At 65.4% G+C, this 222,174-nt stretch carries 224 protein-coding genes and 2 tRNA genes (2 of these 226 only partly in view); 94 read left to right on the top strand and 132 right to left on the bottom strand.

Annotation, left to right across the window (positions count from 1 at the left end):
* The 3 genes from ACLBKT_RS05155 to ACLBKT_RS05145 form a co-directional block, all read left to right on the top strand.
* On the top strand, positions 1–573 hold the end of the coding sequence (locus tag ACLBKT_RS05155; RefSeq protein WP_410181884.1) for a lytic transglycosylase domain-containing protein. Its footprint begins 1,185 nt before the window's first position; 573 of the gene's 1,758 nt are visible here — the last part of the coding sequence; its start codon lies off the left edge, out of view; its stop codon occupies positions 571–573.
* Between the two features lie 12 nt (positions 574–585).
* Positions 586–1,116, top strand: a complete 531-nt coding sequence (gene moaB, locus ACLBKT_RS05150) for a molybdenum cofactor biosynthesis protein B (RefSeq protein WP_410181883.1) — start codon at positions 586–588, stop codon at positions 1,114–1,116.
* A 108-nt stretch (positions 1,117–1,224) separates the two neighbouring features.
* Complete coding sequence (locus tag ACLBKT_RS05145) at positions 1,225–2,310, top strand: PA0069 family radical SAM protein (RefSeq protein ID WP_410181882.1); 1,086 nt, start codon at positions 1,225–1,227, stop codon at positions 2,308–2,310.
* 1 nt (position 2,311) lies between these two features.
* On the opposite strand, the gene ACLBKT_RS05140 is transcribed toward ACLBKT_RS05145, so the two are convergent.
* Genes ACLBKT_RS05140 through ACLBKT_RS05130 form a run of 3 tightly spaced genes read right to left on the bottom strand, consistent with a single transcriptional unit; the run spans position 2,312 to position 4,859 of the window.
* Positions 2,312–2,749 (bottom strand): DUF1330 domain-containing protein, encoded by a 438-nt coding sequence (locus ACLBKT_RS05140; RefSeq protein WP_410181881.1) that lies wholly within the window; start codon positions 2,747–2,749, stop codon positions 2,312–2,314.
* Between the two features lie 3 nt (positions 2,750–2,752).
* On the bottom strand, positions 2,753–3,259 hold the full coding sequence (locus tag ACLBKT_RS05135; RefSeq protein ID WP_410181880.1) for an N-acetyltransferase family protein: 507 nt from the start codon (positions 3,257–3,259) through the stop codon (positions 2,753–2,755).
* Positions 3,252–4,859, bottom strand: coding sequence for a long-chain fatty acid--CoA ligase (locus ACLBKT_RS05130; RefSeq protein WP_410181879.1), 1,608 nt, complete (start codon positions 4,857–4,859; stop codon positions 3,252–3,254). The genes ACLBKT_RS05135 and ACLBKT_RS05130 overlap by 8 nt, the downstream gene beginning before the upstream one ends.
* 247 nt (positions 4,860–5,106) lie before the next feature.
* On the opposite strand from ACLBKT_RS05130, the gene ACLBKT_RS05125 reads away from it, so the two are divergent.
* A complete protein-coding gene (locus tag ACLBKT_RS05125) occupies positions 5,107–6,249 on the top strand; it encodes an OmpA family protein (protein ID WP_410181878.1) in 1,143 nt (380 codons plus the stop codon).
* Positions 6,250–6,315: 66 nt separating this feature from the next.
* Here ACLBKT_RS05125 and dnaE read toward each other — a convergent pair whose 3' ends face one another.
* From dnaE to ACLBKT_RS05105, 4 genes are all read right to left on the bottom strand, one after another.
* Positions 6,316–9,912, bottom strand: coding sequence for a DNA polymerase III subunit alpha (dnaE, locus tag ACLBKT_RS05120; RefSeq protein WP_410181877.1), 3,597 nt, complete (start codon positions 9,910–9,912; stop codon positions 6,316–6,318).
* Positions 9,913–10,088: 176 nt separating this feature from the next.
* Positions 10,089–10,568, bottom strand: a complete 480-nt coding sequence (locus ACLBKT_RS05115; protein WP_410181876.1) for a glutathione peroxidase — start codon at positions 10,566–10,568, stop codon at positions 10,089–10,091.
* 24 nt (positions 10,569–10,592) lie between these two features.
* Entirely contained in the window at positions 10,593–11,285 is a 693-nt protein-coding gene (locus ACLBKT_RS05110) for an ABC transporter ATP-binding protein (RefSeq protein ID WP_410181875.1), read from the bottom strand.
* On the bottom strand, positions 11,278–12,528 hold the full coding sequence (locus ACLBKT_RS05105; RefSeq protein ID WP_410181874.1) for a lipoprotein-releasing ABC transporter permease subunit: 1,251 nt from the start codon (positions 12,526–12,528) through the stop codon (positions 11,278–11,280). Before ACLBKT_RS05105 ends, ACLBKT_RS05110 begins: the two co-directional genes overlap by 8 nt.
* A gap of 216 nt (positions 12,529–12,744) precedes the next feature.
* On the opposite strand from ACLBKT_RS05105, the gene purF reads away from it, so the two are divergent.
* The 3 genes from purF (at position 12,745) to ACLBKT_RS05090 (ending at position 15,428) form a co-directional block, all read left to right on the top strand.
* Positions 12,745–14,232, top strand: coding sequence for an amidophosphoribosyltransferase (gene purF, locus ACLBKT_RS05100; protein ID WP_410181873.1), 1,488 nt, complete (start codon positions 12,745–12,747; stop codon positions 14,230–14,232).
* A gap of 6 nt (positions 14,233–14,238) precedes the next feature.
* The gene (locus ACLBKT_RS05095) at positions 14,239–14,955 is read left to right on the top strand and encodes an SDR family NAD(P)-dependent oxidoreductase (RefSeq protein ID WP_410181872.1); all 717 of its coding nucleotides are present in this window, start codon (positions 14,239–14,241) and stop codon (positions 14,953–14,955) included.
* A 125-nt stretch (positions 14,956–15,080) separates the two neighbouring features.
* Positions 15,081–15,428 (top strand): PilZ domain-containing protein, encoded by a 348-nt coding sequence (locus tag ACLBKT_RS05090; protein ID WP_410181871.1) that lies wholly within the window; start codon positions 15,081–15,083, stop codon positions 15,426–15,428.
* Between the two features lie 15 nt (positions 15,429–15,443).
* Here the strand turns inward: ACLBKT_RS05090 and ACLBKT_RS05085 are convergent, their stop codons facing one another.
* The 3 genes from ACLBKT_RS05085 to ACLBKT_RS05075 form a co-directional block, all read right to left on the bottom strand.
* Positions 15,444–16,658 carry a serine hydrolase domain-containing protein gene (locus ACLBKT_RS05085; RefSeq protein ID WP_410181870.1) on the bottom strand — a complete coding sequence of 405 codons (1,215 nt, stop codon included), beginning with the start codon at positions 16,656–16,658 and terminating at the stop codon, positions 15,444–15,446.
* Positions 16,659–16,722: 64 nt separating this feature from the next.
* On the bottom strand, positions 16,723–18,114 hold the full coding sequence (locus ACLBKT_RS05080) for a cryptochrome/photolyase family protein (protein ID WP_410181869.1): 1,392 nt from the start codon (positions 18,112–18,114) through the stop codon (positions 16,723–16,725).
* Between the two features lie 175 nt (positions 18,115–18,289).
* Positions 18,290–19,279, bottom strand: a complete 990-nt coding sequence (locus ACLBKT_RS05075) for a metal-dependent hydrolase (RefSeq protein WP_410181868.1) — start codon at positions 19,277–19,279, stop codon at positions 18,290–18,292.
* 96 nt (positions 19,280–19,375) lie between these two features.
* Between ACLBKT_RS05075 and ACLBKT_RS05070 the strand changes: the two genes are divergently transcribed.
* Together ACLBKT_RS05070 and ACLBKT_RS05065 are read left to right on the top strand one after the other, a co-directional pair.
* Positions 19,376–20,326 (top strand): alpha/beta hydrolase, encoded by a 951-nt coding sequence (locus tag ACLBKT_RS05070; RefSeq protein ID WP_410181867.1) that lies wholly within the window; start codon positions 19,376–19,378, stop codon positions 20,324–20,326.
* Positions 20,323–20,802 (top strand): RNA pyrophosphohydrolase, encoded by a 480-nt coding sequence (locus ACLBKT_RS05065; protein WP_410181866.1) that lies wholly within the window; start codon positions 20,323–20,325, stop codon positions 20,800–20,802. Before ACLBKT_RS05070 ends, ACLBKT_RS05065 begins: the two co-directional genes overlap by 4 nt.
* 4 nt (positions 20,803–20,806) lie before the next feature.
* Here the strand turns inward: ACLBKT_RS05065 and ACLBKT_RS05060 are convergent, their stop codons facing one another.
* From ACLBKT_RS05060 to ACLBKT_RS05040, 5 genes are all read right to left on the bottom strand, one after another.
* Complete coding sequence (locus tag ACLBKT_RS05060; protein ID WP_410181865.1) at positions 20,807–21,307, bottom strand: tetratricopeptide repeat protein; 501 nt, start codon at positions 21,305–21,307, stop codon at positions 20,807–20,809.
* A 62-nt stretch (positions 21,308–21,369) separates the two neighbouring features.
* Positions 21,370–22,548: an RsmB/NOP family class I SAM-dependent RNA methyltransferase gene (locus tag ACLBKT_RS05055; RefSeq protein ID WP_410181864.1), complete on the bottom strand. Its 1,179-nt coding sequence runs from the start codon at positions 22,546–22,548 to the stop codon at positions 21,370–21,372.
* Between the two features lie 123 nt (positions 22,549–22,671).
* Positions 22,672–24,126, bottom strand: coding sequence for an IMP dehydrogenase (gene guaB / locus ACLBKT_RS05050; protein ID WP_410181863.1), 1,455 nt, complete (start codon positions 24,124–24,126; stop codon positions 22,672–22,674).
* 97 nt (positions 24,127–24,223) lie between these two features.
* Entirely contained in the window at positions 24,224–25,732 is a 1,509-nt protein-coding gene (locus ACLBKT_RS05045; protein ID WP_410181862.1) for a M20/M25/M40 family metallo-hydrolase, read from the bottom strand.
* Complete coding sequence (locus ACLBKT_RS05040; RefSeq protein WP_410181861.1) at positions 25,729–26,481, bottom strand: 3-hydroxybutyrate dehydrogenase; 753 nt, start codon at positions 26,479–26,481, stop codon at positions 25,729–25,731. The genes ACLBKT_RS05045 and ACLBKT_RS05040 overlap by 4 nt, the downstream gene beginning before the upstream one ends.
* A gap of 106 nt (positions 26,482–26,587) precedes the next feature.
* On the opposite strand from ACLBKT_RS05040, the gene ACLBKT_RS05035 reads away from it, so the two are divergent.
* A complete protein-coding gene (locus ACLBKT_RS05035) occupies positions 26,588–27,460 on the top strand; it encodes a neutral zinc metallopeptidase (RefSeq protein WP_410181860.1) in 873 nt (290 codons plus the stop codon).
* Between the two features lies 1 nt (position 27,461).
* Complete coding sequence (locus ACLBKT_RS05030; protein ID WP_410181859.1) at positions 27,462–27,968, top strand: hypothetical protein; 507 nt, start codon at positions 27,462–27,464, stop codon at positions 27,966–27,968.
* 19 nt (positions 27,969–27,987) lie between these two features.
* Here the strand turns inward: ACLBKT_RS05030 and ACLBKT_RS05025 are convergent, their stop codons facing one another.
* Both ACLBKT_RS05025 and ACLBKT_RS05020 read right to left on the bottom strand, forming a co-directional pair.
* On the bottom strand, positions 27,988–29,682 hold the full coding sequence (locus tag ACLBKT_RS05025) for a M56 family metallopeptidase (RefSeq protein ID WP_410181858.1): 1,695 nt from the start codon (positions 29,680–29,682) through the stop codon (positions 27,988–27,990).
* The gene (locus ACLBKT_RS05020; protein ID WP_410181857.1) at positions 29,679–30,068 is read right to left on the bottom strand and encodes a BlaI/MecI/CopY family transcriptional regulator; all 390 of its coding nucleotides are present in this window, start codon (positions 30,066–30,068) and stop codon (positions 29,679–29,681) included. Before ACLBKT_RS05020 ends, ACLBKT_RS05025 begins: the two co-directional genes overlap by 4 nt.
* A gap of 125 nt (positions 30,069–30,193) precedes the next feature.
* Here ACLBKT_RS05020 and ACLBKT_RS05015 point away from each other — a divergent pair, with 125 nt between their 5' ends.
* Positions 30,194–31,792, top strand: a complete 1,599-nt coding sequence (locus tag ACLBKT_RS05015; RefSeq protein WP_410181856.1) for an esterase-like activity of phytase family protein — start codon at positions 30,194–30,196, stop codon at positions 31,790–31,792.
* Here ACLBKT_RS05015 and ACLBKT_RS05010 read toward each other — a convergent pair.
* The 10 genes from ACLBKT_RS05010 to sdhC all read right to left on the bottom strand — a co-directional run bounded on the left by ACLBKT_RS05010 (position 31,789) and on the right by sdhC (position 38,892).
* Entirely contained in the window at positions 31,789–32,178 is a 390-nt protein-coding gene (locus ACLBKT_RS05010) for a PaaI family thioesterase (RefSeq protein ID WP_410181855.1), read from the bottom strand. The two genes, ACLBKT_RS05015 and ACLBKT_RS05010, sit on opposite strands and share 4 nt — an antisense overlap.
* Entirely contained in the window at positions 32,175–32,759 is a 585-nt protein-coding gene (locus ACLBKT_RS05005; protein ID WP_410181854.1) for a TetR/AcrR family transcriptional regulator, read from the bottom strand. The genes ACLBKT_RS05010 and ACLBKT_RS05005 overlap by 4 nt, the downstream gene beginning before the upstream one ends.
* The gene (locus ACLBKT_RS05000) at positions 32,759–33,217 is read right to left on the bottom strand and encodes a YiiD C-terminal domain-containing protein (RefSeq protein WP_410181853.1); all 459 of its coding nucleotides are present in this window, start codon (positions 33,215–33,217) and stop codon (positions 32,759–32,761) included. The genes ACLBKT_RS05005 and ACLBKT_RS05000 overlap by 1 nt, the downstream gene beginning before the upstream one ends.
* A 92-nt stretch (positions 33,218–33,309) precedes the next feature.
* Entirely contained in the window at positions 33,310–34,293 is a 984-nt protein-coding gene (locus ACLBKT_RS04995) for a C13 family peptidase (RefSeq protein WP_410181852.1), read from the bottom strand.
* Between the two features lie 47 nt (positions 34,294–34,340).
* The gene (locus ACLBKT_RS04990) at positions 34,341–34,787 is read right to left on the bottom strand and encodes a thiol-disulfide oxidoreductase DCC family protein (protein WP_410181851.1); all 447 of its coding nucleotides are present in this window, start codon (positions 34,785–34,787) and stop codon (positions 34,341–34,343) included.
* Positions 34,784–35,884 carry a saccharopine dehydrogenase family protein gene (locus ACLBKT_RS04985; protein WP_410181850.1) on the bottom strand — a complete coding sequence of 367 codons (1,101 nt, stop codon included), beginning with the start codon at positions 35,882–35,884 and terminating at the stop codon, positions 34,784–34,786. The genes ACLBKT_RS04990 and ACLBKT_RS04985 overlap by 4 nt, the downstream gene beginning before the upstream one ends.
* Before the next feature lie 6 nt (positions 35,885–35,890).
* On the bottom strand, positions 35,891–36,235 hold the full coding sequence (locus ACLBKT_RS04980) for an Mpo1-like protein (RefSeq protein WP_410181849.1): 345 nt from the start codon (positions 36,233–36,235) through the stop codon (positions 35,891–35,893).
* 7 nt (positions 36,236–36,242) lie between these two features.
* A complete protein-coding gene (gene sdhA, locus ACLBKT_RS04975) occupies positions 36,243–38,111 on the bottom strand; it encodes a succinate dehydrogenase flavoprotein subunit (protein ID WP_410181848.1) in 1,869 nt (622 codons plus the stop codon).
* Complete coding sequence (gene sdhD, locus ACLBKT_RS04970; protein WP_410181847.1) at positions 38,111–38,497, bottom strand: succinate dehydrogenase, hydrophobic membrane anchor protein; 387 nt, start codon at positions 38,495–38,497, stop codon at positions 38,111–38,113. Before sdhD ends, sdhA begins: the two co-directional genes overlap by 1 nt.
* Positions 38,498–38,511: 14 nt before the next feature.
* The gene (gene sdhC, locus ACLBKT_RS04965; RefSeq protein WP_410181846.1) at positions 38,512–38,892 is read right to left on the bottom strand and encodes a succinate dehydrogenase, cytochrome b556 subunit; all 381 of its coding nucleotides are present in this window, start codon (positions 38,890–38,892) and stop codon (positions 38,512–38,514) included.
* Positions 38,893–39,002: 110 nt separating this feature from the next.
* On the opposite strand from sdhC, the gene ACLBKT_RS04960 reads away from it, so the two are divergent.
* The 3 genes from ACLBKT_RS04960 to ACLBKT_RS04950 are packed head-to-tail and all read left to right on the top strand — an operon-like array spanning position 39,003 to position 41,519.
* On the top strand, positions 39,003–39,728 hold the full coding sequence (locus tag ACLBKT_RS04960; protein WP_410181845.1) for an SDR family NAD(P)-dependent oxidoreductase: 726 nt from the start codon (positions 39,003–39,005) through the stop codon (positions 39,726–39,728).
* On the top strand, positions 39,718–40,614 hold the full coding sequence (gene bla, locus ACLBKT_RS04955) for a subclass B3 metallo-beta-lactamase (RefSeq protein WP_410181844.1): 897 nt from the start codon (positions 39,718–39,720) through the stop codon (positions 40,612–40,614). The genes ACLBKT_RS04960 and bla overlap by 11 nt, the downstream gene beginning before the upstream one ends.
* A complete protein-coding gene (locus ACLBKT_RS04950) occupies positions 40,611–41,519 on the top strand; it encodes a 50S ribosomal protein L11 methyltransferase (RefSeq protein WP_410181843.1) in 909 nt (302 codons plus the stop codon). Before bla ends, ACLBKT_RS04950 begins: the two co-directional genes overlap by 4 nt.
* Here ACLBKT_RS04950 and ACLBKT_RS04945 read toward each other — a convergent pair.
* The 11 genes from ACLBKT_RS04945 to ACLBKT_RS04895 all read right to left on the bottom strand — a co-directional run bounded on the left by ACLBKT_RS04945 (position 41,512) and on the right by ACLBKT_RS04895 (position 53,081).
* A complete protein-coding gene (locus tag ACLBKT_RS04945; RefSeq protein WP_410181842.1) occupies positions 41,512–42,747 on the bottom strand; it encodes an RNA polymerase sigma factor in 1,236 nt (411 codons plus the stop codon). The genes ACLBKT_RS04950 and ACLBKT_RS04945 overlap by 8 nt on opposite strands.
* Complete coding sequence (locus ACLBKT_RS04940; RefSeq protein ID WP_410181841.1) at positions 42,723–43,082, bottom strand: YciI family protein; 360 nt, start codon at positions 43,080–43,082, stop codon at positions 42,723–42,725. The genes ACLBKT_RS04945 and ACLBKT_RS04940 overlap by 25 nt, the downstream gene beginning before the upstream one ends.
* A gap of 88 nt (positions 43,083–43,170) precedes the next feature.
* Entirely contained in the window at positions 43,171–44,346 is a 1,176-nt protein-coding gene (locus tag ACLBKT_RS04935) for a sterol desaturase family protein (protein WP_410181840.1), read from the bottom strand.
* A gap of 88 nt (positions 44,347–44,434) precedes the next feature.
* Positions 44,435–44,941: a CinA family protein gene (locus tag ACLBKT_RS04930; RefSeq protein ID WP_410181839.1), complete on the bottom strand. Its 507-nt coding sequence runs from the start codon at positions 44,939–44,941 to the stop codon at positions 44,435–44,437.
* Positions 44,931–45,761 (bottom strand): c-type cytochrome, encoded by an 831-nt coding sequence (locus ACLBKT_RS04925; RefSeq protein ID WP_410181838.1) that lies wholly within the window; start codon positions 45,759–45,761, stop codon positions 44,931–44,933. The genes ACLBKT_RS04930 and ACLBKT_RS04925 overlap by 11 nt, the downstream gene beginning before the upstream one ends.
* The gene (ligA, locus tag ACLBKT_RS04920; protein ID WP_410181837.1) at positions 45,758–48,016 is read right to left on the bottom strand and encodes an NAD-dependent DNA ligase LigA; all 2,259 of its coding nucleotides are present in this window, start codon (positions 48,014–48,016) and stop codon (positions 45,758–45,760) included. Before ligA ends, ACLBKT_RS04925 begins: the two co-directional genes overlap by 4 nt.
* Before the next feature lie 13 nt (positions 48,017–48,029).
* Positions 48,030–48,953: an alpha/beta hydrolase gene (locus ACLBKT_RS04915; RefSeq protein ID WP_410181836.1), complete on the bottom strand. Its 924-nt coding sequence runs from the start codon at positions 48,951–48,953 to the stop codon at positions 48,030–48,032.
* A gap of 61 nt (positions 48,954–49,014) precedes the next feature.
* Complete coding sequence (locus tag ACLBKT_RS04910; RefSeq protein ID WP_410181835.1) at positions 49,015–49,917, bottom strand: alpha/beta hydrolase family protein; 903 nt, start codon at positions 49,915–49,917, stop codon at positions 49,015–49,017.
* A 144-nt stretch (positions 49,918–50,061) separates the two neighbouring features.
* Positions 50,062–50,319, bottom strand: a complete 258-nt coding sequence (locus ACLBKT_RS04905) for a hypothetical protein (protein ID WP_410181834.1) — start codon at positions 50,317–50,319, stop codon at positions 50,062–50,064.
* A gap of 56 nt (positions 50,320–50,375) precedes the next feature.
* Positions 50,376–52,043 (bottom strand): DNA repair protein RecN, encoded by a 1,668-nt coding sequence (recN, locus tag ACLBKT_RS04900; RefSeq protein WP_410181833.1) that lies wholly within the window; start codon positions 52,041–52,043, stop codon positions 50,376–50,378.
* 243 nt (positions 52,044–52,286) lie between these two features.
* A complete protein-coding gene (locus ACLBKT_RS04895) occupies positions 52,287–53,081 on the bottom strand; it encodes an outer membrane protein assembly factor BamD (RefSeq protein ID WP_410181832.1) in 795 nt (264 codons plus the stop codon).
* Between the two features lie 213 nt (positions 53,082–53,294).
* Between ACLBKT_RS04895 and ACLBKT_RS04890 the strand changes: the two genes are divergently transcribed.
* The 4 genes from ACLBKT_RS04890 (at position 53,295) to ACLBKT_RS04875 (ending at position 55,771) form a co-directional block, all read left to right on the top strand.
* The gene (locus ACLBKT_RS04890) at positions 53,295–54,197 is read left to right on the top strand and encodes a hypothetical protein (protein WP_410181831.1); all 903 of its coding nucleotides are present in this window, start codon (positions 53,295–53,297) and stop codon (positions 54,195–54,197) included.
* Positions 54,198–54,258: 61 nt separating this feature from the next.
* On the top strand, positions 54,259–54,474 hold the full coding sequence (locus tag ACLBKT_RS04885; protein ID WP_410181830.1) for a type II toxin-antitoxin system CcdA family antitoxin: 216 nt from the start codon (positions 54,259–54,261) through the stop codon (positions 54,472–54,474).
* Positions 54,475–54,729: 255 nt separating this feature from the next.
* Positions 54,730–55,539, top strand: a complete 810-nt coding sequence (locus ACLBKT_RS04880) for a hypothetical protein (RefSeq protein WP_410181829.1) — start codon at positions 54,730–54,732, stop codon at positions 55,537–55,539.
* Positions 55,540–55,606: 67 nt separating this feature from the next.
* On the top strand, positions 55,607–55,771 hold the full coding sequence (locus tag ACLBKT_RS04875; protein ID WP_410181828.1) for a Flp family type IVb pilin: 165 nt from the start codon (positions 55,607–55,609) through the stop codon (positions 55,769–55,771).
* Between the two features lie 213 nt (positions 55,772–55,984).
* On the opposite strand, the gene lepA is transcribed toward ACLBKT_RS04875, so the two are convergent.
* The 3 genes from lepA to ACLBKT_RS04860 all read right to left on the bottom strand — a co-directional run bounded on the left by lepA (position 55,985) and on the right by ACLBKT_RS04860 (position 62,819).
* Entirely contained in the window at positions 55,985–57,802 is a 1,818-nt protein-coding gene (gene lepA / locus ACLBKT_RS04870; protein WP_410181827.1) for a translation elongation factor 4, read from the bottom strand.
* A gap of 55 nt (positions 57,803–57,857) precedes the next feature.
* A complete protein-coding gene (locus ACLBKT_RS04865; protein ID WP_410181826.1) occupies positions 57,858–60,035 on the bottom strand; it encodes a putative bifunctional diguanylate cyclase/phosphodiesterase in 2,178 nt (725 codons plus the stop codon).
* A gap of 159 nt (positions 60,036–60,194) precedes the next feature.
* Positions 60,195–62,819, bottom strand: coding sequence for an EAL domain-containing protein (locus tag ACLBKT_RS04860; RefSeq protein ID WP_410181825.1), 2,625 nt, complete (start codon positions 62,817–62,819; stop codon positions 60,195–60,197).
* A gap of 310 nt (positions 62,820–63,129) precedes the next feature.
* On the opposite strand from ACLBKT_RS04860, the gene ACLBKT_RS04855 reads away from it, so the two are divergent.
* Positions 63,130–64,827 (top strand): PHA/PHB synthase family protein, encoded by a 1,698-nt coding sequence (locus ACLBKT_RS04855; RefSeq protein ID WP_410181824.1) that lies wholly within the window; start codon positions 63,130–63,132, stop codon positions 64,825–64,827.
* Positions 64,828–64,959: 132 nt separating this feature from the next.
* Positions 64,960–65,820, top strand: a complete 861-nt coding sequence (locus tag ACLBKT_RS04850) for an alpha/beta fold hydrolase (RefSeq protein WP_410181823.1) — start codon at positions 64,960–64,962, stop codon at positions 65,818–65,820.
* A gap of 216 nt (positions 65,821–66,036) precedes the next feature.
* Here the strand turns inward: ACLBKT_RS04850 and ACLBKT_RS04845 are convergent, their stop codons facing one another.
* Both ACLBKT_RS04845 and ACLBKT_RS04840 read right to left on the bottom strand, forming a co-directional pair.
* Entirely contained in the window at positions 66,037–66,318 is a 282-nt protein-coding gene (locus tag ACLBKT_RS04845; protein WP_410181822.1) for a DUF427 domain-containing protein, read from the bottom strand.
* A 36-nt stretch (positions 66,319–66,354) separates the two neighbouring features.
* Positions 66,355–67,299: a glycerophosphodiester phosphodiesterase family protein gene (locus ACLBKT_RS04840; protein ID WP_410181821.1), complete on the bottom strand. Its 945-nt coding sequence runs from the start codon at positions 67,297–67,299 to the stop codon at positions 66,355–66,357.
* Between the two features lie 102 nt (positions 67,300–67,401).
* On the opposite strand from ACLBKT_RS04840, the gene ACLBKT_RS04835 reads away from it, so the two are divergent.
* On the top strand, positions 67,402–69,168 hold the full coding sequence (locus ACLBKT_RS04835) for an N-acyl-D-amino-acid deacylase family protein (protein WP_410181820.1): 1,767 nt from the start codon (positions 67,402–67,404) through the stop codon (positions 69,166–69,168).
* 30 nt (positions 69,169–69,198) lie between these two features.
* Here ACLBKT_RS04835 and ACLBKT_RS04830 read toward each other — a convergent pair whose 3' ends face one another.
* From ACLBKT_RS04830 to ACLBKT_RS04810, 5 genes are all read right to left on the bottom strand, one after another.
* Positions 69,199–70,281 carry a DUF2855 family protein gene (locus ACLBKT_RS04830; RefSeq protein WP_410181819.1) on the bottom strand — a complete coding sequence of 361 codons (1,083 nt, stop codon included), beginning with the start codon at positions 70,279–70,281 and terminating at the stop codon, positions 69,199–69,201.
* A 28-nt stretch (positions 70,282–70,309) separates the two neighbouring features.
* A complete protein-coding gene (gene dnaN / locus ACLBKT_RS04825) occupies positions 70,310–71,437 on the bottom strand; it encodes a DNA polymerase III subunit beta (RefSeq protein WP_410181818.1) in 1,128 nt (375 codons plus the stop codon).
* A gap of 162 nt (positions 71,438–71,599) precedes the next feature.
* Positions 71,600–72,364, bottom strand: a complete 765-nt coding sequence (gene fabG / locus ACLBKT_RS04820) for a 3-oxoacyl-[acyl-carrier-protein] reductase (protein WP_410181817.1) — start codon at positions 72,362–72,364, stop codon at positions 71,600–71,602.
* On the bottom strand, positions 72,364–73,302 hold the full coding sequence (fabD, locus tag ACLBKT_RS04815) for an ACP S-malonyltransferase (RefSeq protein ID WP_410181816.1): 939 nt from the start codon (positions 73,300–73,302) through the stop codon (positions 72,364–72,366). The genes fabG and fabD overlap by 1 nt, the downstream gene beginning before the upstream one ends.
* A gap of 34 nt (positions 73,303–73,336) precedes the next feature.
* The gene (locus ACLBKT_RS04810) at positions 73,337–74,167 is read right to left on the bottom strand and encodes an LD-carboxypeptidase (RefSeq protein WP_410181815.1); all 831 of its coding nucleotides are present in this window, start codon (positions 74,165–74,167) and stop codon (positions 73,337–73,339) included.
* A 56-nt stretch (positions 74,168–74,223) separates the two neighbouring features.
* On the opposite strand from ACLBKT_RS04810, the gene ACLBKT_RS04805 reads away from it, so the two are divergent.
* The 3 genes from ACLBKT_RS04805 to ACLBKT_RS04795 are packed head-to-tail and all read left to right on the top strand — an operon-like array spanning position 74,224 to position 77,512.
* Entirely contained in the window at positions 74,224–75,651 is a 1,428-nt protein-coding gene (locus ACLBKT_RS04805) for a glutamate ligase domain-containing protein (protein ID WP_410181814.1), read from the top strand.
* 17 nt (positions 75,652–75,668) lie between these two features.
* Positions 75,669–75,935: a hypothetical protein gene (locus tag ACLBKT_RS04800; RefSeq protein ID WP_410181813.1), complete on the top strand. Its 267-nt coding sequence runs from the start codon at positions 75,669–75,671 to the stop codon at positions 75,933–75,935.
* A 35-nt stretch (positions 75,936–75,970) separates the two neighbouring features.
* The gene (locus ACLBKT_RS04795) at positions 75,971–77,512 is read left to right on the top strand and encodes a class I adenylate-forming enzyme family protein (RefSeq protein WP_410181812.1); all 1,542 of its coding nucleotides are present in this window, start codon (positions 75,971–75,973) and stop codon (positions 77,510–77,512) included.
* Positions 77,513–77,736: 224 nt separating this feature from the next.
* On the opposite strand, the gene ACLBKT_RS04790 is transcribed toward ACLBKT_RS04795, so the two are convergent.
* Both ACLBKT_RS04790 and ACLBKT_RS04785 read right to left on the bottom strand, forming a co-directional pair.
* Entirely contained in the window at positions 77,737–78,375 is a 639-nt protein-coding gene (locus tag ACLBKT_RS04790) for a glutathione S-transferase family protein (RefSeq protein WP_410181811.1), read from the bottom strand.
* Between the two features lie 10 nt (positions 78,376–78,385).
* Entirely contained in the window at positions 78,386–79,324 is a 939-nt protein-coding gene (locus ACLBKT_RS04785) for a DUF808 domain-containing protein (protein ID WP_410181810.1), read from the bottom strand.
* Positions 79,325–79,532: 208 nt separating this feature from the next.
* Between ACLBKT_RS04785 and rpsF the strand changes: the two genes are divergently transcribed.
* The 5 genes from rpsF to ACLBKT_RS04760 all read left to right on the top strand — a co-directional run bounded on the left by rpsF (position 79,533) and on the right by ACLBKT_RS04760 (position 83,272).
* Positions 79,533–79,898 (top strand): 30S ribosomal protein S6, encoded by a 366-nt coding sequence (gene rpsF / locus ACLBKT_RS04780; RefSeq protein WP_410181809.1) that lies wholly within the window; start codon positions 79,533–79,535, stop codon positions 79,896–79,898.
* The gene (gene rpsR / locus ACLBKT_RS04775) at positions 79,898–80,122 is read left to right on the top strand and encodes a 30S ribosomal protein S18 (RefSeq protein WP_017665523.1); all 225 of its coding nucleotides are present in this window, start codon (positions 79,898–79,900) and stop codon (positions 80,120–80,122) included. Before rpsF ends, rpsR begins: the two co-directional genes overlap by 1 nt.
* 14 nt (positions 80,123–80,136) lie before the next feature.
* Complete coding sequence (gene rplI / locus ACLBKT_RS04770) at positions 80,137–80,739, top strand: 50S ribosomal protein L9 (RefSeq protein WP_410181808.1); 603 nt, start codon at positions 80,137–80,139, stop codon at positions 80,737–80,739.
* 185 nt (positions 80,740–80,924) lie between these two features.
* Entirely contained in the window at positions 80,925–82,361 is a 1,437-nt protein-coding gene (locus tag ACLBKT_RS04765; RefSeq protein WP_410181807.1) for an AMP nucleosidase, read from the top strand.
* Positions 82,362–82,504: 143 nt separating this feature from the next.
* Entirely contained in the window at positions 82,505–83,272 is a 768-nt protein-coding gene (locus tag ACLBKT_RS04760; protein ID WP_410181806.1) for an SDR family NAD(P)-dependent oxidoreductase, read from the top strand.
* Between the two features lie 6 nt (positions 83,273–83,278).
* Here ACLBKT_RS04760 and ACLBKT_RS04755 read toward each other — a convergent pair whose 3' ends face one another.
* The 7 genes from ACLBKT_RS04755 to ACLBKT_RS04725 all read right to left on the bottom strand — a co-directional run bounded on the left by ACLBKT_RS04755 (position 83,279) and on the right by ACLBKT_RS04725 (position 89,959).
* Entirely contained in the window at positions 83,279–84,145 is an 867-nt protein-coding gene (locus ACLBKT_RS04755) for an SDR family NAD(P)-dependent oxidoreductase (protein ID WP_410181805.1), read from the bottom strand.
* A 95-nt stretch (positions 84,146–84,240) separates the two neighbouring features.
* Entirely contained in the window at positions 84,241–84,828 is a 588-nt protein-coding gene (locus ACLBKT_RS04750) for a TetR/AcrR family transcriptional regulator (RefSeq protein ID WP_410181804.1), read from the bottom strand.
* A 38-nt stretch (positions 84,829–84,866) separates the two neighbouring features.
* A complete protein-coding gene (gene rimK / locus ACLBKT_RS04745) occupies positions 84,867–85,772 on the bottom strand; it encodes a 30S ribosomal protein S6--L-glutamate ligase (protein ID WP_410181803.1) in 906 nt (301 codons plus the stop codon).
* Between the two features lie 24 nt (positions 85,773–85,796).
* Positions 85,797–86,231 carry an ATP-dependent zinc protease gene (locus ACLBKT_RS04740; RefSeq protein WP_410181802.1) on the bottom strand — a complete coding sequence of 145 codons (435 nt, stop codon included), beginning with the start codon at positions 86,229–86,231 and terminating at the stop codon, positions 85,797–85,799.
* A gap of 17 nt (positions 86,232–86,248) precedes the next feature.
* Positions 86,249–87,268 carry a YncE family protein gene (locus tag ACLBKT_RS04735; protein WP_410183647.1) on the bottom strand — a complete coding sequence of 340 codons (1,020 nt, stop codon included), beginning with the start codon at positions 87,266–87,268 and terminating at the stop codon, positions 86,249–86,251.
* Entirely contained in the window at positions 87,268–89,121 is a 1,854-nt protein-coding gene (locus ACLBKT_RS04730; RefSeq protein ID WP_410181801.1) for a M2 family metallopeptidase, read from the bottom strand. The genes ACLBKT_RS04735 and ACLBKT_RS04730 overlap by 1 nt, the downstream gene beginning before the upstream one ends.
* Positions 89,122–89,197: 76 nt before the next feature.
* Entirely contained in the window at positions 89,198–89,959 is a 762-nt protein-coding gene (locus ACLBKT_RS04725) for an alpha/beta fold hydrolase (protein WP_410181800.1), read from the bottom strand.
* Positions 89,960–90,039: 80 nt separating this feature from the next.
* On the opposite strand from ACLBKT_RS04725, the gene ACLBKT_RS04720 reads away from it, so the two are divergent.
* From ACLBKT_RS04720 to ACLBKT_RS04710, 3 genes are read left to right on the top strand one after another with little or no spacing between them, the layout of a single operon-like run.
* Complete coding sequence (locus ACLBKT_RS04720) at positions 90,040–90,483, top strand: MarR family winged helix-turn-helix transcriptional regulator (protein WP_410181799.1); 444 nt, start codon at positions 90,040–90,042, stop codon at positions 90,481–90,483.
* Positions 90,476–91,549: an HlyD family secretion protein gene (locus ACLBKT_RS04715; protein ID WP_410181798.1), complete on the top strand. Its 1,074-nt coding sequence runs from the start codon at positions 90,476–90,478 to the stop codon at positions 91,547–91,549. Before ACLBKT_RS04720 ends, ACLBKT_RS04715 begins: the two co-directional genes overlap by 8 nt.
* Before the next feature lie 3 nt (positions 91,550–91,552).
* Positions 91,553–93,139, top strand: coding sequence for a DHA2 family efflux MFS transporter permease subunit (locus ACLBKT_RS04710; protein ID WP_410181797.1), 1,587 nt, complete (start codon positions 91,553–91,555; stop codon positions 93,137–93,139).
* Between the two features lie 3 nt (positions 93,140–93,142).
* On the opposite strand, the gene ACLBKT_RS04705 is transcribed toward ACLBKT_RS04710, so the two are convergent.
* From ACLBKT_RS04705 to ACLBKT_RS04635, 15 genes are all read right to left on the bottom strand, one after another.
* Positions 93,143–93,640 (bottom strand): SAM-dependent methyltransferase, encoded by a 498-nt coding sequence (locus ACLBKT_RS04705; RefSeq protein WP_410181796.1) that lies wholly within the window; start codon positions 93,638–93,640, stop codon positions 93,143–93,145.
* Positions 93,612–94,178, bottom strand: a complete 567-nt coding sequence (locus ACLBKT_RS04700) for an aspartate-semialdehyde dehydrogenase (protein ID WP_410181795.1) — start codon at positions 94,176–94,178, stop codon at positions 93,612–93,614. Before ACLBKT_RS04700 ends, ACLBKT_RS04705 begins: the two co-directional genes overlap by 29 nt.
* A gap of 5 nt (positions 94,179–94,183) precedes the next feature.
* Positions 94,184–95,209, bottom strand: coding sequence for an aspartate-semialdehyde dehydrogenase (locus ACLBKT_RS04695; RefSeq protein ID WP_410181794.1), 1,026 nt, complete (start codon positions 95,207–95,209; stop codon positions 94,184–94,186).
* Positions 95,210–95,354: 145 nt separating this feature from the next.
* A complete protein-coding gene (locus tag ACLBKT_RS04690) occupies positions 95,355–97,595 on the bottom strand; it encodes a DPP IV N-terminal domain-containing protein (protein ID WP_410181793.1) in 2,241 nt (746 codons plus the stop codon).
* Between the two features lie 185 nt (positions 97,596–97,780).
* The gene (rplS, locus tag ACLBKT_RS04685; protein WP_166547558.1) at positions 97,781–98,149 is read right to left on the bottom strand and encodes a 50S ribosomal protein L19; all 369 of its coding nucleotides are present in this window, start codon (positions 98,147–98,149) and stop codon (positions 97,781–97,783) included.
* Complete coding sequence (trmD, locus tag ACLBKT_RS04680) at positions 98,146–98,988, bottom strand: tRNA (guanosine(37)-N1)-methyltransferase TrmD (RefSeq protein WP_410181792.1); 843 nt, start codon at positions 98,986–98,988, stop codon at positions 98,146–98,148. Before trmD ends, rplS begins: the two co-directional genes overlap by 4 nt.
* The gene (locus tag ACLBKT_RS04675; RefSeq protein ID WP_410181791.1) at positions 98,985–99,371 is read right to left on the bottom strand and encodes a hypothetical protein; all 387 of its coding nucleotides are present in this window, start codon (positions 99,369–99,371) and stop codon (positions 98,985–98,987) included. Before ACLBKT_RS04675 ends, trmD begins: the two co-directional genes overlap by 4 nt.
* Positions 99,368–100,318: a carbon-nitrogen hydrolase family protein gene (locus ACLBKT_RS04670; protein WP_410181790.1), complete on the bottom strand. Its 951-nt coding sequence runs from the start codon at positions 100,316–100,318 to the stop codon at positions 99,368–99,370. The genes ACLBKT_RS04675 and ACLBKT_RS04670 overlap by 4 nt, the downstream gene beginning before the upstream one ends.
* Positions 100,319–100,341: 23 nt before the next feature.
* The gene (locus tag ACLBKT_RS04665) at positions 100,342–101,154 is read right to left on the bottom strand and encodes a TIGR04222 domain-containing membrane protein (protein WP_410181789.1); all 813 of its coding nucleotides are present in this window, start codon (positions 101,152–101,154) and stop codon (positions 100,342–100,344) included.
* The gene (locus ACLBKT_RS04660; RefSeq protein WP_410181788.1) at positions 101,154–101,702 is read right to left on the bottom strand and encodes a glycine-rich domain-containing protein; all 549 of its coding nucleotides are present in this window, start codon (positions 101,700–101,702) and stop codon (positions 101,154–101,156) included. The genes ACLBKT_RS04665 and ACLBKT_RS04660 overlap by 1 nt, the downstream gene beginning before the upstream one ends.
* A 4-nt stretch (positions 101,703–101,706) precedes the next feature.
* Positions 101,707–102,213 carry a ribosome maturation factor RimM gene (gene rimM, locus ACLBKT_RS04655; RefSeq protein ID WP_410181787.1) on the bottom strand — a complete coding sequence of 169 codons (507 nt, stop codon included), beginning with the start codon at positions 102,211–102,213 and terminating at the stop codon, positions 101,707–101,709.
* A gap of 137 nt (positions 102,214–102,350) precedes the next feature.
* The gene (gene rpsP / locus ACLBKT_RS04650) at positions 102,351–102,836 is read right to left on the bottom strand and encodes a 30S ribosomal protein S16 (RefSeq protein ID WP_410181786.1); all 486 of its coding nucleotides are present in this window, start codon (positions 102,834–102,836) and stop codon (positions 102,351–102,353) included.
* Positions 102,837–102,901: 65 nt separating this feature from the next.
* Positions 102,902–104,356 carry a signal recognition particle protein gene (gene ffh / locus ACLBKT_RS04645; protein ID WP_410181785.1) on the bottom strand — a complete coding sequence of 485 codons (1,455 nt, stop codon included), beginning with the start codon at positions 104,354–104,356 and terminating at the stop codon, positions 102,902–102,904.
* A gap of 132 nt (positions 104,357–104,488) precedes the next feature.
* Positions 104,489–104,564, bottom strand: a tRNA-Ala gene (locus ACLBKT_RS04640).
* Between the two features lie 243 nt (positions 104,565–104,807).
* Positions 104,808–105,149 (bottom strand): TIGR02300 family protein, encoded by a 342-nt coding sequence (locus ACLBKT_RS04635; protein WP_410181784.1) that lies wholly within the window; start codon positions 105,147–105,149, stop codon positions 104,808–104,810.
* A 198-nt stretch (positions 105,150–105,347) separates the two neighbouring features.
* On the opposite strand from ACLBKT_RS04635, the gene aroA reads away from it, so the two are divergent.
* The 7 genes from aroA to ACLBKT_RS04600 all read left to right on the top strand — a co-directional run bounded on the left by aroA (position 105,348) and on the right by ACLBKT_RS04600 (position 112,465).
* On the top strand, positions 105,348–106,664 hold the full coding sequence (gene aroA, locus ACLBKT_RS04630; RefSeq protein ID WP_410181783.1) for a 3-phosphoshikimate 1-carboxyvinyltransferase: 1,317 nt from the start codon (positions 105,348–105,350) through the stop codon (positions 106,662–106,664).
* A 106-nt stretch (positions 106,665–106,770) separates the two neighbouring features.
* Positions 106,771–107,040, top strand: a complete 270-nt coding sequence (locus ACLBKT_RS04625) for a CBU_0592 family membrane protein (RefSeq protein WP_410181782.1) — start codon at positions 106,771–106,773, stop codon at positions 107,038–107,040.
* Entirely contained in the window at positions 107,037–108,065 is a 1,029-nt protein-coding gene (locus ACLBKT_RS04620; protein ID WP_410181781.1) for a proline iminopeptidase-family hydrolase, read from the top strand. The genes ACLBKT_RS04625 and ACLBKT_RS04620 overlap by 4 nt, the downstream gene beginning before the upstream one ends.
* Positions 108,062–108,682: a (d)CMP kinase gene (locus ACLBKT_RS04615; RefSeq protein WP_410181780.1), complete on the top strand. Its 621-nt coding sequence runs from the start codon at positions 108,062–108,064 to the stop codon at positions 108,680–108,682. Before ACLBKT_RS04620 ends, ACLBKT_RS04615 begins: the two co-directional genes overlap by 4 nt.
* 216 nt (positions 108,683–108,898) lie before the next feature.
* On the top strand, positions 108,899–110,605 hold the full coding sequence (rpsA, locus tag ACLBKT_RS04610) for a 30S ribosomal protein S1 (RefSeq protein WP_410181779.1): 1,707 nt from the start codon (positions 108,899–108,901) through the stop codon (positions 110,603–110,605).
* Between the two features lie 119 nt (positions 110,606–110,724).
* Positions 110,725–111,480, top strand: a complete 756-nt coding sequence (gene gloB / locus ACLBKT_RS04605) for a hydroxyacylglutathione hydrolase (RefSeq protein ID WP_410181778.1) — start codon at positions 110,725–110,727, stop codon at positions 111,478–111,480.
* 4 nt (positions 111,481–111,484) lie between these two features.
* Complete coding sequence (locus tag ACLBKT_RS04600) at positions 111,485–112,465, top strand: NADPH:quinone oxidoreductase family protein (RefSeq protein WP_410181777.1); 981 nt, start codon at positions 111,485–111,487, stop codon at positions 112,463–112,465.
* A gap of 67 nt (positions 112,466–112,532) precedes the next feature.
* Here the strand turns inward: ACLBKT_RS04600 and ACLBKT_RS04595 are convergent, their stop codons facing one another.
* From ACLBKT_RS04595 to ACLBKT_RS04560, 8 genes are all read right to left on the bottom strand, one after another.
* Positions 112,533–113,063, bottom strand: a complete 531-nt coding sequence (locus tag ACLBKT_RS04595) for a hypothetical protein (RefSeq protein WP_410181776.1) — start codon at positions 113,061–113,063, stop codon at positions 112,533–112,535.
* Positions 113,056–113,550, bottom strand: coding sequence for an ATPase (locus ACLBKT_RS04590; RefSeq protein WP_410181775.1), 495 nt, complete (start codon positions 113,548–113,550; stop codon positions 113,056–113,058). The genes ACLBKT_RS04595 and ACLBKT_RS04590 overlap by 8 nt, the downstream gene beginning before the upstream one ends.
* Before the next feature lie 83 nt (positions 113,551–113,633).
* Positions 113,634–113,858 carry a F0F1 ATP synthase subunit C gene (locus ACLBKT_RS04585; protein ID WP_054118254.1) on the bottom strand — a complete coding sequence of 75 codons (225 nt, stop codon included), beginning with the start codon at positions 113,856–113,858 and terminating at the stop codon, positions 113,634–113,636.
* 65 nt (positions 113,859–113,923) lie between these two features.
* On the bottom strand, positions 113,924–114,757 hold the full coding sequence (locus ACLBKT_RS04580) for a F0F1 ATP synthase subunit A (RefSeq protein WP_410181774.1): 834 nt from the start codon (positions 114,755–114,757) through the stop codon (positions 113,924–113,926).
* A gap of 91 nt (positions 114,758–114,848) precedes the next feature.
* Positions 114,849–115,196 carry an AtpZ/AtpI family protein gene (locus ACLBKT_RS04575; RefSeq protein WP_166547577.1) on the bottom strand — a complete coding sequence of 116 codons (348 nt, stop codon included), beginning with the start codon at positions 115,194–115,196 and terminating at the stop codon, positions 114,849–114,851.
* 164 nt (positions 115,197–115,360) lie between these two features.
* On the bottom strand, positions 115,361–115,741 hold the full coding sequence (locus ACLBKT_RS04570; RefSeq protein WP_410181773.1) for a YdbL family protein: 381 nt from the start codon (positions 115,739–115,741) through the stop codon (positions 115,361–115,363).
* 29 nt (positions 115,742–115,770) lie between these two features.
* Positions 115,771–115,938: a YnbE family lipoprotein gene (locus tag ACLBKT_RS04565; RefSeq protein ID WP_410183646.1), complete on the bottom strand. Its 168-nt coding sequence runs from the start codon at positions 115,936–115,938 to the stop codon at positions 115,771–115,773.
* Positions 115,939–116,078: 140 nt separating this feature from the next.
* Complete coding sequence (locus ACLBKT_RS04560) at positions 116,079–119,273, bottom strand: YdbH domain-containing protein (protein ID WP_410181772.1); 3,195 nt, start codon at positions 119,271–119,273, stop codon at positions 116,079–116,081.
* Between the two features lie 75 nt (positions 119,274–119,348).
* Here ACLBKT_RS04560 and radC point away from each other — a divergent pair, with 75 nt between their 5' ends.
* From radC to ACLBKT_RS04530, 6 genes are all read left to right on the top strand, one after another.
* Entirely contained in the window at positions 119,349–120,083 is a 735-nt protein-coding gene (gene radC, locus ACLBKT_RS04555) for a RadC family protein (protein ID WP_410181771.1), read from the top strand.
* A 69-nt stretch (positions 120,084–120,152) separates the two neighbouring features.
* The gene (purB, locus tag ACLBKT_RS04550; RefSeq protein WP_410181770.1) at positions 120,153–121,463 is read left to right on the top strand and encodes an adenylosuccinate lyase; all 1,311 of its coding nucleotides are present in this window, start codon (positions 120,153–120,155) and stop codon (positions 121,461–121,463) included.
* Positions 121,464–121,539: 76 nt separating this feature from the next.
* Positions 121,540–121,935: a hypothetical protein gene (locus ACLBKT_RS04545; RefSeq protein WP_410181769.1), complete on the top strand. Its 396-nt coding sequence runs from the start codon at positions 121,540–121,542 to the stop codon at positions 121,933–121,935.
* Positions 121,932–122,606, top strand: a complete 675-nt coding sequence (pyrF, locus tag ACLBKT_RS04540; RefSeq protein ID WP_410181768.1) for an orotidine-5'-phosphate decarboxylase — start codon at positions 121,932–121,934, stop codon at positions 122,604–122,606. Before ACLBKT_RS04545 ends, pyrF begins: the two co-directional genes overlap by 4 nt.
* A gap of 8 nt (positions 122,607–122,614) precedes the next feature.
* The gene (locus tag ACLBKT_RS04535) at positions 122,615–122,977 is read left to right on the top strand and encodes a bleomycin resistance protein (protein ID WP_410181767.1); all 363 of its coding nucleotides are present in this window, start codon (positions 122,615–122,617) and stop codon (positions 122,975–122,977) included.
* 115 nt (positions 122,978–123,092) lie between these two features.
* A complete protein-coding gene (locus ACLBKT_RS04530) occupies positions 123,093–123,590 on the top strand; it encodes a GNAT family N-acetyltransferase (RefSeq protein WP_410181766.1) in 498 nt (165 codons plus the stop codon).
* Here the strand turns inward: ACLBKT_RS04530 and ACLBKT_RS04525 are convergent.
* Positions 123,587–124,054: a hypothetical protein gene (locus tag ACLBKT_RS04525; RefSeq protein ID WP_410181765.1), complete on the bottom strand. Its 468-nt coding sequence runs from the start codon at positions 124,052–124,054 to the stop codon at positions 123,587–123,589. The two genes, ACLBKT_RS04530 and ACLBKT_RS04525, sit on opposite strands and share 4 nt — an antisense overlap.
* A gap of 105 nt (positions 124,055–124,159) precedes the next feature.
* Here ACLBKT_RS04525 and ACLBKT_RS04520 point away from each other — a divergent pair, with 105 nt between their 5' ends.
* From ACLBKT_RS04520 to ACLBKT_RS04495, 6 genes are all read left to right on the top strand, one after another.
* Complete coding sequence (locus ACLBKT_RS04520; protein WP_410181764.1) at positions 124,160–124,795, top strand: phosphoribosylanthranilate isomerase; 636 nt, start codon at positions 124,160–124,162, stop codon at positions 124,793–124,795.
* 103 nt (positions 124,796–124,898) lie between these two features.
* Positions 124,899–126,113: a tryptophan synthase subunit beta gene (trpB, locus tag ACLBKT_RS04515; RefSeq protein WP_410181763.1), complete on the top strand. Its 1,215-nt coding sequence runs from the start codon at positions 124,899–124,901 to the stop codon at positions 126,111–126,113.
* The gene (locus ACLBKT_RS04510; RefSeq protein WP_410181762.1) at positions 126,110–126,574 is read left to right on the top strand and encodes a DUF1348 family protein; all 465 of its coding nucleotides are present in this window, start codon (positions 126,110–126,112) and stop codon (positions 126,572–126,574) included. Before trpB ends, ACLBKT_RS04510 begins: the two co-directional genes overlap by 4 nt.
* Positions 126,571–127,350 carry a tryptophan synthase subunit alpha gene (trpA, locus tag ACLBKT_RS04505; protein ID WP_410181761.1) on the top strand — a complete coding sequence of 260 codons (780 nt, stop codon included), beginning with the start codon at positions 126,571–126,573 and terminating at the stop codon, positions 127,348–127,350. The genes ACLBKT_RS04510 and trpA overlap by 4 nt, the downstream gene beginning before the upstream one ends.
* A gap of 82 nt (positions 127,351–127,432) precedes the next feature.
* Positions 127,433–128,284, top strand: coding sequence for an acetyl-CoA carboxylase, carboxyltransferase subunit beta (gene accD, locus ACLBKT_RS04500; RefSeq protein WP_410181760.1), 852 nt, complete (start codon positions 127,433–127,435; stop codon positions 128,282–128,284).
* Between the two features lie 97 nt (positions 128,285–128,381).
* On the top strand, positions 128,382–129,674 hold the full coding sequence (locus ACLBKT_RS04495) for a bifunctional folylpolyglutamate synthase/dihydrofolate synthase (RefSeq protein WP_410181759.1): 1,293 nt from the start codon (positions 128,382–128,384) through the stop codon (positions 129,672–129,674).
* Positions 129,675–129,708: 34 nt separating this feature from the next.
* Here ACLBKT_RS04495 and ACLBKT_RS04490 read toward each other — a convergent pair whose 3' ends face one another.
* Positions 129,709–131,028 (bottom strand): AmpG family muropeptide MFS transporter, encoded by a 1,320-nt coding sequence (locus ACLBKT_RS04490; protein WP_410181758.1) that lies wholly within the window; start codon positions 131,026–131,028, stop codon positions 129,709–129,711.
* A gap of 71 nt (positions 131,029–131,099) precedes the next feature.
* Between ACLBKT_RS04490 and ACLBKT_RS04485 the strand changes: the two genes are divergently transcribed.
* From ACLBKT_RS04485 to rsmD, 3 genes are all read left to right on the top strand, one after another.
* A complete protein-coding gene (locus tag ACLBKT_RS04485) occupies positions 131,100–132,353 on the top strand; it encodes an aromatic ring-hydroxylating oxygenase subunit alpha (RefSeq protein WP_410181757.1) in 1,254 nt (417 codons plus the stop codon).
* A gap of 98 nt (positions 132,354–132,451) precedes the next feature.
* On the top strand, positions 132,452–133,570 hold the full coding sequence (locus tag ACLBKT_RS04480) for a pseudouridine synthase (RefSeq protein WP_410181756.1): 1,119 nt from the start codon (positions 132,452–132,454) through the stop codon (positions 133,568–133,570).
* The gene (rsmD, locus tag ACLBKT_RS04475) at positions 133,567–134,148 is read left to right on the top strand and encodes a 16S rRNA (guanine(966)-N(2))-methyltransferase RsmD (RefSeq protein WP_410181755.1); all 582 of its coding nucleotides are present in this window, start codon (positions 133,567–133,569) and stop codon (positions 134,146–134,148) included. Before ACLBKT_RS04480 ends, rsmD begins: the two co-directional genes overlap by 4 nt.
* On the opposite strand, the gene ACLBKT_RS04470 is transcribed toward rsmD, so the two are convergent.
* Positions 134,145–134,486: a hypothetical protein gene (locus ACLBKT_RS04470; RefSeq protein WP_410181754.1), complete on the bottom strand. Its 342-nt coding sequence runs from the start codon at positions 134,484–134,486 to the stop codon at positions 134,145–134,147. The genes rsmD and ACLBKT_RS04470 overlap by 4 nt on opposite strands.
* Before the next feature lie 374 nt (positions 134,487–134,860).
* Between ACLBKT_RS04470 and ACLBKT_RS04465 the strand changes: the two genes are divergently transcribed.
* Both ACLBKT_RS04465 and ACLBKT_RS04460 read left to right on the top strand, forming a co-directional pair.
* Entirely contained in the window at positions 134,861–137,173 is a 2,313-nt protein-coding gene (locus ACLBKT_RS04465) for an ATP-dependent helicase (RefSeq protein WP_410181753.1), read from the top strand.
* Entirely contained in the window at positions 137,173–137,913 is a 741-nt protein-coding gene (locus tag ACLBKT_RS04460) for a hypothetical protein (protein WP_410181752.1), read from the top strand. The genes ACLBKT_RS04465 and ACLBKT_RS04460 overlap by 1 nt, the downstream gene beginning before the upstream one ends.
* Positions 137,914–137,917: 4 nt before the next feature.
* Here the strand turns inward: ACLBKT_RS04460 and ACLBKT_RS04455 are convergent, their stop codons facing one another.
* Positions 137,918–139,381, bottom strand: a complete 1,464-nt coding sequence (locus ACLBKT_RS04455; protein ID WP_410181751.1) for a DEAD/DEAH box helicase — start codon at positions 139,379–139,381, stop codon at positions 137,918–137,920.
* Positions 139,382–139,524: 143 nt separating this feature from the next.
* Positions 139,525–140,112, bottom strand: coding sequence for a hypothetical protein (locus ACLBKT_RS04450; protein WP_410181750.1), 588 nt, complete (start codon positions 140,110–140,112; stop codon positions 139,525–139,527).
* Between the two features lie 173 nt (positions 140,113–140,285).
* On the opposite strand from ACLBKT_RS04450, the gene ACLBKT_RS04445 reads away from it, so the two are divergent.
* Together ACLBKT_RS04445 and ACLBKT_RS04440 are read left to right on the top strand one after the other, a co-directional pair.
* A complete protein-coding gene (locus ACLBKT_RS04445; RefSeq protein ID WP_410181749.1) occupies positions 140,286–141,785 on the top strand; it encodes an FAD-binding oxidoreductase in 1,500 nt (499 codons plus the stop codon).
* 76 nt (positions 141,786–141,861) lie between these two features.
* Positions 141,862–142,656 carry a SapC family protein gene (locus tag ACLBKT_RS04440; RefSeq protein ID WP_410181748.1) on the top strand — a complete coding sequence of 265 codons (795 nt, stop codon included), beginning with the start codon at positions 141,862–141,864 and terminating at the stop codon, positions 142,654–142,656.
* Positions 142,657–142,760: 104 nt separating this feature from the next.
* On the opposite strand, the gene ACLBKT_RS04435 is transcribed toward ACLBKT_RS04440, so the two are convergent.
* Entirely contained in the window at positions 142,761–143,618 is an 858-nt protein-coding gene (locus ACLBKT_RS04435; protein WP_410181747.1) for an N-formylglutamate amidohydrolase, read from the bottom strand.
* 281 nt (positions 143,619–143,899) lie between these two features.
* On the opposite strand from ACLBKT_RS04435, the gene cpdR reads away from it, so the two are divergent.
* The 5 genes from cpdR to ACLBKT_RS04410 all read left to right on the top strand — a co-directional run bounded on the left by cpdR (position 143,900) and on the right by ACLBKT_RS04410 (position 149,346).
* Positions 143,900–144,289, top strand: a complete 390-nt coding sequence (cpdR, locus tag ACLBKT_RS04430) for a cell cycle two-component system response regulator CpdR (protein WP_410181746.1) — start codon at positions 143,900–143,902, stop codon at positions 144,287–144,289.
* An 80-nt stretch (positions 144,290–144,369) separates the two neighbouring features.
* Positions 144,370–144,444 (top strand) — tRNA-Val (locus ACLBKT_RS04425).
* A gap of 223 nt (positions 144,445–144,667) precedes the next feature.
* Positions 144,668–145,891, top strand: coding sequence for an NADP-dependent isocitrate dehydrogenase (locus ACLBKT_RS04420; RefSeq protein WP_410181745.1), 1,224 nt, complete (start codon positions 144,668–144,670; stop codon positions 145,889–145,891).
* Positions 145,892–145,910: 19 nt separating this feature from the next.
* Positions 145,911–147,551 carry a GNAT family N-acetyltransferase gene (locus tag ACLBKT_RS04415; RefSeq protein WP_410181744.1) on the top strand — a complete coding sequence of 547 codons (1,641 nt, stop codon included), beginning with the start codon at positions 145,911–145,913 and terminating at the stop codon, positions 147,549–147,551.
* Positions 147,552–147,582: 31 nt separating this feature from the next.
* Complete coding sequence (locus tag ACLBKT_RS04410; RefSeq protein ID WP_410181743.1) at positions 147,583–149,346, top strand: cation:proton antiporter; 1,764 nt, start codon at positions 147,583–147,585, stop codon at positions 149,344–149,346.
* 154 nt (positions 149,347–149,500) lie between these two features.
* On the opposite strand, the gene alaS is transcribed toward ACLBKT_RS04410, so the two are convergent.
* The 7 genes from alaS to smpB all read right to left on the bottom strand — a co-directional run bounded on the left by alaS (position 149,501) and on the right by smpB (position 160,796).
* On the bottom strand, positions 149,501–152,170 hold the full coding sequence (gene alaS, locus ACLBKT_RS04405) for an alanine--tRNA ligase (protein WP_410181742.1): 2,670 nt from the start codon (positions 152,168–152,170) through the stop codon (positions 149,501–149,503).
* 221 nt (positions 152,171–152,391) lie between these two features.
* Positions 152,392–153,459: a recombinase RecA gene (gene recA / locus ACLBKT_RS04400; RefSeq protein WP_410181741.1), complete on the bottom strand. Its 1,068-nt coding sequence runs from the start codon at positions 153,457–153,459 to the stop codon at positions 152,392–152,394.
* Between the two features lie 135 nt (positions 153,460–153,594).
* Positions 153,595–155,172, bottom strand: coding sequence for a DUF4139 domain-containing protein (locus tag ACLBKT_RS04395; RefSeq protein ID WP_410181740.1), 1,578 nt, complete (start codon positions 155,170–155,172; stop codon positions 153,595–153,597).
* 200 nt (positions 155,173–155,372) lie between these two features.
* Positions 155,373–156,890: a DUF4139 domain-containing protein gene (locus ACLBKT_RS04390; protein ID WP_410181739.1), complete on the bottom strand. Its 1,518-nt coding sequence runs from the start codon at positions 156,888–156,890 to the stop codon at positions 155,373–155,375.
* Between the two features lie 100 nt (positions 156,891–156,990).
* Entirely contained in the window at positions 156,991–159,402 is a 2,412-nt protein-coding gene (locus tag ACLBKT_RS04385; protein ID WP_410183645.1) for a response regulator, read from the bottom strand.
* 142 nt (positions 159,403–159,544) lie between these two features.
* Positions 159,545–160,099: a DUF2062 domain-containing protein gene (locus ACLBKT_RS04380; protein WP_410183644.1), complete on the bottom strand. Its 555-nt coding sequence runs from the start codon at positions 160,097–160,099 to the stop codon at positions 159,545–159,547.
* A gap of 214 nt (positions 160,100–160,313) precedes the next feature.
* On the bottom strand, positions 160,314–160,796 hold the full coding sequence (gene smpB / locus ACLBKT_RS04375; protein ID WP_410181738.1) for an SsrA-binding protein SmpB: 483 nt from the start codon (positions 160,794–160,796) through the stop codon (positions 160,314–160,316).
* A 103-nt stretch (positions 160,797–160,899) separates the two neighbouring features.
* Between smpB and ACLBKT_RS04370 the strand changes: the two genes are divergently transcribed.
* On the top strand, positions 160,900–161,964 hold the full coding sequence (locus ACLBKT_RS04370; protein ID WP_410181737.1) for a succinylglutamate desuccinylase/aspartoacylase family protein: 1,065 nt from the start codon (positions 160,900–160,902) through the stop codon (positions 161,962–161,964).
* A gap of 115 nt (positions 161,965–162,079) precedes the next feature.
* On the opposite strand, the gene dapA is transcribed toward ACLBKT_RS04370, so the two are convergent.
* A complete protein-coding gene (gene dapA / locus ACLBKT_RS04365; protein WP_410181736.1) occupies positions 162,080–162,967 on the bottom strand; it encodes a 4-hydroxy-tetrahydrodipicolinate synthase in 888 nt (295 codons plus the stop codon).
* A gap of 103 nt (positions 162,968–163,070) precedes the next feature.
* On the opposite strand from dapA, the gene ACLBKT_RS04360 reads away from it, so the two are divergent.
* The 10 genes from ACLBKT_RS04360 (at position 163,071) to ACLBKT_RS04315 (ending at position 171,571) form a co-directional block, all read left to right on the top strand.
* Positions 163,071–165,023, top strand: a complete 1,953-nt coding sequence (locus tag ACLBKT_RS04360) for a transglycosylase SLT domain-containing protein (protein WP_410181735.1) — start codon at positions 163,071–163,073, stop codon at positions 165,021–165,023.
* An 8-nt stretch (positions 165,024–165,031) separates the two neighbouring features.
* Complete coding sequence (greB, locus tag ACLBKT_RS04355) at positions 165,032–165,511, top strand: transcription elongation factor GreB (RefSeq protein WP_410181734.1); 480 nt, start codon at positions 165,032–165,034, stop codon at positions 165,509–165,511.
* Complete coding sequence (locus ACLBKT_RS04350; RefSeq protein WP_410181733.1) at positions 165,504–165,962, top strand: hypothetical protein; 459 nt, start codon at positions 165,504–165,506, stop codon at positions 165,960–165,962. The genes greB and ACLBKT_RS04350 overlap by 8 nt, the downstream gene beginning before the upstream one ends.
* Before the next feature lie 125 nt (positions 165,963–166,087).
* A complete protein-coding gene (rlmN, locus tag ACLBKT_RS04345) occupies positions 166,088–167,350 on the top strand; it encodes a 23S rRNA (adenine(2503)-C(2))-methyltransferase RlmN (RefSeq protein ID WP_410181732.1) in 1,263 nt (420 codons plus the stop codon).
* Positions 167,347–167,943 (top strand): class I SAM-dependent methyltransferase, encoded by a 597-nt coding sequence (locus ACLBKT_RS04340; RefSeq protein WP_410181731.1) that lies wholly within the window; start codon positions 167,347–167,349, stop codon positions 167,941–167,943. The genes rlmN and ACLBKT_RS04340 overlap by 4 nt, the downstream gene beginning before the upstream one ends.
* Entirely contained in the window at positions 167,940–168,578 is a 639-nt protein-coding gene (locus tag ACLBKT_RS04335; RefSeq protein ID WP_410181730.1) for an MOSC domain-containing protein, read from the top strand. The genes ACLBKT_RS04340 and ACLBKT_RS04335 overlap by 4 nt, the downstream gene beginning before the upstream one ends.
* Positions 168,579–168,712: 134 nt before the next feature.
* Positions 168,713–169,165 carry a glycine zipper 2TM domain-containing protein gene (locus tag ACLBKT_RS04330; RefSeq protein ID WP_410181729.1) on the top strand — a complete coding sequence of 151 codons (453 nt, stop codon included), beginning with the start codon at positions 168,713–168,715 and terminating at the stop codon, positions 169,163–169,165.
* A gap of 159 nt (positions 169,166–169,324) precedes the next feature.
* Positions 169,325–170,104, top strand: a complete 780-nt coding sequence (locus ACLBKT_RS04325; RefSeq protein WP_410181728.1) for an SDR family oxidoreductase — start codon at positions 169,325–169,327, stop codon at positions 170,102–170,104.
* Positions 170,101–170,829: a cytochrome b/b6 domain-containing protein gene (locus ACLBKT_RS04320; RefSeq protein WP_410181727.1), complete on the top strand. Its 729-nt coding sequence runs from the start codon at positions 170,101–170,103 to the stop codon at positions 170,827–170,829. Before ACLBKT_RS04325 ends, ACLBKT_RS04320 begins: the two co-directional genes overlap by 4 nt.
* Positions 170,822–171,571 (top strand): molybdopterin-dependent oxidoreductase, encoded by a 750-nt coding sequence (locus tag ACLBKT_RS04315; protein ID WP_410181726.1) that lies wholly within the window; start codon positions 170,822–170,824, stop codon positions 171,569–171,571. The genes ACLBKT_RS04320 and ACLBKT_RS04315 overlap by 8 nt, the downstream gene beginning before the upstream one ends.
* Before the next feature lie 6 nt (positions 171,572–171,577).
* Here the strand turns inward: ACLBKT_RS04315 and ACLBKT_RS04310 are convergent, their stop codons facing one another.
* A complete protein-coding gene (locus ACLBKT_RS04310) occupies positions 171,578–172,012 on the bottom strand; it encodes a DUF1801 domain-containing protein (protein ID WP_410181725.1) in 435 nt (144 codons plus the stop codon).
* Positions 172,013–172,103: 91 nt separating this feature from the next.
* Here ACLBKT_RS04310 and ACLBKT_RS04305 point away from each other — a divergent pair, with 91 nt between their 5' ends.
* Positions 172,104–173,330 carry a class I SAM-dependent methyltransferase gene (locus ACLBKT_RS04305; protein WP_410181724.1) on the top strand — a complete coding sequence of 409 codons (1,227 nt, stop codon included), beginning with the start codon at positions 172,104–172,106 and terminating at the stop codon, positions 173,328–173,330.
* On the opposite strand, the gene ACLBKT_RS04300 is transcribed toward ACLBKT_RS04305, so the two are convergent.
* Both ACLBKT_RS04300 and ACLBKT_RS04295 read right to left on the bottom strand, forming a co-directional pair.
* A complete protein-coding gene (locus tag ACLBKT_RS04300; protein WP_410181723.1) occupies positions 173,327–174,691 on the bottom strand; it encodes an acyltransferase family protein in 1,365 nt (454 codons plus the stop codon). The two genes, ACLBKT_RS04305 and ACLBKT_RS04300, sit on opposite strands and share 4 nt — an antisense overlap.
* A gap of 101 nt (positions 174,692–174,792) precedes the next feature.
* Positions 174,793–175,203 carry a hypothetical protein gene (locus ACLBKT_RS04295; protein ID WP_410181722.1) on the bottom strand — a complete coding sequence of 137 codons (411 nt, stop codon included), beginning with the start codon at positions 175,201–175,203 and terminating at the stop codon, positions 174,793–174,795.
* A gap of 184 nt (positions 175,204–175,387) precedes the next feature.
* Between ACLBKT_RS04295 and ACLBKT_RS04290 the strand changes: the two genes are divergently transcribed.
* The gene (locus tag ACLBKT_RS04290) at positions 175,388–176,608 is read left to right on the top strand and encodes an argininosuccinate synthase (RefSeq protein WP_410181721.1); all 1,221 of its coding nucleotides are present in this window, start codon (positions 175,388–175,390) and stop codon (positions 176,606–176,608) included.
* A 972-nt stretch (positions 176,609–177,580) separates the two neighbouring features.
* Complete coding sequence (locus ACLBKT_RS04285) at positions 177,581–178,135, top strand: septal ring lytic transglycosylase RlpA family protein (RefSeq protein WP_410181720.1); 555 nt, start codon at positions 177,581–177,583, stop codon at positions 178,133–178,135.
* A gap of 5 nt (positions 178,136–178,140) precedes the next feature.
* Here ACLBKT_RS04285 and ACLBKT_RS04280 read toward each other — a convergent pair whose 3' ends face one another.
* On the bottom strand, positions 178,141–178,530 hold the full coding sequence (locus tag ACLBKT_RS04280; protein WP_410181719.1) for a hypothetical protein: 390 nt from the start codon (positions 178,528–178,530) through the stop codon (positions 178,141–178,143).
* Between the two features lie 106 nt (positions 178,531–178,636).
* On the opposite strand from ACLBKT_RS04280, the gene ACLBKT_RS04275 reads away from it, so the two are divergent.
* Positions 178,637–180,070, top strand: a complete 1,434-nt coding sequence (locus tag ACLBKT_RS04275) for a sodium:solute symporter family transporter (RefSeq protein WP_410181718.1) — start codon at positions 178,637–178,639, stop codon at positions 180,068–180,070.
* Positions 180,071–180,184: 114 nt separating this feature from the next.
* On the opposite strand, the gene ACLBKT_RS04270 is transcribed toward ACLBKT_RS04275, so the two are convergent.
* A complete protein-coding gene (locus ACLBKT_RS04270) occupies positions 180,185–180,478 on the bottom strand; it encodes a hypothetical protein (protein WP_410181717.1) in 294 nt (97 codons plus the stop codon).
* Positions 180,479–180,782: 304 nt separating this feature from the next.
* Here ACLBKT_RS04270 and ACLBKT_RS04265 point away from each other — a divergent pair, with 304 nt between their 5' ends.
* Both ACLBKT_RS04265 and ACLBKT_RS04260 read left to right on the top strand, forming a co-directional pair.
* Entirely contained in the window at positions 180,783–181,889 is a 1,107-nt protein-coding gene (locus ACLBKT_RS04265; protein WP_410181716.1) for a DUF262 domain-containing protein, read from the top strand.
* Between the two features lie 2 nt (positions 181,890–181,891).
* Positions 181,892–182,596 (top strand): MAE_28990/MAE_18760 family HEPN-like nuclease, encoded by a 705-nt coding sequence (locus tag ACLBKT_RS04260; protein ID WP_410181715.1) that lies wholly within the window; start codon positions 181,892–181,894, stop codon positions 182,594–182,596.
* 363 nt (positions 182,597–182,959) lie between these two features.
* Here the strand turns inward: ACLBKT_RS04260 and uvrA are convergent, their stop codons facing one another.
* The 4 genes from uvrA to ACLBKT_RS04240 form a co-directional block, all read right to left on the bottom strand.
* Positions 182,960–185,854 carry an excinuclease ABC subunit UvrA gene (uvrA, locus tag ACLBKT_RS04255; RefSeq protein WP_410181714.1) on the bottom strand — a complete coding sequence of 965 codons (2,895 nt, stop codon included), beginning with the start codon at positions 185,852–185,854 and terminating at the stop codon, positions 182,960–182,962.
* Between the two features lie 439 nt (positions 185,855–186,293).
* Positions 186,294–187,064: an ABC transporter ATP-binding protein gene (locus ACLBKT_RS04250; protein ID WP_410181713.1), complete on the bottom strand. Its 771-nt coding sequence runs from the start codon at positions 187,062–187,064 to the stop codon at positions 186,294–186,296.
* Entirely contained in the window at positions 187,065–188,063 is a 999-nt protein-coding gene (locus tag ACLBKT_RS04245; protein WP_410181712.1) for a FecCD family ABC transporter permease, read from the bottom strand.
* Positions 188,060–188,881, bottom strand: coding sequence for an ABC transporter substrate-binding protein (locus ACLBKT_RS04240; RefSeq protein WP_410181711.1), 822 nt, complete (start codon positions 188,879–188,881; stop codon positions 188,060–188,062). Before ACLBKT_RS04240 ends, ACLBKT_RS04245 begins: the two co-directional genes overlap by 4 nt.
* 156 nt (positions 188,882–189,037) lie before the next feature.
* Between ACLBKT_RS04240 and ACLBKT_RS04235 the strand changes: the two genes are divergently transcribed.
* From ACLBKT_RS04235 to ACLBKT_RS04175, 13 genes are all read left to right on the top strand, one after another.
* A complete protein-coding gene (locus ACLBKT_RS04235; RefSeq protein WP_410181710.1) occupies positions 189,038–190,192 on the top strand; it encodes a cell wall hydrolase in 1,155 nt (384 codons plus the stop codon).
* Between the two features lie 145 nt (positions 190,193–190,337).
* Positions 190,338–190,679, top strand: a complete 342-nt coding sequence (locus ACLBKT_RS04230; RefSeq protein WP_410181709.1) for a hypothetical protein — start codon at positions 190,338–190,340, stop codon at positions 190,677–190,679.
* Positions 190,680–190,927: 248 nt separating this feature from the next.
* Positions 190,928–191,890 carry a malate dehydrogenase gene (gene mdh / locus ACLBKT_RS04225; RefSeq protein WP_410181708.1) on the top strand — a complete coding sequence of 321 codons (963 nt, stop codon included), beginning with the start codon at positions 190,928–190,930 and terminating at the stop codon, positions 191,888–191,890.
* A 91-nt stretch (positions 191,891–191,981) separates the two neighbouring features.
* Positions 191,982–192,275, top strand: a complete 294-nt coding sequence (locus ACLBKT_RS04220) for a GIY-YIG nuclease family protein (RefSeq protein ID WP_410181707.1) — start codon at positions 191,982–191,984, stop codon at positions 192,273–192,275.
* 117 nt (positions 192,276–192,392) lie between these two features.
* Positions 192,393–193,283, top strand: coding sequence for a succinate--CoA ligase subunit alpha (gene sucD / locus ACLBKT_RS04215; protein ID WP_410181706.1), 891 nt, complete (start codon positions 192,393–192,395; stop codon positions 193,281–193,283).
* Positions 193,284–193,371: 88 nt separating this feature from the next.
* Positions 193,372–196,167, top strand: a complete 2,796-nt coding sequence (locus ACLBKT_RS04210; protein ID WP_410181705.1) for a 2-oxoglutarate dehydrogenase E1 component — start codon at positions 193,372–193,374, stop codon at positions 196,165–196,167.
* 108 nt (positions 196,168–196,275) lie between these two features.
* Positions 196,276–197,517, top strand: coding sequence for a 2-oxoglutarate dehydrogenase complex dihydrolipoyllysine-residue succinyltransferase (odhB, locus tag ACLBKT_RS04205; RefSeq protein ID WP_410181704.1), 1,242 nt, complete (start codon positions 196,276–196,278; stop codon positions 197,515–197,517).
* A gap of 121 nt (positions 197,518–197,638) precedes the next feature.
* Positions 197,639–199,045, top strand: a complete 1,407-nt coding sequence (gene lpdA / locus ACLBKT_RS04200) for a dihydrolipoyl dehydrogenase (RefSeq protein ID WP_410181703.1) — start codon at positions 197,639–197,641, stop codon at positions 199,043–199,045.
* 10 nt (positions 199,046–199,055) lie between these two features.
* Positions 199,056–199,895 carry a hypothetical protein gene (locus tag ACLBKT_RS04195; protein WP_410181702.1) on the top strand — a complete coding sequence of 280 codons (840 nt, stop codon included), beginning with the start codon at positions 199,056–199,058 and terminating at the stop codon, positions 199,893–199,895.
* A gap of 63 nt (positions 199,896–199,958) precedes the next feature.
* Positions 199,959–201,428: a DUF4403 family protein gene (locus tag ACLBKT_RS04190; protein ID WP_410181701.1), complete on the top strand. Its 1,470-nt coding sequence runs from the start codon at positions 199,959–199,961 to the stop codon at positions 201,426–201,428.
* A 77-nt stretch (positions 201,429–201,505) separates the two neighbouring features.
* On the top strand, positions 201,506–202,864 hold the full coding sequence (locus ACLBKT_RS04185) for an amidase family protein (protein ID WP_410181700.1): 1,359 nt from the start codon (positions 201,506–201,508) through the stop codon (positions 202,862–202,864).
* A gap of 125 nt (positions 202,865–202,989) precedes the next feature.
* Positions 202,990–203,670 carry a hypothetical protein gene (locus ACLBKT_RS04180; protein ID WP_410181699.1) on the top strand — a complete coding sequence of 227 codons (681 nt, stop codon included), beginning with the start codon at positions 202,990–202,992 and terminating at the stop codon, positions 203,668–203,670.
* Positions 203,667–204,308 (top strand): trimeric intracellular cation channel family protein, encoded by a 642-nt coding sequence (locus ACLBKT_RS04175; RefSeq protein WP_410181698.1) that lies wholly within the window; start codon positions 203,667–203,669, stop codon positions 204,306–204,308. The genes ACLBKT_RS04180 and ACLBKT_RS04175 overlap by 4 nt, the downstream gene beginning before the upstream one ends.
* A 21-nt stretch (positions 204,309–204,329) precedes the next feature.
* Here the strand turns inward: ACLBKT_RS04175 and ACLBKT_RS04170 are convergent, their stop codons facing one another.
* The 29 genes from ACLBKT_RS04170 to rplD form a co-directional block, all read right to left on the bottom strand.
* Positions 204,330–205,208, bottom strand: a complete 879-nt coding sequence (locus tag ACLBKT_RS04170; protein WP_410181697.1) for a hypothetical protein — start codon at positions 205,206–205,208, stop codon at positions 204,330–204,332.
* Positions 205,209–205,401: 193 nt separating this feature from the next.
* The gene (locus ACLBKT_RS04165; protein ID WP_410181696.1) at positions 205,402–205,935 is read right to left on the bottom strand and encodes a hypothetical protein; all 534 of its coding nucleotides are present in this window, start codon (positions 205,933–205,935) and stop codon (positions 205,402–205,404) included.
* Positions 205,936–206,076: 141 nt separating this feature from the next.
* The gene (locus ACLBKT_RS04160) at positions 206,077–207,504 is read right to left on the bottom strand and encodes a serine hydrolase domain-containing protein (RefSeq protein WP_410181695.1); all 1,428 of its coding nucleotides are present in this window, start codon (positions 207,502–207,504) and stop codon (positions 206,077–206,079) included.
* An 88-nt stretch (positions 207,505–207,592) separates the two neighbouring features.
* A complete protein-coding gene (rplQ, locus tag ACLBKT_RS04155) occupies positions 207,593–208,012 on the bottom strand; it encodes a 50S ribosomal protein L17 (protein ID WP_410181694.1) in 420 nt (139 codons plus the stop codon).
* Positions 208,013–208,236: 224 nt separating this feature from the next.
* Positions 208,237–209,292: a DNA-directed RNA polymerase subunit alpha gene (locus ACLBKT_RS04150; protein WP_410181693.1), complete on the bottom strand. Its 1,056-nt coding sequence runs from the start codon at positions 209,290–209,292 to the stop codon at positions 208,237–208,239.
* Between the two features lie 124 nt (positions 209,293–209,416).
* Entirely contained in the window at positions 209,417–209,806 is a 390-nt protein-coding gene (rpsK, locus tag ACLBKT_RS04145; protein WP_101791853.1) for a 30S ribosomal protein S11, read from the bottom strand.
* A 62-nt stretch (positions 209,807–209,868) separates the two neighbouring features.
* The gene (gene rpsM / locus ACLBKT_RS04140) at positions 209,869–210,237 is read right to left on the bottom strand and encodes a 30S ribosomal protein S13 (RefSeq protein WP_285709046.1); all 369 of its coding nucleotides are present in this window, start codon (positions 210,235–210,237) and stop codon (positions 209,869–209,871) included.
* Positions 210,238–210,533: 296 nt separating this feature from the next.
* Positions 210,534–211,412 carry an SRPBCC family protein gene (locus tag ACLBKT_RS04135; RefSeq protein ID WP_410181692.1) on the bottom strand — a complete coding sequence of 293 codons (879 nt, stop codon included), beginning with the start codon at positions 211,410–211,412 and terminating at the stop codon, positions 210,534–210,536.
* Between the two features lie 71 nt (positions 211,413–211,483).
* Positions 211,484–212,131 carry an adenylate kinase gene (locus tag ACLBKT_RS04130; RefSeq protein WP_410181691.1) on the bottom strand — a complete coding sequence of 216 codons (648 nt, stop codon included), beginning with the start codon at positions 212,129–212,131 and terminating at the stop codon, positions 211,484–211,486.
* Between the two features lie 103 nt (positions 212,132–212,234).
* Positions 212,235–213,599, bottom strand: a complete 1,365-nt coding sequence (gene secY, locus ACLBKT_RS04125) for a preprotein translocase subunit SecY (RefSeq protein ID WP_166546623.1) — start codon at positions 213,597–213,599, stop codon at positions 212,235–212,237.
* A gap of 185 nt (positions 213,600–213,784) precedes the next feature.
* Positions 213,785–214,309 (bottom strand): 50S ribosomal protein L15, encoded by a 525-nt coding sequence (gene rplO, locus ACLBKT_RS04120; protein ID WP_410181690.1) that lies wholly within the window; start codon positions 214,307–214,309, stop codon positions 213,785–213,787.
* Between the two features lie 142 nt (positions 214,310–214,451).
* On the bottom strand, positions 214,452–214,628 hold the full coding sequence (rpmD, locus tag ACLBKT_RS04115; protein ID WP_072675046.1) for a 50S ribosomal protein L30: 177 nt from the start codon (positions 214,626–214,628) through the stop codon (positions 214,452–214,454).
* 6 nt (positions 214,629–214,634) lie between these two features.
* Complete coding sequence (rpsE, locus tag ACLBKT_RS04110; RefSeq protein WP_410181689.1) at positions 214,635–215,342, bottom strand: 30S ribosomal protein S5; 708 nt, start codon at positions 215,340–215,342, stop codon at positions 214,635–214,637.
* A gap of 2 nt (positions 215,343–215,344) precedes the next feature.
* Positions 215,345–215,689, bottom strand: coding sequence for a 50S ribosomal protein L18 (gene rplR, locus ACLBKT_RS04105; protein WP_160761276.1), 345 nt, complete (start codon positions 215,687–215,689; stop codon positions 215,345–215,347).
* A 1-nt stretch (position 215,690) separates the two neighbouring features.
* Positions 215,691–216,224: a 50S ribosomal protein L6 gene (gene rplF / locus ACLBKT_RS04100; protein WP_410181688.1), complete on the bottom strand. Its 534-nt coding sequence runs from the start codon at positions 216,222–216,224 to the stop codon at positions 215,691–215,693.
* Entirely contained in the window at positions 216,224–216,619 is a 396-nt protein-coding gene (gene rpsH / locus ACLBKT_RS04095) for a 30S ribosomal protein S8 (protein WP_160761278.1), read from the bottom strand. Before rpsH ends, rplF begins: the two co-directional genes overlap by 1 nt.
* 10 nt (positions 216,620–216,629) lie before the next feature.
* Complete coding sequence (gene rpsN, locus ACLBKT_RS04090; protein WP_086609106.1) at positions 216,630–216,935, bottom strand: 30S ribosomal protein S14; 306 nt, start codon at positions 216,933–216,935, stop codon at positions 216,630–216,632.
* 42 nt (positions 216,936–216,977) lie between these two features.
* Entirely contained in the window at positions 216,978–217,571 is a 594-nt protein-coding gene (gene rplE / locus ACLBKT_RS04085) for a 50S ribosomal protein L5 (RefSeq protein ID WP_410181687.1), read from the bottom strand.
* A complete protein-coding gene (rplX, locus tag ACLBKT_RS04080; RefSeq protein WP_410181686.1) occupies positions 217,564–217,884 on the bottom strand; it encodes a 50S ribosomal protein L24 in 321 nt (106 codons plus the stop codon). The genes rplE and rplX overlap by 8 nt, the downstream gene beginning before the upstream one ends.
* Positions 217,884–218,252, bottom strand: a complete 369-nt coding sequence (gene rplN / locus ACLBKT_RS04075) for a 50S ribosomal protein L14 (protein ID WP_054118166.1) — start codon at positions 218,250–218,252, stop codon at positions 217,884–217,886. The genes rplX and rplN overlap by 1 nt, the downstream gene beginning before the upstream one ends.
* A gap of 76 nt (positions 218,253–218,328) precedes the next feature.
* Positions 218,329–218,619 carry a 30S ribosomal protein S17 gene (rpsQ, locus tag ACLBKT_RS04070; protein ID WP_160761282.1) on the bottom strand — a complete coding sequence of 97 codons (291 nt, stop codon included), beginning with the start codon at positions 218,617–218,619 and terminating at the stop codon, positions 218,329–218,331.
* A gap of 11 nt (positions 218,620–218,630) precedes the next feature.
* Positions 218,631–218,843 (bottom strand): 50S ribosomal protein L29, encoded by a 213-nt coding sequence (gene rpmC, locus ACLBKT_RS04065; RefSeq protein ID WP_166546628.1) that lies wholly within the window; start codon positions 218,841–218,843, stop codon positions 218,631–218,633.
* Positions 218,843–219,277: a 50S ribosomal protein L16 gene (gene rplP, locus ACLBKT_RS04060; protein ID WP_160761284.1), complete on the bottom strand. Its 435-nt coding sequence runs from the start codon at positions 219,275–219,277 to the stop codon at positions 218,843–218,845. Before rplP ends, rpmC begins: the two co-directional genes overlap by 1 nt.
* 11 nt (positions 219,278–219,288) lie before the next feature.
* Entirely contained in the window at positions 219,289–219,984 is a 696-nt protein-coding gene (gene rpsC / locus ACLBKT_RS04055; protein ID WP_410181685.1) for a 30S ribosomal protein S3, read from the bottom strand.
* Between the two features lies 1 nt (position 219,985).
* Positions 219,986–220,363 carry a 50S ribosomal protein L22 gene (gene rplV, locus ACLBKT_RS04050; RefSeq protein WP_410181684.1) on the bottom strand — a complete coding sequence of 126 codons (378 nt, stop codon included), beginning with the start codon at positions 220,361–220,363 and terminating at the stop codon, positions 219,986–219,988.
* Positions 220,363–220,638 carry a 30S ribosomal protein S19 gene (rpsS, locus tag ACLBKT_RS04045; protein WP_088914647.1) on the bottom strand — a complete coding sequence of 92 codons (276 nt, stop codon included), beginning with the start codon at positions 220,636–220,638 and terminating at the stop codon, positions 220,363–220,365. The genes rplV and rpsS overlap by 1 nt, the downstream gene beginning before the upstream one ends.
* Positions 220,639–220,644: 6 nt before the next feature.
* Positions 220,645–221,481, bottom strand: coding sequence for a 50S ribosomal protein L2 (gene rplB / locus ACLBKT_RS04040; protein ID WP_166546629.1), 837 nt, complete (start codon positions 221,479–221,481; stop codon positions 220,645–220,647).
* 23 nt (positions 221,482–221,504) lie between these two features.
* Positions 221,505–221,813, bottom strand: coding sequence for a 50S ribosomal protein L23 (locus ACLBKT_RS04035; RefSeq protein WP_410181683.1), 309 nt, complete (start codon positions 221,811–221,813; stop codon positions 221,505–221,507).
* Positions 221,806–222,174: the 3' portion of a 50S ribosomal protein L4 gene (gene rplD / locus ACLBKT_RS04030; protein ID WP_166546630.1), read on the bottom strand. It continues 261 nt past the right edge of the window; the window shows 369 of its 630 coding nt (coding positions 262–630); its start codon lies off the right edge, out of view — the gene reads right to left on this strand; its stop codon occupies positions 221,806–221,808. The genes ACLBKT_RS04035 and rplD overlap by 8 nt, the downstream gene beginning before the upstream one ends.

Genomic DNA, 222,174 nt, shown 5'->3' with positions numbered 1-222,174 from the left:
GGCACGAGCAGCGATCCCAGCCTGCGCTTCCCCATCGCCCATTGGCAACCGGTCGGCGGGTGGCAGGTCGACCCAGCGCTCGCCTTTGCCCACGCCTTGCAGGAATCGAACTTCCGCGCCTCGGCAGTCAGCCCGGCCAATGCGCGCGGGCTGATGCAGATCATGCCTGGCACGGCGCGCGATCATTCGGGCCGCCTCAGCCTCGGCGCGAGCTACGAGGATCTGAACGACCCGCAGGTCAATCTCGCCTATGGCCAGCGCCACCTTGCCATGCTGCGCGATCATCCCGCGACCGGCGGCGTGCTGCCCAAGATCATGGCGGCCTATAACGCGGGGCTCACCCCGGTCGGGCGCTGGAATTACGAGATCAACGATCAAGGCGATCCACTGCTGTGGATGGAATCGATCCCCTATTGGGAAACGCGCGGCTATGTCGCGATCGTGATGCGCAATTACTGGATGTATGAACGGGCCGCTGGCGTGCCATCGCCCAGCCGCCGCGCGCTCGCGCAAGGGCGCTGGCCGGAATTTCCGCAGGCTGCTACGACCCGCTCGGCCCGATTGGAGCCTTGAGGAGCGCAGCAGGTGGCAATTGACGAGAGCCGGGTTTTCAAACCGATCAACATTGCCGTCCTGACCGTATCGGACACGCGCACGCCGGAGACCGACACCTCGGGCGATATTCTCGCAGCGCGGGTCACGGGCGCGGGGCACAATCTCGCGGCGCGGATGATCGTGCCGGATGATGCCAAGCGGCTCGCCGCCCAGTTCGAAGCATGGATCGACGATCCTTCGATCGACGCTGTGGTCAGCACGGGCGGCACGGGCCTGACCGGCCGCGATGTCACTCCCGAAGCCCTGTCGCTGATCGCAGGGGCCCGCGACATTCCCGGCTTTGGCGAGCTGTTCCGCTGGCTCAGTTTCCAGAGCATCGGCACCAGCACCGTCCAATCCCGCGCCTGCGCGGTGGTGGCGCGCGGCACCTATATCTTTGCCCTGCCCGGATCGAACGGCGCGGTAAAAGATGGCTGGGACGGAATTCTGGCCGAGCAACTCGACAGCCGCAACCGGCCCTGCAATTTTGTCGAACTGATGCCGCGGCTGAAAGAAGTCTGACAGCGGGTGGTTGTCACATCATAGCGAGGCAGATGTCGGGTGGTTCGCCGATCATGGCCACCCGCCGCGCTTGCAACAGGACTTGGCAAACGCGTCAATGTTCCTTAAATGTTCCACGTGAAACATTTGCTGGTCAAAGGTCGCGGTGCACAATCGGCGGCGGTCCCGACCCGGTTCGGGCTGGCGGAGCGCGAGGTCGATGGCGACTGGCGCGATCATGTGCAGTCGCTCGACGGCCCGCCAGTCAAGCTTCGCACGCACGTTACCGAGGAACGCCCGAAGTCGATCCTCACCTTCAACCAATCGCCCGACGTGCCGTTTGATCGCTCGATCAACGCCTATCGCGGGTGCGAACATGGCTGCGTCTATTGTTTCGCCCGCCCCACCCACGCCTACCACGATCTCTCCCCTGGCCTCGATTTCGAGACGCGGCTCTTTGCCAAGCCGAACGCGGCCGAACTGCTCAAGGCGACGCTAGGGAAGCGCGGTTACCGGCCGAGGCCGATAGCGATGGGCACCAATACCGATCCCTATCAGCCGATCGAGCGCGCGTACCGGATCACCCGCCAAGTGCTGGAAGTGTGTCTGGAAACGCGCCACCCCGTGACCATCACGACCAAGTCCGATCGGGTGCTGGACGATGCCGATCTGCTCGCCGCCATGGCACGCGAGAAGCTGGTGGCGGTGTCGATCTCGGTGACGAGCCTCGACCCGGTGCTCTCCGCCAAGCTCGAACCGCGCTGCGCCGCCCCGGCCAAACGGCTCGCGGCGCTGGAGCGGTTGGTGGAATTGGGCGTGCCGGTGCATTGCTCGATCTCGCCGATCATCCCGGCGATCACCGATGACTTCATCGAAGCCACCATCGCCGAAGTGGCGCGGCGGGGGGTGCAAAGCGTCAACTGGATCCCCCTGCGCCTCCCCCACGAAGTCGCGCCGCTGTTCCGCGAATGGCTGGCGGTCCACTACCCCGAGCGCGCGGGCAAGGTGATGAGCATCGTCCGCGACATGCGCGGAGGGCGGGACAATGATCCGAACTTCCACAGCCGCTTCAACCCGCAAGGCGTATGGGCCGACCTGATCCGCGCGCGGTTCAAGCTGGCGTGCAAGCGCGCGGGGATTAGGAAGGCGCGGTTCGAGCTCGATTGCTCACGCTTCCGAGCGCCGGAGGTGGGCGGACAGTTGCGGTTGCTTTAGCTCACCCGAACCCCTCGCCCGCTTCCCCCGGCGCAAAGCGCACAAGGCGGCTATCCACCAGCGCCGCCGCGCGGTTGACGACGGCCTGCTGATACTCCGGGTCCTTCAGCATCGCGAAGAAGGCACCGGCGTTGGGGTATTGGGCGATAAAGCCGTCGTGCCAGCGCTCCCCCTCGGGGCCGGTCACCATGGTCTCGAACCGTCCGCGCCACAGGATCTGGCCGCCGAGTTTGCGGAAGATCGGGCCTGATGTGACGCCGTATTCCTCGTAGGCGCGCCTGCCGCTCCAGCCCTTGCCCGCGTGCGCGTGACCCTCGGGATATGCCGCCAGATCGCGGTAGAGCAGCAGGTTGAGCATATTGATCGGGGTGTCGCGCGGCAGGTCCTTGAAGGCCTGAAAGTTCACCGGCGAGGGGTCGATATAGGTTTCGCAGGTCACGTCTCATTCCTCCCTCAGATCGCATTGCATATAGACCGTATCGAGCAGCTGCCCGAATTTCTTGCCGACATTGCGCATCCGCCCGGCGTGGACAAAGCCGCACTTGGCGTGGAGCGCCACCGAGGCCGGTTCACCCCCGCCGATCACCGCGATCATCTGCTCGAAACCACGCGCGCGCGCGGCATCAACCAGAGCGGCGAGCAAGGCCGAACCCACCCCGCCCCCGCGCGCCGTATCGGCAACATAGATGCTGTCCTCGCAGGTGTGCGCATAGGCGGCGCGGTCGCGGAACTGGGTGGCGTAGCAATAGCCAAGCACCGCCCCGTCCCGCTCGGCGACAAGAAAGGGCCAGCCGCGCGCGGTGACGGCCGCAATCTTCTCTCCCCACGCCGCCACATCGGGCGCATCCATATCGAAGGTCGCCGTGCTGTGCGCGACGTGAAAGGCGTAGATGTCGCAAACGGCCTGCGCATCGCTCGTGAGCGCAGGCCGGATGGTCAGGTCAGCCAAGCGTGTAGTCCGCAAAGCGGTCGCGCAGGTCCTTCTTGCTGATCTTGCCGGTCGCGGTGTGGGGAATGTCGTCGACGAATTCGACCGCATCCGGCAACCACCACTTGGCGATCAGCGGCTTCAGGTGGTCGATGATGTCCTCGCCCGTCACCTCGGCCCCCGCCTTCTTCACCACGAAGAGCACCGGGCGCTCGTCCCACTTGGGGTGGGGAATGCCGATGCAGGCGGCTTCCGCAACAGCGGGGTGCCCGCACGCGGCGTTCTCAAGCTCGACCGAGCTGATCCACTCCCCGCCCGATTTGATCACGTCCTTGGTGCGGTCGGTCAGCTGCAAAGTGCCGTCGGGGTGGAGGATGCCGACATCGCCGGTATCGAACCAGCCGTCATTGCCGACTGCGTCCTGCTCTGCCTTGAAGTAGCGCTTGATCACCCACGGCCCGCGGATCTGGAGCGCGCCCGAGGTCTTGCCATCGCGCGGCAGCTCGGTCGCCATGTCGGAGAGATCGACCGTGCGCAGCTGGACGCCGAAGATCGGGCGGCCCTGCATCGCGGTTTTCTCGACCTTCTGTTCCAGCGTCAGGCTGTCCCAGTCCCATGTCGGCCCGCCCACGGTGCCGATCGGGCTAGTTTCGGTCATGCCCCAGGCGTGCTGCACGCGGGTGCCGTTCTTCATCAGCCGCTCGATCATGAACTTGGGCGCGGCCGATCCGCCGATGGTGGCGGCCTTCAAGGGCGGCAGATCGAGGCCGTTGGCGTCGCAATACTGGAAATGCGCGAGCCACACGGTCGGCACGCCCGCGCTGTCCGTCACGCCTTCGCGCAGCATCAGATCGTGGAGCACCGCCGGGTCATTGACCGCCGAGAACACGAACTTGATCCCTGCCATCGCGCCCGCATAGGGCAGGCCCCAGCTCGCCGCGTGGAACATCGGCACCACCGGCAGCATCACCGAAGCCGAACTGAAATTGAACGCCGCCGGTTGCAACCCGCTCATCGCGTGCAGCACGGTCGAGCGGTGCTCGTATTGCACGCCCTTGGGATTGCCCGTCGTGCCGCTGGTGTAGCAGATCATGCACGGATCGGTCTCGGGTCCGGTGACCCATTCGAAATCGCCGTCCTCGGCGCCGATCCAGTCCTCGAAAGACGGGGCGCTCGCACCGCTATCGTAGCAGATGTAATGCTCGACGGTGGTCCAGCGCTCTCGCATCCGGTCGACGATCGGCTGGAACGCCGCGTCATAGCACAGCACCCGGTCTTCGGCGTGGTTGACGATATATTCGAGCTGGTCGTCGAACAGGCGCGGGTTCACGGTGTGGAGCACCCCGCCCATCCCGGCCACGCCATACCAGCTGACCAGGTGGCGCGAATGATTCATCGCGAGGCTCGCGACCTTGTCGCCGGGCTTGAGGCCGAGGCGCTGGAGCGCTTGCGCCATCTTCAGCGCGTCAGCGCGAATGCCTGCCCAGTTGGTGCGTGTCTCGCTGCCATCGGCCCAGCGGCTGGCGATCTCGCGTTCCGGTGCCTCACGCGCAGCGTGATCGATCACCGCGGTCACCCGCATGGTCCAGTCCTGCATTGCCCCGAGCCTGGTTCCGGCCATTGTCTGTCTCTCTCCCATAGTGATTGCGTTTGGCCGCACGGAAGCGGCATCGGCTGTGTTCATGCCTTCGCTTCCAGGCCTTGGCAATCGGTTCGCCCAATCGCTGACACGTTTCGTCCCGATGTCATGAAACATTCCGACCATCGCGACACTATCCCCCACGCCGCTCACAAATCCCGTGTGTCACAACCGTGGCACAGAGCGGTGCCAATTACCCCCGGGCATCCCTTTTCGAGAGATTAGAACAATGAAAAAGACTGCATTTCTCATGGCAGGCGCTGCGATGATCGTCACCGCGCCCGCATTGGCACGTGAAGGCCAGGCCTATATCGGCATCAATGGCGGCGTCAGCTTCGACGATCAGGTCGATGTCGACATCGACGCTGGCAACGACACCTACAACAACGCGGCCTTTGCCGACACCAATCTCGGCATCGATGGCGATGTCGTGATCGGTTACGATTTCGGCGCGTTCCGCCTCGAAGCCGAAGGCGGCTACAAGCGGGCGGGCTATGAAGGCCTGACCGTGGTCAATTCGGCGATCCTGCCGGGCGGCCTGACCGTACCTTCGGGCACTCGGGTGCAGAATTCGCGCGATCTCGAAATCTACAGCGGCATGGTCAATGCGCTGGTCGAATTCGGCAAGGATGACGGCTTCCAGGTCTTCGGCGGCGGCGGCGTTGGTATCGCCAACCTGAAGCTCCCGGTCGAAGTGGCTGGCGTTGGCACCGTGATTGATGACAGCGCGACCGATTTCGCCTGGCAGCTGCTGGCGGGCGCGCGTCTCGCGGTCACCGACAATGTCGATCTGGGCGTGAAGTACCGTTACTTCGTCGCCGACAACTTCGATTTGCAGGCCGCCAATGGCCGCGATCTGCGCGCGGATTACTCGGCGCACTCGGTGCTCGCGAGCCTGACCTACAACTTCGGCGGTCGCCCCGCACCGGCTCCGGTCGCGGCCCCGCCGCCGCCGCCGCCGGTAACCGCACCCCCGCCGCCGCCGGCTCCGGTCGCTCCCCCGCCGCCGCCCAAGCCTGCGTGCAACACCGGCCCCTACATCGTGTTCTTCGATTTCGACCGTTCGGACATCTCGCCCGAAGCATCGACCATCCTCAACAACGCGGTGACCGCCTATGCCAATTGCGGCAACGCCCGCGTGATGCTGGCCGGTCACACCGACAAGGCCGGGAGCGCGCAGTACAACATGGGCCTCGCCCAGCGGCGCAATGAAGCCGTGCGCAGCTACATGACCGGTCGCGGCGTGCCGTCGGGTCAGATTTCGGGCGAAGCCTTTGGCGAAAGCCAGCCGCGCGTGCCGACCGCCGATGGCGTGCGCGAAGCGCAGAACCGCCGCGTCGAAGTGACCTACGGCCCGGGTTCGGGGATGTAATCGTCACTCCGTCTGACGGAAAAATGAAGGGGGGGCGGAGCGATCCGCCCCCTTTTTCGCGACCGCTCAGGCGACCAGCCGCAGGTTCCCGCGCTTCTTGAGCGGCACCAGCGCGACCTTGGCGATGCCGTCAACGGCCGCCAGCCTCTCGGCCAGCTCGCCAGTCAGCACGAAATGGCTGCCGAGCCGCATCTGCACCTGATCGCCGTCGGCCAGCTTTAACCGCACCAGCACTTCGCCGGATCCAGTCGGACGCTCACCCTGAGCCGCGGCAAGCTCGATCTGGAGTTCGCAAAGGGCTTCGACCGAGGCGATATCGGCGGAAAGCTCCATCGCCGTCGCCCCGATGACCGCTGCCAGCGGGCGCGCGCCGCGCACGGTAAGGCGGGGCGGCTCGTCCGGGCTGGGCGCGTCCAGCTCGACGGTCAGCAGCAGGCATTCGCCATCCGCCGCCCAGCGTTCAAATTGCGGCACCAGCGCCTCTTCGAAACAGGCCGCCGAAAACTGCCCCGAGCTATCGGAGAAATCCGCCCGCACAAAGGTGCCGCCCTTGCGGGTGCGCGCCTTGGTGATGCCTTCGACCATCACCGCCATCACCGCCGACCCGCGCCCGCCCGCAGGCGCGCCCGCTTCCATCAGGCTCTGATAGGTGCGCGCGCCATTGGCCGAGGCGACATCGCGGAACTGCTGCACCGGGTGAGCCGAGAAATAGAACCCGAAATTCTCGCGTTCCTTCGCCATGCGGTCGGTGCGCGACCACGGCTCGCACGGCTGGAGGCGCAGATCCTCCGCCGGCCCTGCATCCCCGCCGAACAGCCCGACCTGCCCGCTTGAGCGTTCCCGGATCGCGGCATCGGCGACCGCCATCAGCAGATCGGCATTGGCAAACAGCAGCGCGCGATTAGGCTCCAGCCCGTCAAACGCGCCCGCGCAGATCAGCCCTTCCAGCTGGCGGCGGTTCATCGTGCCCTGCGGCAGGCGTTCGAACAGGTCCTTGAGGCTGGCGAAAGGCCCATTCGCCCCGCGCTCGGCCACGATCGCATCCATCGCCTTTTCGCCGACATTGCGGATCCCTGCGAGGGCATAGCGCACCGCGTAGCCCGTATCGGTCTGCTCAACGGTAAATTCGGCCTCCGAGGCATTGATGCAGGGCGCCAGCACCTCGACCCCGCCCTGCCCGTTGGGGTAGCGGCGCGCGTCATCGACGAAGACGTTGAGCTTTTCCGATTGGTGCATGTCGAAGCACATCGAGGCGGCGAAGAACTCCTCGGGGTAATGCGCCTTCAGCCACGCGGTCTGGTAGGCGAGCAGGGCATAGGCGGCGGCGTGCGACTTGTTGAAGCCGTAGCCCGCAAACTTGTCGATCAAGTCGAACAGCTCATTGGCGCGCTTGGGTTCGATGTTAGAGTTGGCCTTGCAGCCCTCGACAAAGCGCCCGCGCTGGGCGTCCATTTCCGCCTGCACCTTCTTGCCCATCGCGCGGCGCAGCAGGTCCGCGTCGCCGAGCGAATAGCCCGCGAGCACCTGCGCGGCCTGCATCACCTGTTCCTGATAGACGAAGATCCCGTAGGTTTCGGCAAGGATGCCCTCGAGCTTGGGGTGCGGATATTCGATCGGCACCACGCCCGCCTTGCGCTGGCCGAACAGCGGGATGTTGTCCATGGGCCCCGGACGGTAAAGCGAGACGAGCGCGATGATGTCGCCGAAATTGGTAGGCTTCACCGCCTTGAGCGTGCGGCGCATCCCCTCCGATTCCAACTGGAACACCCCCACGGTGTTGCCCGCCTGCATGAGGTGGTAGACCTGTGCGTCGTCCAAGGGCAGCGCGCCGAGATCGATGGCGATGCCGCGCTTTTCCAGCAGGTCGACGGCCTTGCGCAGCACGGACAGCGTCTTCAGCCCGAGGAAGTCGAACTTCACCAGACCGGAGCTTTCGACATATTTCATGTCGAACTGCGTCACCGGCATGTCCGAGCGCGGATCGCGGTACAGCGGCACCAGCTTGGCGAGCGGCCGGTCGCCGATCACCACGCCCGCCGCGTGGGTCGAGGAATTGCGCGGCAGGCCTTCCAGCTGCATCGCAAGGTCGACGAGGCGCTTCACTTCCTTGTCGTTGTCATACTCGCGCTTGAAATCCGCCGCCCCGTTCAAGGAGCGCGGCAGGGTCCACGGGTCGGTCGGATGGTTGGGTACCATCTTGCAGAGGCGGTCGACCTGCCCGTAGCTCATCTGGAGAATGCGCCCGCAATCGCGCAGCACCGCGCGGGCCTTCAGCTTGCCGAAGGTGATGATCTGGGCAACGTGGTCGCTGCCATATTTCTGCTGGACGTAGCGGATCACCTCGCCGCGCCGCGTTTCGCAGAAGTCGATATCGAAGTCGGGCATCGAGACGCGTTCGGGGTTGAGGAAGCGCTCGAACAGCAGGCCGAGCTTGATCGGATCGAGATCGGTGATGGTCAGCGCCCACGCCACCGCCGAGCCCGCCCCCGAGCCGCGCCCCGGGCCCACCGGGATGCCCTGTTCCTTGGCCCACTTGATGAAATCGGCCACGATCAGGAAGTAGCCGGGAAAGCCCATCTTCACGATCACGTCGATCTCGAATTCGAGGCGGCGCTTGTATTCCAGCACCTCGTCCCAGACACCGTTCGTCCTGAGCTTGTCGAAGGCCTGTTGTTGTTCTTCGAGCGCTTCGGCAGACGGCAAAAGCAGGGCTTCGACAAGCTCAGGCCGAACGGCTTCCGGGTAGTAGGGCGCAAGCCGTTCGACCAATCCCAGCCGCGAATCTTCCGCCAGCATCCGCGCCTCGCCCGAGAGGTCGCCCGCGAGGCTGGGGAGGATCGGCTTGCGATAGGGCGGCGCAAAGGCGCAGCGCTGGGCGATCACCAGCGTGTTGGCGGTCGCTTCGGGGAGGTCGGCGAAGGCCTCCTCCATCATCGCCGCCGATTTTACGAAGGCCTGCGGGTTGGAGCGCGGGCGATCATCCGCGTCGATCTGGGTCGAATTCGCGATGCACAGCATGGCGTCATGCGCCTTGTGCATGTGAGGTTCGGCGAAGTTGGCGGGATTGGTCGCGACCAACGGCAGGTCGCGCGCATAGGCGAGGTCGATCAGCGCATCCTCGGCCCGTTCGCACACCGGATCGCCGTGACGCGCGAGTTCGATATAGAGCCGCCCCGGAAACAGCGCTTCGAGCCGATCGGCAAGGCGCGCGGCGGCCTCATGCTGCCCCTCGGCCAGCAGCCGCGTCACCCCGCCCTCACCCGCGCCGGTCAGCGCGATCAGGCCCGCGGTGCGGCCCTCAAGGTCGGCAAGCGTGACGTGCGGATCGCGCTCCAGCGGCCGGTCGAGATGCGCGGAGGAGACCAGATAGCACAGGTTGTCATAGCCCGCGTCGTCCTGCGCAAACAGCGGCAGGTAATCGACCCCGCCGCGCTCATCATCGCGCGCCACGCCCAGCATCGCGCCGATGATCGGCTGCACGCCTTCGCTCTTGCAGGCAGCGGCGAAGGCCATGATCCCGTAAAGCCCGTTGCGATCGCAGATGGCGATGGCGGGATAGCCGCGCTCCTTTGCCAGCTTGGCAATGTCCTTGGGATCGATCGCCCCTTCGAGCATCGAGTAGGACGAAAGCACGCGCAGAGGAACGAAGGGGGCGAAGGGCATCACGCGAATATGCGGGTCAGCCACAGATTCGCCAAGGCGGGACAGCAGGCTTTTCCGGCATCTCGTCATTGCGAGCCGAAGGCGAAGCAATCCATGACCAGACCGTAGGTCCAAGCGGGGACCTCCGGTTCATGGATTGCCGCGTCGCTGCGCTCCTCGCAATGACGATGACGGGTCTAAAGCAGCGCTTCGATGTCCTTGGCGATCTTCTCCGGCGCGTCGGTCGGGCCGTAGCGCTTCACCACCATGCCATCCCGGCCGATCAGGAACTTGGTGAAGTTCCACTTGATCGAAGTCGAGCCCATCAGCCCCTTGGCCGAGGTCTTCATCCAATCATACAGCGGCGAGGCCTTGGCACCGTTGACGTCAATCTTGGCCATCAGCGGGAAGGTGACGCCGAAATTGACCTTGCAGAACTGCTCGATCTCATCGGCATTGCCGGGTTCCTGACCGCCGAACTGGTTGCAGGGGAAGCCCAGCACTTCAAAGCCCCGGTCCTTGTATTGCTGGAACAGCTTTTCCAGCCCGTCATACTGCGGGGTGAAGCCGCATTTGCTCGCGGTGTTGACCACCAGCAGCACCGTGCCGAGCTTGTCCTTGAGGTCGAGGGGCTCACCCCGATTGGTGGTGACGGTAAAGTCGGCAATCGTCGTCATATCCGTGATCCCCTGTTCATGCGTTTAAACGAGCACACCTTCCTTGAGGCGCACCACCCGGTCCATTTTCGCCGCGAGGCGTTCGTTGTGCGTCGCCACCAGCGCCGCGCTGCCCTCACCCCGCACCAGATCGAGGAATTGGGCGAGAACGGTTTCCGAGGTGTGTTCGTCAAGGTTGCCGGTCGGCTCGTCCGCCAGCACCAGCGTCGGCCGGTTGGCGAGCGCGCGGGCGACGGCGACGCGCTGTTGCTCCCCGCCGGAAAGCTGACTGGGGCGATGAGTCAGGCGCTGGCCAAGGCCGAGGCTGGCGAGCAGGCTGTCGGCCCGCGCCTCCGCCTCCGCCCGCGCCACGCCGAGGATCATCTGCGGCATCACCACATTCTCGCGCGCATTGAAATCGGGCAGCAAGTGGTGGAACTGGTACACGAAGCCGAGATGCTCGCGCCTCAGCCGGGTGCGCTGATCGCTGCCGAGGTCTTCGGCACGTTCGCCCGCCACGCTGATCGAGCCTTCGAACCCGCCCTCGAGCAGCCCGACCGCTTGCAGCATGGTCGATTTGCCCGAGCCGGACGGCCCCAGCAGAGCGACGATCTCTCCCGGCATGATGTCGAGATCGACCCCGCGCAGCACCTCGATCCGCTGCCCGCCCTGTTCGAAGGCGCGCTTCAATCCGCGCAAGGACACGATGGGTGCCCCGGTGATGAGAGGGCTACTCATAACGCAGCACCTGTACCGGATCGGTATTGGCCGCCTTGAGCGCGGGATAGAGCGTCGCCAGGAAGCTCATCCCCAGCGCCAGCATCACAATGCCGAAGACTTCCCACGGATCGGTCCGCGAAGGCAGGGTGGAGAGGAACCGCACCTGCGGGTCCCAGATTTCCTGCCCGGTGGCAAAGGCGACGAAATCGACAATCGGCTCGCGGAAGAACAGGATGATCGCACCGAGCGCCAGACCTGTCATCGTCCCGATCGCGCCAACCGTGGTGCCGGTCGTCACGAAAATCTTGAGCATCGAACGCCGCGTCGCGCCCATCGTACGCATGATCGCAATGTCGCGGGTCTTGGCGCGCACCAGCATGACGAGGCTGGAAAGAATGTTGAACGCGGCGACCAAAACCATGAACGACAGCGCAAAGAACATCGCCACGCGTTCAACCTGCAAGGCTTCGAACAGAGCCGCATTCATCGATTTCCAGTCGGCGATCACGGCCTTGCCGGTCAGCCGCGCAGAGACAGGCGCGAGGATTTCGCCGACCTTGTCCGGGTCATCCACCGTCACCTCGATCTGCGCGACGGAGTCGCCCATCAGCAGCAATTGCTGCGCGTCCTTCAACGGCAGCATCACGAACTTTTCGTCGAAGGTGTAGATCCCGACCTCGAAGATCGCGCCGACTTCGTAGCCGACTTGCCGGATCGATGTGCCGAAGGGCGTGGTCCGGCCCGCCGGATTGATGATGGTGATGACGTCGCCAACCCGGATGCCGAGGTTCTGTGCCAGACGGCTGCCGATCGCGACCCGGCCCATGCCGTCCTGCCCAGGCTCGGCCAGACTGCGGATGTCGCCCAGCAGCACCTTCTCGCCCAAAGCGGCAATATCCTTGTCGGACTGGCCGCGCAGGAAGATCGCCTCGACCCGCCCGCCAAAGCTGGTGAGCAGAGGCCGCTCGATCAGCGGGGAAACTTCAACCACGCCCGGCGTCTTCTCGATATCGGCCATGACAGCGCGCCAGTCATTGAGCTTGCCATCATAGCCCTGCACCACGGCATGGCCGTTCAGCCCCACGATCTTGTCGAGCAATTCGCCGCGAAAGCCGTTCATCACGCTCATCACGACCACCAGCAGCGCGACCGACAGCGCCACCACGCCGACCGATATGCCGGCGACAAGCGCAATGAACGCCTCCGCCTTGCCGGGCCAGAGGTAGCGCTTGGCGATCATCCATTCGAAGGGGGAGAGCATGAGAGGTGCGGGTTGCCCGTTATTGGCTGAACCCTGCCTGTAGAGCGCATGCCTGCTCGCGGCAATCCAATGTTATAGCCTGTCCCCGAGCCTGCCTGTCACACGCCGGTCAGCAAAAAGCCGGGGCAGATGGGCGTGCTTTGACTTGTAATTGATCCGTCACATCGCCATTGGAGCCTTGCGCCGCGGCAGCATGGTTCGCGGACAGGTCTGGTGATGCCGATGACGCCCCTCAATGTGACTCACCCCTTCCTTGATAGCGATGGCGACAAGCTGCGCGAGGAATGCGGAATCTTCGGCGCGATCCGCGCCAATGATGCGGCGGCGACGACCGCGCTGGGGCTCCACGCGCTCCAGCATCGCGGGCAGGAAGCGGCCGGCATCGTCAGCTTTGACGGCAAGGAATTCTTCGCCAGACGCGGGCTGGGCCATGTTGCCGAGAATTTCTCCTCTTCCGAGGCGATAGCGGCGCTCCCCGGCCATATGGCCGCGGGCCATGTGCGCTATTCGACCACCGGCGGATCGGGCCTGCGCAACGTCCAGCCGCTCTATGCCGATCTGGCAAGCGGCGGCTTCGCCGTAGCCCATAACGGCAATATCTCGAACGCGATGATGCTGCGCGCCGATCTGGTGAACAAGGGTTCGATCTTCCAGTCGACCTCCGACACCGAGGTGATCATCCACCTCGTCGCCACGTCGCGCTATCCCACCATTGCCGATCGGCTGGTCGATGCGCTGCGGCTGGTCGAGGGCGCCTATGCCCTGATCGTGATGACGCCCGAGGGCATGATTGCCTGCCGCGACCCGCTCGGCATCCGTCCGCTGGTGATGGGCCGTATGGGCGACGCGATCCTGTTCGCGTCGGAAACCGTCGCCTTCGATGTCGTGGGTGCCGAAGTGATCCGCGAGATTGAGCCCGGCGAGCTGGTGCTGGTCGATTTCGCCGGAGAGATCCGCTCGGTGCGCCCCTTCGGCAGCCCGGCCCCGCGCCCCTGCATCTTCGAACACGTCTATTTCAGCCGCCCCGATTCTGTTTTCGCGGGACGCTCGGTTTACGAAGCGCGCAAGGCGATCGGGATGCAGCTCGCGCTCGAATCCCCGTGCGAGGCCGATCTGGTGGTGCCGGTGCCGGACAGCGGCGTTCCGGCAGCCATCGGCTTTGCGCAGGAATCAGGCCTGCCGTTCGAACTCGGAATCATCCGCTCACACTATGTGGGGCGGACCTTCATCCAGCCATCGGACGGCGCGCGCCATTCGAGCGTGAAGCGCAAGCACAACGCCAACCGCGCGCTGGTCGAAGGCAAGCGCATCGTGCTGATCGACGATTCCATCGTCCGCGGTACGACCTCGATGAAGATCGTCGAAATGATGCGCGAAGCGGGTGCCAAGGAAGTCCATTTCCGCGTCGCCAGCCCGCCGACGGCGCATTCCTGCTTCTACGGGGTCGATACCCCCGAACGCTCCAAGCTGCTGGCCGCGCGCATGGAGCTCGAACCGATGCGCGAATTCATCAAGGCCGACAGCCTCGCCTTCATTTCGATCGACGGGCTCTACCGCGCGGTCGGATCGCAGGCGCGCAACACCACCTGCCCGCAATTCTGCGACGCCTGCTTTACCGGCGACTATCCCACGTCGCTGACCGACCTCGCGCTTGCCGAACAGAAGAGCGCCGAACTTCCCTTTGCTGATCCCAAGGCTGCCTGATCCATCATGACCGATACTGCCAAGCCGCTTTCCGGCCGCACCGCGCTTGTCACCGGCGCCAGCCGCGGGATCGGTGCCGCCACCGCCAAGGCGCTGGCCCACGCCGGCGCGCACGTCATTCTGGTGGCGCGCAAGGTCAAGGCGCTGGAAGCGGTCGAGGACGAGATCCACGCCTTTGGTGGCACGTCGACCATTGCACCGATCGACCTGACCGAGCCTGACGCCGTCACCCGCCTCGCCGCGGCAATTGCAGGGCGTTGGCAGACGCTCGACATCATGGTGCTGGCGGCGGCCTACCTGCCCGAATTGACGCCGACCTCACAGATCGAACCCAAGCCGTTCAATCAGGCACTGCTGACCAATGTGGTGGCGACCCAGGCGCTGCTCGCCGGGTTCGATCCGCTGCTGCGCCGCGCCGAAGCGGGCCGGATCATCGGCCTCACCAGCAGCGTGGCCGCCACGCCGCGCCCCTATTGGGGCGCTTATGGCGCGACCAAGGCGGCATTCGAGAATCTGCTCGAAACCTATGCCGCCGAAGTCGAGCGCCTCAGCCCCCTCCGGGTCGCGATTGTCGATCCGGGCGCCACCCGCACCGAAATGCGCGCGCGCGCCTATCCGGGCGAAGACCCTGCAACGGTCAAGGCCCCCGAAGTGGTGGCCGACCGGTTGGTGGCGTTGCTGGTAGAAGGCTTTGATGACCTCCACCGTGAACGGATCGGCTAAACCCAAGTCTGCTTACGCCCGCGTTAACCATGTGCTGAAACCCGCGCTTTACGATCGCTGGGGCACACTCCTGCGCGGACCACATCGCCCGGAGAGACCTCAGCTTTCAGTACAAGGCTCAAGCAATGCCCCTGAGTTCAGATCCCTACAGCTCCGCAGCGCAGGAAGATCGGTGCAGTCCGCGCACGCGGCTGACGATCCCGGCGACCCTGCGCGCCTCGGGCGGACGTGCGTTCCAAAGCGTGGTGCATGATCTGTCGATCTCCGGCTTTTCGGCCGCGTCGATCAACCGGATGCACGAAGGCCAGATTTGCTGGCTGACGCTGCCCGGCCTCGAATCGCTTCAGGCCGAAGTCGTGTGGTGGGACAACTGCATCGTCGGCTGCGCCTTCAGCGAACTGCTCAGCCCGATCGTCCACGACAACATCCTGCAACGCTACAGCAACGTCGGCGTCTATCGCCAGATGATCTGAGGCTGGCGCAGGCGCTTACTTCGCCTCTGCCGCGACCTTCCGGCTGAGATCGAGGAGCTGCCCGCGCTCCGGCCCGCCGCTGGCCGTGGCCCAGTTGCCGACATAGGCGAAGACCACGCGCTTGTCGGGGAAGATCGTGATTCCCTGACCGAAGATGCCCTGCGCGCCGAACGTGCCCTGCGGATAGGTCCACCACTGGTAGCCATAGCCGAAACCGCTGTCCCCGAAATCGACCGCGCTGTCCGTCGCCTCGGCGAACCAGCCTTCGGGCAACACGCCCTTGCCGCCTTCCAGCACGAACTGGCCCATGCGGGCATAGTCGCCGAGCGTGAGCGACAGACAGCACCCGCCGATATTCCCGCCGCGTGGATCGACCATCCAGAACAGCCCGCCGGCAAACCCGGCCGGCTCGGTGATCTTGGCCCGCGCATATTCGGCCAGCGGCTCACCCACGGCATTTTCGACGAGTACACCAATCAGGTTTGTCTCGCCGGTCTTGTAGACCCACTTCGCGCCAGGTTCGGCCTCGCGCGGCAGCGCCTTCATCTGCGCCACGATCGCCTCCGGGCCGTATTCGACCACGAAACGGTTCGTCTGGGCGACATCGGACATGGGATCGGTGTAGTCCTCGTTCCACTTCACGCCGCTGGTCATGGTGGCGAGCTGACGGACGGTCACGCCCTCATAGGCCGAACCCTTGAGGCCGGGGATGTACTGCGTCACCGGATTATCGAGGCTGGTGATAAACCCGTCCTTCACCGCCGCGCCGAGGAGGGTTGAGGTGAAGCTCTTGGCGACCGAAAAGCTGGTCCAGCGGTCGGTCGGCTTCAGGCCGAGGCCATATTCCTCGTGCACCACCTTGCCATCGACGAGCACCATCACCCCGGCGGTGTTGGTCGCCTGCATCAGACCGGTGATCTCGGCCTGCAAGCCAGGGCTGAGCGGCGTGCCCTTGGGCAGCGCGCGCGGGGTCTTGGCGGCGGGGACTTCGTGCCCGGCGAACCATTGCTCCATCGCACGGAAACGCTCCGAGCGCTGGCTGTCATTCCAGAACAGCACGGCCAGATCCGAAGGATCGCGCGTGGGCGGCTGAGTCAGCCTTACGGCGGCGGCGGCGGGGCCCGTGGCTACCGCAGGCGCAGTGCCAGAGCTTGCCGCACATGCACCCAGCAGCGCTGCCAGCGCCAGACCCGAAACCACCCCTGCCAATCGCCGATCTGCGCGCATCATGCCATCCTCCCGTTTTTCCGTCACGCGGACATAGGCCGATGCAACCTTTGCGCACAACCCTGTTTTATCCGCTTTTCAGCATCTTGAGCGCCGCCAACGCCCGTTCACGCGCCTGCCGGTGCGGCACGATCTTGCGCGGATAGCCTGCGGGACGCCTGCCGAATTCCTCGGGATCGTGGACATAGGGTTCGTCTATCCCCTTCAATTCCGGCACATAGGTGCGGATATAGCGCGCCGCGTCGAACTTCTCCGACTGGCTGAGCGGCGCCATGATCCGGCTGAACATATTGCTGTCGACCCCCGTCCCCGCGGTCCACTGCCAGTTGGTCGCGTTGGAGGCGTAGTCGGCATCGCACAGCGTATCCCAGAACCACGTCTCGCCCTCGCGCCAGTCGATCAGGAGGTGCTTGATGAGGAAGCTCGCGGTGATCATCCGCACGCGGTTGTGCATCCACCCGGTCTGCCACAGCTGGCGCATCCCGGCATCGACGATGGGGTAGCCGGTGCGGCCCTGCTGCCAAGCCTTGAGATCGCGGGCGGCGGCTTCGTCGGTCGCGGGATCGCGCCATGGGAAGCGGTCGAAATCCTCGCGGTAGTTCTGCGTGGCATAGGCGGGGAATTGCAGGATCGCGTTCTGCGAATAGTCGCGCCAGATCAGCTCGCCCTCAAAGGTGCGCCAGCCGTCCGAACGCTTGTGCTTGAAGCGGTGCCAGATCTGCACCGGGGAGATTTCCCCGAAGTGCAAATGCGGGGAAAGACGCGAGACCTTGTCGACGCTCGGCAGATTGCGCTTGTCGTCATAGTCGTCGACATCGGCCTCCCACGCGGCGAGACGCTTGTGAGCGGCCTCTTCGCCCACCTCCCAGAAATCGCGCATCCCGCCCGCCCAGTCGGGCTTGGTGGGGAGGAGGTTCCACGCGGCGAGGTCGTCGGAGGCGGGCCAGCTATCCGGCGCGCCGATCCTTTCCGGCGCAGGCACTTCATCACGCGGCGGGAATTCGGCGCGGACGGCGCGGCTGAACGGGGTGTAGATCTTGTACTGCCCGCCCGTACCGGTGGTGATGCTTCCGGGCGGCATCAGGTAGTTGCCGTGGTGCAATTGCAGGTCGAGGCTCTTGGCCAGCTTGTGTTCGGCATTCAGCCACCACGGTTCGTAATGGCAATTGGCGTGGATCCTGGTCGCGCCCACTTCCGCTGCAAGCTTGGTGAGTTCAGCCACAGCCTCCCCGCGCCGCAGGATCAGCTTCGAGCCCTTGGCCTCGAGGCTTCTCGCGAGGCTCTCCAGCGAATGATGCAACCACCAGCGCGAGGCCCCGCCATAGGCGTGATGCTTGGGGCTCTCGTCGTCGAGGACATAGACTGCGATGACGGGACCAGCCTTGGCCGCGTGATAGAGCGCGGGATTATCGGCAAGGCGCAGATCGCGCCGCAGCCATAGGATTTGGGTTTGGGGCATTTGTGACTCTGATAGATCCAAACACTCCCAACGCCGTCATGCTGAACTTGTTTCAGCTGGTGATGCCGGATTTCCCAAACCCGTCATCCTGAACTCGTTTCAGGATCCATTCCTGCTCTCGCGCCGTCCGTTCGGTGAGACACGATGGATGCTGAAACGAGTTCAGCATGACGAGCTATGGCAAAGGCTCGCACTTCACATCGGGCAGCGCGACAGAGAACCGGTCCCGCGCGCGCGGATCGTAGAAGCGCGCATCGTAGAGCATCACCGAGCCGTCCGCCGCCCGCACTGCAAAAGGCGCGCGCGACCAGAACAGGAAGGCGTCGAGCTGGGAATTGGTGCGGCGCGCTGCGGTGAGATCGGGAAGCTGGCAAATCTGGTCGGTCATGGGCACGAAGAACGGCGCTGTGGCTGCGGCGCTGCCATCCCCGCCTTGCACAACCGTCTCGCCAGATTGCGACTGACCGCGCGCTACCAGCCACGCGCCATCGCCGCCGACAAGTGTCTCCCGCTCCCAGAAGGCCAGCGGAACGGGACTGGCAATAACCGCGATCCTTTCACCCATGTCGTTGGAGCGGAAACGGTAGACGTCGGCCCAGGAGATGAAGCCATTCACCCCGACATAGGCCAGCACCGCCGCAATCCCGACTTGCCCCGCGCGCGCCCAATCAGCTCCCGCCTTCTCCCGCCGCCGCGACCACCACACGGCTCCAATCAGCAGCCCCCACAACCACGGGTCGATGATGAACAGCGTGTCGCCGTAGAACCATTGCGAGGAGAAGGGCTCCAGCAGCCGGATGCCGTAGACGTTGAGCCAGTCGAAGAAGGGGTGGCTGAGGCAGCCGATGAAGGCCATCGCGTAGAGCCACCCGAAGCGCACCGGCAGCCGCCTCTCGGGCCGGGTGCCGCGCTGCGTCTGCCAGCGGTCGAAGGCCCACAGCAGCCCCGCCAGCACCAAGGGCAGCAGCACCAGCGCGGGCGGGCCGTGGGTGATGCCACGGCGGAAGGCGAGATGCTCGGTGCCCTCAAGCCAGAAGAAGCACGCCGCGTCCACATCGGGCAGGTTCGCGCCGATGATCAGCGCGGGCATGGCGAGGCCGGTGGTGCGCTTCAGCCCCGCCTGCCCCAGCACCGCGCCGACCAGGCTATGTGTCAGATTGTCCATCGCCTTTCAGGCTAGCGCGCCGCTCCTATTCAAGCGAGTGGAAATCCGCCTCACCCTCGCCTATCGCACCGCGAAAGACTCCGGGAGAGAACCACGATGACCGACGCGCCCTTTATCCGCCCCGACATGAAGGCCTTCCTCGACATGATGGCGCAGGTCAACGGGCCGAAGCTTGCCGACATGACGCTGGATGCGGCGCGGCAGTCCTATGTTGCGATGCATGGCATCGCCGATCGCCCTGCCCGCGCGCTGCCGGTGATCCGCGACCTCGTGTGTCCCGGCCCGAACGGCGATATTGCGCTGCGCCTCTATGACGCGCGCGAGACCCGCGACGGCCCAACGCCGGTGATCACTTTCTACCACGGTGGCGGGTTCGTGATCGGCGATCTCGCGACGCACCATGCACTGTGCAGCGAGATCGCGGCGCTGATCGACCTGCCGCTGGTGGCGGTGGATTACGCACGCGCGCCCGAAGCGCCCTTCCCCGCCGCGATCCTCGATTGCGAGGCGGCAACGCGCTGGGTCGCGAGCAGCCCCGCTGAACTGGGCCGCGAAGCCTCCGGCATCATCACCATCGGCGATTCGGCGGGCGGCAATGCCACGGTCGTTGTCGGGCAATTGCTCGGCGCCAACCCCGCCGCTGTGCCGGTGGTGCTGCAAGTGCCGATCTTCCCGCTTGTCGCGGATGCGAACGGGTCGGCCAGCATGGCGGCGTTTGCGGATGGCTTCCTCCTCACCGCCGACACCATGGCGTTCTTCGATGCCGCCTATGCAGCCGACCGCGCCGACCCGTGCGGCTTCCCGATCCTTGGCGACCACGCGACCGCCCCGCCCACTATCGTCGTCACCGCCAGCCTCGACCCGATCCGCGATTCGGGCCGCGCCTATGCCAAGGCGCTGGTCGATGCGGGGCGCGACTGCGTGTTCCTCGAAATGCGCGGCGTGACTCACAGCTTCACCAACCTGCGCCAGATGGTGCCGAGCACGCAGAAGGACCTCGAACGCATTATCGCCGCGATGCAGTTCATGCTGGAGAACCCGGCGTGAGCCACGCGCATCTGCCCTACCGCCCCTGCGCGGGCTTCATGCTGGTCAATGCCGAGGGCCTCGTTTTCGTCGGCCAGCGGATCGACCCCAGCGCGCACGGCTTCTGGCAGATGCCGCAGGGCGGGATCGACAAGGGCGAGGATATTCAGGCAGCCGCCTTGCGCGAATTGCACGAGGAAATCGGCGTTGCGGCCCATCTCGTCGAAGTGATTGCGCCGGCATCTCGCCCGCTGCTCTATGACCTGCCGCCCGAACTGCTGGGCAAGGTATGGAAGGGCAAGTATCGCGGGCAGGAGCAGTACTGGTTCCTCGGCCGCTTCCTCGGCACGGATGCCGATATCGATCTGGAAGCCCATGATCCGCCCGAATTCAACGCGTGGAAATGGGTCGCGCCCGACCAGTTGCCCGAGCTGATCGTGCCGTTCAAGCGCGAGGTCTATGAAACGCTGGTGGCGGAGTTCCGCGACCTGATCTGATCGCTCAGTTGGACGCGGGTGCCGTGTCCGTGCTGCTCTCGATCGCGAGGCGCGGCGAAGGCCCACGCGCGATGCTGCTCTGCAAGGCCACGGTTTCCGGGCAGTCATCGCCGCACATGGTTTGCAGCTTGGCGAGGTTGCGCTTGGCCTTTTCAAGCGCGCCCTTTTCCACCAGCGCGGCGCCTTCGCCCGAGATCGCGGCGAAATTGCCCGGGTCCCGCTCCAGCGCGTCGCGATAATAGCGAATCGCCTTGCCTTGCAGACCCTGCTGACGCGCGGCTTCGGCGAGATCGATGAAGATCGGCGTGTAGCCCGGATCGACCGCCAGTGCGGCTTCGAACGCATCGACCGCCGCTTGTGTCTCGCCCGCCGCCAAGGCGGCCTGTCCCTGAGCGATCAAGGCCGCAGCACGCGGGTCCGGCGCGCGGACGTCTCCTGCAATGGTGATGCTCGCTGTCATGGCCAGACACAGGGACAGCGCGGCGGCAGCAGGCGCGAAACGCATCAGAAGCTCCTTCAGTGCATGAGACCGGGAACCGGAAGGCTGGGTCATATCATGCGAAGCTATCATGGTGAACGCAAGCAGGCGATGAAAAAACCATCCGTGCCGTCATGATGCGGATCGAGCCTCACTCCGCCCCCGCGCGGACGGCCGAGCGGGAGGGTGAGCGGCTCTGCGGTCCAGCCGGGATGCTGCGCCAGAAAGGCGGCAATACGGTCCGGCCCCTCGGCATCGAGCACCGAGCAGGTGACGAAGCTGATCGAACCGCCGGGCCGCACCAGCTGCGCCGCCAGCTTCAGCACATGGTCCTGCAAGGCGTTGAGCCGCGCCAACTCCGGCGGATCGAGTCGCCAGCGCCCCTCGGGACTCCGCCGCCAGGTGCCGCTGCCCGAGCAGGGGGCATCGACCAGCACGTGATCGGCCCTCCCCGCCCACGGCGCCAGCGCCCGCATCTCACGGCCCGGATCGAGCAGCACGGTGTGGTCGATCACCGCGCCGGCCCGCTCGGCGCGAGGGCCGAGATTGCCGAGCCGGCGCTTGTCGGTGTCGGCTGCGACAAAGCACGCAGCGTTGCCGAGCCGCGCGGCCAGCGCGAGCGTTTTGCCACCCGCGCCCGCGCAGAGGTCAACGATAATGTCACCGGGGCTGACCGGCAGCGCCATGACGATGAGCTGGCTGCCCAGGTCCTGCACTTCGATCAGGCCGTTGGTATAGGCCTCCCATTGTTCAACCGGAGTGCCCGAGGCGAAGCGCAGGCCGTTCGGCACCGGGAGCATCTCCCCCGCTTCGGGCAGAGTCAGACTGTCGCGGTCGGCCTTCAACGCGTTGACCCGCAGGTCGAGCGGGGCGCGGCCCAGCAGCGCGGCGATCTCGACCCCGCCCAGCCCGGAAGCGCGCAAGGCCGCCGCGAGCCACTTGGGTGCCAGCGCGGTCTTGGCCGCTTCCTCACCCTCGGCGAGCGGCGCGGGGCCGTGGGGCGACCCATCGAACAGAGCGGCCACCGCCGCGTCCTGCCCAGCGACCGCCAGCATCGCCGCCCGGCCGCTATCCGGCACCGGGCCGCACAGGCGGATGGCACGATAGACCAGATCGCGCACCGCACGCCGGTCCTTGGACCCGGCATAGCGCCGCGTGCGGAAATAGTCGGCGATGATCCGGTCGGCCGGCGCACCCTTGGAGCGCGCGGCGGGGATGATCTGGTCGAGCAGCTCGATCGCGGCCTGAACTCTAGCGGCGGGGGTCACGCTTTGATCCTCATATTGTCATTCCCGCACAGGCGGGAATCCAGCTTTGCTTTCGGATGGTTCGAGACGTCAGCTGGATCCCCGCCTGCGCGGGGATGACGAGGAAGGGGACGAAATGCCACCTCACCGTGTCGGGTAATTGGGAGCCTCACGGGTGATGGCGACATCGTGGACATGACTTTCCGAAAGGCCAGCATTGGTGATGCGCACGAACTTTGCGCGGGCCTGCAAGTCGGCAATCGTGACGGAACCGGTATAGCCCATGGCGGCCTTGATGCCGCCGACCAGCTGGTGCACGACATCGGCGGCGGGGCCCTTGAACGGCACCTGCCCTTCGATCCCTTCTGGCACCAGCTTCATCGCGGAGACGTCCTGCTGGAAATAGCGGTCGGCTGAGCCGCGCGCCATTGCGCCGACCGAGCCCATGCCGCGATAGGCCTTGTAGGAGCGGCCTTGATAGAGGAACACTTCGCCGGGGCTTTCGGTGGTGCCCGCCAGCATCGAGCCGACCATCACGCTCGAAGCGCCCGCCGCCAGCGCCTTGGCCGCATCGCCCGAGGTGCGCAGGCCGCCATCGGCGATCACCGGCACGCCCGACTTGGCGGCTTCGGCCGCGCTTTCCATGATCGCGGTCAGCTGCGGCACGCCGACGCCCGCAACGACGCGGGTGGTGCAGATCGAGCCCGGCCCGATCCCGACCTTGACCGCATCGGCCCCGGCATCGACCAGCGCCCGCGTGGCCTCGGCAGTGGCGACATTGCCCGCGATCACCTGCACCGCGTTCGAGAGCTTCTTCACCCGCTCGACCGCGCGGGCGACTTCGATATTGTGGCCGTGAGCGGTGTCGATCACGATCACGTCGACCTCGGCATCGACCAGCACCTCGGTGCGGGCAAACCCGGCATCGCCCACGGTGGTCGCCGCCGCGACACGCAGGCGACCGGTGCCGTCCTTGGTCGCGTGCGGATAGTTCACCGCTTTTTCGATATCCTTGACCGTGATGAGGCCGATGCAGCGGAAGGCATCATCGACCACCAGCAGCTTTTCGATCCGGCGCGCGTGGAGCAGGCGGCGCGCTTCGTCCTGCCCGGTGCCGAGCGGCACGGTGGCGAGGTTTTCGGTCGTCATCAGCTCGCGCACCGGCTGAAGCGGGTTCTCGGCAAAGCGAACGTCGCGGTTGGTGAGAATGCCGACCAGCTTGCCGCCCGCGTCCACGACCGGGATGCCGCTGATCCGATGAAGCTGCATCAGGGTCTGCGCCTCACCCAGCGTTGCGTCGGGACCAATAGTGATCGGATTGACCACCATCCCGCTCTCGTAACGCTTGACCGCGCGCACCGCGGCGCATTGCGCCTCGATGTCGAGATTGCGGTGCAGCACGCCGATGCCGCCAAGCTGCGCCATGGCAATCGCCATATCGGCTTCGGTTACGGTATCCATCGCTGACGACAGCACCGGGATGTTGAGCGCGATCTCGCGCGTCAGCCGGGTCGAGGTATCGGCCATGCTCGGCAACACGCTGCTTTCCGCGGGGCGGAGCAGCACGTCGTCGAAGGTAAGACCGAGCGGGATATCCATGAGTGCCACTTTCTGATGACCGAGAGGGGGTTCGCCTCGCACCTTTGGCGCGCCGGAGAATCGTGGCGGCCCATGTAACCGCACTTGCCCGATTGCGCTAGGGCTGCGGGGTGGCGGTTGGCGGATAGCGTTCCGGGTCGGCCAGCTGGCGGATCAGCGCCTCGTGCAGCAGCAGGTCTTCGATCGCCCCGCCCAGTTCGATCTGTGCCGCATCATCGTTTGGCTGGTGGTAGCGGCTGACGAGAAAAGGATCGAGGATCGCGCGGCTGCCATAGGTGCTCGACATCAGCACGCTGGGCACACCCGCCTGATGCAGTATCCAGCCGTCCTGGCGCTGGAGGAAGCTGTCGGCGAGGCTCTGGTCACCGATCACACGCCCCTTGCGCGCCAACATGTCGAGGATCGCCGCATCGAGCGCCGGGGTGTGTCCGCGACCGATGATGCCCACCGGGCTGCCTTCCGGCGCGACCGCCATCATGTCGAAATTGAACGCCGCGACAATGCTGGACAGCGGCAGCGGCGGCGTCTTCACGAAAGCGCGCGCGCCCAGCAATCCGGCTTCCTCCGCGCTGGTGGCAAGGACATAAATATCGCGGCCCAGCGGCGGACCGGCCTTCAGCCGCCGCGCCAGTTCCAGCATCATCGCGATCCCACTGGCATTGTCGGCCGCGCCATTGCAGATCCGGTCGACCGCTTCGGGCGGGCCACATTCGCCCAGATGGTCCCAATGCCCCAGCAGCAGCACCGCACCCGATCCGGGGCTGGTGCCGGGGATCATCCCGATGATGTTCTGACTGGTAAACTCGCGGCGATCCGACGTTGCCTCGATCGTTACCGCCAGATTGAGTTCGAGCGGGGCGAAGTCCGCCTTCTTCGCTTCGCGTTTCCACAGCTCCCAGCGCTTTTGCCCCACGGCCCGGCCAATCGCGGCATCGGTGATATAGGCCGAGAGCCTGTCCATCTGCTCGCTGGCGAGTTCCACCCGGCCGCGTTCTTCCCTGCGGCGCACCTCGGCGAGCGCTTCGGCGTCGGGGACGACCGTCACCACCGCGGTTGCGCGCTGGCGGAACAGCGCCTCGCGCCGCGCGGTATCGCGGCCCGGATCGGCGAGCATCAGGGCAGCGGCTCCGGCCAGCGCATCCCCCAGCACCGAGCCATCGCCATAGCCCACGAACACCACCGGCACCCCCGTCCCCGGCCCGCCCGCTGCCAGCGCACGGCGACGCGGAGTGTAGACTGCTGCTTCGGCTTCAGTGAACGTCGTGGCCCTGCGCCCGACCCCCAATGTCAGCTGCCCGGTCTGCGGCACAGTTTCGACCAGATCGACCGGCAGGCGCCAGTAGGAGCCGGGATCATTGGTGCCCGACACCAGCCCGACTTCGCCCATCCGCCGCTCGATATATTCATACGTGGCCTTGCCGCCGGGTGTCCCGGGCTTGCGCCCGCCAAACTGGTCGCTGGCGAGTATGTCGATATCCGCTTGCAGGCGCTCGGCGATGTCGCTCTGCGCCGCGTCCGGCACGGCCTTGATCGGCGTGGGAGCACAGGCGGCAAGCCACAGGCTCGCCAGCAAGATGACCATCAGCCGGGCGCGCGCAAAGCTCATTCGGCGGTCCAGCCCCCGTCGATGGTGTAATTCGCGCCGGTGATATTGCGCGCGGCATCGCCGCACAGGAACACCGCCAGGGCGGCGACATCGGCAGGCAAGACAAAGCTCTTGGTCGGCTGTTTGGCGAGCAGCACGTCGTTCATCACCTGCTCGCGTGTCATGCCGCGCGCGGCCATGGTGTCGGGGATCTGGTTCTCCACCAACGGCGTCCAGACATAGCCCGGCGAGATGCAATTGGCGGTGACGCCGCAGGTCGCCAGTTCCAGCGCGATGGTCTTGGTAAAGCCTGCGAGCCCATGCTTGGCCGCGACATAGGCGCTTTTGAACGGCGAGGCGGCGAGCGAATGGGCGCTCGCGGTGTTGATGATCCGCCCCCAGCCCTTGGCCTTCATCCCCGGCACCGCAAGCCGCGTGGTGTGGAACGCCGCTGTCAGGTTCAATGCGATGATCGCATCCCACTTTTCGGGCGGAAAATCCTCGACCGGGGACACATGCTGCATCCCGGCATTGTTGACGAGGATATCCACCGGCCCGATCGCCGCCATCATCGCCGCAATCGCTTGCGGGTACATCAGGTTCGCGCCGTTGTAGCTCGCGCCCAATTCCTCGCAAAGCGTGGCGATTTCAGCCGGATCGCCCAGCCCGTTGAGAATCACCTCGGCACCCTCGGCCGCCAGCGCGCGCGCTATCGCGAGACCGATCCCCGAGGTGGATCCGGTGACGAGAGCACGCCGGTTCTTGAGCATTCGCCGCATCTCCTGCACGTTCGGCCTATTGGTGTTCGCTTTTGCCGTGCGGTTGGCGGCTGTCCAGCAAATTGCTGAAGCGAGCGCCGAAGCAGAAGGATTTCCCATGCGATTAGGCCCATTTGACACATCAAAAATCAATGTCCGCTCCAGCGACGGTGGCGGGGGCGGCATGGGCCGCGCGGGCGGCGTGGGTTGCGGGACGCTGGTGATCGCCTTGATCGGCGCGGTGGTGTTCGGGCTGGACCCGATGCAGACCATCGGCATGGTTGAAAGCGTCCAGCAGCAGGGCGCATCTGTCGGCACCGGCGGCGGGCGCGAGACGGACGAACAGGTGGTCTGCACCGCAAGCGCCTATGCGACCGAGGCCTGCAACGCGCTCACCAACCTCAATGACACCTGGGAGGCGACCTTTGCGCGGTCAGGCATCCCGTTCGAACAGCCGGGCCTTGATCTGTTCCGCGGTCAGGTGACTACCGAAGGCTGCGGCAGTGCGACGTCGGCCGTGGGGCCGTTCTACTGCCCGGCGGACAAGGGCATCTATATCGACACCGGCTTCTATGACCAGCTGGCCCAGATGTCGGGCACCGGCGGCGATTTCGCGCGGCTCTATGTCATTGCGCACGAATATGGCCACCATCTCCAGAACATCACCGGCCTCGCCAGTCAGGTGCGGCGCGAACAGCAGCGCAACCCTTCGCAAGCGAACCGCCTGCAAGTCGCCATGGAATTGCAGGCCGATTGCTATGCCGGAATGTGGGCGGGCAAGAACCGCGATCTGATCGAACCAGGCGATCTGGAGGAAGGTTTGCAAGCCGCGAGCGCGATTGGCGATGATACGTTAATGCGCAATGCCGGACAGAGCATCAATCCCGAGAACTTCACCCACGGCACCAGCCGCCAGCGCATGACTGCGCTCAGGCTGGGGCTCGACAGCACGACTGATTCCGCCTGCAACGTTTTCTTTGAAGGAACCTGACATGAAGCGCCCTCTCCCCCTTGCTGCGCTGGCTGCCCTCACCTGTCTCGCTGGCTTGGCCGCTGGCACAGCCCACGCGCAGGCCATGCCCGAGCCTGACGCGAAGGAGGTCGCCAAGACCCCCTTGCGCGATCTCAACATCGACGCGCGCGACATTCCCGAAATCCTGCAAGCGGCCGTGCGCGATCCCTATGCGGTGCCGGGCAGAGGGCGCTGCAATGACCTCGTCACCGAAATCGCCGCGCTCGATATGGAGCTGGGCGCGGATTACGACATTGCCGAAGATGACGGAAAGGACCGTCTGAGCGAAGGCCGGATCGGCCAGAGCATTGTCGGATCGGTGATCCCGTTCCGCGGCATCCTGCGCGAAGTGACGGGCGCGGCCAGCAATGACCGCGCCCTGCGTGCTGCCTTTACGGCGGGGATGGCGCGACGCGCGTTCCTGAAAGGACTGGGTCAGGGCAAGGGCTGCGCCTATCCGGCCCGGACCAAGGCGGCGGGCGAGTAACCGCCGCCGCCCGTCGGGCTCAGCCTTCCTTTTCGGTCCACTGGTTGATGTGCCGGTCAAGCGAGCGGAGCAGCTGTTTGCGGGTGTCTTCGGGGATGTCCTTGTCGCGGGCGATTTCCGCGCGGGCTTCCTCGAGACCCTTGCGGGCCGAAGCGAAGATGCGCTTCTGACAGATTGAGATGATCTGCACGCCATCCTTGTTGGTGGTCTCGCTCACTTCGTCATTGCCCGGCAGGCATTCGCGCTTGACGATGACGCGCTGCTGACCGGCGGCGGCGTTGGCGGCCTCGGCCGAGGCCATCGCCTGAGCGATGATCTGCGGCAGTTGGGCGCGCACCCGGTCAGCTTCCGCGAGGCCTTCTTCCAGCGCGGCGAACATCGCGTCGCGGCTGGCCTTGTCGAAGCCCTCGGTGGCTTCGAGTTCGCGGGCGATTTTCTCACCGTCAGGCCCGCCGCGGAACACCATCTTCATGCGCCGTTCCTTGCCGTCCTCATCGCGCCAGACATGCTCGGTCACTTCGGTATCGCTGGCAGTGTCGCTGCCCATCATGACAATGGTCGGCGGTTCGGGCGCCTCGGGCGGGGTCGGCGGCTCAGGGGCTTCGGGCGGCGCAGGCGGTGCGGGCGGTTCCGGGGCTTCCGGCGCTTCGGAGGCTTCGAGCACGGCCTCGGTCGCGGCATAGCTGATCGAAGCGGTCAGCGGCAAAGCCAGCAGCCCGGCGCCAAGGAGCGCACGGCCGGCCAGACGGCGGCGGGGGGACAGGTCGGACATGGCAAGACTCCTCAAGCGGTGGATGATCGATTTCTCGCCGAGCACCGGACAGGCCATCGGCGCAGTCAGCGCGGCATTGTGGGTGGCGCCGGGCAAGGCGGCAAAGCGGGCGATGAGCGCGGCATAGGCAGCGCGTTCCTGGGCCGAGCGGCGGGCCATGACCCGCGCGTCGCAGGCGGCCTCCTGATCGCGGCGCAGCGCCAGCCAGCCATAGCGGCCGAGCGGATTGAACCAGTGCAGCGCGAAGAGGGGCTGGATCAGGACGTTGACCAGCAAGTCCCCACCGCGGTGGTGCGCCAATTCATGCGCCAGTGCGAGATCACGCGCCGGACGGTCATGCAGCGCCATGAAGCCGGGCGGCAGCGCGATCACGGGGTCGAACACGCCCATCGCCAGCGGCGCGGTGGTGGCGGGGGTCTCGATCAGCCGCACCTTGCCAAGCAGGCCATGCGCCCGGCCGACCTCGCGCCCCTCGGCCAGCAAGATGTCGCGCAGTTCGAAGTAAGCGGCAAAGCGCCGCCACAGGGTCACTCCGGCACCGGCGAGCCACATCAGCAGCAAGCCTTCGAGGATCGGCAGGTCGGCCAGCGTCGCAAGCAGATCGAACCCGGCCGGTTGCGGCGCAGCCTCGATCGGCACGGTCAGCGGCGCAGGCACGGCCCCGGCAGGCGCTCGAACCGCCGCTTCCCAGATCATCGGATCGGCGGGCGGCGGGGCCTGCGTGAGCAGGTCTGCAGGCGTCGCCGACGCGGGGGCGGACGCTTCGGGTGCCATCCAAGCGGGCAGCGTCAGCGGCGGCAGGATCAACCGCGCCGCCGGGACAGCCCACAGCGCGTAAGCCGCCTCAGGGCCGAAATGTCTGGTGACCGGGCGGCGCAGCAGCAGCACCAGCGCGATCAATACGCCGGTCCATGCCAGCGTGTGCAGCAACATCCCGCTCATGGCCGCAGCTCCTTCAGCAGTGCCTCGATCTCGGCGAGGTCATCCTCGGTCAGGGCTTCGGTTTCGGCCAGATGCGCCACCAGCGAGGCAGCACTCCCGCCGAACAGGCGGTCGACCAGCCGCCGCGACTCGCCCCCGACATAGGCCTCGCGGGCGATGGTCGGGGTGTAGAGATAGCGGCGGCCGTCCGGTTCCGCCGCCACCGCGCCCTTCTGGACCAGGCGCGAGAGCAGCGTCTTCACCGTGGCGAGGCTCCAGCCGCGCGCGGTGCAAACCTCCTCGCACACATCGGCAGCGGTCTGCCGCGGGCGGTCCCACAGGACTTCCATCACCGCATGTTCGGCTTCGGTGATGCGTTCGCCAAGAGCTTCGTCGGACGGGGTCACAGGGGGTCTCCCTCGATTTGTGATTACACCTGTAGTCATATCGACTACATCTGTAAATCTTTCACGTGGCTGAACAGGTGCCCGACCGGCTTGCGCTTCGTTGAAGCGGCGATACACCCGGACGAATGACATGGATGCGCGCCCTCACCCCGCTGCTGGCTCTCGCCGCCCTGGCCTTTGCCCTGCCGGTGCGGGGCGACGAGCCGATCCTGCCGATCACCAGCTCCGCCGAATTGTCCGACCAGGGCGGCGCGACCGAGGTGGGCGAACTGATCTTCCGCGGCGGAATTTCCATCGCGCCCGATGCGGCGAACATCGGCGGCATCTCCAGCCTCGCGTGGCATGACGGAGAGCTTTACGCCGTCACCGATGACGGGCGCTGGATCATTCTGACGCCCGAGGATCTCGGCGTGCGGCTGGTCGATGCGACGGCGCTCCGCATTGGTTCGCTGCGGGATGCCAAGGGCAAGGCGCTCGGGTCGAAGGCGCGCGGGGATACCGAGGCGATCGCGCGCCTGCCCTCTGGCGAATGGCTGGTCGCCTTCGAACAGGACCACCGCATCTGGCGCTATGCCGACATCACCGCGCCCGCCACGGGCGAGGAGACCCGCGCTGCGCCGTTGATCGCCGGAGCCGAGGCCAATGCCGGGATCGAAACGCTCGCCGCGTGGCCCGACGGGCTGCTCGCCTGCGGGGAATGGGCCGACCCGGCGCGCCCCAATTGCCTGCGCATCACCGCGGCGGGTGCCACCCCATTCCACCTCGCTGCACCCGCCGGGATCGCGGACCTCGGCGGCGTGCCGACCGATGCGGCCTGCAAGGCCAGTGGCACCTGCTACGTCTTGTTCCGCAGCTACAACGCCAATGGAGGCAACCGCGCCGCAGTCGTGGAGCTTGCCGCCGATGGCACCACCCGGACTTTGGCCGTGCTCACCCCGCCGCTGAAGCTCGACAATTTCGAAGGGCTGGCCGTACGCGAGACGCCGGGCAAGACCTTCCTCTACCTCGCCTCGGACGACAATTTCCGCAATTGCGATCCCGAGCCCAAGCCCGGCTGCCAGCGCACCCTGCTGATGAAGTTCGAGGTCAAGCCCTCGCCCGGCGGCGCACCGGCCCTGACCCCGGCGGACTTCGCCGGCAGCCCGACCGCCCGGCCCGCGACTCGCCCCTTCCCCGAGGCGGCAAGTGTCAGCGTGGTGCTGGAGACCACCCTCGGCCCCATCACCATCGCGCTCGAAACCGAACGCGCCCCGGTGACGGCGGGGAACTTCCTGCGCTATGTCGAGGAAGGGCGCTTCGACGGTGCGACCTTCTACCGCGCGATGGATCTGCCGGGCGAGCGCGAGCCTTCCGGCATCCTGCAAGGCGGCACGCGGGGCGATCCCCAGCGTATCCTGCCGCCGATCATCCACGAACCGACCATCAGGACCGGCCTCAGCCATGTCCACGGCGCGCTGGCGATGGCAAGCGCTGGCGCAGGCACGGCCGATGGTGATTTCTTCATCATGGTCGAAGATCAGACCGCCTTCGACGCCGATCCGAAGGCGAGCGATCCCGCCTGGCGGGACGGTTTTGCCGTGTTCGGCTATGTCACGGCGGGGATGGAGGTGGTCGCTGCCACTCAGGTCGCTCCGCGCGATGCGGAGGCGGGGCAAGGGGTGATGAAGGGACAGATGCTGGCCGATCCCGTTCGCATCATTTCGGCGCGGCGGGCAGCGCCCTAAAGCACAAGCTGGGTCTGGATCACTACCGCGACCGGCTTGCCCTCCGCCGTTTCGATCATCGTCTGCCACACCGACATCCGCCGCCCGGATTTGAGTGACAGGCTGCGGCCCTTGACAGTGCTGCCAACCGGTGCGGCGCCCAGGAAGTTGGTCTTGCTCTCGATCGTGGTGGTCCCGCCCGCCCCCTCCGGCAGGCTCGCCACCGCGCCCACCGCGCCCAGAGCATCGGCAAAGGCCATGATCGCCCCGCCGTGCATGATCCCGCCCGCGGTGCACAAATCCTCGCGCACGACGATCTCGCCCTCGACCGCCTCGGCCGAGGCGGCGGTGATGCGGACGCCCATCAGCCTGGAGAACGGCATGGCATCGGCAGGGTTCATGGTCATCGGTTCGGCTCCTCGGCAAGATCGGTGTCGGGGACAGAAAACCCGGCGATACGCAGGATCTCCTCGGCAAATTCGGCGTCGCTGCGCAGGCGGAGCATCCGGGCGCGGTGGAGACCGATCCCGCCATGGGCGAGCATCCAGACGCGCATGACCTCGCGCCGCCGGGTCTCATCATCCGCGCCGGGGGTGGCGAGCGCGGACACCGCCGCGCCGATCACCCGGTCAACCGCTGCCCGCAAGCCCGGATCGCCGTTGATCGCCATATGCCGCCGCCCCATCATCACGTCGTAAAGCCCCGGCCGTGCAAGCGCGAAGCGGACATAGGCGGCGAGGAACCGGGGGGCGTCAGGCGCGCGCAGCAGCGCATCTGCCAGCAGATCGAAACCGCGCGTGGCCACACCTGCCAGCAGCGCCTCCCGATCGGCAAAGTGGTTGTACAGCGCGCGGTGCGCGACACCAAGCCGTTCCGCCAGCGCCCGCAGCGAGAAGCTGGCGCTGGCGTCGGCGTCGATCAGGCGCAGGGCTTCGTCCACCGCCGCAGCGGCCAGATCGCCGTGGTGATAGGCCCCGCGCGGCGCCATCAGGCCGCGCGCGCCAGTGCTGTGACGTGCCAGTCCACGGTCATGCGCGCGACCTCGCGGCCAGTGGCATCCTCCATGCGGACGGAGATCGGAAAGCGCACCTTGCCCTCGCTATCGAGCGCGGCGAGCAGCGCGGGCTTGGCCCCGTCGACCTCGGCATGGGCGGTGATCACCCCGCGCGCGGGCTTGGCGTAATCGATTTTCGAACTCGCCGCCACCGGGCGCAGGCCCGCGAGCCGATCAAGGAACATCCCCGCCATCGCGGCGCCCGAAGCCGCCTCGGCCAGCGTGAACAGCGCCCCGGCATGCATGGTGGCGATGTGGTTGCTGGTGTTCTGCGACTGGGTGAGCACGGTTGTCGCGGTGCCTTCGCCGATGTCGGTAATCTCCACACCGACATAGGCGGCGAAGGGGACGACGGCAGACAGCTGGGCCTTGAGCGCATCAAACGGGGTCATGAGTGAATCCTGCTTGTGATTGGCAATGTATCCATTGGATACATCAGCGCAGCACAAGGTCAAGCCTGCTCGGAAGCGCTCAAGACTCAGGGCTATTCGGCGAAAGCGGGCCGCCCCACCGGGGCGCTGGCGACAGGCGGCATTGTTGCCTCGATGGCGGGCAGCCACGCCTTGGCCCCCGCCCCGATGCTGACCTGCGGCAAGGAAGCGAGGAAGCGCGCCTTGGCTTCCCATTCGGCGACCGAGCGGGTCGCCATTCTGGCCGCTTCCTCCAGAGCGACGGGCTGGCGCAGCGCGCGGTTGATCAGCGCGTCGCCGAAGAAGGTCCAGTCATTCTCGGCCACGCAGCCGAACGAACTGCGCGTGCTCGCCGCCGCTGTCAGGATCGCGGTATCCGGGCTGGCGAGCACCGGGACGAACACGCCCGAATAGCACGCCGACAGGATCAGCACCCGCCGCGTGATCCCCGCCTCCTCCAGCGCGGACTTGAGCTTGACCGGGGACAGCACACCGTAGCCGCTGTCGCCGTAATGATAGGCCAGCCCCAGATCCATCCCGTGGCTGGTGGTGTAGAGCACCAGCACATCCTCGGCCCCGTCCATCACCGTGCCAAGATGCGCCAGCGTCAGCAGCAGCGCGGTGATCGAGCCGTGCGGGGCATCGTCCCGCGTCCCGTCCGGCCCGGCGAGCGTCAGCGTGCGTCCCCCGGCCCCATAGCGTGCGCCGAGCACCCGCGCGGCCTCCCGCGCTTCCCGTGCAAACACCGGGTCGCTGTCAAGCGCGATGGTGACGACATAGGCATCCGGCACCCCCGGCCGCTGGGCAGGAAGTGCCGCCAGAGCCGCGTCCAACCGGCGCTGCTGCGCGCGGATCGCGGCGGCAGAGATTCCGCGATGGAGTTCGGGGCTGAGGTCATAGGACGTCCGCCGCTCGGCCCGATCCTTGCCGCTGCCGAGATCGGGATAGGGCAAGGTGTGCGGCGGCGGCTGGTTGGGATCGGCCGAGGCTGACTGGGACAGCGCGGGACCGGCGAGCAACGCCGCCAGCACCCCTGCGATGATCCTGCCCCTGTTCATCGGGGAGCAAGCTGCCCGTCCGCGGCGGGCTGGTCAAGCGGCCGCATTCACAACAGCCGCGCGCGTTGCTCCGGAGTCAGCAGCGCACAGGCTTCAGCGGTCTTGCCGAACCAGCGATAGCGGTTGCGCGCGATCAGGTCATAGGCCCAGTCGCGCAGACCGCGCGGGATGATCTGGAACACCAGCCCCAGCCGCCACCACCCGCCCAGCGCACGGGCGACTTCGAAATAGCCATCGCTCTTGATGAAAGCGCGGCCGTTGCGAAGGAAGATGTAGCTCTGGTTCCAGTCGAGCCCGAAATGCCGGGCGAGCGCCGATCCCAGCTCACCCTGGGCAGGCGTAAAGGCAATCGTGCCCTTGTGGTCATGCTTCATGATGAAGCTCACCCCGCCCGAACACAGCACGCAGACGTGATCGAAAATGAACACCGGGCGCGAATCGTCGAAGGCGGGGACGGCGGGATTCTCGCGGTAGCTGTAGGGCGCGGGCGTCATGCGTCGGTGGCCTCGATGTCGAAGTGGGCGAATTCGGCGCGGTATTCGGCAAGGCTGATGATGCCGAGGCAGGGCCGCGCGCCGGGCGCGTAGCGGCGTCCGGCAGCCATGTGCCGCGCGATCAAGATGACCGGGATGCAGGGAATGAACGGGCCGTGGCCCGACCGGGCGATGATCCAGTGGCGACGGGTGAGCGTCCTGCCATCCGCCCCCTCGCCGATGATGGTCATGAAGAAGCCGCTGGTGCCGGTGCCCAGTCCGTCGAACAGGCTGGCGACACGCACCAGTTGCGGGGCAAAGCGGTCGAGCCGGGGCAGCAGCCCGAGGCGCGCCAGCCAGCCCATCAGCGCCGTACCGAAATGCAGCGGCGCAATCGCGTGCCCTGCCCAGAAGCTGTGTTCCTGAAGGCCGGGAAAGCGCGCGACGAACAGGTCAAGGTCGGGCGCATTGGCGCGGCCAAACCAGCGCGGACCAACGCCGGGGAGGGTGACCCGGCGCAGGTCGCTCCAGCCGGTGACCGGGGTCATCCGCCCGCCCCGCAAGGTGGTGAAGCGCTGGCCGACGAAGCTGAGCACCGCCGCGACCGTGCCTGCGCCCGCATTGGATTGCTCCGCACCGCTGATGCCGTATTCGACTGTGTGGATGGTGCGCATCGCGCGCGCGGCTTCATCGCAGTAGGCCGCCGTCAGCGCCGGAACCGAACTCGCGCCCGCCAGCACCGCAACGCCTGCGCGCTTGGCCGCATCGTCCAGCACACCGATCCCGGTGACGAAATCGCGCGCATCGGCAATATCGCAATAATGCGCCCCGCTGGCGATCGCCGCCTCGGCCACGGCATAGGATTGGCCGTTGTACGGCCCGACCATGTTGATGACGAGGTGCGGTCGCAGCGCTGCCAAAGCCTCGGGCGGTCCGGTGAGGTCATAGGCCCCCGCCTCGGCCGGATGGGCGGCATTCAGCGCGCCAGCGAACGCCTCAGCCTTCGCCACCGAGCGGCCCGCGATGATCAGTTGAATGGCCGGATCGCCAGCAAGGCTGCGCGCCACATGCGCACCGAAATTGCCGAAGCCACCGATGATCGCGACGCGCAATGTCATGCCGTTCTAGGGCCGGACATCCGCTTGCACGACAGGCGCATTCACCGGTTCCAGCCGTAGCAGTTCGGCCTGCAATTCGCCGGTCAGCGACTTCTTCAGCATCAGGAGGTCGGCGTAAAACCCCCACAGCGGCTTTGTCGCGTAGGGCTTGTTGCCTTCTATCAGAAAATGGCCCGCAAGGGCGAGCGCGTAGCCGCTCACGCCCACCACCACCGCGGCGAAGTAGGCACCCCAGACCGCCAGCCCGATCCCGCCGACGAGTCCCACGCTGGTGCCGATATAGTGGCACAAGCGCGTGCCCGCCTTTCTGTGTTGCCCCAGATAGGCGAGCCAGAACTCGTCGAAGGTCATCCGTGCCTCAATACACCCGCGCCTTGGGTTCGATGTACTTGATGTCGTCCGTCAGCGTGTATTCGTGCACCGGGCGGTAATCGATGCGGCTGTTCGAGCCGCGCCCGCCCCAGCCGTCGAACCAGGCGATGGTGTGCTTCATCCACTCGGCATCGTTGCGCTCGGGGAAGTCCTCGTGCGCGTGGGCGCCGCGGCTTTCCTTGCGGTTGGCAGCCGAAGCCATCGTCACATTGGCCTGCGCCATCAGGTTGTCGAGCTCGAGCGTTTCGATCAAATCAGAGTTCCAGATCAGCGACTTGTCGGTGACGTGGATATCCTCCATCCGCTTGTTCTGCTCGGCGAGCTTGGCGACGCCTTCGTCCATCAGCTTCTGATCGCGGAACACGGCGCAGTGCTTCTGCATCGCCTTCTGCATTTCCGCGCGGATCTGCGCGGTCGGCGAGCCGCCCTGCGCATAGCGGAAGTGATCCAGACGGGTCAGGGCAAAGTCGGCGCTGTCGGCGGGAAGCTCCGGCTGCTTGGCATTGGGCTTCAAGTTGTCGCGCAGGTGGTGGCCGGTCGCGCGGCCGAACACCACGAGGTCGATCAGCGAGTTGGAGCCGAGGCGGTTGGCCCCGTGCACCGACACGCAGGCCGCCTCGCCCACCGCATAGAGGCCGGGGATGACGGTGTCCGGATTGCCATCCGGCCCCAGCGTCACGACCTGCCCGTGATAGTTACACGGGATGCCGCCCATGTTGTAATGCACTGTCGGGGTGACGGGGAGCGGCTGGCGGGTGAGATCGACGCCCGCGAAGATTTTGCCGCTCTCGGTGATGCCCGGCAGACGCTCGGCCAGCACCTTGGGATCGATATGGTCGAGGTGGAGATAGATGTGGTCGCCATCCGGCCCCACACCGCGCCCCTCGCGCATTTCGAGCGCCATCGAGCGGCTCACCACATCGCGCGAGGCCAAGTCCTTCGCGGAAGGCGCGTAACGCTCCATGAAGCGCTCGCCCTCGGAGTTGGTGAGATAGCCCCCCTCCCCGCGCGCGCCTTCGGTGATGAGCACGCCCGCGCCGTAGATGCCGGTCGGGTGGAACTGGACGAACTCCATGTCCTGCAAGGGCAGACCAGCGCGCAGCACCATCCCGCCGCCGTCACCGGTGCAGGTGTGGGCCGAGGTCGCGGTGTAGTAGCACCGGCCATAGCCGCCGGTCGCCAGCACCACCGACTGGGCGCGGAAGCGGTGGATCTTGCCGTCATCAAGGCACATCGCCATCACGCCGACGCACTGCTTCACCCCGTCGCGTTCATCCATGATGAGGTCGAGCGCGAAGTATTCGATGAAGAAGTCCGCATCATACTTCAGGCTCTGCTGATAGAGCGCGTGGAGCATCGCGTGGCCGGTGCGGTCGGCCGCGGCGCAGGTGCGCTGCACCGGCGGGCCCGCACCCATGTTCTGCATGTGCCCGCCGAAGGGGCGCTGGTAGATCGTGCCGTCGGCATTGCGGCTGAAGGGCACGCCCGCGTGCTCAAGTTCGTAGACCGCCGCAGGCGCCTCGCGCGCGAGATATTCGATCGCGTCCTGATCGCCCAGCCAGTCCGACCCCTTGACGGTGTCGTACATGTGCCAGGTCCAGTGATCGGGGCTGTTGTTGCCGAGCGAGGCGGCGATCCCGCCCTGCGCCGCCACGGTGTGCGAGCGCGTCGGGAAGACCTTCGAGATGTTCGCGGTGCGCAGACCGGCCTCGGCCGCGCCCATCGTCGCGCGCAGGCCCGAACCGCCCGCGCCGACCACGACCACGTCATAGGTGTGATCAACGATCGTGTAGGCGCCCGTCAGATGCGCGCCGCCCACGTCATTTGCCGTTCCCTTGGGAGCTGCGGTTGCCATCAGGCATTACCTCCGAATGCGAGCGTGGCAACGCTGAAAATGCCGAACGCGCCGCCGCCAATTGTTGCCAGATTGAGCGCCGAGATCGCAGCAAACTTGCTGCCGGCGTCGTGAATGTAATCCTCGATCAGCACTTGCAGGCCGAGGCGTGCGTGCCAGAACAGGCTGAACACCAGCAGGATCATCGCCGTCGCCGAGAGCGGCTGCGAGAGCCACTTGACCACATTGCCGTAGCCATAATCGCCGAGCATGATCAGGCTGACGAGCAGCCAGCTCATCAGCACCACATTGCCGATCGCGGTGAAGCGCTGCACCAGCCAGTGATGCGGGCCATGATGCGCCGCGCCAAGCCCGCGCACGCGGCCGATGGAAGTTCCGTTGCCCATGTGTCTCGCTCCCCTCAGCGCAGCAGGATCAGGGCCCAGAAGGCCGCGGTGAGAAGGACAGCGATGATCGGCGAAGCGATCGACCACATGCGGTTGGTGTCGAGTTCGTAGCCCGCACCGATATCGAGCACGAAGTGGCGCAGCCCGCTCATCATGTGGGTGAAGAACGCCCACGACAGGCCCACCAGCACGATCATGCCGGGGACGGAGCCCATCACGGTCTGGAAGGTGGTGTAGGCCTCGGCCCCGCTCGCCAGCGCGCCAAGCCACCACAGCAGCACGCCGAGCCCGACCAGCGCCATGCCGTCGCCGGTTGCGCGGTGGAGGATCGATACCAGCATATGCGGCCCCCAGCGCCACACCTGCAAATGGGGAGAAAGCGGTCTTTGATTCATGATGATCCCGTCTGGTCCCTAGATTTTCGCCATTCCACTTAGCGCCGCTGACGCATGAGGCAAGCGGGGAGCGGTGGACACAGCTTGCAAAGTTTTGGATAGGGACGTGCATGGGATACACGCTAGTTACCGGATCGAGCCGCGGAATCGGCAAGGCAGCGCTGGACGCTTTGGCATCACGCGGGGTTCCCGTGATCGGCCACGCCTCGCGCCCCGTTACCCCCACACCCGGCGCCCCGCCGATCATTGCTGCCGATTTCGGCGATCCCCTGAGCGTGCAAGGCCTGTGGGATCAGGCCCTTGATCTGGCGGGCGGCGAAATTGACGCGGTGGTCAACAATGCCGGACGGTTCGAGGCGAACCGGCTCGACCGGTCGGACATCGAATGGCTCGATGCGTGGGAGGATACCATGCGCGTCAACCTCACCAGCGCCGCGCAGCTTTCGCGCTTTGCGGTGCTGCACTGGCAGGAACGCGGTTTCGCCGGACGCCTGGTCCATGTGGCCAGCCGCGCCGCCTATCGCGGGGATTCGCCGGCGCATTGGCACTATGCCGCGGCCAAGAGCGGTATGATCGGGATGCACAAGACCATCGCGCGCGCCTATGCCAAGGACGGCATCCTGAGCTTTGCCGTCACGCCGGGGTTCACCGACACCAGCATGGCGGACGATTACCTCGCCAGTCGCGGCGGGCCGGGGCTGCTGGCGGATATTCCGTTGGGGCGGGTGGCGACTCCGGACGAAATCGCAGCCATCATCACCTTCTGCGCGCTCGACGCGCCCCCCAGCATGACCGGCGCGGTGATCGACGCCAATGGAGCAAGCTTTGTCCGCTAGAATTCTCGCCGCCGCGCTGCTCGCCCTGCCCCTGCTGGGCGCTAAGGCACCTGCTGCTGCTCCCGCCCCGGACAAGACTCAGGTCGCATGGGCCGAGGCCTGCAAGGGTGACGATGGCTGGGACACCCCCGGGCCGCCGTTCCGCATCCACGGCAACACCTGGTATGTCGGCACCTGCGGGATCGCGGCGATCCTGATCAGGGGCAAGGACGGCGCAGTGCTGATCGACAGCGGCACCGCGAAGGGCTCCGAGATCGTCGAGGCCAACATCCGCAGCCTTGGCGTCACGCTCGACTCCGTAAAGGCGATCCTCGCCAGCCACGAGCATTTCGATCACGTCGCGGGCTTCGCCCGGCTCCAGGGGTTGACCGGTGCGCCGGTGCTGGTCGGCACCGAGGCGGCGGGCGTGATCCGCTCCGGCAAGGACGACCCCCGCGATCCGCAATTCGGGCTGCACCCGGCGATGGCTCCGGTCACCGGCAGCGTGCGCGGGGTGAAGGACGGCGAAGCCCTGACCCTCGCCGGGATAAAACTGACCGCGATCGCCACCCCCGGCCACACCCCCGGCGCGACCAGCTGGAGCTGGCGCAGCTGCGCAGGGAAGGACTGCCGCACGATCATCTACGCCGACAGCTTGAACCCGATCAGCGGCGACGCCTACCGCTTTTCCGATCATGCGGACTATGTCGCCGCCTTCCGCGCGGGGCTGGCCAGGCTGCGCGCCGCGCGGTGCGACATCCTCCTCACCCCGCACCCGGGCAGCAGCGACATGCCCGCCCGCGCCCGTGGCGGAACGATGGCAGGCGGGATGAGCTGCGCGCAATACGCAGAAGCCAAGACCAAGGCCCTTGACGACCGCCTCGCCAAGGAAGCGGCGGCGCAGTGACCTCTACCTGGAAGCTGACAGCCTACGCGCCCAAGCCTGTCGTACAGTCCGCACTGCTTGCGCATGACAGAATCGACGACTGGGATTACGAACTCGTCATTGCGGGCCGCGAGGTGGCGGAGGACAAGCCCGACGATTGGGTGCTCGAAGGCTGGTATCCGCGCAAACCCGGCAAGGCGGAGAAAGCTGCGCTGGCCGCATTGTTCGATGGCAAGGCGCCGAGGATCACCGTCGAGGAACTCCCGCCTGAGGACTGGGTCACGCTGAGCCAGCACAACGCGCCACCAATCCGCGCCGGGCGGTTCCATGTCCATACCCCCGATTACCCCGCCGATCCCGACCTGATCGATTTCGTCATCCCCGCCTCCCAAGCCTTCGGCACCGGCCAGCACAAGACCACCGCCGGGTGTCTCGAGATGCTCGGCCACATGAAGGCGAGCGGCATCGTGGCGCGGAATATCGCCGATATCGGCACCGGCACGGGGTTGCTCGGCTTTGCGGCGCTGGCGTTGTGGCCGCGCGCGTTGTGCACCCTCACCGATATCGACGCGGTGTGCGTGGGCGTGGTCGAGGAAAATGCGCGGCTCAATGCCGTTCCGATGGGCGGCGGTGCGGGCGAAGCGGTGATGATCGTGGCGGACGGGATGGACGATCCGCTGCTGCAACTGCGCGGGCCTTACGACCTGCTGATCGCCAATATCCTCGCCGGGCCGCTGGTCAGCCTCGCCCCCGATTTCGCCAAGGCCGTGCCGCCGGGAGGGAGCCTGCTGCTGGCGGGTCTTCTGGCGGGCGAGCAGGAAGCGGCCGTCAAGCGCGCGATGCGCCGCGCCGGGTTCCGCATGGCCGCCCGGCTCCAACGCGGCGACTGGGCGATCCTGTGGCTGCGGCGGCGGCGCGTCAGGTAAGCGCCGCCCGCCGCGCCTCGAGCCACAACCGCTCGGCGCGCGGGGGATCGAGCGCCAGTGCGGCATCGAGCGCGGCCTTCGCTTCCACCGCCTGCCCGGTGCGCGCCAGCAGATCGGCGCGCGCCACGTGGTAAGGCCGCGCCAGCGCCAGCCGCTCGGCGGGGAGCGCGGCGAGCGCTGTCAGCCCGGCCTCAGCACCCTCAACCTGCGCCAGCACCAGCGCCCGGCTCAACGCCACCATCGGTGACGGGCGCAGTGCGAGCAGCACGCCATAGAGCCGCAGCGCCGCGCCCCAATCGACCGCGCCATCGAAGGCGCGGCGGGCGTGGGTGAGCTGGATCGCGGCCATCACCTGATAGGCCCCTGATCGCCCCGCCCGCGCCGCCGCCTCCATCAGCCCGCGCGCGCGCTCGATCCGGGCGAAGTCCCACTTTGAACAATCCTGCTGCGAGAGCGGCACCATCGCCCCCTCCCCGTCCACGCGCGCGCCGGCCCGCGAGCGCGCCAGCAGCACCAGCGCGGCAAGCCCCAGCGCTTCGGGTTCCTCAGGCAGCAGCTCTGCGACCAGCAGCGCCAGCCGCTCGACCTCGACGCCGAGATCCTCGCCCACCTCCGCCGACAGATCCCCGCCCGCATCGGCATAGGCGGCGGTGAAGGCGAGTTCCAATGCCAGCAGAACCGCCCCCAGCCGCTCGGGCCATGCCTTGCGCGGCGGGAGTTCGAAGGCGATCCCCGCCTCGCGCACCTTGGCCTTGGCGCGAGTGATGCGCTGGAGCATCGCGGGCTCGCTGACGAGGAACAGCTGCGCGATCCGTCCGGTCGGCAGCCCGCAGATCACCTTCAGCGCCAGCGCCGCGCGCACCTCTGCGCCGAGCGCCGGGTGGCAGCAGATGAACAGCAGCCGCAGCCGCTCGTCCGGGATCGGCTCGGGGAGCGTAAGGATGTCGGCCATGTCGGTGACCTCTCCCAAGGCGTCTGCCTTGCGCGCCTCGCCCCTCGCCTTGCGGACGGCATCGAGCGCGCGGCGCCTGCCCGCGACGAACAGCCATGCGGCGATATCGCGCGGCGGCTCGGCCAGCGCGAGCGCAGAGGCGGTGGCATCGGCAAAGGCCTCCTCCGCCGCATCGAGATCGCGCAATTGCGCGGCAAGCGCGGCCACCACGCGGGGCCGCGCCGCCATGATCGCTTCGGCAAGCGCCGCGTTCAGCCCTCGGGCCCAATCTGCCACACGGGGCGCACCTCGACCCCGCCCTTGGGCACGGGGATCCGCTTCGCCCATTCGATCGCCTCGTCGAGGCTCGCGACGTCGATCACATAAAACCCGCCGAGTTCCTCGTGGGTCTCGGCAAACGGGCCGTCATGCAGTGTGACAACGCCATTGTCCGAACGGACGGTGGTCGCGGTCGAGGCCGGCTTCAGCCGCTCGCCCGAGAAGGGCACGCCGGCTGCGACCAGATCCTCGGCGAGCTTCATGTGCCCGGCGATCGTCGCCTCGAGCAGCGCCGCCCCGCCCTCGCCCGCATAGGGGCTCTCATCCTCGTTGATCATCAACATGAACTGCATCGGAGTTCTCCATCCCGGCCCGGCCGACATGGCAAGGCTCTGATACGGAGACGCGGATGCCAAGCCGGATTCGACAGGGGCGCGAAAATTATTCCGCCGGTTCGGCCCCGCCGCTCTCGTCCAGCTTCTTGCCGGTGCGGGTCCACGGATAGAGGAACTGCCCCGCATAGCCGCGCGGCACGTCTTCAGGGATGCCGTAATCCTTGGGCCAACGATCCTCCGGCAGATGGAACGTGCCGAACAGCTTGTCGATCCAGGGGAAGTGGATCGCGAAGTTCACATCAAAGGCCTCGCGTTCCAGCCCGTGGTGCCAGTGATGGAAGCGCGGCGTGGCGATCCAGTGGCCCAGCCGGTTGAAATTCCCCCCGACATTGGCGTGCAGCAAGGACGACCAGACATAGATGAAGCCGATATAGGCCTGCATCACCGACGCGCTGAAGCCCAGCGTGAACAGCGGCAGCGATGTCACCGCGCGCAGCAGCACGACCTCGACCACATGCATCCGCGAACCCGCCAGCCAGTCCATCGATTTCGCGCTGTGGTGCACCGCGTGGAAGCCCCACAGGAACGGCACTTTGTGGAACAGCCGGTGGTACCAGTATTGCAGCATGTCCGAAGCGACCAGCACGATGGCAAACTGCACCAGCCACGGCAGGTCCGCGACCATCGCCCGGAACGCCTGCCAATTGCTCGTATTGGCGTTGATGATCTGGGACGGCGCCAGCGAGAGGAACGCCAGAATCTGCACGAACATCGAGCTGACGAGGAAGTAGAACAGATCCTCGCGCCATTCATGGCGGAACAGGCGTTGTTCGCGGCGGTGTGGCACGAAGCGTTCCAGCGGCGCGTACATGAAGCCGGTCGCCAGTAGATTGACGATGAAGAAGTCGAGACCGAAGAACATCCCCCAGCCGCGGGCATTGTCCGCTTCGACCGCCGCACCGCCCAGCAAGGCCGCGCCCAGGCCGATGGCGAGCGCCGTCATGCCCAGCACCTTCCTCGGGCGCAGCAACAGGCTCAGCAGTGCGAGCGCATAGCTCGTCAGCAGGAGCAGATGGATCGCGGTGCGAAATCCGCCCCAGTCGCGGACGATCTGCAACTCGGGCGTGGTGAACCAGGCCGGGAATTTGAGGGCGACCACCATCACCAGCCCGCTGATCGCGAACAGCAGGCCGAAGAACCCGGCGAACCAGCCAGAGCCGAACCGCCGCACTTCCACCGGCGATTCCAGATCGCGCATCAATCTTTGAAAATAGCCTGCCATATTGCCCCACATGGATGACCCTGCTGCTTTAGCATGATGCGCCTTACCACACAGTAACTTGGCCGCGAATGCCCGCAATCCGCAAGGCTCAGTGCCCGCCCGCCGCACGCAGCGCATCCTCGAAGGCTTCGAGAGCATTGCGGGTGAAGGCGGCCATGTTGGCGATCCGATCATCGCAACCGGGTTCGATCACGCGGGTGCTCGTCACTCCCTCGGGCGCAGCGATGGCCGCGACGCTTTGCCCGGCAGGTGCGCCCGAGGGGTGCGACGATCCACCCACCGAGCCGCTTTCGGCCAGCCCCCACGCCGCACCAAAATTGTCCCGGATCGCGCGCGCTTGCAGCATGGCATAGTCCGCGCTCGCCCCGCGCATCCCCTTGTAGGCGTCTCGCGGGAGCGCGAAGAGCACGTCGCGGGCACGGAAGGAATAGACCACGCCGCCACCCACGAAAAAATCGAGTGCGCCGGGAACCGTCAGCAAACTTGCCGCGATCAGCCCTCCGGTCGCGCCATCGGCCACCGCGACCTTTTCGCCGCGCGCGCGGAGCAATCCGGCAATGCGCAAGCCCTGCGGGTGGAGTTCCTCAAGGATCATGACGCGCCAGCTCCGTCAGATATGCGCGCAGCGCGCCGACTTCGCCCTCAGTGAAATTGGCATAGCGCCGCCGCGCCACCTGGCTCATCAACCCGACCTCGCGCGCGCCTGCCGCCTTGCCGGTGCGCATCAGCGCAGCGAAATCCTCGGGACTATAAGAGCCGACGATCCTGAGATCGGGAGGCGGGTTGCCGTCAGCCTCCATCGGCTCCTTGCCGCCGGTCAGGTCGATGCCGTGGCACTCGACACAGGTCGCGCGAGCGATGAAGCGGCCATAGTCGTGGTCTGCGCCCATATCGGGCGGACCCTTGCCTTGCATCCCCGCAACCCGCGCCGCCGAATCCATCCATTCGCCCCTGGCCTGCATGGCGAGCAATTCGGGCCCCATTGAAGGTTCGGGGTGAACGGCCCCTTCGGGCTTCTGCGCCTTGAGATAGGCCACCATCGCGTCGACATCGGCGGAGTTCAGGCCGTTGAACAGATAGGACGGCATGTCCATCAGCGGCCGGTCGGCGCGCGTACCCGCCGTGATCATCGCGGCTAGATCTTCATGCGAATACTTGGCTGCGCTCTGCGTCAGGTTGGCGGTCCAGAGCGTTCCCATGTCGTCGCTCCAGTCCTGTCCGGTCAGGTCGTCGCCGTGGCAACCGCTGCATCCAAGCACCTTGGAGAGGCGTTCGCCATGCGCGACCGGATCGCTGGACGCCAGTTCGAAGCGGAGCGGGCCAGAGGGAGCGGGCGGCGCGTCCGGCGTCTTCGAACAGGCACCAAGGCCCATCAACACCGCCGCAATTCCGAGCCAGCTCCGCCTGATCATCATCCCCCGCTCCCCCCGGAACCACCCAGTGCCTCGGCGACGATAGCCGCCCAGCCCGCCTCGTCCACCACTTCGACCCCCAGTTCGGCCGCCTTCTTGAGCTTCGAGCCTGCGCCTGGCCCCGCGACCAGCAGATCGGTCTTGGGACTGACAGACCCCGCCGCCTTGGCGCCCAGCCGCTCGGCCTGTGCCTTGGCTTCGTCGCGGCTCATGGTTTCGAGCTTGCCGGTGAACACCACGGTCTTGCCCGCGACCCGGCTGGCGATGGTTTTGACCTCGTAGCGTGGCGGGGTGACCTGCCCGAGCAGGTCTTCCCACACCGCGACGTTATGCGGCTCGTGGAAGAAATCGCCCAGCGCTTCGACGACAGACGGGCCGATCCCATCAATCGCGGTGAGTTCGCTGAGAGCCTGTGCTGCCATATCGCCGTTCGTGTCGAGCATCGTCGAGCCACGCTCGCGCATCTGCCTCTCGACTTCGCTCGAGGCGAACGGCAGGCGGGGTGCGTTGGCGAGCATGGCGATGGCCCGCAGCACCGGCAATTCGTGGACATGCTTCATCAGATCCCGCGCCGTCACCTCGCCGACATGGCGGATGCCGAGCGCAAACAGCAGCCGCGCGGCGTCGGGCGTGCGCTTGGCTTCAATCGCGGCAAGAAGGTTGTCGACCGACTTCTCCTGCCAGCCTTCAAGGCCGAGAATGTCCGCGCGGCGATCCTTCAGCCGGAAGATATCCGCCGGACTTTCGAGCCAGCCCAATGCGAAGAACTGCGCGATGGTCTTCTCGCCCAGCCCCTCGATATCGAGCGCCTTGCGGCTGACGAAATGTTCAAGCCGCTGGGTGCGCTGCGCCGGGCAGATGAGGCCGCCGGTGCAACGCACATCGACCTCGCCTTCGGCGGCCACGGCCTCTGACCCACATTCGGGGCAGTGATCGGGGAAGGGAAAGGCCGGGTGCGGTTCGTCGCGGGTGAGGTTCTCAACCACCTGCGGGATCACATCGCCCGCGCGCTGGATCACCACCCGGTCGCCGACGCGCAAGCCCAGCCGTGCAATCTCGTCGCGGTTGTGGAGGGTCACGTTGGTCACCGTCACCCCGCCGACCAGCACCGGCGCGAGCCTGCCGACTGGGGTGAGCTTGCCGGTGCGCCCCACCTGTATGTCGATCCCCTGCACGATCGTCTCGGCGCGCTCCGCCGGGAATTTGTGCGCCAGCGCCCAGCGCGGGGCCTTGGCGACAAAACCGAGCCGCTCCTGCCAGTCGAGCCGGTCGAGTTTGTAGACCACGCCGTCGATGTCATAGGGCAGATCGGGCCGCGCCGCGCCGATGGCATGGAAGCGGGCCACCAGCTCATCCGCCCCGCCGACGACGCGCGCGAACAGCGGCGAGACCGGGAAGCCCCATGCGCGCAAGTGCTCGACGACCTCGGATTGGGTCGCCCCCGGCACGTCCGACGCCGCACCCCAGCCATGCGCCCAGAAGCGCAAAGGGCGCTTGGCAGTGACACTCGCATCCTTCTGCCGCAGGCTCCCCGCCGCCGCATTGCGGGGGTTGGCGAAGATCTTGCCGCCCGCGTCATGCTGCGCAGCATTGAGTGCGGTAAAGGCCTGTTTTTCCATATAGACCTCCCCGCGCACCTCGAAGATGGCGGGGATACTGCCCTCCCCTCGGGCGGATCCTTCACCGTTCGCGTCGAGCGAAGTCGAGACGCCTTCGCCGAACAGGTCTCTCGACTGCGCTCGAGACCAACGGAGGTCTTTGGGAATATCATCGATGAACTGGACGTTCGCCGTCACATCCTCGCCCACCTGACCGTCACCGCGCGTGGCGGCGCGCACCAGCACCCCGTTCTCGTAGCGCAGCGAGCAGGACAGGCCATCGATCTTGTCCTCGGTGGTCACCGCCAGCGGCTCGCCTTCGGGCAGGTTGAGGAACCGCCGCATCCGTGCCAGCCATTCCGCGACTTCCTCGGGCGAGAAGGCGTTGTCGAGGCTCATCATCCGAACCTCGTGCGTCACCTTGCCGAGCGGCGAGGCGGCGACGGCGTGGCCGACCTTGCGCGACGGGCTATCGTCGCGGATCAGGTGCGGGAACGCCGCTTCCAGTTCGGCATTGCGGCGGACGAGCGCGTCATATTCGGCGTCGGAAATCTCCGGCGAATCCTCGGCGTGGTAGAGGCGATCATGCTTCGCGATGGCGCGGGCGAGGCGCATCAATTCGTTGGCGGCATCCGCCTCGCTCATACCTTCGGTGCTCATGCCCGCAGCTTTTTCACCGGGCTGTGGCAATGTCCAGCAACGACGGGCCGATGGCGGCAAAATCCTTGGTGCCGGGGACCAGCATGTTGAAGTGCTGGTCCTGCGAGACCCGGATCACCGCGACCGCGATACCCTGCGCGCGCAACCCCTCCAGCATCGCCGGATCAGGGTCGGGCAAGGCGCCGTCAACGACCAGCAACTTGCCAACCAGCGGCTTGTTGGCAAGCGGATCGAGCATCGCGTAGCGCGCGGATTGTTCAGCCGGCGTGCCGCCCATCATGGTCGCGATCACCGGTGCGCCGCAGATCATTTCATCCGCCCCGACGAAATCGCCAATCCTGAGCGGCCCGTCGATTGCCACAGCGGCGTTCACCCGCGGCAGCTCACCGGTGACCACGGCATCGCCCTTGTCCCCGGTTGCCAGCCACATCACCGGCGTGACCCCGGCGGAATGGCCCATCACCGTGATGCGCGACAGATCGAGCGGATAGTCGCGCGCGAGCGTCTTCACATAGCCGAGGCCCTGCGCCCAGTCCGCAAAGGTGTTGGGCCAGCCGCCGCCCGATCCGATCTCGCGGTAGCTCGGTGACCACGTGGCAACGCCGTTCGCCGCAAGGAAACTGGCGAGCGCGGCGAGGTTTGCCGTGCCGCCCATGCCCGCCCAGCACCCGCCGTGGTAGAGCACCGCAAGCGGGAACGGACCCTTGCCCTCGGGCATCCGCAACTCGCCATACTGCCGCTCGGACGCGGTGCCGTAGGCGACCTTGAGCGTCGGTGCCGCGGCGGTCAGCGTGTTGATCGACATCGGATCATAGTCCGTCGTGTCCGTGACCGCAAAGCTGGGCCCGGGCGCTGGCGTGGCGACAGCCACCGGCTCGGTCGGCGCGCAGGCGGTTAGCGTTGCGGCCAGCGCCAGCAGCGAGATGACAGGCTTCATGATTGTCCCTCCCCCTTGAACTGCCGCAACATAGCGCGCCTCAGCGGCGGCGGGCAACGGATCATTCACCGCCCTTGAGCGCAGACAGCATGGCCGCTTCGTTGGCGGCATAGACCGGGTGGCCGGGTGTGATAATGGCGAAGTGGCTCATGCCGATATTCTCGCGCACCGTCACCTTCGTCCCGCCCGCCGCGAGCGCGCTCTGCGTTGCGGGTGAGGGGGCGGGCAGCTTGGCCTGCACGAACAGCAGTTCGGACAGCTGCGGCGCGTGGGTGGCGGGTGAGATTGCCGCGTATCGATCGCGCGCGGCTTCGGGCGGAGCGCCGATGAAGGGATCGACCGCCGAGAACTGGCACAGCGCGTCAAACGCGGAACGCTCGGCCCCGACATCGCCCGGCCCGTCGAGCACGATCGCGGCGCGGGCCTTGAGCGGTTGGCGCGTGCCGATGGGGCCATCCGCACCTTGCGCACTTGCCAGCCACTGCGCTGGCAGCGCGCCCGCCGAATGGCCGACCAGCGTCACGCGCGCGCGGTCGATGGGATGCTTGGCTGCGATCTCATCGATCAGCCTCGCCGAGGCCGCCCAATCTGCGAAGGAACCCGGCCACCCGCCCCCGTCCCCAACCTCGCGGTAATCGACATTGAGCGTGGCGATACCCAGCTGCTGCCAGCGCGTGGCGAGCGGGGCCATGTAGGCCTGCGAGGCGATGCCGGTCTTCCAGCACCCGCCATGATAGATCACCGCCAGCGGGAATGGGCCGTCCCCCTGCGGCAGGCGCAATTCGGCAAAGCCGCGCGGGTGGTCGGCGTAGCGCAGCACCGCGTCGGGCGCGGAAGGCGCGAGGTTGGCGTCGGTGCCGTAGGTGGCGTTGTTGGGCTGGGCCATCGGCTTTGCCTCCTCGGGCACAGGGGTGGCAGGGGCGCAGGCGGTTGCGAGCAGGAGGAGGGGGAGGAGGCGGGACATCTCAATTTCCGTCATGCTGAACTCGGTTCAGCATCCATCGCGCCTGACGGAGCGGACACCGCTGGAGGAGGAATGGACCCTGAAACAAGTTCAGGGTGACGACCCCGTGAGGGCAAGCAGGGTGCGTCGAATGGCACAGCGCGCTCATCCCCCATCAAGCTGCGAGCATTGCCGATCTACGACGGCAAAAGCTTGCACTTCCAACATGCCATGCGTGACATAGCCAATCTCGCAGACGGTCACGGCACCATCGGGAAATACCACTTCAATTCTTCCGCTGGCATCCGATCCGTCCCACTTGGCCCAGTGCGCCCCATCGATGTTATGCATCAGTGGCGCACTGGCACCGTTAAGCGTAAGTGTGCCGCCACGGATTTCCTCATCGACCGAAACGCTGAACATGACCGGCGGCGAGCATGCCGACAGGCCGAATAGCAATACGGTTGGAAGAAACTGCCTCACACCCCCTCCAGCAGCCGGTCCGCCTGCGCTCTTGCTTCGGGCGTCACTTCCGCGCCTGACAGCATCCGCGCGATTTCCTCCTGACGTCCCGCCTGGTCGAGCAACACCACGCTGGTCTTGGTCACGATCCCACTGGAGGCCTTGGCGATGAGGTAATGCTGCCCGCCGCGCGCGGCGACCTGCGGGGAGTGCGTTACCGCCAGCAATTGCCCCTCTTGCGACGCCAGCCGCGCCAGGCGCTCGCCAATAGCGCTCGCCACCGCGCCGCCCACGCCGCGGTCGATCTCGTCGAAGATGATCGTCGCCGCCCCGCCCTGCTCCGCCAGCGCGACCTTCAGCGCGAGGATGAAGCGCGACAATTCCCCGCCGCTCGCGATCTTGCCCAAGGGCGCGAAATCCGCCCCGGGGTTGGTCGCGATCAGGAACTCCACCGCGTCCATGCCGTGCGCGGTCCAGCGCTCCTCCGGCAGTGACGTGATCGCGGTGCGGAACCGGGCGGCATCGAGCTTCAGCGGCGCAAGCTCAGCCGCCACCGCCGCATCCAGCCGTGCCGCGCCCGCCACGCGCGCCGCGTGCGCCGCCTCGGCCGCCGCAACATAGGCCGTGCGCGCCTCCTTGGCGGCAGCCTCCAGCGCGTCCAGCTGCGCCTCTCCGCCCTCGATCGCATCGAGGCGCGCGCGCATCGTCCGCATCAGTTCGGGCAGGTCATCGACCTCGCAGCGATGCTTGCGCGCCGCCGCCCGCAGTTCGAACAGGCGGGTCTCGGCGCGCTCCAGCTCGTGCGGATCATGCACCAGCGCCTCGGCCGCCGCGCGCAATTTGTCCTCGGCCTCGGTCGCCTCGATCACCGCACGGTCGAGCGCGGCGAGCGCTTCAGCCAGCAGCGCGTGCTGATCGGCAATCCGGTCAAGCTTTCGCGCCGCGACCCGCAAGGACGCCAGCGGCGAATCCGATCCGTCCCACAGGTGCCGCAGCGTTTCGAGATCATCGGAGAGCTTCTCGCCCTTCTGCATATCCGCCCGCGCCCCGGCGAGCCGCGCCTCCTCGCCCGCGACCGGCTCGAGCGCCGCAAGTTCGGCCAGATGCGCAATCAGGAGATCCTGATCGGCCTTGGCCTGTTCCACCGCGCCGCGCGCTTCGGCGAGCTGCGCCTCGCTTCGCGCCCACTCGGCATAGGCGCGCTCCAGCCCGGCGGTGTCGGTCCCGGCAAAGCGATCCAGCAGCAGCCGGTGTCCGCGCGGGTTCACGAGGCCGCGGTCGTCATGCTGGCCGTGCAGTTCCACCAGCGCAGGCGCCAATTCGCGCAGCAGGGCAACGCTGGCGGGCTGATCATTGATGAAGGCCTTGGAGCCGCCGTCCGCCTTGACCTGCCGCCGGATCAGCAGCGGCTCACCCGGCTCGATGGCGATGTCGGCCTCGTCGAGCGCAGCCGCGATCCCCGCAGGCAGCGCCGCGAATTCAAAGCTGGCGGTCACGCTCGCCTTGTCCTCGCCCGCACGCACCAGCGAGGTCTCGGCCCGGTCGCCCAGCACCAGCCCCAGCGCGTCGAGCAGGATCGACTTGCCCGCCCCCGTCTCCCCCGTCAGCACGCCCAGCCCCCGCGCGAAGGAGAGATCGAGCGCTTCGATGAGGACGATGTTGCGGATCGAGAGGCGGGTGAGCATGGGTAGCGGAACAGATAGCGCACAGCCTCCGCCCCGTCACCATGAGAACGCAGACCAATCCCCAAGCGTGCAAAGCGCGGCAGTCGCCCTTGATAACGCGGGCAAAGGGGGCTTGGCAGCAGCAGTCCTATCGGAAGGCCCCGCGCCCTCCCTTGGCTGCCCGGGTCATCCGGCCGCCCCGCAGCGGGCGCGGCTATGCGGCGCGCATGGCGCGGGGGCTCGCCCGGAGGGGCGAGCGAAAAACTATGAGGCCGTCACACCCTCGGCGTGCTTGCCGACCAGTTTGTAGGCGCGGTCGTACCACTCGCTGCCGGGGTAGTTCGCCCCCAGCACCGCGGCATACTTCACCGCTTCCTCCCGCACGCCCAGCGCGAGGCTGCTTTCGGTGAGGCGGTAGAGCGCCTCGGGCGTGTGGCTGGTGGTGTCGAACTTCTCGACCACATTGCGGAACCGCATATCCGCCGCGAGCCACAGGCCCATGCGCTGGTAGTGGCGGCCGATCTCCATTTCCTTGCCCGCGAGGTGATCCGCCACCAGATCCAGCTTCAGCCGCGCGTCGGCGGCGTATTCGGTCTGGGGGAAGCGGCGGTTGACTTCGCGCAGCGCGGTCTGCGCCTGCTCGGTGATCTTCTGGTCGCGGTTCACATCGCTGATCTGCTCGTAATAGGAGAGCGCGATCAGATAGTAGGCGTAAGGCGCGTCCTTGTTGCCCGGGTGGATCGACAGGAACCGCTGCGCGTTCTGGATCGCCTTGTTGTAATCGCGCGCGATGTAATAGCTGAAGGCGCTCATCAGCTGCGCGCGGCGGGCCCAGGGCGAATAGGGGTGCTGGCGCTCCACCTCGTCGAACAGCGCCGCGGCCTGCAAGGTGTTGCCCTTGTCCAGCCGCCGCTGCGCCTCGGCATAGAGCGATTCGACATCGCGCGCCACATAGGCGACGTCCTTGCCCTCGGTGCTCCCGGCACAGGCGGAAAGGGTCGCAAGGGTCGCGGCGGCGAGCGCCATCTGCGCGAGACGGGTGGTGAGCTTGATAGGCATGGCCGACCCTATAGCCAGCCCCGCGCTGAACGCCAAGTGAAGCCGCACCCCTCCGCGCCCCTCGCGCACATTTTCCTACTCCGGCGTTTTGTGATGCAAGCCGGTTGCGCCAGCAACCGCAAGGGCGACCGCCCGCCCGCAGCGGGTGCAGCGCAGCTGCACGCATAGCGAGGATGCACCCGTGGAGGCGGGTGCGCACACAAGGACGCCCCCATGACCCGACGCAAAGACCCCCGCACCACCCGCCTCCCCGTCCCCGCCGGAGAGCTGCCCCCCTTCACCCCCGTCCCCCGCCAGTGCGAACGCCACGACGGCTGGACCCCCGAGCGCCAGCGCGGCTTCATCGAGGCGCTGGCCGACACCGGCTCGGTCAAGGCCGCCGCCCGCGCCGTCGACATGAGCACCGAGGGGGCCTACCACCTGCGCCGCCAGCCCGGCGCCGAGGAGTTCCGCGCCGCCTGGGAAGCCGCTCTCGCCCTCGGCGTGCAGCGGATCGAGGATGTCGCCATGGACCTCGCCTTGAACGGCACCGAGGAGCCGGTCTATTCCTACGGCAAGTTCATCGGCACCCGCATCAAGCGCAACGACTCCCTGCTGATGTTCATCCTGCGCAACCGCGCGCCCGAGCGCTTTGCCGCCGGTGGCGGGCCGAAGGGCCTCAACGCGGTGAGCCAGATGCAGCTCGACCGGCTCAAGAAACAATGGATCGCGGAACACGAGGCGAGCAAGCCCAACGTCACGGCCGAGGAGGTCCGCCAAAGCATCGACCGCAAGATCGAGGACATCCGCCGCCGCCTCGAACACGAACGCCCGCAGCGCCGCGCCGTCCTCAGCGCCGAAACCCTCGCCGCCTTCGCCCACTTCGCCGCGCTACGCGACCGCGACCTCGCCGCCGCCGCCGCGGACGAGCGCACCCGCCGGATCGTGGGCGGCGACCTCGACACCCCGACCGACTTCTACGACGCACCCGAGCCGCCTGCTCTGCCCGCACCGAAGCGCGCGGCGGAGGAGGAACCGCCGCAGCACCCGCCGGAGGGGTGGAGTTACGGCAAGCCCAAACCCGCGCCGCCGCCGCGGACGGAGTGGACGATCAAGGATGAGAGTTTTGATCCGTGAGAGGCAAGGCGCGCCAATCCTCCCCTTCAGGGGAGGGGGACCATCCCGGACTTGATCCGGGATGGTGGAGGGGCGGGTGAGGGTTCGTCGCGTAGTGCCAAACTTGATGGCGATACGGTGGGCTGGTAGCTCGTTAGGCATGAGCACACCGCCCACCAAAGATCCTCTCGAAACTGCCGCCGACGAGTGGCCGCAAGTAAATCGAGACGCTATCGTTGCGAGCAACGCTTGGCTCGAAGAGCACGGTTTGCCATTGCACGATCACCGGCTGTTCTGACAGCCTATCTCCCCCCCTCGCTCGCGGGAGGGGTAGCGGTGGGAGCGAACGAAGCGAGCCTTGCACAATCCCACCCCCAGCCCCTCCCGCAGGCGGGAGGGGAGTTATCAGCGCAATTTCTTGCTGCGGTTAAGGTGCGCGAGTTGTGGGACAAGGTGGGGTCGCTGGCGAGCGAAGCCGAGACGGTGCTAGGGGCGCTGGATTTTTTACATATTGGGGTTTGAGGGCGATGCGTCATGCTATAACATTAGACAAATGATCGAATTAAACGCATCATCATTTTTAAGCGCCGCCACTTCGCTTGCGCGGATACACCAAGTATATTCCGGGCTGTCGGCTGCAAACGACGAGAAGTTAATTCCTGAGAGCGTTGCTTTGGTTTTGCCTGCTGTCAGGCTGTTTGAGGCAGAGGCACAGGCCATCGGCGCGAGATTAGCAAGTGTTTCGGCTCATCGCTTTATGACCTTACTTGAGCAGAATCCTTGCGAGGTGACCGTTGTTCAAGCCACCATAGCTCTGCACGATATAGAAAGCAGGTTTGCAGACTATCTCAGCGAAATCAAACTCTTCACCTTGTCGGCGCAAGAGTCACCCTTCATGGGTCCAGTGGACGAACTCTTGCAATCAGAAGGGTTCTCTATACTATTCCCGAGCGCGTCTTTCGAAGTGGAAGAGGCAGCAAAATGTATTGCTTTCGGTCGCTATACAGCGTCTGTTTTCCATGCAATGCGAGTGCTCGAGATAGGTATTAGGGCGCTGTCAAAGCGACTTGGGATCCCTGATCCTTTAAAACCATCGGAAAAAAATTGGAGCAAGTTTCTAGGCGCAATTAAGTCGCAGATCGATCAACTTTGGCCGACAAATTCGCGACTGCCTGGCTCCGAAGGGGTTGCTTTTGAAGGACTATATGCGCATTTAGATGCAGTCAGAAACCCTTGGCGCAATGCCACTATGCATGTGGAAACTATCTACGCCCCACACGAAGCGTTACACATCATTAGGTGCGCCGCCTTCTTTATGGTGGCACTTTCCAAGCTGACAGACGAAGAGGGGGTTATCCCTTAACCATCCCCCGCCACCTCTCGGCAACCGTTAACCCCCCACAATGCCCAAAGCATTGAAAGGCTTTGCCATGTTCACACGGCTGCGGGATGATGAGGCAGGCGCTACCGCCATTGAATACGGACTCATCGTCGCGCTGATCACGATTGCGGCGCTGATCGCGTTTCAGTCGCTCGGGTTGACGCTCTCGGATGTGTTCGACACGGTCCGCATCGCGATGGGGAGCACTTTGTAGGGGTGGTTGCTTGGGGGGCTGGCGTGTTCGCCCCTCCACCACCTTCGGTGGTCCCCCTCCCCTGAAGGGGAGGATCAAGGTTAGCCGCGGCAAAGCCGCGGCCCGCGTCAGACGGGTTCGGCTAACGCCGCCCCGCTGGCCGGAGTTGCAGCCACTCGCTTCTAGCTTGCCGGTCGCGTTGCGACCGTCTGCGCTAGGCGCGGGGCTTCACTCTCACTCCTCCCCCATCCGCAGCGCAGCGATGAAAGCTTCCTGAGGAATACTGACGTTGCCGTATTCTCTCATTCTGGCCTTCCCCTTCTTCTGCTTGTCCAGCAGCTTCTTCTTCCGGGAAATATCCCCGCCATAGCACTTGGCGGTCACGTCCTTGCGCAGGGCCGCAATCGTCTCACGCGCGATCACCTTGCCGCCGATTGCCGCCTGGATCGGGATCTTGAACAGGTGGCGGGGGATGAGGTCCTTCAACCGCTCGCACATGCCGCGGCCGCGCTCCTCGGCGTTCGCGCGGTGGACGATCAGGGACAGGGCATCGACCGGCTCGTTGTTGACGAGGATGTTCATCTTCACAAGGTCGCCCTCGCGGGTGCCTATCTGTTCGTAGTCGAAGGAGGCATAGCCGCGCGAGATCGACTTCAGGCGGTCGTAGAAGTCGAACACCACTTCGTTGAGCGGCAGTTCGTAGCTCACCTGCGCGCGGCCGCCGACATAGGTGAGTTCGGTCTGGATGCCGCGGCGGTCCTGGCACAGTTTCAGGATCGCGCCGAGGTATTCGTCGGGGGTGTAGATCACCGCCTTGATCCACGGCTCCTCGATGGTCTCGATCCGGTTGGTGTCGGGCCAGTCGGCGGGGTTGTGGATGTCGATGGTCTTGGCGTCCTCGGTCTTCGAATGGCCGAGGTGGATGCGGTAGACCACCGAGGGCGCGGTGGTGATGAGGTCGAGGTCGTATTCGCGGCTAAGCCGTTCCTGGATGATCTCCAGATGCAGCAGGCCGAGGAAGCCGCAGCGGAAGCCGAAGCCCAATGCCGCGGAGGACTCCATCTCGAAGGAGAAGCTCGCATCATTGAGGCGCAGCTTGGCGATGCTTTCGCGCAGCTTCTCGAAGTCGGCGGCGTCGACCGGGAAGAGGCCGCAGAACACCACCGGCTGGACTTCCTTGTAGCCCGGCAGCGCCTCGGTCGCCCCGCCCTTCACCGTGGTGATGGTGTCACCGACGCGGGCCTGTTCGACTTCCTTGATCTGCGCGGTGATGAAGCCGATCTCGCCCGGGCCGAGTTCCGAGAGGTCGGTGCGCTTGGGGGTGAAGCAGCCGACGCGGTCGACGAGGTGCTGGGTGCCGCCCTGCATGAACTTGATCTGGAGGCCCTTGGTGAGCTTGCCGTCGATCACGCGCACAAGGATGACAACGCCGAGATAGGGGTCGTACCAGCTATCGACGAGGCTGGCCTTCAAGGGCGCCTCGGCGGTGCCCTTGGGGGGCGGGATCTTGGCGACGACGGCCTCGAGCACTTCCTCGATGCCGATGCCCGACTTGGCGGAGGCGAGGACGGCTTCCGAGGCGTCGAGGCCGATGATGTCCTCGATCTCGGCGCGGACCTTGTCGGGCTCGGCGGCGGGGAGGTCGATCTTGTTGATGACGGGGACGATCTCGTGGTCGTGCTCGATCGATTGGTAGACGTTGGCGAGGGTCTGGGCCTCGACCCCCTGCGCGGCGTCGACGACGAGCAGCGCGCCCTCGCAGGCGGCGAGGCTGCGCGAGACCTCGTAGGCGAAGTCGACGTGGCCGGGGGTGTCCATCAGGTTGAGCTGATAGGTCTCGCCATTCTTGGCGGTGTAGGTGAGGCGCACGGTCTGCGCCTTGATGGTGATGCCGCGCTCCTTCTCAATGTCCATGTTATCAAGGACTTGCTCGGACATCTCACGCGCGGTGAGGCCCCCGGTGAACTGGATCAGCCGGTCCGCGAGGGTCGACTTGCCATGGTCGATATGCGCGATAATGGAGAAATTGCGGATTTTGGAGAGGTCAGTCATCGCCGCGCGATGTAGCCGCGCGGGCCGCTGATGTCATTCGCCAAAAACGCAACACCTAGGCGGAAGGTGCGGCATAGCCGAACTTGGGGATCGCGCCGCCCTGATCCATGCCAAGAAACCTGCCCGGTGCCAGCGCTGCGAGTGGGGTTCCGGCAGCGGCCAGCGCATAGGGCGAAACGCGGTTGCGGGTGCACAGTCCCCCCGATCCGTCCTCGATCAGCGATTGCTCGAACTCCAGCCCCTGCACATCACCATTGGCACGCGTCACCGTCGCCACCGCCAACTGTCCGCCGCCCAGGTCGACCACGAATTGCGTGCCCTTGGGCACTTCCGCCAGCCCCTGGATCAGCGCGCCCGACTTCGAGAGGTTGCGCAGCGTCACCTCATAGGCATAGTCGTCATGGATCACCTGGATCTTGCGGAACACCGTACGGCGCCGCGCACGGCGGGTGCGGTCGGTGCCGGGTTCGATCTTCCATGTGCCGCCAGCCATCTCTTCGGCCAAGGCATCTTCGTCGACCGGTTCGCTGAAAATCGGACCTTCGAGGTAGCGCACCCCGCTGGCGGTCAAGGCTGCCACCAGGTCCGCGCTTTCGATGCCGCTCGCGATGGTGTCCATCTGGAGCGCACCGGCGAGCGCCACAATCGCGCGCACCAGACCGAGCTCACGGCTGTCCTGGCGTTCGGCCTCGGCGATCAGTTTCTGGTCGATCTTGATGCTGTCAAACGGCGCCCGACGCAGATAGGCGAGCGAGGAATAGCCCGAACCGAACTCGTCAAGCGTCAGGCGCACACCCAGCTTAAACAGCGCGGCGAGTGTGCGGTCGACCACGTTGGCATCGCCGAAGAACACGGCTTCGCTGATTTCAAGCTCCAGCCGCGCAGGGTTGAGTCCGGCGCTGTCGATCGCCTCGCCGATCTGGTCGACGAAGTTGTCGGCGAGGAACAGCGCGACCGGCACATTGACCGCCACCCGAACCGTGTCAGGCCAGGAGGCCGCACGCTGGCACGCTGCGGCAATCGCCCATCGCCCGACATCGGGGAGCAAGGCGGAGCCTTCAACGATCTGGGCGAACTCTTCCTCGTCGATCACACCCCGCTCGGCGTGGGTCCAGCACACATGCGCCTCAAGCGCGCAGACCGATCCGGCGGCGGCTTCAACGATGGGCTCGAAGCGCAGGAACAGCTGCTCCTCGCGCAGGGCTGTGCCCAAGTCCTGCTCCAGACGGCGACGGAAGATGGTCTCGTTCTCCAGCTCCCCCGAGAAGAACCGGTATTGCCCGCGCCCGCCATTTTTGGAGGCATAGAGCGCAAGGTCGGCCGCGCGCACGATTTCCTCACGGCTCACCCCGTCATGCGGGGCGATCGCGATGCCGACCGACGCGCCGATGACGCAGCGGCCGTCTTCAAGGCTGTACGGCTGGCGCAGCATGGTGATGATCTTCATCGCCAGCTCGCCCAGCACCCCGCGGTCGTCGATATCGGGCAGCATCACCTGAAACTCGTCACCGCCGAGCCGTCCGATCTCGCATTCGCGGTCGATCGCGCGGGTTAACCTTGCGGCGACCTGCTTGAGCAATTCATCCCCTGCCGCATGCCCGAGCGTGTCGTTGACATGCTTGAACCGGTCGAGGTCGATCATCATCACAGCGCAATTGCGCCGCGCCGCCTTGAACGCGGTCAGCGTGCTTTCGATCTGGTGCGCCATCCGATGGCGATTGCTGAGGCCAGTGAGCGAATCGTAGCGGGCGAGGCGCGCTGTTTCTTCCTCGCGGTGATATTCTTCGGTGATGTCGACACCGGTGCCACGGAAACCCGCGAAGAGTCCTTCGGCGGTGGTCACCGGCTGTCCGGACAGGCGCAGCACCGCGCCTTCGGGTCGCCGCGCCGCGTGGACCGCGATGCCGCCAAAGGCCTTGTGTGCGCCGAGCATCAGCGGCAGCGACTTGCCGCGCTGTTCGCGGTCGGCCGCGATGAAAATGGTACTGAGGGGCTGCCCCAGCAACTCGTCAAGCGGGAGATCAAGTCGAGCGGCGATAGCAGCGGACAGATAGGTCAGATGGCCCTTTGCATCGCTTGCCCAGAACCAGCCGAGACCCGATTGTTCAAGCTCATCGAGCATGGCGAGACGCTCGCCATCGGACAGCGGCGAAGCGGCAACCGGGGCGGCAAGACTACGCGCGCTGCGGGGAGCCGCGGCATTGCGGGACGACAGGAGACCCTTCAGGGACATCGTCTCGGTAAACCTCCAGACCTCAATCGGGAAGCAGCCCGCACGGCCGCCTCCGTTGTTGGCCAAGGAGTAAAGCCCGATGGTTATTTTTCCGCTAACAGCCACCCTTGCGAGAGATGGCTAAGGCGCTGCTAACGTGTCCGCGATCCGCCGCGCGGATTACCAGCCGCCAGCGCCCTGGCTGCGGTGCGCCTTCAGCACCGCGTAGGAACCATCCGCCCGGCGGCGCAAGGGTTCGTGGAACTCTACCCCGACGCGGTTCTCGCGCGACCAGCGCACTTGCGCAGTCACCGATTTGTCGTCCGAGAACTCGATCCGCATCGCGCTTCCCGCAGGCATGTTCCACAGGCCTTCGATCATCGCGCCGCTTTCGGAGATATTGCGCAACGTGGCGTTGAGCCGGTTGTTGTTGTGGACCACGGTCACCTTGCGCAGCAGGTTCTGGCGGGGCACGCGCGCGCATTGCGGGCCATCGGCCTCGGCCACCAGATCGCCTGCAACCAGTGCGGTCGCATCTGCGGCATTCATCGGCTTGAAGTAGATGTAGCCCTGTATGTGGCTGCACCCGAGCAGGCGTACCAGTTCCAGTTCATCGAGCGTTTCAACGCCTTCCGCCGTGGTGTCCATGTGCAGCGCTTCGGCCAGTGACGTGATCGAGGCGATGATCGCGCCGTTGCGGCTGCCTTCTTCGGTTGCACCCTGCACGAAGCTGCGGTCGATCTTAATCTTGTCGAACGGCGCCTTCTTCAGATAGCCGAGCGATGAGTAACCGGTCCCGAAATCGTCGAGCGCAAGACGCACGCCGACCCGCTTCAGCGCCTTGAACATGGCGTCAGTGCCGGCGTTGTCGGTGAGGAACACGCTTTCGGTGATTTCCAGCTCCAGCCGCGATGGCGCGACCCCGGCATGCGCCAGCGCATTGGCGACGATGGTCGGCAGTTCGGGATTGGCGAATTGGAGCGCCGAGACGTTGACGGCACAGCGGATAGAGCGCGGCCAGCGGGCGAGATCGGCGCAGGCCGTGCGCAGCGCCCACTGGCCCATCCGGTCGATGAGACCGGCATCTTCGGCAATGGGCACGAATTTCGCCGGGCTGATCCACCCGCGCTTGGGATGGTTCCAGCGCATCAGCGCTTCGAAACCGACGATCTTCTCATTAGCGGCGTAGACAACGGGTTGGTAATAGAGCTCCAACTCACCTTTGGCGATTGCATCACGCAGATCCTGTTCGAGCTCGGCGCGCTCTTCGGCCGCGGCGTGGAGGTCCTCGGCGTAGAAGCGATACACGCCGCGGCCCGCATCCTTGGCGGCATAGAGTGCAAGGTCGACATTTCGGATCAGCTCGTCGCTGTTCGAGCCATGTTCGGGCGCGAGTGCGATCCCGACCGATGCACCGATGACGACGCTTTGACCGGTGATCGCATAGGGCTGTGACAGCGAGTTGATGATTTCCTGCGCCATGTGGCCGAGCGTCTTGCGGTCCTGATGGCCCGGGACGATCACCTGGAACTCGTCACCGCCAAGACGCCCGCAGCGCCCTGCCCGGCCAATGGCGCGTTCAAGGCGTTGAGCCACCTGCTTGAGCAGCGCATCGCCAGCGGGATGGCCTAGCGTATCATTGACATGCTTGAAGCGATCCAGATCGAGCATCAGCACCGCACAGGCCCGCTCACGGCCGCTGGGCGCGGCGAGGATTTGTTCGAGCGCTTGGCCCATCTGCACGCGGTTGGCGAGGCCGGTGAGAGAATCATAGTGAGCGAGACGCGAAACCTGCTGTTCGCTGCGGCGCTTTTCGGTCAGATCGGTGCCGTGGCCGCGGAAGCCGCAGAAGTTCTTGTAGCTGTCATACACCGGTCGCCCGGCGAGCGCCCACCAGCGTTCGTCGCCGGTGGTGGCGGCGCGGACCTCGACATCGTGGAAGGCGGAACGGGCCGAAAGGTGGAACGCGAGCGTGCGCTCGGCATCGGCCGCGCTTTGGGTGGGATCGACGATCTCGCTCAGCGGACGGCCGACAATTTCGTTGCTGGACTTGCCAATCGCCATGGCAGCCTTGGGCGAGATGTAGGTGATGAGCCCGCGCCGATCGGTCTCCCAAAACCAGCCCTGCCCGGTTTCCTCGAAGCTGCGCAAAATGTCTTCGGCGCGCGCGGCAACCCGCTCACGTGCTTCGCGGGCGAGGCGGCGCTGTTCTGCCGCTTTCCATTCGAGCCGCGCGATCAGCGACATGGTTATGGCCGCAGCCATCAAGGCGGCATAGGTCAGCATGCCCGGCATCAGCATCGCAAAGCCCGCCCAGCTCGCGATTTTGGCGCAGAACAGCGAGATGATGCGCATATCGAACAGCGCGGCGGCGGCCGCGTTGATGCAGAGCAGCGTTGCGATGGCCCATTGCCACGGCAAGCCCTCGCTCACCCAGGCGGCCAAGGCATAACCCGCCAGCGCCATCGGCAGGACAATGCCCGCCACGACCACCAGTGCCCGTGCGGCGAATGACCTGTCGGCGCGGCGTTCCGTTGCGGCGAACAGCGACCCGCACGCAAACAGCGCCGCCGAAGCCAGCGCTGCGCCGAGTGTATGGTTCGAAGGCAGGCCTTGAAAGGCCACTGCCGAGACAGCAAAGGCGGCCAGCAGAAACAGGGTCATGCCCCCGGCATTGCGCGGCAAAAGGAAACTCTGTTCGCTCGCAGGCTCGTCGATCGCGTGCTCCAGCCCCGCGATCTTTCCGGTCTGGAGCCGCCCGATCCCGCGCCGCTCGCCACGGGCGCGCAGGTCAGCACCGTCCACCTCCGCTGTCGCCGTGGCCTTGGCTCTCGCTCCCGAACGCACACCGCCGTCCCCGGCAACGGGACGGGGATCAACTGTTGCGAATTTTCGGATCGGATCCCCAGCCATTGCGGCACCCTGCCCGATCAGGGTTGAGAAAAGCGTTAATCGGGATGATGAATCCTTTCATCTTTGGGCCGCACCCCTGCAATCCGTCCGCGCGCGCCGCGCTTGCAACTTGGCAGCCGAGGCGGCATTCTGGCCTGCAAGGACCGCGTTAACCGATTGCCATGCAGGGCAGCGGACGAGACGGCCTGACAAAGGGGATTCCATGGCACGCAGCGAAGTGAAGCTTGAGAACGAAGCAGCCCAGTCCACCAATGCTCTGGGGCCATTGGTGGGCCTGGCCCGCGAGGATTTCGTCAGTGCGGTGGCGTTGCTGCTGCGCGAAACGGCCTCTGATCCCTCGCGCTTCGTGCGCCATTCGACCGCGATGGCGCAGGACATGGTCAAAATCATGACCGGAAAGAGCGACCTCGCGCCCGATCCCAAGGACAAGCGGTTCATGGACCCGGCGTGGCAGTACAACCCCTTTTTCCGGGCAGGCGCCCAATATTACCTCGCGGTGCAGAAAGGGATGAAGAACTGGCTGGAGGAGCTTGAGCTCGACGAGCTGGAGCGCAACCGCGCCAATTTCATCGCCAACATCATCCTCGATGGCCTCGCGCCGACCAACTCGCTGATCGGCAACCCGACCGCGCAAAAGCAGATCATCAACTCGGGCGGCCTCAGCCTGATCAAGGGCCTCCAGAACGCCTATAACGACCTGGTCCACAACAAAGGCATGGTCAGCCAGGTCGACAAGCGCCCGTTCAAGATCGGCGAAAACATCGCCACGTCCAAGGGCAACGTAGTCTACCGCGACGAGATCATGGAGGTGCTGCAATATGCCCCCACCACCGACGAGGTCTACGAGATCCCGCAGCTGACGATCCCGCCGCAAATCAACAAGATGTACATCAACGACCTGTCGCCCGATAAGTCCGTGATCAAATGGCAGGTCGACAACGGCATCCAGACCTTCGTCATCTCGTGGCGCAATCCGAGCAAGGAACAGGGTCACTGGGGCATGGCCGATTACATCGCGGCCTGCGAAAAAGCGCTGGAAGTGGTCGCCTCGATCACCGGCTCCAAGAAGGTCAACGTTTCGGCCGGGTGCTCGGGCGGGCAGACCGCAGCGGTGCTCGCTTCGAAGCTTGCCGCGACCGGCAACCCGATCCTCGGCACGCTGACGCTGATGGTGTGCGTGCTCCATCCCAAGCCGACCGACATCGAGGCCGGCTCACTCGTGAGCGAGAACGGCATGGCGCTGGCCCGCCAGCGGGCGAAGAAAGCCGGAATCATCAAGGCCGATGACCTCGCGCGCGGCTTTGCCTGGCTGCGGCCCAACGACCTGATCTGGAACTACGTCATCAACAATTACCTGCTCGGGCAGGACCCACCGGCGTTTGACGTGCTGTTCTGGAATGCGGATGCGACCAACCTGTCGTCGAGCCTGATGGGCGACTTCCTGACGCTGTTCGAAACGCTTGCCTTCACCAAGCAAGGCGAGGTCGAGATGGCCGGGCACAAGGTCGATCTCAGCAAGGTGACCGCCGATCTGTTCATCCTTGGCGGGGTGACCGATCACATCACGCCGTGGAAGGCGACCTATCGTTCGACCCAGCTATTCGGGTCGAAGGATGTGACCTACGTGCTCTCACAGAGCGGCCACATGCAGGCGATCCTCAACCCGCCGGGCAACCCCAAGGCCAAGTATTTCGTTCAGACCAAGAAGGGCAAGCTCCCGGAAACCGCCGACGCGTGGCTCCAGGGCACCGAAGAGGTCAAGGGCAGCTGGTGGCCGCTGTGGATGGAGTGGGTGCAGGCGCGTTCGGGCAAGAAGAAATCTGCGCCCGCCGCCCTTGGCAATGACACCTATCAGCCGACCGATAAGGCGCCGGGACTCTACGTTATCGAAGAAGTCTGATATTGCACTGCAGCGCAAGGCCTCAGGGGACAGGGGTCTGAGCGTGCAAACAGCTTGTGGGCGCGCGCGTTTAGGGATCGACGTGCGCGCCCAACCCGCGCCCATAGCGGCGCTCAGAAAGGACGGGTTTTTGTGGCCAATGCAATGGACGGCGCTGTCGTCACAATGGAACAAGTGGGCGGTCGGACGCTACGGACTGCGGCCTGGCGGCTCGATATGCCATCCGATCACCTGCCGATCCTGTTCTTCAATGGCATCGGCGCCAATATCGAGGCGGTAGCCCCCCTCGCCGCCGCCTTGCCGGAGCGCGGGTTCCTGATGTTCGACATGCCGGGAACCGGCGAATCGCCTGATCCCCTGATCCCCTATAACCCCTTCACGATGAGCTGGACGGCCGCGCAGCTGCTGGCGCGCTATGGCCTGGATGAGGTCGATGTGATGGGCGTGTCATGGGGCGGCGCGATGGCGCAGCACTTTGCGCTGCAACACCCGAGCCGCACCCGGCGATTGACGCTGATCGCGACCACGCCGGGCATGATCATGGTGCCTGGCAACCCCGCCGCCTTCACCAAGATGGCCGATCCGCGCCGCTATATCGACCCGGAATTCATGAACGAACACTTCGCCACGCTTTACGGCGGGGTGGACAAGGACGGGGCCGAGCACCAGAAAGACAGCCACATCGGCCGTCTGAAGCCGCCCAGCCCGCGCGGCTACATGTATCAGCTGATGTGCATGATGGGCTGGAGCAGCCTGCCGGCCCTGCCCTTCATGAAAAAGGAAACGCTGATCATGATGGGCGAGGATGACCAGATCGTCCCTGTCATCAACGGCAAGATCCTGAAAGCGATGATCCCCAATTCGCGGCTCATCACCTTTGCGGGTGGCGGGCATCTGTTCCTGCTGACCCACGCTGACGAAAGCGTGGCAGCGATCCGCGAATTTCTGGATGCGCCCGACACGGCGAAAGAGGCCAAGCGCGCGGCGGCATAACCGCACGCAATCCAACGTTTGCACTGGTTGGCAAGGTCGCCGCACGGCCGCACGGCCGCAAGGCTGAATGCCGGTGGCGTTCTGCAATCATCGTCATCCCAGCGAAAGCTGGGATGACGGAGGGCGCGTGGGTTAGGGGGCGCTATGCGGACGGCGGCGCACGAAAGTTTTGCGAACGCAGCGGGATATCTTGCAGCTTCGCCCCCCAGCGCCGCATCACCCCACGACAACCCCGCGCCAGAAGGCGATGCGATCCTTGATCTCGGCAGCGGCGGACTTGGGTTCCGGGTAATACCACGCAGCGTCAGTGTTGGTCGCGCCTCCCACGGTGATGCTGTGGTAATGCGCGGTGCCCTTCCACGGGCAATGCGTGGTCGTTGTGCTGTCCGTGAGCACTTCGGCCCTGACCGAGGTTCGCGGAAAATAATGATTGCCTTCGACCACAACAGTATCATCGCTTTCAGCGATGACGACGCCGTTCCATGTTGCCTTGACCATTCTTCGTTCTCCTTCCGCGCCCCGCAACGGGCGCCGCTACCCGCCCCGACTCACCCCGCACTGCCCAGCTTTCGGCAACCGCCCCGCCTCCGCCAGCGCCGCGGCGGCTTCGCGCGGACGGTCGGTGGCGAGGATGTCCACGCCTTCCTTGCCGAGTTCGGCATAGCGCTCGTCCATGCCGTAACGGTCGATGACCGCGTCGATCGAGCGCGGCGGGCGGCCCAGCGTCCCGAAGATCACTTCGATGTTCTGGCCGTCAAGCTCGCGATAAAGTTCCGGGCGCGGCAGGCGGGTGCCGGTGAAGGCCACCATGCGCTCCTCCGGGATGCCCGCAGCCTTCAGCACGCCGACATCGCCGGGCGCATCGATCGAGACCGACAGCAGCATTTCCGGCGCGGCGCGGTGGAGCGCGGCGGCCTGTTCGACCGAATAGGCGATCAGAATCACGCTGCGCTCCATCCCGGCTGCGCGGATTTCGGCCACAACCTGGTCGACATTGGCCGAGCGCTTGAAATCAATCTGGAGCACGGAGCGGCCCTTGGCCCATGCCAGCGCATCGGCCAGCGTGGGGATCGCATAGGGCGTCACCCAGCCCCAATTGTCCTTGAGCTTGAGCTGGCTGAGCACGGCCCAATCCTGCGCGGCGGCCTCGCCCGTGCCGGTGGTGGTGCGATCAAGCCGGTCATCGTGGAGCAGGAACAGCCGTCCATCAGCGCTCTGGCCGACGTCGACCTCCATGATCGCCGGATGCGCAGCGAGCAGCGCGTCCATCGTCACGATGGCGTTTTCCGGCAGGCCCGGGGTCGGCCCGCCGCGATGGGCGGAGATGAGGGTCTGCCCGGCGGCCTCAAAACAGTCGAGCATGGCCGACAGGTCGCTCTCCGGCGTCAACCGCCACGCGCCGCTGTCCTGCGCGGCGAGCGGGGTGGCCATCGCGGCCATGCCTGCCAAAGCGATCTTCCACATCGTCATGCGACCCATCGTTGCTTACCCTTGCCTCCGCACTGCCATTATCGACCATGCCGCACCCCTTGTCGGGCTGCGCCGTTTGCGTCATCCTCGCCCCAATAAGGGAGAGACAGAATGGCGCAATACGACCTGATCATTCGGGGCGGAACAATTGTCGATGGCACCGGGGCTCCGGCCTATACCGGCGACGTCGCGATTTCCGGCGGATTGATCGCAGCAGTGGGACGGATCACAGGCAGCGCGGCGGAAGAAATCGACGCGAGCGGCAAGATCGTCGCCCCCGGCTTCGTCGACATTCACACCCATTACGATGGGCAGGCCACCTGGGATAAGGAAATGGCCCCGTCCAGCTGGCACGGCGTCACCACGGTGGTGATGGGCAATTGCGGCGTCGGCTTCGCGCCCGCCAAGCCTGATCGCCACGAATGGCTCATCAGCCTGATGGAGGGGGTCGAGGACATTCCCGGTACGGCGCTCGCCGAAGGGATGACCTGGGACTGGGAAACCTTCCCCGAATATCTCGACGCGCTGGAGAAACTGCCAAGGACGGTCGATATCGGCACCCATGTCCCCCACGGCGCGGTGCGCGCCTACGTGCTGGGGGACCGCGAACAGCCGGGCGCGGTGCCGACCGCCGAGGACATTGCCGAAATGAGCCGGATCGTCGAGGAAGGCGTGCGCGCGGGGGCGCTGGGCTTCTCGACCTCGCGCACGGTGCTGCACAAGTCGGTTGATGGCGAGCTGGTGCCGGGCACCACGGCGACGCCTGAAGAACTGATCGCCATCGGCAAGGCGATGGGCCGCGCGCGCGCTGCGGGCGGCTATGCCGTGTTCGAAATGGCGAGCGATTTGAAGCGCGAATGGAACGAGTTCCAATGGATGGGGCAACTCTCGCGTGAGGCGGGCATCCCCGTCACCTTCGCCGCACTCCAGTCCATCGCCAAGGAACTCCCGCTTGACGAACAGATCGCCCAGATGCGCGCGGAAAACGATAATGGTGCGAACATCGTCGCCCAGATCGCGCTGCGCGGCAACGGGATCATCATGGCCTGGCAGGGCACCGTCCACCCCTTCCGCTTCCGCCCGAGCTGGATGGCGATTGCCGACCTGCCGTGGGAGGAACAGCGCGCGAAGCTGCTCGACCCGGCGTTCAAGGCGCAGCTGCTGGCAGAGCCAAATGACTACACCGACGCGCCCAAGGACATCGGCGGGGTGGTGATGGCGATCAGCATGGGCTGGTCGCTGCAATACGAGATGGACCCCGATTTCGACTACGAACCCGCCGCCGACGCCAGCATTAACGCCCGCGCCGCGGCGGCGGGGGTGAGCCCACAGGAATATGCCTATGACCTGCTGTGCGAGGGCGACGGCACGGGGTTCATCTACCTGCCGATCCTTAACTACGCCGATGGGAACCTCGATTTCCTACACCCGCTCCAGCACGCCGATGACACGGTCAATTCGCTGTCGGACGGCGGCGCGCATTGCGGGACGATCTGCGATGCGGCCTCGCCGACCTTCATGCTCGAACATTGGGTGAAGAGCCGCAAGCGGGGCGCGACAATCACGCTCGAACAGGCGATCAAGCGCCACTGCCGCGATACGGCGCGGCTCTACGGGCTCGAGGATCGCGGGGTGATCGCGGCCGGCTATCTCGCCGATTTGAATGTGATCGACATGGACAAGCTGAAACTCGGCAAACCCTGGCTCGCCTTCGACCTTCCGGCGGGCGGCAAGCGGCTGCTCCAGAAGGCCGAGGGCTATGTCGCGACGATCAAGAGCGGCGTCGTCACCTTCCGCAACGGGCAATGGACGGGCGAGACCCCCGGCGGGCTGATCCGCGGCCCGCAGCGCGTCGAACTCGCCGAGGCGGCGGAGTAATCCGCCGCCCGCTATTCTCAGCGTCCCGGTCTAGGGTTCGATCACGATCCCCTTGGCCGGGTCGATCTGACCGGCAACCATGGCGGTGAAGACAGAGCGGGCGGCCTCCAGACCGGCGTGCCGCTCGATCGCGACGGTGCCGTCTGCGGCTTTCAGGAAGTCGTGCCACGCCGCCGCGACCAGTTTGCTTCCTTCTTCGGCCCCATGTGCTTTGAAGAAGGCGACGGCATGATCCGGTGCGAAGAACAGCGCGGGCTTGGGGCCCGGCAAGGCATCGCCCCCGCCGAAGGTCGAGCGTGCCTCGATATGGGTCATGCCGACCAACGCCGAATGCGCCAACGCGGCATCGAAATGGCGATGGATCTGCGCCAGCAGACCGGCATTGCCCGCAAAATCAACACTCACACTCCGCAGGACTGACACGCGCTCCAGGTCGTCATAGGCGACGACTTCGTCATAAAGTCCGGTCGCTTCGACAAAGGCGACATTGCCCTTCGAGGTGAGGCCGACCCGCTTGAGGCCCGGCGATGAATGCCGCGCCACGCTCGCCAGACCCAGCGCGGTCTTCGACGACGCGCTGGTGACGATCAGCTGCTCGGCGCCGAACCAGTCCTCGCCGCGCAGGAAATATTCGATCAGGAAGCCGGTGCGGAACAGCGGGCCGAAGATCATCCGCTCCGCCTCGCGCGCCGGATCATGTTCCGGGTCGGCGGCAAGACGGGTGTAGCTGTTGTAGACCGGGCTCATCGGCTGGCGATAGTCGGTGGTATCGAGGAAGCCGCCCACCGTGACACGCCCCGGCACCACATCCAGATGGCTCGCCATCGGCAGATAGCCATAGACCCGCTCACCCACCGCGATCTCGGGATGGCGGCTTTCGATTACCCGCGCATGGCCCCACATCGGCACGATCCCGAAGCCCTCGGGGGCAGGGAAGAAGTCCCAATATTTGAAGCTGTCACCCGCGACCGCATAGGTGACATTGTTCGCGGTGACCGAGAAGCTCTCGATGGCAAGGCGCACCGCACCGTCCGACAACGGGGCCGGTGGCACATCAGCCAGCACGGCGTCGGTCAGCGCGCCTTTGCGCACGTGAACCTGCACTATATTCATCGACGATTCCCCTCCTTGCAGGCAGGGATTACACCCGCATCGGCATCAGCACATAGAGCGCGCGGGCCTGTTCGTTTTCGCGGATCAGCGTCGGCGCGCCAGCATCGGCGAGATGGAGTTCCACCGTGTCGCTGTCGATCTGTCCGAGGATGTCCTTGAGATAATTGGCGTTGAAACCGATCTCCAGCCCTTCGGAACGGTATTCGGCCGCCAGTTCCTCCGCGGCAGTGCCGTTGTCGGGCGAAGTGACGGAGAGCGTCACGCGATCATTATCCAACCCGATCTTGACCGCGCGGGTCTTTTCGGTGGCGATGGTCGCGACGCGATCAACGCCAGAGAAGAACAGCTTGGGATCGACCTTGAGCAGCTTGTCATTCGCGGTCGGGATCACGCGGCTGTAATCGGGGAAGGTCCCATCAATCAGCTTGCTGGTGAGCACCACGCCGCCTTCGCCGCCCATCGTGAAGCGGATCTTGCTGGCGCTGAGGTCGATCAGGACATTGCTGTCCAGCGCTTCATCCAGCAGCTTGCGCAGCTCGCCCACGGCCTTGCGCGGCACGATCACGTCCGGCATCCCGGCAGCGCCTTCGGGACGCGGCAAGGTGAAGCGCGCGAGGCGGTGGCCATCGGTCGCAGCGGCCTTCAACAGCGGCTCATCCTCGTCGGTGACGTGGAGGAAGATGCCGTTGAGGTAGTAGCGGGTTTCCTCGGTCGAGATCGCGAAGCGGGTGCGGTCGATCAGCTCGGCCAGCAGGCGCGCGGGCAGCTCAAAGCTCGTCGGCAGGTCGCCCTCGACGATTACCGGGAAATCGTCCCGCGGCAGGGTCGGCAGCTTGAAGTTAGAACGGCCCGCCTTGACCTCCAGACGGTTGTCGTTGGTGGTGAGGCTGACCTGGCTCCCCTCGGGCAGCTTCCTTGCAATGTCGAACAGCAGGTGCGCGGACACAGTGATTGCGCCCGGCTGATCGACCGAAGAGGCGTTCATGGTCTCGACCACTTGCAGGTCGAGGTCGGTCGCCATCACCCGCACGCTTCCGCCGACATCGGCGTCGATCAGGACGTTCGAGAGAATGGGGATGGTGTTGCGCCGCTCCACTACGGATTGAACATGGGAAAGGCACCGCAGCAGCGTCGCGCGTTCGATCGTGGCCTTCATCGCTTGTCCCTATCGGTCCTGTATGTGGCAGAGGGGCGAAGGAATCGCCCTCAAGCGCCGGAATCTGCGTAAAACCTTAGCGCAGGCAACACCACGGGCAAGTTGGCGGCTTTGCGAGGGGCGACTCCGCTGGGGATAAGGCAGGGCAGAAGCCCCGGCCCCCTATCCCAGCATCGCCATTCCGCCGTTCACGTGCAGCGTTTCCCCCGTGACATAGGCCGCTTCACGGCTGGCGAGGAAGGCAACCGCAGCGCCGATTTCCGCGCCTTCGCCCATCCGGCCCATCGGAATGCGGCCATTGATCGCGGCCTGCTGCTTTTCATCGAGCGCAGCGGTCATCGCGGTGCGGATGAACCCCGGGGCGACGCAGTTGGCGGTGATCCCGCGGCTCGCCACCTCCTGCGCAAACGCCTTGGTCATGCCGGTCAGCCCTGCCTTGGCGGCGCAATAGTTCATCTGGCCGGGATTGCCGGTCGCACCCACCACCGAGGTGATGTTGATGATCCGCCCGAACCGCGCCTTCATCATCGGCTTGGCACTCGCGCGCATCAGGCGGAAGCTGGCTTCGAGGTTGATGCGGATCACCTGATCCCATTCCTCATCCTTCATCCGCATGCCGAGATTGTCGCGGGTGATCCCGGCATTATTGACGAGAATGTCCATCGTCCCGAGCGTATCGAGCATCGCCGGGATCAGTTCCTCGACCTGCGTGGCGTTACCCAGATCGCAGGTGATCTCGACATGGCCATCGTGGTCATGATGGGGATAGGCTTCGTTGAGCTCGTCCCGGAACGCGCGCAGTTTCGCCGCGTTGGAGCCCGAAAGTGCCAAGCGCGCGCCCTGGCTTGCCAGCGCATGGGCGATGGCCGAACCGATGCCCCCGGCAGCGCCAGTGACCAGTGCGTTCATGCCTTTGAGTGAGAACATCACACCATCTCCTTCGCAAAGGCCTCAAGATCGGCCATCGTCACGAGGCTCGTTACTTGGGCTTCCTTGTCGGTGCGGCTCACCATCGGCCCGACCACCTTGCCGCCCAACTCGACGAAGCTTTCCACCCCATCGGCGCGCATGGCAAGCACGCTTTCGCGCCAGCGCACGCGGCCCGTGACCTGCTCGACCAGCCGGGCGCGCTCCTCTTCGGGATCGGTAACGGGGGCAGCGGTGACGTTCGCATAGAGCGGCAGGGCCATTGCGCCGGGCGGGGTTGCGGCCAGCGCGTGGGCCATCTTCTCGGCCGCAGGTGCCATCAGCGAGGAATGGAACGGGGCCGACACATTGAGGATCATGCCGCGCTTGATCCCATGCTCCTTGCTGAGCGCAACCGCCCGCTCGATCGCGCCAGTGTGCCCCGACAGCACGACCTGCGAGGGGTCATTGTCGTTGGCGACCTCACACACTTCGCCTTGCGCGGCGGCCTCGGCCAGTGCCTTGGCCTGTTCGATGTCCGCGCCGAGCAGCACGGCCATCGTCCCCTCGCCCACCGGCACAGCGGCCTGCATCGCCCAGCCCCGCAGCTTGAGGAGCCGCGCGGTGTTGGGGAGGCTGAAGGCGCCAATCGCGGCGAGCGCAGTGTATTCGCCGAGCGAATGGCCCGCGACGCAGTTCGCCGTCGCAAGCAGTTCCACCCCGAAGTCGCGCTCCAGCACTCTGAGGGTGGCGATGGCATTAGCCATGATCGCAGGTTGGGCGTTCTCGGTCAGGGTCAGGCGGTCTTCGGGCCCTTCGCGCATGAGCTTTGACAGGTTCTGCTTCAGCGCCTCGTCCACCTCGCCAAAAACCTCGCGCGCGGCGGCGCTTGCCTCGGCAAGAGCCGCTCCCATGCCGACTTTCTGACTGCCCTGCCCCGGAAAAATGAACGCGCGCATCGACGACCCTCTTTATGCGTTTTGGGGCGCGCCGTTACGTCCGCGTGGGCGGGCTGGCAAGACCGAAGGGCACAATCCTGTTGGCAGACGTATGGCCGATCAGCGCGCGGCCAAGGTACGGAATGCCCGCGCGGTCGCACCAGAAGCGGGCAATATCCTCCTCGCTTTGGCCGAATTCGACGTAGTTTTCGGGCACATCCGTCACCGATCCCAAACGCAGCCCGGCAAGCCGCGGGAGCGTTCCGGCAAGGTGGAAGAACATCCGGTCGATGGCATAAAGATGTTCGGCCACTTCCTCGACCATCACCACGTGACCGGTCAGATCGGGCATCAGCGGGGTGCCGGCAATCATCGCTAGCGTGATGAGGTTGAAGGCTGCGGCGGGCGTCGTGCCGTCAAGGCTCGGCTCGACCCCGCTGGTATCCCCGCCGAGCCATTTGAGCACCCGGCGGATCGCCTCCCGCCCGCCCTCCGAACGCGCGCTGACCGGCATCGAGCCGTGGACGCTCTGCCCGATCCCTGCCCGGTAAAGCGCGGCGAGCAGGTAGCCGCAGTCGGAGAATCCCACGTAAGTCTTCGCCCGCGCGGACTGGTTCATCTGCGCCACCGCTGCCTCGGCGATGCGGTTCGAGCCGTAACCGCCCTTTGCAAACCAGACGACGTCGAAGGCCGGATCATTGGCGAACTCGAGCAGCGCAGAAAGGCGCCGCAGATCATCGCCCGCAAAATGACCGGCGCGCTCAAAGCACTGGTCGTGAAAGGTGACGCGGTGCCCGGGGAATTCGGCGGCGACCAGCTCTTCGAGCGCGGTCTGTTGCTCGCGGGTGATCGGCGTGGCGGGGGCGCAGATGGCGATATTCGTCATGCGGCACAGCCTATGGCGCTTGTCAGGGGGCACGCAAGCCAATAACCACGCCCCATATGGATAACGGGCTCAAGGCTGGGACACTCACAGGGCGCCCGCTGTTCTTCTGCGGCATTGGCGGGTCCGGCATGCTGCCGCTGGCGCAGATCGCGCAAGGTCTCGGCTTGCCTGTCGCAGGCTCCGATCGCAGCCGTGATCAGGGGCGCACCCCTGACAAGTTCGCGTGGATGGAGGCGCATGGCTTTGCCCTGTTCCCGCAGGATGGGAGTGGCGTGACCTCGCCTGATCAAGTGCTCGTCGCCTCCGCCGCGATCGAGGATAGCGTGCCCGAGGTCGCCCGCGCAAAGGCGCTGGGTTGCGAGCGGTTGAGCCGCGCCGAACTGCTCTCGCAGATGTTCAACGCCGCCGACGTCTCGGTCGCGGTTGCGGGCACCTCGGGCAAGTCGACCGTCACCGGGATGATCGCCTGGATCTTTAGCGAGGCGGGCCGCGATCCCACCGTAATGAACGGCGCTGTGATGAAGAACTTCATCTCGCCGACAAACCCCTTCGCCAGCGCCCGGATCGGGTCGCGCGATCTGTTCGTGAGCGAGGTGGACGAGAGCGACGGATCAATCGCGCTCTACCGCCCCAGCGTGGGCGTATTGCTCAACGTCAGCCTCGATCACAAGAGCATCGAAGAATTGCGGGTGCTGTTCGGCGATTACCTCTCCGCTTCCGCCACCGCCGTGATAAACCTCGACAGCGCGGAAGCCGCCAATCTCGCCGGCCGGGCGAAGGCGGCGGTGACCTTCGGCGTCAGGGCACGCGATGCCGACCTGACGATCGATCCCGCCACCATCGCCCAGACCGACCGCGGTATCGAGGCCGTGCTGATCGACAACCGTCGGCGCGAGACCTTTGCGTTGCATGTGCCGATGCCGGGGCTGCACAACCTCTCGAATGCTTTGGCAGCAATTGCGGCAGCCAGTGCGGCGGGAATCGACATCGCGCAGGCCGCCGTCGCGCTGCGCAGCTTTGCCGGTCTGGCGCGGCGGTTCGACGTGATCGGCACCTCGGCGTCGGGCGTGACCGTCATCGACGATTTCGGCCACAACCCCGAGAAATGCGCCGCCACTTTGCGCACGCTCAAGGCAACGCCGGGGCGGGTGATCGCGTTTTTCCAGCCCCACGGCTATGGCCCCTTGCGCCAGATGGGCGAGGAACTCGCCCAGACTTTTGCCCGCGAGCTTTCGCCCGATGACATCACGATCATGTGCGATCCGGTTTATTTCGGTGGCACGGTGGATCGCAGCCTTGGCAGCGAGCGGATTACTGCGCTCATCTCGGCCCATGGCGGAAACGCTGAGTACATCGCGCTCCGGGACGCGTGCGCCGACCGGATCATCGCTCTCGCCCGACCCGGTGACCGGATCGTGGTGATGGGCGCGCGGGACGACACGCTGACGGAGTTCGCCCGATCGATCCTCGCCCGCCTGGCTTGAGCCTCCATGCCCGGGCCGTGCGCCATGCCTGGCTTATGCTGGGCGTGGTGGGCTTCGGTGTGCTGCTGGTGGTCACGGTCGACCGGCTTTACGGCCACTCGAACATCGCCTTTGCCGCAGCCATCCTGCTGCTGTTGATCACCAATGCCCCGATGCTGCGGTTCAACTGCCCGCGCTGCGGCAAGAACGTCTTCTTCCGGGGCGTGTTCGTGGTGCCTTGGCCCAGCCGCACCTGTTCGCGCTGTCACCTCGATCTGACCCAGGCCCCTACCCAAAATCGCTGATGGATGAAGGGTCTGCACAGCGCTAGCATCGCCTGATGCATCCCCGCGATTTCAGCCTTGATACGCTGCTGGCGAATTGTGCCGCGCGCCATGCGCACCGGCTGGCGACGGTTGACGGTGACCAGCGCCTGACCTGGGCCGAGCTCGATGCACGCGTCACCAACCTCGCCCACTGGCTGCTGGCGCGCGGGATCGGGCCGGGAGACCGGATCGCCTTGCTGCTGACCGACGGCGCGCCTTTCGTCACCACGTTGCTGGCGGCGGGGCGGATCGGCGCCATTGCCGTGCTGCTCAACTGGCGGTTGGCCCCTGCCGAAATCGCATGGATCTGCGGCAATGCCGAACCTGCGATGACCTTCGCGAACCCCCGCTTTTCGAGCCTTTTGACTGAGGCCGCAGCAGGCGAGGTCCACCTCGTCGATGAGGCCCACGCAGCAGGCGGGTTTTTCGAAACGGTTGCCGAAACCGCCCTTGGCTCCACACCCCACGCCTATGATCTGGGCCTCGACCTGGCCCCCGACCGCCCGCTTTACATGATGTACACCAGTGGGACGACCGGGCGGCCCAAAGGGTGCCTCCAAGCGGGCAGCGCGGTTGCCGCATCCGCGCTCGGCTTTGCCCAGCACCGCGGCTTCGGGGCTGACGAGGTGCTGCTCTCGGTCAACCCGCTGTTCCACGTGGTCGGGATGCAGCAATTCGCCGCGATGCTGGCCTGCGGCGGAACCTCGGTGTTCGCGGGCCGCGATGACGACAGCGCCGCGATCCTCGATCTGCTCCACCGCGAGGGCTGCACCACCACCAGCGCCTTTCCCACGATCTGCTTCCCGTGGCAGGGCATGGCGCCGATCCGCGACGGGAAAATGCCGCTCACCAACTACACCGGCGGTGCCGGCATGGGTCGGCCGCGGATGTACGAGTTCATCGAGAAGGAGTGGGACGCGCGGGTGGTCGGCGGCTATGGCCAGACCGAGATCTGCGGTTTTGCGACCTTCATCGATTATCCCGACATGCTCGAGGCCCCGCGCTCGATCGGCTGGACGCTGCCGCATGTGACGATGACGGTGCTTGATCCCGAAGGCCAGCACCTGCCGCCCGGCGAGGAAGGCGAGCTGTGCTTGCGCGGGCCATCCGTCATGCTTGGCTATTGGCGCAATCCCGAGGCGAGCGAGGCGGCGCTTGGCCACGGCTGGTTGCGCACCGGCGACCTTGGCACGATGGACCAGCGCGGTCGCGGCTACCTGCTCGGCCGGGCCAAGGAGTTGATCAAGACCGGCGGCGAGAATGTCTATCCCGCCGAAGTTGACGCGGTCTTCGCCGCCATGCCCGAAGTCGCCGATGCGGGCTGCTGCGGCGTGCCGGACAAGCAGTGGGGCGAGGCGGTCAAGGCCTTCGTGGTGCTGAAACCCGGCCAGACCCTCACCCGCGAGGAAATCGCTGCCCGCTTCAAGGGGCAGATCGCGGGCTACAAGCGACCACGCTATATCGAATTCGTCGACAGCCTGCCGCGCGATCCGATCGGCAAGCTTCTGCGACGCGAGCTTTCGGCGCGGCCCGTGTCACCCGATCAGGCCGCGTAGCTCTGCGCAAAGCGGACAAAGCGGACACCCTGTCCGCTTAACAATACTCATATTTATATAAAGGAGTCATGCACTTAACTGCCATTCCGCAAAGCGGACGGACAGGGAATTGCGGGCCATTCTGGCGTGCATTGGCTGCGCGCGGTTGTCGACGATGCGAAAGAGCCGACCAGAGGTTAACGGCCCGCAAAAGCGTAGGAAATGGCGGCGTCGCGATCCAGACGTTACGCCAAGGCTTTCCTGCCCGCTTCCTCCCGCTCGAACGCCCGCACATAGGCTGGCCGCGCCGTCAGACGCGCGCGGTAGTCCTTGAGGCTGTCCGGCACGCCATCGTCCAGCCCGACGCTCTGGGCGAGGATCAGCGCATAGCCCACGCAGATATCGGCTACGGTGAAGCGGTCAGCGCATAGGAACTCGCGGGTGGCAAGGCGCTCTTCCACCTTGATCAGCCGCTTGTGGAACCACTTGGCATAGGCGTGTCCGGCCTCCTCAAGCCCCTTGTCCTTCTCGAACAGGCAGAAGCGCATGTAGACCGTCTGCGGGAAGGTGATCGTCGCGTCGGCGTGGTAGGTGAAGTCGCAATACTCGCCATAGTCGCGCTCACCCGGCGCAATCGCCAGCGGGGTATAGCCGTCGCGCGTGGCGAGGTAGTGCGCGATGGCGCAGCTTTCGGTGAGCTTCGTCTCGCCATCGACCAGCATCGGCACGGTGCCGAGCGGATTGATCGCCATATAGTCGGGCGCGAGGTAGCGCGGGGGAAATGGCAGGATGCGAAGATCGATATCGACCCCCGCTTCCTCCGCCGCCCAGGTCGCGCGTAACCCACGCGAACGCGCGCAGGTGTAGAGGACGGGTGTGGTCATAGAGGTGGACTTAGTGCGCCTTGTCCGCGCCCACACCCAGCACTTTGTGCAGGACAAAGGCGATGATGCTGCCGAGGATCAGCCCGAAGATCGCCGACAGCGTGGTCGCGGTCAGCCACCCGGCAACCCCACCCGCCACTTCGTGCACCGCGTGCTCGGCCCCATGGATCGGGGCGTAGAACCAGTCGATGCCCAGCTTGTGCAGGCTGTCGACCACAATGTGCCCACCAACCCACAGCATCGCTGCGGTGCCGATGATCGAAAGCGCAGTGAGCAGCTTGGGCACGAAGCGCAGCAGAAAGCGCCCGAAGGCTTGCGCCCCCTTGCTCGCCTGCTTGGTGAGGTGCAGGCCGATATCGTCGAGCTTCACGATCAGCCCGACCGCGCCATAGACCGCGACCGTTACCGCCACCGCCACCAGCGCCAGCACCGCGCCGCGCATAAAGAGGGTCTCGTCGGCGACCTCAGCCAGCGCAATTGCCATGATCTCGGCCGAGAGAATGAAATCGGTGCGGATCGCCCCGCCCACGCGCTCGTTCTCGAAAGCGACAGGGTCGGTGATCTCGTCCTCCAGCGTCTCGCCGTGCTTGGCGAAACCGAGCTTTTCCATCACCTTCTCCGCGCCCTCATAACACAGGAAAGCCCCGCCAAGGATCAGGAGGTAAGTGATAGCGGCAGGCAGAAACTCCGACAGCAGCAGCGCGCCGGGTAGCAGAAAGACCAGCTTGTTCTTCAAAGAGCCCTTGGTGATCTTCCAGATGATCGGCAGCTCGCGCGCCGGGGAGAGGCCCGTCACATAGCTCGGTGTCACCGCCGCATCGTCAATCACCACGCCCGCGGTCTTGGTGCCCGCGCGCCCTGCGGCCACCGCCACATCGTCGATGGAGGCCGAGGCCGCCTTGGCAATCACCGAAATATCGTCGAGCAGTGCGACCAGTCCTGACGGCACGTGGTTCCCCCTTTTGCGAATCGTGCAAGTGAAACCCGGCGACTGCCCGTCCGGTTCCCTGCGGACAAGACTTGCAATTCATCGGTAAAGCTGTAAGGGGCCGCGCTTCGCATGGGAACCGCCCGGCGATTGTTTGAAGAAAGCCGGAGGGGCCCCGTTCGTGCCGAACGGATCAGCCAGCGATCGGCATGGAGTGAAAGGACGCGAGATGGCTCTGTACGAGCACGTCTTTCTCGCGCGTCAGGATCTGAGCCAGGCTCAGGTCGACGCGCTGGCAGCGCAAGCTACCGAAATCGTCGAGGCCGGTAACGGCAAGGTCACCAAGACCGAAACCTGGGGCCTGAAGTCGCTCGCCTACAAGATCGAGCGCAACCGCAAGGCGCATTTCGTGCTGCTCAACATCGACGCCCCCGGCTCGGTGGTCGCCGAGCTCGAGCGCCAGACCCGTATCAATGAAGACATCATCCGCTACATGACCATCCGCGTGGACGAGCACGAGGAAGGCCCGAGCGTGATGATGCGCAAGAACGAACGCGAGCGTAAGCGTCGCGAAACCCGTGAGGAGCGCGACTGATGGCCCGCCCGTTTTTCCGCCGCCGCAAGTCCTGCCCGTTCGCGGCCAAGGACGCCCCCAAGATCGATTACAAGGACGTGCGCCTCCTTCAGGGCTTCATGTCCGAGCGTGGCAAGATCGTGCCGTCGCGCATCACCGCCGTTTCGGCGAAGAAGCAGCGTGAACTGGCCCAGGCGATCAAGCGCGCCCGTCAGATCGGTCTGCTGCCCTTCATCGTGAAGTAAGAGGAGAAGACGAAATGGATATCATTCTCCTTGAGCGCATCGAAAAGCTCGGCTCGATCGGTGACGTGGTCACCGTGAAGGACGGCTATGCGCGCAACTTCCTGCTGCCGCAGAAGAAGGCTCTCCGCGCCAACGAAGCCAACAAGAAGGTCTTTGAAGCCAACCGCGATCGCCTCGAAAAGGAAAACGCCGAGCGTCGCACCGCTGCCGAAGCGCAGGGTGAGAAGGTTGCGGGCGCTGAAGTTGTGCTGATCCGCGCCGCTTCGAACGCTGGCCAGCTCTATGGTTCGGTGAGCGTGCGCGACATCGTCGCCGGGCTCGCCGATCAGGGCCACGCGGTGGACAAGCGCATGGTCATCCTTGGCGCGCCGATCAAGAACATCGGCATGCACAATGTGACCGTTGCCCTGCACCCGGAAGTGCGCGTCACCGTGAAAGCCAACGTCGCCCGTTCGGACGACGAGGCCAAGTTGCAGAGCGAAGGCGTCGACGTGCTCGCCGCGATGTTCGAAGACGAACAGCGTGAAATCGAGGAACAGGCCGATGCCACCCGCATCGACACCAGCCTCGAACCGGGCGAGATCCCGGCCGAGCTGTTCGACGGCGACGAGGACTAAGCCAGGTGCGCCCCCGCGAAGGCGGGGGCCTCAGGCCGCAGGAGATCCCCGCCTTCGCGGGGATCCGCAAGAATACCCGAGGGCGCGGAGGTCGAAAGACTTCCGCGCCCTTCTTGTAAACAGACCATGTCTCAAGCAAAGGTCCTGTCGCACAACGATAACAAGAAAGGAGCAGAACAACTGCCATGATCGACATTCCGACCATCCTCACCCAGTTGCAGCAGCATTATGACGAAGCGGTGCGCTGCTTGCGCGATGATGTGATCGCTTTCGGGCGCGACGGCACCTTGCCGGCCCCGTCGAAGCGCACGGACGGCAGCTATGCCTATCCTCAGATCACCTTGCGCTATGCCGGCGTGGGCGCCCAGCGGGATCGCAGCCGCGCGTTCGGGCGGTTGGAGCTGCCGGGAACCTATTCCACCACCGTCACCCGGCCTGACCGCTTCGCCGATTACCTGACCGAACAGCTCCAGCTGATCGCGGCGGAATATGCCATCGAGGTCACGGTCGAACGTTCGCGTCAGGAGATCCCCTTCCCCTATGTCCTCGATGGCGAGGCCGGTGCGGCCATGGTCGGCATCGCGGCGCAGGATATTGCCGCGCATTTTCCCTCGACCGATCTGGCCCTGATCGGCGACGAGCTGGCCGACGGGATCGAGTTCGATGGCGATCACGACATGCCGCTGTCGCTGTTCGATGGCTTGCGGACCGATTACTCGCTGGCGCGGCTCAAGCACTATACCGGCAGCGAAGTCAGCGACTTTCAGGACTTCATCCTGTTCACCAACTACCACCGCTATGTCGATGAGTTCGTGAACTGGGGCGCGCAGCAGATCGGTCAGGACGGCTATGTCGCGCTGACCGGCGCGGCCGGGCTCGACATCCGCGTCGCGACGGCGCACGCGCAGGATCAGCTCAATGATACCGCCTGGCGCAAGCACCAGATGCCCGCCTATCACCTGATCCGCGAGGATGGTCGGGGGATCACGCTGGTCAATATCGGTGTCGGCCCCTCCAACGCCAAGACGATCTGCGATCACCTGGCGGTGCTGCGTCCGCATGCATGGATGATGATCGGCCACTGCGGCGGGCTGCGCTCCACGCAGAAGATCGGCGACTTCGTGCTGGCTCACGCTTACCTGCGCGACGATCATGTGCTCGATCCGGTGCTCCCGCCGGAAGTGCCGATCCCGCCGATTGCCGAAGTGCAACAGGCGATGGCCGCGGCCGCCGAAAGCGTAGCGGGGGTCCAGGGCGCGAACCTCAAGCAGCGCATGCGCACCGGCACGGTCGTCACCACCGATGATCGCAACTGGGAGCTGCGCTATTCCTCCTCGGCCAAGCGCTTCTCGCAGAGCCGCGCGATCGCGATCGACATGGAAAGCGCCACGATCGCCACGCAGGGCTACCGCTTCCGGGTGCCCTACGGCACGCTGCTGTGCGTCTCGGACAAGCCGCTGCACGGCGAGATCAAGCTGCCGGGACAGGCCAACAAGTTCTACGAGGAAGCCATCGCGGCCCACTTGCAGATCGGGATTGTCGCCTGCGCGATGCTCCGCGATGAGGGCGATCGGTTGCACAGCCGCAAGCTGCGCGCCTTCAACGAGCCGCCGTTCAGATAATCCCCTTGCTGCCCTGCTGAACCTGTTTCCGCATCCATCGTGCGGCTTCGGACTGCGGCGCGCTGAGCGAGATGGACCTTGAAACAAGTTCAGGGTGACGAGGGTCAGGGTTCGGGTTAGCTGGACGGCGAAAGGATATCGCCATGCCTCACCCCAGCCCTTCACGCTCCATCGCTGGGCGCGTTGCCATCATCACGGGCGCGGCCAGCGGCATGGGGCGCGCAACGGCGCGGTTGTTCGCTGCCGAAGGTGCCCATGTCGCGGTGGTTGACCTTGAGCTGGCGGCCAGCGCCGCGGTGGCAGCGGAGTGCGGGCCTGCCGCACGCCCCTATGCGCTCGATGTTGCCGATGGGGTCGCGATCACCCGCACGGTCGCGCAGATCGCAGCGGACTTTGGCCGGATCGACATTCTGGTGAACAACGCCGGGGTATCGAGCTTCTGTGCCTTGGATGATCCCGCGTATGAGGACATCTGGGCCACCGCCCTGGCCGTCATGCTGACCGCGCATCAGCGCATGGTGCGTGCCGCCTTGCCGTGGCTGCGCCAGAGCGACGCTGCCCGGATCGTCAACATCGCCTCGACCGAGGGCCTCGGCGCGACCCCCAGTGATACGCCCTATGTCGCGGCCAAGACGGGCGTGATCGGACTGACCCGCGGGCTGGCGGTCGATCTCGGCCCTGAAGGGATCACGGTCAATTGCATCTGCCCCGGCCCCATCCGCACCGCGATGACCGATGCCGTGGCAGAGGAGCACAAGACCATCTTCGCCAAGCGCCGCACGGCGCTGCGGCGCTATGGCGAGCCCGAGGAAGTCGCGCATATGACGCTGTCCCTCGTGCTCCCGGCGGCAAGCTACATCACGGGTGTCGCGATCCCGGTCGATGGCGGACTGATGGCGCGCAACGCCTGACCCGCATCACGCGAGACCCAGCAGCGCCAGACTGTCTTCCCACAGCCGCGCTGTCGCCGCCTCATCGCGGGCCAGTGCCGAAGGCTCAATCCGCACCAGGCTTGGCGTGCGCACCGACCAGTAGCTGCCCTGCTCGCGCGCATAGGCGGGCGCGGTGGCAAGCTCCGCAAGAAAACCGCCCGACTGCGCGACCGTGCTGCTCCTGTTTCCCGCCATCAGGCGCGGGACGATAAGGCTCGCCAGGGTCGCGATCACCCGTCCGTTGGCCCGCCCGAGACCAGTCCACGGCACATATCCCGGATCAAAGGCCATCACCGACAGGTCCGGGCGCAGCCGCGCAAGGTGCCTTGCGGTCATGATGTTGGCGAGTTTCGAGGAGGAATAGGCGCGGAAAGCCTGCTTGCGCGCCGCTTTCGGGAGGGCGGGATCGGTCTCTGGAAAAGCCAAGCGGCGCGCATCGGCGTGGTCGGGCGGCGTCACCGGGGTCTTCTCGGCCGGATCGTGCGTCCCGCTGCCGGTCAGCACCACCCGTGCGCCGTCCGGCAGCGCGTCGAGAACGCGGACGAGCAGGTACACATGGGCGAGTTGATTGACGAAAAACGTCTTTTCCATGCCGTTCGGCAGCCGCTCCGGCTTGGCGAGCTGCAAGCCTGCGTTGAGCAACAGGGCATCGATCGGGGCACCCCGCGTAACCTCCTCGGCGAAGGCATCGACCGACGCCAGGTTCTCGAGATCGAGCGGCAGATAGCGCGTTTGCGCCGTATCGGCGGATGGCTGGCGCGCGCCCAGCGTCAGGCTGTGGCCCGCCCGGGCCAAGCGCGCCGATGCCTCTGCGCCGAAGCCGGAGGTGCCTCCTGTCATGACGATATGCATAGGTCCGGCCTTTCCATTTTTTTAGTTGGTCAGCCAACCAAATAATCAACCAAGGCCGATCGCGCAAGAACATGTCTCACACGATAAGCGAATTCTCAGACAGCCGCGCGAACGGCGGCGGCTAAGCGGGCGAGCGCGGCTTCCATCGGGAAGTCGGGTCGCGAGAGCCACGAGAGCATCAGCCCTTCGAAGGCAGCCTTGATCATGCGCGCGCCCACTTCATCGGCCGGATCGGGCTTGGCGCGTCCGGCGTGCCGGGACAGCACCTGCGCGAGCCGCGCCGAAATTGCCGCATCGCCTCCCGCAAGCCGCTGGGCGAGCGCGGGTTCATTGATTGCGCGGACAGCCAATGCAAAACGCAGCGCAAAAAGCGGGCGGTGCGCGTGGAGCGAGGCGGCGGCAAAGCCGAGATAGGCATCGAACAGCGCGGCCGGTTCATGCCCCGCGATCAGCGCGTCGAGCGCAGCGATGTATTCCGCCCCAGCCCGCTCGACCGCCGAGAACAGCAATTCATCCTTGCTGGCGAAATGATAATGCAACAGCCCCGCCGTCACGCCCGCCTCCTGGGCGATGGCCTTGACGTTGGCCTCGCCGAGCCCGTCGCGCGCCACCACCACCAGCGCGGCATCGATCAGGCGATCGCGCGTGTCGGCGGTGCGTGAGGGGTTGGAGGAAGCGCCCATGCCCGAGCCTTAGCGCGAAGCGGCGCAATTGGCCAACCCTACCCCCGCCCCTTGGTCTTTGTCGCTCCGCCTTTGGCATTGGCGACGATGAAATCGATGATCTGGCCGGCCACGTCCTTGCCGGTCGCGCTTTCGATCCCTTCGAGGCCGGGGGAGGAATTGACCTCCATGATCACCGGGCCGTGATTGCTGCGCAGCATGTCGACGCCGCAGACGTTCAGCCCCATCCGCTTGGCCGCGCGCACGGCGGTTGAGCGTTCTTCAGGCGTGATCTTGATGACCTGCGCCGAACCCCCACGGTGCAGGTTCGAGCGGAATTCATCCGGCGCGCCGGTGCGCTTCATGGCCGCGACCACCTTGCCGCCCACCACCAGCGCGCGGATATCGGTGCCGCCCGCTTCCTTGATGAACTCCTGCACCAGAATGTTGACGTTGGCGCCGCGAAACGCCTCGATCACGGACTTCGCACTGCTCATCGTCTCGGCCAGCACCACACCGATTCCCTGCGTCCCCTCGATCAGCTTGATCACCACCGGCGGTCCATTGACGGCCTTGATGATCTCCTCGGCCTGCTTGGGATCATTGGCATAGGCGGTGAGCGGCAGGCCAAGCCCATGCTTGGCGAGGATCTGCAGGCTGCGCAGCTTGTCACGGCTGCGGCCAATCGCCACGCTTTCGTTGAGCGACCAGATACCGCGCATTTCGAACTGGCGCAGGATCGCTAGCCCGTAGTTCGTGATCGAGGCCCCGATGCGCGGGATCACCGCATCATAGGCGGCGATTGGCGCGCCGTTGTAATAGACCTGGGGCCGGTGGCTGGCGATGTGCACCGTGCAGCGCAGGGTGTTGAGAATATCGAGCGTATGGCCGCGCGCCTCGGCGGCCTGCTTGAGCCGCTGGTGCGAATAGAGGTTGGCGTTGCGCGCCAGCATCGCGATTTTCATGAAGTACCTTTCGTGTCCGGCGACTTAGCGGCGGATGCGCCCCATATGCGCTATCGCAGGTGATTGCAGCCACGAATGACCGCTATCCACCACCATCCGTCGCCGAAGCGCGGTGCGCCCGATCAGCATCGGGAATTGCATCTGGGAACGGTTCGCCAAGCTGATCTCCGCCCGGAACGTAAGATTACCGATCGTCAGAGGCGACTTTATGACAAAGCGGGTCTGCTGATCGCCATTGCTGCTGGTGATTCCGCGCAGATCGACATGCACCGCCTCGCAGACATGCCGCGTCCCGTCCCAGTCGACCGCAAAGCGCACAAACCGCTCGCCATCGCGCATGAAGTCTTCGAGCACCTGACCGTGGAGCGACGACGTGCGCGCGCCGGTGTCGATCTTGGCGGGGATGCCCGCCAGCCCAAGCTCGGGCAGGCTGACAAGTTCCCGCCAGCCGACGACCATAAGGGGCTTGGGGACCCTCAAGGCAGGATCGCCATCCCGTCCCCGCCCTCGCCCACCTTCAGGCGGCGCAGGACTTTGCCGCTGGCGTAATCAACCTCCGCAACAGTGTCGCTGGCGGTTTCGGCGACATAGACCTTGGTGCCGTCGTCAGACCACAGGATCGTCACCTGAAAGCGCTGCTGCGCCTCGGCGGGGCCGGAAACGGGAATGGTGCGGATCACCTTGGCGGTGGCGGTGTCGATGACGCTGAGGCTGCCGTCCTGCAGATCGGAGGTCACCGCAACATCGCCTTGCGGGCGAACCGCGATGCGCAGCGGGAAGCGGCCCGTGGCGACCGTTTCGCGCACTTCCATGGTCTGGGGATCAAGCGCGAAGGCCTGATTGGAGCCACGCGCCGAGACCCACAGGGTTGTGCCGTCGGGGCTGAGCGCGATGCCCTCCGGCTCCTCACCCACCGTGACCGACAGGGGCGCGCGGCGGGTGCGCAGGTCGATGCGCGTGACCGTTCGCGAACCGAGGTCGGTTGTCCATGCGGTCCGCTCGTCGGGGCTGACGGCGAGCATATGGCTGCCTTGCTGCCCGGTCGCAAATTCGAATGTGACAGCCGCCCCGGTCAATGGGCCGACAATCTGGAAGATCGAGCGGCGGCCCTCGGCCGTTGCATAGATATTGCCACTGTCATGCCAGACGATCCCGTGCGGCCGCGCATTGTCACCGAGGTCGATGCTGATGACGCGTTCCAGCGTGTCGGTGCGGAACACGTCAACGCTCGTCCCGCCATAGCAGGCGAGCGCGACATGCTGACCATCGGGCGATGTGGCGAGTTCGTGTGGGTTGGTGCAGCTCGGCAGGCGCAGCACCTCCTCACCCGTCGTCAGATCGACCTTCGACAGCGTGTTGCCGCGCTTGGCCGCGACGAACAGGGTGGGCGGCATGGCAGCCGCCGCCCCTGCACTCTCAACCTCGGCAACCGGCGCACAGCCGACCAGCGCCAAAAGTGCCGCCGCCCCGGCGCGTGAACCGCCCACGCGCCGCATCACCAGCCCGCCTTCTCGCCCTTGTTCTGCTTTTCGAGCCATTTCATCAGCGGTGCGAAATATTCGACCATCGCGGTGCCGTTCATCTGGCGTTCGCCGGTGAAGGCTTCAAGCGCATCGGGCCACGGCTTGGACGCGCCCATCTCCAGCATCGCATTCAGCTTCGCACCGACCTCCTTGTTGCCGTAGATCGAGCAGCGATGCAGCGGCCCCTTCCACCCGGCGGTATCGCAGGCCGCCTTGAAGAACTGGAACTGGAGCAACCGCGCCAGGAAGTAGCGCGTGTAGGAGACGTTGCCCGCGATGTGATACTTGCCCCCGGCATCAAACCCGTCGGCGCTGCGTTCGACCGGGGGGACAACCCCCTGATACTCAAGTCGCAGATCGTTCCAGCCGGTGTTGGTCGCGGCTTCCGGGATCGAGCCGTCGAACAGCCCCCAGCGGTAGCGATCCAGCAGCAGGCCGAAGGGCAGGAACGCGACCTTGTCCATCGCCTGACGCAGCAGCAGGCCGATGTCCTTGTCCGCGCTCGGCACGTCCTTGGGATCGAGCATGTCGATCTGCACCAGATATTCGGGCGTGATCGACAGCGCGATCATGTCACCGATCGCTTCGTGGAACCCGTCATTGGCGCCGTTGAGGTGCAACATGTCCTGCTTGTTGTAGGCGCGCTGGTAGTAGTTGTGGCCGAGCTCGTGGTGGATGGTGATGAAGTCATCCGCGTTCGGCTTGATGCACATCTTGATGCGCAGATCATCGACATTGTCGATATCCCAGGCCGAGGCATGGCACACCACTTCGCGGTCGGCAGGCTTGGTGAACTGGCTGCGCTCCCAGAAGGTGGCAGGCAGCGGCGCGAAGCCCAGTGACGAGAAGAACTGCTCGCCCACCTTGGTCATGCCGACAGCATCGAGGTTCTTCTTGGCGATCAGATCGGTGAGGTCATAACCAATGTCGCCCGCGCCAGCGGGTGCGACCAGCGGGTAGATGTTGCCCCATTCCTGCGCCCACATATTGCCAAGCAGGTCAGCGCGGATCGGCCCGGTGCGCGGCTGGACGGCGTCGCCGTATTTCTCGTTGAGCTTGCGGCGCACATAGGTGTGGAGCGCAATGTAGAGCGGCTTCACCTCCTGCCACATCCGCTCGGTCTCGGCGGCGAACTGCTCGGGCGGCATGTCATAGCCGGACCGCCACATTGCGCCGAAATCGGCAAAGCCCAGCTCCTTGGCGCCTTCGTTGGCGAGCGCGGTCATGCGGGAATAATCCTCCCGCATCGGTGCGCCGACATTGTCGTGCCAGCTGGTCCACATTTCCTTCAGTTGTGCGGGGGTGCGTTCGAGATTGCCCATCTCGGCCTCGATGTCGCTGCCGTTGATCGGCTGGCCATTCAGCGTGCCCTTGCCGCGTCCATAGGCCGAGCCAAGACGGGTGGCGATGGCGTTGAGCTCCTCGGCCGCGCCGGGACGCGACGGGGCTGGCAGGGCGATGCCATTGCGCAGCATATCGAGTTTGCGCCGGGTCTCTTCATCCAGGCCTTCGATCTTCGCATACCGCGCGGCCTCGGTCGCATAGCCGACCTGCTTCAGCGTCAGCTCCGCCCCATACTTGGCGGCGAGTTCGTCACTATCGTGGGTAATATAGGTCGCGTTGATCCACGAGACGCGCGAATATTCGACGATGAAGGCGCCGTACTCAGCCTCAACCTTGGCGATCCAAGCGCTGGCATCGGCGGGCGTCAACGCTTCGCCGGCGGAAGCAGCGGGCGCGGCGGTGCCATGCGCGGCCAACGGCGCGGCAACAGCAATGGCGAGTGCAGCGCCGCAGCAGCGCAGCAGGGGGGCGGCAAGTTTCATGGTCCAAATTCCCGTCAGTCATGTGACAATGACGTGGGGTTTGGACGCCCCGGTAGCCGGAATCAACCCGCCTGCGTCAGGCCGCAAGGAAGCGGGCCAGCGCCTCGCCAAGGTCAGGCTTGGTCACGCTGTTGAGGTGGGTGCCGGGCACCGCGACATAGCGCGCATCAGGCAGCAGTGCGGCAAGATCCTCGGCCGAGCCATTGTCCTGATCCTCATCCCCGCAGATCACCGCCGTGGGCATGGTGATCGCAGCCAGGCGGGCAAGATCGAAATCGTCCATCGCATCCAGCAGCAACCGCGCCGCGACCCGATCAACGCCTTGGGACTTCAGGAAGGTGCGCGCGGTGTAGGCCGGATCGCCGGGTTTGATGGTGTCGAACTCGTCGATCACCCGCTTGAAGTGCGCGGCGCGCCGCTCCCAATCGGACAGGCCCGCCACCCCCATCCCGCAAATCGCCAGACGGCGAGGTTCGAGGATGCCGTAACCGACCGCGTGGATCGCCGTGCGCGCGCCGAGCGAGAAGCCGACGAGGTCGAACCCGTGCGGCTCCAGCCCGAGATGCTCGGCCGCCACGGCGGCATCGCGCACCAGCACGCCGGGCGGATAGGCAGCGGGATCACGCGGGGCTTCACTTTGGCCATGCACGCGAAAGTCGAGCATGATCGCCTTGAAGCCGCTCGCCGCGAGCCGCGCGCCGTGACCCCATTTGATCCAGTTCATCTGCGCCGAGGAAAACAGGCCATGCAGGAGCAGCACCGGGCGCCCCTCCCCTTCGGTATGGATCGCAAGGCGGGTGCCGTCGAAGCTGGCAAAATGCTCGGTCGTAATCGTCATGCCGCGCCTGCTAGCGCGGTTCGGCGTGGGGGGCCAGCCGGTGCTTGTAGATAGTAAGCACGCTTATTATAAGTGCACCCATGAGTATCGAGACAGGCTACCGACTCGCCGACAATTCGCGCCAGTTGCGCCGCCTGTTTGACGAGCGCGTGCGCGGGCTGGGCATCACCGGCCCGCAGGCACGGCTGCTGCTCTCGCTCGAACGCAATCCCGGCGAGAATCAGGCCTTCTATGCCGAGCGGCTCGAGATCGAGCCGATCACCCTCACCCGCATCGTTGACCGGCTGGAGGAGGCAGGCTGGATCGAACGCCGCAACGATCCGGCAGACCGCCGTGCGCGCATTCTCCACCTGACCGACAAAAGCCGCGGGATCGTGAACCGACTACGCGTCAGCGTCGAAGGGTTGTTCGAAGAAATGCTGGCCGGGTTCGATGCCGGCGAACGGGCGGTCTTTGCCGATCTGCTCGACCGGATCGCCGCCAACCTTGCCGCTGCGCGTCAACCCGAGGTGGCCCATGGCTGAAGCCGATCCCACCATCGCGCGCGACAGCGTAAGCGAGGCCCCTACTCACCCCACAGCGACCCGCAAGCCATGGGCCCGCTGGGCACTGATGCTGGTGGTTCCCTTGGCGCTGGCCGCAGGCGCGCTGCTCTATTGGCAGAGCCTTGCGGGCAAGGTCTCGACCGACAATGCCTATATCAAGCAGGATATGGTCGCGGTCAGCGCCGAAGTCGGCGGACGGATTGTCGAGGCAATGGTGACAGATGGTGCGGTGGTCCAATCGGGCCAGCTGCTGTTCCGCATCGATCCTGAACCCTTCCGCTTGCAGATCGCCGAAGCCAATGCCGCGATCGCCGGTGCACAGGCGAATGTGATCGCGCTGAGCAATGCCCCCGAACTCACCGGCACCGACATCGAGGCCGCGCGCAGCGACGTCGCCTTTGCCGAGGCGCGGTTCGAACGGGTCGCGGCGCTCAGGCAGAAGGGCTTTTCGACCAAGGCCGATTACGAGGCAGCAGAGCAAGCGGTGGTGCAGGCGCGCGAGGCGGTGCGGCAGGCGGAAGACCGCCAGCGCGAAGCCCGTGCGCGGCTCGCCACCGGCGCGGCCGTGCCCGGCGTCAACCCGCAGGTCGCCGCGGCCGAGGCCCGCCGCGCCAATGCCCAGCTCGCGCTGCGCCGCACCGAAGTGCGCAGCCCTGCCGCAGGGCGCATCGCGCAGGCGGATCGCTTGCAAGTCGGCCAGCAGGTCGTGCCTAACCTCCCCGTGCTGACGCTGGTGCGCGAGGGATCGACCTATGTCGAAGCCAATTTCAAGGAGACCGATCTGGCCGACATGGCGGTCGGCCAGCGCGCCGAGGTCCGCTTCGATGCCTATCCCGAGCTGGTGCTCAAGGGCCGTGTGGCTGCAATTGGCGCGGGAACGGGCGCTGAGTTCTCCGTGCTCCCGGCCCAGAATGCGACCGGCAATTGGGTCAAGGTGACTCAGCGCGTGCCGGTGCGGATCGCGCTGGACGGCACCAGCCCGCGCCGGTTGATCGCCGGGCTTTCGAGCGAAGTGACCGTGTTCACCGACACAGCGAGCCGCTGAGCGATGGCAAGCCGGGCCGAGCCTGCCGCTGGCATCGGTCAGAACCGACCAGGCGCTCCGCTGGACGCGCCCGAACTGGAAACGGGCAACTACCCCCTGATGATTGTCGGGGTGATGGCGGCATCGCTGCTCCAGATCCTCGACACCACCATCGCCAATGTCGCCTTGCCGCATATGCAAAGCTCCTTGGGGGCGACGGTCGACACGATCACCTGGGTGCTGACGAGCTACATCATCGCCTCCGCTGTCGCGTTGCCGATCACCGGCTGGCTGGCCGACCGCATCGGGGCGCGGCGGCTGTTCATCGGTTCGGTCGCGGGGTTCATTCTCGCTTCGATGCTGTGCGGATTGGCGCAGAATCTTGAGGAAATGGTCGCCTTCCGTGCGCTGCAAGGCGTGGCGGGTGCCTTTATCGCGCCCTTGAGCCAGTCTTTCATGCTTGATGCCACTCGCCCCAGTCGCCATCCGCAGATCATGGCGATCTGGGGCATGGGGATCATGATCGGCCCGATCCTCGGGCCTATCCTCGGCGGGTGGCTGACCGAGACCGCCAACTGGCGCTGGGTGTTCTTCGTCAACCTCCCGGTCGGGATCGCCTCGCTGGCGATCCTCATCGCCTACCTGCCCAAACGCCCCCGACGCCAACGGCGCTTCGACATCGCCGGGTTCCTGCTGCTGGCCGTGGCTCTTGCGTCATTCCAGCTGCTGCTCGATCGCGGCGCACAGGAAGACTGGCTCGCGTCGGTGGAAATCTGGACCTACCTCGTCCTCACCCTCTCGGCGACATGGATGGTGGTGATCCACTTCGCCACGGCCCCTGCCCCGATGTTCGAACGCACATTGTTCGCCGACCGGAATTTCGCCATCGCCCTCGCGTTCATGATCGTGATCGGGATCGTGATGTTCGCGGTCATGGCGCTGCTGCCACCGATGCTGCAAAACCTGTTCGGTTACGGCGTGATCGACACCGGCATCGTGCTGATGCCGCGCGGAGTGGGCATCCTCGTCTCGATGCAGCTCTCGGGCCTGATGATGCGCCGGGGGATCGACGCCCGGCCGGTGGTGGCGAGCGGGTTTCTGATCTGCGCTTTCTCCCTGTGGCAGATGGCGCATTGGTCGCTGGCGGTGGACGAGGCGCATGTGATCATCAGCGGCCTGCTGCAAGGCCTTGGCATGGGGCTGGTGTTCATCCCCTTGCAGGTGAGCGCCTTTGCCACGCTCAGCCCCGCCTTGCGCACCGACGGGTCGAGCCTCCTCAACCTGTTCCGCTCGCTGGGCGCTTCGGCCGGGATCGCGTGGATGACGGTGCTGCTCGCCCGCAATATCCAGACCAGTCACGCCGATCTCGGCCAGCATGTGACGGCTGCCACGGGAAGCGTCGTGGATTTCTCGACCATCGACCGGTTCCAGGCGCTCGGCGATACGGCGATGACGCTGATCGATGCCGAGGTGAACCGGCAGGCGGCGATGATCGCCTATGTCGATGATTTCTGGCTGATGATGTGGATCACGCTGGCCGCCGCGCCGCTGGCCTTCCTGATGCGCGGGAACGAGGGGCGGGCCGCCAGGCCGGTCGCGCTGTCTGAGTAGCCTCTACCAGTAGTCCTGCATGATCGCGCCAGCCCAGTCAGGCTCGCGGACTTCCCCGCGCGGAGCGAAGCCCTGCATCACCGGCTTGATATCGAGAACCGGCGTGCCATCGACGGCATCGAGGCCGCGCACGCGCAGCCCCGTGCCCTCGACCGCGACGATCTCGCAGGTGGTCAAGCCGAGCCGATTGGGGCGGTTCTTGCCGCGCTGCGCGAAGATGCCGACCAAAGGCCAGTCCTTGCGCCCACGCGGGTGCCGCGCCCCGTTCTCGATCTTGTCGTCAGGCACGCGGTCGAACAGGAAGATCACCTCGGCATGGCTGAAGCCATCGATCCCGGCCAGCGCCTCGGGCCCGAAACGGGCGGCGTCGAGTGCGATCACCGCTTCGACGGTGCCCCAGTTGTCATCAATCACTTCGGCGCGGCCGCCCCTGACGTGGCCGATCGGATGGAGCGTGATAGCCTCGCCGCGCTCAGCGGAAGAAGCACTGCGTTCCGGCATAGAGCATCTCCACCTTATCGGCGGTGATGAAGCCGCCGATATTGCCGTCGAGCGCGAATTCCTCGCCGAGGGTGCTGCCTTCGACCTTGGAAAAGCCGGACGCGGCCTCGACAGTGCTCCGCGCCGTCCCGATCTGCACCTGGCCCGCCAACGTGACTGTCCCGGTCGCTGGCGCATCGCCGTCCTGCGGGGCGTGCCAGTTCCAGCCCACCAGACGGCCCTTTTGGAAATGCGCTGTCAATCCGCCCGCAAAGTCGGTGAAGGTGATCGGCCCGGCCCCGCATTCGGCATTCTCGCCTGAGCGCAGCGGCTTGCCGAGCGCCGCAGCGAGCGCGGTTTCGACCTCTTGCTGACCTGCGGCGAAATAGAACGCCTCCGCCCCGGCCGACATCCCGTCACCGCGAAGTTCGACCGCGTTAGCCGTGACCGGGGCCTGCGCGGCTTCGCCCTGCTGACGTTCAGCGGGGCTCGGCACGTCGCCGCTGTCGCAGCCGGCCAGCACGAGCGCGCCCACCAACGCCAGGGGAGCAACCCGCATCGGCCTTAGCCCTTCTTCAAATGCCGCCGCCCGAGCAGCTCGGCGATCTGGACGGCATTGAGTGCGGCACCCTTGCGCAGGTTGTCCGAAACGCACCACAATGTCAGACCGTTCTCCACCGTCGGGTCCTCGCGCACGCGGCTGACGAAGGTCGCCGCATCGCCGACGCATTCGATGGGGGTGATGTAGCCGCCATCCTCACGCTTATCGATCAGCATGACGCCGGGCGCCTCGCGCAGAATGTCCATGGCTTGTTCGGCGCTGATTTCATTCTCGAATTCGATGTTCACCGCTTCCGAGTGACCCACGAACACCGGCACGCGCACGCAGGTCGCGGTCAGCTTGATCTTGGGGTCGAGGATCTTCTTGGTCTCAACCACCATCTTCCATTCTTCCTTGGTCGAACCATCGTCGAGGAAGCTGTCGATGTGCGGGATCACGTTGAAGGCGATCTGCTTGGTGAACTTCTGCGGTTCGACCGGATCGCCCACGAAGATCGCGCGGCTCTGGGCGAAGAGCTCGTCCATCCCCGCCTTCCCGGCGCCCGAGGTCGACTGGTAGGTGCTGACGACCACCCGCTTGATCGTGGCGAAATCGTGGAGCGGCTTCAGCGCCACCACCAGCTGCGCGGTCGAGCAGTTGGGGTTGGCGATGATGTTGCGCGCGATGTAGCCGTCAATCGCGTCGGGGTTCACTTCCGGCACGATCAGCGGAACATCGGGGTCCATACGATAGAGCGACGAGTTGTCGATGACGATACAACCAGCCGCCGCGGCCTTGGGGGCATACTCCTTGGCCGGGCCGCTCCCGGCGGCGAACAGCGCGATGTCCCAGCCGGCGAAATCGAAATGCTCGATATTCTTGCACTTGAGCATCTTGCCAGTGTCACCGAATTCGACCTCAGTGCCGGTCGAACGCGGCGAGGCGACCGCGGCCACCTCGTCACACGGAAACTCGCGCTCGGCGAGAACCATCATCATCTCGCGCCCGACATTGCCGGTCGCGCCGACCACTGCCACCCGGTAACCCATTCCGAACTCCTGCAATCCAATGGACCAGCCGTCACCCTGAACTTGTTTCAGGGCCCATCCCGCCGCCCGCGCCGAGGCTCTATGGTGCGAGATGGATGCCGAAACAAGTTCGGCATGACGAATAGCTATGTTTTCGGGCTCTGGCTCACTTCGGCGGTGTCACCCTGTGCGCCGCGAGGAAGCGCATGATGCTGTTCCACACATGCGGCCCGATCTTCTCGCCCGACACGCGGTGGGTGTAGCCGGGGTAGAGCATCATCTCGAACGGCGTGTTGCTTTCCTGAAGCACAGAGATGAGTTCCGACGCGTTTTCGAACACCACATTGTCATCCGCCATGCCATGGATCAGCAGCAGCGGATCGCTGATCTTCGGGGCATCGGGAATCGCGCTGGCCTTTGCGTAAGCCTCGGGCACCTCGCGCGGATCGCCCATGTAGCGTTCGGTGTAGTGGGTGTCGTAAAGCTCCCACCGCGTGACCGGCGCGCCGGAGATCCCAGCGGCATAGAGGCCGGGGTCCGCCTCCAGCTGCTTCAGCGTCATGTAGCCGCCGTAGGACCAGCCATAGATCGCGACCTTGGCCGGATCGACGAAATCGAGGCTCTTGAGGAACAGCGCCCCCGCCTTCTGATCGCGCACTTCAGCCCCGCCCATTGCGCGGTAGAGCGGCTGTTCGAAATCCACGCCCCGGTTGGCCGAGCCGCGATTATCGAGCTGGAAGAAGATGTAGCCCTTGTCGACGATGGACTGTGCGAGCGCCCCGCCCCAGCTCTTCGTCACCGTCTGCGGTCCCGGCCCGCCATAGTGCTGGAAGAACACCGGATAACGCTTGCCCGGCTCCATCTTGGGCTTGAGCATCATCCAGTGCAGGGGCGTGCCGTCCTTGGCCGCAATCGTGCCGAATTCGGGTGTGACATGGCTGGCAAGGTAAGGCGCATAGGGGTGATCACCCTCGACCCGGTTCTCCTCGATCCACGCGACGCGGCTGCCGTCCGGTGTCGCCAGATAGGACTGCGGCGGTTGGTTCGGGCTTGAGCGGGTGACGTAGAGCAGCTTCCCCGCCCCATCCATGCTGGCGCTGTTGGTAAAGGCAGGATCGGTCAGCAGCTGGACGCCGCCCTCCCCGCCAAGCTGAGCGCGATAGATCTGCTGGGTCAGAACGTCGGTGGTCGCCTGATAGGTGAAGGTGCCCGCCGCCTCGTCCACGCCGACCAGTGCGGTGACGGGATCGAGCCCGCTGGTGATTCGCAGCCAATCCTGCCCGTCGAAGCGGTAAAAGTGGCCATAGCCGTCGCGTTCGGACCACCACAGCAGGCTGCCGTCCTTGAGGAAGCGATAATTGTCGCTGAGGTTGACCCAGTAATCGGGCCGCGCGGCGGTTTCGGTGAACCAGATCGTGCTTGCGCCCGTCGCCGGATCGACCTTGAGCATGTCGATCTTCGTCTGCGCGCGGTCCTGCCGCTGGACATAGATCGCGCTGCCATCCGGCGCCCAGTCGACGCGGGCAACATAGATATCGAGATCGAGCCCGAGATCGACTTTCACCTGCCCAGACCCATCGGGGTTCATCACGAACAGCTCGACCACGGCATTGTCGGTGCCTGCGGCGGGGTATCGCTGATCGAACACCTTGGTGCCCTTTGCGCCGATCGCCGCGCGGGTGACGATGCCGACGCTGGCTTCGTCGGTGCGCTGGACGACGATGCGGCTGTCGTCCGGGCTCCACCAATCGCCTTGCAGGCGCGCCATTTCCTCCTGCGCGACGAACTCTGCCTCGCCCCAGCGGATCGTCTCGGCCTCGCCTGCCGGGGTTATGGGGGTAGCCTCGCCGCCCACCGGCCCCACCCACAGCCGCCGGTCGCGCACAAAGCTGACGTACGCGCCCTTGCTCGACAGCTTGGGGTTGAGCTCAGTTCCCTCGGTATCGGTCAGGCGGGTGACAGTGCCATCAAGCTTGGCGAGGAACAGGTCGCCATCCAGCGGCACCAGCACGCCGCTGCCATCGCTGGCCCATTGGTAGGCGATGATCCCCTTGAGACTGCCGACGCGGGCGCGTTCACGCTGCATCTTTTCGTCCTCGGAGAGTTCGCGCCCGCTGCCGAGCTTCTCCGAATCCACCAGCATTCGCCATTCGCGGGTGTCGATGTCATAGCCCCACAGGTCATACCGCTCGCGGTCGTCGACCCGGTTGCGCAGCAGGGTCAGGTAGCGGCCATCGGGCGACAGCTTCACCTGCCGGGGTGCGGGGCCATCAAGGCCGGGGGAGGCGAAGACCCGTTCGAAGCTGAGAGTGGGGGCCTGCTCAGACATCACCGCGTCCTCCGCCAAGAGTGGAGCCGTCAGACAGGTCGAGAAACTCAGGGCAACCGCAGCAAGAACCGAACGCATCCAAAGCTCACCTCGTCATTGCGAGCCGCCGAACGGCGGCGCGGCAATCCAGGGTCAGCGCACACCGCTCTGGATTGCTTCGTCGCTACGCTCCTCGCAATGACGAACGGGAATGGCAAGTGCCCCAAAGCAAAAGGGCGGCGCCTTGCGGGGCCGCCCTTCGCAATTTCGCTGGCTGGAAAGCCTTACGCCTTGGGGGCGCTCATCTTGCGCTCGACGATACGTGCGCTCTTGCCGGTGCGGCCGCGCAGGTAATAGAGCTTGGCGCGACGCACCACGCCGCGGCGGACCACGGTGATGCTCTCGACGATCGGCGAGTAGAGCGGGAAAACGCGCTCGACGCCTTCGCCGAAGCTCATCTTGCGCACGGTGAAGTTCGAACCCATGCCGCGGTTCGAACGGGCGATCACGACGCCTTCGTAGTTCTGAACACGCTCACGGTTGCCTTCCTTCACCTTCACGCCGACGCGGACGGTGTCGCCTGCGCGGAATTCGGGGATGTCCTTGCCGGACTTGGCAATTTCTTCGGCTTCAATCTGCTGGATCAGGTTCACTGGTCCGGTTCCTTACGTTTTCGCCGCGCGCCAGAGGCAGGTTGGACCCGAGCGCCCTCATGGCGCTCCCACAAGTCCGGCCTGCGTGACCGAGTGTCCTCTTCGCTCCTTGCCTTGCGCCAAGCAGCGATTTTCGCATGATCCCCCGATCGCAGCACTTCGGGGATCGTGCGCCCTTCCCATTCCTGAGGTCGGGTGTAGTGCGGGTATTCAAGGAGGCTTTGTTCAAAGCTCTCCTCATCCCCGCTGGAAGCCGCGCCCATTACGCCGGGAAGCAGCCGAATGCAAGCGTCAAGGATGGTCAGCGCAGCCATCTCGCCGCCTGACAGAACGATGTCGGCGAGAGAGACCTGCTCGATCTCAGGGCGCGCCTCGAACAGGCGCTCGTCAAAGCCCTCGAACCGGCCGCACAGGATGATGACGCCGGGGCCTTGGGCGAGTTCGCGGATGCGCGCCTGCGTGATGGGTTTGCCCCTAGGCGTCATGGCGAGGATGGGGCGCGCCAAAAGCCCCTCCCCTTCAGGGGAGGGGTTGGGGTGGGGGCTCTCCGTCAGGCTCGGCGCTTGCGGCACGTCCCCATCCCCAACCCCTCCCCTGAAGGGGAGGGGTGAAACAGAGTCCAAAGCCCTCCCCAGCACATCGCACTTCAAGACCATCCCCGCCCCGCCGCCTGCGGGCGTATCATCGACCGTGCGGTGCTTGTCGGTGGCGAAGTCGCGAATCTGCACCGTCTCGCAGGCCCACCTGCCCTCGGCGAGCGCGCGCCCCGCGATGGAATGCCCGAGCGGCCCGGGGAACATCTCGGGATAGAGCGTGAGGATGGTGGCGGCGAAGGTCATTCGAATGTGCCGATCTCGCTCTGGACACGTTTCCGCTCGCGCCGAGACCGTAACCGGCCGGTGACCACAAAGGCAGACAAGCATCCAGCGGCAAACCAGATAAGCAAGCCGAACAGAACCTCGGGCTCCATAAAAAACAAAGCTAGCGAGCCCAAGTCTTCCTGACCCCGGCGAAACACGACGGTGGCTGCGATCAGCATCAGCACAGGGAAAGCCCCAGACAACGACGCCACGGCAATCGTCGACCATGATCGAAGCGAGGGCGACAACGTCAAGGCAACGATGGCGCTGATGACGGCTGCCCCAGCAGCAAAGACCCATAAGCCCGTATCGGTCAGAACATTCGCCAGGTCTCGCAAGACCGAGCCTTCCGCCCCGCTCATTCCCACGCCACCCCATCCTTCGCCCGCGTATCGACCGTCAGCCCGAACACATCGGGCCGCGCATAATGCCCGTCCGTATCGAGGTTCGCCAACCCCTCGGCCACTTCGGCAAGGTCGAGCTCAGCGAAGAGCGTCTCCTCCCCCTCCCCCGCCTGCGCGATCACGCGGGTGTCGGGCGCGGCGATCAGGGAGCCGCCGCGGTTGAGCACCTCGGCGGGGATCGCTTCGAACAACTCGCGCGCGGCGGCGTCACCGCCAACCCGCTCCAGCCCGTCGAACAGGTCGTCGCGGCGCTGCACCAGCCCCGCCGCCAGCACGAAACACCGCCCCTCCATCGCATAGTGCCGCGAGGCGATCTGGTGGGTCTCGCGGACCGTCGGCCAGGCGGCGATGTGCACGTCCTCGCCGAGGTTGTGCATCGCCGCGCGGGCGAGCGGCATCCAGTGCTCCCAGCAGATCAACGTGCCGAGCCGGCCCCACTCCGCCTGATGCACTCCCAGCGTCGAGCCATCGCCGCGCGCCCAGATCAGGCGCTCGCCATGAGTCGGCACCAATTTGCGGTGGTCGAGCACCGGCAGGCCGGGCCGGAAGGTCAGCTGGTTGTTCACAAGGCTCCGCCGCACCCGCTCATGCGCGCCGATGGAGATGATCGCGCCGCTGGCATCGGCGAGTTCCTGCAACGGGAGCAGCCGCTCATCATTGGCGACCACCGCTTGTTCGAGCATGATCCGGTGCAGCGCCTTGCTCCCCGGATGGTCCCACAGCGCGGCGCCCGGCGCCTCGTCCAGCCACAGCGGATAGCCGCCGAGGAACGTCTCGCCAAAAGCGACAACCTTCGCGCCGCTCTCCACCGCCTCCTTGGCAAGGCGCAACGCCTTGTCGATCCCGGCCTGAAAATCGAGCGGGATCGGCGCGGCTTGGACAACGGCGACAGAAAGCTTGGTCATGCCTGCGCGCTTACGCCGGGACGTCAGCCTCCGCAACCGCCGCAGCCACCACCGCCGCAGCCGCCGTCGCTGCTGCCATCGGCACCGCCGCCGTCGCCATCCTTTTGGCGCATGGCGTGAACCGCCTCCCACGGGGTGCCAACCAGAACCCCGGTGCCGAACAAGGCCACCGCCATCGCCGCCTCGTCAGGCCGGGGTGCACGGGCAAAGCGGCCGTTGCGGGCACGCATCTGCTGCACGGTCGCCACGCCCGCCGCGGTGCGCGGATCGCTCTTGACGAAGCGGATCACCGCCAGTGCGACCGTCACGCCCAGCAGCACAACCAGAAATCCGGTCGGCTCGTCCAGCGCGCTCCCCGCCCGCTGGCGATAGAGGCCAAGCACGAACAGCGCGCCGAAGGGCGCGACCGATAACAGACGCAAGCGATTGTGCTCCTCAGGGCGCAGCAGCAGGCCTGCACGGCGCAGACGAGCCGCGACCCGGTCGGCATGGATGTGAATGGCGCGGCGTGCGTCGTCGAGCGTGACAGGCGCATCAATGGCCAGCAGCGCCTTGCCGCCGGGACTGGCAGGCAGATCGCGCGCAGCCACGTGAAGCTTGCCCTGCTCGCCCGGAACCAGCGCGCCGCGCACATAGAGATCGGCCAGAAGCGAATCGGCCATGCGCTGGCGGCCACCTGCCAGCAGCGCGATGCCTTCGAGATCATCGGTCTCGCCCAGCCGCCCCGCTTCGCGCAGATGCGCGGGCAGCCACCATGCAGCGAAGGTCGCAAGACCAAGCAACATCGCGTAAAACAGCAAGAAATCGCTGCCCGTCCAGGACGAGAACAGCTGCATCACATCATCCTTCCCGCGATGAAGCCTGCCAGAAAGACAATCAGGCCCAGCGCCAGAGCGACCCGGCGATTGAGGACAATATCATCCAACAGGTTAACGCGAACACCTTTGGGATCGACGGAAAACCGCCGGTTGGCCGTCGGCCAAATGTCGGCAGGCGGCGGCGCGCCGAAGGCGGCCTCATAGGCGGCGAGCGTATCGGCATATTGGCGGTAGAACCGCGTCCGCTCGATCTCGCCGCCCTGCGTGGGGCCGTGGTGCAAGGGCGACGTCAGCACGACAGGGCAGAACACTTCCCAGTAATCGCGGCTATAGGTGAGATGGAGGTGCCAGGCCTGATCCACCGCGTCAGACGGCGTGATCTCGTGTCCGGCAGTCATCGCGAGGTAGCAGAAGCGCTTGTACTCATCGATCACGCGGTGGGCGTGTGGCAGGCTCCAGCGGTTTTCGCGGGCAAGCCGGGCGACGAAAGTGAGCGATGCGTCCGCTGGGCCGATGTGATGGTCGGCGATGCGCTGCCAAAGAGCGGCGTCGGCGGGTATCTCCACGCCCTCAATTATCGGCGAAATTGGCGCTGATCACAAGCCTGTTGTCATCCCACTCGATCACCGCAGCGGGGATCATCGGGACCATGAAGGTCTTGGGCCCCTTTTCGGGCACCGGGTCGAGCGCGATCTCGATAATGTCGGTCGCGCCGAAATTCTCGACCGCCAGCACGGTGCCAACGCTCGCCCCGGTGTCGGTGACGACTGGCAGTCCGAGCAGGTCGGCATGGTAGAACTCGCCCTCCGCCAGGGGAGGCAAGGCGTCGCGGGGGACGGTCAGCGCGGTACCCCGCAGCTTTTCCGCATCCCCGCGCGAGGTGCTTTCAGCCAGCCGCGCGATCGCGCCGCCCTTGCCGTCCTCGCGGATCTTCAAGAGGGTGAGCGCCCCGCCGTTGAAGCTTTTCTGCTTCGCCAGTGTGGCGATCCCGTCGCCGAACAGCTTCAGGCGCACCTCGCCCGCCACCCCGTGCGCGCCGATGATGGCGGCGAGGGTGACGGGTTTGGTGTTCGTCATTGTCAATCCCCGTTCGGGCTGAGCTTGTCGGAAGCGAAGCTGGCCTTGGCCAACCCCTGTTCTCTCTTCGCGGCGAAGCAAAAGGAGACGTGCGGTCCTTCGACAGGCTCAGGACGAACGGAGGAAGGCATTGTGGCTTAGCCTTCGGCCTGCTCTTCAGCGGCGGCTTCTTCGGCAGGCGCTTCCTCGGCGGCAGCTTCTTCAGCGGCGGGCGCTTCTTCGGCAGCCGGGGCAGCGGCAGCGGCCTTGGCTTCTTCTTCAGCGGCGCGCGCGGCTTCTTCGGCCTCGGCGATCTTGGCGGCACGTTCTTCGGCGCGGTCCTTGGCCTTCTCGCCCGGCTCACCCTTCTTGGGGTTGTTGCGGGCCGCACGCTCCTTGATGCCGGCGGCATCGAGGAAGCGGGCGACACGGTCGGTCGGCTGCGCGCCGACGCCGAGCCAGTAGCGGGCACGATCTTCGACCAGCTTCACGCGCTCCGGCGAATCCTTGGCGAGCAGCGGGTTGTAGGTGCCGATCTGCTCGAGATACTTGCCGTCGCGGGGCGAGCGGCTGTTGGCGACGACGATGCGGTAATAGGGACGCTTCTTGGCACCGCCGCGCGAGAGCCGGATGGAAATCGACATGAGTAGTTACCTTTCGAGTGAATTGAACTTTTGAACTGAACTGAACTGAACTGACTGACTTGAAACTATTTCTTGAACTTGGGCGGGCCGCCCAGACCCGGCAGGCCGTCCATCGGGCCACCGGGGCCGCCGAGGCCCGGAAGGCCGCCGGTCGGAGGGCCGCCCATGCCGCCCATGCCGCCGCCGCCGAACATCGCGGCGAGGCCCTTGAGCCCGCCCATCTTCTTGATCTGCTTCATCGCGCGGGCCATTTCCTGGTGCATCTTGAGCACCTTGTTGACCGTCTGCACGTCGGTCCCGCTGCCCGCCGCGACGCGCTTCTTGCGCTTGGCGTTCATCAGGTCGGGGTTGGCGCGTTCCTTGGCGGTCATCGAGGAGATGATCGCCTCCATGTGGACGAGCACCTTATCGTCCATCCCGGAACTGGCCATCGCAGCCTTGGCCTTCTTCATGCCCGGCATCATGCCTGCCAGCATCCCGAGGCCGCCCATGTTGCGCATCTGCTTCAACTGCATGGCGAGATCGTCGAGATCGAATTTGCCCTTCTCGAGGTTGCGCGCCATTTTCTCGGCGTCGGCTTCCTTGATCGTCGCGGCGGCCTTCTCGACGAGGCTGACGACGTCACCCATGCCGAGGATGCGGTCGGCAACCGAGCCGGGGCGGAAGGGCTCGATCGCGTCGAGCTTTTCGCCGGTCCCTGCGAACTTGATCGGCTTGCCGGTAACCGCGCGCATCGAGAGCGCCGCACCGCCGCGCGCGTCGCCGTCCATGCGGGTCAGCACCACGCCGGTGAGCGGCACCTCGTTGGTGAAGCTCTGGGCGACGTTGACCGCGTCCTGACCGGTGAGCGAGTCCACCACCAGCAGCACTTCGTTCGGCGCCGAAACGCTGGCGACGGCCTTCATCTGGGCCATCAGCGCGTCGTCGACATGGAGGCGGCCCGCGGTGTCGAGCAGCAGGACGTCGAAATTCTGGAGGCGCGCGGCTTCCATCGCCCGGCGGGCGATGTCGACCGGCTGCTGGCCGGCGATGATCGGCAGGGTGGCGACATCGACCTGCCCGCCCAGCACCGCCAGCTGCTCCTGCGCGGCCGGACGGTTCACGTCGAGCGAGGCCATCAGCGCCTTCTTGCCGTGGCGCTCGCGGATCAGCTTGGCGAGTTTGGCGGTGGTGGTGGTCTTGCCCGAGCCTTGCAGGCCGACCATCATGATCACAACCGGCGGCTTGGCATCAAGCCTGAGGCCTTCGACCTCCATCCCGCCCAGCGTTTCGACCAGTTCATCATGGACGATCTTGATGACCATCTGCCCCGGCGTGACCGAGCGCAGCACGTCCTGCCCCACGGCCTTTTCGGTAACGGCATCAATGAAGCGGCGGGCGACGGGCAGCGCGACATCGGCTTCGAGCAGCGCGATCCGCACTTCGCGCATCGCGTCGCGCACGTCCTGCTCGCGCAGCGCGCCGCGGCCCTTGAGCTTGTCAAAGACCCCGCCAAGACGGTCGGACAGCGTGTCGAACATCGCCAACTTCTCCTGCCGGACACGCAAGCGCCCGGAAAATGCGAAAAACGCCGGCGGACGAAACCTCGTCGGCCAGCGTTGCGGAAGGTGCTCCCTGAGGGATGCGAGCCTTTCGACTTTGATCAGGATGACTGGTGGAGCCTAGCGGGATCGAACCGCTGACCTCAACACTGCCAGTGTTGCGCTCTCCCAGCTGAGCTAAGGCCCCGAGCCAGTCATCATGCGAGCAAGGCTGCGTGCCCTGCTTGCGGGAGGCGGCCATTAGTGGGGCCGCCTTCCCTTGGCAAGCGTATTTTGATCGACCGGGCCCAATAATCACAGCTTCATCGGTGAAGTGGGGGTCCGGCCGCATCGCGGCCGCGAGCGCAAGCGCGCGAGCCGCAGGCGCCCCGCCGCATGGCGGCGGGAACAGCGCCGAGGACGGGCCCGCGGAGGCGGGCCCGCAATTCGATCAATTCTCGTGATCTTCGTCGTCGCCCGAGGTGGCAACGCCCAGATCGTCGTCGCCGCCGAGGTCGACATCATTGTCGGGCGAATCGCCGTCCTCGTCGATGTCCTCGATGTCTTCCAGATCATCGATATCGTCATCGCCGCCGAGATCGGCGTCAGCATCGACATCCTTCTTCTTTTCGACTTCCTCGAAGGGAATCGGCTGCTTCGACTTGAGCACCGGTTCGGGCGTCCAGGTCTCACCGCACTCGATGCAGGTGACCGGGTCTTCCTTACCGAGATCGTAGAAGCGCTCCCCGCACTTGGGGCAGGTACGCTTGGTACCCCATTCGGGCTTTGCCATCTGTATTCCTCAAACTGGCCGCCCCGAAGCAGGGCGGGCGAAGCGCGGTTGCGAATTCGCGGGATTGCACGAGAATTGTGGGTTCCGGCCTGACTTGATTCAAGGGCCTTGGTCATGGGCGCCATGAATCAACGGGTCGGGCCCGATGCGCGGCGCGCCTTGCCAGAAGCGCGGGGCGCTGTCAAAGACCGCCGCCTCATGACCAGCCACCGTTTCTCCGCCCTCGGCCCGCTCACCGGCGCGATCAGCGTCCCCGGCGACAAGTCGATCAGCCACCGATCCTTGATGTTTGCCGGGCTCGCGGTGGGCCGCAGCACCATCACCGGCCTGCTCGAAGGCGAGGATGTGCTGGCCACCGCCGCCACGATGCGGGCCTTCGGCGCGCACATTGCCCGCCACGAGGATGGCACCTGGACGGTCGACGGCGTCGGCGTCGGCAGCCTGCTGGAGCCCAAGGTCGCGCTCGACATGGGCAATTCCGGCACGTCGACGCGGCTGTTGATGGGCCTTGTGGCGAGCCATGCCATCACCGCGACCTTCGTAGGCGATGCGAGCCTTTCGGGCCGCCCGATGAAGCGCGTGATCGACCCGCTTTCGCAGATGGGCGCTTCGTTCGAAGCCTCGGCGGGCGGCACCTTGCCGCTGATGCTGCGCGGTGCGTCGCCCGCTGTGCCGATCACCTATCGGCTCCCGGTGGCAAGCGCGCAGGTGAAAAGCGCCATCCTGCTCGCCGGCCTCAACACCCCCGGCATCACCCGCGTGATCGAGCCCGTCCCCACCCGCGACCATACCGAGCGGATGCTGACCGGCTTCGGCGCGAAGCTGGAAGTGGGCGAAGAAAATGGCGAGACCGTCATTGCGATCCGCGGCGAGGCAGAGCTCAAGCCGATGGACGTGACCGTCCCCGGCGATCCCTCCTCCGCCGCCTTCTTCATGGTCGCGGCGAGCATTGTGCCGGGGAGCGACCTCACGATCCGCAACGTCGGCCTCAACCCGACCCGTGCGGGGCTGCTCCACGTGCTGCGCCAGATGGGCGCGGATATCGAAGAGGTGAACCCCCGCGACGTTGGCGGCGAGCCGGTGGCGGACTTGCGGGTGCGCCATGCGCAGCTGCGCGGCATCGAAGTCGACCCGGCGATAGCGCCCGCCATGATCGACGAATTTCCGGTGCTGTTCGTCGCCGCCGCGCTCGCACAAGGCACCACCCGCACCACCGGCCTCGAGGAACTGCGCGTCAAGGAGAGCGACCGCCTCGCCGCGATGGCCGCCGCGCTGACCGCTGCGGGTGCGAGGGTGGAAGAGCATGAGGACGGCCTCACCATCCACGGCACCGGCGGCGAGCCGCTGCGCGGCACGGCGAACGGGCGCGTGAAGTCGCTGCTCGATCACCGCATCGCCATGAGCATGGCGGTGGCGGGCCTTGTCAGCGAGGGCGGCGTGGAGGTCGACGACATCGCGCCGATCAACACCAGCTTCCCGACCTTCATGGGGCTGCTGGCTGAGGCGGCAGGATGACGCCCTACCTCGTCATCCCCGCGCAGGCGGGGATCCCGCTGTTCGGAGCCGCTGCACAGAAGCTGGATCCCCGCCTGCGCGGGGATGACGAACGCGGGGTTCAGCGATGAACACCCCGCTCGACTGGCCGAGCATCGTCGGCCTGTGCGGCACGGCCTGCATCATCGGCGCCTATGCCTATCTGACGCTGGCCAAGGCGACCAATCCCTTCCTGCTCCACGGCACCAATCTGCTGGGCGCGGCGCTGCTGACGGTGTCCTTGATCTATCACACCAATTGGGCGAGCCTCGTGCTCGAATTCTTCTGGGCCTCGATTGCGATCATCGGACTGGTGCGCGCATGGCTGGCCCGCGACACCGAGGGAGAACAGCCATGATCTCGAAGCCACTCCTCGCCGCCGCCCTCGCCCTGCTCCCGATCACCGCGCAAGCGCAGACCGCTACCCTCCCGACCGATCCCGCCACAGATTGGTCGGTCGCCACATCGGAACACCGGGTCGCCGTGGAAGGCGGCAAGGTCTGGGTGCGGGTCAATGGCACCATCGGCAAGGGCGCGACCCCGGTCATCATGATCCACGGCGGCCCGGGGGGAACCCATGTCAACTTCGGCGGCCTCCTCAGCCTGGCCGACACGCGCCCGGTGATCCTCTACGACCAGCTCGACAGCGGCATGTCCGACCGGCCCGAGAACCCCGCCAACTGGCTGCCGGAGCGCTTCGTTGCTGAACTTGAGGCGATCCGCAAGGAACTGGGCGTCGAGCGGTGGCATGTCATCGGCCATAGCTGGGGCTCGGCGCTCGCGCTCGAATATGCCGCGGCCTATCCCGAGCACACTGCTTCAGCCGTGCTGAGCGGCACTTTCCTGTCGACGTCGCACTGGATCACCGGCACCAACCTGCTCATCCGCGAATTGCCCGATGATGTCGCCGCCACGATCCGCGCCTGCGAAGGCCGGAACTCGCCTGAACCCGCCGTCTGCGAGCCTGCCACCGCCGCCTTCTACGCCGCCTATAATGGCCGCCCTGACCGCCCTGCCCCCTCCCCCGAGGCCATCGCCTACCGCGCGCGATATGGCGGAAAGGGTTTCAACGAGACGGTCTATCTCGCCATGTGGGGGCCGACCGAATTCCGCGCTTCGGGCTCGCTCGCCACATACGATGCGACCGCGTTGCTGCACCGCGTCGATGGCAGCCGGATCCTGTACGTGGTCGGGCAATATGACGAAGCGCGGATCGACACGGTGCAGGATTTCGTCGCGCTGACCCCCGGCGCGGAACTGGCGGTCGTCCCCGGCGGTAGCCACGCCTTCATTGCGGAACGGCCCGAGGTGTCCGAAGCGATCTACCGCGACTGGATGGCCAGAATCGACCAGCGCAGCGATTCCCGCGAGAGCGCCGAATGATCATTGCCGTCGACGGCCCCACTGCTTCGGGCAAGGGCACCATCGCCAAGGCGCTGGCCACACATTTCGGGTTGCCGCATCTCGACACGGGCTTGCTTTACCGCGCCGTTGGTCGGCAGGTGCAGTTGCTCGGCGGCAATCCCGATGATCCGCACGACGCCATCGCCGCCTGCGGCTTTGCCGAAAGCCTGCTGGACGATGATATCCTGCGCTCCGAAGACGTCGGCGGCTATGCGAGCCGCGTGTCGGTGCATCCGGCGGTGCGCGACGCGCTCTACGAGCGGCAGCGTGCCTTTGCCTTGCAGGAAGGCGGCGCGGTGCTCGATGGGCGCGATATCGGCACGGTGATTGCGCCCGAAGCGCGGGTGAAACTGTTCGTTACCGCCAGCGTTGCCGAGCGCGCCCGCCGCCGCTGGGCCGAGATGAAGGGGCGCGGGATCGATGTCGCCCTCGCGATCATCGAACATGACATTGCCGCCCGCGATGCGCGCGACATGAACCGCAAGGACGCCCCGCTGATGGCGGCCCCCGGTGCGCTGGTGATCGACACCACCCACTTCGGCCGCGAAGCCGCGATCGAGGCGGCGATTGAGGCGGTCGAGGCCCGGCTCGGCTGACGGGCGGTTTTCCTTGCATTTTGGCCCGCCCTCGCCTAGGCGCGCGGCCGTTCAGGCAATCCTCGGTGATTGAAGAACCTTCGCGCAATCGCATTCGGCGGCGCGGAGACGTCGGCCTCTTGCCCTGCCAGCCCGCGCAATGGTGCACGGGAAGCAGTTTAAGACCCCGGAAAAACCGGTGGCCGGTAGCACAACGAAACAGGACCAAATCAGCCTATGGCAACTCAGATGCCCACGCGCGCCGATTTCGAGGCGATGCTCAACGAACAACTCGGCGGTGCCGGCGAAGATGGCTTTGAAGGCCGCGTCGTCAAGGGAACCGTCACTGCGATCGAAAACGGCTTTGCCGTGATCGACGTCGGCCTCAAGAGCGAAGGCCGCATCTCTCTCAAGGAATTTTCGCGCGGCGAAGACGACCACGGCCTGACCGTTGGCGGCGAAGTCGAAGTCTTCGTGGACCGCGTCGAGAACGCTGACGGCGAAGCCATGCTCTCGCGTGACCGCGCCCGCCGCGAAGCCGCGTGGGACAAGCTCGAAAGCGAATTCGGCGAAGGCAAGCGCGTCGAAGGCCGCATCTTCGGCCGCGTCAAGGGCGGCTTCACCGTCGACCTCGATGGCGCCGTGGCCTTCCTCCCCGGCTCGCAGGTCGACATCCGCCCGGTGCGCGACGTCACCCCGCTGATGGACGTGCCGCAGCCGTTCCAGATCCTCAAGATGGACCGTCGTCGCGGCAACATCGTCGTCTCGCGTCGTGCGGTGCTCGAAGAGACCCGTGCCGAACAGCGCAGCGAACTGATCAATGACCTGGTCGAAGGCCAGATCATCGACGGCGTCGTCAAGAACATCACCGATTACGGTGCCTTCGTGGATCTCGGCGGCATCGACGGCCTGCTCCATGTCACCGACATGAGCTACAAGCGCGTCAACCACCCGAGCGAAGTGATCGCCATCGGCGATACCGTGAAGGTGCAGATCGTCCGCATCAACGCCGAAACCCAGCGCATCAGCCTCGGCATGAAGCAGCTGGAAAGCGATCCGTGGGATGGCGTGGCCGCCAAGTATCCGGTTGGCATGAAGCTGACGGGTCAGGTGACCAACATCACCGAATATGGCGCCTTCGTCGAACTGGAAGCGGGCATCGAAGGCCTCGTCCACGTTTCGGAAATGAGCTGGACCAAGAAGAACGTCCACCCGGGCAAGATCGTCTCGACCTCGCAGGAAGTCGACGTGATGGTGCTCGAAGTCGACAGCGACAAGCGCCGCATCAGCCTCGGCCTCAAGCAGGCCCAGCGCAACCCGTGGGACGAGTTCGCCGAGAAGCACCCGGTCGGCAGCGAAGTCGAAGGCGAAGTCAAGAACGCCACCGAATTCGGTCTGTTCATCGGTCTGGATGGCGACGTGGACGGCATGGTCCACATGTCGGACATCGCCTGGGGCATCTCGGGCGAGGACGCGCTGGCGCTTCACCGCAAGGGCGAAATGGTCAAGGCCATCGTGCTTGACGTTGATGTCGAGAAGGAGCGCATCAGCCTCGGCATGAAGCAGCTCGAAAAGGGTGCGCCCTCGGCTGAAGGCGCCACCAGCGGCTCGAGCCTGCGCAAGAACCAGACCGTCACCGTCACCGTGCTCGAAGTGCGTGACGGCGGCCTCGAAGTGCAGGTCGGCGAAGATGGCGCAACCGGCTTCATCAAGCGTGCTGACCTTGGCCGTGACCGCGACGAACAGCGCCCCGACCGCTTCCAGGTCGGCAGCAAGATCGATGCGATGGTGATCGGTTTCGACCGTTCGAAGAAGCCGAACTTCTCGATCAAGGCGCGTCAGATCTCGGAAGAGAAGGAAGCTGTCGCGCAGTTCGGTTCGTCGGATTCGGGCGCTTCGCTCGGCGACATCCTTGGCGCGGCGCTCAAGAAGGGCCAGGACTAAGGATAGCGCGGACGCTTGCCCAAAGCGGGTGAGCGTCCCCGGACAACATGAAAGGCCCGCCCGCTCAACCGAGCAGGCGGGCCTTTTCACATGCGGCGTGCGCGCGTAAGGTCGCCTGCATGATCCATGTTCACCAGTTCCCGTGCCTTAGTGACAACTACGGCTACCTCATCCACGATACCGACAGCCATGAAACGGTTGCGATCGATACGCCCGATGCCAAGGCCTATCTGCGCGAAGCCGAGATGAACGGGTGGACGATCACCCAGATCTGGAACACCCACTGGCATCCCGATCACGCTGGCGGCAATGCGGCGATCCAGGAGGCGACCGGCTGCACCATCACCGGCCCGGCCGAGGTCGCCGGCAAGTTCCCGGTGGATCGCATCATTGCCCACGGCGACACCGTGACGCTGGGCGACACGCAGGCGCGGGTGATCGACGTTTCGGGCCACACCAACGGCCACATCGCGTTCCATCTGCCCTCGGCCGGCATCGCCTTTGTCGGCGATTCGGTGTTTGCCTTGGGCTGCGGGCGGATGTTCGAAGGCCAGCCTCAGCAGTTCTGGGACAGCCTCAGCCGCATCAAGGCACTGCCGCCCGAAACCCTGCTCTACTGTGCGCACGAATACACCGCGTCGAACGCCAAGTTCGCGCTCCACGCCGATCCCGATAATGTCGCCTTGCAGGACTACGCCGCCGAGATCGCCGACAAGCGGGCCAAGGATACGCCCACGGTGCCGACCACGCTTCGCCGCGAGCTGGCGACCAATCCGTTCCTCCGCGCCGACGATCCCGCGATGATGGCCCGCTGGGGCGGCGCGGCTCCGCACGAGACCTTTGCAGCGCTGCGGGCGGCCAAGGACAATTTCTAGGCCCATGCAGGCCCTCAGGGTCGAACATCTGTCGGACGACCTGTCCGGCGTGACGCTGGCTGACCTGCCGCCTCCTGTGCGCGCACCGGGCGAGGTGCTCGTGCAGGTGCGTGCCGCCTCGCTCAACTTCCCCGACCTGCTGATGACGCGGGGCGAATATCAGTTCAAGCCGCAGCCACCGTTCACTTCGGGGCTCGAATTCGCGGGCGAGGTGCTGGCGGCTGATCCGACTAGCGGCTTTGCCGTCGGTGACAGGGTGATGGGCGGCAACAAGACCGGCGCCTTTGCCGAGATCGCCAGCGTGCCGGCCGACAAGCTTTCCACAATGCCGCAAGGCATGGACTTCCCCGCCGCAGCGGCGATGGGCGCGGCCTATTCGACAGCGTTTACCGGCCTTGTCGAGCAGGGCGGATTGCAGGAGGGCCAATGGGTGCTCGTCCACGGCGCAAGCGGCGGCGTGGGCCTTGCGGCTTGCGATCTCGCTCGCGCTCTCGGCGCCCACGTCATCGCCACCACCGGCTCGCCTGACAAGGTCGAGCGGATTGCCGCCCTCGCCCGCCCTGATGCCGTGATTGTGGCCGAGGGGCGCTTTCGCGACACAGTGGCGGACCTTACCGACGGCGCGCTTGCCGACATCGTGTTCGATCCCGTGGGCGGCGATGTGTTCGACGAATCGACCCGCTGCGTCGCTTTCGGCGGCAAGCTGATGGTGGTCGGCTTCACCTCAGGCCGGATCGCTGACATCGCGACCAACATCCCGCTGATCAAGGGCTTCAGCATCGTCGGCCTGCGCGCCGGAGAATATGCCCGTCGCTTCCCGGAGCGGGGCCGCGCGATCCAGAGCGCGATCACCCGGCTCGCCGAAGCCGGAGCGATCACCCCCGCGATCGACCGGACGCTGCCGCTCTCCCGCTGGCGCGAAGGCTTCGATGCGATGGCGCGGCGCGAGCTGGTGGGCAAGGTGGTATTCCTGCCGGACTGCTAAGGGCGGGCCAACGAAAAAGGGCGGCCGCGATGGACCGCCCTTTCCCAAACAGGTTTTCCACTCTGGCTCAGAGCGAGGCGATAACCTCATCAGCGAGCTTCTTGTCCGCCGCACCGTCATGGCGTTCGGCAATGAGCTTGCGCGAGGCAGCCGCCGCAGCCGTCACAGCCTTGGCCTTGACCTCGGCAATCGCTGCGCGCTCGGCGGCGGAGATCTTGTCTTCGGCCATCTTCTGGCGGCGGGCGACCATCACTTCGCTGTCAGCCTCGGCCTTGGCGAGGATCGCATCAGCCTCTTCGCGGGCGCCAGCCAGCATCGCTTCGGCGTCCTTTTCGGCGCTGGCGATCTTGGCGGCATATTCAGCCCGTAGTGCTTCGGCTTCGGCGCGCAGGGTCTTGGCTTCATCAAGCGCCGAACGGATCGCCGCGATCTTGGCGTCGAGCCCGCCGGTGATGATGCCGGGCACCTTCTTCCACAGAAAGACCGCGATCAGCACGCTCATCGCCAAAGCGACCCACTGGTACGAATCGAGACCCAGCACGCCGGGCTCGGCATGGCCGTCAGCCCCGCTGGCGAGCAGCATCAGAATATCAGCCATGCGCCATCACCTCCTTGACCGCGGCCTGAGCTGCGGCGGGTTCCACCTCGGCACCGGCGACGCGGGCAACGATGTCGCGCGCGGCATCGGCAGCGACCGCTTCAATTTCAGCCATGGCGTTGGTGCGCGCGGCATCAATCGCGGTTTCGGCTTCAGCCAGGCGTCCGTCGAGCCGGGTCTGCGCCTCGGCAAGCTTGACGCTGGTAGCGGCCGCAGCCTTGGCCTTGGCTTCGCCGATCACGCTCTGCGCCGCGGCACGATTGGCGTTTTCACGCTTGCGCCAGGCTTCTTCCTGGCTCGTCGCTTCATCGCGTGCGGCCTGAGCAGCCGCCAGATCGCCCGCGATCTGCTGGTCGCGCAGGTCGACCGTGCCCATGATCTTGGGCACCATTCCAAGGCCCACGAACACAAAGGTGAGGCCGAAGAACACCAGCAGCCAGAAAACCTGGCTTGAGAGTGTTGCAGCGATTTGTTCGATCTGAGGCATGATGGGCCTTTGTTACCGGCAGTTCAGCAGCGCACACCGGGCGCGGCAGGACCTGTCCCGCCCCGCCCGGCGCAGCACGGATCTTAGCGGAAGATCAGCAGAACGGCGATCACGAAGGCGAGCAGGCCGAGAAGTTCGGCGGCCGCGAAGCCGATGAACAGGCGGCCCTGCTGGCCGTCGGCGGCACCCGGGTTACGCAGCGCGCCTTCGAGGAACGAAGCGAACACGTTGCCCACGCCGAGGGCGGCGAGGCCCGCACCGATCGCCGCGAGACCGGCACCGAGGAGAGCTGCAGCAGTAGCGTCCATGATTATAAACTCCTTGAGAAAAAATCTGTGTGTTATCGGGGGTAGTCGAGAGAGCGTCTCAGCCCTCAGTGAAGGTTTTCCGCGTCGTTGATGTAGAGCGACGTCAGCAGCGCGAACACATAGGCCTGAATGCCCGCAACGAGGATTTCGAGCGCGCTGATCGCGACCATCAGCACGAAGCTCGGCACGCCGACCAGAACGCCGGTGCCGATGCCGCCGCTACCGCCGGCAATGACGAAGCTTGCCAGCACCTTGAGCAGCACGTGACCCGCCATCATCGCCACGAACAGACGCAGCGCGAGACTGAAGGGGCGGACCATGAAGGACACGAGCTCGATCAGGCTGATCGGCAGCGCGAGGAAAGCGGGCGTGTTCGACGGCCAGAACAATGAGAAGAAATGGAACCCATGCTTGGCGAAGCCGACGATCAGTACGATCGAGAAGCTCATGATCGCCAGCACGCCGGTCACGGTAAAGTGGCTGGTGAAGGTGAAGGCATGCACCCCGGGGATCAGACCGACCGGCACGAGGCCGAGCAGGTTCCCGAACAGGATGAACATGAACAGGGTGAAGATGTAAGGGACATACTTGCGCCCTGCCGCGCCGACATTGGCTTCGAGCAGGTCGTCGATAAAGCCGGTCATGCTTTCGACCGCCATCTGCCAGCGCCCGGGCACCAGCTGGCGCTTCATGCCGCCCGCGACGAACACCCACACCAGGAGAGCGGTGATCGCCATCCACAGTGCGGAGTTGGTGAACGCGATGTTGATCCCGTCAGCCAGCTGCCAATCGGAACCCAGAATGGGCTCGATGGTGAACTGCTTCATCGGATCGACCTTGCCGGCCTCGGCTGCTTCGAGATGTTGCACAGCCGCAGCTGCGCTTCTTTCAGCTGCCATGATGCCTTCTTCGGCTGCCACGATCGAAAGATCCCCAAATGTTTCACATGAAACGCGCCCCTAGGTGGGCCTAGCGCGGTGTGGCAGGGGGTTAGCCCTCTCCATCCGGCCGCTGGGCCTCATCTGCGGGACGCGTATTCGCACCTTGCATAATCGTCCTGAAAGCCGACGCTGTTCCGAGAAACAGTCCGGCCAACAGACCCCAGGGCGCGATCCCGAACAATGCGTCAATCGCAAAGCCGATCACCAGGCCGCCGATAATCCCGCCCAGAAGACTGGCCAGAGCGCGGTTACCGCTGCGGTAATTCGCATCGGTTCCCTTCACCGTTGGCCGGTTGCGTTGTTCTTCACGCTCGCGTGCGGCCTGAAGCCGCGCTTCGAGCGCGTCGATCCGCGCATCCTCGTGAATGGGTTCTCGGGCAGGTTTCTCGTCGCTCATGCCGTGGTCTCTAAAGGGAAGGCCGCGCCACATGCAACAAGGTGCCCGCCGAGGGCGCCGCCCCCTTAGAAGGGGGGCTGTTCAGTGTCAACATCACGCAGCCGGAGTTTTGTGCACCTGCGAAGGGAGCTTGTGCCCCCTCACCTGGATCGGCTGCGGACAGATTACGGACAGCGCACGTCGCGAACCGGAGGTTCAGCGGTGCGGGTCTGCCAGCTGCCATCGGGCGCGCGGTATTTTTCGCCTGCCACGGTGCGGGCAATCGCCTCGCATCCGGCGGTCAGCGAATAGGCTTCCAGCGTCGTCTTCTTTTCCTTGGCCTTTTCGGCATAGATCGAGCGGCGCTTGATATTGATGTCATCCACCAGACGCTGGAGCGCTGGATTCGCATCGCCAACAATGCCGAGATAACCGTCAGGCTGCTCGCCCACCTTGCCTGCTTCGCGGGCAGCGGCATAGGCCGGATCGCGCTGCGCCAGCGCAGGCGCGGCAACAAGGCCCATCGCGCCCAGAGCGGCAAGCCCTGCAAGAACTGAATTGCGCATCGAAGTTCCTCCTCGAAGCGGCACATCCATCAAAAGATGTCCGCGTTCTCGTCAATCGTATTGGCCGCGTCTTCCGCGAGGGCATAGAGAACCTCTGCCCTGATGTTGATATCAAGCTGGATCACGATCGGCTTGTCGGGTGCCTGAATATTGATGCACCCTGACACCATCGCCCCCAGCCCCACCAACGCGGCCATTGCCTTCACACCCGTTCCCCTTGCGCCGCCTCGGCTCTCGCCTGCTCTGGCATTGCAGAGGGATCGGGTCAAATTCAGGTGCGGCATGGCAGACGATCGCTTTCTGGAGGTTGAACGGCTCAAAGGCGGAATACGGCGCGTCATGGCTTCGGTGGCAACGCAGCTGGGTCTGGCGGCGGCGGCGGCGCAGGCGCGGGCTGGCGCATGATCAGCTTGCCGTTTTCTATCCTGAGCAGGCCCATATCGAAGGGATCGCCCCAGGCGGTCGGATCGGAATAGCCGCGGGCAATGATCGCCAGCTGCGAGAAGTTCTGCGAGCGGACATTGATCTTGAACTGGATCGGCAGCTTGGCGAGTCGCCGGGTGATGAAGTTCTGGCTGGCACCGGCACCCTGCCGCACCCCGTCAAAATCGAAGCTGGTGATGATCTCGCCCGCCAGATCGCCCGAGAGGCCGATGCGCATTTGCCGGTAATCAAGCGACCGCAGCGCCGAGAAGGCATAATTGCCCATCGCGCCAAGATCCTCGTAAGTCAGCTCGCCGATGTAAGCGACATTGCCCCCGCCCGCGCGGCTGAGCAGCAGCCCGCCTTCGATCCGGCCATTGCCATTGGCATCGAAGATGATCGGGACGGTGCCATCAAAGGTGCCGGTGGCGCTGAGATTGGTCAGCTCCAGCTCGGACACGAAGGTCGCCGCATCCACCGCGATGATCTCGAACACATAGCGGCGCTCTTCTGGCTGGCCGAAATCCATGACCAGCGGGCGCATTTGCAGCGTCCCGCCCATGAACGGGAACCGCGCGTCTTCAAGGCTGAGGAGCGTGCCGCCTTTCAGCTCGAACTGCACCTTGCCCGCCAGCACCTCAACGCCGGGATTGATCGCGGCGATGGTGACAGTCTGATCGGGGGCGGTGGTGAGGTTGATAAGATCGGTGAAGACGATCCTGCCCGCCAGCCCGCGCACCGGGCCGAAGGCGGCGGCCAGATCGAAGCCATCAGAACCAAAGGTGCCACTGCTGGTGATCGCCTCGCCGTTCCAGTCCACCCGCCCCTCGCCCGTGATGGTGCCATCGGCGAGCGCGATGACCCCCTTGGCAAGATAGGTCAGATCTTGGGGCTGGAGCGTCTTGTCGAACACCAGCCCCGGCACGGACAGCAGCGCGCGGCCCGCAGCGGTGCCAAGATTGTGGGTGATCGCCACGTTGGCAACGCCGCGACCCGATTCGGGATGGCGCAGCAGGGCATCGGCGGTGATGCGGTTGTCGGCCAATGTGAGGCTCGCGCCATTGGCGGTCAGCGGAACAAACCGCGCCTCGCCTTCCGCCGGACGGTCAGAGAGCGTGAAGGCAGCATTATCGAGCCGCAGGATGCTGTCGGCAAAGCTCCAGCGTCCGGTGATCGCGTCAAGATCGAACGGCACGGCCGCCAATCGCGCCGCGCCGCCGGTGAACGCGCCTGCGACATCGCCCGCAAGGTTGCCGGTGAGGCTATCGGCGGCGATCCGCACCTCGCTGTCACCCGCGCCGATTGTGGCAGCAAGGCCTTCGACGGCGAAGGGCTGCGGATAGCGCAGCACCACGCGGCTCGCGCCAAGGCTGGCGGGGTTCTCACCCAGCGTCCCCGCCAGGTTCAGCGGTCCGGTCCGCGCGGCTAGGCTCACCGCATCGCGATAAGCGAGGATCGGGCCCTTACCCTCAGGGCACAGGGTGATCTGCTGACCATCGAGCGCAAGGCCGGACATCGCCAGCTTGGTGAACCGCAACGGGGTGCAGCGCGTGCCCAGCGCCAGCCCGCGCGCAGATGACCATGTTCCTTCGAGCGGCACGGCAAGGTCATTGACCGCCCCGCCCGGCAGATCGCCGCTGGCAGTCAACAAGCCGTCAAAGGCGATGGCTCCGCCCGGCGTGGTGCGCAGCGTCAGACGCGGGAGCGCGAGGCGGTTGGCACCCGCGGCATAATCCGCCATGGCCATGCGCAGCGTCCACCCGCCCGCCTGCTGCTGCATTCGGCCATTCATGCTGGGCAGCCCCTCCCCGCCCGCGAGAAAATCACCGCCGAGACCCGATAGGCCCTGCGCTCCCAACCGCGCGCTCAGGCGGGACAGCGCCAGCACACGGGTACCGCTGCGGGTGGCAAGGCTGGCTTCGGGCACGATCAGCGAGGCGTCGGTGCCCTTGTGGCGGATAATCCCTTCGGCGCGGAAGCTGGCGCCGTCCAGCGCGCGGGTGACGCCGACCCGCGCCTTGGCGATAAGGGGGGCGAGCAAGGTGCCTTCGAGCCCGCGCTCTGCGGCAGCGAGGCTCACGGCGATGTCATCCGCAGAGGCAAGTCCGGCACCGCGCAACGTGCCTTCCCACTGGCCGCTGGCGCCATCGGCTGCCCCGCGCCAGCTTCCCTCCGCGCCAAGCCGCGTCAAACGGCCTTGCGGGCTGGCCACCCCGGTCAGCGCCAGATCATGGCCAAGCGCAAGGCGGCCGGGCGACCAGTTGACCTTTGCGGTGCCGCCAAGGCCCGCGCCCGTGATGTCGGCAAAGGCCGCGCGCGCGCCGGCAATGCGGAAATCGGCCTCGGCGGCGGAGAAATCGGAATTCACGCTCATCAGCGTGCCGATGTCGGCCTTCGCGAGACTTGCGCCGCCGCAGGCAAGCCCACCGATCCGCAAGGGACCATCAAGCCGGGGCGCGCCATTATCCGTGGCGAGCTTGCCGTAGAGCGTGGCCGTCTCGGCCCGGCAGCCCTCGACCCCGATCCCCGGCGCAGTGGCCGCGAGAGTTCCGGCGAAGCCATCATCGATCCGGCCCGTTCCTTCAAGCTTCACGCCAATCTGACCGTAATCGCTGTCCAGCAGCGCGCGCGCATCGCTCAGCGTCACGTCGATGGCGGGGAGCGCGGGCGGCGCGTCCGAGCCGGTGAACACCAGCGGATCGAGCGCACCGAGGCTGAAAGTGCCCCCGCGCAGGCTCGCAAACAAGCGTGCGCCCTCCACACCTACGCGGCGCACCTCTGGGCCTGCCCCGCCCACGCCGGTTTCAACTACCATCCGCCGCACGGTGAGGTCAGGCCGCGCCGGATCGCCAATCACGAGGTTTTCGATCACCTGCACCCGCGGGCCGATGCTGACGATGTCATAAGTCGCCGGAACGCCGCTTTGCTGGAGATAGCTGTCGATGACGTTGCCCGCGATTCGTTCGCGGGTGAGCCAGGCGGTGCCTGCACCAAGCACAACCACAGCACCCAGCCCAAACGCGATGCGGCTACGCCAACGGCGCGGCCGGAGCCGCTGCGTGCTGCTGCCCTCAGGCAACGTAATGTCCTGCGCGTCCGCTTCCGGCATTGTCCCTGACCCTTGCGCGCATCATCGCGCAAAGGCAATGAGGCTGAAGAGCCCAACGCTTTCCCGGAGGTCGCATTGCCGGAAGCTGAAGACACTTTCTCGTTTCTGGACAACGCCGTGCCCGACTTCGAAGCCGGCAAGGCGGCGGGCGATGGCCACCGCGCGCGACTGCGCCACCGCTTGCTGACGGGTGGGGCCGAGGCGCTGGCAGATTACGAGGTGCTCGAATACCTGCTGTTCGCGGCCATCCCGCGCGGCAACACCAAGCCGATCGCCAAGGCGCTGCTGGCGCAATTCGGCACTCTTGCAGGCGTGCTCAATGCCGATCCCAAAGCCTTGCAGCGGGTCAAGGGCGTGGGCGAGAACAGCGCTGCCGCACTCAAGGCGGTCGCGCTCGCTGCGCGTCGGATGGCGCGCGGTGAAATCATGGGCAGGCCGGTGCTTGGCAGCTGGCAGGCGCTGATCGACTATCTCACCACCGACATGGCGCATCTGACGGTCGAGCGCGTCAGGGTGCTCTATCTCGACACCAAGAACCGCTTGATCGATGATCACCACGTCGGCGACGGTTCGATCGATGAAGCCGCCATCCACCCGCGCGAAGTGATCCGCCGGGCGATGGATGTCGGCGCGAGCGCGATGATCCTCGTCCACAATCACCCCAGCGGTTCGCCGGAACCCAGCCGCGCCGACATTCAGATCACCCAGCGCATTGCCGAAGCGGGGCGGCACATGGGCGTCACCGTCCACGATCACGTGATCATCGGCCGCGAGGGGCATGCGTCGCTGCGGGCCAAAGGCCTCATCTAGCGCTCTTGCCATCCGCGCCCTGCCCGCCTAGCCCGCGCGGCGAGAATCCCGCCCCAAATGGAGCCGCCGATGGTCCCCCGCTATGCCCGCCCTGCCATGACCGCCCTGTGGGAGCCGGAGGCGAAATATCGCATCTGGTTCGAGATCGAGGCGCATGCGACCCAAAAGCTGGCTGACCTTGGCGTCGTGCCGCAAAGCGCGGCCAAGGCGCTGTGGGACTGGTGGGCCACCAATCCCGCGATCGATGTCGCTGCGATTGACGCCATCGAAGCTGTCACCAAGCATGACGTGATCGCCTTCCTTGACTGGGTGGCGCAGCAGGTCGGCGAGGAAGCGCGCTTCATGCATCAGGGCATGACGAGTTCGGATGTGCTCGACACCACGCTTTCGGTGCAGCTGGCGCGGGCGAGCGACTTGCTGTTGGCGGACCTCGATGCGCTGCTTGCCGCGATCAGGACGCGCGCGGAGGAGCACAAGTACACTCCCACCATCGGCCGCAGCCATGGCATCCATGCCGAGCCTGTCACTTTCGGGCTGAAGCTGGCGCAGGCCTATGCCGAGTTCGACCGCTGCCGGTCGCGGCTGATCGCAGCGCGGGCCGAAATCGCGACCTGCGCGATCAGCGGCGCGGTCGGCACCTTCGCCAATGTCGATCCGGCGGTCGAGGCTTACGTGGCCGAACAGCTTGGGCTCGCGATCGAACCGGTGTCGACGCAGGTCATCCCGCGGGATCGCCACGCGATGTATTTCGCCACGCTGGGCGTGATCGCCAGCAGCATCGAGCGCCTCGCGACCGAAATCCGCCACCTGCAACGCACCGAAGTTCTGGAAGCCGAGGAGTATTTCTCCCCCGGCCAGAAGGGATCAAGCGCGATGCCGCACAAGCGCAACCCGATCCTCACCGAAAACCTCACCGGTCTTGCCCGGCTGGTCCGGTCGGCCGTGACGCCTGCGTTGGAGAATGTCGCACTGTGGCACGAGCGGGATATCTCGCACTCCTCGGTCGAACGGTTCATCGGCCCGGATGCGACCATCACGCTCGACTTCGCGCTCGCGCGGCTGACCGGGGTTGTCGACAAGCTGCTGGTTTATCCGGCGCGGATGGAGAAGAACCTCAACCGCATGGGCGGCCTCATCCATTCGCAGCGTGTGCTGCTCGCCCTGACGCAGGCAGGACTGACGCGGGACGATTCCTACCGGCTGGTCCAACGCAACGCGATGCGCGTGTGGGAAGCCGACGGCGCGTTGAACCTGCTCGATCTGCTTAAGGCCGATGCCGACGTCACGGCGCGGCTTGCGCCGGAGCAACTCGATCAGCTGTTCGACCTCGGCTACCACTTCAAGCATGTCGACACGATCTTCGCACGGGTGTTCGGGTGACATCAGCGAAGCTGGACTCATCGGCACAATTGCTTAGGTTCGCTGGCGTCGCAGGCCATCAGACGAGGCAGACTTCGTGAAGATTCTTCGCACAATCTTGTGGGTTCTGGCCGCTTTCGGGTTTCTGATCTTCGCGATCTACAACTGGCAGCCGGTCGAGCTGACGCTGTGGCAGAACCTCGTGCTCGAAACCAAGGTGCCGGTGCTGGCGCTTCTGGCATTCCTGGCGGGTTTCCTGCCGATGTGGGCGCTGCATCGCAGTGTGGTGTGGGGCCTCAACCGCCGCATCCGCGCGCTGGAAACATCACTCAAGAACAACGCCATGGCCCGGCAGCGCGAGGCCCCATCGCCTGCCTTGCCGGTTGGCGATAACCTGGTGGACAGCCCTGTGGACAAGCCGAGCGCAAAGCCCGGAGACGTGGCCGATCCGTTCAGCCCCGCCGATACGGGCGCAGACGGAGGCGGAAAATGAGCAACCCGGTCTATCTGGCACTCGATGTGCCGAGCCTGGAGCCAGCCAAGGCGCTGGTCGAGAAGGTGCGCTCGCATATTGGCGGGGTGAAGCTGGGCCTTGAGTTCTTCTGCGCTCACAGCGCGCACGGCGTGCACGAAATCGCGCATCTCGGCCTGCCGATCTTCCTCGATCTCAAGTTTCATGACATCCCCAATACCGTCGCCAAGGCGATGCAGGCGATCCACGTCTATGAGCCCGCGATTGTCACGGTTCACGCCAGCGGCGGGCGCGCAATGATGGAAGACGCCAAGGCCGCAGCGGCCGAAGGGTGCAAGGTGGTCGCCGTGACCATGCTCACCAGTCTCGACACCAATGATCTGACCGCCACCGGCGTCTATGGCAGCGCCGAGACTCAGGTGATGCGCCTTGCAGAGCTGGCCCATGCGGCGGGCCTCGACGGGATTGTGTGTTCGGGGCAGGAAGTCGGCATGGTCAAGAAAGCGTGGAAGGACGGTTACTTCGTTGTCCCCGGCCTGCGTCCCTCGGGCGGCGGCACCGGCGATCAGAAGCGGGTCGTGACGCCCCGGCAGGCCCGCGACAACGGCGCGAGCGTGCTCGTCATCGGCCGCCCGATCAGCCGCGCGGACGATCCGGTCGCGGCCGCGCGGGCGATCGAGGCGACGCTTTAGGCGCTCTTGTGGCGGACACAGCCACCCCCAACCTCCCCGCGCGCGATTTCGCGACCACCGCGAGGTTCTACGCCAAGCTTGGGTTTGAGGAGGATTATCGCTCGGACGGGTGGATGATCCTCTCTCGCGGGGATGTGACGCTGGAGTTCTTCCCCTATCCCGATCTCGATCCCTACCAATCCTCGTTCAGCTGCTGCCTGAGGCTCGATGATCTGACGGCAATCATGCGGCAGGTGGAGGCCAGCGGCGTACCCGATGCGCGCGATGGCATCCCGCGCTATCACCCCGCCGCGCCTGACCCGAGCGGGCTCACCATCGCCTATCTGATCGACCCCGACGGGACGCTGCTGCGCCTGATCCAGAACGATTGAGCACCCCTCACCCGTCACCCTGAACTTGTTTCAGGCTCGATTTCCCCTTACGCGCGGACCGCTCGTTCCGGCACGGTGGATGCTGAAACGAGTTCAGCATGACGAAGTTGGAACTGTGACCGCAATCAGCACCGCCGCCGCCTCCGACGCGCCTGCCCTCAAGGACCTCCTTGAAGCCGCCTATCGCGGCGATTCGGCGCGGCAGGGGTGGAATCATGAGGCCGATATTCTCGACGATGAACGCACCAGCCGCGAGGAACTGGATGCGCTGCTCGCCGATCCGGCCGTGACGATCCTTACCGCGCGCGACGGCCAGAGCCTGATCGGCTGCGTGGCGGTCACGCGCAAGGATGCGCGCCTCGCCTATCTCGGGATGCTGTGCGTGCTGCCGAGGCTGCAATCGAGCGGGCTCGGTCGCCAGCTGCTTGATGCGGCGGAAGACCTCGCCCGCGCCGAAGGCGCCGCGGCGATGGAGATGACGGTGATCGACAGCCGCGACAGTCTGATCGCATGGTATGAGCGGCGCGGCTATGTCTTCACGGGTGAGCGCCGCCCCTTCCCTGTCCTGCGCGATCCGCCGGTTAATTTCGTGGTGCTGGAAAAGCCGCTTTAAGGCGGCGTCGGCGCGCTCTTCGCGCCTTCGGTCAGCTTGTTCACGTCTTCAGGGCTGAGTTGCAGCAGCGGCGAATTGACCGTCCAGCCGACCACCTCCATCTCCTCGCCCGAACCGTGGAACAGGTACACCTCTTCGGCCACGCCCTTTTCGAAGGTGGTCTTCATCACCACCTGCGTGGTGGTGAGGCCGTTGTTGAACCCGGCGTTGAACCCGACCTGCTCGGTCGATTCGATCTGCCCCAGCCGCGCCTTGATCAGCCCCAGCTGCGCCTCAAGCTGGGCGGGCGGTGATTCCTTGCGCCAAGCCTCGCCGACGCTGTCGTAGAGCGCTTCGGCATTGCCGCGATTGTAATCGGCCTGGAACTGCTTGATCCGCCCCTGCGCATCCTCAAGCTGCGCGCCCGGATTGCACGCGGCCAGCAGCAGCGCGCCTGCAAGACCGAGAAAAATGCGGAAAATCATATGCGCGCCCCTCTGCTGATCAACCTCTGAGACTGGCGCGCATTGCAAGCAGGATCAAGCTTTTCGCGCTTCACGCCGTGCCTGCGGCGGCGTAGAGCGCGCGCCATGGCTGGAACGCTCGTCAAGATCTGCGGGTTGAAGACCCCCGAAACCCTCGCTGCGGCGGTGGGTGCCGGGGCGAGCCATGTCGGCTTTGTCCACTACGCCAAGAGCCCGCGCCACCTCGCCCTCGCGGATGCTGCAATGTTGCGGCGGCAGGTGCCCGATCACGTCAAGGCGGTGCTGCTGCTGGTGAACCCCGACGCTACGCTGCTGGCCGAGGCGGTGCGCACCGTTGCTCCCGATGTCGTCCAGTTCCACGGCAGCGAAACCCCCGAAACCCTCGCCCGCTTCCGCAGTGAGACCGGCATCGAGGCATGGCGCGCGCTTGCCGTCCGCGATGCGGAAAGCCTCGCCAAGGTCGCGGAATTCCGGGGCGCGACCGACCGGGTACTGCTCGATGCGCCCGCAAGCGCGCTGCCCGGCGGCAATGGTATGGCCTTCGACTGGAGCCTGCTCGCGGGCTGGCAAGCCCCGCTCGCCTGGGGCCTTGCGGGGGGCCTGACGCCCGCCAATGTCGCCGACGCCATCCGCCTGACCGGCGCACCGCTGGTGGATACATCGAGCGGGGTCGAGCGCGGCCCCGGCATCAAGGACGTGGACAAGATCGCCGCCTTCTGCAAAGCGGCGCGGCAACCTTAATGCCATCCGTTCGCCCTGAGCTTGTCGAAGGGCCGTCCTTCTCCTATTCGCTGAGCCCGAAGAAAAAGCAGGGCTTCGACGAGCTCAGCCCGAACGGAATTTTATGAACACGCACCTCAACTCCTTCCGTAACCTGCCGGACGAACGCGGCCATTTCGGCCAGTTCGGCGGGCGCTATGTCGCCGAGACGCTGATGCCGCTGGTGCTCGATCTCGAGCGCGAATACCGCAAGGCGCAGCAAGACCCGGCGTTCCAAGCCGAGTTCGACGATCTGCTCGAGCATTACGTCGGTCGTCCGAGCCCGCTCTATTTCGCGCCCCGCCTCACCGAGGAACTCGGCGGCGCACAAGTGTGGTTCAAGCGCGACGAGCTCAATCACACCGGCGCGCACAAGATCAACAATTGCATCGGCCAGATCCTGCTTGCGATCCGCATGGGCAAGACCCGCATTATCGCCGAGACCGGCGCAGGGCAGCACGGGGTGGCGACCGCCACGGTCTGCGCGCGCTTCGGCCTGCCTTGCGTGATCTACATGGGCGCCGAGGATGTGAAGCGCCAGTCGCCCAACGTGTTCCGCATGAAGCTGCTGGGCGCCGAAGTCGTCCCCGTCACCAGCGGCGGCGCGACATTGAAGGACGCGATGAACGAGGGCCTGCGCGACTGGGTCGCGAACGTCCACGACACCTTCTACATCATCGGCACCGCGGCAGGCCCGCACCCCTACCCCGAGATGGTGCGCAACTTCCAGAGCGTGATCGGCAAGGAAGCCCGCGCCCAGATGCTCGCGCGCACCGGACGCCTCCCCGACCTGCTGGTCGCGGCGATCGGCGGCGGGTCGAATGCGCTGGGGCTGTTCCACCCCTTCCTCGATGATCCGAGCGTGAAGATGCTCGGCGTCGAAGCGGCGGGTCATGGCCTCGACGGCGACGAGCATGCCGCAAGCCTGCTCGGCGGCTCCCCCGGCGTGCTCCACGGCAACCGCACCTATCTGCTGCAGGACGCCGACGGCCAGATCACCGAGGGCCACTCGATCAGCGCCGGTCTCGACTACCCCGGCATCGGGCCGGAGCACGCGTGGCTGAAGGAATCGGGCCGCGTCGACTACACCGCCGTCACCGACGAGGAGGCGCTCGACGCCTTCCAGCTGCTCTGCGCGACCGAGGGGATCATTCCGGCCCTCGAACCCTCCCACGCCATCGCGGCGGTGAAGAAGGTCGCGCCGACGATGCCCAAGGACAGCATCATCCTCGCCAACCTGTGCGGGCGCGGGGACAAGGACATCTTTACGGTCGCAGAGCGCTTGGGGGTGGAGCTTTGAGCCGCCCCCCGCTTCCGCCATTCGATGCCGAAACCGCTGCGCAAAAGGTGCGCATGGCCGAGGACGCCTGGAACAGCCGCGACCCGGTGCGCTGTGCAGGGGCCTATACCCTCGACAGCGAGTGGCGAAACCGGGTCGAGTTCTTTCGGGGCCGCGCGGAAATCGAGGCATTCCTCGCCCGCAAATGGGCCAAGGAACTCGATTACAGGCTGATCAAGGAGCTGTGGGCCTGCGACGGGCACCGGATCGCGGTCCGCTTCGCCTACGAGTATCACGACGATAGCGGCAACTGGTTCCGGGCTTACGGGAACGAGAACTGGGCGTTCGACGCCGACGGCTACATGGCGAGGCGGATAGCCAGCATCAACGAAATGCCGATCGCCGAGAGCGAACGCAAGTTTCACTGGCCGCTCGGCCGCCGCCCCGACGATCACCCCGGCCTCAGCGACCTCGGACTATGACCCGCCTCACCACCACCTTCGCCCAGCCCCGCCCTTCGCTCGTCTGCTTCATCACCGCAGGCGACGGCGACACCGCGGCCAATCTCGATGCACTGGTGGAAGCCGGGGCAGATGTGATCGAATTGGGGATGCCCTTCACCGATCCGATGGCCGATGGCCCCGCGATCCAGAGCGCCAATTTGCGCTCGCTCGGCGCAGGGACGACCACGGCGGACGTGCTGCGCTACGCGACCGAGTTCCGCGCGCGGCACCCGAATGTGCCGCTGGTACTGATGGGCTATGCTAACCCGATGGTGCGGCGCGGTCCCGAGTGGTTCGCCGAGGCCGCTTCAGCGGCGGGCGTCGATGGCGTGATCTGCGTCGACATTCCGCCCGAGGAGGACGACGCGCTCGGCCCGGCCCTGCGCGCCAAGGGCATCGCCCCGATCCGCCTCGCCACGCCCACGACCGACGCCGCGCGCCTGCCGCAGGTGCTCGCCGGGTCCGAAGGGTTCCTCTACTATGTCTCGGTCGCCGGGATCACCGGCAAGCAGCAGGCCCAGATCGCAAGCATTGAAGAGAACGTCGCGCGCATCAAGCAGTCGACCGATATTCCGGTGGCGGTCGGCTTCGGCGTGCGCACCCCCGAACAGGCGGCGGACATCGCCAAGGTCGCCGATGGCGTCGTGGTCGGATCGGCGCTGGTCGAGATCTGCGGCCAGTATGGGGCCGAGGCTCCAGCGCACCTCAAGGCGCTCACCGCTGCCCTCGCCGAGGCGGTGCATTCGGCCCGCTGAGGGAACTGCAACGCCATCCTGTGGATTGCTCCACTGCCCGCACATCTCGCCATGACGGGTAAACCCGGCTAAGGACTTGCCCATGAACTGGTTCACCCGCGTCCGCAATTCGCTGGGCTTCGCGCCCGAGAAGAAGTCCACCGAGAAAGATCTGTGGATCAAGTGTCCCTCGTGTCAGGAGATGCTGTTCGTCGCCGATTACGAGGCGAACCTCAGCGTCTGCCCCAAGTGCGAGCATCACGGCCGCATCGGGGCCGATGCGCGGCTCGATCTGCTGCTTGATCCGGGCTACGAGGTGCTGCCGCTGCCCAAGGTCACCGAGGACCCACTGCAGTTCAAGGATACCAAGAAATATACCGACCGGCTCAAGGCCGCGCGCGCCGCGAACCCGCATGAAGATGCGTTCGTGGTCGGCTCGGGCTTCATCGAGACCCGCCCAGCCGTGGTCGGCGTGCAGGACTTCAGCTTCATGGGCGGCTCGATGGGTATGGCCGTGGGGCAGGCGTTCTGCGAGGGCGCGCAGAAGGCTTTGGATCGCGGTTGCGCCTATGTGGTGGTGACCGCAGCCGGCGGCGCGCGGATGCAGGAAGGGATTCTCTCGCTGATGCAGATGCCCCGCGCGACGGTGATGACGCGGCGGCTGAAGCAGGCCGGGCTGCCCTATATCGTGGTGCTGTCCGATCCCACCACGGGCGGTGTCACCGCGAGCTACGCCATGCTGGGCGACATCCACATTGCCGAGCCCGGTGCGCTGATCGGCTTTGCAGGCCAGCGCGTCATTCAGGACACGATTCGCGAACAGCTGCCCGAGGGCTTCCAGCGCGCCGAATATCTCCACAAGCACGGCATGGTCGACATGGTCGTACCGCGCCGCGAGTTGAAGGCGACGCTGGGCCAGGTGCTGGATTATCTGACACCCGTGAAGGCGGCTTAACAAACGACGTCATCCCAGCGGAAGCTGGGACCTAGAGCCCCAGGCGCATCGCTGGCCGCCCTAGGCCCCAGCGTTCGCTGGGGTGACGAGGTGGGCAATGAGAGATTTCGGACGGTCAGATAATCCGGCAGTTCAGGCCCAGCTTGATCGCCTTGCCGCGCTGAGCCTGCCGCAAGGGCGGCTCGGGCTTGAGACCATCCTAGCCCTGATGGAGCGCCTCGGCAACCCGCACCGACGCTTGCCGCCGGTGTTCCATGTCGCGGGCACCAACGGCAAGGGATCGACCTGCGCTTTCCTGAGGGCGATGCTGGAGGCCGAGGGCTACAAGGTCCATGTCACCACCTCGCCCCACCTCGTCCGCTACAACGAGCGTATCCGGCTGGCGGGCGAGCTGATTTCGGACGCCATGCTGGCGGATGTCCTCGAAGAGGTGCTGGACGCGGGCGAAGATCTCGGCCCCAGCTTTTTCGAAGTCACCATCGCCGCCGCCTTCCTTGCCTTCAGCCGCGTGCCCGCAGACGTTTGCGTGGTCGAAGTCGGCATGGGCGGGCGGTTTGACGCGACCAATGTGCTGGAGGCCGACACGCTCGCCGCCTGCGGGATCGCCGCGCTGGGCCTTGATCATGAACGCTTCCTGCTCGCGCCCGAGGACGGCGTGCCGACCGAACCGATGGCCCGCATCGCATTCGAGAAGGCGGGGATCGCCAAGCAGGGCGTGCCACTGGTGACGCTGGCCTATCGCCCCGAATCCAACCGTGAGGTGATCGCCGCCGCTCGGCGCACAGGCGCGCCGCTCAGGATGCAGGGTGACAGCTGGGATTGCCGCGCAGGCACAATGCTGGCCTATCGTGACACGGCAGGCACGTACACGCTTCCCTGTCCGGCACTCGCCGGGGCGCATCAGATCGACAATGCCGGACTGGCGCTTGCGCTGCTTCGCCATCAAACGCGGGTCGAGGTAGGCCCTGAAGCGATGGCGCAAGGGCTGATGGCGGCACAGTGGCCTGCCAGAATGCAACGGCTCTCCGCTGGCCCGCTTTCCGGCACGCGCGAAGTGTGGCTCGACGGCGGGCACAATCCGCAGGCGGGCGCGATGCTGGGTAAGCACTTCGCGGGACAGCGCCTGCATCTTGTGATCGGCATGATCGAGGGCAAGGACCCCGCATCGCTGATTGGTTCGCTCGCTCCCAGCCTCATCAGCATCACCGCTGTGCCGGTGCCGGGGCATGACTGGCATCCGGTGGAGGCCTTTGGCACCGAAGCCCGCCCCGCCCCCGATGTGCCGAGTGCGCTGGCGCTCATCCCCGATGACGGCCTGCCCATCCTCATCGCCGGTTCGCTCTACCTCGCGGGCGAGGTGCTGCGGCTCAATAATCAGGTTCCCACCTAAGTCCCTCCCCGTTCCGCAGGAATGGGAGGAACTCCTATTCCTCGCCCGCTTCGGTCCCCGCCGTCCCGATCGAGGCGTCGATCAGCCCCGCGCGCATCATCAGCCAGAACAGCACGATGCCGGGCAATGCCGCCGCCGTGGTGAACAGATAAAAGTTAACATAGCCAAAGCTCTCAACCAGCGCGCCGGCCGTTGTCCCGGTCAACACCCGCCCGACGATGCTCGCCGCCGCCGAGATCAGCGCATATTGCGAGGCGGTGAAGCGCAGGTCGGTCAGCGCGGCGAAGTATGCCACAACCGTCACGCCGCCGATGCCACTTGCGACGTTCTCGAACAGGAAGGTTGCTGCCAACCCCGCATTGGTCTTGTCGACGGCGGCCAATAGCGCGAAGCTGAGGTTGGAAATCCCCATCAGGACAAGGCTCAGCAGCACCGACCGCTTCATGCCCAGCCGCGTGTAGAGCACCCCGCCGATGAAAATCCCGATCAGAAACGCCCAGAAGCCGACACCCACATCGTAAAGCGCGATCTCGTCATTGGTGTAGCCCTTGTCGTCGAGCAGCAATCGCACGGTGAGGTTCGCCAGCGTGTCCCCGATCTTGTGCAGCAGGATGAACAGGAGGACGAGAAACGCGCCCTTGCGCAGGAAGAACTCGGTGAAAGGGCCATAGACCGCACGCAAGGCTTCCCCGATGCCTTTGGAACGCTCCTTGATGCGGCGGCGCGCAGGCTCGCCCAGCACCAGCGCGGTCAGCATCGCCGGCAGAGCGAAGGTGGCGCAGGCGAGATAGGCAACCTCCCACCCCGCGCGCGCCGCGACGACCAGCGCCAGCGCGCCCGCGCCCGCCGAACCGATGCGCCAGCCATATTGGGTCATGCCCGATCCGACACCAAGTTGTTCGGGCTTGAGCGTCTCGATCCGATAAGCATCAATAACGATATCGAAGGTTGCTCCCGCGATGCCGACAAGGATCGCCGAAGTCGCGACCCAGCCGATATTGGCCGCCGGGTCCACCAGCGCGAGATTCGCCACCGCCGCGATCACCAGTCCGCCCGTCATCAGCATCCAGGATACCCGCTGGCCCAAGCGGCCGATCACCGGCAGCCGCACTCCATCGACCATCCAAGCCCACAGGAATTTGAAGTTGTAGGCGAGGAACACCAGAGTGAAGGCGGTCACGGTCTTCTTGTCGATCCCGTCCTGCGCCAGCCGCGATGTCAGCGTTGCCCCGATCAGCGCATAGGGAAACCCGGAGGAGACGCCGAGAAAGAACGCCGCGAGCGATTCCTTCTCCAGATATGGCTTGAGCGCGCCCACCCAATCGCGTCGCGGCGCTGCGCCGATCTCGTTCATGAACGCTCGTCCTTTTGCTTGATCCGGATCTCTGCCACACTAGGCGCAGGGAAGAGGATGAGAAAAGAGCGATGAACGCCGCAGCAACAGATTTGCCCCGTTTGAGTCCAACGCCGGGCCAATTGGCGCTGGCCGAGGCGATCCGGGAGGGCCGCGCCAAGGTCGCTGGCGGAATCCAGACGGTGCCTGCCAGCAATTACACGAGCCCCGATCACTTCGCGCGCGAGAAAGCCGCGCTGTTTGACCGGCTGCCGCAGGTGCTCGCGCCGTCCGCCTTGCTGCCCGAACCGGGCATGGCGGTGCCGCATGATGCGACTGGCCTCCCGCTGCTCATCACCCGCGATGCCGAGGGGCGCGCGCACGTCTTCCTCAATGTCTGCCGCCACAGGGGGACCCGGCTGGTGGAGGGAAGCGAGGCGGTGTGCGCCAAGCGGCTCGTCTGCCCCTATCACGCATGGACCTACCGGCTCGACGGCGGGTTGCTGGCCCTGCCCCGGCCCGAGACATTTCCGGGGCTCGACAAGGCGGATTACGGTCTGGTCGAACTGCCCAGTCTTGAGGCTGGCGGGCTGATCTGGTTTGCGCCGGTGGCAGAGGCCGATTTCAGCGATGCGCAGGCCTTGGGCAATGACCTCGACGCCTTTGGTCTGGGAGATGCGCATCTGTTCCGCCGCCGGACGCACACCGTGAAGGGCAACTGGAAGCTCATCATGGATGCCTTCCTTGAAAGCTACCATGTCACCCGCCTCCACGCCGCCACCATCGGCCCGTTCTTCAAGGACGGGATCACCGCGGGCGACCAGATCGGCCCGCACCAGCGCTCGGCCGTCGGGCGGCTGGAGGAGATGGAGAGCGTCGACCTCACCGACATGGCGGCGCTGCGCCGGGTGGTGACCTTTGCCTACCAGCTCCTACCCGCGACGGTGATCGTGCCGAGTCCCGATTACGTCAACGTGATGGTGCTGATGCCGCAGGCAGCCGACTGCACGCTCGTCGAAGATTTCATGCTGATCCCCGAGGCACCACAGACCGAAAAGGCCTTGGCCCATTGGGAAAAGAGCTGGAATCTGCTCGACGGCGGGGTCTTCGCGAGCGAGGATTTCCGCGCCGCCGAGCTCGGCCAGCAGGGGCTTTCCTCCGGCGCGGTGGAGCACATCACGCTCGGCACGCTCGAAGGCGGGATCGCGCGGTTCGACCAGATTGTGAGCGAAGCGCTGCGAAGTGCCAACTCATCGCATCACGCAGCGCAGCGGTATGCGCACGAAACCGTTCCTCCCCGTCCCGGACTTGATCCGGCATGGGGAGATGGCACCCCGAAGGGCTGACGGAGGGGGAACCTCACTCCCTACCCCTCCACCACCCGCTGACGCGAGCGGTCCCCCTCCCCATTGCTATGCAACGGGGAGGAACTTATGGGCGGATGATGCCCACCCAGCCCCCCCGCTCCGAAAATCGCCCTCAAGGCGATCGCATTGCCAAGCTGCTCGCCCGCGCGGGTGTTGCCAGCCGCCGCGAGATCGAGCGGATGATCGCGGACGGGCGCGTGGCACTGGATGGCAAGGTGCTCGATACCCCCGCTACGATCCTCGCCAGCCTCAAAGGGGTGACGGTTGATGGCAATCCGGTCGCTGCCGCCGAAGCAACGCGGCTGTTCGCGTTCCACAAGCCCACCGGCCTGCTGACGGCCGAGCGTGACATGGCGGGCCGCCCCACGATCTACACGGCGCTGCGCAACGCCCTGCCCGCTGGTACGCCGCGCCTGATCCCGGTCGGTCGGCTCGATCTCAACACCGAAGGCCTGCTGCTGCTCACCAATGACGGCGGATTGAAGCGGACGCTGGAACTGCCCGCGACGCAGGTGCCGCGCACCTATCGCGCCCGAGCTTTCGGGGTGGTGACACAGGGCCAGCTGGAAGACCTGATGGACGGGGTGGAGATCGATGGCGTGCGCTATGGGTCGATCAATGCAAACCTCGAACGGCCCTCGGGCCGCAATCTGTGGATCGAAATGACCATCACCGAGGGCAAGAACCGCGAAGTGCGCCGGGTGCTGGAATATCTGGGTTTGCAGGTCAACCGGCTTATCCGCATAGGATATGGCCCCTTCCATCTCGGCGATCTGCCACGGGGGCAGGCGGTGGAGCTAACCGGCAAGCCGGTGGCGCATTTCCTGTCGGAGATGACCGGCACGCCGATTCCGCGTGGCGGGGTGAAGAAGGCCGACAAGGTGTTGATCGCCGCGCCGGAAAAGGCTGCGCGCCCGCCGCGTCCTCCCGCCCGCAAAGGCCCTGCCGCTCGCCCTGCCCCACGTAAAGATGCCGATGCGGGAGTGTTTCCACGCAAGGAAGCTGAGCCTGCAAAGGGCACCCCGCGCAGAAGCCCGACTGCGTCCCCCGCACCGCGCAAGGGCGCCGAAACCCTCACCAACGCGCCGCGCAAAGGCACCCGCGACGGACCGCGCTCTAAGCGCTCGGGCGCCAGCGCGCGCAAGCGTCCGGCCCCGACACGCGGCCTTACCCCCCCGCGAGGTCCGCGCAAATGAGGATCATCGCAGGCGAGTGGCGAGGCCGTAAGCTCGCCGCACCGAAGGGCGATGGCACGCGGCCCACGGCTGACCGTGCCCGTGAAACGCTGTTTGCGATGCTGACGAGTCGGCTGGGCGATTTTGAGGGATTGCAGATTGCGGACCTGTTCGCAGGCTCCGGCGCGCTCGGGCTGGAAGCCCTCTCTCGGGGAGCAGCGCATTGTCTCTTCGTCGAACAGGACCGCGCGGCGGTGGATGTGATCCGCACCAATATCACAGCGCTGGGCGCAGAAGCCCGTTCGCGGGTCGAGGTGGGATCGGTCATGCAACTGCGGGCAGCGGCGGCACCACTGGACCTCATTCTCGCTGATCCGCCCTATCAATCAGGCGCGGGCGAGGTGGCGCTGGATCGCTTGCGGCGGCTGGGCTGGATCGGTCCAGAGACGTGGATCGCGCTCGAAACCAGCTTCAAGGAAGATGTGGCAATCAAAGGCTTGGCGATGGAAGCCGAACGCCGGGTCGGCAAGGGCAAGCTCAGTCTGTTGCGACTGGCCACACCCGATGCCGACCCGGGTCCATCTGAGCGGGGCGTTTAGCTGCTCAGAGCGTCAAGCTTGGTCTTGATCTGCGCCCAAGCCGTTTCCCGCTGCGTGTCCGTCAGCTTGGCCAGAGTTTCCTTGTCGCCGTCGGTCAGACGCCAGAACATGTCCTGACGCTCATCGGTCAGCGACCAGAAGTAATTTTGCGCCGCGGGAGACCAGGCCTTGTAAGCGGCCTGCTTGTCAGCTGGCCACGACTCCACCTGAGCGACCTGCTCCGCAGTGGGTTCCGGCGCCGGGATCGGCGCAGGCGCTTCGGTTGCGGCCGGCGGGGTGGTGTCCGCGACAGGCGGTGTTGTCGCATCAGGCGCGGGTGCGGCGGTGGTATCCGGCATCGGCTCAGACGCAGTCTGCTCTTGTGCACCGGCCATCACCGGGGTCAACGCCAGAGCGATAGCTGCGCTAGCGAGACCGAACGTATTCAGAGACTTATGCATGGGTAACTCCATTTCCAATTGACCCAAGCACAACGAACGCAAAAATTCTGTCTGGTCGCTCAGTCCCCTGCTGACCTGACACCACTGAGTATGGGGCGGTCAGCCCGAGAGGCAACCCAAGCCCCGGCGAGACATCCCGCCGAGGCCACAGCCCATCGGCAATTGTGGCTGAAAGGCGGCAAGGCGATCTTCCGCCTACCGCGCGATCTTGGCAAAGCTCACCTCGCAGCTTGCCCCTGCATGAATTGTTCCCTACCTGTTCGCCTCAGATCATGAGCACCAATCTGCCCTCCCCCCCGCAAGCGCGCGATTCCGGTTCCGTCCCCGCTTATGCCGCGCGGCTGAATCCGCCGCAGCGCGCGGCTGTGCTGGCAACCGAGGGACCGGTGCTGATGCTGGCAGGTGCGGGCACGGGCAAGACTGCCGCACTGACCGCCCGGCTGGCGCATCTGGTGGCGACGGGACGCGCCTATCCCTCGCAGATCCTGTGCGTGACCTTCACCAACAAAGCCGCCCGCGAGATGCGGGAACGGGTGACGCACCACCTCGGCCCGCAGGCAGAGGGGCTGCCGTGGCTCGGCACCTTCCATTCGATCTGCGCGAAGATGCTGCGCCGCCATGCCGAGCTTGTCGGCCTCCAGCACAATTACACCATCATCGACACCGATGATCAGCTGCGGCTGCTGAAGGCTTTGATTGTCGAGGCCGATCTCGACGAAAAGCGTTGGCCCGCACGGCAATTGGCCGGGTTGATCGACCGCTGGAAGAACCGCGGACTGAACCCCGCCGATCTCGATGCGGTGGAGAACGAAGCCTATGCCAATGGCAAGGGCACCGCGCTCTATACCCGCTATCAGGAACGGCTGAAGGCGCTCAATGCCTGCGATTTCGGCGATCTGATGCTGCACATGCTGAACATCCTGCGCAGCCATCACGACATCCTCGCCGATTACCAGCGCCGCTTCCGCTACATCATGGTGGACGAATACCAGGACACCAATGCCGTCCAGTACCTCTGGTTGCGGCTGCTGGCGCACGGGCACAAGAATATCTGCGTGGTCGGCGATGATGACCAGTCGATCTATTCATGGCGCGGGGCGGAGGTCGCCAATATCCTCCGGTTCGAGAAGGATTTCCCCGGCGCCGAAGTGATCCGGCTCGAACAGAATTACCGCTCGACCCCGCACATTCTGGGCGCGGCAGCGGGCCTGATCCGGGCCAATTCGCAGCGCCACGACAAGACGCTGTGGACCGAGGTCAACGGCGGCGACAAGGTCAAGGTCATCGGCGTGTGGGACGCGCCCGAAGAAGCGCGCCGGGTGGGCGAAGCGATCGAGCGGCTCGAGCGCGAAGGCGCGGCGCTCGATCAGGTCGCCATCCTGGTGCGCGCCCAGTACCAGACCCGCGAATTTGAAGACCGCTTCATTCAGATCGGGATCAATTACCGCATCATCGGCGGTTTCCGCTTCTACGAACGGGCCGAAATCCGCGATGCGCTGGCTTACCTGCGGCTGATTGCGCAGCCGCAGGACGACCTTGCCTTTGAACGCATCCACAACCAGCCCAAACGCGGGCTCGGTGCGAAGGCCCTGGAACAGATGCACAGCCACGCCCGCCGCACCGGCTTGCCCTTGGCTGCCGCAGCGCTGCAACTGGCCGACAGCGACGAATTGCCCAAGCGCAGCGCGATGACCATCGGCGGGCTGATGCGCCAGTTCCTGCACTGGCGCGAGGCGTCCGACACGCTCTCGCCCGCTGATCTGCTGCGTCTGGTGCTGGAGGAATCGGGCTACAACGCGATGCTTTCCGCCGACCGTTCGCCCGAAAGCGCCGGCCGCGCCGAAAACCTCTCCGAACTCGCCCGCGCGATGGAGGAGTACGAGACGCTCGGCGATTTCCTCGAACACGTCAGCCTGGTGATGGACAATGACCGGTCGGATGCCGAGGAAACGGTGACGATCATGACGATCCACGCCGCCAAGGGGCTGGAATTCGACAATGTCTTTTGCGTCGGCTGGGAGGAAGGCGTATTCCCCTCGCAGCGCGCCATCGACGAAGGGGGGCTGGCGTCCCTGGAAGAGGAACGCCGCCTCGCATACGTGGCCATCACCCGAGCGCGGCGGCACTGCACGATCCTCCACGCGGCGAACCGCCGGATCTATGGCCAGTGGACCAGTTCCATCCCCTCGCGTTTCATCGAGGATCTGCCCGAAGAGCATATCGAGCAGGAAACCACGCTGACCGGCGGCGCGTCCCTATGGCGGGCGAACTGGAGCGAGCAGGATGATCCTTTCGCCCATGTCGCGCGCGACCGACCCGATCGCGCGCAACAACGCGGCCCCGGGTGGCAGCGCGCTTTGACCTCGGGCTACGACACCAAGCCCGCTCGCGTCCGGGAGAACACCCGCTCAGCCGCCAGCTTCGCCGCGCCCGCCCGCAGCGACATCGCCATCGGCGCGATGGTGACGCACGCCAAGTTCGGCACCGGCTGCGTGATCGATCAGGAGGGCAACAAGCTCACCATCATGTTCGAGGACGCGGGTGAGAAGCGGGTGCTGGATTCGTTCGTGACGGTGGTGGGTTAGTGAGCGATAGATTTAGAGCTTTGGATTTGGCGAGTCTTGCCGGGAGTATTCCTGACAAGTATTTAATTCTAAAAAATAAAATAGAAAGGCTTTTGTCGGCTCATTCGATCAGGACTGATCTCGAGATTGCTCTCGATATGCTTTTGTCTCTCGAAATTGCTCAAGTTCAAGCCGAACATTCCATTCAAGCAGGACAGGCACGTAGCTGGCAGAGCGACGCAGCGCTTGCACTGCTTAATTCGGCAATCATCCTCTATGTTCGCGCTACAAGAACGTCATCAAAACACCGACGAAACTTCGATTTCAAAAGCGAATTTACCGATAAACAGAAAGTGGTTCATGAAAAGCTATGCGATCTCAGGAACGACGCAATCGCTCACTATGGTCCGGGCCGTTTAGATGATGGGCAATCTTGGCACGTGGAGGCGGTTTGTATACCGCTTGATAACCCTGAGGATCTCCGGATCATGACAGGCAGTCGAAGACTTTTTAAACAAGCCCCACTCCAAGACATGGCAAAAAGGCAGATCCACAGAGCTTTGTTATTGAGCGACAAATTCACCCAAAAATGTAATGCGGACGTTGTCGACGAGATGAACGAATTGTGCAACGACAAAGAATTCGTTGAGCTAACCCTCGATCATCACACCAACCTAGCTGATTTTTTCACCTCCGAGGAAGAGGCGGAACGCGCGCTCGACGTTAGAGTTGGACGCGTAACCGGCACTGTAAACCACTAAGGCCTCAGCCAAACCCGACATCCAGAAACCCCGGACGCGGGCCGTTCCATTCGCCTGCGGGCACGGGTTCGTCGTCCTCGTGATAGCGCCGGCGCGGCTTCTGGTCGTCGCTCGCGGTGACGCGGTCGGTGCGCGGGCCGGGCTTTTCGCGGCGGGGGCGTTCCTCGCGCGGGGGACGGGCTTCGCGGGGTGCGCGTTCCTCGCGCGGGGCGCGCTCCTCGCGGTCTTCGCGGGCGCGGCGGGGCTTGCGTTCGGGGCGATCGCCACGCGCGTCTTCGGTGCGAGCCTCGGGTTCAGCCTGGGCCTTGGCCGCTTCGGCTTTGGCGATCACTTCGGACAGGTCGACGCGCACGTCCTCCTTGCCGAACACCTTGATCGCGCTGCCGGTCAGCTTTTCGACATTCGCAATCGCTTCGGCATCTTCCTCCGACACGAAGGTGAAGGCCCGGCCCTTGGCCCCTGCACGGCCGGTGCGGCCGATGCGGTGGACGTAATCATCCGGGTGCCACGGCGTGTCATAGTTGAAGACGTGGGAGACGCCCTTGATGTCGAGACCGCGCGCCGCGACGTCGGACGCCACCAGAATATTGACTTCGCCCGCCTTGAACCGATCTAGCTCCTTGATCCGGCTCGACTGGTCCATGTCGCCGTGAATTTCCGACGAACGGAAGCCGTGGCGGTTAAGGCTCTGGTTCAATTCGCGCACCGTGGTCTTGCGGTTGGCGAAGATGATCGCGGTTTCGATCAGGTCATTTTCGAGGAACCAGCGCAGCGTGTCCTTTTTGCTGCGAGACTTCACCGGCACCTTGAAGGCGGTGATGTCAGCATTGGTGGACGCGGCGCGCGCGGTTTCAATCCGCTTGGGGTTGTTGAGGAACTTCTTCGCCAGCTTTTCGATCGGCGCGGGCATGGTGGCCGAGAACAGCATCGTCTGGCGCGTTTCAGGCAGCTTGGAGCAGATGAACTCGATATCGGGGATGAAGCCCATGTCGAGCATCCGGTCGGCCTCGTCGATCACCAGCAGCTCACAGCCGTTGAGCATGATCTTGCCGCGCTCGAACAGGTCCATCAACCGGCCGGGCGTCGCAATCAGCACATCGACGCCGTCGCTCAGGGCCTTCAACTGATCGCCCATCTGCACGCCGCCGATCAGCAGCGCCATCTTGAGATCATGGTTCTTGCCGTATTTCTCGAAATTCTCGGCCACCTGAGCGGCGAGTTCGCGCGTCGGCTCGAGGATCAGCGAGCGCGGCATGAGGGCGCGGCGGCGACCGGCGGCCATCACGTCGATCATGGGGAGCACGAAGCTTGCCGTCTTTCCGGTCCCGGTCTGAGCGATCCCGATCAGGTCGCGCATCATCAGCACGGTCGGGATCGCCTGCGCCTGAATCGCGGTCGGCGTCGTATAGCCCGCGTCTTCAACGGCTTTGAGCAATTCAGGCGAAAGGCCGAGATCGGCGAAGGTCATGCGGTGTGTGGTGTCCGAAAATAGCGGGCAGGGTTGCTGCCGGGATTACGGCCCTGCGCGCGGTCAGCGTAGCATCGGGCCGCCGCGCCTTTCCTGCAAATGGCCGCAAAAGTCAAGGAATCGCACGGGCGGAGCGCGACAGGTCAGTCGCGCACTTCGACCAGTTCCCGCATGGTATCGACCTCGCAGCGCGCGCCGGTGCGCGATTGCAGCTTGTCCCGCTCGACGCACAGCCGTCCGTCCTTGTTCTTCTCGACATAGAAGCCAGAGTAGAAGTCGCGGGCGCGGCACGATTTTTCGAGGTTGACGGAGATCATCCGCCGGTCACGCAGGAACAGCACCAGCCGGTTGCCGCTTCCGGTCTGAACGCCGGCGATCCCGTCAAGCGCGACGCACTTTTCCTTGCCGCCTTCCTCGAACTGCGGAGCAACCGCGCGCTGCGGCAGATCGGCGAGCAAGTTCCGGCGCGAACTTGCCGATTGCGGGGCAATTCGGACGACGACGCGCTGTTCAATGCGCACCTGTCGCACAATGGAGGATTGGCGCAGGGCCGACAGCGGATTGACCGCCACCGGCTCGACCGGCTCATCCCCTGCTGCTGCCACATCACACTGCGGTGCCGACACCGCCGATCCCGCGCCATCGCCCGGCACATCGGCCACTTCTGCCACTTCTGCCGCCAAGGGCAGAAACAGCGTCAGCGGCGCTGCAAAGGCGAACAGGCTATGCATGGACGGGGAGGATTCTCCTGGAAACGAGCAATTTCGGCAAACGCGCGGCGAATAAATGATGCGTCAGGGATGGCATAGCCGTAGCATCCTCAATTGAACCATGCCTTAACTGTCGTTCGGATCAGGGCGAAAGCGGTGGCAAAATCGTCGCGGAGTGTGGCATGAAGGCAACAATGAATCACCCCTCCCCGCCCCCTTGCGTCGACGCCGATGCCTTCCTCGCCGAGACCGCAGCCTTGCTGGGCGAACGCGGTCTGACCACGGACCCCGAGCGGGTGGACGCCTGGTTGACCGATTGGCGCGGTCGCTACACCGGCCGCGCGCTCGCCCTCGCCTCGCCCGCCTCGACCGCTGAAGTGGCCGGTTTGGTGAAGCTCTGCGCGGCGCATGGCGTGCCGATCGTGCCCCAAGGCGGCAATAGCGGCATGGCAGGCGGTGCGACCCCTGACGAGACGGGCACGGCAATCCTGCTCTCCCTGCGGCGCATGGACCGGATTCGGCTGGTCGATCCCGCCACCGGCCAAGCCGTGTGCGAGGCTGGCGTCATCCTCCAGGCGTTACACGATGCCGCCGATGCGGCGGGGCTGCGCTTCCCGCTCACACTCGGGGGCAAGGGGTCCGCCACCATTGGCGGATTGATCGCCACCAATGCAGGCGGCACGCAAGTTCTGCGCCACGGCACCATGCGCGCGCAGGTGCTGGGGCTGGAAGCGGTGCTGGCATCGGGCGAGGTGCTCGACCTGATGACCCCGCTCAAGAAGGACAATCGTGGGTTTGATCTCAAGCAGCTGCTGATCGGCTCCGAAGGCACGCTCGGCATCGTCACGGCGGCCTGTCTCCGCTTGCTGCCTGCCCCAATCGGGCGGGCGACGGCATGGGTCGGCCTTGGCGGAATCGTCGAGGCACGCACGCTGTTGCGGCAGATGGAGCGGGCGCTGGGCGAGGCGCTGGAGGGGTTCGAGGTCGTCCCGGCGCATTGCCTAGCGTCCGTCCTCGCGCATCAGCCGACGGCGCGCGCGCCCTTGAGCGAGCCCCATGCGTGGAACGCACTGATCGAATGTGTCTCCCCAACTGAGGACAGCCCCGCCTTGCGCGAGCGGCTGGAAGCGGGGCTTGGCGCAGCGCTGGAACAGGGTCTGATCGCCGATGCGGTGATCGCCGCCAGTGACACGCAGGCCGAGGCGTTCTGGGCCCTGCGCGACGGTATTTCAGCGGCCGAGCGGGCACTCGGCCCGGCGATGCAGCACGACATCTCGGTGCCGGTCGAGAAAATGCCCGAGTTCATCCTGGCCGCTGCGCCCGCGGTCGAGGCCGCGTTCCCCGGCACCCGCGCGGTCGCCTTTGGCCATCTGGGCGACGGCAATGTCCACTTCCACGTCCTCGCCCCCGAAGGCGCGGTGCGCGGGGTGTGGGAGGAAGCAGACGGCAAGCACGTCAGCGCGCGGGTTTATGACCTGGTGACGCAATGGGGCGGGTCGATCAGCGCCGAGCATGGGATCGGACAGATGAAGGTGGAAGAGCTCGCCCGCCTGCACGATCCGGTCGCGCTGGCTGTGATGGCACAGGTCAAAGCCGCGCTTGATCCGGGCAATCTGCTCAATCCGGGCAAACTCCTCCTCAGCCCGCCTGCACGCGAAGCCGCACGGCTTGCGCGCACGGCGGCAAAGGCCTAAGGGCCGCGCTTTCGACAGCGGGAGCAATCCTTTTCCGCTGAGGGGATCAACCACCACCGTTTTCGGAGACGATGTCATGGCCAGCGCGCCGCAACCGCAACTTCCGTTGTTCTACAATGACCTTCTGCCGCTCAACAGCCGCGACCATGCGGATTGGAAAGCGGGCACGCTTGAAAGCGCCGCCTATCTCGCCACAACCCATGCCATCCCGCTGACCTCGGACGAATTCGTCGATGCCCAGCGCGATTACCCGATCGTTTTCACTGCGGGTGACAGCCCCCTGCCGATCGCGCTGTTCGGCCTCAATGAAGGTGTGAACACCTTTGTGGGCGAGGACATGAAGATCAACCAGGTCGTCTACCTTCCCGCCTATGCGCGTCGTTACCCCTTCATCCTCGCCAAGCTTCAGCCGACCAGCGAAGACATGTCGCTGTGCTTCGATCCGTCTTCCGGCCTGATCGGCAAGATGGACGAAGGCCTTGCCATGTTCGACGAAGCGGGCCAGCCGACCGAGTACACCCAGGGCGTGCTCGAATTCTGCCGCCGCTTCGAAGAAGCTGGCCAGCGCACCAAGATCTTCATGGACGAACTCGCCAAGCTCGACGTCCTGATGGACGGCGAAATTGCGATCACCCGCAATGATATGCCCGACACGCCGTTCATCTATCGCGGGTTCCGCATGGTCGACGAAGCCAAGCTGCGCGAACTGCCGGCCGCCAAGCTGGAAGAGCTCACCAAGAACGGCATGCTGATGCTGATCTACGCGCACCTGTTCTCGCTCAATCTGATGCGCTCGCTGTTCGAGCGCCAGCTTGCACAGGGCAAGGTACCGACCCCGGGTCAGGGCGCCGCAGCTCCCGCGCTCAACTGATCCAGCAGGCCGGGGCGGCGACGTTCCGGCGCTGGTTTGCGAAACATGACGGGCAGGCAGGCCATGGGCCGCCTGCCCGTTTTGCGTTGGGATGGCTCAGCGGGCTATTCGGCGGCCTGACGCAGGCCTTCATGGCCGCCGAGCAAGGCTGTCTCTGCCCCCAGCTCGCGGGTCAGGGCGGCGAGCTGGGCGGCCACAGCCGGAAGTCCCGGGCCCGGCTCGGCCATCTGCCGATCAAGATAGGTCGCGCGGCAAACCTCGATCTGCATTGCGTGGACGCCCGCTTGCGGCTTGCCATGGCGATCGAGGACATAGCCGCCCGAATAGGGTCGGTTCTGCGCGGCAGAGACACCGCGCGTTTCCAGATGGGTGAGCGCCCGGCCCATCAGCACTGTGTGGCACGATGCCCCGAACCGGTCGCCCAGCACGAACACCGGCGCGCGCGCTTCGCCTTCAGACGGGCGCAACGGCGGCATGGAATGCAGGTCAATCAGCAACGCCGCGTCCCATTCAGCCCGAATCCGCGCGAGCGCTGCATCGAGCGCCGCGTGATAGGCGCGGTGGATTCCCTCGATCCGCGCGTCAAGTTCAGTCGGCGCAAGCCGTCCGCGCCAGATCTCACCCGATCCCGGCAGGCGGCGCGGCACGAGCCCCAAACCGCTGCGCGCGCGGGCGTTGCCACGCTGGCCCGGCTCTGACGTCATGACGCCTTCGGGCCGCCCACCTTCTATCATGTCCCAGTCGATGTCATCCTCGGCGCGGTTGAGATCGAGCAGCGCACGCGGCGCATGGGCCACCAGCAGCGCCGCGCCCGTCTCGCGCGCAATCGCCACGCCGAGCCGATCAACATGACGATCCTCCAGCCGCAGCTGCGCCAGGGCAGGATCGCGCATTCGGGCGGTGATTGCGGCAGGATAGGCGCGCCCCGCGTGCGGGACCGCCACCAGCACCGGCAGGCTCATGCGCGGCGGCGTTGTCAGCGTGAAGGCCGGCGCATGATTCAGACCCGGCACAAACCCGCCGCTCAGCGAGGCGCGAACCGGGGACAGTCCAGAGCGAGAGGAGCGGGAGGGCGATGACATTCCGTTACCCTTGCTGACGGTTTTGCGCAGGCCTGTCAAAGCCTGATCGGCCGACCGACCTCTCGCTCCCGCATGCCAATTCGTGCCAATTCGTGCCACATCGGATGTATTCTGTCGCACGCACAAAGATTTCTTAAGCCGGTGCTGCTAATGCGCCTGACATGACAGCGACACGCACCCCCCGCATCCTGCTCGCCGAGGACGAAGAGGCGATGCGCGCCTATCTCGAACGGGCGCTCACCAATGCCGGCTACTTCGTCAGCGCGGTCGACCGCGGTACTGATGCCGTGCCGCTGCTGGAAAGCGGCGATTACGACCTGCTGCTCTCGGACATCGTGATGCCCGAAATGGACGGGATCGAACTCGCCCAGCGTTGTGCCGAGATTTCCCCGCGCACCAAAGTGATGTTCATCACCGGCTTTGCTGCCGTCAGCTTGCGCGCCAGCCGCGAACAGCCGACCGCCAAGGTGCTGTCAAAGCCGTTCCACCTGCGCGATCTGGTGCTGGAAGTGGAACGTGTGTTCGAGGAAGCTGACGCGCTGCGCGGGTGAGATACCCGAATCGCTTGCACCTTCCGAGGGCTTGCGTTAAGGGCCGCCTCCGCCCCGAGAAGGGGCCGATCCGATGGTGCGGGCGTATAGCTCAGTGGTAGAGCACTATGTTGACATCGTAGGGGTCGCAAGTTCAATCCTTGCTACGCCCACCATCGCGTGATCCAAGACAGCCCGCCCCCCGGCGGGCTTTTTTGTGCCCTGCGTCCACTGCATCGGCTGTTGCGTTTCATTCGCATGTGCGGCGCTTGCAAGCCTGCCCTCCTCTGCTAAAGCCGCGGCGGGATCTGTGAGCCTTTGGACGGGCTCGAAACAACTTCCTGTCGGTCAATCACCACAGCCCTGCGCAGACGGGGCAAGAAGGATAGGGCAACAGCCATGCAGAAAATCAAAGTCGCCAACCCCGTCGTCGAACTCGATGGCGACGAGATGACGCGCATCATCTGGCAATGGATCCGCGAGCGGCTGATCCTGCCCTACCTCGATATTGACCTGAAGTATTACGACCTCTCGATCGAGAACCGCGATGCGACCGATGATCAGGTGACCGTCGATTCCGCCAATGCGATCAAGCAGTATGGCGTGGGCGTGAAGTGCGCGACCATCACGCCTGACGAGCAGCGGGTCGAGGAGTTCGGCCTGAAGAAGATGTGGAAGAGCCCCAACGGCACGATCCGCAACATCCTCGGCGGCGTCGTGTTCCGCGAACCGATCGTGATCGACAACGTGCCGCGCCTCGTGCCGGGCTGGACCGACCCGATCGTGGTCGGCCGTCATGCTTTCGGCGACCAGTACAAGGCGACCGACACCCTGATTCCCGGCCCGGGCAAGCTGCGGCTGGTGTGGGACGGCGACAACGGCGAAAAGATCGATCTCGACGTGTTCGATTTCCCCAGCGCCGGCGTGGCGATGGCGATGTACAACCTCGACGATTCGATCCGCGATTTCGCCCGCGCGAGCTTCAACTACGGTCTCAACCTCGGCTGGCCGGTGTATCTCAGCACCAAGAACACGATCATGAAGGCCTATGACGGACGCTTCAAGGACCTGTTCCAGGAGGTGTTCGACACCGAGGGCTTTGCCGAGCAGTTCAAGGAAAAGGGCATCGTCTACGAACACCGCCTGATCGACGACATGGTCGCCTCGGCGCTCAAGTGGTCGGGCAAGTTCGTCTGGGCGTGCAAGAACTATGACGGCGACGTGCAGTCGGACACCGTGGCACAGGGCTTCGGCTCGCTCGGCCTGATGACCTCGGTGCTGCTCTCGCCCGATGGCAAGACCGTCGAAGCCGAAGCCGCGCATGGCACTGTGACCCGCCACTATCGCCAGCACCAGCAGGGCAAGGCGACCTCGACCAACCCGATCGCCTCGATCTTCGCCTGGACGCGCGGCCTGATCTATCGCGGCAAGTTCGACGGGACGCCCGACGTGGTGCGGTTCGCCGAAACGCTCGAGCGCGTCTGCGTACAGACGGTCGAAAAGGGCCACATGACGAAGGATCTGGCACTGCTGATCGGCCCCGGTCAGGCATGGCAGACCACCGAGCAGTTCTTCGAGACCGTCGCGCAGAACCTCGAAAAGGAAATGGCCGGCTGGGCCTGAGGCCTGGCGAGGACGTATCATGGCAAGCCGATCAACCGCACGTCTGGAAATCCGCCAGGCCAAACTGAAAGACGTGCGGGCGATCGGCGAGCTGGTGCGCCGTGCCTATGACGATCTGCCTGCCTATACGCAGGGCGAAATCCGCGGGCAGATCAACAATTACCCCGAAGGCTGCTTCGTCGCGCTGTTTGATGGCGCGGTGGTGGGTTATTGCGCCTCGATGCGGCTCGACGCGCGTGTGGCGCTGTCGGATCACACCTGGGACGAAGTGACCGGGAACGGCTTCGGCAGCCGTCACGATCCGACCGGCGACTGGCTCTACGGCTATGAGCTTTGCGTTGATCCGGCCGTGCGCGGCACGCGGCTGGGACGCAGGCTCTACGAAGAGCGCCGCGCGCTGGCCGAACGGCTCGATCTCACCGGAATCGTGTTTGGCGGACGGATGCCCGGCTATGCCCGTGCCAAGCGCCGCAAGGCGAACCGTGCGGATACGCCGCAGGAATATCTCGACCTCGTGATCGAGAGCAAGATCCACGATCCGGTGCTCCGCTTCCAACTCGCCAACGGGTTTGAAGCGGCGGGCATCATGCCCAAGTACCTGCCCGAGGATAAAGCCAGCCGCGGCAATGCCGTGCGGATGATCTGGCGCAACCCCTATGTGGATAGCGACGCCCCACCCAAGCACCGCCTGCCGCGCGATGTCGAAAGCGTGCGGATCGCGACCTGTCAGCTGCAAGCGCGCGCGGTCTCCGGCTTCGATGAATTCATGAAGCAGATCGAATATTTCGTGGATGTCGCTGCCGATTACGAAGCGGACTTCATCGTCTTCCCCGAGATGTTCACGGTGATGCTGCTCTCGGCCGAGCCGAAGGAACTCACCCCGCTCGAAGCCATCGAGGCACTCAGCGATTACACCCCGCGCATTCGCCAGCGCCTGTCGGAAATGGCACTCGCCTTCAATATCAACATCATCGGCGGATCGCACCCGACCCGGATGCCCGACGGCGACATCCACAATGTCGCCTATGTCTGCCTGCGCGACGGTTCGATCCACGCGCAGGAGAAGATCCACCCCACCCCCAACGAGGCCTATTGGTGGAATATCAAGGGCGGTGATTCCATCGACGCCATCCCCACCGATTGCGGCCCGATCGGCGTGCTGATCTGTTACGACAGCGAATTCCCCGAACTCGCCCGGCGCCTCGTCGATGAAGGCGCGCGGATCATCTTCGTGCCGTTCTGCACCGACAGCCGCCAGGGCTACATGCGGGTGCGCTACTGCTCGCAGGCGCGCGCGATCGAGAACCAGTGCTTTGTCGTCATGAGCGGCAATGTCGGCAACCTGCCGAACGTCGCCAACATGGATATTCAATATGCCCAGTCCTGTATCCTCACCCCGTGCGATTTCCCCTTCGCGCGGGACGGGATCGCGGCCGAGGCCTCAGAGAATGTCGAGACCCTGACGATCAGCGACGTCAATCTCGCCGATCTCAGCTGGGCACGCGCCGAAGGCACGGTGCAGAACCTCGCCGACCGCCGCTTCGATCTCTACCGGATCGAGTGGGACAAGCGCGTCGGCAACAGCAAGGACCCGCTGGGCGAACAGCATGTCACCGGGCAGAAGCCGCCAATCGGACCGCACGGCGCAGGCGGTGGATGACAGGGGCGCAGTGCCACGTTAAGCCGATGGCGTGGCCGGCGAACTAACCCTCTCTCCCTTCCTGTCCGATGCGCTGGTGATCCTTGGCGCGGCGGGAATCGTGATTCCGGTGTTCGCCCGGTTCCGCATCACGCCGATCATCGGCTTCATCCTGATCGGTGTGCTGGTCGGCCCGTTCGGCCTCGGCTCGCTGGTCGAGCGAATACCCTGGCTCTATTACGTCACCATCAGTGATCCCGAACGGCTCACGCCCTTCGCCGATTTCGGCATCGTCTTGCTGCTGTTCGCGATCGGGCTGGAGCTGAGCTTCAACCGCCTATGGGCGATGCGCAAGCTGGTGTTCGGGCTCGGCGCGCTGGAGCTGCTGATCATCGGTTCGTCCCTCGCCGTCTTCCTCGGGCTGGCCGGCAGCCTGAGTCCCGCCGGCGCGCTGGCGCTTGGCTTTGCGCTCGCCTTCTCCTCCACGGCGATCGTGCTGCCGATTTCCGGCACCCGCACGCCGGTCGGGCGCGCTGCCTTATCGATGCTGCTGTTCGAGGATATCATGATCGTCCCGATCATCTTCATCCTCGGTGCCTTGGCACCCAATGCGGCGGATGATGGCTGGGCCGGGATGGTCGAGACCCTGTGGCAGGGCGGGCTGGTGATCGCCGTGCTGCTGATCGTCGGCCGGTTCGCCCTCCCCCGCCTGTTCGCACAGGCCGCGCGCACGAAGAACCCCGAGCTGTTCCTTGCCGCTTCCCTGCTGGTGGTGATCGGCGCGAGTCTGGCGACCGCGCTGGTCGGCCTCTCGCCCATCGTCGGCGCGCTGATCGCCGGTCTGCTGATCGCCGAAACCGAGTATCACACCGAAGTCGAGCAGATCATGGAGCCGTTCAAGGGCCTGGCGCTCGGTGTGTTCCTGATCACCATCGGCATGAGCGTCAACCTGTTCGATATCGGCGCGCAAATCGGCGAGATCGCGCTCGCGGTGGTCGGCGTGCTGGTGTTCAAGGCGGCGGTTACCGGCGTGTTGCTCCGCCTGATGGGCGCGCGGCCCAGCACGGCAGCAGAAACCGGCGTGCTGATGGCCTCGCCCTCCGAAACCACGCTGATCGTCCTCGCCGCCGCGACAAGCGCGCTGGTGATCGACATGGAAACGGCGCGCTTCTGGCAGACCGTCACCGCCATTGGCCTCACCACCACGCCGCTGCTGGCGAAGCTTGGCGCCATGATCGCGCGCCGGGTGGACGGGGTCGCCGCAGTCGGCGGGACGGATGACAGCGACGATATTCGCACCATTATCGTCGGAGGCGGCCGCGTCGGTCGGCTCGTGGCCGACATGATGCAGACCCATGGCAAGCCCTATGTCATGATCGATTCCAACCCCGACCTCATCGCCGATGCCAAGCGCGACGGCTATCGCGCGATCTTCGGCGATGCTGCCCGCGGCGATACGCTGGCCCGGCTCGGGGTCGAGGTCGCCCCCGCCGTCGTGCTGACGATGGACGAGCCGGTGCTGGCACAGCGGCTTGTCACCAGGCTGCGGCAGACCTACCCCGATCTGCTGATCGTCGCCCGCGCCCGCGACACCGACCACGCCGCAGCCCTGTACCGCGCCGGCGCAAGCCACGCGGTGCCCGAGACGCTGGAAAGCTCGCTCCAGCTATCAGAGGCCGTGCTGGTCGATATCGGGGTAGCGATGGGTCCGGTCATCGCCTCGATCCACGCCAAGCGCGACGAGTTCCGCGAACAGCTGGAGCGGGATGGCGGGCTGAGCGAAAAGCCGAAACTGCGCACCAGCACGACGGGCTGAGAATCGAAATCACCCGTCGGCGGCCAGGTCACAGGCGATAAGCACGCCGAGCGCACCGCCTCGGGCGGGCCCCGATGAGATTTACGCCCGCTTACTCAGTGGACACCCGCGGGAACAATGCTGGAATGCGAATCCTGCAAGGCCAGAGCCCGGCTCAGATCGCCGGCTGAGCGGTCAGCACCGCCTTCACCGCTGCGAGCGCCTCAGCCGCCTTGCTGCCATCCGGCCCGCCGCCCTGCGCCATGTCAGGTCGACCGCCACCGCCCTTGCCGCCAAGCGCTTCCACGCCCGCGCGCACCAGATCGACCGCGCTGAACCGGCCGGTGAGATCGTCCGTCACTGCGGCCGCGATGCTCGCCTTGCCATCATTGACCGCGATGATCACCGCCACACCCGATCCCATGCGCTGCTTGGCCGCATCGAGCAGCGGGCGCAGTTCCTTGGGGTCGAGCCCGTCGAGCACCTGACCGCTGAAAGCCACTCCGGCGACGGCTTCATCGGTCGCCGCAGCGCTGCCGCCCGAACCGCCACCGCCCAGCGCCAGCGCCTTCTTTGCCTCAGCCAGTTCCTTTTCGAGCCGCTTGCGCTCGTCGAGCAGCGCCGCGAGGCGCGCGGGCACTTCCTCCGGCGTCGCGCGGATCACCCCTGCCGCCGCCTTGAGCGCCTCCTCACGGCTCACCAGCCATTGGCGCGCGCCTTCGCCGGTCATCGCCTCTATCCGGCGGACGCCCGAGGAGACCGCGCTTTCCGACACGATGCGGAACACGCCGATATCGCCGGTCGCGCGCACATGGGTGCCGCCGCACAATTCGACCGAGTAATTGCGCCCTTCCTTGCCCGACCGGCCCATCGCCAGCACGCGCACTTCATCGCCGTATTTTTCACCGAACAGCGCGAGAGCGCCTGCGGCTACGGCGTCATCCGGGGTCATCAGGCGGGTCGAAACCTGCTCGTTGGCGCGGATTTCGGCGTTCACTTCGGCTTCGATCGCTGCGATGTCATCGGGCGTAAGCGCCACCGGATGCGAGAAATCGAACCGCAGGCGATCTTCGGCCACCATGCTGCCCTTTTGCGTCACATGCCCGCCCAGACGGTTGCGGAGCGCAGCGTGAACCAGGTGAGTGGCCGAGTGGTTGGCGCGGATACGGTCACGCCGGTCAGCATCGACCTTCATCTCGACCGTGTCACCAACCGCGATTTCGCCCGCTTCGATCCGCACCTGATGCGCGTGGAGACGGCCCAGGGGCTTGGAGGTGTCGGTCACGGTGCCCTTGAAACCCGCAAGGCTCGCCATCGTCCCGGCATCGCCCGTCTGACCGCCGCTTTCGCCATAGAACGGGGTCTGATTGGTGAGGATCACGACGTCGTCACCCGCTGCGGCGGTGGCAACTTCGGCGCCGCCCTTGACGATCGCGACCACCCGGCCTTCTCCGCTGGTGGCGGCATAGCCGGTGAACTCGGTCGCGCCTTCGCGTTCGGCAATGTCGAACCAGACCTCGCCCGACGCCGCGTCGCCGCTGCCCTTCCACGCCGCGCGGGCGGCAGCCTTCTGGCGCGCCATTGCGGTGTCAAACCCGTCCTTGTCGACCCCGATCCCGCGCACGCGCAGGGCGTCTTCGGTGAGGTCATAGGGGAATCCGTAAGTGTCGTAGAGGCGGAAGGCGATTTCGCCGTCGAGCTCGCCGCCCTCGGCCAGGTCGCCCGTGGTTTCGTCGAGGAGCTTCAGACCCTTGTCGAGCGTCCGGCGGAACTGGGCTTCCTCGCGTTCCAGCACTTCGGAAATCAGCGCCTGACCGCGGACGAGCTCGGGATAGGCCTGACCCATCTCGGTGACGAGCGCAGGGACGAGGCGGTGCATCAAGGGCTCGGATGCGCCGAGCAGGTGCGCGTGGCGCATCGCGCGGCGCATGATGCGGCGCAGGACATAGCCGCGGCCTTCGTTGGAGGGGAGCACGCCGTCGGCCATCAGGAAGCTGGTCGAGCGCAGGTGATCGGCGATCACGCGGTGCGACGCAGCCTGTTCGCCTTGCGCAGCGACGCCGGTGAGCGCTTCGCTGGCGGCGATCAGGGCCTTGAAGGTGTCGGTGTCGTAGTTGTCGTGAACGCCCTGAAGCACGGCGGCGACGCGTTCGATGCCCATGCCGGTGTCGATCGAAGGCTTCGGCAGATCGCGACGGGTGCCGTCGGCCTGCTGCTCATATTGCATGAAGACGAGGTTCCAGATCTCGACAAAGCGGTCGCCATCCTCATCGGGGCTGCCGGGAGGGCCGCCGAAAATGTGGTCGCCGTGATCGTAGAAGATTTCCGAGCAGGGGCCGCAGGGGCCGGTGTCGCCCATCGACCAGAAATTGTCATTGGTGGCGATGCGGATGATGCGGTCATCGGGCAGACCGGCGATTGTGCGCCACAGCGCATGGGCTTCATCGTCGGTGTGGTAGACCGTGACAGTCAGCTTGTCCTTGGGCAGGCCCCATTCGCGCGTGAGCAGCGTCCAGGCGTGTTCGATCGCCTGCTCCTTGAAATAGTCGCCGAAGGAGAAATTCCCCAGCATTTCGAAGAAGGTATGGTGGCGCGCCGTGTAGCCGACATTGTCGAGATCATTGTGCTTGCCGCCCGCGCGGACGCATTTCTGCGAGGAGGCAGCGCGCGGGGATACGGGGGTTTCCAGCCCGGTGAAGACATTCTTGAACGGCACCATCCCGGCGTTGACGAACATCAGCGTCGGATCATTATACGGCACAAGCGGTGCCGAAGGCGTGGCGGTGTGGCCAGCCTTGCTGAAATAGTCGAGGAAGGAGCGGCGGATTTCGTTCGTCGATGTCATGGCGGTGCAGTTAGGCAAACCGCGACGATTTCGCAATGGAGCGCGCAAAATCGGCCGTCACGCCGCGGCGACGACCGGGCCATGATGGCACAATGACCACGCAATGACCCGCCGACGCCCCGCACCGAAAAGCCGACCAGCACCCCATAGCGGGATGGTGATCGGCTTCACGGTTGTCCGGGTGGCAAGCGCGCGATGCTTGCCCGATACCCGCTTAGGGATCAGTCGTCAGAGTCCGCGTCCGGCCCTGCCATCATTTCCCCGGCGACCTGATCGGTGCGGCTGCGGATCGCAGCTTCCAAACGGTCGCAAACTTCAGGATGTTCCTTGAGATAGGTCTTGGCGTTTTCCCGGCCCTGACCAATGCGGATGCTGTCATAGGAGAACCAGCTCCCCGACTTTTCCACCAGCCCCGCCTTCACGCCGAGATCGATGATCTCACCGATCTTGGAGATGCCTTCGCCGTACATGATGTCGAATTCGACCTGCTTGAACGGCGGGGCGACCTTGTTCTTGACCACCTTCACGCGGGTGGCGTTGCCGGTAATCTCGTCACGGTCCTTGATCTGCCCGGTGCGGCGGATATCGAGACGGACCGAAGCGTAGAACTTCAGCGCATTGCCGCCGGTGGTGGTTTCCGGGTTCCCGTACATCACCCCGATCTTCATGCGCAGCTGGTTGATGAAGATCACCATGCAGCGCGAGCGGCTGATCGAGCCGGTCAGCTTGCGCAGGGACTGGCTCATCAGGCGGGCCTGAAGGCCGACGTGCGAATCGCCCATTTCGCCTTCGATTTCCGCGCGCGGCACCAGCGCCGCGACCGAATCGACCACCAGCACATCGATCGCGTTGGAACGCACCAGCGTGTCCACGATCTCGAGCGCCTGTTCGCCAGTATCCGGCTGCGAGACGATCAGCTCGTCAATGTCGACGCCGAGCTTCCTGGCATAGACCGGGTCGAGCGCGTGTTCAGCGTCCACGAAAGCCGCGGTGCCGCCCATCTTCTGCGCTTCGGCAATGACGTGGAGCGCCAGCGTGGTCTTGCCCGAGCTTTCCGGGCCATAGACTTCGATCACCCGGCCGCGCGGCAGGCCGCCGATCCCGAGCGCGATGTCCAGACCCAGCGATCCGGTCGAAATCGCTTCGACCTGCATCGCCTCCTTCGAGCCCAGCTTCATCGCCGAACCCTTGCCAAAGGCACGGTCAATCTGTGCAAGCGCAGCTTCGAGAGCCTTTTGACGATCCACGGCTTTTTTGTCCTCTTCCACCAATTTCAATTGGGTAGCCATCGCACGCGCTCCTTCGATTGACCAGAGGCGGCAAACCAGTTTTCCGCCGCCCGGTGGAGGCTATGTATCGCATTTGTTCTCATGGAACAAGTAGGGAACGGAAAATTTTTCCGCAGGGGGCCGCGCAGCCCGCGCCTACTCGTCCGCCGCTTCGCGGTGCTTCCAGTCGAAAACCTGCGTCTGGTTGGCTGGCACGGTCAGTTCGACTGTCTGGTAGCCGTTCTTCATGGCGACCTTTCGGCCCGGGAACCGGATGTCATATTCGCCCGCATAGCCCACTTGCAGTCGCAGCGTGATGGGGTGCGGGTTGGCGTTGGTGATGCGGGCGCGCATCGCAGTCCATTGGCGCGCATCCTTGGGCGGGCCCTCCTCACGCGCCCCGCCGCAACGCACAAAGACCTGCGCGCTGGGGCCGAGGCCGAGTTCGATATCCTGCCCGCGCGCGTAGTCCCGCACATTCACCTGCGCGGCGAGCTGCGGGCCGCGCGATGTCGGCTCATACAGCGTAATCGCGCCCTGCGGGAGCGCGATGCCGAGGCCCTTCTTCTCCTCGTTCTTGGTCACCAGCAGCAAGGTCGCGGCGACGAAATCTTCGTCCTCCGCGTCTTCAGTCTTGATCCAGTCCCACGGATCGCAGTTGCCCGCCTCATAGAGATAGCGCGCCTTGACCGCATCCTTGTTGAGAAAGGCGACCTGCTTCATCCCCTTGGCCGCGACATCGACCCGGTCGGGCACGCGGAACAGCTTGAGATCGCCGATGTCCTCTTCTTCCGCGGTGACGACCGAGGGGGATTCGAACACAGCCTCCAGGCGCGATCCGGTGACGACGATCGCGCGGTCATTCATCGCGCTCTTCGCCGGGGCGGGATAGGCCATTTCCGGGGCGTACATCGGGGGCGGCGACATCAGTTCCGGCACTGACACGTCCCCGGTGGTTCCCAGCGGGTAGCAGGTCAGCCACAGCGCCTCGGCGACTGGCGGATCGGCGAGGCCTTCGTAATCGCTTTCGACATTGAGCCTGCCGGCGATAATCTGGAGCCGGGCCTTATCGAAGCTCTGGCCATTGTCGTTGACGAGGGTGAGCCAGCTCAGGACACCCATGTCGAATTCCCCGGCCCCGCCCTTCTCCGTCATCGTGGCGACGTAATTGGCCTGCCAGTCGAAGCCCCAGGCAAGATAGGTCAGCGTCACATCAAACATGCCGCCTTCGGGCGAGCGGGTGTCGACCGAGAACACCGGACTGGCCGAGAGCCCAGCCGGGACGCGATCATAGGCGAGGGTTTCGGGCAGACCCGAACACCGCACCGCTTCAAACCCCTGACTGGTTTGCAGCACCAGCCCGCCATCCGCGCGAGTCCGCACCACGGCGCGTTCGCTCACGTGCGCGCCGGTTGCGGGGTTCATGCGGGTGATCGTCACCCGATTGCCCAGCGTCCCGTCCACCAGCGCGGCGGGCGAGAGCAATTGCGCGTTCCGGTTCTTCTCGATCGTGCCGCCGGGCAGGCCGGTGACGATGGCCGAGACACCGATCATGCCCTCGGCCACGCCTTCGAAGCGGATCGTGGATTCGCCCTTGGGCAGCGTCACCCGGCGGGTCTCGCTGATCATGGCGAGACCTTGGGGGTACTCCGCGTCCAGCGGCTCATCCACGTCACGGTCGGGATCGCGGTAGATGGTGACGGCGATGTCGGATGGCGGCGCGGCGTCGATCACCTCGCGCGCGGCGAGCGGCGCGGCGAGGGTTGCAAGGAGGGCCGCTGCGAGCGCCGCTCTCTTTCTCCCCTCCCCTCGGGGAGGGGTTGGGGGTGGGGGCTCCCCGCCAGCGATTACCGCCGCACACCCTCCCCCGGCCCCTCCCTCAAGGGAGAGGCGCAGGTCACCCCTACGGTGAGGACGGCGCATTTCCCCGCGCCTCAGTAGCGGGTTTCGTAGGTGACGCGGATCACCCGTTCACCCTCGGCCGGGATGGGGACGGTGAAGCGGCGTTGGTCGGCATTCAACTGTTCGCCCAAGATGTCTTCGGAGGTGATGCGGTAGTCGTAGGCCCACCAGCTGCGGGCAAGGCCGGTCTGGGTCAGCTGCACCTCGACGGGCACGTCCTTGGCGTTGGTGAGGGTGTAGCGCATGGTGGTGCGGTAAAAGGTCTTGGGCACCTCGACGGTAAGCTCGCGGGTGACTTTGCCATCTTCGACCACGCGGTAGCGCGCGTTCTTTTCCCACTCGTCGGCAGTGATGATCTCGCGCTTTTCGACCTCGGCCTTGACCGTGATGTCGAAGGCTTCGCCCGTCACCAGCGAAAGATCGCTGCCCATCGGGGTGTGGGAGATCGCCTTTTCGCCGATGAACTGCGGCGTGCCTTCGCTGTCGCGCTGGTAGAAGCGCACGGTGCCCGCCGGGAGCGCATCGCCGAGACCCTGATCGCGCGAAGTGGAAAAAGCGATGCGGCTTTCGACGTTCTCCGGCTGCTCGTCATTCTGCTGCCAATAGACGCTGTGTGCGTAGATCTTGCGTGCGGCCACTCCCTGCACGTCGAGGAAGCTGACCTGCTTGGTCTGCGCATTGGCGACCGTGGTGCGGCCGCTGATCGGGTAGAGGTAGAAATCGCCCAAACGCTCGCGGCTGGCCGCTTCGGTTCCGGCGCGGGTCATCCCCCGGTCCCCATAGCCGCGCCCGCCGCCCGGCATCTCGGCGCCGCCCATCGCCGGGGTGCCTGCGACCAGCACGGCATCGGCCTGATGGAAGGTGGTGCCGGTCTGGTTGGTCAGCGTCACCCAGCCCTGCATGTCGATCGTGCCGCCCTTCTCGTTGTAGAGCGCGACATAGTCGGCGCTCCAGCCGAGACCGTTGGTGAGATAACGCAGCGCCACGGGCCGGGCACCAGCGCGGGTGCTGTCGAGATTGACCGAAAGCGTCGGGCGCGCGCGCAGATTGGGCGGCACGCGGTCGAAGATGACGCGCACCGGCAGGCCATCGTCGCGCAGCACCTCGATACGGTCACCGATCTGGAGCACGGTGCCGCCCGCGACCGACAGCACGGTGGCGCGCTCGCGGGTCTCGGTGCCCGTGGCGGGGTTGGTGCGCAGCAGGGTGACGGTCTGGCCGACGGCTTTCTCCATCAGCTTGGTCGGGGTGAGCAGGTCGTAATCGAAATTCTGTTCGATGATCGTGGTGTTGGCCGCCGCAAAGCTCAGCGTCTGGGGCTGGATCTGGGCCGAGACGTCGGGGAACTCCACCCGGCTCCTGCCCTGGGCAATCGGGAGCTGGCGCACATCCTGAACGAGCGCGATGTTGTTGTTGTAGATCGTCAGCGCGACCTCGCCCTGCGCCGATTCGGCGCGCGCGCTGTCGTCCGTCGACTGCGCCGCCGCGCCTGCCGCCAGCAAAGCCGCTGCCGACACGCTGCACACTGCGCTGAATGCCCGGTCCATCATCTCGTCCCTCCTGCCTCTGACACTCAGGATGAACGACTTGGACGCTTTATCCAAGGTGAACGGCGCGCTTTCCCGGCAATATGGGGGACCCGGGCGCGGATCAAGCCTCGGTCGCTTGCGCCGCCCGCGCTTCGCGCAGCACTGCACCGACCTTGTCGCCGATCGCAGCGACGCTGAAGGGCTTGGCGATGAAGTGCATGTCGGGAATGTCGATGTCGCGGCGGAGCTGCTCCTCGGCATAGCCGGACATGAACAGCACCGGCATGTGGGGCAGCTTGGCGCGGATCGCGCGAACCATCGCCGGGCCGTCCATCCCGGGCATCACCACGTCCGAGACGACAATGTCGAATGTCGCTGCACCCTCGGTGATCGCGGCGAGGCCTTCTTCGCCATTGGCGCAAGCCGTGACGTCATAGCCTGCCCGCGCCAGCGCCCGTTCGGCGACAATGCGGACCATATCCTCGTCCTCGACCAGCAGCACCTTGCCGCCCGCCGACCAGTCGGACGAAACCAGCTCCTGCACCGGGCGCTTCCGCGGCATTTCGCCGCGGTGGACCGGGAAATAGACCGTGAAGCGCGCGCCGGTGGGGTGGCCGCTCTTGTCGGTGATGTTGTCGGCAAAGATGAAACCGCCCGACTGCTTGACGATCCCGTACGCGGTCGACAGGCCGAGGCCCGTGCCCTTGCCCTGTTCCTTGGTGGTGAAGAACGGCTCGAACAGCTTGGGCAGCACGTGCGACGGGATGCCGCCGCCGGTGTCCTGCACGATCAGCACGGTATAATCCGCCGCGGGCAGCACTTCCGATCCCAGCTGCACCACCTGCTTGGCCTGCAAGGTCCGGGTATAGAGCGAAATCCGTCCCTGCCCGTTCCCCCGCGACTGGATCGCATCGCGGGCGTTCACCGCGAGGTTCATGATCACCTGTTCCAGCTGCTGCGGATCGGCGCGCACCGGGCCGAGGTTGCGGTCATGCTGGACGTAATAGGTGATCTTCTCGCCCAGCAACCGCTTGATCAGCGGGCTGACCTCACTCACCACATCGGGCAGCTGGATGATCTCGGGCCGCAGCGTCTGCTGGCGCGAGAAGGCGAGCAATTGCCGGGTCAGCGCGGCGGCGCGGTTGGAATTGGCGCGGATCTGTTGGATATCGTCATAGTCGCTGTCGCCCGGAATATGGCGCAGCAACATCAGATCGCAGGTGCCGATAATCGCGGTCAGCACGTTGTTGAAATCATGCGCGACCCCGCCCGCGAGCTGGCCGACGGCCTGCATCTTCGTGGCTTGCGCAACCTGCCGCCGCAACTGGTTTTCCTGAGACGTATCGGCAAGGCTCAGCAGCACCGCCGCCTCGCCCAACCCGCGCACACCTGCCAGGCCGAGCGAGACCGGCTCTTCGGGACTGCCCACCAGCCGCACGGTGACATCGCCACTGGTCGCAGGCCCGCGCCCGTGACGGCGCACGGCATCGGACAGCGCGGCCTTGTCTTCGCGCACCACCAGATCGGTGGGGAATTGCGGCAGGCCCCGCCCTTCGCGCGCGACCGAGCGCAGGAACGCCTCGTTGCCGAACAGGAAGCGCCCGTCACGGTCGGTCATCGCCAGACCCAGCGGCAATTGCGCCAGCAGCGCATCAAGCTGGGCAACGCCCGCTTGCGAGGCCCCGTCCCAGCCCGAACCGATGCCGACGCCGCTATCGATCAGCAGCATCAGCGACGTCGCTTCGTCCGGCCCGGCGGCGGTGACGCGCTCCTCGGGATCGACAAGCGGCACATCGACCAGCGTCTGCGGCGTACCGCCCCGCCCTTCGCGGGCGAAGAAGATGCGGTCCCGCTCGTCCGAACGCAGGAAGCTGACGAAGTCCTGCCCCACCAGGGTCGCGCGGTCATCGCCCGCCGCCCGCTCGGCAAAACCGGAGCTGACGGCGCGAATCACGCCGTCGGCGGTGGTGATCGCCGTCTCGATCCCGGCGCGGCTCAGCATCTTGCCGAATGGCCCCGCCAGATCGAGCAGGCCGAGGCTGTCCGTCCGCGTGCGGGCCAGCGGGCGCAGCCGCCAGATCAGGTGATCATCCCCGCGTCCGGCACGGGTGGCGGCAATCTGCCAGCGCGTCTCGTCCTGCGCCTCAAGCGTTTCGATCGACGCCGAACCGTCGCGCCACGCATTGCGGGCGAGCAGCGTCACCGCCTCCTGCCCCGCACGCCCGAACGGCAGCGCAGGGGGGGCGGCATTGGCACCGAAGCTGTCGAGGAAAAACATGTTGGCACACACCAGACGATTGGCGCGGTCGGTGATCGCGATCGCCTCCCCGTCGCGCTCGATCGCGGCGACGGTGACGCTCCAGTCGGGGGCCCCGATGCTTTCGCTGGCCGGTGCGCCGCGCATCCGGTCGAGCAGCACCACGCCGCCCAGCATCACGCCCGCCGCCAGGACAAAGGCCAGCGCCACAATGCCGCTGCCGGTAGCGAAGAACAGCACGGCCGCGCTGGCCACCACCGCTCCGCCGAGCGCCATCAGCAGCGTTGCCGGAGGTGCGTCGTTAGGCCCTGCTGCGTCGTTCGCAGCGGGCACAGCATTCGAATCATGGCCAAGGCGGCGGGACAAGCGGGCAGGCTCCTGTGGCTCAGGGATTGCGGGAAGCGCGGAAGGCAGCTTCCTACTGCGTGCCGAGCCGCTGGTCGAGCCGTCCCACCATCGCCTTCAACCGTCTGGCGCGCTTGCGGGACACTACAGCGCGCCACACCCAGACCGAAATGAAATAGCCGATGACCGGCGTGACCAGCGCGAGCACCACACACCCCAGCAGCGTTGCCGCCCCGACCTCGTAGATCAGCATCAGCACGGCCCAGGTTCCGTCATCCGCCGTGGCACTCGCCAGACTGGCGCTGGCGGCATCGAAGCGCAGGAAGAACTCGCCGATCCGGTTGGCGACCACCATCCAGAAGGGCAGCGTGAAGGGATTGGTGATGAACGTGACCAAGGCCGCGAGCGGCACGTTGGCGCGCGACGGCAGCGCCAGAAAGGCAGCAAGGAAGATTTGCCCAATGGGAACAATGAAGGCCGCAAACAGACCGAGCGCCACACCGCGCGGCACCGAGCGGCGGGTAAAGCGCCACAATTCGGGCGAAAGGAAACGGTGTGCAATCGGCGCCAAATACTTGTTCGCCGCCATGCCCTCTCGGGTGGGCGTGTTCTTGCGTATGACATCCATCGCCCAGGTCTTGGAGCGGAAAGTGATGCTCTTTTTGCGAGGCGGCGGGATGCTCATGCGCGCGCGCCTTCCCGACGCGCAAGCAGGCGTGAGGCGGCGACAATGTCGCGGGAGGCAGGCCGGAAGCGCATCGTGGATACGGATATGGGTAGCATAGCCTTGGTGACCAGTAGGTGAATCCGGCCCTGGCGCGGATTTTTTCGCCGGCCGCGATTTACCCGCGATCCCGCATCAACCGGGCCTTGTCACGCTTCCAGTCGCGCTCCTTGGTGCTGGCGCGCTTGTCGTGGGTCTGCTTGCCCTTGGCGAGCGCCAGTTCGACCTTCGCCCGGCCGGTGCGGTTGAAGTAGATCGACAGCGGCACCAGCGTCATGCCCTTGCGCTCAACCGCGCCGACGAATTTCTGGATCTCGCGTTCGTGCAGCAGCAGTTTGCGCGGGCGGCGCGGTTCGTGATTGAGCCGGTTGCCGTGGCTGTATTCGGGGATGTTGGCGTTGACCAGCCAGACCTGTCCGTCCTTCACCTCGGCGTAGGATTCGGCGATGCTTGCTTCGCCCGCCCGGAGCGCCTTGACCTCGGTACCCTGCAAGGCCAGCCCGGCTTCGAACTTGTCCTCGATATAGTAGTCATACCGCGCACGGCGGTTTTCGGCGACGATCTTGAGCTTGTCGAAGGTAACGGGTTTGGGGCGTGCCATGGGACGGGCGATGTAGGAGCGTGGGACACAAAAAGCGAGGGCCTTTGCGCTGCGCACCCATGCGGGGTATCGCTTGGTGCACGCAGCACGGGGGCCTGGCCGCATGAACAGTCCTGAACCATTCATCATCGCCGGGGACAGCATCGCGCCCGGCACCATGCGCGATGTCGCCTTCCCGATCACCACCATGGCGACCGGCACCGCATCCTCGCTGGCGGTGCGGGTGCTGCACGGCGCAAGGCCCGGTCCGGCGGTGTTCGTGAGCGCCGCGATTCACGGGGACGAGATCATCGGCACTGCGGTGATCCAGCGGCTGGCCCAAACGCTCGATCCGGCGGTGTTGGCAGGCACGGTGATGCTGGTGCCGGTCGCCAATATCTTCGGCTTCATCACCCATTCGCGCTACCTGCCCGACCGGCGCGACCTCAATCGCAGCTTTCCGGGGAGCGCGGGCGGATCGCTGGCGGGGCAGCTGGCGCATGTGTTCTACCGCGAGGTGGTGGCGCGCTGCCAGCTCGGGATCGACATCCATTCGGCCGCGATCCACCGTTACAACTTGCCCCAGATCCGCATCGCGGCGGGCGACCGCAAGCTGGTGGAACTGGCAATGGCCTTTGGCGCACCGGTGATTATCGAAAGCCCGCTACGCGACGGGTCGTTACGCGATCTCGCTCAGAAGCACGGGGTCGACATGCTGCTGATGGAAGCGGGCGAGGCGCTGCGGTTCGACCGGCTGTCGATCGAGACCGGCGTCGAAGGGGTCGAGCGGGTGCTGGCGCATCTCGGCATGATCGAGGCCGATGACGGCCTCAGCGCGGTCGGCATCCCCGCCCGCGCCAACCGCTCGGTCTGGGTACGCTCCCCGCGCGGCGGCGTGGTGCAGATGGTGCGCGAATCCGGCGCTCCGGTGCGGAAGGGCGATGTGCTCGCCTGCGTGTCGGGCCTGTTCGGTGAGGAGCCGCAAGAGATGATCAGCCCCCTCGACGGCATCATCATCGGCCATGCCACCCTGCCCGTGGTGCATCAGGGCGACGCGCTGTTCCACATCGCCGCCATCGACCATCCCGAGCGGGTCGGGGCCCAGATCGACACGATCACCGAGGCGATCCTGGCGAGCGAGCCGCAGGGCCATGCCGAACGCCTGCTGGATGAGGACGAGGTGGTTTAATCCGTAGAACCGCTCGTCCTGAGCTTGTCGAAGGACCGTCCTTCCCCTTAGACTGATGCGCCAACGCCAAGAAAGTGCAGCCCTTCGACAGGCTCAGGGCGAACGGGAGTAAGTTCTAACCCTCCAGCACCCCGGCCAGCACCAGCGCCTCGTCTACCGCCTTCTTCGCCTCGTCCGAGCATTCCACCAGCGGCAAGCGCACTTCCGGCTCGATCCAGCCATGCACGCGGCTCAGCGCATATTTCACCGGCGCGGGGCTGGCGTCGGAGAACATCGCGTAATGCAGCGGGAACAGGCGGTCGTTGAGCTGGCGCGCCTTCTTCAACTCGTTCGCCGCAATCGCCTCGTGGAACTCGGCGCACAGCTTGGGCGCGACATTCGCCGTCACCGAGATGCACCCGCGCCCACCCGCTGCGGCATGGGGCAGCCACAGCTCGTCATTGCCCGAAAGCTGGCAGAACTCGCGCCCGATGCCCATGCGGTGATCGGCGACGCGGCTGAGATCGCCGCTGGCGTCCTTGATGGCGATGATCCGGTCGGGATACTTGCGCACCAGCTCCACCACCGTTTCATCAAGCAGGTCGGTCACCGTCCGCGCAGGCACATTGTAGAGCACGATCGGCAGGTCGCAGTTTTCCGCCAGATAGCTGAAATGCGCCACCAGCCCGCGCTGGCTCGGGCGGTTGTAATAGGGGGCGACGCAGAGACCCGCCGCTGCGCCCGCCTTCTTGGCGAAGTTCATGTGCAGCTGCGCGTTGCGGGTGTCGTTCGACCCGCAGCCGGCGATCACCGGGACGCGGCCCGCGGCCTGCTCGATACAGACCTCGATCACGCGGTGATGTTCGGCGTTGGAGAGGGTCGAGGCCTCCCCCGTCGTCCCGCAGGGCACCAGCGCGGCGCTGCTGTTTTCGATCTGCCAGTCGACCAGCCGCCGGAAGGCTGTCTCGTCAAACGTCCCGCCGCGGAAAGGAGTCACCAGAGCGGGTATCGAACCGCTGAACATTGCCTTTGTCCTGCCTTCATCGCTAGATATCAGTCGACACGGGCATCCCCCCGCCCGCTTTCGTTCACCGCCTGATAAGGAGCCGATTGGCACTATGTCCAGCATGGTCCGTTATTCTTTGTTCGCGTCACGGATTTATGCTGCACTCGGGCTGACGCTGGCGGGTTTTGCCGCGCTGCCTGCCACGGCGCAGAGTCTTTCGGGGAGCGACAACCTCGTCGCCCGTCAACCGGCTGCGATCGACGCGGCGGTGGCGCGGTGGGAGGTGCTGCAAGCCAGCCGCACCCACACCTTCGCCGACTATGCGGGCTTTGTGCTCGCCTATCCCACCTTCCCGCGCGCTGACATCCTGCGCCTGCGGGCTGAGGCTGCGCTGGAGAACGAGGCCCCGCCGCAGGCAGAACTGCTGCGCTATTTCGATGCGAACCCGCCGCTGACCAATTCCGGTCGCTCGCGTTATGCGCTGGCGCTGGCTGCGGTGCAGCACCCCAAGGCCGTGGAGGAAGCACGCCGTGCCTGGCGCGGCGGTGCGATGAGCGATCCGGTCGAGCTGTATATTGCAGGGCTCTATGGCGCGCAGTTCACACCCGAGGATCACGCGGTGCGGATGGATGCACTGCTGTGGCAGGGCAAGGGCGATGCGGCCTCGCGCCAATTGGTCAATCTGTCTGAGCCCGACCGGCAGCTGGCGATGGCCCGTCTGGCGCTGGTGCGCGGTGCGCGGCCCGAAATGTCGGGCCTCGCCGTCCCCGCGGGGGCGGAAGCCGATCCGGGCTACACCTTCAATCTGGTCAAGTTCCTGCGCTCCACCGGTCAGTCGGGTGAAGCCGCACGGGCCTTCACCAACCGTCCGGCGTTCAACCGCCCCGCCCTCGATCCCGAGGCTTTCGTGGGTGAGCTGCTCTCGCTCGCCAAGGCAACCGGCGCGCGCGATGCGGCGATGATCGCGGCCCGCACCGATGATCTGTTCGCGCCCGGCACCGATGTCTCGCTGATGAGCTTCACCTTGCGCGATCGCTACACCGATCTGATGTGGCTCGGCGGCACGCGCGCGCTGTGGGATATGGGCGACGGCACCACCGCTGCACCGTTGTTCCAACGCTATGGTGACGCGGCCAAGACCCCGCTGACCAAGGCCAAGGGCTATTTCTGGGCGGGACGCGCCGCGCGTCAGGCAGGCAATGGCGCGGATGCGGCGCGCTATTTCGAAATGGCCGCGCGCTGGCCGGATTATTACTACGGCCAGCTCGCTTTGTCCGAGCTCGGAAGGTCGATGCCGTCGTTTGCGAGTCTGCCCCAGCCTGCGATAGACCCCAGCGTCCGCGCCGAGTTCGAGAGCCGCCCGCTGGTCAAGGCGATCCGCGCGCTCGCCGTCAGCCGCCGCGACTGGCGCACCGAGCGGCGCTTCTTCGAAGCCTTGGGTGACGAGGCCGACACGCCGACCGAAATGCTGATGGCCGCAATGCTCGCCAACGAGGTTGGGCTGGACGAGATGGCAGTCGTGCTCGGCATGAAGGCGGGCGAGAACGGACTTTCGGGGCTTGAGCGGATTGGCTTCCCGGTGGTCGCGACGCCGCCTGCGGTCAACGACTGGGTGATGGTGCACGCCATTGCGCGGCAGGAAAGCGAGTTTGACCGCACGCGCGAAAGCCATGCCGGGGCGCGTGGGATCATGCAGCTGATGCCGGGAACCGCGCGCGAACAGGCGGGCAAGCTCGGGATGCAATATCTCTCCGCTGATCTGACCGGCGCTCCGCAATACAATATCACGCTGGGCGATGCCTATTTCGCGCGGATGATGAGCTATTATGGCGGGGCCTATCCGCTGGCGGTGGGCGCTTACAATGCCGGGCCCGGGCGCGTGAACGAATGGCTGCGCAAAAACGGTGACCCGCGCCGGGGCGAGATCGATTGGGTGACGTGGGTCGAGAAGATCCCGGCCAATTTCGAAACACGCTATTACATCATGCGCGTGATCGGCAATGCGGTGACCTATTCGCACATGTACCCGGATCGGGCCGGACTGCCGCGCCCGGTCAACACCTTCCTGCGCTGAGCCTGCCCGTGAAGCCGCAGGGGCAGCCCATCACGCCTGCGGGGATGGCGGCGTTGAAGGCGCGATACGACCAGCTGCTCGAAACCGACCGTCCGGCGATCGTCGAGATCGTCAGCTGGGCGGCGGGCAATGGCGACCGCTCGGAGAACGGCGACTATCTCTATGGCCGCAAGAAAATGCGCGAGATCGACCGCGAGCTCGCCCATTTGGCGCGGCGGATGAAGGCGCTGCGCGTGGTCGATCCCACCGCGCAGATCGACCGCAGCCGGGTGTTCTTCGGCGCGCAGGTCACTATCGCGGACGAGGACGACAATCACCACACCGTCCATCTGGTCGGCGATGATGAGCAGGACGCGGGCGCAGGGCGGATCGGCTGGAACTCCCCCCTCGCGCGGGCGCTGCGCGGTGCGAGCGTCGGGGATTTGCGCGTGGTCAGCCTTCCCTCAGGCTCGAAAGAGTGGGAAGTGCTGGCCATCCGCTATGACTAGGTTCGCGCTTCTCGCCCTGTTGCTTCTTGCCGCGCCTCTGGCCGCACGCGAGAGCCTTGGCGTCTATGACGGGTGGGCGGCGTTCAAGGATGCGAAGCCCTTGCGCTGCTATGCGATTGCCAAGGCGCAGGGCAAGCCGCCCGCGCCCGCCTATGCCACGGTCTCCAACTGGCCGGATCGCAAGGTGCGCGGAGCGGTGCATCTTGTCCTGTCGCGCGATGTCGCAGACCGGAAGGCGGTGCGGCTTACCATCGGTGACAAGCGCTTCGATCTGGTCGCCAAGGGCCGCAATGCCTGGGCGGCGGATGCCCGCGCGGATGCGGCCATTGTCGCCGCGATGCGCTCCGCCAGCCGGATGAGCGTGTCGGGCGGCGGCTTTACCGACCGCTACATCCTCGCAGGTGCCGCGACCGCTATTGATGCGGCGACCGTGGGGTGTGCCAAGCGATAGCCCTCGTCCCCGCCCCGGACTTGATCCAGGGTCCAGCTGCTTGCCGCACAGTGAGCGGGGTCCCGGATCACGTCCGGGACGGGGGATAGTCAAATCTCTCCAACCCCACTATATGCCCCCAACCCATGTCCGACACCGCACTCATGTCCATTCCGGGCCTCGTTGACCCGGTCCCCGCCGCGCGCGACATCACGCCGCGCGCCGATGGCCGCGTCGACCTGATCGGCCTGCCTCGCCCGCGCATCCGCGAGATCTTCGAGGAGGCGGGGCTCGATGCCAAGCAGGCCAAGCTGCGCGCCAAGCAGGTGTTCCACTGGCTCTACCACCGCGGCGTCATCGATTTCGAGGCGATGACCGACATCGCCAAGCCGATGCGCCCGTGGCTGGCCGAACGTTTCGTGATCGGCCGCCCCGACGTGGTCGAGGCCCAGCACTCGGTCGACGGCACCCGCAAGTGGCTGCTGCGCACCGCCGACGGCCACGATTTCGAGATGGTCTTCATCCCCGACGAGACGCGCGGCACCCTGTGCGTCTCCTCGCAGGTCGGCTGCACCCTCACCTGTTCCTTCTGCCACACCGGCACGATGAAGCTCGTCCGCAACCTCACCCCCGGCGAGATCGTCGGGCAGGTGATGCTCGCCCGCGACGCGCTCGGCGAATGGCCGCGCGGCTCCATGGCCAGCGACGCCGACGCCATCGACGAGGATGATGAGGCGGGCCACTACACCGCCGATGGCCGCCTGCTCACCAACATCGTGATGATGGGCATGGGCGAGCCGCTCTACAATTTCGACCATGTGCGCGATGCGCTCAAGCTGGTGATGGACGGCGACGGCCTCGCCCTCTCCAAGCGGCGCATCACCCTGTCCACCAGCGGGGTCATCCCGATGATGGAGCGCTGCGGCGAGGAGATCGGGGTGAACCTTGCGGTGAGCCTCCACGGCGTGCGCAAGGAGGTGCGCGACGAGCTGGTGCCCTTGAACAAGAAGTACGGGATCGAAGACCTGCTTCAGGCCTGCGCCGACTATCCCGGCGCGTCGAACGCGCGGCGCATCACCTTCGAATATGTGATGATCAAGGACAAGAACGACAGCGACGATGACGCGCGCGAGCTTGTCCGGTTGCTCAGGGAATACAACCTGCCCGCCAAGGTCAACCTTATCCCGTTCAACCCTTGGCCCGGCGCCGGTTACGAAACCTCAACGCCCGATCGCATCCGCAGCTTCTCGCAAATCGTGTTCGAGGGCGGCTTCTCCGCCCCCGTTCGCACCCCGCGCGGGCGCGACATCGATGCGGCCTGCGGCCAGCTGAAGACCGCCGCCGAAAAGAAGAGCCGCGCCCAGCGCGACCGCGAAGCCGCCGCTGCTGCTGCTGCGGAACAAGCTTGAGCGCCGATCCCGACACCATTGCCTTCTATCAGGCGCGCGCGCCGCATTATGTGCTGAAGTTCGGGCAGGCGCACAGTTACCAGCTCGATGCTTTCCTTGACCGCCTGCCTGCGGGCGGAGACGTGCTGGAACTGGGCTGCGGCGGCGGCCAGGATGCCGCGCGGATCGCGGCACGCGGCTTTGCGGTCGATGCCACCGATGGCACTCCGGCGATGGTCGCCAAGGCGAACGAGCGCTGGAATGTCGGAGCGCGGGTGATGGCCTTCGATGAACTTGAAGCCGAAGCGGCCTATGATGGCGTCTGGGCCCATGCCAGCCTGCTCCATTGCCCGCGCACCGCCCTGCCCGACGTGCTCGCCCGCATCCACCGCGCTTTGCGTCCCGGCGGGTGGCACTTCGCCAGCTACAAGCTGGGCACCGCAGAGGGGCGCGACGCGCTTGGCCGCTTCTACAACTTCCCCGATGCCACGTGGCTTGCCGCCCAATATGAAGCACTGGCGGGGTGGGAGATTGCCGAGACCCTCCACTACACGGCCGGGGGATTCGACAATGTCGAGCGCGACTGGATCGACCTTATCGTGAGAAAGCCATGAAGCATTTCGTCGAAGCCGTCTGCACCGGCACCGCCCGCCCGTTCAACGGCGCCGAGCTCAGCGCCATTGCCAAACGACCCCGCGAAGGCCTGGTGCAGGTGCTGGAAGAAGGCCTCGCGCCTGACGAGCAGGCCGACCGCACCGTGCACGGCGGGCCGGAGATGGCGCTGCACCTCTACCCGCTGGACCACCACGCCTGGTGGCGCGGGATCATCGGCGACCATCCGGCGCTGGACGAGCCCGGCGGGTTCGGCTCGAATCTCGCCGTCTCCGGCCTGACAGAAGACATGGTGCATATCGGCGACCGCTTCCGCCTTGGCACCGCACTGATCGAGATCAGCCAGCCGCGCCAGCCGTGCTGGAAGATCGAGCACCGCTTCGGTCACAAGGGCATGGTCGCGCAGATCGTTACCTCCGGGCGCTGCGGCTGGTATTTCCGCGTGATCGAGACCGGAGCGGTCGCGGCGGGCGATTCGCTTGAGCGCGTCGCCATCGGCGCGGCGGACTGGAGCGTTGCGCGGGTGTTTCGGGCGCTGGTGGCAGGCAAGGCGACTGCAGAAGACCTGGCGCAGCTGGCCGATCTCGACCCGCTCACGCCGCGCCTGCGCGCCAAAGCCGCGGCCCGGCGCGGTTGAGCCACGGTTCATCTCAAAGCACCCTCAGCTGAACAAATCTGGCGGTTTCCTGAAAGCCGCGTTCATCCTGCGTTCGAGTAATCTGAACGAAAAGGGGGTCGCTCCATCGGGGAGCCGCCACAAGGATGAATGATATGAAAAACCTTGCCCTGCTCGCCGCCGCTGCCGGTTCGATGGCAGTCTTTGCCGCCCCTGCGCAGGCAGCCGAACTGCCCGCAGCGCCCGCGCCGATTTTCGCCAACTTCAATAACAGTGCGGCGCCCTTCACCAGCGTCGCCGCTTATGGCGACCGCGACGACTGGCGTGACCGCCGCGACCGTCGTCACTATCGTGACCGTGGTCGCGACTGGGACGACCGTGGCCGCCGCCTCTCGCGCAATGACCGCATCTGGCGCGGAAATGATGGCCGCTACTACTGCAAGCGCGACAACGGCACGACCGGTCTCGTGATTGGCGCAGTCGGCGGGGCCCTGCTGGGCCGCACAGTCGACACCCGCGGTGACCGTACCCTTGGCACCGTGCTCGGCGGTCTCGCCGGGGGTCTGCTGGGCCGCGAAATCGATCGCGGCGAAGCACGCTGCCGCTAAGTGACACTCTCTAACGGGCTGAACGCCGCTGGTCCCACCGCCAGCGGCGTTCTTGCCCGTTCAGCTACGACCGGCAGGGGCTGCGCCGCGCTCCCCGATTGAAGCGCGGCCCCTGCCCTGTTAGCGCTGGGCCATGCCCCACACCGTACAATCTGCCGCATGACCCGCCCTGCCGTGCTTGTAACCGGCGGGGCGACCCGTATTGGCGCTGCAATCGTGCGCCGCTTTGCCGAGGCTGGGTGGCACGTGGTGATCCATTACCGCGCCTCCGCCACCGCCGCCGAAGCGCTCGCCGCCACTCTGCCCTCGGCCGAGACGATCGCTTTCGATCTTGCCGACGACGAGGCGGCGGTGGCCGCGGTGACGGGGCTCGCGGCGCGGCTGCCCGACTGGCGGTGCCTTGTGAACTCCGCGTCGGTCTTCGACTACGACGGTGTAACCGAACTTGATCCGGCAACGAACAGGTCTGCAATGCAGATCAACGCGCTTGCCCCGGCCCGCCTTGCCCAGGCCTTCATCGCCCACGCGATGAGCCCCGCCATGCGCTGCGTGATCCACGTGACCGACATGAAGATCGAAAACACCAATCCCGATTTCTTCAGTTACACCATGTCCAAACACGCGCTGGCTTCCACCATCGGGATGCTGGCCAAGGGCAACCAGAACACGGGCGTCAGGGTCTATGGCCTCGCGCCGGGGGCCGTGCTGGCCAGCCATGACCAGCGCGAGGAGGAGACCGAGATTTCACACCGCCTCAACCTGCTCCAGCGCAAGACCGGCGCTGACGAGATCGCCAATGCGGCGCTGTTCCTGAGCAGCGGCGCGCTGGAAAGCGGGCAGAGCCTGTTCATCGATAGCGGCCAGCATCTGCTCGATCAGCCGCGCGATGTCATCTGGCTCGCCCGCGAACAGGCGCAGGCGGCGGGGGCAAGCACATGAAAAAGCACGCGCTCTCGACCCGGCTGTGGCATTGGGTCAATGCCGCCACGATCATTGTGCTGTTCATGACCGGGCTGAATATCTCCAACGCGCACCGCTATCTCTACTGGGGCGATTATGGCTTCGATCCCAAGGATGCCTGGCTGAGCGTCATCAAGTTTCCCGGCTGGGCGACGATCCCGCAGCATTACAATCTCGCCCTCGCGCGTGACTGGCATACTACGGCAGCCTGGCCGTTCGGCGTGGGGCTGCTGTTCATCTGGGTCGCCATGCTGGTCAACGGCCATTTCCGCCGCGATCTCACCACCACCCCGCGCGACTGGACGCCGGGTGCGGTGATTGCCTCAGTCAAAGCGCATTCGGGCGACGGGGCAGCGCGTGGTTACAACCCGGTGCAGCGTATCCTTTATGGCGTGGTGTTCGGCGTGCTGCTGCCGCTGATGCTGTTCACCGGTCTCGCGATCAGTCCGGGCTTTCAGGCCGCCGCGCCCTGGCTGCTCGACGTGCTCGGCGGGCGGCAGAGTGCGCGCTCGCTGCATTTCATCGCCGCCTGGGGGATCTTCGGTTTCTTCGTGATCCACATCGTGCTGGCGCTGATCGACTGGCGGCTGATTATCGAGATGATCACCGGCGGCAAGCGCGCGGATGCGGCGCCCCCGTCCGCTCCGGCTCTACCCGAACCCGACGCCTTGCCCCCCGAAGATGGAGCGCCCGCCCATGGTTGATCTGCCGCGCCGTTCGCTGCTTGCCGGGATCGCCGCCATGGGCGCGGCGGCCTGCTCCAAGATCAACGAGAGCGAGACCGCCAAGAGCCTGTTCAAGGCCGCCGAGGACGGGCACCGCATCGCCCATCGTGCGCTCGCGGGCAAGCAGGGCCTCGCGCCCGAATATTCCCGCGCCGAACGTTCCCCCACATTCCGGGGCAATGGATCGGTGACGGTCGCCGATCCGTTCTATCAGGAGCAACTGGCCAAGGGCTTTCCCGAATGGAAGCTCGAGGTGACGGGGTTGGTCGAAAATCCGCTCACCCTCACGCTCGCCGAGGTCAGAGCGCTCCCGCAGCGCACCCAGATCACCCGGCACGACTGCGTCGAAGGCTGGAGCGCGATCGGCGAATGGCAGGGCCCGCAGCTCGCCGCGCTGCTGGATACGGCGAAGGTCAAGGAGGGGGCGAACTTCATCGTCTTCCGCTGCGCCGATGTGCTCTACGGGCGCGATTATTACGAGAGCATCGACATGGTCGATGCCTATCACCCGCAGACAATCATCGCCCACAGCCTCAATGGCGAGCCCCTGCCGGAGAAGAACGGCGCGCCGCTGCGGATGCGGATCGAACGGCAGTTGGGCTACAAGCAGGCGAAATATGTGAAGGCGATCGAAGCAGTCAAAAGCTTCGACGATATCGGTCAGGGCAAGGGCGGGTTCTGGGAGGATGTCGCCGGCTACCAGTGGTACGCCGGGGTCTGACGCCGATCAGGGAAGGTCGCGCAGCGAAGCCGCCCAACTCTCGGCGATCATTTCCTCCAGCACGGCAAGGTCGATATCGGCGAGCTTGTTGACGTAGAGACAGCTCGCGCCCTGCGCATACTTGCCGAGCCGCGCCAGCGCCTGCTGGCGGCGCGCCTCGTCCTCGGGCGTGCGGCAGCCGATGGAGAGATAGAGCGAGTGCTTGGCCTTTCTTGGCGAAAACCCGATCCGCAGCGAATGCACCTTGCGGCCGCTGTCATAAACGGTGTGATACGCGCCATAGCCGATGATCGTAGGCCCCCACATCTTCGGCGCCTCGCCTGTCACCTTGCGGAACAGGGCATCGAGCACTTGCGCCTCTTCACGCTTGGCCGGGGGTTCGACGGCCGCGATGAACGCCTCGGCCGCAACATCGGTGATCGTTGTCTTCGCTTCGGCCATGGCCGCACTCCCCTGCCCTCGAACCGGTGATATTGCGAAAGCCGCTTTCCCGGCTAAGCTTACGCTCGCCAGCATCCTTGAAAGAAGCCTCATGAGCAAGCCTCTCCTCGACCGGTTTTTGTCGCGCGCTGTGAAGCAAGGCCGCCTCGGCATTGTCTTCGCCGATGGCAGCGCCAGCACCTATGGCACGAGCACGCCCGGCTTTCCCGAGATCGTGCTGCGCTTTACCGATGCCCGCGTGCCGCGCGACATCCTGCTCGACCCCCGGCTCGGTGCGGCGGAGGCCTTTATCGATGGGCGGCTGCTGATCGAGGAAGGCGACGTGATGGGCCTCGTCAGCCTGCTGCGCGCCAACAATCCGTGGGACAAGGGCGGCGATATCGGCAAGCCAAGCCGGATGAAGCGCTTGATCAACCGCGCGAGCTTTGCCGCCGAACAGATCAACAACCGCGTCGGGTCCAAGCAGAACGTCGCGCACCATTATGACATCGGCAATCCGCTCTATGCCATGATGCTGGACGCGGAGCATTGGCAGTATTCCTGCGCCTATTGGCCCGAAGGCGTGACCACGCTGGCCGAAGCGCAGGGGGCGAAACTGGCGCATATCGCGAAGAAGCTGGCGCTGTCAGCCGGGCAGCAAGTGCTTGATATCGGCTGCGGCTGGGGCGGACTGGCGATCCATCTGGCCAAGCACCACGATGTGCGGGTGACGGGCATCACCCTGTCCGAGGAACAGGCTGCGCTCGCCCGGGAACGGGTGCACGCCGCCGGGGTCGCCGACAAGGTGACGATCCTGCTGGAGGATTACCGCGACACCGCCGCCAGCGGACGCCGGTTCGACCGGATCGTCTCGGTCGGGATGTTCGAACATGTGGGCCGCGCGCAGTTCGAGACCTTCTTTGCCGATTGTGCGCGCATGCTGGCGGATGACGGGGTGATGCTGCTCCACACCATCGGCCGTTTCGGCGGGCCCGGCACGACCGATGCCTTCACCCGGAAATACGTCTTCCCCGGCGGCTATATCCCTGCCCTGTCCGAAACGCTGGCGGCCAGCGAGAAGGTCCGCCTGATTGCCGCCGATGTCGAGACGCTCCGGCTGCACTACGCCAAGACAATCCGCGCCTGGTACGCCAATTGCCTCGCCAACCGCGAGGCGATCATCGCCCTGCATGACGAGCGGTTCTTCCGCATGTGGACTTTTTACCTCGCGGGCGCGGCGACCGTCTTCGAGAATGGCGGGATGTGCAATTACCAGATCCAGTACGTCCGCAGCCGTCATGCCCTGCCGATCACACGGGATTATCTGATCGGCAGTTAAGCGGGCTCCCCGCTCGATCCCGGACGGTTACGGGGACGGTAGACCGGGCCAAAGCCCATCAGCGCCGCTCCCACCAGTGGCAGGGCGATCACCCACCAGCGCACGCCGGATACGCCTTCGGGGCTGGCGATCGTCAGCCCGGCCGTCGCTCCGAGTCCCGCGCAGATCGCCAGCACGCCCAGCACCGCGCGCAGGCGCGGCACCGTGCGACCGCCGCGGATCGGACCGAAGCTGCGCTCATGCCGCGCGAAGATGGCGATCATCGGCAGCAGGGCGAGGATATAGAGCGCGATCCACAGTGGGCGGCTCGCCCACCAGGCACCCGTGCCCGGAACGGGATCAAGCCCCGCCCCGCCCAAGGCCAGCCAAGCGACGGTCATCACCAGCACGAAGGCGGTGAGGTGCCACAGGAACACGGTCATGATCATCCCGTTCATCAGCACCGTCGCCGTCCAGACGCCTACGTGGTCGAGCATCCGCCGCCCCGCCGGCTCCAACGCGAGCACCAGCCCGATCTGCACCGCGCCCAGCGCGAACAGCGCCAGGGTCGGCGGGAGGGAATTGGAAAAGCCGCCCGGCGCGGACACCATCGAGACGGGGTAGAAGCCGTAAACCGTGATCGACACGAGGATCGCCAGCGACACCGCGAACCATACCCACGCAAACCACGTCGCCGCAAACTTGCCCGCGCGCCAGGCAAAGCCCAGCTGGTGAATGCCGAGGAACACCCAGAGGAAATTGGTGAAGTTGACCCACGGCACCTTGGCAGTGAAGGTCAGCCAATCGGTCAGCATCGCGGCCGGGATGAAGACGGCAAAGCTGAGCCACCCGAACCTTTGCCACGCGCGATAGGCGATCGGCGTGAAGGCCGTCACCAGCAAATAGACCGCAAGGAACCACACCGGGATCAGCGCCGCTTCGGTCGCCATGCGGATCTGTGTCCGCGGCAGGCCGACCTGAGTCATCACCACAGCCAGCGCCGCCCACAGCAGCAGCACCGGGAAGGTCGGCGTGATCAGGCGCTGCACCCGGCTCGCCAGCCAGTCACGGTAAACACCGGCCTGATCGCGCGGAGCCTTGGCGGTGGTCGCAGCCCAGCTCACTGAATTGGAATAGCCGCCGACCAGAAAGAACACCGGCATGACCTGAAAGCCCCAAGTCAGCCAATGGGTCCATTCGGCTACCGACAAAAGGTCACCGCGCCGCAGCTCGCCGGAAGCGTCGACATAGAGCCCCGCCATCAGCCAGTGGCCGATCACCACGGCCATGATGGAAACCGCGCGCAGAAAATCGACCCAGCGATTGCGCTCGGGCGGGGTCATGTCCGCCAGTTCGCGCGCCTTGCTCCACATTGTCAGCATTCTCGGACCCCTCCCACGCGGCCGGTTTGCACCGCATGGCAGGGGTCTAGCACCGAATTCTGAAAGGAGAATTGCCGCCGATGCGGCCTTCCCCGCTCGTGTCAGGCCCCGACGAGCTTCACCACGCCATGATCGTCGGTGTGATCGCCGTGCCGGTGATGCAGATGCCCGTCATGCACGAAATCCATGTGATCGCCGTGCTGGACGGTCATATGCTCCTCGCCCGCATGTCCGTGCGGATGATCGTCGGTGGTGACCCGCGCCACAAGTTCCTCCGCATCGGGATTGGCATCGCTCACCTCGATCACATGCTCATCGACATGCCCGTCATGCGCGTGGTGGAGGTGCCCGTCGTGCAGGTAATCGACATGGCCGGCGTGATCGATGGCCTGATGGCCGCAGCCCTTGGCATGGGCGTGGCCATCGTGCCCGCCATGGAGCACCTCATGCGCCATCACCGGCGCGGAAATCAGGGGAAGCGCCAGCAAAGCGCTGTACAGGGATCGATGCATGATTGTGCCCTCCACAAATAACGATCCCGCTGCCCCCATACACGATCGGCGGGCCGAAGTCGCATGGAATGTTCACACATCTGAGGACATTAGGCGGTCCCGCCCAACCATGCACGAAAGCGCGATTGCCCCCGCCCGCGCGCGCTGTTAGGGCGCCGCGCAATCATTCCCAAGGAAGCGTGCCATGGCCCAGCCCCAGAAAGTCGTCCTCGCCTATTCGGGCGGTCTCGATACCAGCGTCATCGCCAAGTGGCTGAGCGTCGAGCGCGGGTTGGAGGTGGTGACATTCACCGCCGATCTCGGCCAGGGCGAAGAAATCGAACCCGCGCGCGCCAAGGCTCGCGCCATGGGCATTCCCGACGATCACATCTTCATCGAGGATGTGCGCGAGGAATTCGTGCGCGATTTCGTCTTCCCGATGATGCGCGCCAATGCCCGCTACGAGGGCGATTATCTGCTCGGCACCAGCATCGCCCGCCCGCTGATCTCCAAGCGTCTCGTCGAGATCGCGCACCAGACCGGCGCCGACTTCATCGCCCATGGCGCGACGGGCAAGGGCAATGACCAGGTGCGGTTCGAACTCAGCGCCTATGCGCTCGATCCCGACATCAAGGTCATCGCCCCTTGGCGCGAATGGAACCTCACCAGCCGCACCGCGCTGATCGCCTGGGCCGAGGCGCACCAGATTCAGGTGCCCAAGGACAAGCGCGGCGACAGCCCCTTCTCGACCGACGCGAACCTCCTCCACACCTCGTCCGAGGGTAAGGTGCTGGAAGACCCATGGGAGGAAACCCCCGACTATGTCTATTCGCGCACAGTCAATCCTGAGGACGCGCCCGACCAGCCGGAATACATTACGGTGGACTTCGAGAAGGGCGACGGCGTCGCCCTGAACGGCGAGGCCATGTCGCCCGCCACGCTGCTGGCCGCATTGAACGATCTCGGCCGCAAGCACGGCATCGGCCGGCTCGATCTGGTTGAGAACCGCTTCGTCGGGATGAAGAGCCGCGGGATGTACGAAACTCCCGGCGGCGAAATCTACGCCCGCGCGCATCGCGGGATCGAGCAGATCACCCTCGATCGCGGCGCGGCGCATCTCAAGGACGAGCTCATGCCGAAATATGCCGAGCTCATCTACAACGGCTTCTGGTTCTCGCCCGAGCGCGAGATGCTGCAAGCCGCGATCGACCATTCGCAGGACAAGGTCACCGGCACCGTGCGCCTCAAGCTCTACAAGGGGCTGGCGAGCGTGGTGGGCCGCAAGTCGCCCTACTCGCTCTATTCGGAGGCCCATGTGACCTTCGAAGACGACGCCGGGGCCTATGACCAGAAGGACGCCGAGGGCTTCATCAAATTGAATGGCCTGCGCCTGCGCCTGCTCTCGCGCCGCAACCGCGACGCCTGATCGGGACTCAAGGCGGGGAAAACCGAGTCGGGCCGCTGGGTGGAGCGGCCTGAAGTCCCTATCCTGACAGCTTGAAGGCGGTTCTGTGTCCGCTCTTTGCGCCGCTTCGTGATGATTGCGACGAAGCGTTGACTTATCCACTCGTGTCCACAGGACAAATCGCCTGAAGTGGAAAACTCACCGGTTGGAATGTTGTCAGATCGCCGATTCAGGCGCACCTTCAACTTGTCTTCGGGACACGAAGCAACCGGAACGGAAAGCCGCAAGGCCTTGAAGAACCTGAGGTTTTGATCCCAAAGATGGCGGTGGCATCTGTCCACGCGCTCAGCTGGAGACGGCATGCAGGAGGCTTCGGCCAAAGGCAAGTCAGCTCATTAACGGGTGAGAGCGACGCGATGACACCGGACAGGCCAAGAACCTGGCCGGACGGAAGAGCAGCGGAACCGGCGAAAGCCCCCAAGCCGCCGCGCTTCAGATCGGTAAAGGAACGCGGTCTCGGCCGAGCGAATGCGCAAGGCAGCGAAAATCGACCGGCTTCGGCGGGACGGTGGACGCAGCTGGCAGAAGCAAAGCCGGATGCCGGCGCGAGCGCCGGTGACGAAGCTCTGGCAAAGCCAGTCGCAAGACCGGGCAGCGAGAGGTTAGACATCGGGCGCCAAGCATGGCCCGGAGCGAAAAGATGCCGAAGGTTCGCCGGACGCATCAGGAGCGAGGGTCATCCACACGCCGGTGAGAGTGGGGTCGGCAGCAATGCCGGCCCCATTTGCATTGGGCGGGCCCGCTGGCCTCCCGGCCCATCACCCTTGCCCGAGTCGCCTCGCGCAAAAGGCCTACGCCGATGGCCACGCGTCGGCCGATGTTCCAACGGTTCATCGCATTTCCAGGGCAACTCACTCCCCACTGGAACCCTCCCGGCGACGAAATGCTAACCTGGTTTGCTTTTGGGAAGGTCCCCGCCCTATCCGCCCCGCCATGCGGACGGGAAATCGCATCCATGGCCTTGATGCCCGCAGTGCCGCGACGCGGACCTTGCAAGCCATCGCACTCGCCGGCTTGCTCGGCCTTGCGCCGCTTGCTGCGTCGTCAGCGGCGACTCCGGATGCGGCCACCTCGCGGATCGAGCCTGCCACCAGCGCGGCGATCATTGAATTGGTGCCGCTCCAGCCGACTGCTGAGGTCACCGTACCTGCCGCAGCGATCGAAGAGCCAGCTCCCTCCGCCCCGCAGGAAACCGTCCTCGGCCGTGGCAGCGCCTCCTACTACGCGTCCAAGTTCAATGGCCGCCGGACCGCCAGCGGTGAGCGGTTCGATAATTCCGACCTGACCGCAGCCCACCGCAGCCTGCCCTTTGGCAGCCGCGTGCGTGTCACCAACCCCGCCAATGGCCGCAGCGTCATCGTGCGCGTCAATGATCGCGGCCCCTTCACGCGCGGGCGGCTGATCGATGTCAGCCGCGCCGCCGCCGAAGAACTCGGCATGGTCGCGCGCGGCCACGCCGATGTCGAACTGGCACTGATCGCCGACTGAGCGGCCTAGGGGTTTTCCGCGTAGCTCATCCCGAGGCTCGACGTATCGCCGGTAACCTTGAGCTTCAATGTCGCGGTCTTCTGGTCCGACGTATTGCGCAGCAAGGCCATCTCGCCCGGCGCAATCTGCGCATCGACCGCTCCGCCCGGTGCGACTGTCGCGCGCCCCACTTCTGCGGCGCCTTCGGCCTTGCTCAGCACCACCACCGCAACCGGCCCGGTGTTTGTGCCGGTGACGACAAAGCCCCCTTCCTGCCCGCCGCCCAGCTCGAAGGTCTGACCGGGTTCGATCTGGAGGTTGGAGTTGATCGTCCCCGCCTGCACCGCCGCGCCCAGCGCAGTCAGAGCCAGAGCAGCGGCCAAGACCGAGGTGGGACGGAAAATCTTGAACGGCATGATGCGGCACTCCTTTGCGCTGTTTCCCATCCGCCTTCAGTAACGCGCTCTTGCCCCTGCCGGATGCAGCCGCCTGACGATTGCGTCCCTTCGGCTCTTGCGTTCAGTGTCTGCCCGGTTAGGACTTCGCGCGGTTTGCAGGGGGAACGTCGTCATCACGCTCACGCTGATCGTGCTCTATGTCGCTGCCCAGATTGCGCTGGCCGTGTGGGCCGGGCGCGGGGCAAAGTCCGATGCCGACTATCTCGTGGCCGGTCGCAGCCTCGGCCCCTTCGCCGTTGGCATGAGCCTGTTCGCCACCTGGTTCGCCTCCGAAAGCCTGATCGCCACCTCGGGCGAGGTCGCGCGTGACGGGATCGCGGGCGCCCGGGCCGAGCCCTTTGCCTATGCCATCGGCATCCTCGCCATCGCGCTGTTCTTCGCCCACCGTCTCAGGAGCGGCGGCTTCATCACCATCGCCGATTTCCTGCGCAGCAAGTTCGGCCCCGCGACCGAGAGCCTCGCCGCTATCGTCATCGCGCTGTCCGCCACCACCTGGTCGGCCGCGCAGCTGTTTGCCTTTGCCACGATCATTTCGAGCGCATCGGGCCTCGATTTCACGCCCGCGCTGATCGGTGCCACGCTGCTGGTGATGACCTACACCCTGTTCGGCGGCCTCGCCGGAGATGTCGTCACCGACATCGTGCAGGGCATCGTCATCATCTTCGCGATTCTCATCCTGTTCGCGCTGATGGCGGAGGCATCGGGCGGCCTCACCGCCATGTGGGCCGCCGCCCCGCCGACCATCTGGAGCTTCACCGCGCCGGGTGAGAGCTGGATCGACCGCATCGAGCTGTGGCTCATCCCCATTGCCGGCACCATGGTCAGCCAGGAGGCGCTGTCCCGCACCCTCGCCGCCCGCTCGCCCGAGGTCGCGCGGCGGGGCGCCTTGTGGGGAGCGGCGATCTACCTCACCGTCGGGCTGATCCCGGTCAGCTTCGGCCTGTTCGGCCCGCAGCTCGCCCCCATCCTCGGCGTCACCTTCGGCGCGGACGAGGCGTACCTCCCCAGCCTCGCCCAAGCCCTGTTCCCGCCGTGGCTGCTGATCGTCTTCACCGGAGCGCTGGTGTCAGCGATCCTCTCCTCGGTCGATTCCGCCCTGCTCGCCGTCTCGGCCGTGGTGACGGAGAGCGGATACCGCCGCCTCCGCCCCGAGGCCTCCCCCCTCGCTCTGCTGCACGCCGCGCGGCTGGCGACAGTGGCGGCGGCGGCGGTCGCGGCGGTGCTGGCGATGCAGGGGGAGTCCTTGCGCAACCTCGTGCTCGATGCCGGAGCGATTGCCGCGGTGCTCGCCGTGCCGATCATCGCGGGCCTCGCCGGATCCACCGCCCGCCGCGCGGCGCTGGCGGCGATCGGGGTGCAGATGGCCGTGCTGGGCGTGCTCGACTGGGGCCTGGGCGTGCCCGGCGCCTTCCTGTGGATGGCGGCGTGCGGGGCGCTGACCTTCGCCGCGCTCAGCCGCTGGGATGCCCGCGCGAGCGCGGCCGCACCCGCCGCCTGAGCGCGATCCGCAAGCCCCGCCAACCCCCGACAAGCGCCGTCACAACCCCGCCAAAACCCGCGATGAATGCGCAAGACCTGTCGACCACACGACAGCCCGCGACACCGCGCGCCCTTATTCGGGCAGCGAGCGGCGACGGCCCAGCAACAGCCGCTCATTGGCGAGCACGATGGCGCGGGCCTCCTCGTTGACCGGACGGGCCTCAAGCAGCGGTGGCGCAGCACCGCCGGAGGCTGAACCAGCAGGCCCATTAAGGTGCCCCCCGATCCGCCCGGCCTCCACATGGCCGAGCCAGTCGGCCACAAACGCCTGCGCGTCGGGATCGAGCATCGGCGAAGGCCCCTTGGGCAGCTTGCGCGTGTTGTCATGGGCGGGCGGAGCGAAGGCGGCGGGGTTGATGCGGTCCATGAGCAAGCGGCTCCCAGCAAGCGGCGGACGTGCCGCAAAGCCCCGCCCCCGCTATCCCTCCCCTACGCGGAGCGCCCGAGGCCCCTGCCCCCGTGACAGCGCGCCGAGGGGCTGGCGGGACGAAGGGGCTGACGGGAGGGAGGTGCGCAGGGCCGACGCTTGGGTGGGAGGGTATGCTGGGGGTGGGGATGTAGGAAACGGGCGAGTGCAGAATCGCGCGATACGCGCTATCCCCAATCCTCAAACATCGTCGCTTCACTTCGATTTTCAAAGCAGATACCGTCAGGCCGGAGGCGTTTAGACCATGGACAATCATGAGAGGCAGCTTTGGGAGCCGGATGATGCTGGTGACCCACAGGCAACTCCACCGACTTCGCGGAAGCTGATCACACAGCCATACGACCTTACTGTTGGAGCCCTACTCGACCAAATTGAGCGGGGCATCTTGCATTTGAAGCCATTGAGTGGCCGTCCCAAGTTACAGCGTCGCTATGTATGGCCCAACGGATTGGCGTCGAGACTAATCGAGTCAATGTTGCTTAACGTTCCGATCCCACCCTGTTATTTCGCACAAGACGCTGATTTCGAAAATGAAGTTATCGATGGCCAGCAAAGACTTTATTCGCTTTACAGATTTCACGATAACCAATTTGCACTTCAAGGACTGGAGACACTTTCTGAGTTGAATGGGAAGAGCTTTTTTCAGCTTCCCAGAAATCTACAGAATAAGATGCTTAGCTACACTCTTCGATGTGTGGTTATAACCAATGACTCAGATGACGACCTAAGATTCGATGTTTTTGAGAGATTGAATTCAAACACCGTCCCCCTCAATGCTCAAGAATTACGAAATTGCGTCTATCGCGGCGCCTTTATTGAACTTCTTAGTGATTTGGCCGAAAACAAGTCGTTTCTAGAAGTATTGAGGCGGAAGGAGCCAGATTCTCGCATGAGGGGCGAGGAGCTCATTCTTAGATTTTTCGCGTTTAAGGAATTAGGGCTTCAAACTTACAGAACGCCTCAGAAATTTTGGTTAAACTCGATGGCCGAGTTTGGTCAAAAATACGATGAACAAAAAATTGAGCAACTCCGCGTTACTTGGCTGACTGGCCTGAATAATGCCATTTCAATCTTTGGCGTCAAAGACGCATTCCGTAGACCAACGATCGGTGCACGATCAGCACCAATCAATAAAGCGCTTGTGGATATGCATATGCTATCGCTTTGCGATCTACCCCGCGAAACGGCACTTGAGATTGCCGATGAATACCAAGCAGTTCATAATGCACTTCTGTTGAACGAGGAATTTAGCGATCTAATCAGTAGAGCGGTGGATCACAAAAGTAGAACCACGCTTCGGTTTGCACTCTGGAATACGGCCATGGTTCACCTCAATATCTCCATCGGTTAGCAATGACATATAGTCGGGCCTTCCAAAAATTTGAAGATCGCCTTGAAGAAGTGAAGCACCTAAAGGTGTTGGGGAATTCAAGGGTACGAGTCATCAGAAAAAAACTCGTTGACAGCTCCTTTCATACCAATGCCCTCATAAGGGCGGCGACCGTGCTTCTTTCAAGCCACATTCAGGGCTATGTAGAAGATCTCGCTGAACTTCTACTTGAGCGCGCCATCGCTTGCGGGAAGAACGGAGACATTATGCCGGACACCTTCCGGTATCAGTATCTGAAAGGTGAGATAAAGGCGCTGAGGCAAAGCGATGATCCCGACAAGCTAGTGCGCGCGGCGAGACGCCTCAATGCTAAGTCAGATATTTTAGACATCACAAAGCCACTGCCTAGCATCGAGGAAGATGCGTCCTACAAAGACGGGTTTGGTAATCCAACTTCGACTGAAATAAAGAAGTTTTTATCTCGGTTTGGTGTAAAAGATCTTGACATCTCCCTAAAGATTTATCTCAAGACTCAAACATACATTGCCGGGAATGCGGTAGATCAAATTATTGATCGCAGAACAAAGATCGCACATGGGGACCCTTCAGCAACTCTTACACCTAAGGATTTTCTCGATTATTTGAATCTTGTTAGAAAATATTGCGCTGCAATTGATAGATCAGCGTGTAAACATTTCAAAAATATTGGGTGTACTGGATTTTATTGAGGAATTGAATAAGTGTACTCCATTTGGACTTCCGCCAAACGCAATCTCTTGCGCCTTCTTCATGCCTTCGGATGAACCATTCCGGGGCCTCGGGATGGATGCTGAAATGAATTCAGCATGACGGGGGTGTTCGGAGCAGCCTCGCCTGCCCCTCCACCACCTTCGGTGGTCCCCCTCCCCTTGCTGGGGAGGATCAGCGCTTGCCGCATTCCCACCCCCAGCCCCTCCCGCAGGCGGGAGGGGAGGACTACTTCCCCAACAACCCCGCCAGATACTGCCCCGTGAACGACCGCGGCTCCTTCACCACCTTCTCCGGCGTGCCCTCCGCGATCCTGAAACAAGTTCAGGACAGGCTGTAGTTGCCTACCGTTGGAGCAAAGGCGCGAGGTATTGCCCGGTAAAGGAACGAGGCTCCTTGGCGACCTGTTCGGGTGTTCCGACGGCAACCACCTCCCCGCCCCTCACCCCGCCCTCGGGGCCAAGGTCAATAATCCAGTCGGCGGTCTTGATCACGTCGAGGTTGTGCTCGATCACCACCACCGAATTGCCGCCCTCCACCAGCCGGTGCAGCACTTCGAGCAGCTTGCGCACGTCCTCGAAGTGCAGGCCCGTGGTCGGCTCGTCGAGGATGTAAAGCGTCTGCCCGGTCGAGCGCCTCGCCAGTTCCTTCGCCAGCTTCACCCGCTGGGCTTCCCCACCCGATAAAGTCGTCGCCTGCTGGCCGACCTTTACGTAGCCGAGGCCCACCTCGTTCAGCATCCGCATCTTCTCGCGGATCGGGGGGACGGCCTTGAAGAATTCCTCGGCGTCCTCGATCGTCATGTCGAGCACGTCGGCGATCGAGTGGCCCTTGAACTTCACCTCCAGCGTCTCGCGGTTGTAGCGCTTGCCGCCGCATTCCTCGCAGGTGACGTAGACGTCGGGGAGGAAGTGCATCTCGATCTTGATGAGGCCGTCGCCCTGGCACTTCTCGCAGCGGCCGCCCTTGACGTTGAAGGAGAAGCGCCCGGGCTTGTAGCCGCGCGCGAGGCTTTCGGGGAGGCCGGCGAACCAGTCGCGGATCTGGGTGAAGGCGCCGGTGTAGGTGGCGGGGTTGGAGCGCGGGGTGCGGCCGATGGGGGACTGGTCGATCTCGATGACCTTGTCGCAATATTCAAGCCCGGTGATGGCATCGTGCGCCCCCGCGATCACGCGCGCGCCGTTGAGGACGCGGCTGGCTCCCGCCTGGAGCGTGTCGATGGTGAGCGAGGACTTGCCGCTCCCGCTGACCCCGGTGATGCAGGTGAAGGTGCCGAGCGGGATCTTGGCGGTGACGCCCTTGAGGTTGTTGGCGCGGGCGTTCTTGACGACGATGTGGTGCCCGTTGCCCTTGCGGCGCTTGGCGGGCACTTCGATCTTGCGCTTGCCGGTGAGGTAGTCGGCGGTGAGCGAGCCCTTGGCCTTGAGGATCTGCTTCAGCGTCCCCTCGGCCACGACCTCGCCGCCATGCACCCCCGCGCCGGGGCCGAGGTCGACGATATGGTCGGCGGCGCGGATCGCGTCTTCATCGTGCTCGACGACGATCACCGTGTTGCCGAGGTCGCGGAGGCGCTTCAATGTTTCGAGCAGCCGGTCATTGTCGCGCTGGTGGAGGCCGATGCTGGGCTCGTCGAGCACATAGAGCACGCCCGAGAGGCCGCTGCCGATCTGGCTGGCGAGGCGGATACGCTGGCTTTCGCCCCCCGACAGGGTGCCGCTGGTGCGGTCGAGGTTGAGGTAGTCGAGCCCGACATTGTCGAGGAAGCCCAGCCGCTCGTTGATCTCCTTGAGGATCGCCTTGGCAATCTGCGACTGCTGCGGGGTGAGCTGCGCGTCGAGCCCCAGGAACCACGCCTTGGCATCCGCCACGCTCATCTGCACGGGCGTGGAGATATCCGCGCCGGCGACCTTCACGCTCAGCGCCTTCTCGTTCAGCCGCTTGCCCCCGCAGGTCTCGCAGGGCTGCGCGGTCTGGTACTTGGCGAGCTCCTCCTGCATCCACGCGCTTTCGGTCTGCATCATGCGGCGGTTGAGGTTGCCGATCACGCCCTCGAAAGCCTTGTTGACAGTGTATTCGCGGCGGCCGTCCTTGAAGGTCAGGGGCACCGGCATCCCGCCCGTGCCGTGGAGGATGATGAGCTTCTGATCGGGCTCCAGATCCTTCCACGGCGTGGTGAGGTCGAAGCCGTAGGCCTTGGCGAGGCTGGCGAGCACCTGCATGTAATAGGGCGACGGCGGGTTGGACTTGGCCCAGGGCACGACTGCCCCCTGCTTGAGGCTGAGCGCCTCGTTGGGCACCACCAGCTGCGGATCGAACAGCATCTTCTCCCCGATCCCGTCGCAGGCCGGGCAGGCGCCTTGCGGGGCGTTGAAGGAGAATAGGCGCGGTTCGATTTCCTCGATGGTGAAACCGCTGACCGGACAGGCGAATTTCTCGGAGAAGACGATGCGGTTGGGCGGCAGGCCCGCGCCCTTCATCGCGCCGCCTTGCGCCTCCGCCTCGCGCCCCGGCACCACGCCATCGGCCAGATCGGCATAGGCCAGCCCCTCGGCCAGCTTCAGCGCCTGCTCGAAGCTCTCGGCGAGGCGGGTCTGAAGCCCGTCCTTCACCGCGATCCGGTCAACCACCACTTCGATGTCGTGCTTGAACTTCTTGTCGAGCGCGGGGGCCTCCTCGATCGGATAGATCTCCCCGTCGATCCGCACGCGGGTGAAGCCCTGCCGCTGCCATTCGGCCAGCTCCTTGCGGTATTCGCCCTTGCGCCCGCGCACCACGGGGGCGAGCAGGTACAGCCGCGTGCCTTCGGGCAGCGCCATCACCCGGTCGACCATCTGGCTGACGGTCTGCGCGCTGATCGGCTCGCCCGTCGTCGGCGAATAGGGCGTCCCCACCCGCGCCCACAGCAGACGCATATAGTCGTAGATCTCGGTCACCGTCGCCACGGTCGAGCGCGGGTTGCGGCTCGTCGTCTTCTGCTCGATCGAAATTGCCGGCGAGAGCCCGTCGATATGCTCGACATCGGGCTTCTGCATCATTTCGAGGAACTGGCGCGCATAGGCGCTCAGCGACTCCACATAGCGTCGCTGCCCCTCGGCATAGATCGTATCGAAGGCGAGCGAGGATTTGCCGCTGCCCGACAGCCCCGTGACAACGATCAGCGCATCACGCGGCAGATCAATGTCGATACCCTTGAGGTTATGCTCGCGCGCGCCGCGCACGGAAATGGTCGTAAGGCTCATGGGTGCAATCTGTTCCGGAAATGTTCGCGTGGGTCAAGGGCGGCGCGGCGGGGTTATCCGCAAGGCACCACAGATGGGGACGGGCTCTAGCGGGTGCAACGGGCGAAGCGCCTTGCGGTTTCCCGATCTGTGCCGAGCTCTTCGGACCATCGGAGCCGAAGAAGGCAATCGGATGATCGGGTGCGCTTATGGCGATGCGAAATCGTCTTGCCTTTGCGTGGCATCCGCGGACCCAACGCGTGGCGCTAACGCTCGGCCGCCTTTTTCGGCATCGACCGATCAGTCTGCCGAGCAGGCCTACAGAAAAACTGAAGTCGCCTAAATATCGCAGATCAATCAAACGGAAGTCCGCTTTGCGATTCCTCGGCCGGGTCCCTTCAGGGTCGCAACCTGGCTCTTCGCACAGACGCGGCCGAGGGCCGGAACATGGCTGGTAGGATCACCCCCAAGTCTTCTCAGTCTGTTCCGGTTCCTCAGCCGCGATCAGCGCCTGCGATCCCGGTTCGCCAAGCCACCGCGCCCGCACGCCCCAGCCTTGCGCAATCACCGGCGGCGCCAAGGCGCTGTGCGGTGGGCCGTCCGCGATCAGGCGGCCCTCTTTCATCACCAGCACACGGTCGGCATGGTTCATCGCCAGCCCGAGATCGTGGAGCACCACGACCACGCCCTGCCCTGCCTGCGCGCAGGCCCGGAGATGGGCGGTCAGGCTGAGCTGATGCGCCAGATCCAGCGCGGCAAGCGGCTCGTCGGCGAGGATCCAGCCCGGTTCGCCGACCAGTACCCGCGCGAGCAGCACCCGCGCGCGCTCCCCGCCCGATAGCTGGCTGACGGGGCGATGACGCAGAGGTTCGAGATCGAGTGCCTGCAACGCGGCATCAATCGCCGCCGTCCCCCGGTCGCGCCAGGGCAGGCGGCCCAGCGCCACCAGCGCCTCGACCGCGACATCCCATGCGATGTCGGGCGCTTGCGGCAGATAGCCGATGCGCTGCGCCCGGACGCGCGGGTGCAGGCGGGCGAGGCTCTGGCCGTCCAACGTGACGCTGCCTGCGGCTGGCGGAAGCAATCCGGCCAGCCCCAGCAGCAGCGATGATTTGCCCGCGCCATTGGGGCCAACGATGGCGGTGATGGTGCCGGGCTGAAGCGCGGCGGACAGGCCGCTCACGACCTCGCGTCCGCCGCGGATCAGCACAAGGTTTTCGGCCGCCAGCATCTAGAGCCGCCCTTGCCGCATGCGCAGCAGCAGCCACCCGAAGAACGGCGCGCCGATCAGGGAGAGCGCGATGCCAAGCCGCAGCTCCGTCACCAACGGCAGCACCCGCACCACGCTGTCGGCGGTCAGCACCAGACAGGCCCCCGCGAGCGCGCTCGGGAGGATCAGGCTGGAGGGCAGGCGATCGGTGAAGGGACGCACCAGGTGCGGCACAACCAGACCGACAAAGCCGATGATGCCGGCCACCGCCACGCCTGCGCCCACGGTCAGCCCGATGCCCGCCACCAGCAACGCCAGCAGGCGGCGCGGATCGACGCCGAGCGAGCGCGCCGCCTCCTCGCCCAGTGTCAGTGCATCGAGGCTGCGCGCGGCCAGCGCCAGCACGACGATCCCGGCGGCGGTGAGCGGCGCGGCAATCGCGACTTCGCGCCATGAACGGTCGGTTAGCGCGCCATTGAGCCACATGACGATCTCGCTGAGGGCAAAGGGATTGGGCGCGAGGGTGATCGCCAGCGCGGTCATTGCGCCCGCGAGGCTCGCCAGCATCAGGCCGGCCAGCGTGAACAGCGCGATGCCGCCGCCCGCTCCGCCTGCAGCGTCCGAAGATGTGCGCCCGGCGATCAGCGCGAGCAGCGCCATGCCGAGGCCCGCTCCGGCGAGCGCCATCAGCGGCAGGCTCCACGCGGCCCATGCGGGCGGGATCGCCGCGCCGAACCAGAAGCTCGCCACCGCGCCCAGCGCTGCCATGGGCGCGATGCCGAACAGGCCCGGATCGGCCAGCGGGTTGCGCAGATAGCCCTGCATCGCCGCGCCCGCCGCGCCCAGCCCAGCGCCGATGGTAAGCGCCAGCACCGCGCGAGGCAGGCGCAGTTCGGCGAGGATCAGCAGCGTGTTGCCGGGGCCGAAATCGGCAGGCGCAATCCAGACGCGTCCGGCCAGCAGCGAGAGCGGCACCAGCACAGCGAGCACCGTCGCGAAGATCAGGCTCGCGCGGTTCATGGGCGGCGCTCCGCCTCGGCCCGGATCGCGCGGAGCCGTGCGCGCGTCCTGGGGATGGTCGACCCTCCGCAATAGATCAGCGCGGGGTTGAAGTCGGCGATCAGCATCCGTTTGTGTTGCGCTTCCAGCAGCGGATGGCGCTGCCCCGGCGCATCGCCTGCGATCAACAGCACGCGGGGCGGATCGCTGAGCACACGCTCAAGGCTGACCCGGTCCGCCTGCCCCAATCCGCGCGCGGCGGCATGGCTGGTGAAGCCCTCTTGCCGGAGCAATTCGGCGATAAGCGTCTGTTCGCCCGCGACGATCTCGCCCTCCTGCCACAGCAGCGCGTCAATCGGTGTGCCGGTTTGCGGCGGGGGCGCGGCAATGCGCGCAGCGAGCGCCTCGCCCTGTTCGGCATGGCCCGCGAGCGCGGCCACTTCACGCACCTGCGCCACGCTTTCCGCGACGGTGGTGGGGCTGCCGAAGGTCGCGACGGTGAGGCCAGCGCGCTCCAATGCCAAGCGCGTTGGCTGGGGCAGGAAAATCGAGGCGAGCACCAGATCGGGCTGGAGCGCGATCACCTCCTCCGCTGTCCCGCCCGTGACGCCGTAGCGCCGCGCCACGCCCGCCGGGATCGAACTTCCCCCTGGATCGCGGCTGTAATGCGACAGCGCGAGAACCTGCTCCGGCCCGGCAATCTCGACCAGAATGGCGTCAAGGCAGGGGTTGAGGCTGACGATCGTGGGGGTGTCCGTCTGGGCCTGCGCCACGGGCGCAGCGGGCGCGCAGGACGAGAGCCACAGCGCCGCTGCCAGCCCCGCCAGTCTTCCCCTCATGCTGATGCGATCCCGGCCATATCCGGCCCCGGCGATAGGGCGGCGGGGGCGCAGGCGCAACGGGTTAAGGTGCCGTGCCCACCTGTCCGGAAACGGGACGCAGGCCTCCGCCAGCCTCGCGGTTGGCGCGCCGCGCGCGTAAGGCCCGGACAGATCATGGCTCCGCTGCGCACCTCCTTCCCCTTCAAGGCCTCAACCGGACGCGGATGGTTGCCGCCTGTTGCCAACCTCCCCGGCAAGACCTGGCGCAAGCGCCTCGCGGTGCTGTTTGCCGCGATTGCCGTGCCCGCGATGGCCGCAACCGGCGGCGTCGGCACTCTGCCGGGCGATGCGATCGAAAGCACCGCGGCGCTCGCCACCCGTCGGGCCGCCGCAGCTGCCCTGCCGTTCGAGCGGCCAGGGATGAGCTTTCCCGGCTCCGCCTTCTTCTACATGGCCGACCCGGCCGGAACCGCGCTGGTCGCGCTGCCCACCGCCGATCCGCTCGCCTCGGGTGCGGAAAGCGGACGTGAGCTGGGCGCGCTGATCGATGTCGGCGCGGCGGCGCGGCCGTTCTATTCCCTCGGCGCCGGCGTCACCCACGCCCGCGCCGCCGAATGCCTCGCACAGGCGATCTGGTACGAGGCCGCGAGCGAGAGCGAGGCGGGCCAGCGCGCCGTGGCACAGGTGGTACTCAACCGCGTCGCTCACCCGGCGTGGCCCTCCAGCGTGTGCGGCGTCGTCTATCAGGGCTCGGACCGCTCGACCGGGTGCCAGTTCACCTTCACCTGCGACGGCAGCCTGGCGCGGCGGCCCTCGGGCGCCAGCTGGGCCCGTGCGCAGCGGATCGCGGCCGAGGCTTTGAGCGGCAGCGTCTATGCGCCGGTCGGGTTGGCGACGCATTATCACACGCTCTGGGTCAATCCCTACTGGGCCAACAGCCTCGACCATATCGGCAGCATCGGCGCGCACCGGTTCTACCGCAATCGCGGCGCGGGCGGGCAGGCTGCGGCGTTCAGCAATGCCTATGCGGGTCTTGAGCCGCTGGTGAGCGGGCGGACGACGGCTGCCCCGGCCACGACATCCGCGCCGGTTGCGCCTACGCCGAGCCATCCGGTCATCGCCTACGAACTCGATCCCTTGCCCGTGCGCCAGCAGGCGGCCCGCGGCGGCGCTGCCAAGGCCGATGACGCCCCCCTCCCCCCCTCTGCCCCGAGCGAGGCCTATACCGGCACCGGCACGGTCAAGGCCGAATATGCCCGCGCGGGCCAGTGGAAAGCCCAGCCGGGCGCGGCGCCTTCTGCGGCTCCGGCACCGGTTGCCACGGACTAGCAGCAAGCCTTCGCGCTGGCCCGAAACAGGGTTAAGCTCTTCTCAACCCTGTTATCACACCAAGCCTTAGCGGCGGATCGCTAGAGCGATCAGGAACGCCGCGCAGCTGATGACGCGGCGATGATAACGGGAATTGCCGCACCTCATGTCTGTTCGCTTTGCTTCCACCAATCACCCCGTCCGCCGTCTCGGCTGGCGCGCTGCGGGGCGCGGGCTGCTGGCTCCGGCGCTGGCACGGGCGGCCAATGACAATCGGCGGCAGGGTGCTGAGGGTGTGGCGGAACCCGCCCCGTTTGACCCGCTCCTGACCGAGGCGCTGCGGCACTTCGCCATCCACGGCCTTGCCTCGGCCGAAGCCGCTGTGGATGCGGCTGCCGATGCGGCGGCGCGCGGGGATGCCGAGGCGCAGGATCACTGGCTCGCGCTGACCCGCATGTTCGACCGCCGACTGGCCGCGCGCGCAGGCCGGGAGCTTATTCCCGCCTGAACAGCGCCCTGCCCTTACGGCAACTGCGCTAAGGGGTTCCCCTGATCGGCTGACCTGCCGCATTAATGAAATTGCGAACTATTTGCAAAGATAGTTGCCGTATCTGTCCTTTTGACGGTTGCAATCCCATTTTGAGCAGCCTACCGCCCGGTGTGTAACGGGTGCCATGCCGCTTGGGACGGGGGTTGGCGCCAGCATTTTGTGCGCGTGTTTGTCGTCCCGATGAATAAGGGAAGGACGTCCTCACAATGGCCCGCAAGAAAATCGCCCTCGTCGGCGCCGGCAATATCGGCGGCACGTTGGCCCACCTCGCCGCGCTCAAGGGCCTTGGCGATATTGTGCTGTTCGACGTGGTCGAAGGCGTGCCGCAGGGCAAGGCGCTCGATCTCAGCCAGTGCGGCCCTGTCGAAGGCTTCGATGCCAGCATCACCGGCACGAACGACTATGCCGATATCGCGGGCGCGGACGTGGTGATCGTCACCGCAGGTGTCGCGCGCAAGCCCGGCATGAGCCGCGATGACCTGCTCGGCATCAATTTGAAGGTGATGAAGGCGGTCGGCGAAGGCATCCGCGACAACTGTCCCGATGCTTTCGTGATCTGCATCACCAACCCGCTCGACGCGATGGTCTGGGCGCTGCGCGAGTTTTCGGGCCTGCCCGCGAACAAGGTCGTCGGCATGGCGGGCGTGCTGGACTCGGCGCGCTTTGCCACCTTCCTCGCCTGGGAATTCGGCGTCAGCGTCAAGGACGTGAACGCCTTTGTGCTCGGCGGCCACGGCGATACCATGGTGCCGGTGCTGTCCTACTCGACGATCAACGGCATTCCGGTCGCGGACATGGCCAAGATCAAGGGCATCTCCGAAGCGCGCCTCGGCGAGATCGTCCAGCGCACCCGCTCGGGCGGCGGCGAGATCGTCGCGCTGCTCAAGACCGGCTCGGCCTTCTATGCGCCCGCCACCAGCGCCATTTCGATGGCCGAAGCCTATCTCTACGACCAGAAGCGCATCCTCCCTTGCGCGGTGCAGGTTGACGGCAAGTACGGCGTCGACGGACTTTATGTTGGCGTGCCGGTGGTGATCGGCGCGAACGGCGCGGAAGAGGTGATCGAGATCAACCTCACCGACGAAGAGAAGGCCAACCTCCAGGTCAGCGTCGATGCGGTCAAGGAACTGCTCGAGGCGTGCAAGGCGCTGGATGGCAGCCTTGCTTAACCTCGCATCCCTCCGTCACCCCGGCGAAGGCCGGGGCCCAGAGGCGACCGCAGAACTGGGTCCCGGCCTGCGCCGGGATGACGAGTAGAGAATGGAACTCGGCGGCTACGTCTACATCATGGCGAGCCGTCGCAATGGAACGATTTACATCGGTGTCACCAGCGACCTTGCGAAGCGCGCTTGGGAACACCGGGAAGAACTGATCGACGGCTTCACGAAGAAGTATGGCTGCAAGATGCTGGTCTGGTTCGAACACCACGGAACCATCGAAGCGGCCATTCTCCGCGAGAAGCAGATGAAGGAATGGCGGCGGGCGTGGAAGCTGCGCCGTATCGAAGAGATGAACCCCGACTGGAACGACCTGTTCGAGTTGGTTTGTCATTGAGCGGTTCCGTCACCCCGGCGCAGGCCGGGGCCCAGAAATGGGATAGGCGGTTGGTAATTTCGCTGGGTCCCGGCCTTCGCCGGGATTACGGCTAGGATGAGAAAAGGAACGACACGAATGTCCATCCTCGTAAACAAAGACACCAAGGTCATCACTCAAGGGATGACCGGCAACACCGGCACCTTCCACACCCAGGCCGCGCTCGATTACGGGACGCAGATGGTCGCGGGCGTGACGCCGGGCAAGGGTGGCACCACCCATATCGGCCTGCCGCAGTATGACACCGTGCGCGAGGCCAAGGCCGCGACCGGCGCGACCGCCTCGTGCATCTACGTGCCGCCGCCGTTCGCTGCCGACGCGATCTGCGAAGCCATCGATGCCGAGATCGAGCTGATCATCTGCATCACCGAAGGCATCCCGGTGCTCGACATGGTCCGCGCCAAGCGTGCGCTCGCGGGCTCCAAGTCGCGCCTGATTGGCCCCAACTGCCCCGGGGTGCTGACGCCCAACGAGTGCAAGATCGGCATCATGCCGGCCAACATCTTCAAGAAGGGCTCGGTCGGCATCGTCTCGCGCTCGGGCACGCTTACCTATGAAGCCGTGCACCAGACCACCATGGCGGGCCTCGGCCAGACCACCGCGGTCGGCATCGGCGGCGATCCGGTGAACGGCACCAACTTCATCGACGTGCTCGACCTGTTCCTCGACGATCCCGAGACCGAGTCCATCATCATGATCGGCGAAATCGGCGGTTCGGCCGAAGAAGAAGCCGCCGCCTTCATCAAGGCCGAACGCGCCAAGGGCCGTAGCAAGCCGATGGTCGGCTTCATCGCCGGTCGCACCGCCCCTCCGGGCCGCCGCATGGGCCACGCGGGCGCGATCGTCTCGGGCGGTCAGGGCGGCGCCGAGGACAAGATCGCGGCGATGGAAGATGCGGGCATCCGCGTCTCGCCCTCGCCCTCGCTGCTCGGCGAAACGCTGGCCGCGATGCTGAAAGAGCTGGCGTAATCGCCGTCAAGAATACCGGCCCCTCGCCCGCGTGACGCGGGGGGCCATCCTTCCTCCTCACGCTTTTCTCCTCCCCGGGAGTCCCGACATGGGCAACGAACAGCAGAACTTCCTCCCCGCCTTCACCGATCAGGAAGGCCCGCAGCCCGGCCCTTCGTGGGCGAAGCGCGGCTGGCTCGACACGCTGGCCGATAGCGCGTCCGATCTGACCGCCGCGATGGACCCGACCGAGATGAAGCTCGCGGTCAAGGCTGCGGCGAAGGATGCTGGCAAGGCGATGGACCCCGCAGCGGTGGAGAAAGCCGCCAAGCTCTCCATCGCGGCGATGACGCTGGTGCGGCTCTATCGTGTGCGCGGCCACATGGCAGCGCAGCTCGATCCGCTCGGCCTGTCGGCACGCGAAGGGCCGGCGGACCTCACGCTTGAATGGCACGGCCTGGCGGGCAAGGAGAACGAGGACGTCTATGTCGGCGGCGTGCTCGGCATGGAGTGGACCACGGTGGGCAAGCTCCACCAGCGCCTGCGCGAAGTCTATTGCGGCAAGGTCGGCCTCGAATACATGCACATCGCCGACACCGAGGAACGCCGCTTCCTGCAGGACAAGTTCGAGAAGCCGGGTGAGACGATCCAATTCACCCCCGAAGGCAAGAAGGCGATCCTCGCCGCGGTGCTGCGCGGGGAGCAGTACGAGGAATTCCTCGCCAAGAAGTATGTCGGCACCAAGCGCTTCGGCCTCGATGGCGGCGAGTCCATGATCCCGGCACTGGAAGCCGTGATCAAGCACGGCGGCAGCGCGGGCGTGCGCGAGATCATCTACGGCATGGCCCACCGCGGTCGCCTCAACGTGCTCGCCAACGTGATGGCCAAGCCCTACCGGGTGATCTTCCACGAATTCTCGGGCGGCTCGGCCAACCCCGATGATGTCGGCGGTTCGGGCGACGTCAAGTACCACCTCGGCACCTCGACCGACCGCGAGTTCGACGGCATCTCGGTGCACATGAGCCTCGTGCCCAACCCTTCGCACCTTGAAGCGGTCAACCCCGTGGTGCTCGGCAAGGTCCGCGCCCAGCAGGCCATCCGTGACGATCTGGCGAAGAAGGAGCAGGTGCTCCCCGTGCTGATCCACGGCGATGCGGCCTTTGCGGGGCAAGGCGTGGTGTGGGAAAGCCTCTCGCTCTCCGGTGTCCCCGGATATGACACCGGCGGCTGCATCCACTTCATCATCAACAACCAGATCGGCTTCACCACCTCGCCGAAATTCGCGCGCTCCTCGCCCTATCCGAGCGACGTGGCCAAGGGCGTGATGGCGCCAATCCTGCACGTCAACGGGGATGATCCCGAGGCGGTGACCTTCGCCTGCAAGCTGGCGGTCGAATATCGCCAGACCTTCCATCGCGATGTGGTGATCGACATGTGGTGCTATCGCCGCTTCGGCCACAACGAGGGTGACGAGCCCAAGTTCACCCAGCCGCTGATGTACGACAAGATCCGCGCGCATCCCAAGGTCAGCGTCGCTTACGAAGCGCGGCTGATCCGCGAAGGCGTGGTCGAACCCGGCACGCGCGACCGGATGGCGGGCGAATTCGTCGCGCTGCTGGAAGAGGAGTTCGAAGCGGGCAAGAGCTACAAGGCCAACGAAGCCGACTGGTTCGGCGGTCGCTGGGCGGGCCTCAACAAGCCGGCCGACCCCGAAACCGCGCGCCGGTCGGTCGAGACCGCGATTGAACCCAAGATGCTGGATTCGCTCGGCCGCGTGCTGACCGAAGTCCCCGCCGATCTCGACATCCACAAGACGCTCGACCGTGTGCTCGCAGCCAAGCGGGAGATGTTCGCCACCGGCGAAGGCTTCGACTGGGCGACCGCAGAGGCGCTCGCCTTCGGCAGTCTGGTGATGGAAGGTTATGGCGTGCGTCTGTCGGGGCAGGATTCCGGCCGCGGCACCTTCTCGCAGCGCCACGCCGTGTGGGTCGACCAGAAGTCGGAACGCAAATACGTGCCGCTCAGCACCCTGCCGCATGGCAAGTTCGAAGTGCACGATTCCACGCTGTCCGAATATGGCGTGCTCGGCTTCGAATATGGCTTCGCGATGGCCGATCCGCGCTCCCTTGTGCTGTGGGAAGGCCAGTTCGGCGACTTCGCCAACGGCGCGCAGATCATGATCGACCAGTTCGTGGCCTCGGGCGAAAGCAAGTGGCTGCGTGCCAACGGCCTCGTGATGCTGCTGCCGCACGGCTATGAAGGCCAAGGTCCGGAGCACTCCTCCGCGCGTCTGGAACGTTTCCTCCAGCTGTGCGCCGACGACAATATGTGCGTGTGCAACGTCACCGTGCCGGCCAACTATTTCCACCTGCTGCGCCGCCAGATGCTCCGCAGCTTCCGCAAGCCGCTGATCATCATGAGCCCCAAGTCGCTGCTGCGCCACCCGCTGGCAAAGAGCGCCAAGGCCGATTTCCTTGGCGATCGCCAGTTCCGCCGCATCATGTCGGACACCAAGGACATCGCCGACGACAAGGTGAAGCGTCTGGTGCTGTGTTCGGGCAAGGTCGCCTATGACCTGATCGAAGCGCGCGACGCGGCGGGGATCGAGGACGTCTCGATCGTCCGTATCGAACAGCTGTTCCCTTTCCCGGGCGATCCGCTGGCGGTGCGACTCAAGCGCATGACGAACCTTCAGGACGTCGTGTGGTGTCAGGAAGAGCCGCGCAACAATGGTGCATGGTTCTTTGTCAACGAGCGGATCGAGGATGCGCTCACCGCCGCAGGCCACACCGGCAAGCGCCCGATCTATGCGGGCCGCGACGCGGCGGCTTCACCGGCGACAGGTCTCGCCAGCCGCCACAAGGCCCAGCAGGAAGCGCTGATCGCCGCCGCGCTGGGGCTCTGAGACGAGAACACACACACCCGTTCGTGTCGAGCGAAGTCGAGACACCCAGCACGAATGGTTCTCGACTTCGCTCGAACCGAACGGAAGAGAGTTTAGGAACGCATTGCAATGGCCACCGAAATCAAAGTCCCCGTCCTCGGCGAATCCGTCACCGAAGGCACCATCGCCGAATGGCTCAAGCAGCCCGGCGAAGCGGTCGCTGCGGACGAGCCGATTTGCAGCCTCGAAACCGACAAGGTCGCGGTTGATGTGCCCTCGCCGGTTGCCGGCATCATGTCCGAACATCGCGCGGCGGTGGGCGACACGGTGGAAGTCGGCGCGGTGATCGCGGTGATCGAGGCGGGCGCAACCGCCACCACCGCAGCGGCGGTGACGGCGGCGGCTGCGACGGCGCCCAAGGCGGACTCGCCGACCCCGGCGGTCAGCGAGGAGGTGCCGGGCGCGGCGCAGACCATGTCGCCCGCCGTGCGGCGCGCGGTTCTGGAGCACGGGGTCGATCCCTCGACCATCAAGGGCAGCGGCAAGGATGGCCGTCTGACCAAGGAAGACGTGCTCGCCGCCGCCGAGGCCAAGGCCAAGGGCACCACTGCCCCCGCACCTGCGCCCAGCCCGGCTCCGGCCGCAGCGGCGCCTGCAGCGACAGGCGGCGCGCGGGGCGAGGAACGGGTCAAGATGACCCGCATGCGCCAGACCATCGCCAAGCGGCTGAAGAGCGCGCAGGACAATGCTGCGCTGCTCACCACCTTCAACGATGTCGATATGAGCGCCGTCATGGAAGCGCGCGACAAGTACAAGGACCTCTTCGCCAAGAAGCACGACATCCGCCTGGGCTTCATGGGCTTCTTCGCCAAGGCCGCCTGCCTCGCACTGAAGGACGTGCCCGCGGTCAACGCCTATATCGACGGCGACGAGATCATCTACCACGACTATGTCGACATCTCGGTCGCGGTCTCGGCCCCGAACGGCCTGGTCGTCCCGGTGATCCGCGATGCCGACAAGAAGGGCTTTGCCCGCATCGAGCAGGACATCGCCGATTTCGGCGCGCGCGCGAAGGCGGGCACGCTGACGATGGAAGACATGACCGGCGGGACCTTCACCATCTCCAACGGCGGCGTGTTCGGCTCGCTGATGTCGACCCCGATCATCAACCCGCCGCAGAGCGCCGTGCTCGGCCTCCATCGCATCGAGGACCGCCCTGTGGTCCGCAATGGTCAGATCGTGATCCGGCCGATGATGTATCTCGCGCTGTCGTATGACCACCGCCTGATCGATGGCCGCGAGGCTGTGACCGCGCTCAAGATCATCAAGGAAGCGATCGAGGATCCCACCCGGATGCTGATTGATCTTTGACGATGTGAACAAATATCCGTTCGGGCTGAGCTTGTCGAAGCCCCGTCCTTTCTTTTGAGGCAACGGACCCCAAGTGAAGTGCAGCCCTTCGACAAGCTCAGGGCGAACGGAGTTTTTGGAAATGGCTGACCATTCCTACGATTACGACGTCCTTGTCATCGGTGCCGGTCCCGGCGGCTATGTCGCGGCGATCCGCGCGGCGCAGCTCGGGCTGAAGACCGCCTGCGTCGAGAGCCGCGCAACGCTCGGGGGCACCTGCCTCAATGTCGGGTGCATTCCCTCCAAGGCGCTGCTCCACGGCTCGGAACTGTTTGAAGAAGCCGCGGGCGGTCATTTCGCCACCTGGGGCATCACCGCCACCCCGACGCTCGACCTCTCCAAGATGATGGCCGAAAAGACCAAGGCCGTGGGCGAACTGACCGGCGGGATCGAATTCCTGTTCAAGAAGAACAAGGTCACTTGGCTCAAGGGCCATGCGGCCTTCGAAGACGCGCATACCGTTGACGTGGCGGGCCAGAAGGTCACCGCCAAGGACATCGTGATCGCCACCGGCTCCTCGGTGACGCCCCTTCCGGGCGTGACGGTCGACAACGAAGGCAAGCGCATCGTCGATTCCACCGGCGCGCTCGATCTCGATGAAGTGCCCGAGCACCTCGTGGTGATCGGCGGCGGCGTCATCGGGCTCGAACTGGGCTCGGTGTGGCGGCGTCTGGGGGCCAAGGTCACCGTAATCGAGTTCCTCGACCAGCTGCTCCCCGGCATGGACGGCGAAGTGCGCAAGGAAGCGCAGAAGATCTTCAAGAAGCAGGGCATGGACATGATGCTCGGCCAGAAGGTCACCGGCGCGAAGGTGGACGGCAAGACCGTCACCCTCACCGTCGAACCCGCTGCGGGCGGCGAGGCGCAGACCGTCACCGCCAGCCACGTGCTGGTCGCCATCGGCCGGCGTCCGAACACCGAAGGCCTTGCGCTGGAGAAGGCGGGCCTCAGCCTCAACAACCGCGGCCAGATCGAGATTGACCACGATTTCGCCACCTCGGTCCCCGGCATCTGGGCGATCGGCGACGTCGTCCCCGGCCCGATGCTCGCCCACAAGGCCGAGGATGAGGGCATCGCCGTCGCCGAGAACATCGCGGGCCTCACCGGCATCGTGAACCACGATGTGATCCCCAGCGTCGTCTACACCGCGCCCGAAATCGCCGGGGTCGGCATCACCGAGGAGCAGGCCAAGGAGCGCGGGCTGGCGGTCAAGGTCGGCAAGTTCCCGATGATGGCCAACAGCCGCGCCAAGGCCAACCGCGACACCGACGGCTTCGTGAAGGTGATCGCCGATGCCGCAACCGACCGCGTGGTCGGCGTGTGGATGATCAACAGCCTCGCGGGCACGATGATCGCGCAGGCCGCGCAGGCGATGGAATTCGGCGCGACCTCCGAAGACATCGCCTACACCTGCCACGCCCACCCCACCCACGCCGAAGCCTTCAAGGAAGCGGCGATGGCGGTGACGGGCAAGCCGATCCACATGTGATCGCGCAAGGGTGAGCGCGCGGGCCCTTGATCGCTGGCGGCTCACCCTGCCCCTGTTGCTCCCGTCCTTGGGCGGGCTGGCATACCTCACCGCCTTTGGAGCGCCCGCGCCGTTGATCGCCGTCAACCTTGGCGCGCTGGCATTGGCGTTGGCCTGGGTGCTGTTCGGGCGGCTTCCAGCAAAGCGCAACCCGCGCCTTGTGCTGGCGGGCGCCGCGGCGCTGGCGCTGTTTCTCCCGCTGCTGACCGGGCCCGCGATCGGCGGGGTTGCCCGCTGGCTGCCCGCCGGCCCGATGAGCCTGCATTCGGGCGCGCTGTTGCTGCCGTTGCTAACCGTGCTGGCCGCGCGCGAAGGCGCCATCGGCACCGGGCTGTTGGTGCTGGCGGGCGCGGCGCTGGTGCTGCAACCCGATGCGGCATCGCTTTTTGCGCTTGGGATCGCGAGTGCCACGCTCGCCGCCACATTACGGCGCGGTTCGCTTGCGGTTGTGAGCCTCGCCGCGATTGTCTTTGCTACGGCGACCTTCAACGCGGGCACGCTCGAACCCCAGCGTTTCACCGAAGGCGTGTTGGCGGAGGTTTGGCACAGCGCTCCGCTGGCGGCGCTGGCTTTGGGCGGGCTGCTTTTCATCGTTCCGCCCTTGCTCATGGCACGCGACCCACACATGCCCCGCGCCGAGGGCACGGCGCTGGCCGCGCTGCTCTGGGGGCTCGGCATCGCCGCCATGCTCGCGCCCTTCCCCTTCCCGCTGATCGGCTATGGCGCTGCGCCGATCCTCGGCTTCGGGATTGCTCTCGGCGCAATCGCGCGCGAGGCTGGCCATCGCGCTCGCAATCTGCCAACATCCTGATCTGTTGAGACAACGCCCGAGAGCAGGCGAGAAGGGGCGTCAGTGAACGCGGTGCGCAGAGCCATGACCGCATTGGCGGCCGCCAGCTTGATCTTGCTGGTGGGCTGCGGCGCGTCCGATGATACCGCGTCCCTTGCGCCGCCGCGCGGCGACGATCCGATCGTTTTCCCCCAGCAGGCATCGCACATCGCGGTCGATCTCAAAGTGGATTTGGCCGAGCTCGAACGCACGCTTGAACGCGAACTGCCGCGTGAATTGTGGCGGATCGACCGTCCCGGAAGCGAATGTGTCGCCTCCCAAAAGGTCGATCTGGCGCTGTTCAAGGTCAAATCGCCCAAGATCGAATGCCACATTATCGGAAAGGTCACGCGCGGCAGGCTGCGGCTAAGTGGCAAGGGTGAGGCGCTGATTGTCACCCTGCCTGTGTCCGGCACATTGGCGGCGCGCGATGTCGCCGGGATGTTCAAGGGCGAGACAGGCACCGGCGCGGCGGAAGTGGCGCTGGCGCTGCGGCTTGATCTGACGCCCGACTGGAAGCTCGCCAGCACCGCCAAGCTCGATTACCGCTGGACCCGCGCGCCGGGGATCGACTTCCTCGGGCGACGGATCACCTTCACCAGCGAGGCCGACCGCGAGCTGCGCCCGGTCAAGCGCGAGGTCGAACGCATCGTTGCGCGCGAACTGGCCCGCCTGCCGGTCAAGGCGACGGCGCAGGAAGGCTGGACCAAGGCGCATGGCGTGTTCGAGCTCAACCATGAGAACCCTGCGGTGTGGGGGCGGATGACACCGCAGCAATTCCGGTTCGGTGGCTACACGGTGCAGGGGCGCGAGCTGGTGCTGCGTCTGGGGCTTGATGGGATCTTCGAGAGCTTCGTTGGCATCAAGCCTGACGCGGTCGAGCCCGCCCCGCTTCCTCCGCTGGCGCGGCGCGACAAGACGCAGACCAAGTCGATTCTGCACGTGCCGGTGGTGGCCGATTACGCCGTGCTTGAACCGGTGATCGCCAAGGCGCTGGCCAAGCGCGCCCAGCGGCCCTTCGTGATTGCCGATTACGGCTCTGCCACCGCGCAGTTCGACAAAATCACGGTCTATGGCACGGGCGAGGGGCGCATTGCGGTGGGCGGGGAGTTCACGGCCAACTCGGACCTGCCGGTGATCGAACAGGCCAAGGGGAAGATCTGGCTGACCGCACGCCCCGTCAACGCTCCCGGATCGCGCGCGGTGAAGTTCACCGAAGTGAGGATCACCGGCGATACCGATATCGTGGGCGAGGAATTCCTGTTCGCGCTCGCCAATTCGCCCGATTTTCAGGGCGCAATCACCGATGCGTTGGCCCAGAATTTCGAAGGCGACTTCACCAAGCTGCGCGGCAAGATCGACCGGGCGCTTGCGAAGCGCCAAGGGCGCCTCACCGATTACAGCATTACGATCGAGCGGGTCGAGACAGGGATCATCACAGCGCACGGTCAGGGGCTCTACCTCCCGGTCGATATCACGGCGCAAATCGATGCCAGGCTGCGGCGGCTGAATTGAACAGCTAACTCGTCACGCAGGCTTTTGCGCAGACCGCTGTCTCACTAGACTCCTGCCCGAGAGAGAGGAACGCATGCATGGCCTATCCGCAATTGACCGACAAAGCCGGGGTGCTGGCGACTGCGCTGGCGATCCGCACGCGCAAGATCAGCGTGGCCGAAGCGGTCGATGCGGCGATCACCCGGGCGGGCCGGGATGACGCTGCGATTGATGCCCTCGCCGTCCCCGATTTTGAAAGGGCGTGCGAGACCGCGCGCAGGATGGATAGTGCTCAACGGCAGTTGAACCAGCCGCTGTTCGGCGTGCCGATGACGATCAAGGAAAGCTTTGACGTCGCCGGGCTGCCGACCACTTTCGGCCACCCGGAGTTCCGCGATCAGCTTGCCACCCACGATGCCGCGCTGGTGCGCCGCTTGAAGGCTGCGGGTGCGATCATCATCGGCAAGACCAATGTGCCGGTCGATCTCACTGACTGGCAAAGCTTCAACCCGGTCTATGGCCGGACCTCCAACCCGCACGACCCTGACCGCTCCCCCGGCGGATCGTCAGGCGGCAGTGCAGCCGCGGTCGCGAGCGGGATCGTGCCGGGCGAGTTCGGCACCGACATCGGCGGATCGGTGCGGGTGCCGGCGCATTTCTGCGGGGTGTGGGGCCACAAGACCACCTGGGGCCTGATTCCCAAGCACGGCCATGATTTCCCCGGCATGTCACGCCGCGAAGGCTTTGTCGCCGCGCATGACAGCCCGCTGAGCATCGCCGGGCCGCTGGCGCGCAATGCGCCGGATCTGGCCGTGCTGACCGAAGTGGGCGCGGAGGTGCCGCTGCGCCGCCGTCCCAAGCCGCTGAAGGAATGCCGCCTTCTTGCGATCACCGCGCTGCCCAATGCGCCGGTCGATGCCAGCGTGATGGAGCCGACCGAGGCGGCGCTTCAGCAGCTCGCGCGCGCGGGCGTGCGGATCGACCGGTCGAGCGCTCTGCTGCCCGATCAGGCGCTGCAATATCGCCACTATCTCAAGATGATGAACGTGGTGATGGCGCGCGGTGCCCCTGCGCCGGATGGCAAGCGGGCAAGTGCGACCGACTGGTTCGACCTGCTCGACGCGCAGGCCACCTGCATCGCGCAGTGGGAGGCGCTGTTTGCGGAGTATGACTTCGTCCTCGCCCCGCCCGCCCCGGTTCTGGCGGTGCCGCACAGTGACAGGGCCGTGTTCCGCGGCACCTTGCTGATCAATGGCAAGGACGAGCCTGGCGGCAATGCGCTTGCCTGGGCTGGACTGGCCACCTTCCCGAACTTGCCCGCGACGGTCCTCCCGATCGGCAGCGGCACCTATCTTGGCAGCACGCTGCCCTGCGGCATGCAGGTGATCGGGCCGCGCTGGAGCGATCTCGATTGCATCGCGGCGGCCGAGGCTATCGGTCAGGTGTTGCACTCGTAGAACCATTTCGTCATTGCGAGCTGCGAAGCGGCGCGGCAATCCAGATCGGCACGCGGACCGCTCTGGATTGCTGCGTCGCCTGCGGCTCCTCGCAATGACGAGTAATTTCTATGTCAGGCCTCTCCATGCGCTCTCTCGCCAAGTGGCATATCTGGCTCGGCTGGCTGGTCGGCGTGCCGATCGTGATGTGGTTGGCGACCGGTCTGCTGATGGTCGCCCGCCCGATCGAAGTGGTGCGCGGCGAGCATCTGCGGAGCAAGAGCCCGCCCGTAGCCCTGGTGCTCCCCGGCAGCAACCTCGCCGCGCCCGAAGCCAAGCTGGCCGAGATGCGGGTGCAGATGCAGGGCGACAGGCCTGTGGCGATCCTAACCGCGCTGGATGGCAGCGTCCGCCGGGTCGATTTCGTGAGCGGCGCGGCCCTCCCGCCGCTCGATGCGGCTGCGGCGCAGGCACTGGTGGCGCGCGAGATTAGCGGCGGCGAGGCGGTGGAACGCGTCACGCTCTTCCCCGCCGACCGCACCCCGTTCGATTTCCGCCGGCCGCTCGCGGTGTGGCAAGTGGCGCTGGCCGATGGCACCAATGTCTATGTCGGGCGCGATACGGGCGCGATTGAAGCGGTGCGGACGCGCTGGTGGCGGGTGTTTGACCTTGCCTGGGGCCTGCACATCATGGACCTGTCCGAGCGCGAGGACACCAGCCACCCGGTGCTGATCATCTTCGCGGCGCTCTCGCTGACTGGCGCGCTGATCGGCTGCATCTTGATGTTCCGCCGCCGCAAGGTGCGCCGGGCCGCGAAGCCCTTATGACTCCGACCGTCCTCACCCCGATCCTCGATCTGCTCGACCTCGCCGGGATTGCGCTGTTCGCGCTGTCGGGCGCGGTGCTGGCGGCGCGGCTCAAGCAGACCTTCGTCACCATGGCCTTCTTCGCACTGGTGACAGGCGTGGGCGGCGGGACGGTGCGCGACCTGTTGATCCGCGCGCCGGTGTTCTGGATCGACGACCCGTGGGTGGCAGCCGTGTGCCTTGGCACCGCGCTGATCGCGTGGTTCACGCCGGTCCGCTGGTGGGAGGGCAAGGGCTTCGATTATGCCGACGGCGCGGGCCTTGCCGCCTATGCCGCGCTCGGCAGCGCAAAGGCGCTGGCCTATGGCATTCCGCCGATCCCGGCGGCGCTGATGGGCGTGATCACCGGCTGCGTCGGCGGGATCATCCGCGATGTGGTCGCCGGGCGGCCGTCGATCATCATGAGCCCCGAACTCTACGTCACCCCCGCCGCGCTCACCGCCGCCTTGACGGTGGCGGGAATGCTGGCCGCGCCGGTGCTGGGTGTGAGCGACCAATGGGCCTGGGCGCTGGGCTTCACGTGTGGCGTCGCCCTGCGCGCCGCGGCGATCCGCTGGGAATGGGGCCTGCCCAGCTATGGCGAGAGGGAGGGCGGCTAGGCCCCCTCCCCCACTTTCGCCCTAGAGGTCGCCGTCCACGGTCTCAGGAATGACTTCGCCCGGGATCGGTCCGCCGGGATAGGCCGGCATCGCCGTCGTCGTCGCGCGTGCAGCGGGCGCCTGCGCCACCGTCATCGTGGCTTCCTGCACCGCCATGTCCGGGCGAACCGTGCCGCCTATTCCAGCGCGAAGCTGCGCATAGGACTGGTCGTCCAGCTGCCCTGCCGCAGGACGGCCCGCATCAGCTTGCGGTTCGCCCCAATCGCCTGCGCCGAACGTCCCGTCATAATCGATGGTGTCGATCTGGCCGTTATTGCCGATCCGGCACCGAAACTGCGCGCCGTTGAAGATCGAACCGGACACCTGCCAACCACTCGCGGTGCGTTCGACGTCGTCGACCGTATCGACGCGGACGTCGCGCTCGATCCGGTCAAGGCACTGGTTCACGGCATTATCGAGGCCCGAGGCCCTGTTGCCGCGCGGCGCACTGACGCGGCGATCATCGCGGCGGTCGTCATATCGACGGTCATCATTACGCCAGTCGGGATTGCGCACTTCGCGGTCGACGATCACCACGTCGCGGTCGCGCTCGCGGCGATTGTTCGAACTGACGATCGCGGCGATCCCGCCGATGATTGCAGCGCCGATCAGCACATCGCCCGCATCGACCCGGTTGCGCCGCCATCCGCGCCGGTGCCCGCCCCAGCCACAGCCCCAGCGGCAGCGCCGCCATTCGGTCGTGGCATTGGCGGGATCATAGCGGCTGAAATCGAAGGTGCCCAAGGGCACGGCGGCCAGCGCTGCGTCCGAAGGGATCGGCGCCGCAGCCGCCGGGGCGGCGATCATGGTGGTCCCGGCAAGCGCGCCCGCCAAGGCAAGCGCGCGGAATGTCAGAGCCATTGCTGCTCTCTCCTGTTGCTATACGAGCGGCCACCAATCGCCCCGATGGTGGCAGGATTAACCGTGTCAGGCTTGCGGCAGGATGAACCGCACGGGACATAGCAAAACCGCCCCGCCATCCCTGATGCGGGAGGCGGGGCGGCAGGTTCGCGCGCAGCCGTGAAGGAGACAGGCTGCGCGCAGCTCAGTGGGGTCAACGCAGACCGCGAATGCCGCTAAAGTCAACGAAGGGCGCGCCGCGGCCGTCGAAGCGGCAGGTGAAGTTGCCGCGATCATTGCCGCGGTTGTTCCAGCCTCCGCCCACGTCGATCCGGCCCTTGACCCGGAAGCCGTCGCGCGTGCGGTCAATATCGCGGATGTCGATCACGTCAGCATACCGATAGCCGCCGAAGCGCCGCGCCTGATTTTCGGCTGCGCGGACACAGCGATCCACCGCGGTGCGCGGGTTGCCGAAGCCGCCGCGATCCCAGCCACCGCGGAAGTCGCGGTCGCGATAGTCATAGCGCCGGTCATCGCGGTCATTGTCGAAAGCGCCCGCAAGCGCCGCGAGGCCGCCGATCACGACCGCGCCAGCGATGATCTCACCCGCGCCGATCCCACCACGGTCGCGGTGATCATTCGCCAGAGCGGGGGCGGCCGAGGCCGCCGTCAGCGCAGTCGCAGCGACCGCACCGAAGACAAGCCGGGCTGCTTTGCCGGAGGCCAGCAGGTTGGTCTTGGTCGTCATCGAAGCATTCCTCGTCAGGCACCGCAGGCGGGATTGCTGGCGGTGTCGCAAATGCTTTTGCGCGATTCGGGGTGTGATGAAGCTGAATTGGGATGACAGGGTTTGTTAATCTAAAACCCATCGAGTATGAACATCTAACTTCTAATTCGTCGGAAGTGCCGCCAGCACATCCCGGGTGAAGGCCGCGATGTCGAAACCCGAACCTGCCGGATCTTCACCGCGCCGGACGATCACGACGTCGCGCGAAGGGACGATCACCACATATTGCCCGCGGTTGCCGAAGGCGGCGAAGGTATCGGCGGGCACACCCTCGGAGCGGTTCATCAGCCAGAACCCCGCGCCATAGCCGAACGCTCCATCAGGCTGGGGGCCGCTGGGGGTCGATACGTAGGTCGTCCAGTCTTCGGGCAGAATGCGTTCGCCGGAAGGGAGCACGCCGTCGTTGAGATAGAGCTGGCCGAAATCCGCAAGATCGCTCGCCGTGCTCCAAACCTGCGATGACATCACGTAATCGCCGCGAATATCGGTCTCGGCCACCGTCTCCGCCATGCCCAGCTTGGCGAAGAACTGGTCCGGCGGGTAAAAGGACAACCATTGGGCGATCCCCTTCAGCGCCAACAGCGTGTCATTATTGGCATAGCGGAACACGGTCCCCGGTGCATGGAGTACGGGCCAATTCATCGCCGTCTCATCAATGGTCGAGCCGCCGAAATAGAGGGCATCGGTGCGGTTGCCCGGCGTATCGGAGTAGCGGCCGCTCGCCATGCGCAAGGCGTGATCGATGGTGATGGCGTTGCGCGGATCGGTCGCCCCGCCGGCAGTCCAGTAATTGAGAGCGATGGGGTCCGCCACAGTCGCCTCGCCCGAATGCACCGCCGCACCGATCAGTGTGGCAGCAAGGCTCTTGGCGACGGACCAGGTACGCTGCGGGGTCTTCTCGCCAAAGCCGGCGGCATAGGAAGACTGCTCTACCAGCCCGCTTCCACTGCGTTGGAAGCGCACCAGCGTGGCGGTTGTCCGCGTGCCCTCGCCATAGTGTCCCGCGAGCGCGCTGTCGAAGACCCGGTCAAGCGCGTTCGGTGCCTTGGCCTTCCTGCGAGGCGCTGCGGAGAGGGTTCCTGTGCCAAGCACCTTCGGCTCCACCCCAGCTGCCACGGGCAGCGGTTGCTCGGGATTGCTCGTGTCCTCGGGCGCGCCGATCGGCAGCACCGAACAGCCCGTCTCTGGCCCGAAATTGGCCGCGATCCGTGGCGGCATGTCGTCTGCCCAGCGGACCGCGACATGCGCAATCTGGCCGCTCGGGCGGCGGATGATGTCGTAAGGCAGGGTGCCGATGATCGCATCGTGCGGCGCCTGAATGCCGGTGAGTTCCCATTGCTCGACGCTTTCGGGCGTCCGGGTCGCGCCATTTCGCTCGGCATTGGCGATCGCCCCGCACAGCATCAATGCCTTGTATCCGGCCGCAAGCGCGCGGTCGTATCGGGCGTCGAGCGCATCCTGCTGGGATTGCGCAAAAGCCGGGGCGGCGGCGAGGAGCAGCGTGGACGCTGCAAGAGCGGTGCGGATCATGGCTGCGACACTAGGCTGCCTCGCTCAAAAGGAAAGGGCCGGAAGCGTTTCCGCCCCGGCCCTTGCCTGTGTCTCTGCGAAGCGCGGCTTACGCGTCTTCGTATTCTTCTTCCGAGGCGACCGGGCCGCTGTCCTGGCCGCGCGCGCTCTCGTCGCGGTCGACGAGTTCGATGATCGCCATCTGCACCGCGTCACCGGCGCGCACGCCGGCGCGCAGCACGCGGGTGTAGCCGCCTTCGCGGTCAGCATAACGCTCAGCCAGAACCTCGAACAGCTTCTTGAGCTGCGCTTCGTCACCCAGACGGGCCATCGCCAGACGACGGTTCGAAAGGCCGCCGCGCTTGGCCAGCGTGATCAACTTTTCGAGATAGGGGCGCAGTTCCTTGGCCTTGGGCAGCGTGGTCTTGATCTGCTCGTGCTTGATCAGCGCGGCGGCCATGTTGCGGAACAGGGCGTTGCGGTGACCCGTGCGACGGTTCAACTTGCGGCCCGAAATACCATGACGCATATTTTTTACTCCGTTCGAAAAGGGCCCGTGTGAGGTAGCCCAGTGCTGGTTCGGATCAGGGCCCCGAACCTTTGCCCAAACGTCCCTCTCCGTTCGCCCTGCGAATGGGGAGGTGGCAGCGCGAAGCGCTGACGGAGGGGTAAAGCGGCAAGCACCTGACCCCTCCACCACCCGCTGCGCGGGCGGTCCCCCTCCCCATCCCTGCGGGACGGGGAGGCACACAATTAACCGAGAAGCTCCTGCTCGAGCTTCTTGGCCATTTCTTCGATGTTCTCGGGCGGCCAGCCCGGGATGTCCATCCCGAGACGCAGGCCCATGCTCGAAAGCACTTCCTTGATCTCGTTGAGCGACTTGCGGCCGAAGTTCGGCGTGCGCAGCATCTCGGCTTCGGTCTTCTGGACCAGATCGCCAATGTAGATGATGTTGTCGTTCTTGAGGCAGTTGGCCGAACGCACCGACAGTTCCAGCTCGTCCACTTTCTTGAGGAGGTAGCGGTTGAGCTGGTTGGCGTCGCTTTCTTCCGGCTGCACGGCGTGGCCGATCATCTGGCCGACCGGCTGCGGAATGCCGTCTTCGAAGTGGACGAACAACGTCAGCTGATCCTGAAGGATGCGCGCGGCATAGGCCACGGCGTCTTCCGGGGTGACGGTGCCATCGGTCTCGACGGTCAGCGAGAGCTTGTCGTAATCGAGCTCCTGCCCGACGCGGGCGTTCTCGACCTTGTAGCTCACCTGACGGACGGGCGAGTAGAGCGAGTCGACCGGGATCAGACCGATCGGCGCGTCGGCCGGACGGTTCTGCACGGCGGGCGAGTAGCCCTTGCCGGTGTCGGCCGTCAGCTCCATGTTGAGCGTCGCGCCTTCATCGAGCTGGCAGATCACCAGATCCTTGTTCATGACTTCGATGTCGCCGGTCACGGCAATATCGCCAGCCTTGACCGCGCCCGGGCCCGTGGCCGAAAGCTGCAAACGCTTGGGGCCTTCGCCTTCCATCTTGAGCGCGATCTGCTTCACATTCAGCACGATGTCGGTGACATCTTCACGCACGCCAGCGAGGCTGGAGAACTCGTGCAGCACGTTCTCGATCTTGATCGAGGTGATCGCCGCGCCCTGAAGGCTCGACAGCAGCACCCGGCGCAGCGCATTGCCGAGCGTCAAGCCAAAGCCGCGTTCGAGCGGTTCGGCCACGAAAGTGACCTTGCGCTGACGATCGCCGCCGTCCTTGATTTCGAGGGTGTTGGGTTTCTTGAGTTCCTGCCAGTTCTTGGTGTTGACGGACATGGATTTCCCCTAATGCGCCCGGAGGGGGCGGTTCAAACTTGGGCGGGCCAGATGCGAACGCGAAACGCGGCACCTGACCCGATCGGGCGGCGAGAGCGCGCAGCGCCCCCGCCATCCCGGCGGATCAGACGCGGCGACGCTTGGAGGGACGGACCCCGTTGTGCGGGATCGGAGTGACGTCGCGGATCGAAGTAATGTTGAAACCCACAGCCGCAAGACCCCGAAGCGCGCTTTCGCGGCCCGAGCCCGGGCCCTTCACTTCGACTTCGAGCGTACGGACGCCGTGTTCGGCTGCCTTCTTGCCCGCATCGTCAGCAGCAACCTGTGCAGCATAAGGAGTCGACTTGCGGCTGCCCTTGAAGCCCATCGCGCCGGCGCTGGACCAGCTGATCGCATTGCCCTGCGCATCGGTGATGGTGATCATGGTATTGTTGAAGCTGGCGTTGATATGCGCAACGCCGCTGGTGATGTTCTTCTTGTCACGGCGCCGAATACGGCCTGGTTCGCGTGCCATCGTTTTCTGTCCTCTAGATCGTCAGAAGGAAAAAGCGTGCAAAGGGGGTGAGCCCCGCTCGCTTACTTCTTCTTGCCCGCGATGGGCTTGGCCTTGCCCTTGCGGGTACGGGCGTTGGTGTGGGTGCGCTGGCCACGGACGGGCAGGCCCGAACGGTGACGCAGGCCGCGATAGGCGCGCAGATCCATCAGGCGCTTGATGTTCATCGCGGTGTTGCGACGCAGGTCGCCTTCCACGGTGAAATCGGCGTCGATGGTTTCGCGGATCCGCAGGATTTCCTCGTCCGAGAGGTCCTGCACGCGCGCGGTGTGCGCGATACCCAGCTTGTCAGCGATCTGGACGGCGGTGGTACGACCAATACCGTGAATATAGGTCAGCGCGATGATCACGCGCTTGTTGGTGGGGATATTGACCCCGGCAATACGAGCCACTTATTTCTCCATGCTCCACAGGGACTTGGCCCATCCAAGGGCCACCCCTATCTCAACGCTCAATTCATTCTTGTGTCCGCTTGCCGGGTGATTTGCCGGGTGGCACCATCACAAACGGCAAAAAGCCCGGTCGGCACGCGCAAGGGCGATGCCTGCCGAACTTGCTTCGAACATGTCGAATGAGCCGCGCGCATAGGCTGATTCGCCCTGGCCGTCAACCGCAAGCCGAAGAGCGGCGGACCGATCGCAAAGCCGAACGCGGTCGAAGGCTTAGCGCCCTGCCCAGCCCCACATCACTACTGTGGCGGTTTGTCGGCCAGGTCGCCGAATGCGTCCGCGACCGAAGGGGTCTTGGGAGCAGGTTTCGGCGCTGGTTTGGTCTCAGGCTTCGGCTTCGGCTCCGCCTTTGGCGCGGGCCCTGACGCAGCAGGCTTGGCGGCGGGCGCCGACACCGGCTTCGGGCTCGTAGCCGGTGCGGGTGTGGCGGCGGCGGGCTTGGGCGCGGGGGTTGTTGCGGGCTTCACCACCGGCGCTGCGGCCGGCTTGGCGAGAGGCGCTGGCGTCGCAGCGGGCGGGCCCGCCGCGGGTTTGGCAGCCGTCGACGCAGCCATCGGCACGACCACCAACGGCTTTGCCAAGGCGGCGAGCTGCGCCCCCATCACCCCATCGACTGCCTTGGAAATCACCGGCACTTCATACCGCATCGGGCCGCCGACATTATACTCCCACACGATCCGGGTGCCCTTGTCGACCTTGCTGATCGCGATCGTCAGCACCCCGGTCACCGGCTCGCTTTGCAGCGGGCCGAGGTTGCCGACCATCCGCAGCGCGGATTCCGGATAGGCCTGCACCACCCGCATGTGCTCGACACTGCCTTCGAGGGTAAAGCGCCCCGGCTCGTCAACCTCGGGGATGGTCTCGCAGAAACACCCCCCGGCCTGGGGGACGAGCGTCAGGTTCTTGGCACTGCCTGACCACGTGTGTTCCGAGGTCCACCACGTCGCGGGCGAGATGAGCGCAAGCCACACCTCCTTCGGGCTGGCCTTGACCACGACTTCGTGGCGCGAGACGAAGCTGTTGTCGGTTGCGCGCGTCACCTCGGCCGAAGCGGAGTTGCCCCACGCCACCGCCGCAAGGCCAACCAGCGCCGTGCGCGCGCCAAAGTGAAGCTTCATGACAAGACCCTCCCCTATGATCCGTGCCGAACGCTGGGCCAAAAGCGTGGGGGACACAAGTCCCGCTCGGCTCAGCTGGCGAGGATGGCGTCGATCTGACCTGCGACGGTGTCGATCGCGGCCATCCCGTCAACCCGGGTCACAATCCCGCGCGCTTCGTAGCCCGGCAGGATCGGCGCGGTCTTGGCGCGGTATTCCTGCATCCGCATCCGCACGGTTTCCTCATTGTCGTCGGGCCGACGCTTGAATTCGGTGCTGCCGCAGGTGTCACACACGCCCGGTGTCTTGGGCGGGTTGGCGGTGTCGTGGTAGAGCGCGCCGCAATTGCCACAGGAGAAGCGGCCGGTGATACGCTCAACCAGCGCGTCCTCGTTCACTTCAAGCTCGATCACATGGTCGAGCAGTCGCCCATTGCGCGCAAGGATCGCGTCAAGCGCGTCAGCCTGCGCAGCCGTGCGGGGATAGCCATCAAAGATCGCTCCCGTTTCGGGCGCCATCGCAGCGAGTTCCGCGTCGATCAGATCGGAGACGATCTCGTCCGAAACCAGTTCGCCGCGCTCCATCACTTCCTTGGCGCGGAGCCCGACCGGGGTGCCAGCCTTGACCGCGGCGCGCAGCATGTCGCCGGTCGAAAGCTGGCGCATGCCATGCCGCTCGACCAACCCTGCGCTTTGCGTTCCCTTACCCGCGCCGGGAGGACCAAGAAGAATGATGTTCACGAACCGTCCCCCAATATCGCCTCGGGTCTTCGCCCGGCGCATTCGTTCAGACCAGTGGGTTCGACCAAGCAGGGGCCTGCGTCAAGCCGACTCATGTCGGATATCAGCGCATCCGCCCCTTGAGCTTCGCCTTCTTGATGAGATCGCCATATTGCAGGGCCAGCAGGTGCGACTGGATCTGGCTGATCGTATCGACTGTCACGTTCACGACGATCAGCAGGCTGGTACCGCCGAGGAACAGCGGAATGCCGGTCTGCGCGATCATGTATTCGGGCACCACGCAAACTACCGTAAGGTAGGCCGCGCCGATCACGGTGATACGGGTCAGCACATATTCGAGATAATCCGCCGTCCGCTTACCAGGACGAATACCGGGGATCGACCCGCCGTTCTTCTTCAGGTTGTCGGCCGTTTCCTCGGGGTTGAACACCACCGCGGTGTAGAAGAAGCAGAAGAAGATGATCCCGATCGCATAGAGCGTCATGTAGAGCGGCTGACCATGCGCTAGGTACTGGTTCAACGCCTGCAGCACCGAATAGAAGCTGCTGTTGGTGTCAACCGAGCTGCCCGCAAACTGCGTGATCGTCAGCGGCAGGAGCAAAAGCGAACTGGCGAAGATCGGCGGGATCACGCCCGCAGTGTTGATCTTGAGCGGCAGGTAAGACCGCTCGGCCTGCATCATGCCGCGCTGGGTTGCGCGCTTGGGATACTGGATCGTCAGGCGACGCTGGGCGCGCTCCATGAAGGCGATCAGCAGGATCAGCGCGACGACCATGACGAGGAAGGCAATGATGATCCAGGGCGCAATCGAGCCAGTGCGGCCACCTTCGAACAGGTTGGTGGCAAAGCTCGGGAACTGGGCCACGATACCGGCCATGATGATCAGCGAGATGCCATTGCCGATACCGCGACTGGTGATCTGCTCGCCCAGCCACAGCAGGAACATGGTGCCGCCAACGAGGTTGATGACCGCAACGACACGGAACATGTAACCGGGGTTGACCACCGCCGCGAGGCCGTTCTGCGCGGCGAAGCTTTCAAGCCCCACCGCGATCGCATAGCCTTGAATGATGCACAGCAGCACCGCGCCATAGCGGGTGTACTGGTTGAGCTTCTGACGCCCGCTTGCGCCTTCTTTCTTCAGCGCGGACAGCGCCGGGTGCAGGGCCGAAGCCATCTGCACCACGATCGAGGCGGTAATATAGGGCATCACGCCGAGCGCGATGAGGCTCATGCGCTCAAGGCTGCCGCCCGAAAAAGCGTTGAACAGGTCGAGGATGCCGCCGCGGGTCTGTTGGTACAGTTCGCTCAGGATCAGCGGGTTGACGCCAGGCAGCGGCACAAAGCTGAGGAAGCGAAAGACAATCAGCGCCCCGATCGTGAACCAGATGCGCTGCTTGAGCTCGGTCGCCTTGGCAAAGTTGCCAAGGTTCAGATTGCTCGCGATATTGTCGGCGCGTGATGCCATGTCGTTCTGTCAGTCCTAGCTCTTGATCCGGTGATGATGGCTGACTTGCAACCATCCCGAACCATCCTGTGCGCGCCTGTGCTGCAAGAGCTGGCCCTGCATCAGAAGGGCCCATCCGGCGCGCGAGAGCGTAAATAGGGAGCGCGGGGGCACTTGTCGAACCCCCGCGCATCACCTTTTGTCGATTACTTCGCCTTGGCCGCCTTGTTGGCGTCGCGGCGAGCAAGCTTCTTCTCGTGCTCGGGCGTGGCAACCGGGGCCACTTCGACAGAGCCGCCGGCCTTTTCGACCGCAGCAATGGCACCCTTGGTCGCACCGGTGACGGCGAAGGCGACCTTGGCGGTGAGCTCACCCTTGCCAAGCAGACGCACACCATCCTTGCCGCCGCGCACCAGACCGGCAGCACGCAGCGCGTCCTCGGTCACGGTCGCCTTGGCATCGAGCTTGCCGCTGTCGATGAACTTCTGGATCATGCCGATGTTCACTTCGGCGTAGTCCTTGCCGAAGGGGTTGTTGAAGCCGCGCTTCGGCAGGCGCATGTGAAGCGGCATCTGGCCGCCTTCGAAGCCCTTGATCGCCACGCCGGAACGGGCCTTCTGGCCCTTCTGACCGCGGGCCGAGGTCTTGCCCTTGCCCGAGCCGATACCACGGCCAACACGGATGCGGCCCTTGCGGGCACCGGCATTGTCGCGGATGTCATTCAGTTTCATAGTCTTGCACTCGCTGAAGTTTATCCCAGCGAAAGCTGGGACATGAGGTTAGCTCTGCCGCAGAGAGGACGCGCTGACCGCCCTGGATCCCGGCTTTCGCCGGGATGACGGGGGAGGACGAATTCCTCCCCGCCACAGTATCTTAGTCGATCACCTGCACCAGATGCGGGATCTTCGCGATCGCGCCGCGCACCTCGGGGGTGTCCTGACGCTCGACGATCTTGTGCATCTTGTTCAGCCCCAGACCGATGAGGATCTGGCGCTGACTGGCGGGGCGACGGATCGGCGAACCGACCTGCTTGATCTTGATGGTAGCCATCTTCGATTACTCCGCAATCGCGGCAGCGTCGGCTTCCGCCTCAGCTGCACTGGCCCCGCCCCGACCCAGGAGGTCGGCAACCTTCTTGCCGCGACGCTGGGCGACCGACTTCGGCGAAGTCTGGTCGGTCAGCGCGTCGAAGGTGGCGCGGATCATGTTGTAGGGGTTCGACGTACCGACCGACTTGGTCACCACGTCGGCGACGCCGAGGCTTTCGAACACAGCGCGCATCGGACCGCCGGCGATGATGCCGGTACCCGGAGGCGCGGTGCGGACGGTCACCTTGCCCGCGCCGAAACGGCCATTGCCGTCATGGTGCAGGGTGCGGCCTTCCTTGAGCGGAACGCGGATCATCTTCTTGCGCGCCGCGGCAGTTGCCTTGGTGATCGCTTCGGGCACTTCGCGGGCCTTGCCGTGGCCGAAGCCGACGCGGCCCTGACCGTCGCCGACCACGACCAGCGCTGCAAAGCCGAAGCGCTTGCCGCCCTTTACCGTCTTGGAGACGCGGTTGATGTGCACCAGCTTTTCGATGATGCCGTCATCTTCTTCCTGCTTGGGCCCACGACGGTCGTCACGACCGCCCCGACCACGTCCGCGCTCGCCGCCTTCGCGGTTGCCGCCACGGCCACGGCCACGACGGCCCTGCGCTTCACCGGCATCGCCAGCAATGTCGCCGGTCACTTCGGGGGTTTCGATGGTGTTCTCGTCAGCCATAATCAGAACTCCAGCCCGCCTTCACGGGCGGCATCGGCCAGCGCCTTGACGCGACCATGGAACAGGAACCCGCCGCGATCGAACACGACAGTGGTCACGCCCGCCTTCTTGGCAGCTTCGGCAATCGCCTTGCCGACCTCGACAGCAGCATCGACATTCGCGCCGCTTGCCTTGGCACCGAGCGTCGACGCTGCAGCAACAGTCTTGCCGGCTGCATCATCGATGATCTGGGCGTAGATGTGACGACCGGTGCGGTGCACCGACAGACGGGGCTTGCCACCGGCACGCGCACGCAGAGCGGTGCGAACGCGGCGACGGCGCCGTTCGAAAAGGGAAAGCTTTGCCATCTTATCTCTTCTTCCCTTCCTTGCGGAAGATAAACTCGCCCTTGTAGGCAATCCCCTTGCCCTTGTAGGGCTCGGGCTTGCGCCAACGGCGGATTTCGGCGGCAAACTGGCCAACGGCCTGCTTGTCGGTCCCGGAAATCTCGATCGTGGTCTGGTCCGGGGTCTTCACCTCAAGACCCTCGGGCACCGGCAGGTCGACATCGTGGCTGTAGCCGAGCTGCAGCTTCAGATTGCGACCCTGCGCATTGGCACGGTAGCCGACGCCCTTGATGATCAGCACCTTGGTGAAGCCGTCGGTGACGCCTTCGACCAGGTTCGACACCAGCGTGCGCTGCATGCCCCAGAAGGCCCGCGCCTGACGGCTGTCATTGGCGGGCTTGACCGAGATCTCGCCCTCTTCGACCTTGTAGTCGATCAGGTCGGACAGACCCAGGGTCAAGGTGCCCTTGGGGCCCTTCACCGTGAGAGTGCCGTTGTCGATCGTGGCGGTAACACCGCCCGGGATCGCCACCGGCTTTTTACCGATGCGGCTCATCAGAACACCTCCGCCAGGACTTCGCCACCGACGTTGTGGCTGCGTGCTTCGGCATCCGAGAGCACGCCGCGCGGCGTCGAGACGATCGTGATGCCAAGGCCGTTACGGATCGTCGGCAGTTCCTTGGAACCCGAATAGACCCGGCGACCCGGCTTGGAGACGCGGGCCACGTGCTTGATCGCGGGCTCGCCTTCGAAATACTTCAGTTCGATCCGCAGCGCGGGGTGCTTGCCCGAATTGTCTTCGCTGTAGCCACGGATGTAGCCTTCACGCTGAAGCACTTCGAGCACGCTTGCGCGAAGGTTGCTCGCGGGCGTGAGCACGGAGTCCTTCTTCGCACGCTGGCCGTTGCGGATGCGGGTGAGCATATCACCCAGAGGATCGGTCATAGCCATTGTTCAGTCCTCACCAGCTCGACTTGGTCAGACCGGGAATCATCCCGCTGTTGCCGAGTTGACGCAGTTCGATGCGGTTGATGCCGAACTTGCGGTAATAGCCGCGCGGGCGGCCGGTGGTGGCGCAACGGTTGCGGACCCGGGTCGGGTTCGCATTGCGCGGAAGCTCTGCCATCTTGAGCCGGGCGACCAGGCGCTCCGTCTCGTCGAGGGACTCGTCATTCGCGATCGCCTTCAGCTTCTCGTACTTCGCAGCGTACTGCTTGACGAGCTTCTTGCGACGCTCATTCTTGTTGATGGAACTCAGTTTCGCCATGGACTTAAGCTCTCTTGCCTAGTGTCTTTTGGGGGAAGCGGCTCACGCCGCCTCCTTCTGTTCGGTTGCCTTTGCGCCGGGTGCTTCGCCCTGGAAGGGGAAGCCGAACAGACGCAGCAATTCGCGCGCCTCTTCATCGGTCTTGGCGGTGGTGGTGACGATGATGTCCATCCCACGCACCTTCTCGATCTTGTCGTAGCTGATTTCGGGGAACACGATCTGTTCCTTCAGCCCCATCGCGTAGTTGCCGCGGCCATCGAACGACTTGGCGTTCAGCCCGCGGAAGTCGCGGATGCGCGGCATGGCCACGGTCACCAGACGATCAAGAAATTCGTACATACGCTCGCGGCGCAAGGTGACCTTGCAACCGATCGGCATGCCTTCACGCAGCTTGAACTGCGCAATCGACTTCTTGGCGACGGTGATGACCGGCTTCTGACCAGCGATCAGGGCCATTTCCTCAGCAGCCGTCTGGACCTTCTTCTTGTCCTGACTCGCTTCGCCGACGCCCATGTTGAGCGTGATCTTCTCGAGCTTGGGGACTTCGAGACGGTTCTTGTAGCCGAACTTCTCGGTCATCGCCTTCACGATTTCCGCGTCGTACTTGGCCTTCATCCGGGCGGTATAATCAGCCATCGATGGTCTCCCCACTCTTCACGGCGACGCGGACCTTCTTGCCGTCCTTCGTTTCGAAACGGACGCGCGTGGCCTTGCCGGTCTTGGGATCAGCAAGCGCAACCTTGGAGATGTGCATCGGAGCCGGGAAACGGTCGATGCCACCCTGCGGGTTCTGCTGGCTGGGCTTGCGGTGACGGGCAGCGATGTTCACGCCCTCGACAACGACCTTGCCGTCCTTCGGCATGACCTGAGCGACCGTACCGGTACGACCCTTGTCCTTGCCCGACAGCACGACGACGCTGTCACCCTTCTTGATCTTCGCAGCAGCCATCACAGCACCTCCGGAGCGAGCGAAATGATCTTCATGAAGCCGCGCGAACGCAGTTCACGCACCACCGGGCCAAAGATACGGGTGCCGATCGGCTCCTCGTTCTTGTTGACCAGCACGGCAGCATTGCTGTCGAAACGGATCACGGTGCCGTCGGGACGACGGACGTCCTTGCGGGTGCGGACGATCACGGCGCGATGAACATCGCCCTTCTTGACCTTCGCGCGCGGCTGCGCCTCCTTGATGGAGACGACGATCACATCGCCGACGCCCGCGGTCCGACGCTTCGACCCGCCCAGCACCTTGATGCACTGGACGCGCTTGGCGCCGCTGTTGTCCGCGACGTCGAGATTGGATTGCATCTGGATCATTGATCCGTCTTCCTTCTCACTGGCTTACCAGGACGCCCGATCCGACCGGGGCCTGACAGTTCCGATTACGCCTAATTCAGTTACCCGCAGCTGCCACGTCGAGGTCGGCTTCCACCGCCTGCACGCCGCCTGCCACAACCCGGTCCTTGACGATCCAGGTCTTGGTCTTGGACATCGGGCGGGTCTCTTCGATCCGCACCACGTCACCCACGGTGTATTCATTGGTTTCGTCGTGCGCGTGATACTTCTTCGAACGACGGATGATCTTCCCGTACAGCGGGTGCTTCACCTTGCGTTCGACCAGCACGGTCACGGTCTTGTTGGTCTTGTCGGAGGTCACAGTCCCGACGAGGATGCGCTTGGGCATTGTGCTACTCCTTACGCCTTGGCGGCGGCGGTTTTAGCCGCGCGCTCGTTTTGCAGCGTCTTGATCTGCGCGATGGTCCGGCGCACCTGACGGATGCGCGACGGAGCTTCGAGCTGGTTGGTCGCAGCCTGGAACCGCAGATTGTACTGCTCGCGCTTCAGCTCGGTGAGCTCGGCGGACAGCTGATCATCGGTCTTGGTGCGAAGGTCCGCAAAGTCGGCCATTATTCGCCTCCCAGGTGGCTAGTGTCGCCGAGACGGGCGACAACCTTGGTCTTGATCGGCAGCTTCATGGCTGCACGCTCGAACGCTTCGGCCGCGAGCGGGCCGGCAACGCCGTCGAGTTCGAAAAGGATGCGACCCGGCTTGACGCGGGCTGCCCAATATTCGACCGAACCCTTGCCCTTACCCTGACGGACTTCGGCAGGCTTCTTCGTCACCGGCACATCGGGGAAAACGCGGATCCAGAGACGGCCCTGACGCTTGATGTGACGCGTGATCGCGCGGCGCGCCGCTTCGATCTGACGGGCGGTAATCCGCTCGGGTTCCAGAGCCTTGAGACCATAGGAGCCGAAGTTGAGGGTGGTGCCACCCTTGGCTTCGCCCTTGATCCGTCCCTTGAACTGCTTGCGGAACTTGTGCTTTTTCGGTTGCAACATGGTCTGTTACCTCAACGAGCCGGACGGACGCCGGAAGTCTGCGCTTCCATCATCAGGCGGTCCTGGGCGGTCGGATCATGGGCGAGGATCTCACCCTTGAAGATCCACACCTTGATACCGATGATCCCGTAGGCGGTGAGCGCCTCGCACTCGGCATAATCGATGTTGGCACGCAGCGTGTGCGCCGGAACGCGGCCTTCACGATACGATTCAACCCGGGCGATTTCCGCACCACCAAGACGGCCGCCGCAGGTGATCTTGATCCCCTCGGCACCGAGCCGGATGGCCGACTGCATCGCGCGCTTCATCGCCCGGCGGAACGCCACGCGGCGCACCAGCTGATCGGCGATACCCTGCGCAACGAGCTTGGCGTCGATTTCCGGCTTGCGGATTTCAACGATGTTCAGCTTCACGTCGCTCGCGGTCATGGTCGCCAGCTTCGAGCGCAGCTTTTCGATGTCTGCGCCCTTCTTGCCGATGATCACGCCGGGACGCGCCGCATAGATCGACACGCGGCACAGCTTGGCCGGACGCTCGATCACCACCTTCGAAACTGCCGCCTGCGGCAGGTTCTTCATGATGTACTTGCGGATTGCGACATCTTCCTTGAGCAGCTGCGCATAGTCACGCCCTTCGGCGTACCAGCGGCTGTCCCAGGTGCGGTTGATCTGCAGGCGCAGACCGATCGGATTGCTCTTCTGACCCATCTTAGGCCTCCTCTGCTTCGCGAACGACGATCCGCAGACGCGAGAACGGCTTGAGGATCCGGGTCGACTTGCCGCGGCCACGGGTGTGGAAGCGCTTCATCGTCACCGACTTGCCCACGCTCGCTTCAGCGACGATCAGCGCGTCGACATCGAGGTTGTGGTTGTTTTCCGCGTTCGCGATCGCGGAGGCGAGCACCTTGCTCGCATCGCGCGCCATCGCCCGCTTCGAAAAGGCGAGGATGTTCATCGCCTCTTCGGCCTTCTTGCCACGGATCAGAGCGGCCACGAGGTTGAGCTTCTGCGCCGAACCACGGATCGTGGTGCCGACGGCCAGCGCCTCGTTATCGCCCACGCGGCGGGGTGCCTTTGCCTTGCTCATCAGCGCTTGCCCTTCTTGTCGGCAGCGTGACCGGGGAAGGTGCGCGTGGGCGCAAATTCACCAAGCTTGTGGCCGACCATTTCTTCCGAAACCGAAACGGGAATGAACTTGTGCCCGTTATAGACATTGAAGGTGAGCCCGACGAACTGCGGCAGGATCGTCGAACGCCGCGACCAGGTCTTGATCGGCTTGGCGTTCGTGGTTTCCTGCGCTGTCTCTGCCTTCTTCAGCAGGCTCAGCTCGACAAACGGACCTTTCCAGACGGAACGTGCCATCGTCTCTTACCTCTTCTTCTTCGCGTGACGCGAACGGATGATCATCTTGTCCGTCTGCTTGTTGTGGCGCGTGCGAGCACCCTTGGTCGGCTTGCCCCATGGGGTCACCGGGTGGCGACCGCCTGAGGTCCGGCCTTCACCACCACCGTGCGGGTGGTCGACCGGGTTCTTCGCAACACCGCGGGTCAGCGGGCGGACGCCCATCCAACGCTTGCGGCCTGCCTTGGCAAAGTTCTGGTTGCCGTTGTCGGGGTTCGACACGGCGCCCACAGTGCCCATGCAATCGGCGCGCAGGTAACGCTGCTCACCCGAGTTCAGGCGAACGATGACCATCGCGCGGTCACGACCGACGACCTGCACATAGGTGCCGGCCGAACGGGCGATCTGACCACCCTTGCCCGGCTTCATTTCGACATTGTGGCAGATCGTGCCGACCGGCATCTGACCCAGCAGCATCGCATTGCCCGGCTTGGTATCGACCTTTTCGCCAGCGACCACAGAATCGCCGACAGCAAGACGCTGCGGAGCGATGATGTAGGCCTGCTCACCATCTTCGTACTTTACCAGCGCGATGAAGGCGGTGCGGTTGGGGTCATATTCCAGACGCTCAACGGTGGCCGGCATGTCCCACTTGCGACGCTTGAAGTCGATGAAGCGGTACTTCTGCTTGTGACCACCGGCGATCCCGCGCGAGGTGACATGGCCCTTGTTGTTACGACCGCCGGTCTTGTGCTTACCTTCGGTAAGCGCCTTGAGCGGCTTGCCCTTGTAGAGCGCGGACTTGTCGACCAGAATCAGACCGCGGCGAGCGGGACTGGTCGGTTTATAGTTCTTGAGTGCCATTGTTCGTGTCCTGTCCCTTGGCCTCAGATACCGCTGGTGATGTCGATCATTTCACCCTCGGCGAGGGTGACAATGGCCTTCTTCACGTCGCTGCGCTGATAGGCCTTGCCCTTCCAGCGCTTGGTCTTGCCCTTCTGGACCAGGGTGTTCACGGCGACGACCTTCTTGTCGTAGATCGCCTCGATCGCTTCCTTGATCTGGGGCTTGGTCGCCGAGTTGGCGACCTTGAAGACCACTGCGTTGTTCTCGGACGCGAGGGTCGACTTTTCGGTGATGTGCGGCGCGATGATCACGTCGTAGTGACGCGCATCGACAGTCTGCTTCTTAGCCATTGAAGCGCGCCTCCAGCTTTTCGACAGCAGCCTTGGTCAGCACCAGCGTGTCGTGGTTGAGGATGTCGTAGACGTTGGCGCCCATGGCCGGCATCACGTTGATGCCCGGCAGGTTGCCCGCAGCCTTCTTGAAGCCTGCGTCGACCTGTTCGCCGTCAATCACCAGCACCTTGCCCGCAAAGCCGGCCTTGGCGAGGTGGCCCTTGAGCACCTTGGTCTTGGCTTCGGCGAGTTCCAGCGTGTCGACCACGACGAGACCGTCCTTGGCCTTGCTCGAAAGCGCCATCTTGAGGCCGAGCGCACGGATCTTCTTGTTGAGCGACTGCTCGAAGTCACGCTTGCGCGCGCCGTGGGCCTTACC

Source organism: Erythrobacter sp. W302b (genome assembly GCF_046452395.1).
GTDB lineage: Bacteria > Pseudomonadota > Alphaproteobacteria > Sphingomonadales > Sphingomonadaceae > Erythrobacter.
Note: the sequence above shows the minus strand (reverse complement) of the source record. Positions and strands in the feature narration are given on the sequence as shown.

Excerpts from the sequence above, each read along its gene's own strand:
- rpsF (WP_410181809.1), top strand. The coding sequence starts at position 79,533 with ATGGCTCTGTACGAGCACGTCTTTCTCGCGCGTCAGGATCTGAGCCAG.
- alaS (WP_410181742.1), bottom strand. The coding sequence starts at position 152,170 with ATGACATCGACGAACGAAATCCGCCGCTCCTTCCTCGACTATTTCAGC.
- ACLBKT_RS04260 (WP_410181715.1), top strand. The coding sequence starts at position 181,892 with ATGACATATAGTCGGGCCTTCCAAAAATTTGAAGATCGCCTTGAAGAA.
- ACLBKT_RS04185 (WP_410181700.1), top strand. The coding sequence starts at position 201,506 with ATGGCCTATCCGCAATTGACCGACAAAGCCGGGGTGCTGGCGACTGCG.
- ACLBKT_RS04455 (WP_410181751.1), bottom strand. The coding sequence starts at position 139,381 with ATGACCTTCGCCGATCTCGGCCTTTCGCCTGAATTGCTCAAAGCCGTT.
- ACLBKT_RS04520 (WP_410181764.1), top strand. The coding sequence starts at position 124,160 with ATGGCTGGAACGCTCGTCAAGATCTGCGGGTTGAAGACCCCCGAAACC.
- rpsH (WP_160761278.1), bottom strand. The coding sequence starts at position 216,619 with ATGGCTATGACCGATCCTCTGGGTGATATGCTCACCCGCATCCGCAAC.
- ACLBKT_RS04750 (WP_410181804.1), bottom strand. The coding sequence starts at position 84,828 with ATGGGCGCTTCCTCCAACCCCTCACGCACCGCCGACACGCGCGATCGC.
- rpsA (WP_410181779.1), top strand. The coding sequence starts at position 108,899 with ATGGCAACTCAGATGCCCACGCGCGCCGATTTCGAGGCGATGCTCAAC.
- rpsE (WP_410181689.1), bottom strand. The coding sequence starts at position 215,342 with ATGGCTGACGAGAACACCATCGAAACCCCCGAAGTGACCGGCGACATT.
- ACLBKT_RS04665 (WP_410181789.1), bottom strand. The coding sequence starts at position 101,154 with ATGCAGCTGTTCTCGTCCTGGACGGGCAGCGATTTCTTGCTGTTTTAC.
- ACLBKT_RS04315 (WP_410181726.1), top strand. The coding sequence starts at position 170,822 with ATGGTTGATCTGCCGCGCCGTTCGCTGCTTGCCGGGATCGCCGCCATG.
- ACLBKT_RS04755 (WP_410181805.1), bottom strand. The coding sequence starts at position 84,145 with ATGCATATCGTCATGACAGGAGGCACCTCCGGCTTCGGCGCAGAGGCA.
- ACLBKT_RS05040 (WP_410181861.1), bottom strand. The coding sequence starts at position 26,481 with ATGCTCAAGAACCGGCGTGCTCTCGTCACCGGATCCACCTCGGGGATC.
- ACLBKT_RS04675 (WP_410181791.1), bottom strand. The coding sequence starts at position 99,371 with ATGAGCGGGGCGGAAGGCTCGGTCTTGCGAGACCTGGCGAATGTTCTG.
- ACLBKT_RS04890 (WP_410181831.1), top strand. The coding sequence starts at position 53,295 with ATGACCCGACGCAAAGACCCCCGCACCACCCGCCTCCCCGTCCCCGCC.
- ACLBKT_RS04740 (WP_410181802.1), bottom strand. The coding sequence starts at position 86,231 with ATGGTCGTCGGCTGGCGGGAACTTGTCAGCCTGCCCGAGCTTGGGCTG.
- recA (WP_410181741.1), bottom strand. The coding sequence starts at position 153,459 with ATGGCTACCCAATTGAAATTGGTGGAAGAGGACAAAAAAGCCGTGGAT.
- ACLBKT_RS04615 (WP_410181780.1), top strand. The coding sequence starts at position 108,062 with ATGATCATTGCCGTCGACGGCCCCACTGCTTCGGGCAAGGGCACCATC.
- rpsN (WP_086609106.1), bottom strand. The coding sequence starts at position 216,935 with ATGGCGAAACTGAGTTCCATCAACAAGAATGAGCGTCGCAAGAAGCTC.
- ACLBKT_RS04855 (WP_410181824.1), top strand. The coding sequence starts at position 63,130 with ATGGCACGCAGCGAAGTGAAGCTTGAGAACGAAGCAGCCCAGTCCACC.
- ACLBKT_RS04845 (WP_410181822.1), bottom strand. The coding sequence starts at position 66,318 with ATGGTCAAGGCAACATGGAACGGCGTCGTCATCGCTGAAAGCGATGAT.
- ACLBKT_RS04170 (WP_410181697.1), bottom strand. The coding sequence starts at position 205,208 with ATGGCTCTGACATTCCGCGCGCTTGCCTTGGCGGGCGCGCTTGCCGGG.
- ACLBKT_RS04875 (WP_410181828.1), top strand. The coding sequence starts at position 55,607 with ATGTTCACACGGCTGCGGGATGATGAGGCAGGCGCTACCGCCATTGAA.
- rpsR (WP_017665523.1), top strand. The coding sequence starts at position 79,898 with ATGGCCCGCCCGTTTTTCCGCCGCCGCAAGTCCTGCCCGTTCGCGGCC.
- ACLBKT_RS04310 (WP_410181725.1), bottom strand. The coding sequence starts at position 172,012 with ATGGCCGAAGCGAAGACAACGATCACCGATGTTGCGGCCGAGGCGTTC.
- ACLBKT_RS05080 (WP_410181869.1), bottom strand. The coding sequence starts at position 18,114 with ATGCCCCAAACCCAAATCCTATGGCTGCGGCGCGATCTGCGCCTTGCC.
- ACLBKT_RS04320 (WP_410181727.1), top strand. The coding sequence starts at position 170,101 with ATGAAAAAGCACGCGCTCTCGACCCGGCTGTGGCATTGGGTCAATGCC.
- secY (WP_166546623.1), bottom strand. The coding sequence starts at position 213,599 with ATGGCATCACGCGCCGACAATATCGCGAGCAATCTGAACCTTGGCAAC.
- ACLBKT_RS04270 (WP_410181717.1), bottom strand. The coding sequence starts at position 180,478 with ATGGACCGCATCAACCCCGCCGCCTTCGCTCCGCCCGCCCATGACAAC.
- sucD (WP_410181706.1), top strand. The coding sequence starts at position 192,393 with ATGTCCATCCTCGTAAACAAAGACACCAAGGTCATCACTCAAGGGATG.
- ACLBKT_RS04480 (WP_410181756.1), top strand. The coding sequence starts at position 132,452 with ATGCCCACCCAGCCCCCCCGCTCCGAAAATCGCCCTCAAGGCGATCGC.
- ACLBKT_RS04180 (WP_410181699.1), top strand. The coding sequence starts at position 202,990 with ATGCGCTCTCTCGCCAAGTGGCATATCTGGCTCGGCTGGCTGGTCGGC.
- ACLBKT_RS05030 (WP_410181859.1), top strand. The coding sequence starts at position 27,462 with ATGAAGCGCCCTCTCCCCCTTGCTGCGCTGGCTGCCCTCACCTGTCTC.
- ACLBKT_RS05125 (WP_410181878.1), top strand. The coding sequence starts at position 5,107 with ATGAAAAAGACTGCATTTCTCATGGCAGGCGCTGCGATGATCGTCACC.
- ACLBKT_RS04910 (WP_410181835.1), bottom strand. The coding sequence starts at position 49,917 with ATGTCCCGCCTCCTCCCCCTCCTCCTGCTCGCAACCGCCTGCGCCCCT.
- rplI (WP_410181808.1), top strand. The coding sequence starts at position 80,137 with ATGGATATCATTCTCCTTGAGCGCATCGAAAAGCTCGGCTCGATCGGT.
- rplX (WP_410181686.1), bottom strand. The coding sequence starts at position 217,884 with ATGGCTGCTGCGAAGATCAAGAAGGGTGACAGCGTCGTCGTGCTGTCG.
- odhB (WP_410181704.1), top strand. The coding sequence starts at position 196,276 with ATGGCCACCGAAATCAAAGTCCCCGTCCTCGGCGAATCCGTCACCGAA.
- mdh (WP_410181708.1), top strand. The coding sequence starts at position 190,928 with ATGGCCCGCAAGAAAATCGCCCTCGTCGGCGCCGGCAATATCGGCGGC.
- dapA (WP_410181736.1), bottom strand. The coding sequence starts at position 162,967 with ATGTTCAGCGGTTCGATACCCGCTCTGGTGACTCCTTTCCGCGGCGGG.
- ACLBKT_RS04285 (WP_410181720.1), top strand. The coding sequence starts at position 177,581 with ATGCGGACGGGAAATCGCATCCATGGCCTTGATGCCCGCAGTGCCGCG.
- ligA (WP_410181837.1), bottom strand. The coding sequence starts at position 48,016 with ATGAGCACCGAAGGTATGAGCGAGGCGGATGCCGCCAACGAATTGATG.
- ACLBKT_RS04210 (WP_410181705.1), top strand. The coding sequence starts at position 193,372 with ATGGGCAACGAACAGCAGAACTTCCTCCCCGCCTTCACCGATCAGGAA.
- ACLBKT_RS04350 (WP_410181733.1), top strand. The coding sequence starts at position 165,504 with ATGACTAGGTTCGCGCTTCTCGCCCTGTTGCTTCTTGCCGCGCCTCTG.
- ACLBKT_RS04235 (WP_410181710.1), top strand. The coding sequence starts at position 189,038 with ATGGCTCCGCTGCGCACCTCCTTCCCCTTCAAGGCCTCAACCGGACGC.
- ACLBKT_RS04735 (WP_410183647.1), bottom strand. The coding sequence starts at position 87,268 with ATGCGGCGCGTGGGCGGTTCACGCGCCGGGGCGGCGGCACTTTTGGCG.
- ACLBKT_RS04470 (WP_410181754.1), bottom strand. The coding sequence starts at position 134,486 with ATGCCGGATACCACCGCCGCACCCGCGCCTGATGCGACAACACCGCCT.
- ACLBKT_RS04305 (WP_410181724.1), top strand. The coding sequence starts at position 172,104 with ATGAGCAAGCCTCTCCTCGACCGGTTTTTGTCGCGCGCTGTGAAGCAA.
- ACLBKT_RS05060 (WP_410181865.1), bottom strand. The coding sequence starts at position 21,307 with ATGCGTTTCGCGCCTGCTGCCGCCGCGCTGTCCCTGTGTCTGGCCATG.
- rplE (WP_410181687.1), bottom strand. The coding sequence starts at position 217,571 with ATGGCTGATTATACCGCCCGGATGAAGGCCAAGTACGACGCGGAAATC.
- ACLBKT_RS04990 (WP_410181851.1), bottom strand. The coding sequence starts at position 34,787 with ATGACGCCCGCGCCCTACAGCTACCGCGAGAATCCCGCCGTCCCCGCC.
- dnaN (WP_410181818.1), bottom strand. The coding sequence starts at position 71,437 with ATGAAGGCCACGATCGAACGCGCGACGCTGCTGCGGTGCCTTTCCCAT.
- ACLBKT_RS05085 (WP_410181870.1), bottom strand. The coding sequence starts at position 16,658 with ATGATGCGCGCAGATCGGCGATTGGCAGGGGTGGTTTCGGGTCTGGCG.
- ACLBKT_RS04795 (WP_410181812.1), top strand. The coding sequence starts at position 75,971 with ATGCATCCCCGCGATTTCAGCCTTGATACGCTGCTGGCGAATTGTGCC.
- ACLBKT_RS04885 (WP_410181830.1), top strand. The coding sequence starts at position 54,259 with ATGGTGGAGGGGCGGGTGAGGGTTCGTCGCGTAGTGCCAAACTTGATG.
- ACLBKT_RS05075 (WP_410181868.1), bottom strand. The coding sequence starts at position 19,279 with ATGGACAATCTGACACATAGCCTGGTCGGCGCGGTGCTGGGGCAGGCG.
- ACLBKT_RS05035 (WP_410181860.1), top strand. The coding sequence starts at position 26,588 with ATGCGATTAGGCCCATTTGACACATCAAAAATCAATGTCCGCTCCAGC.
- ACLBKT_RS04805 (WP_410181814.1), top strand. The coding sequence starts at position 74,224 with ATGGATAACGGGCTCAAGGCTGGGACACTCACAGGGCGCCCGCTGTTC.
- pyrF (WP_410181768.1), top strand. The coding sequence starts at position 121,932 with ATGAGCAACCCGGTCTATCTGGCACTCGATGTGCCGAGCCTGGAGCCA.
- ACLBKT_RS04830 (WP_410181819.1), bottom strand. The coding sequence starts at position 70,281 with ATGAATATAGTGCAGGTTCACGTGCGCAAAGGCGCGCTGACCGACGCC.
- ACLBKT_RS05095 (WP_410181872.1), top strand. The coding sequence starts at position 14,239 with ATGACCGATACTGCCAAGCCGCTTTCCGGCCGCACCGCGCTTGTCACC.
- ACLBKT_RS04435 (WP_410181747.1), bottom strand. The coding sequence starts at position 143,618 with ATGAGCCTGCCGGTGCTGGTGGCGGTCCCGCACGCGGGGCGCGCCTAT.
- ACLBKT_RS04135 (WP_410181692.1), bottom strand. The coding sequence starts at position 211,412 with ATGAAGCTTCACTTTGGCGCGCGCACGGCGCTGGTTGGCCTTGCGGCG.
- ACLBKT_RS04895 (WP_410181832.1), bottom strand. The coding sequence starts at position 53,081 with ATGCCTATCAAGCTCACCACCCGTCTCGCGCAGATGGCGCTCGCCGCC.
- lpdA (WP_410181703.1), top strand. The coding sequence starts at position 197,639 with ATGGCTGACCATTCCTACGATTACGACGTCCTTGTCATCGGTGCCGGT.
- ffh (WP_410181785.1), bottom strand. The coding sequence starts at position 104,356 with ATGTTCGACACGCTGTCCGACCGTCTTGGCGGGGTCTTTGACAAGCTC.
- ACLBKT_RS04280 (WP_410181719.1), bottom strand. The coding sequence starts at position 178,530 with ATGCCGTTCAAGATTTTCCGTCCCACCTCGGTCTTGGCCGCTGCTCTG.
- ACLBKT_RS04250 (WP_410181713.1), bottom strand. The coding sequence starts at position 187,064 with ATGCTGGCGGCCGAAAACCTTGTGCTGATCCGCGGCGGACGCGAGGTC.
- ACLBKT_RS04865 (WP_410181826.1), bottom strand. The coding sequence starts at position 60,035 with ATGTCCCTGAAGGGTCTCCTGTCGTCCCGCAATGCCGCGGCTCCCCGC.
- accD (WP_410181760.1), top strand. The coding sequence starts at position 127,433 with ATGAACTGGTTCACCCGCGTCCGCAATTCGCTGGGCTTCGCGCCCGAG.
- ACLBKT_RS04335 (WP_410181730.1), top strand. The coding sequence starts at position 167,940 with ATGAAGCATTTCGTCGAAGCCGTCTGCACCGGCACCGCCCGCCCGTTC.
- rimM (WP_410181787.1), bottom strand. The coding sequence starts at position 102,213 with ATGACGAACACCAAACCCGTCACCCTCGCCGCCATCATCGGCGCGCAC.
- ACLBKT_RS04880 (WP_410181829.1), top strand. The coding sequence starts at position 54,730 with ATGATCGAATTAAACGCATCATCATTTTTAAGCGCCGCCACTTCGCTT.
- ACLBKT_RS04935 (WP_410181840.1), bottom strand. The coding sequence starts at position 44,346 with ATGGCAGGCTATTTTCAAAGATTGATGCGCGATCTGGAATCGCCGGTG.
- rpmC (WP_166546628.1), bottom strand. The coding sequence starts at position 218,843 with ATGGCCGACTTTGCGGACCTTCGCACCAAGACCGATGATCAGCTGTCC.
- sdhC (WP_410181846.1), bottom strand. The coding sequence starts at position 38,892 with ATGAATCAAAGACCGCTTTCTCCCCATTTGCAGGTGTGGCGCTGGGGG.
- ACLBKT_RS04690 (WP_410181793.1), bottom strand. The coding sequence starts at position 97,595 with ATGCGTTCGGTTCTTGCTGCGGTTGCCCTGAGTTTCTCGACCTGTCTG.
- ACLBKT_RS04575 (WP_166547577.1), bottom strand. The coding sequence starts at position 115,196 with ATGAGCGACGAGAAACCTGCCCGAGAACCCATTCACGAGGATGCGCGG.
- ACLBKT_RS05110 (WP_410181875.1), bottom strand. The coding sequence starts at position 11,285 with ATGAGTAGCCCTCTCATCACCGGGGCACCCATCGTGTCCTTGCGCGGA.
- ACLBKT_RS04710 (WP_410181797.1), top strand. The coding sequence starts at position 91,553 with ATGGCAAGCCGGGCCGAGCCTGCCGCTGGCATCGGTCAGAACCGACCA.
- rpsK (WP_101791853.1), bottom strand. The coding sequence starts at position 209,806 with ATGGCACGCGAACCAGGCCGTATTCGGCGCCGTGACAAGAAGAACATC.
- ACLBKT_RS04595 (WP_410181776.1), bottom strand. The coding sequence starts at position 113,063 with ATGGCTGATATTCTGATGCTGCTCGCCAGCGGGGCTGACGGCCATGCC.
- uvrA (WP_410181714.1), bottom strand. The coding sequence starts at position 185,854 with ATGAGCCTTACGACCATTTCCGTGCGCGGCGCGCGCGAGCATAACCTC.
- ACLBKT_RS04715 (WP_410181798.1), top strand. The coding sequence starts at position 90,476 with ATGGCTGAAGCCGATCCCACCATCGCGCGCGACAGCGTAAGCGAGGCC.
- ACLBKT_RS05045 (WP_410181862.1), bottom strand. The coding sequence starts at position 25,732 with ATGAGCTTTGCGCGCGCCCGGCTGATGGTCATCTTGCTGGCGAGCCTG.
- ACLBKT_RS04265 (WP_410181716.1), top strand. The coding sequence starts at position 180,783 with ATGGACAATCATGAGAGGCAGCTTTGGGAGCCGGATGATGCTGGTGAC.
- ACLBKT_RS04565 (WP_410183646.1), bottom strand. The coding sequence starts at position 115,938 with ATGGCCGCGTTGGTGGGGCTGGGGGCGATGGTGTCAGGGTGCATCAAT.
- rplQ (WP_410181694.1), bottom strand. The coding sequence starts at position 208,012 with ATGCGTCATGGTATTTCGGGCCGCAAGTTGAACCGTCGCACGGGTCAC.
- ACLBKT_RS04560 (WP_410181772.1), bottom strand. The coding sequence starts at position 119,273 with ATGCCGGAAGCGGACGCGCAGGACATTACGTTGCCTGAGGGCAGCAGC.
- rlmN (WP_410181732.1), top strand. The coding sequence starts at position 166,088 with ATGTCCGACACCGCACTCATGTCCATTCCGGGCCTCGTTGACCCGGTC.
- smpB (WP_410181738.1), bottom strand. The coding sequence starts at position 160,796 with ATGGCACGCCCCAAACCCGTTACCTTCGACAAGCTCAAGATCGTCGCC.
- ACLBKT_RS05105 (WP_410181874.1), bottom strand. The coding sequence starts at position 12,528 with ATGCTCTCCCCCTTCGAATGGATGATCGCCAAGCGCTACCTCTGGCCC.
- rplN (WP_054118166.1), bottom strand. The coding sequence starts at position 218,252 with ATGATCCAGATGCAATCCAATCTCGACGTCGCGGACAACAGCGGCGCC.
- rplV (WP_410181684.1), bottom strand. The coding sequence starts at position 220,363 with ATGAGCAAGGCAAAGGCACCCCGCCGCGTGGGCGATAACGAGGCGCTG.
- ACLBKT_RS04190 (WP_410181701.1), top strand. The coding sequence starts at position 199,959 with ATGACCGCATTGGCGGCCGCCAGCTTGATCTTGCTGGTGGGCTGCGGC.
- ACLBKT_RS04625 (WP_410181782.1), top strand. The coding sequence starts at position 106,771 with ATGAACACCCCGCTCGACTGGCCGAGCATCGTCGGCCTGTGCGGCACG.
- ACLBKT_RS04695 (WP_410181794.1), bottom strand. The coding sequence starts at position 95,209 with ATGGGTTACCGGGTGGCAGTGGTCGGCGCGACCGGCAATGTCGGGCGC.
- ACLBKT_RS04590 (WP_410181775.1), bottom strand. The coding sequence starts at position 113,550 with ATGCCTCAGATCGAACAAATCGCTGCAACACTCTCAAGCCAGGTTTTC.
- sdhD (WP_410181847.1), bottom strand. The coding sequence starts at position 38,497 with ATGGGCAACGGAACTTCCATCGGCCGCGTGCGCGGGCTTGGCGCGGCG.
- ACLBKT_RS04670 (WP_410181790.1), bottom strand. The coding sequence starts at position 100,318 with ATGACCAAGCTTTCTGTCGCCGTTGTCCAAGCCGCGCCGATCCCGCTC.
- ACLBKT_RS05025 (WP_410181858.1), bottom strand. The coding sequence starts at position 29,682 with ATGAGCGGGATGTTGCTGCACACGCTGGCATGGACCGGCGTATTGATC.
- ACLBKT_RS04940 (WP_410181841.1), bottom strand. The coding sequence starts at position 43,082 with ATGCAGTTCATGTTGATGATCAACGAGGATGAGAGCCCCTATGCGGGC.
- ACLBKT_RS05090 (WP_410181871.1), top strand. The coding sequence starts at position 15,081 with ATGCCCCTGAGTTCAGATCCCTACAGCTCCGCAGCGCAGGAAGATCGG.
- ACLBKT_RS04525 (WP_410181765.1), bottom strand. The coding sequence starts at position 124,054 with ATGATTTTCCGCATTTTTCTCGGTCTTGCAGGCGCGCTGCTGCTGGCC.
- ACLBKT_RS04930 (WP_410181839.1), bottom strand. The coding sequence starts at position 44,941 with ATGATCCTTGAGGAACTCCACCCGCAGGGCTTGCGCATTGCCGGATTG.
- purF (WP_410181873.1), top strand. The coding sequence starts at position 12,745 with ATGCCGATGACGCCCCTCAATGTGACTCACCCCTTCCTTGATAGCGAT.
- fabD (WP_410181816.1), bottom strand. The coding sequence starts at position 73,302 with ATGCGCGCGTTCATTTTTCCGGGGCAGGGCAGTCAGAAAGTCGGCATG.
- fabG (WP_410181817.1), bottom strand. The coding sequence starts at position 72,364 with ATGTTCTCACTCAAAGGCATGAACGCACTGGTCACTGGCGCTGCCGGG.
- ACLBKT_RS04230 (WP_410181709.1), top strand. The coding sequence starts at position 190,338 with ATGTCTGTTCGCTTTGCTTCCACCAATCACCCCGTCCGCCGTCTCGGC.
- ACLBKT_RS04220 (WP_410181707.1), top strand. The coding sequence starts at position 191,982 with ATGGAACTCGGCGGCTACGTCTACATCATGGCGAGCCGTCGCAATGGA.
- ACLBKT_RS04450 (WP_410181750.1), bottom strand. The coding sequence starts at position 140,112 with ATGCATAGCCTGTTCGCCTTTGCAGCGCCGCTGACGCTGTTTCTGCCC.
- ACLBKT_RS04985 (WP_410181850.1), bottom strand. The coding sequence starts at position 35,884 with ATGACATTGCGCGTCGCGATCATCGGTGGCTTCGGCAATTTCGGTGCG.
- ACLBKT_RS05000 (WP_410181853.1), bottom strand. The coding sequence starts at position 33,217 with ATGACCCCGTTTGATGCGCTCAAGGCCCAGCTGTCTGCCGTCGTCCCC.
- ACLBKT_RS04485 (WP_410181757.1), top strand. The coding sequence starts at position 131,100 with ATGAACGCCGCAGCAACAGATTTGCCCCGTTTGAGTCCAACGCCGGGC.
- ACLBKT_RS05145 (WP_410181882.1), top strand. The coding sequence starts at position 1,225 with ATGTTCCACGTGAAACATTTGCTGGTCAAAGGTCGCGGTGCACAATCG.
- ACLBKT_RS04835 (WP_410181820.1), top strand. The coding sequence starts at position 67,402 with ATGGCGCAATACGACCTGATCATTCGGGGCGGAACAATTGTCGATGGC.
- rimK (WP_410181803.1), bottom strand. The coding sequence starts at position 85,772 with ATGAAAATCGCGATGCTGGCGCGCAACGCCAACCTCTATTCGCACCAG.
- ACLBKT_RS05005 (WP_410181854.1), bottom strand. The coding sequence starts at position 32,759 with ATGGCGCCGCGCGGGGCCTATCACCACGGCGATCTGGCCGCTGCGGCG.
- trpA (WP_410181761.1), top strand. The coding sequence starts at position 126,571 with ATGACCCGCCTCACCACCACCTTCGCCCAGCCCCGCCCTTCGCTCGTC.
- rplR (WP_160761276.1), bottom strand. The coding sequence starts at position 215,689 with ATGGCAAAGCTTTCCCTTTTCGAACGGCGCCGTCGCCGCGTTCGCACC.
- ACLBKT_RS04150 (WP_410181693.1), bottom strand. The coding sequence starts at position 209,292 with ATGTCCGTCAACACCAAGAACTGGCAGGAACTCAAGAAACCCAACACC.
- ACLBKT_RS04705 (WP_410181796.1), bottom strand. The coding sequence starts at position 93,640 with ATGCCGGAACGCAGTGCTTCTTCCGCTGAGCGCGGCGAGGCTATCACG.
- rpsP (WP_410181786.1), bottom strand. The coding sequence starts at position 102,836 with ATGTCGATTTCCATCCGGCTCTCGCGCGGCGGTGCCAAGAAGCGTCCC.
- ACLBKT_RS04440 (WP_410181748.1), top strand. The coding sequence starts at position 141,862 with ATGGCCAGCGCGCCGCAACCGCAACTTCCGTTGTTCTACAATGACCTT.
- dnaE (WP_410181877.1), bottom strand. The coding sequence starts at position 9,912 with ATGCCCTTCGCCCCCTTCGTTCCTCTGCGCGTGCTTTCGTCCTACTCG.
- lepA (WP_410181827.1), bottom strand. The coding sequence starts at position 57,802 with ATGACTGACCTCTCCAAAATCCGCAATTTCTCCATTATCGCGCATATC.
- cpdR (WP_410181746.1), top strand. The coding sequence starts at position 143,900 with ATGACAGCGACACGCACCCCCCGCATCCTGCTCGCCGAGGACGAAGAG.
- ACLBKT_RS04300 (WP_410181723.1), bottom strand. The coding sequence starts at position 174,691 with ATGCTGACAATGTGGAGCAAGGCGCGCGAACTGGCGGACATGACCCCG.
- ACLBKT_RS04380 (WP_410183644.1), bottom strand. The coding sequence starts at position 160,099 with ATGGATGTCATACGCAAGAACACGCCCACCCGAGAGGGCATGGCGGCG.
- ACLBKT_RS04420 (WP_410181745.1), top strand. The coding sequence starts at position 144,668 with ATGCAGAAAATCAAAGTCGCCAACCCCGTCGTCGAACTCGATGGCGAC.
- ACLBKT_RS04390 (WP_410181739.1), bottom strand. The coding sequence starts at position 156,890 with ATGATGGACCGGGCATTCAGCGCAGTGTGCAGCGTGTCGGCAGCGGCT.
- ACLBKT_RS05010 (WP_410181855.1), bottom strand. The coding sequence starts at position 32,178 with ATGACCATGAACCCTGCCGATGCCATGCCGTTCTCCAGGCTGATGGGC.
- ACLBKT_RS04165 (WP_410181696.1), bottom strand. The coding sequence starts at position 205,935 with ATGACGACCAAGACCAACCTGCTGGCCTCCGGCAAAGCAGCCCGGCTT.
- ACLBKT_RS05070 (WP_410181867.1), top strand. The coding sequence starts at position 19,376 with ATGACCGACGCGCCCTTTATCCGCCCCGACATGAAGGCCTTCCTCGAC.
- ACLBKT_RS04925 (WP_410181838.1), bottom strand. The coding sequence starts at position 45,761 with ATGATGATCAGGCGGAGCTGGCTCGGAATTGCGGCGGTGTTGATGGGC.
- ACLBKT_RS04915 (WP_410181836.1), bottom strand. The coding sequence starts at position 48,953 with ATGAAGCCTGTCATCTCGCTGCTGGCGCTGGCCGCAACGCTAACCGCC.
- ACLBKT_RS04720 (WP_410181799.1), top strand. The coding sequence starts at position 90,040 with ATGAGTATCGAGACAGGCTACCGACTCGCCGACAATTCGCGCCAGTTG.
- ACLBKT_RS04295 (WP_410181722.1), bottom strand. The coding sequence starts at position 175,203 with ATGCATCGATCCCTGTACAGCGCTTTGCTGGCGCTTCCCCTGATTTCC.
- ACLBKT_RS04175 (WP_410181698.1), top strand. The coding sequence starts at position 203,667 with ATGACTCCGACCGTCCTCACCCCGATCCTCGATCTGCTCGACCTCGCC.
- rpsQ (WP_160761282.1), bottom strand. The coding sequence starts at position 218,619 with ATGCCCAAGCGCATCCTCGTCGGGACTGTGACCTCCGACAAGACCAAC.
- rpsS (WP_088914647.1), bottom strand. The coding sequence starts at position 220,638 with ATGGCACGTTCCGTCTGGAAAGGTCCGTTTGTCGAGCTGAGCCTGCTG.
- ACLBKT_RS04995 (WP_410181852.1), bottom strand. The coding sequence starts at position 34,293 with ATGAACAGGGGCAGGATCATCGCAGGGGTGCTGGCGGCGTTGCTCGCC.
- ACLBKT_RS05015 (WP_410181856.1), top strand. The coding sequence starts at position 30,194 with ATGACATGGATGCGCGCCCTCACCCCGCTGCTGGCTCTCGCCGCCCTG.
- recN (WP_410181833.1), bottom strand. The coding sequence starts at position 52,043 with ATGCTCACCCGCCTCTCGATCCGCAACATCGTCCTCATCGAAGCGCTC.
- guaB (WP_410181863.1), bottom strand. The coding sequence starts at position 24,126 with ATGGATATCCCGCTCGGTCTTACCTTCGACGACGTGCTGCTCCGCCCC.
- ACLBKT_RS05115 (WP_410181876.1), bottom strand. The coding sequence starts at position 10,568 with ATGACGACGATTGCCGACTTTACCGTCACCACCAATCGGGGTGAGCCC.
- ACLBKT_RS04445 (WP_410181749.1), top strand. The coding sequence starts at position 140,286 with ATGAATCACCCCTCCCCGCCCCCTTGCGTCGACGCCGATGCCTTCCTC.
- ACLBKT_RS04760 (WP_410181806.1), top strand. The coding sequence starts at position 82,505 with ATGCCTCACCCCAGCCCTTCACGCTCCATCGCTGGGCGCGTTGCCATC.
- ACLBKT_RS04415 (WP_410181744.1), top strand. The coding sequence starts at position 145,911 with ATGGCAAGCCGATCAACCGCACGTCTGGAAATCCGCCAGGCCAAACTG.
- rpmD (WP_072675046.1), bottom strand. The coding sequence starts at position 214,628 with ATGGCTACCATCAAGATCAAGCAGGTCGGTTCGCCGATCCGTCGCCCC.
- ACLBKT_RS04370 (WP_410181737.1), top strand. The coding sequence starts at position 160,900 with ATGAACAGTCCTGAACCATTCATCATCGCCGGGGACAGCATCGCGCCC.
- ACLBKT_RS05130 (WP_410181879.1), bottom strand. The coding sequence starts at position 4,859 with ATGGCCGGAACCAGGCTCGGGGCAATGCAGGACTGGACCATGCGGGTG.
- ACLBKT_RS04700 (WP_410181795.1), bottom strand. The coding sequence starts at position 94,178 with ATGCGGGTTGCTCCCCTGGCGTTGGTGGGCGCGCTCGTGCTGGCCGGC.
- ACLBKT_RS04035 (WP_410181683.1), bottom strand. The coding sequence starts at position 221,813 with ATGGCTAAGAAGCAGACTGTCGATGCGCGTCACTACGACGTGATCATC.
- trmD (WP_410181792.1), bottom strand. The coding sequence starts at position 98,988 with ATGACCTTCGCCGCCACCATCCTCACGCTCTATCCCGAGATGTTCCCC.
- gloB (WP_410181778.1), top strand. The coding sequence starts at position 110,725 with ATGATCCATGTTCACCAGTTCCCGTGCCTTAGTGACAACTACGGCTAC.
- ACLBKT_RS04585 (WP_054118254.1), bottom strand. The coding sequence starts at position 113,858 with ATGGACGCTACTGCTGCAGCTCTCCTCGGTGCCGGTCTCGCGGCGATC.
- ACLBKT_RS04635 (WP_410181784.1), bottom strand. The coding sequence starts at position 105,149 with ATGGCAAAGCCCGAATGGGGTACCAAGCGTACCTGCCCCAAGTGCGGG.
- ACLBKT_RS04385 (WP_410183645.1), bottom strand. The coding sequence starts at position 159,402 with ATGGCGCTCGGCGGAGCGGTGGTGGCCAGCGCGGCCGTGCTGTTCTTC.
- rplO (WP_410181690.1), bottom strand. The coding sequence starts at position 214,309 with ATGAAACTGAATGACATCCGCGACAATGCCGGTGCCCGCAAGGGCCGC.
- ACLBKT_RS04495 (WP_410181759.1), top strand. The coding sequence starts at position 128,382 with ATGAGAGATTTCGGACGGTCAGATAATCCGGCAGTTCAGGCCCAGCTT.
- rplP (WP_160761284.1), bottom strand. The coding sequence starts at position 219,277 with ATGTTGCAACCGAAAAAGCACAAGTTCCGCAAGCAGTTCAAGGGACGG.
- rplF (WP_410181688.1), bottom strand. The coding sequence starts at position 216,224 with ATGAGCCGCATCGGTAAAAAGCCGGTGGCGATCCCGGGCGGTGTTACC.
- ACLBKT_RS04730 (WP_410181801.1), bottom strand. The coding sequence starts at position 89,121 with ATGAAACTTGCCGCCCCCCTGCTGCGCTGCTGCGGCGCTGCACTCGCC.
- rsmD (WP_410181755.1), top strand. The coding sequence starts at position 133,567 with ATGAGGATCATCGCAGGCGAGTGGCGAGGCCGTAAGCTCGCCGCACCG.
- ACLBKT_RS04465 (WP_410181753.1), top strand. The coding sequence starts at position 134,861 with ATGAGCACCAATCTGCCCTCCCCCCCGCAAGCGCGCGATTCCGGTTCC.
- ACLBKT_RS04620 (WP_410181781.1), top strand. The coding sequence starts at position 107,037 with ATGATCTCGAAGCCACTCCTCGCCGCCGCCCTCGCCCTGCTCCCGATC.
- ACLBKT_RS04960 (WP_410181845.1), top strand. The coding sequence starts at position 39,003 with ATGGGATACACGCTAGTTACCGGATCGAGCCGCGGAATCGGCAAGGCA.
- ACLBKT_RS04905 (WP_410181834.1), bottom strand. The coding sequence starts at position 50,319 with ATGTTCAGCGTTTCGGTCGATGAGGAAATCCGTGGCGGCACACTTACG.
- ACLBKT_RS04765 (WP_410181807.1), top strand. The coding sequence starts at position 80,925 with ATGATCGACATTCCGACCATCCTCACCCAGTTGCAGCAGCATTATGAC.
- ACLBKT_RS04290 (WP_410181721.1), top strand. The coding sequence starts at position 175,388 with ATGGCCCAGCCCCAGAAAGTCGTCCTCGCCTATTCGGGCGGTCTCGAT.
- rpsC (WP_410181685.1), bottom strand. The coding sequence starts at position 219,984 with ATGGGTCAGAAGAGCAATCCGATCGGTCTGCGCCTGCAGATCAACCGC.
- ACLBKT_RS04725 (WP_410181800.1), bottom strand. The coding sequence starts at position 89,959 with ATGACGATTACGACCGAGCATTTTGCCAGCTTCGACGGCACCCGCCTT.
- ACLBKT_RS04325 (WP_410181728.1), top strand. The coding sequence starts at position 169,325 with ATGACCCGCCCTGCCGTGCTTGTAACCGGCGGGGCGACCCGTATTGGC.
- ACLBKT_RS04360 (WP_410181735.1), top strand. The coding sequence starts at position 163,071 with ATGGTCCGTTATTCTTTGTTCGCGTCACGGATTTATGCTGCACTCGGG.
- ACLBKT_RS04840 (WP_410181821.1), bottom strand. The coding sequence starts at position 67,299 with ATGGGTCGCATGACGATGTGGAAGATCGCTTTGGCAGGCATGGCCGCG.
- ACLBKT_RS04600 (WP_410181777.1), top strand. The coding sequence starts at position 111,485 with ATGCAGGCCCTCAGGGTCGAACATCTGTCGGACGACCTGTCCGGCGTG.
- ACLBKT_RS04810 (WP_410181815.1), bottom strand. The coding sequence starts at position 74,167 with ATGACGAATATCGCCATCTGCGCCCCCGCCACGCCGATCACCCGCGAG.
- ACLBKT_RS04160 (WP_410181695.1), bottom strand. The coding sequence starts at position 207,504 with ATGATCCGCACCGCTCTTGCAGCGTCCACGCTGCTCCTCGCCGCCGCC.
- ACLBKT_RS04240 (WP_410181711.1), bottom strand. The coding sequence starts at position 188,881 with ATGAGGGGAAGACTGGCGGGGCTGGCAGCGGCGCTGTGGCTCTCGTCC.
- ACLBKT_RS04570 (WP_410181773.1), bottom strand. The coding sequence starts at position 115,741 with ATGCGCAATTCAGTTCTTGCAGGGCTTGCCGCTCTGGGCGCGATGGGC.
- rplB (WP_166546629.1), bottom strand. The coding sequence starts at position 221,481 with ATGGCACTCAAGAACTATAAACCGACCAGTCCCGCTCGCCGCGGTCTG.
- ACLBKT_RS04330 (WP_410181729.1), top strand. The coding sequence starts at position 168,713 with ATGAAAAACCTTGCCCTGCTCGCCGCCGCTGCCGGTTCGATGGCAGTC.
- aroA (WP_410181783.1), top strand. The coding sequence starts at position 105,348 with ATGACCAGCCACCGTTTCTCCGCCCTCGGCCCGCTCACCGGCGCGATC.
- ACLBKT_RS04245 (WP_410181712.1), bottom strand. The coding sequence starts at position 188,063 with ATGAACCGCGCGAGCCTGATCTTCGCGACGGTGCTCGCTGTGCTGGTG.
- sdhA (WP_410181848.1), bottom strand. The coding sequence starts at position 38,111 with ATGGCAACCGCAGCTCCCAAGGGAACGGCAAATGACGTGGGCGGCGCG.
- ACLBKT_RS04580 (WP_410181774.1), bottom strand. The coding sequence starts at position 114,757 with ATGGCAGCTGAAAGAAGCGCAGCTGCGGCTGTGCAACATCTCGAAGCA.
- purB (WP_410181770.1), top strand. The coding sequence starts at position 120,153 with ATGGTCCCCCGCTATGCCCGCCCTGCCATGACCGCCCTGTGGGAGCCG.
- ACLBKT_RS04980 (WP_410181849.1), bottom strand. The coding sequence starts at position 36,235 with ATGACCTTCGACGAGTTCTGGCTCGCCTATCTGGGGCAACACAGAAAG.
- ACLBKT_RS04490 (WP_410181758.1), bottom strand. The coding sequence starts at position 131,028 with ATGAACGAGATCGGCGCAGCGCCGCGACGCGATTGGGTGGGCGCGCTC.
- trpB (WP_410181763.1), top strand. The coding sequence starts at position 124,899 with ATGAACACGCACCTCAACTCCTTCCGTAACCTGCCGGACGAACGCGGC.
- ACLBKT_RS04790 (WP_410181811.1), bottom strand. The coding sequence starts at position 78,375 with ATGACCACACCCGTCCTCTACACCTGCGCGCGTTCGCGTGGGTTACGC.